The 230,686-nt window shown below is 44.5% G+C and carries 217 protein-coding genes, 22 tRNA genes, 3 rRNA genes, 2 pseudogenes, 3 riboswitches and 2 other annotated features (2 of these 249 cut by a window edge); of the genes and pseudogenes, 71 read left to right on the top strand and 173 right to left on the bottom strand.

Going from position 1 to position 230,686, the window contains the following annotated elements:
* The 3 genes from QA442_RS07145 to sppA form a co-directional block, all read right to left on the bottom strand.
* Positions 1 to 96, bottom strand: partial view of a DUF2953 domain-containing protein gene (locus QA442_RS07145; protein WP_095432425.1) — the 5' end (the start) only. 585 nt of this gene lie to the left of the window's left edge; 96 of the gene's 681 nt are visible here — the first part of the coding sequence; it begins with the start codon at positions 94 to 96; its stop codon lies beyond the left edge, outside the window.
* A 74-nt stretch (positions 97 to 170) separates the two neighbouring features.
* Positions 171 to 665 (bottom strand): RDD family protein, encoded by a 495-nt coding sequence (locus tag QA442_RS07140; protein ID WP_095432426.1) that lies wholly within the window; start codon positions 663 to 665, stop codon positions 171 to 173.
* A 12-nt stretch (positions 666 to 677) separates the two neighbouring features.
* Positions 678 to 1,685 carry a signal peptide peptidase SppA gene (sppA, locus tag QA442_RS07135; RefSeq protein WP_014664984.1) on the bottom strand — a complete coding sequence of 336 codons (1,008 nt, stop codon included), beginning with the start codon at positions 1,683 to 1,685 and terminating at the stop codon, positions 678 to 680.
* Between the two features lie 185 nt (positions 1,686 to 1,870).
* Between sppA and QA442_RS07130 the strand changes: the two genes are divergently transcribed.
* A complete protein-coding gene (locus tag QA442_RS07130; RefSeq protein ID WP_095432427.1) occupies positions 1,871 to 2,674 on the top strand; it encodes an NAD kinase in 804 nt (267 codons plus the stop codon).
* 31 nt (positions 2,675 to 2,705) lie between these two features.
* On the opposite strand, the gene QA442_RS07125 is transcribed toward QA442_RS07130, so the two are convergent.
* From QA442_RS07125 to QA442_RS07105, 5 genes are all read right to left on the bottom strand, one after another.
* The gene (locus tag QA442_RS07125; protein WP_095432428.1) at positions 2,706 to 4,295 is read right to left on the bottom strand and encodes an amidohydrolase; all 1,590 of its coding nucleotides are present in this window, start codon (positions 4,293 to 4,295) and stop codon (positions 2,706 to 2,708) included.
* 19 nt (positions 4,296 to 4,314) lie between these two features.
* Positions 4,315 to 5,904 (bottom strand): acyl-CoA synthetase MbcS, encoded by a 1,590-nt coding sequence (gene mbcS / locus QA442_RS07120; RefSeq protein ID WP_095432429.1) that lies wholly within the window; start codon positions 5,902 to 5,904, stop codon positions 4,315 to 4,317.
* A gap of 178 nt (positions 5,905 to 6,082) precedes the next feature.
* Positions 6,083 to 6,292 (bottom strand): alpha type acid-soluble spore protein SspA, encoded by a 210-nt coding sequence (gene sspA, locus QA442_RS07115; RefSeq protein ID WP_003223491.1) that lies wholly within the window; start codon positions 6,290 to 6,292, stop codon positions 6,083 to 6,085.
* A 93-nt stretch (positions 6,293 to 6,385) separates the two neighbouring features.
* Entirely contained in the window at positions 6,386 to 7,591 is a 1,206-nt protein-coding gene (thiI, locus tag QA442_RS07110; protein ID WP_014664989.1) for a tRNA uracil 4-sulfurtransferase ThiI, read from the bottom strand.
* A gap of 3 nt (positions 7,592 to 7,594) precedes the next feature.
* Complete coding sequence (locus QA442_RS07105) at positions 7,595 to 8,740, bottom strand: cysteine desulfurase family protein (protein ID WP_095432430.1); 1,146 nt, start codon at positions 8,738 to 8,740, stop codon at positions 7,595 to 7,597.
* A gap of 201 nt (positions 8,741 to 8,941) precedes the next feature.
* Here QA442_RS07105 and brnQ point away from each other — a divergent pair, with 201 nt between their 5' ends.
* Positions 8,942 to 10,279, top strand: coding sequence for a branched-chain amino acid transport system II carrier protein (brnQ, locus tag QA442_RS07100; RefSeq protein WP_095432431.1), 1,338 nt, complete (start codon positions 8,942 to 8,944; stop codon positions 10,277 to 10,279).
* Between the two features lie 104 nt (positions 10,280 to 10,383).
* On the opposite strand, the gene ezrA is transcribed toward brnQ, so the two are convergent.
* Complete coding sequence (gene ezrA / locus QA442_RS07095) at positions 10,384 to 12,087, bottom strand: septation ring formation regulator EzrA (RefSeq protein ID WP_069150076.1); 1,704 nt, start codon at positions 12,085 to 12,087, stop codon at positions 10,384 to 10,386.
* Between the two features lie 196 nt (positions 12,088 to 12,283).
* On the opposite strand from ezrA, the gene hisJ reads away from it, so the two are divergent.
* Complete coding sequence (gene hisJ / locus QA442_RS07090) at positions 12,284 to 13,090, top strand: histidinol-phosphatase HisJ (RefSeq protein WP_095432432.1); 807 nt, start codon at positions 12,284 to 12,286, stop codon at positions 13,088 to 13,090.
* Here the strand turns inward: hisJ and refZ are convergent.
* A complete protein-coding gene (gene refZ / locus QA442_RS07085) occupies positions 13,087 to 13,710 on the bottom strand; it encodes a transcriptional regulator RefZ (protein ID WP_095432433.1) in 624 nt (207 codons plus the stop codon). The genes hisJ and refZ overlap by 4 nt on opposite strands.
* Before the next feature lie 126 nt (positions 13,711 to 13,836).
* Between refZ and QA442_RS07080 the strand changes: the two genes are divergently transcribed.
* Positions 13,837 to 14,328 (top strand): GAF domain-containing protein, encoded by a 492-nt coding sequence (locus tag QA442_RS07080; protein WP_095432434.1) that lies wholly within the window; start codon positions 13,837 to 13,839, stop codon positions 14,326 to 14,328.
* Between the two features lie 37 nt (positions 14,329 to 14,365).
* Here the strand turns inward: QA442_RS07080 and QA442_RS07075 are convergent, their stop codons facing one another.
* Positions 14,366 to 16,105: a diguanylate cyclase domain-containing protein gene (locus QA442_RS07075; RefSeq protein ID WP_095432435.1), complete on the bottom strand. Its 1,740-nt coding sequence runs from the start codon at positions 16,103 to 16,105 to the stop codon at positions 14,366 to 14,368.
* A 294-nt stretch (positions 16,106 to 16,399) separates the two neighbouring features.
* Between QA442_RS07075 and rpsD the strand changes: the two genes are divergently transcribed.
* Positions 16,400 to 17,002 carry a 30S ribosomal protein S4 gene (gene rpsD, locus QA442_RS07070; protein WP_014664997.1) on the top strand — a complete coding sequence of 201 codons (603 nt, stop codon included), beginning with the start codon at positions 16,400 to 16,402 and terminating at the stop codon, positions 17,000 to 17,002.
* Between the two features lie 21 nt (positions 17,003 to 17,023).
* Here the strand turns inward: rpsD and sr7p are convergent, their stop codons facing one another.
* The 3 genes from sr7p to acsA all read right to left on the bottom strand — a co-directional run bounded on the left by sr7p (position 17,024) and on the right by acsA (position 20,613).
* Positions 17,024 to 17,152, bottom strand: coding sequence for a small protein SR7P (gene sr7p, locus QA442_RS07065; RefSeq protein WP_041521401.1), 129 nt, complete (start codon positions 17,150 to 17,152; stop codon positions 17,024 to 17,026).
* A 131-nt stretch (positions 17,153 to 17,283) separates the two neighbouring features.
* Entirely contained in the window at positions 17,284 to 18,552 is a 1,269-nt protein-coding gene (gene tyrS, locus QA442_RS07060) for a tyrosine--tRNA ligase (RefSeq protein WP_095432436.1), read from the bottom strand.
* Between the two features lie 50 nt (positions 18,553 to 18,602).
* Positions 18,603 to 18,840: a binding site (T-box leader), on the bottom strand.
* Positions 18,841 to 18,894: 54 nt separating this feature from the next.
* On the bottom strand, positions 18,895 to 20,613 hold the full coding sequence (gene acsA / locus QA442_RS07055; RefSeq protein ID WP_095432437.1) for an acetate--CoA ligase: 1,719 nt from the start codon (positions 20,611 to 20,613) through the stop codon (positions 18,895 to 18,897).
* A gap of 159 nt (positions 20,614 to 20,772) precedes the next feature.
* Between acsA and acuA the strand changes: the two genes are divergently transcribed.
* Genes acuA through QA442_RS07040 form a run of 3 tightly spaced genes read left to right on the top strand, consistent with a single transcriptional unit; the run spans position 20,773 to position 23,236 of the window.
* Entirely contained in the window at positions 20,773 to 21,405 is a 633-nt protein-coding gene (gene acuA / locus QA442_RS07050; RefSeq protein ID WP_095432438.1) for an acetoin utilization protein acetyltransferase AcuA, read from the top strand.
* Between the two features lie 26 nt (positions 21,406 to 21,431).
* Positions 21,432 to 22,076 (top strand): acetoin utilization AcuB family protein, encoded by a 645-nt coding sequence (locus QA442_RS07045; protein ID WP_014665003.1) that lies wholly within the window; start codon positions 21,432 to 21,434, stop codon positions 22,074 to 22,076.
* Positions 22,073 to 23,236 (top strand): acetoin utilization protein AcuC, encoded by a 1,164-nt coding sequence (locus tag QA442_RS07040; RefSeq protein WP_069150083.1) that lies wholly within the window; start codon positions 22,073 to 22,075, stop codon positions 23,234 to 23,236. The genes QA442_RS07045 and QA442_RS07040 overlap by 4 nt, the downstream gene beginning before the upstream one ends.
* A 10-nt stretch (positions 23,237 to 23,246) precedes the next feature.
* Here the strand turns inward: QA442_RS07040 and motS are convergent, their stop codons facing one another.
* The 13 genes from motS to QA442_RS06975 form a co-directional block, all read right to left on the bottom strand.
* Complete coding sequence (gene motS, locus QA442_RS07035; RefSeq protein ID WP_014665005.1) at positions 23,247 to 23,975, bottom strand: flagellar motor protein MotS; 729 nt, start codon at positions 23,973 to 23,975, stop codon at positions 23,247 to 23,249.
* Positions 23,965 to 24,783, bottom strand: a complete 819-nt coding sequence (gene motP, locus QA442_RS07030) for a flagellar motor protein MotP (RefSeq protein ID WP_040082125.1) — start codon at positions 24,781 to 24,783, stop codon at positions 23,965 to 23,967. The genes motS and motP overlap by 11 nt, the downstream gene beginning before the upstream one ends.
* A 62-nt stretch (positions 24,784 to 24,845) precedes the next feature.
* The gene (gene ccpA, locus QA442_RS07025; RefSeq protein WP_095432439.1) at positions 24,846 to 25,850 is read right to left on the bottom strand and encodes a catabolite control protein A; all 1,005 of its coding nucleotides are present in this window, start codon (positions 25,848 to 25,850) and stop codon (positions 24,846 to 24,848) included.
* 275 nt (positions 25,851 to 26,125) lie between these two features.
* Complete coding sequence (locus tag QA442_RS07020) at positions 26,126 to 27,202, bottom strand: bifunctional 3-deoxy-7-phosphoheptulonate synthase/chorismate mutase (protein WP_040082124.1); 1,077 nt, start codon at positions 27,200 to 27,202, stop codon at positions 26,126 to 26,128.
* 237 nt (positions 27,203 to 27,439) lie between these two features.
* A complete protein-coding gene (gene ytxJ, locus QA442_RS07015; RefSeq protein ID WP_095432440.1) occupies positions 27,440 to 27,766 on the bottom strand; it encodes a bacillithiol system redox-active protein YtxJ in 327 nt (108 codons plus the stop codon).
* A gap of 23 nt (positions 27,767 to 27,789) precedes the next feature.
* Positions 27,790 to 28,242 carry a YtxH domain-containing protein gene (locus QA442_RS07010; protein ID WP_040082123.1) on the bottom strand — a complete coding sequence of 151 codons (453 nt, stop codon included), beginning with the start codon at positions 28,240 to 28,242 and terminating at the stop codon, positions 27,790 to 27,792.
* Positions 28,243 to 28,271: 29 nt separating this feature from the next.
* Positions 28,272 to 28,694 carry a DUF948 domain-containing protein gene (locus QA442_RS07005; RefSeq protein ID WP_014665011.1) on the bottom strand — a complete coding sequence of 141 codons (423 nt, stop codon included), beginning with the start codon at positions 28,692 to 28,694 and terminating at the stop codon, positions 28,272 to 28,274.
* 161 nt (positions 28,695 to 28,855) lie between these two features.
* Positions 28,856 to 30,154 (bottom strand): UDP-N-acetylmuramate--L-alanine ligase, encoded by a 1,299-nt coding sequence (gene murC, locus QA442_RS07000; protein WP_014665012.1) that lies wholly within the window; start codon positions 30,152 to 30,154, stop codon positions 28,856 to 28,858.
* A gap of 249 nt (positions 30,155 to 30,403) precedes the next feature.
* Positions 30,404 to 33,244, bottom strand: a complete 2,841-nt coding sequence (locus QA442_RS06995) for a DNA translocase FtsK (protein WP_095432441.1) — start codon at positions 33,242 to 33,244, stop codon at positions 30,404 to 30,406.
* Positions 33,245 to 33,403: 159 nt separating this feature from the next.
* Complete coding sequence (gene ytpR / locus QA442_RS06990; RefSeq protein WP_069840134.1) at positions 33,404 to 34,009, bottom strand: YtpR family tRNA-binding protein; 606 nt, start codon at positions 34,007 to 34,009, stop codon at positions 33,404 to 33,406.
* A 15-nt stretch (positions 34,010 to 34,024) separates the two neighbouring features.
* Positions 34,025 to 34,834, bottom strand: coding sequence for a DUF1444 domain-containing protein (locus QA442_RS06985; RefSeq protein ID WP_080478262.1), 810 nt, complete (start codon positions 34,832 to 34,834; stop codon positions 34,025 to 34,027).
* 14 nt (positions 34,835 to 34,848) lie between these two features.
* Positions 34,849 to 35,172: a thioredoxin family protein gene (locus QA442_RS06980; RefSeq protein ID WP_014665016.1), complete on the bottom strand. Its 324-nt coding sequence runs from the start codon at positions 35,170 to 35,172 to the stop codon at positions 34,849 to 34,851.
* Between the two features lie 40 nt (positions 35,173 to 35,212).
* Positions 35,213 to 35,329, bottom strand: a complete 117-nt coding sequence (locus QA442_RS06975; RefSeq protein WP_004399150.1) for a hypothetical protein — start codon at positions 35,327 to 35,329, stop codon at positions 35,213 to 35,215.
* Between the two features lie 78 nt (positions 35,330 to 35,407).
* Here QA442_RS06975 and QA442_RS06970 point away from each other — a divergent pair, with 78 nt between their 5' ends.
* Entirely contained in the window at positions 35,408 to 35,854 is a 447-nt protein-coding gene (locus QA442_RS06970; RefSeq protein ID WP_014665018.1) for a YtoQ family protein, read from the top strand.
* Positions 35,855 to 35,910: 56 nt separating this feature from the next.
* Here the strand turns inward: QA442_RS06970 and QA442_RS06965 are convergent, their stop codons facing one another.
* Positions 35,911 to 36,984, bottom strand: a complete 1,074-nt coding sequence (locus QA442_RS06965) for a M42 family metallopeptidase (RefSeq protein WP_014665019.1) — start codon at positions 36,982 to 36,984, stop codon at positions 35,911 to 35,913.
* 158 nt (positions 36,985 to 37,142) lie between these two features.
* Between QA442_RS06965 and QA442_RS06960 the strand changes: the two genes are divergently transcribed.
* Entirely contained in the window at positions 37,143 to 37,460 is a 318-nt protein-coding gene (locus QA442_RS06960; RefSeq protein WP_014477682.1) for a PepSY domain-containing protein, read from the top strand.
* A gap of 52 nt (positions 37,461 to 37,512) precedes the next feature.
* On the opposite strand, the gene QA442_RS06955 is transcribed toward QA442_RS06960, so the two are convergent.
* The 3 genes from QA442_RS06955 to trmB all read right to left on the bottom strand — a co-directional run bounded on the left by QA442_RS06955 (position 37,513) and on the right by trmB (position 40,852).
* Positions 37,513 to 39,213, bottom strand: a complete 1,701-nt coding sequence (locus QA442_RS06955; protein ID WP_095432443.1) for an NAD-dependent malic enzyme — start codon at positions 39,211 to 39,213, stop codon at positions 37,513 to 37,515.
* A gap of 82 nt (positions 39,214 to 39,295) precedes the next feature.
* Entirely contained in the window at positions 39,296 to 40,141 is an 846-nt protein-coding gene (locus tag QA442_RS06950) for a YtnP family quorum-quenching lactonase (protein ID WP_168781205.1), read from the bottom strand.
* Positions 40,142 to 40,210: 69 nt separating this feature from the next.
* Positions 40,211 to 40,852: a tRNA (guanosine(46)-N7)-methyltransferase TrmB gene (gene trmB / locus QA442_RS06945; RefSeq protein ID WP_014665023.1), complete on the bottom strand. Its 642-nt coding sequence runs from the start codon at positions 40,850 to 40,852 to the stop codon at positions 40,211 to 40,213.
* A gap of 206 nt (positions 40,853 to 41,058) precedes the next feature.
* On the opposite strand from trmB, the gene QA442_RS06940 reads away from it, so the two are divergent.
* A complete protein-coding gene (locus tag QA442_RS06940) occupies positions 41,059 to 41,337 on the top strand; it encodes a YtzH-like family protein (RefSeq protein ID WP_003237926.1) in 279 nt (92 codons plus the stop codon).
* Here the strand turns inward: QA442_RS06940 and QA442_RS06935 are convergent, their stop codons facing one another.
* The 5 genes from QA442_RS06935 to thpR form a co-directional block, all read right to left on the bottom strand.
* Positions 41,338 to 42,135 carry a phosphotransferase family protein gene (locus QA442_RS06935; protein ID WP_009967993.1) on the bottom strand — a complete coding sequence of 266 codons (798 nt, stop codon included), beginning with the start codon at positions 42,133 to 42,135 and terminating at the stop codon, positions 41,338 to 41,340.
* Between the two features lie 179 nt (positions 42,136 to 42,314).
* Positions 42,315 to 44,471 carry a type I pullulanase gene (gene pulA / locus QA442_RS06930; protein ID WP_095432444.1) on the bottom strand — a complete coding sequence of 719 codons (2,157 nt, stop codon included), beginning with the start codon at positions 44,469 to 44,471 and terminating at the stop codon, positions 42,315 to 42,317.
* A 25-nt stretch (positions 44,472 to 44,496) separates the two neighbouring features.
* On the bottom strand, positions 44,497 to 45,426 hold the full coding sequence (locus tag QA442_RS06925) for a YegS/Rv2252/BmrU family lipid kinase (protein ID WP_095432445.1): 930 nt from the start codon (positions 45,424 to 45,426) through the stop codon (positions 44,497 to 44,499).
* Positions 45,427 to 45,474: 48 nt separating this feature from the next.
* A complete protein-coding gene (locus QA442_RS06920) occupies positions 45,475 to 46,389 on the bottom strand; it encodes a hypothetical protein (RefSeq protein ID WP_095432446.1) in 915 nt (304 codons plus the stop codon).
* Between the two features lie 25 nt (positions 46,390 to 46,414).
* Positions 46,415 to 46,966 (bottom strand): RNA 2',3'-cyclic phosphodiesterase, encoded by a 552-nt coding sequence (gene thpR / locus QA442_RS06915; RefSeq protein ID WP_095432447.1) that lies wholly within the window; start codon positions 46,964 to 46,966, stop codon positions 46,415 to 46,417.
* A gap of 148 nt (positions 46,967 to 47,114) precedes the next feature.
* Here thpR and cysK point away from each other — a divergent pair, with 148 nt between their 5' ends.
* A complete protein-coding gene (gene cysK, locus QA442_RS06910) occupies positions 47,115 to 48,050 on the top strand; it encodes a cysteine synthase A (protein ID WP_069150091.1) in 936 nt (311 codons plus the stop codon).
* A gap of 33 nt (positions 48,051 to 48,083) precedes the next feature.
* Here cysK and pepV read toward each other — a convergent pair whose 3' ends face one another.
* Positions 48,084 to 49,475, bottom strand: a complete 1,392-nt coding sequence (pepV, locus tag QA442_RS06905) for a dipeptidase PepV (RefSeq protein ID WP_095432448.1) — start codon at positions 49,473 to 49,475, stop codon at positions 48,084 to 48,086.
* Positions 49,476 to 49,571: 96 nt separating this feature from the next.
* Here pepV and pbuO point away from each other — a divergent pair, with 96 nt between their 5' ends.
* Positions 49,572 to 50,870 (top strand): hypoxanthine/guanine permease PbuO, encoded by a 1,299-nt coding sequence (gene pbuO, locus QA442_RS06900; protein WP_095432449.1) that lies wholly within the window; start codon positions 49,572 to 49,574, stop codon positions 50,868 to 50,870.
* A 39-nt stretch (positions 50,871 to 50,909) separates the two neighbouring features.
* On the opposite strand, the gene QA442_RS06895 is transcribed toward pbuO, so the two are convergent.
* Complete coding sequence (locus QA442_RS06895; protein ID WP_071581131.1) at positions 50,910 to 52,067, bottom strand: ABC transporter permease; 1,158 nt, start codon at positions 52,065 to 52,067, stop codon at positions 50,910 to 50,912.
* Positions 52,064 to 52,774, bottom strand: a complete 711-nt coding sequence (locus QA442_RS06890; protein WP_071581130.1) for an ABC transporter ATP-binding protein — start codon at positions 52,772 to 52,774, stop codon at positions 52,064 to 52,066. Before QA442_RS06890 ends, QA442_RS06895 begins: the two co-directional genes overlap by 4 nt.
* Before the next feature lie 288 nt (positions 52,775 to 53,062).
* Here QA442_RS06890 and QA442_RS06885 point away from each other — a divergent pair, with 288 nt between their 5' ends.
* Positions 53,063 to 53,284: a DeoR family transcriptional regulator gene (locus tag QA442_RS06885; RefSeq protein WP_003152337.1), complete on the top strand. Its 222-nt coding sequence runs from the start codon at positions 53,063 to 53,065 to the stop codon at positions 53,282 to 53,284.
* Between the two features lie 118 nt (positions 53,285 to 53,402).
* Here QA442_RS06885 and QA442_RS06880 read toward each other — a convergent pair whose 3' ends face one another.
* Positions 53,403 to 54,122: a pseudouridine synthase gene (locus tag QA442_RS06880; RefSeq protein ID WP_071577002.1), complete on the bottom strand. Its 720-nt coding sequence runs from the start codon at positions 54,120 to 54,122 to the stop codon at positions 53,403 to 53,405.
* Between the two features lie 68 nt (positions 54,123 to 54,190).
* Entirely contained in the window at positions 54,191 to 55,825 is a 1,635-nt protein-coding gene (murJ, locus tag QA442_RS06875; RefSeq protein ID WP_040082102.1) for a lipid II flippase MurJ, read from the bottom strand.
* Between the two features lie 202 nt (positions 55,826 to 56,027).
* Here murJ and QA442_RS06870 point away from each other — a divergent pair, with 202 nt between their 5' ends.
* Complete coding sequence (locus tag QA442_RS06870; protein ID WP_071581177.1) at positions 56,028 to 57,290, top strand: BaiN/RdsA family NAD(P)/FAD-dependent oxidoreductase; 1,263 nt, start codon at positions 56,028 to 56,030, stop codon at positions 57,288 to 57,290.
* A 189-nt stretch (positions 57,291 to 57,479) separates the two neighbouring features.
* Positions 57,480 to 59,015 (top strand): glycine betaine transporter OpuD, encoded by a 1,536-nt coding sequence (gene opuD, locus QA442_RS06865; RefSeq protein ID WP_014665036.1) that lies wholly within the window; start codon positions 57,480 to 57,482, stop codon positions 59,013 to 59,015.
* A 38-nt stretch (positions 59,016 to 59,053) separates the two neighbouring features.
* On the opposite strand, the gene QA442_RS06860 is transcribed toward opuD, so the two are convergent.
* The 6 genes from QA442_RS06860 to rmgP all read right to left on the bottom strand — a co-directional run bounded on the left by QA442_RS06860 (position 59,054) and on the right by rmgP (position 63,885).
* A complete protein-coding gene (locus QA442_RS06860; RefSeq protein ID WP_003223398.1) occupies positions 59,054 to 59,236 on the bottom strand; it encodes a sporulation protein Cse60 in 183 nt (60 codons plus the stop codon).
* Between the two features lie 67 nt (positions 59,237 to 59,303).
* Positions 59,304 to 59,972 carry a YesL family protein gene (locus QA442_RS06855; RefSeq protein WP_095432450.1) on the bottom strand — a complete coding sequence of 223 codons (669 nt, stop codon included), beginning with the start codon at positions 59,970 to 59,972 and terminating at the stop codon, positions 59,304 to 59,306.
* Between the two features lie 20 nt (positions 59,973 to 59,992).
* Positions 59,993 to 61,279, bottom strand: a complete 1,287-nt coding sequence (locus tag QA442_RS06850; protein ID WP_095432451.1) for a Gfo/Idh/MocA family oxidoreductase — start codon at positions 61,277 to 61,279, stop codon at positions 59,993 to 59,995.
* Between the two features lie 11 nt (positions 61,280 to 61,290).
* Entirely contained in the window at positions 61,291 to 61,794 is a 504-nt protein-coding gene (locus QA442_RS06845; RefSeq protein ID WP_095432452.1) for a lipoprotein YteS, read from the bottom strand.
* Positions 61,791 to 62,912, bottom strand: a complete 1,122-nt coding sequence (gene rmgQ / locus QA442_RS06840) for an unsaturated rhamnogalacturonyl hydrolase (RefSeq protein ID WP_141237729.1) — start codon at positions 62,910 to 62,912, stop codon at positions 61,791 to 61,793. Before rmgQ ends, QA442_RS06845 begins: the two co-directional genes overlap by 4 nt.
* 7 nt (positions 62,913 to 62,919) lie before the next feature.
* Entirely contained in the window at positions 62,920 to 63,885 is a 966-nt protein-coding gene (gene rmgP, locus QA442_RS06835; protein ID WP_095432454.1) for a polygalacturonan/rhamnogalacturonan ABC transporter permease, read from the bottom strand.
* Positions 63,886 to 64,099: 214 nt separating this feature from the next.
* Here rmgP and QA442_RS06830 point away from each other — a divergent pair, with 214 nt between their 5' ends.
* Positions 64,100 to 66,415: a helix-turn-helix domain-containing protein gene (locus QA442_RS06830; RefSeq protein ID WP_279473913.1), complete on the top strand. Its 2,316-nt coding sequence runs from the start codon at positions 64,100 to 64,102 to the stop codon at positions 66,413 to 66,415.
* A gap of 40 nt (positions 66,416 to 66,455) precedes the next feature.
* Here the strand turns inward: QA442_RS06830 and QA442_RS06825 are convergent, their stop codons facing one another.
* From QA442_RS06825 to QA442_RS06775, 11 genes are all read right to left on the bottom strand, one after another.
* Positions 66,456 to 67,952 (bottom strand): extracellular solute-binding protein, encoded by a 1,497-nt coding sequence (locus QA442_RS06825; protein ID WP_095432456.1) that lies wholly within the window; start codon positions 67,950 to 67,952, stop codon positions 66,456 to 66,458.
* Positions 67,953 to 67,975: 23 nt separating this feature from the next.
* On the bottom strand, positions 67,976 to 68,836 hold the full coding sequence (locus tag QA442_RS06820) for a carbohydrate ABC transporter permease (protein ID WP_080478349.1): 861 nt from the start codon (positions 68,834 to 68,836) through the stop codon (positions 67,976 to 67,978).
* Positions 68,837 to 69,043: 207 nt separating this feature from the next.
* A complete protein-coding gene (locus QA442_RS06815; protein ID WP_095432457.1) occupies positions 69,044 to 69,805 on the bottom strand; it encodes an NAD-dependent epimerase/dehydratase family protein in 762 nt (253 codons plus the stop codon).
* Between the two features lie 76 nt (positions 69,806 to 69,881).
* The gene (gene bioI / locus QA442_RS06810; RefSeq protein ID WP_095432458.1) at positions 69,882 to 71,069 is read right to left on the bottom strand and encodes a biotin biosynthesis cytochrome P450; all 1,188 of its coding nucleotides are present in this window, start codon (positions 71,067 to 71,069) and stop codon (positions 69,882 to 69,884) included.
* Positions 71,070 to 71,137: 68 nt separating this feature from the next.
* A complete protein-coding gene (gene bioB / locus QA442_RS06805) occupies positions 71,138 to 72,145 on the bottom strand; it encodes a biotin synthase BioB (protein ID WP_095432459.1) in 1,008 nt (335 codons plus the stop codon).
* Between the two features lie 2 nt (positions 72,146 to 72,147).
* Positions 72,148 to 72,843, bottom strand: coding sequence for a dethiobiotin synthase (gene bioD, locus QA442_RS06800; RefSeq protein ID WP_095432460.1), 696 nt, complete (start codon positions 72,841 to 72,843; stop codon positions 72,148 to 72,150).
* Positions 72,840 to 74,009 (bottom strand): 8-amino-7-oxononanoate synthase, encoded by a 1,170-nt coding sequence (gene bioF / locus QA442_RS06795; protein ID WP_014665048.1) that lies wholly within the window; start codon positions 74,007 to 74,009, stop codon positions 72,840 to 72,842. Before bioF ends, bioD begins: the two co-directional genes overlap by 4 nt.
* Positions 73,999 to 75,345, bottom strand: a complete 1,347-nt coding sequence (gene bioA / locus QA442_RS06790) for an adenosylmethionine--8-amino-7-oxononanoate transaminase (RefSeq protein ID WP_095432461.1) — start codon at positions 75,343 to 75,345, stop codon at positions 73,999 to 74,001. Before bioA ends, bioF begins: the two co-directional genes overlap by 11 nt.
* Entirely contained in the window at positions 75,335 to 76,111 is a 777-nt protein-coding gene (gene bioW, locus QA442_RS06785; RefSeq protein ID WP_095432462.1) for a 6-carboxyhexanoate--CoA ligase, read from the bottom strand. Before bioW ends, bioA begins: the two co-directional genes overlap by 11 nt.
* A 189-nt stretch (positions 76,112 to 76,300) precedes the next feature.
* A complete protein-coding gene (locus QA442_RS06780) occupies positions 76,301 to 76,783 on the bottom strand; it encodes a hypothetical protein (protein WP_252408514.1) in 483 nt (160 codons plus the stop codon).
* Positions 76,784 to 76,856: 73 nt separating this feature from the next.
* On the bottom strand, positions 76,857 to 77,756 hold the full coding sequence (locus QA442_RS06775) for a dienelactone hydrolase family protein (RefSeq protein WP_095432463.1): 900 nt from the start codon (positions 77,754 to 77,756) through the stop codon (positions 76,857 to 76,859).
* Between the two features lie 217 nt (positions 77,757 to 77,973).
* Here QA442_RS06775 and QA442_RS06770 point away from each other — a divergent pair, with 217 nt between their 5' ends.
* Genes QA442_RS06770 through melA form a run of 5 tightly spaced genes read left to right on the top strand, consistent with a single transcriptional unit; the run spans position 77,974 to position 83,371 of the window.
* A complete protein-coding gene (locus QA442_RS06770) occupies positions 77,974 to 79,008 on the top strand; it encodes a LacI family DNA-binding transcriptional regulator (protein WP_071581115.1) in 1,035 nt (344 codons plus the stop codon).
* 33 nt (positions 79,009 to 79,041) lie between these two features.
* A complete protein-coding gene (locus QA442_RS06765) occupies positions 79,042 to 80,322 on the top strand; it encodes an ABC transporter substrate-binding protein (RefSeq protein WP_095432464.1) in 1,281 nt (426 codons plus the stop codon).
* The gene (locus QA442_RS06760) at positions 80,315 to 81,226 is read left to right on the top strand and encodes a carbohydrate ABC transporter permease (RefSeq protein ID WP_069150108.1); all 912 of its coding nucleotides are present in this window, start codon (positions 80,315 to 80,317) and stop codon (positions 81,224 to 81,226) included. Before QA442_RS06765 ends, QA442_RS06760 begins: the two co-directional genes overlap by 8 nt.
* Positions 81,223 to 82,053: a carbohydrate ABC transporter permease gene (locus QA442_RS06755; protein ID WP_069150109.1), complete on the top strand. Its 831-nt coding sequence runs from the start codon at positions 81,223 to 81,225 to the stop codon at positions 82,051 to 82,053. The genes QA442_RS06760 and QA442_RS06755 overlap by 4 nt, the downstream gene beginning before the upstream one ends.
* Before the next feature lie 19 nt (positions 82,054 to 82,072).
* Entirely contained in the window at positions 82,073 to 83,371 is a 1,299-nt protein-coding gene (gene melA, locus QA442_RS06750) for an alpha-galactosidase MelA (protein ID WP_095432465.1), read from the top strand.
* A 21-nt stretch (positions 83,372 to 83,392) separates the two neighbouring features.
* Here the strand turns inward: melA and QA442_RS06745 are convergent, their stop codons facing one another.
* The 3 genes from QA442_RS06745 to QA442_RS06735 form a co-directional block, all read right to left on the bottom strand.
* Positions 83,393 to 83,704, bottom strand: a complete 312-nt coding sequence (locus tag QA442_RS06745) for a rhodanese-like domain-containing protein (protein WP_014665058.1) — start codon at positions 83,702 to 83,704, stop codon at positions 83,393 to 83,395.
* Between the two features lie 115 nt (positions 83,705 to 83,819).
* The gene (gene leuS / locus QA442_RS06740) at positions 83,820 to 86,234 is read right to left on the bottom strand and encodes a leucine--tRNA ligase (RefSeq protein WP_095432466.1); all 2,415 of its coding nucleotides are present in this window, start codon (positions 86,232 to 86,234) and stop codon (positions 83,820 to 83,822) included.
* A gap of 109 nt (positions 86,235 to 86,343) precedes the next feature.
* Positions 86,344 to 86,558, bottom strand: a binding site (T-box leader).
* A 102-nt stretch (positions 86,559 to 86,660) separates the two neighbouring features.
* Positions 86,661 to 86,996 (bottom strand): DUF4257 domain-containing protein, encoded by a 336-nt coding sequence (locus QA442_RS06735; protein ID WP_003223352.1) that lies wholly within the window; start codon positions 86,994 to 86,996, stop codon positions 86,661 to 86,663.
* A gap of 403 nt (positions 86,997 to 87,399) precedes the next feature.
* On the opposite strand from QA442_RS06735, the gene ytvA reads away from it, so the two are divergent.
* A complete protein-coding gene (ytvA, locus tag QA442_RS06730) occupies positions 87,400 to 88,185 on the top strand; it encodes a YtvA family blue-light photoreceptor (RefSeq protein WP_014665061.1) in 786 nt (261 codons plus the stop codon).
* Between the two features lie 32 nt (positions 88,186 to 88,217).
* Here the strand turns inward: ytvA and QA442_RS06725 are convergent, their stop codons facing one another.
* Positions 88,218 to 89,411: an MDR family MFS transporter gene (locus QA442_RS06725; RefSeq protein ID WP_095432467.1), complete on the bottom strand. Its 1,194-nt coding sequence runs from the start codon at positions 89,409 to 89,411 to the stop codon at positions 88,218 to 88,220.
* 188 nt (positions 89,412 to 89,599) lie between these two features.
* On the opposite strand from QA442_RS06725, the gene QA442_RS06720 reads away from it, so the two are divergent.
* Positions 89,600 to 90,346, top strand: a complete 747-nt coding sequence (locus QA442_RS06720; protein ID WP_095432468.1) for an LMBR1 domain-containing protein — start codon at positions 89,600 to 89,602, stop codon at positions 90,344 to 90,346.
* Positions 90,347 to 90,382: 36 nt separating this feature from the next.
* On the opposite strand, the gene bceB is transcribed toward QA442_RS06720, so the two are convergent.
* From bceB to QA442_RS06660, 12 genes are all read right to left on the bottom strand, one after another.
* Positions 90,383 to 92,323: a bacitracin ABC transporter permease BceB gene (bceB, locus tag QA442_RS06715; RefSeq protein WP_095432469.1), complete on the bottom strand. Its 1,941-nt coding sequence runs from the start codon at positions 92,321 to 92,323 to the stop codon at positions 90,383 to 90,385.
* The gene (gene bceA, locus QA442_RS06710; protein WP_014477722.1) at positions 92,313 to 93,074 is read right to left on the bottom strand and encodes a bacitracin ABC transporter ATP-binding protein BceA; all 762 of its coding nucleotides are present in this window, start codon (positions 93,072 to 93,074) and stop codon (positions 92,313 to 92,315) included. Before bceA ends, bceB begins: the two co-directional genes overlap by 11 nt.
* A 101-nt stretch (positions 93,075 to 93,175) precedes the next feature.
* Positions 93,176 to 94,180, bottom strand: coding sequence for a two-component sensor histidine kinase BceS (bceS, locus tag QA442_RS06705; protein ID WP_095432470.1), 1,005 nt, complete (start codon positions 94,178 to 94,180; stop codon positions 93,176 to 93,178).
* Entirely contained in the window at positions 94,173 to 94,868 is a 696-nt protein-coding gene (bceR, locus tag QA442_RS06700; protein WP_095432510.1) for a two-component response regulator BceR, read from the bottom strand. Before bceR ends, bceS begins: the two co-directional genes overlap by 8 nt.
* Before the next feature lie 96 nt (positions 94,869 to 94,964).
* A complete protein-coding gene (gene ytrF / locus QA442_RS06695; RefSeq protein ID WP_095432471.1) occupies positions 94,965 to 96,275 on the bottom strand; it encodes an ABC transporter permease YtrF in 1,311 nt (436 codons plus the stop codon).
* Positions 96,265 to 96,960: an ABC transporter ATP-binding protein YtrE gene (ytrE, locus tag QA442_RS06690; protein ID WP_003229129.1), complete on the bottom strand. Its 696-nt coding sequence runs from the start codon at positions 96,958 to 96,960 to the stop codon at positions 96,265 to 96,267. The genes ytrF and ytrE overlap by 11 nt, the downstream gene beginning before the upstream one ends.
* Positions 96,961 to 96,974: 14 nt before the next feature.
* Entirely contained in the window at positions 96,975 to 97,952 is a 978-nt protein-coding gene (gene ytrD, locus QA442_RS06685) for an ABC transporter permease YtrD (RefSeq protein WP_095432472.1), read from the bottom strand.
* Positions 97,953 to 97,981: 29 nt separating this feature from the next.
* Entirely contained in the window at positions 97,982 to 98,965 is a 984-nt protein-coding gene (gene ytrC, locus QA442_RS06680; protein WP_095432473.1) for an ABC transporter permease YtrC, read from the bottom strand.
* The gene (gene ytrB, locus QA442_RS06675) at positions 98,959 to 99,837 is read right to left on the bottom strand and encodes an ABC transporter ATP-binding protein YtrB (RefSeq protein WP_024572828.1); all 879 of its coding nucleotides are present in this window, start codon (positions 99,835 to 99,837) and stop codon (positions 98,959 to 98,961) included. The genes ytrC and ytrB overlap by 7 nt, the downstream gene beginning before the upstream one ends.
* Positions 99,830 to 100,222: a GntR family transcriptional regulator YtrA gene (ytrA, locus tag QA442_RS06670; protein WP_095432474.1), complete on the bottom strand. Its 393-nt coding sequence runs from the start codon at positions 100,220 to 100,222 to the stop codon at positions 99,830 to 99,832. The genes ytrB and ytrA overlap by 8 nt, the downstream gene beginning before the upstream one ends.
* A 33-nt stretch (positions 100,223 to 100,255) precedes the next feature.
* Positions 100,256 to 100,393 carry a hypothetical protein gene (locus tag QA442_RS06665; RefSeq protein WP_003229119.1) on the bottom strand — a complete coding sequence of 46 codons (138 nt, stop codon included), beginning with the start codon at positions 100,391 to 100,393 and terminating at the stop codon, positions 100,256 to 100,258.
* A 153-nt stretch (positions 100,394 to 100,546) separates the two neighbouring features.
* Positions 100,547 to 100,819 (bottom strand): YtzC family protein, encoded by a 273-nt coding sequence (locus QA442_RS06660; protein WP_014665073.1) that lies wholly within the window; start codon positions 100,817 to 100,819, stop codon positions 100,547 to 100,549.
* A gap of 161 nt (positions 100,820 to 100,980) precedes the next feature.
* Here QA442_RS06660 and mnmL point away from each other — a divergent pair, with 161 nt between their 5' ends.
* On the top strand, positions 100,981 to 101,949 hold the full coding sequence (gene mnmL, locus QA442_RS06655) for a tRNA modification radical SAM protein MnmL/YtqA (RefSeq protein WP_095432475.1): 969 nt from the start codon (positions 100,981 to 100,983) through the stop codon (positions 101,947 to 101,949).
* Positions 101,946 to 102,530: a tRNA 5-(aminomethyl)-2-thiouridylate-methyltransferase MnmM gene (mnmM, locus tag QA442_RS06650; RefSeq protein WP_069840176.1), complete on the top strand. Its 585-nt coding sequence runs from the start codon at positions 101,946 to 101,948 to the stop codon at positions 102,528 to 102,530. Before mnmL ends, mnmM begins: the two co-directional genes overlap by 4 nt.
* On the opposite strand, the gene tbcS is transcribed toward mnmM, so the two are convergent.
* Positions 102,520 to 103,623, bottom strand: coding sequence for a tetraprenyl-beta-curcumene synthase (gene tbcS, locus QA442_RS06645; RefSeq protein WP_040082058.1), 1,104 nt, complete (start codon positions 103,621 to 103,623; stop codon positions 102,520 to 102,522). The genes mnmM and tbcS overlap by 11 nt on opposite strands.
* A gap of 20 nt (positions 103,624 to 103,643) precedes the next feature.
* On the bottom strand, positions 103,644 to 104,423 hold the full coding sequence (gene ytpA, locus QA442_RS06640; protein ID WP_069150119.1) for a phospholipase YtpA: 780 nt from the start codon (positions 104,421 to 104,423) through the stop codon (positions 103,644 to 103,646).
* A 48-nt stretch (positions 104,424 to 104,471) separates the two neighbouring features.
* Between ytpA and QA442_RS06635 the strand changes: the two genes are divergently transcribed.
* Positions 104,472 to 104,987: a gamma carbonic anhydrase gene (locus tag QA442_RS06635; RefSeq protein WP_095432476.1), complete on the top strand. Its 516-nt coding sequence runs from the start codon at positions 104,472 to 104,474 to the stop codon at positions 104,985 to 104,987.
* A 251-nt stretch (positions 104,988 to 105,238) separates the two neighbouring features.
* On the opposite strand, the gene alaP is transcribed toward QA442_RS06635, so the two are convergent.
* The 3 genes from alaP to metK form a co-directional block, all read right to left on the bottom strand.
* Positions 105,239 to 106,630 carry an alanine permease AlaP gene (alaP, locus tag QA442_RS06630; RefSeq protein ID WP_095432477.1) on the bottom strand — a complete coding sequence of 464 codons (1,392 nt, stop codon included), beginning with the start codon at positions 106,628 to 106,630 and terminating at the stop codon, positions 105,239 to 105,241.
* Positions 106,631 to 106,766: 136 nt separating this feature from the next.
* Positions 106,767 to 108,665: an asparagine synthase (glutamine-hydrolyzing) gene (gene asnB / locus QA442_RS06625; RefSeq protein ID WP_014665080.1), complete on the bottom strand. Its 1,899-nt coding sequence runs from the start codon at positions 108,663 to 108,665 to the stop codon at positions 106,767 to 106,769.
* Between the two features lie 148 nt (positions 108,666 to 108,813).
* Positions 108,814 to 110,016 (bottom strand): methionine adenosyltransferase, encoded by a 1,203-nt coding sequence (gene metK, locus QA442_RS06620; protein WP_014665081.1) that lies wholly within the window; start codon positions 110,014 to 110,016, stop codon positions 108,814 to 108,816.
* Between the two features lie 167 nt (positions 110,017 to 110,183).
* A riboswitch (SAM riboswitch) is annotated at positions 110,184 to 110,322 on the bottom strand.
* Positions 110,323 to 110,518: 196 nt separating this feature from the next.
* Here metK and pckA point away from each other — a divergent pair.
* Complete coding sequence (gene pckA / locus QA442_RS06615) at positions 110,519 to 112,102, top strand: phosphoenolpyruvate carboxykinase (ATP) (protein WP_014665082.1); 1,584 nt, start codon at positions 110,519 to 110,521, stop codon at positions 112,100 to 112,102.
* A 37-nt stretch (positions 112,103 to 112,139) separates the two neighbouring features.
* Here pckA and QA442_RS06610 read toward each other — a convergent pair whose 3' ends face one another.
* Positions 112,140 to 112,382 (bottom strand): DUF2584 domain-containing protein, encoded by a 243-nt coding sequence (locus QA442_RS06610; protein ID WP_095432478.1) that lies wholly within the window; start codon positions 112,380 to 112,382, stop codon positions 112,140 to 112,142.
* 51 nt (positions 112,383 to 112,433) lie between these two features.
* Positions 112,434 to 113,207, bottom strand: a complete 774-nt coding sequence (locus tag QA442_RS06605) for an alpha/beta hydrolase family protein (protein ID WP_095432479.1) — start codon at positions 113,205 to 113,207, stop codon at positions 112,434 to 112,436.
* Between the two features lie 150 nt (positions 113,208 to 113,357).
* Between QA442_RS06605 and QA442_RS06600 the strand changes: the two genes are divergently transcribed.
* Genes QA442_RS06600 through QA442_RS06590 form a run of 3 tightly spaced genes read left to right on the top strand, consistent with a single transcriptional unit; the run spans position 113,358 to position 115,944 of the window.
* Entirely contained in the window at positions 113,358 to 114,362 is a 1,005-nt protein-coding gene (locus QA442_RS06600; protein ID WP_095432480.1) for an ABC transporter substrate-binding protein, read from the top strand.
* Positions 114,363 to 114,374: 12 nt separating this feature from the next.
* Positions 114,375 to 115,157 (top strand): ABC transporter ATP-binding protein, encoded by a 783-nt coding sequence (locus tag QA442_RS06595; protein ID WP_014665086.1) that lies wholly within the window; start codon positions 114,375 to 114,377, stop codon positions 115,155 to 115,157.
* A complete protein-coding gene (locus QA442_RS06590) occupies positions 115,132 to 115,944 on the top strand; it encodes an ABC transporter permease (RefSeq protein ID WP_095432481.1) in 813 nt (270 codons plus the stop codon). The genes QA442_RS06595 and QA442_RS06590 overlap by 26 nt, the downstream gene beginning before the upstream one ends.
* Before the next feature lie 29 nt (positions 115,945 to 115,973).
* On the opposite strand, the gene ytkD is transcribed toward QA442_RS06590, so the two are convergent.
* From ytkD to QA442_RS06575, 3 genes are all read right to left on the bottom strand, one after another.
* A complete protein-coding gene (gene ytkD / locus QA442_RS06585) occupies positions 115,974 to 116,450 on the bottom strand; it encodes an RNA deprotection pyrophosphohydrolase (protein ID WP_095432482.1) in 477 nt (158 codons plus the stop codon).
* A 208-nt stretch (positions 116,451 to 116,658) separates the two neighbouring features.
* Positions 116,659 to 117,063, bottom strand: a complete 405-nt coding sequence (locus QA442_RS06580; protein ID WP_014665089.1) for a phage holin family protein — start codon at positions 117,061 to 117,063, stop codon at positions 116,659 to 116,661.
* 156 nt (positions 117,064 to 117,219) lie between these two features.
* On the bottom strand, positions 117,220 to 117,657 hold the full coding sequence (locus QA442_RS06575; protein ID WP_003229083.1) for a Dps family protein: 438 nt from the start codon (positions 117,655 to 117,657) through the stop codon (positions 117,220 to 117,222).
* A 128-nt stretch (positions 117,658 to 117,785) separates the two neighbouring features.
* Here QA442_RS06575 and ytzI point away from each other — a divergent pair, with 128 nt between their 5' ends.
* The gene (gene ytzI, locus QA442_RS06570) at positions 117,786 to 117,926 is read left to right on the top strand and encodes a YtzI protein (protein WP_003229081.1); all 141 of its coding nucleotides are present in this window, start codon (positions 117,786 to 117,788) and stop codon (positions 117,924 to 117,926) included.
* Here ytzI and QA442_RS06565 read toward each other — a convergent pair.
* The gene (locus QA442_RS06565; protein WP_095432483.1) at positions 117,920 to 118,357 is read right to left on the bottom strand and encodes a FixH family protein; all 438 of its coding nucleotides are present in this window, start codon (positions 118,355 to 118,357) and stop codon (positions 117,920 to 117,922) included. The two genes, ytzI and QA442_RS06565, sit on opposite strands and share 7 nt — an antisense overlap.
* A gap of 119 nt (positions 118,358 to 118,476) precedes the next feature.
* Complete coding sequence (locus tag QA442_RS06560) at positions 118,477 to 118,950, bottom strand: S-ribosylhomocysteine lyase (protein ID WP_014114882.1); 474 nt, start codon at positions 118,948 to 118,950, stop codon at positions 118,477 to 118,479.
* Between the two features lie 127 nt (positions 118,951 to 119,077).
* Here QA442_RS06560 and yidD point away from each other — a divergent pair, with 127 nt between their 5' ends.
* On the top strand, positions 119,078 to 119,305 hold the full coding sequence (gene yidD / locus QA442_RS06555; RefSeq protein ID WP_014665092.1) for a membrane protein insertion efficiency factor YidD: 228 nt from the start codon (positions 119,078 to 119,080) through the stop codon (positions 119,303 to 119,305).
* Here yidD and QA442_RS06550 read toward each other — a convergent pair.
* Positions 119,302 to 119,865: a beta-class carbonic anhydrase gene (locus tag QA442_RS06550; protein WP_014665093.1), complete on the bottom strand. Its 564-nt coding sequence runs from the start codon at positions 119,863 to 119,865 to the stop codon at positions 119,302 to 119,304. The genes yidD and QA442_RS06550 overlap by 4 nt on opposite strands.
* A gap of 93 nt (positions 119,866 to 119,958) precedes the next feature.
* Positions 119,959 to 120,207, bottom strand: coding sequence for a type B 50S ribosomal protein L31 (locus tag QA442_RS06545; RefSeq protein ID WP_003219346.1), 249 nt, complete (start codon positions 120,205 to 120,207; stop codon positions 119,959 to 119,961).
* Positions 120,208 to 120,412: 205 nt separating this feature from the next.
* On the opposite strand from QA442_RS06545, the gene QA442_RS06540 reads away from it, so the two are divergent.
* The 3 genes from QA442_RS06540 to QA442_RS06530 are packed head-to-tail and all read left to right on the top strand — an operon-like array spanning position 120,413 to position 123,039.
* Positions 120,413 to 121,744 carry a cytochrome ubiquinol oxidase subunit I gene (locus QA442_RS06540; RefSeq protein ID WP_014665095.1) on the top strand — a complete coding sequence of 444 codons (1,332 nt, stop codon included), beginning with the start codon at positions 120,413 to 120,415 and terminating at the stop codon, positions 121,742 to 121,744.
* A 42-nt stretch (positions 121,745 to 121,786) separates the two neighbouring features.
* On the top strand, positions 121,787 to 122,827 hold the full coding sequence (locus tag QA442_RS06535; RefSeq protein ID WP_014665096.1) for a cytochrome d ubiquinol oxidase subunit II: 1,041 nt from the start codon (positions 121,787 to 121,789) through the stop codon (positions 122,825 to 122,827).
* Between the two features lie 53 nt (positions 122,828 to 122,880).
* Complete coding sequence (locus tag QA442_RS06530; protein ID WP_014665097.1) at positions 122,881 to 123,039, top strand: DUF1540 domain-containing protein; 159 nt, start codon at positions 122,881 to 122,883, stop codon at positions 123,037 to 123,039.
* An 18-nt stretch (positions 123,040 to 123,057) separates the two neighbouring features.
* Here the strand turns inward: QA442_RS06530 and mntD are convergent, their stop codons facing one another.
* From mntD to QA442_RS06480, 10 genes are all read right to left on the bottom strand, one after another.
* Positions 123,058 to 123,945 (bottom strand): manganese ABC transporter permease MntD, encoded by an 888-nt coding sequence (gene mntD, locus QA442_RS06525; protein ID WP_095432484.1) that lies wholly within the window; start codon positions 123,943 to 123,945, stop codon positions 123,058 to 123,060.
* Complete coding sequence (gene mntC, locus QA442_RS06520) at positions 123,935 to 125,242, bottom strand: manganese ABC transporter permease MntC (protein WP_095432485.1); 1,308 nt, start codon at positions 125,240 to 125,242, stop codon at positions 123,935 to 123,937. The genes mntD and mntC overlap by 11 nt, the downstream gene beginning before the upstream one ends.
* A 5-nt stretch (positions 125,243 to 125,247) precedes the next feature.
* Positions 125,248 to 126,000, bottom strand: a complete 753-nt coding sequence (gene mntB, locus QA442_RS06515; protein ID WP_095432486.1) for a manganese ABC transporter ATP-binding protein MntB — start codon at positions 125,998 to 126,000, stop codon at positions 125,248 to 125,250.
* Positions 126,001 to 126,018: 18 nt separating this feature from the next.
* The gene (mntA, locus tag QA442_RS06510) at positions 126,019 to 126,939 is read right to left on the bottom strand and encodes a manganese ABC transporter substrate-binding protein/adhesin MntA (protein WP_095432487.1); all 921 of its coding nucleotides are present in this window, start codon (positions 126,937 to 126,939) and stop codon (positions 126,019 to 126,021) included.
* Positions 126,940 to 127,219: 280 nt separating this feature from the next.
* Positions 127,220 to 128,335 carry an o-succinylbenzoate synthase gene (menC, locus tag QA442_RS06505; protein ID WP_014665102.1) on the bottom strand — a complete coding sequence of 372 codons (1,116 nt, stop codon included), beginning with the start codon at positions 128,333 to 128,335 and terminating at the stop codon, positions 127,220 to 127,222.
* Positions 128,332 to 129,792, bottom strand: a complete 1,461-nt coding sequence (locus QA442_RS06500; protein WP_095432488.1) for an o-succinylbenzoate--CoA ligase — start codon at positions 129,790 to 129,792, stop codon at positions 128,332 to 128,334. The genes menC and QA442_RS06500 overlap by 4 nt, the downstream gene beginning before the upstream one ends.
* Before the next feature lie 90 nt (positions 129,793 to 129,882).
* Complete coding sequence (menB, locus tag QA442_RS06495; RefSeq protein ID WP_003229054.1) at positions 129,883 to 130,698, bottom strand: 1,4-dihydroxy-2-naphthoyl-CoA synthase; 816 nt, start codon at positions 130,696 to 130,698, stop codon at positions 129,883 to 129,885.
* A 34-nt stretch (positions 130,699 to 130,732) separates the two neighbouring features.
* A complete protein-coding gene (menH, locus tag QA442_RS06490) occupies positions 130,733 to 131,557 on the bottom strand; it encodes a 2-succinyl-6-hydroxy-2,4-cyclohexadiene-1-carboxylate synthase (RefSeq protein ID WP_095432489.1) in 825 nt (274 codons plus the stop codon).
* Positions 131,545 to 133,287 carry a 2-succinyl-5-enolpyruvyl-6-hydroxy-3-cyclohexene-1-carboxylic-acid synthase gene (gene menD, locus QA442_RS06485; RefSeq protein WP_095432490.1) on the bottom strand — a complete coding sequence of 581 codons (1,743 nt, stop codon included), beginning with the start codon at positions 133,285 to 133,287 and terminating at the stop codon, positions 131,545 to 131,547. Before menD ends, menH begins: the two co-directional genes overlap by 13 nt.
* Positions 133,284 to 134,699 carry an isochorismate synthase gene (locus QA442_RS06480; RefSeq protein ID WP_095432491.1) on the bottom strand — a complete coding sequence of 472 codons (1,416 nt, stop codon included), beginning with the start codon at positions 134,697 to 134,699 and terminating at the stop codon, positions 133,284 to 133,286. Before QA442_RS06480 ends, menD begins: the two co-directional genes overlap by 4 nt.
* 289 nt (positions 134,700 to 134,988) lie before the next feature.
* Between QA442_RS06480 and QA442_RS06475 the strand changes: the two genes are divergently transcribed.
* Complete coding sequence (locus QA442_RS06475; RefSeq protein ID WP_095432492.1) at positions 134,989 to 135,708, top strand: yteA family sporulation protein; 720 nt, start codon at positions 134,989 to 134,991, stop codon at positions 135,706 to 135,708.
* A gap of 8 nt (positions 135,709 to 135,716) precedes the next feature.
* On the opposite strand, the gene QA442_RS06470 is transcribed toward QA442_RS06475, so the two are convergent.
* Positions 135,717 to 136,535, bottom strand: coding sequence for a UTP--glucose-1-phosphate uridylyltransferase (locus QA442_RS06470; RefSeq protein ID WP_095432493.1), 819 nt, complete (start codon positions 136,533 to 136,535; stop codon positions 135,717 to 135,719).
* A 171-nt stretch (positions 136,536 to 136,706) separates the two neighbouring features.
* Here QA442_RS06470 and QA442_RS06465 point away from each other — a divergent pair, with 171 nt between their 5' ends.
* From QA442_RS06465 to QA442_RS06455, 3 genes are read left to right on the top strand one after another with little or no spacing between them, the layout of a single operon-like run.
* The gene (locus QA442_RS06465; RefSeq protein ID WP_095432494.1) at positions 136,707 to 137,993 is read left to right on the top strand and encodes a UDP-glucose dehydrogenase family protein; all 1,287 of its coding nucleotides are present in this window, start codon (positions 136,707 to 136,709) and stop codon (positions 137,991 to 137,993) included.
* Positions 137,990 to 138,940: an NAD-dependent epimerase/dehydratase family protein gene (locus tag QA442_RS06460; protein WP_095432495.1), complete on the top strand. Its 951-nt coding sequence runs from the start codon at positions 137,990 to 137,992 to the stop codon at positions 138,938 to 138,940. The genes QA442_RS06465 and QA442_RS06460 overlap by 4 nt, the downstream gene beginning before the upstream one ends.
* Positions 138,941 to 138,942: 2 nt before the next feature.
* The gene (locus tag QA442_RS06455; RefSeq protein WP_095432496.1) at positions 138,943 to 140,166 is read left to right on the top strand and encodes a glycosyltransferase family 4 protein; all 1,224 of its coding nucleotides are present in this window, start codon (positions 138,943 to 138,945) and stop codon (positions 140,164 to 140,166) included.
* Between the two features lie 71 nt (positions 140,167 to 140,237).
* Here the strand turns inward: QA442_RS06455 and QA442_RS06450 are convergent, their stop codons facing one another.
* From QA442_RS06450 to cotSA, 3 genes are read right to left on the bottom strand one after another with little or no spacing between them, the layout of a single operon-like run.
* The gene (locus tag QA442_RS06450) at positions 140,238 to 140,672 is read right to left on the bottom strand and encodes a hypothetical protein (protein ID WP_095432497.1); all 435 of its coding nucleotides are present in this window, start codon (positions 140,670 to 140,672) and stop codon (positions 140,238 to 140,240) included.
* Between the two features lies 1 nt (position 140,673).
* Positions 140,674 to 141,729 (bottom strand): spore coat putative kinase CotS, encoded by a 1,056-nt coding sequence (gene cotS, locus QA442_RS06445; RefSeq protein ID WP_095432498.1) that lies wholly within the window; start codon positions 141,727 to 141,729, stop codon positions 140,674 to 140,676.
* A gap of 14 nt (positions 141,730 to 141,743) precedes the next feature.
* Positions 141,744 to 142,877: a spore coat protein CotSA gene (cotSA, locus tag QA442_RS06440; protein WP_095432499.1), complete on the bottom strand. Its 1,134-nt coding sequence runs from the start codon at positions 142,875 to 142,877 to the stop codon at positions 141,744 to 141,746.
* Positions 142,878 to 143,066: 189 nt separating this feature from the next.
* On the opposite strand from cotSA, the gene cotI reads away from it, so the two are divergent.
* A complete protein-coding gene (gene cotI, locus QA442_RS06435; protein WP_095432500.1) occupies positions 143,067 to 144,140 on the top strand; it encodes a spore coat kinase CotI in 1,074 nt (357 codons plus the stop codon).
* A gap of 98 nt (positions 144,141 to 144,238) precedes the next feature.
* Entirely contained in the window at positions 144,239 to 144,706 is a 468-nt protein-coding gene (locus tag QA442_RS06430; RefSeq protein ID WP_095432501.1) for a TspO/MBR family protein, read from the top strand.
* A 30-nt stretch (positions 144,707 to 144,736) separates the two neighbouring features.
* On the opposite strand, the gene glgP is transcribed toward QA442_RS06430, so the two are convergent.
* From glgP to QA442_RS06285, 29 genes are all read right to left on the bottom strand, one after another.
* Positions 144,737 to 147,133 (bottom strand): glycogen phosphorylase GlgP, encoded by a 2,397-nt coding sequence (gene glgP, locus QA442_RS06425; RefSeq protein WP_069840201.1) that lies wholly within the window; start codon positions 147,131 to 147,133, stop codon positions 144,737 to 144,739.
* On the bottom strand, positions 147,120 to 148,574 hold the full coding sequence (gene glgA / locus QA442_RS06420; protein ID WP_095432502.1) for a glycogen synthase GlgA: 1,455 nt from the start codon (positions 148,572 to 148,574) through the stop codon (positions 147,120 to 147,122). Before glgA ends, glgP begins: the two co-directional genes overlap by 14 nt.
* Complete coding sequence (gene glgD, locus QA442_RS06415; protein WP_095432503.1) at positions 148,571 to 149,602, bottom strand: glucose-1-phosphate adenylyltransferase subunit GlgD; 1,032 nt, start codon at positions 149,600 to 149,602, stop codon at positions 148,571 to 148,573. Before glgD ends, glgA begins: the two co-directional genes overlap by 4 nt.
* 23 nt (positions 149,603 to 149,625) lie before the next feature.
* Positions 149,626 to 150,768 (bottom strand): glucose-1-phosphate adenylyltransferase, encoded by a 1,143-nt coding sequence (locus QA442_RS06410; RefSeq protein ID WP_069840203.1) that lies wholly within the window; start codon positions 150,766 to 150,768, stop codon positions 149,626 to 149,628.
* On the bottom strand, positions 150,765 to 152,648 hold the full coding sequence (glgB, locus tag QA442_RS06405; protein ID WP_095432504.1) for a 1,4-alpha-glucan branching enzyme: 1,884 nt from the start codon (positions 152,646 to 152,648) through the stop codon (positions 150,765 to 150,767). Before glgB ends, QA442_RS06410 begins: the two co-directional genes overlap by 4 nt.
* A gap of 230 nt (positions 152,649 to 152,878) precedes the next feature.
* A tRNA-Glu gene (locus QA442_RS06400) sits at positions 152,879 to 152,950 on the bottom strand.
* A gap of 30 nt (positions 152,951 to 152,980) precedes the next feature.
* A tRNA-Ser gene (locus QA442_RS06395) sits at positions 152,981 to 153,071 on the bottom strand.
* Positions 153,072 to 153,074: 3 nt separating this feature from the next.
* Positions 153,075 to 153,149, bottom strand: a tRNA-Asn gene (locus QA442_RS06390).
* A 12-nt stretch (positions 153,150 to 153,161) separates the two neighbouring features.
* Positions 153,162 to 153,238, bottom strand: a tRNA-Ile gene (locus QA442_RS06385).
* A 15-nt stretch (positions 153,239 to 153,253) separates the two neighbouring features.
* Positions 153,254 to 153,327 (bottom strand) — tRNA-Gly (locus tag QA442_RS06380).
* Positions 153,328 to 153,337: 10 nt separating this feature from the next.
* A tRNA-His gene (locus QA442_RS06375) sits at positions 153,338 to 153,413 on the bottom strand.
* A 20-nt stretch (positions 153,414 to 153,433) separates the two neighbouring features.
* Positions 153,434 to 153,509: transfer RNA gene (locus tag QA442_RS06370), tRNA-Phe, on the bottom strand.
* 12 nt (positions 153,510 to 153,521) lie between these two features.
* A tRNA-Asp gene (locus tag QA442_RS06365) sits at positions 153,522 to 153,598 on the bottom strand.
* An 11-nt stretch (positions 153,599 to 153,609) separates the two neighbouring features.
* A tRNA-Met gene (locus QA442_RS06360) sits at positions 153,610 to 153,686 on the bottom strand.
* Positions 153,687 to 153,703: 17 nt separating this feature from the next.
* A tRNA-Ser gene (locus QA442_RS06355) sits at positions 153,704 to 153,796 on the bottom strand.
* Between the two features lie 6 nt (positions 153,797 to 153,802).
* Positions 153,803 to 153,879: transfer RNA gene (locus tag QA442_RS06350), tRNA-Ile, on the bottom strand.
* 2 nt (positions 153,880 to 153,881) lie between these two features.
* Positions 153,882 to 153,958: transfer RNA gene (locus tag QA442_RS06345), tRNA-Met, on the bottom strand.
* Positions 153,959 to 153,979: 21 nt separating this feature from the next.
* Positions 153,980 to 154,052, bottom strand: a tRNA-Ala gene (locus QA442_RS06340).
* 5 nt (positions 154,053 to 154,057) lie between these two features.
* Positions 154,058 to 154,134 (bottom strand) — tRNA-Pro (locus QA442_RS06335).
* A 15-nt stretch (positions 154,135 to 154,149) separates the two neighbouring features.
* Positions 154,150 to 154,226 (bottom strand) — tRNA-Arg (locus QA442_RS06330).
* A 9-nt stretch (positions 154,227 to 154,235) separates the two neighbouring features.
* A tRNA-Leu gene (locus QA442_RS06325) sits at positions 154,236 to 154,321 on the bottom strand.
* Between the two features lie 14 nt (positions 154,322 to 154,335).
* A tRNA-Gly gene (locus tag QA442_RS06320) sits at positions 154,336 to 154,410 on the bottom strand.
* 5 nt (positions 154,411 to 154,415) lie between these two features.
* Positions 154,416 to 154,502 (bottom strand) — tRNA-Leu (locus QA442_RS06315).
* A 10-nt stretch (positions 154,503 to 154,512) separates the two neighbouring features.
* Positions 154,513 to 154,588 (bottom strand) — tRNA-Lys (locus tag QA442_RS06310).
* Positions 154,589 to 154,625: 37 nt separating this feature from the next.
* Positions 154,626 to 154,701 (bottom strand) — tRNA-Thr (locus QA442_RS06305).
* 31 nt (positions 154,702 to 154,732) lie between these two features.
* Positions 154,733 to 154,808: transfer RNA gene (locus QA442_RS06300), tRNA-Val, on the bottom strand.
* 22 nt (positions 154,809 to 154,830) lie between these two features.
* Positions 154,831 to 154,946: ribosomal RNA gene (gene rrf, locus QA442_RS06295) — 5S ribosomal RNA — on the bottom strand.
* Between the two features lie 134 nt (positions 154,947 to 155,080).
* Positions 155,081 to 158,008: ribosomal RNA gene (locus QA442_RS06290) — 23S ribosomal RNA — on the bottom strand.
* A 169-nt stretch (positions 158,009 to 158,177) separates the two neighbouring features.
* A 16S ribosomal RNA gene (locus QA442_RS06285) occupies positions 158,178 to 159,727 on the bottom strand.
* Together the 16S, 23S and 5S rRNA genes with 21 tRNA genes alongside form the textbook arrangement of a ribosomal RNA operon.
* 464 nt (positions 159,728 to 160,191) lie before the next feature.
* A riboswitch (TPP riboswitch) is annotated at positions 160,192 to 160,293 on the top strand.
* 99 nt (positions 160,294 to 160,392) lie between these two features.
* Between QA442_RS06285 and thiT the strand changes: the two genes are divergently transcribed.
* On the top strand, positions 160,393 to 160,971 hold the full coding sequence (gene thiT, locus QA442_RS06280; RefSeq protein ID WP_095431770.1) for an energy-coupled thiamine transporter ThiT: 579 nt from the start codon (positions 160,393 to 160,395) through the stop codon (positions 160,969 to 160,971).
* A gap of 40 nt (positions 160,972 to 161,011) precedes the next feature.
* Here the strand turns inward: thiT and QA442_RS06275 are convergent, their stop codons facing one another.
* From QA442_RS06275 to QA442_RS06265, 3 genes are read right to left on the bottom strand one after another with little or no spacing between them, the layout of a single operon-like run.
* A complete protein-coding gene (locus QA442_RS06275; protein ID WP_071582515.1) occupies positions 161,012 to 161,533 on the bottom strand; it encodes a GNAT family N-acetyltransferase in 522 nt (173 codons plus the stop codon).
* Between the two features lie 17 nt (positions 161,534 to 161,550).
* A complete protein-coding gene (gene floT / locus QA442_RS06270; protein ID WP_095431771.1) occupies positions 161,551 to 163,080 on the bottom strand; it encodes a flotillin lipid rafts scaffold protein FloT in 1,530 nt (509 codons plus the stop codon).
* A gap of 20 nt (positions 163,081 to 163,100) precedes the next feature.
* Positions 163,101 to 163,625, bottom strand: a complete 525-nt coding sequence (locus tag QA442_RS06265; protein WP_095431772.1) for an NfeD family protein — start codon at positions 163,623 to 163,625, stop codon at positions 163,101 to 163,103.
* Positions 163,626 to 163,793: 168 nt separating this feature from the next.
* Between QA442_RS06265 and QA442_RS06260 the strand changes: the two genes are divergently transcribed.
* Positions 163,794 to 164,282, top strand: coding sequence for a DinB family protein (locus tag QA442_RS06260; protein ID WP_095431773.1), 489 nt, complete (start codon positions 163,794 to 163,796; stop codon positions 164,280 to 164,282).
* Between the two features lie 5 nt (positions 164,283 to 164,287).
* Here the strand turns inward: QA442_RS06260 and QA442_RS06255 are convergent, their stop codons facing one another.
* The 3 genes from QA442_RS06255 to betB all read right to left on the bottom strand — a co-directional run bounded on the left by QA442_RS06255 (position 164,288) and on the right by betB (position 167,651).
* The gene (locus tag QA442_RS06255; RefSeq protein ID WP_095431774.1) at positions 164,288 to 164,866 is read right to left on the bottom strand and encodes an MOSC domain-containing protein; all 579 of its coding nucleotides are present in this window, start codon (positions 164,864 to 164,866) and stop codon (positions 164,288 to 164,290) included.
* 87 nt (positions 164,867 to 164,953) lie between these two features.
* Positions 164,954 to 166,162, bottom strand: coding sequence for a choline dehydrogenase (gbsB, locus tag QA442_RS06250; RefSeq protein ID WP_040082527.1), 1,209 nt, complete (start codon positions 166,160 to 166,162; stop codon positions 164,954 to 164,956).
* Between the two features lie 16 nt (positions 166,163 to 166,178).
* The gene (gene betB / locus QA442_RS06245) at positions 166,179 to 167,651 is read right to left on the bottom strand and encodes a betaine-aldehyde dehydrogenase (protein ID WP_069840211.1); all 1,473 of its coding nucleotides are present in this window, start codon (positions 167,649 to 167,651) and stop codon (positions 166,179 to 166,181) included.
* A 198-nt stretch (positions 167,652 to 167,849) separates the two neighbouring features.
* Here betB and gbsR point away from each other — a divergent pair, with 198 nt between their 5' ends.
* From gbsR to ktrB, 4 genes are all read left to right on the top strand, one after another.
* Complete coding sequence (gbsR, locus tag QA442_RS06240) at positions 167,850 to 168,392, top strand: transcriptional regulator GbsR (RefSeq protein WP_095431775.1); 543 nt, start codon at positions 167,850 to 167,852, stop codon at positions 168,390 to 168,392.
* Between the two features lie 195 nt (positions 168,393 to 168,587).
* Positions 168,588 to 169,133 carry a biofilm surface layer hydrophobin BslA gene (gene bslA, locus QA442_RS06235; protein WP_014665133.1) on the top strand — a complete coding sequence of 182 codons (546 nt, stop codon included), beginning with the start codon at positions 168,588 to 168,590 and terminating at the stop codon, positions 169,131 to 169,133.
* A gap of 146 nt (positions 169,134 to 169,279) precedes the next feature.
* Positions 169,280 to 169,428: riboswitch (cyclic di-AMP (ydaO/yuaA leader) on the top strand.
* A 72-nt stretch (positions 169,429 to 169,500) separates the two neighbouring features.
* Positions 169,501 to 170,169, top strand: a complete 669-nt coding sequence (gene ktrA, locus QA442_RS06230; RefSeq protein WP_014665134.1) for a potassium uptake protein KtrA — start codon at positions 169,501 to 169,503, stop codon at positions 170,167 to 170,169.
* A 6-nt stretch (positions 170,170 to 170,175) separates the two neighbouring features.
* Positions 170,176 to 171,513: a Ktr system potassium transporter KtrB gene (ktrB, locus tag QA442_RS06225; RefSeq protein WP_095431776.1), complete on the top strand. Its 1,338-nt coding sequence runs from the start codon at positions 170,176 to 170,178 to the stop codon at positions 171,511 to 171,513.
* A 36-nt stretch (positions 171,514 to 171,549) separates the two neighbouring features.
* On the opposite strand, the gene QA442_RS06220 is transcribed toward ktrB, so the two are convergent.
* The 3 genes from QA442_RS06220 to QA442_RS06210 form a co-directional block, all read right to left on the bottom strand.
* Positions 171,550 to 171,813: a YiaA/YiaB family inner membrane protein gene (locus tag QA442_RS06220; RefSeq protein ID WP_003222348.1), complete on the bottom strand. Its 264-nt coding sequence runs from the start codon at positions 171,811 to 171,813 to the stop codon at positions 171,550 to 171,552.
* Between the two features lie 108 nt (positions 171,814 to 171,921).
* The gene (gene lytG, locus QA442_RS06215) at positions 171,922 to 172,770 is read right to left on the bottom strand and encodes an exo-glucosaminidase LytG (RefSeq protein ID WP_095431777.1); all 849 of its coding nucleotides are present in this window, start codon (positions 172,768 to 172,770) and stop codon (positions 171,922 to 171,924) included.
* A gap of 160 nt (positions 172,771 to 172,930) precedes the next feature.
* The gene (locus tag QA442_RS06210) at positions 172,931 to 174,463 is read right to left on the bottom strand and encodes an MFS transporter (protein ID WP_095431778.1); all 1,533 of its coding nucleotides are present in this window, start codon (positions 174,461 to 174,463) and stop codon (positions 172,931 to 172,933) included.
* 500 nt (positions 174,464 to 174,963) lie between these two features.
* On the opposite strand from QA442_RS06210, the gene cdoA reads away from it, so the two are divergent.
* Positions 174,964 to 175,449: a cysteine dioxygenase gene (gene cdoA, locus QA442_RS06205; protein ID WP_095431779.1), complete on the top strand. Its 486-nt coding sequence runs from the start codon at positions 174,964 to 174,966 to the stop codon at positions 175,447 to 175,449.
* 90 nt (positions 175,450 to 175,539) lie between these two features.
* Here the strand turns inward: cdoA and QA442_RS06200 are convergent.
* From QA442_RS06200 to QA442_RS06190, 3 genes are all read right to left on the bottom strand, one after another.
* A tRNA-Ala gene (locus QA442_RS06200) sits at positions 175,540 to 175,612 on the bottom strand.
* 106 nt (positions 175,613 to 175,718) lie between these two features.
* Complete coding sequence (locus QA442_RS06195; protein ID WP_095431780.1) at positions 175,719 to 176,549, bottom strand: undecaprenyl-diphosphate phosphatase; 831 nt, start codon at positions 176,547 to 176,549, stop codon at positions 175,719 to 175,721.
* A gap of 92 nt (positions 176,550 to 176,641) precedes the next feature.
* Entirely contained in the window at positions 176,642 to 177,808 is a 1,167-nt protein-coding gene (locus QA442_RS06190) for an AI-2E family transporter (RefSeq protein WP_095431781.1), read from the bottom strand.
* Positions 177,809 to 177,989: 181 nt separating this feature from the next.
* Here QA442_RS06190 and iolU point away from each other — a divergent pair, with 181 nt between their 5' ends.
* A complete protein-coding gene (iolU, locus tag QA442_RS06185; RefSeq protein WP_095431782.1) occupies positions 177,990 to 178,976 on the top strand; it encodes a scyllo-inositol 2-dehydrogenase in 987 nt (328 codons plus the stop codon).
* A 40-nt stretch (positions 178,977 to 179,016) separates the two neighbouring features.
* Here the strand turns inward: iolU and rhaA are convergent, their stop codons facing one another.
* The 10 genes and pseudogenes from rhaA to mcpB form a co-directional block, all read right to left on the bottom strand.
* The gene (gene rhaA / locus QA442_RS06180) at positions 179,017 to 180,291 is read right to left on the bottom strand and encodes an L-rhamnose isomerase (RefSeq protein WP_095431783.1); all 1,275 of its coding nucleotides are present in this window, start codon (positions 180,289 to 180,291) and stop codon (positions 179,017 to 179,019) included.
* A gap of 26 nt (positions 180,292 to 180,317) precedes the next feature.
* Positions 180,318 to 180,632 (bottom strand): L-rhamnose mutarotase, encoded by a 315-nt coding sequence (gene rhaM, locus QA442_RS06175; RefSeq protein ID WP_041521411.1) that lies wholly within the window; start codon positions 180,630 to 180,632, stop codon positions 180,318 to 180,320.
* Positions 180,633 to 180,649: 17 nt separating this feature from the next.
* A complete protein-coding gene (gene rhaB / locus QA442_RS06170) occupies positions 180,650 to 182,107 on the bottom strand; it encodes a rhamnulokinase (protein ID WP_095431784.1) in 1,458 nt (485 codons plus the stop codon).
* A 4-nt stretch (positions 182,108 to 182,111) separates the two neighbouring features.
* Positions 182,112 to 182,888 (bottom strand): rhamnose catabolism operon transcriptional regulator RhaR, encoded by a 777-nt coding sequence (gene rhaR / locus QA442_RS06165; RefSeq protein ID WP_095431785.1) that lies wholly within the window; start codon positions 182,886 to 182,888, stop codon positions 182,112 to 182,114.
* 57 nt (positions 182,889 to 182,945) lie between these two features.
* Positions 182,946 to 185,015 (bottom strand): bifunctional aldolase/short-chain dehydrogenase, encoded by a 2,070-nt coding sequence (locus tag QA442_RS06160; protein WP_095431786.1) that lies wholly within the window; start codon positions 185,013 to 185,015, stop codon positions 182,946 to 182,948.
* Between the two features lie 139 nt (positions 185,016 to 185,154).
* On the bottom strand, positions 185,155 to 187,143 hold the full coding sequence (locus QA442_RS06155; protein WP_071582503.1) for a methyl-accepting chemotaxis protein: 1,989 nt from the start codon (positions 187,141 to 187,143) through the stop codon (positions 185,155 to 185,157).
* A 112-nt stretch (positions 187,144 to 187,255) separates the two neighbouring features.
* Complete coding sequence (locus QA442_RS22200; protein ID WP_423856556.1) at positions 187,256 to 188,206, bottom strand: methyl-accepting chemotaxis protein; 951 nt, start codon at positions 188,204 to 188,206, stop codon at positions 187,256 to 187,258.
* 42 nt (positions 188,207 to 188,248) lie between these two features.
* Positions 188,249 to 189,097, bottom strand: a pseudogene (mcpA, locus tag QA442_RS22195) (methyl-accepting chemotaxis protein); the annotation flags it as partial.
* A gap of 266 nt (positions 189,098 to 189,363) precedes the next feature.
* Positions 189,364 to 191,361 (bottom strand): methyl-accepting chemotaxis protein TlpA, encoded by a 1,998-nt coding sequence (tlpA, locus tag QA442_RS06145; protein WP_095431787.1) that lies wholly within the window; start codon positions 191,359 to 191,361, stop codon positions 189,364 to 189,366.
* Positions 191,362 to 191,537: 176 nt separating this feature from the next.
* Complete coding sequence (gene mcpB / locus QA442_RS06140; RefSeq protein WP_095431788.1) at positions 191,538 to 193,526, bottom strand: methyl-accepting chemotaxis protein McpB; 1,989 nt, start codon at positions 193,524 to 193,526, stop codon at positions 191,538 to 191,540.
* 158 nt (positions 193,527 to 193,684) lie between these two features.
* On the opposite strand from mcpB, the gene QA442_RS06135 reads away from it, so the two are divergent.
* Positions 193,685 to 194,422 (top strand): protein-glutamine gamma-glutamyltransferase, encoded by a 738-nt coding sequence (locus QA442_RS06135; RefSeq protein ID WP_014665152.1) that lies wholly within the window; start codon positions 193,685 to 193,687, stop codon positions 194,420 to 194,422.
* Between the two features lie 13 nt (positions 194,423 to 194,435).
* Here QA442_RS06135 and QA442_RS06130 read toward each other — a convergent pair whose 3' ends face one another.
* From QA442_RS06130 to QA442_RS06100, 7 genes and pseudogenes are all read right to left on the bottom strand, one after another.
* Complete coding sequence (locus QA442_RS06130) at positions 194,436 to 194,690, bottom strand: hypothetical protein (RefSeq protein ID WP_014665153.1); 255 nt, start codon at positions 194,688 to 194,690, stop codon at positions 194,436 to 194,438.
* A 235-nt stretch (positions 194,691 to 194,925) separates the two neighbouring features.
* On the bottom strand, positions 194,926 to 195,324 hold the full coding sequence (locus QA442_RS06125) for a secondary thiamine-phosphate synthase enzyme YjbQ (RefSeq protein ID WP_014665154.1): 399 nt from the start codon (positions 195,322 to 195,324) through the stop codon (positions 194,926 to 194,928).
* Positions 195,284 to 195,417: pseudogene (locus QA442_RS06120) on the bottom strand (hypothetical protein). The gene QA442_RS06125 and the pseudogene QA442_RS06120 overlap by 41 nt, the downstream one beginning before the upstream one ends.
* 24 nt (positions 195,418 to 195,441) lie before the next feature.
* Positions 195,442 to 197,106 (bottom strand): glycoside hydrolase family 13 protein, encoded by a 1,665-nt coding sequence (locus QA442_RS06115; protein ID WP_095431789.1) that lies wholly within the window; start codon positions 197,104 to 197,106, stop codon positions 195,442 to 195,444.
* Positions 197,107 to 197,231: 125 nt separating this feature from the next.
* Positions 197,232 to 198,521, bottom strand: coding sequence for a hemolysin family protein (locus QA442_RS06110; protein WP_095431790.1), 1,290 nt, complete (start codon positions 198,519 to 198,521; stop codon positions 197,232 to 197,234).
* 43 nt (positions 198,522 to 198,564) lie between these two features.
* A complete protein-coding gene (locus tag QA442_RS06105; RefSeq protein WP_014477803.1) occupies positions 198,565 to 199,242 on the bottom strand; it encodes a zinc metallopeptidase in 678 nt (225 codons plus the stop codon).
* 40 nt (positions 199,243 to 199,282) lie between these two features.
* Complete coding sequence (locus tag QA442_RS06100) at positions 199,283 to 199,546, bottom strand: YuzI family membrane protein (protein WP_095431791.1); 264 nt, start codon at positions 199,544 to 199,546, stop codon at positions 199,283 to 199,285.
* A gap of 46 nt (positions 199,547 to 199,592) precedes the next feature.
* Between QA442_RS06100 and mstX the strand changes: the two genes are divergently transcribed.
* Positions 199,593 to 199,925 (top strand): biofilm formation protein MstX, encoded by a 333-nt coding sequence (gene mstX / locus QA442_RS06095; RefSeq protein ID WP_014665158.1) that lies wholly within the window; start codon positions 199,593 to 199,595, stop codon positions 199,923 to 199,925.
* Entirely contained in the window at positions 199,922 to 200,908 is a 987-nt protein-coding gene (kbfO, locus tag QA442_RS06090; RefSeq protein WP_095431792.1) for a potassium channel protein KbfO, read from the top strand. The genes mstX and kbfO overlap by 4 nt, the downstream gene beginning before the upstream one ends.
* On the opposite strand, the gene QA442_RS06085 is transcribed toward kbfO, so the two are convergent.
* The 5 genes from QA442_RS06085 to QA442_RS06065 all read right to left on the bottom strand — a co-directional run bounded on the left by QA442_RS06085 (position 200,905) and on the right by QA442_RS06065 (position 205,702).
* Positions 200,905 to 201,309: a YugN-like family protein gene (locus QA442_RS06085; protein WP_069150206.1), complete on the bottom strand. Its 405-nt coding sequence runs from the start codon at positions 201,307 to 201,309 to the stop codon at positions 200,905 to 200,907. The genes kbfO and QA442_RS06085 overlap by 4 nt on opposite strands.
* A gap of 59 nt (positions 201,310 to 201,368) precedes the next feature.
* The gene (locus QA442_RS06080; protein WP_095432019.1) at positions 201,369 to 201,740 is read right to left on the bottom strand and encodes a hypothetical protein; all 372 of its coding nucleotides are present in this window, start codon (positions 201,738 to 201,740) and stop codon (positions 201,369 to 201,371) included.
* A gap of 58 nt (positions 201,741 to 201,798) precedes the next feature.
* On the bottom strand, positions 201,799 to 203,151 hold the full coding sequence (locus tag QA442_RS06075; protein ID WP_003243401.1) for a glucose-6-phosphate isomerase: 1,353 nt from the start codon (positions 203,149 to 203,151) through the stop codon (positions 201,799 to 201,801).
* A 110-nt stretch (positions 203,152 to 203,261) separates the two neighbouring features.
* On the bottom strand, positions 203,262 to 204,434 hold the full coding sequence (locus QA442_RS06070; RefSeq protein WP_095431793.1) for an iron-containing alcohol dehydrogenase: 1,173 nt from the start codon (positions 204,432 to 204,434) through the stop codon (positions 203,262 to 203,264).
* Positions 204,435 to 204,538: 104 nt separating this feature from the next.
* A complete protein-coding gene (locus QA442_RS06065) occupies positions 204,539 to 205,702 on the bottom strand; it encodes an iron-containing alcohol dehydrogenase (protein ID WP_095431794.1) in 1,164 nt (387 codons plus the stop codon).
* A 229-nt stretch (positions 205,703 to 205,931) separates the two neighbouring features.
* Between QA442_RS06065 and QA442_RS06060 the strand changes: the two genes are divergently transcribed.
* Positions 205,932 to 206,168 (top strand): DUF378 domain-containing protein, encoded by a 237-nt coding sequence (locus QA442_RS06060; RefSeq protein WP_003220771.1) that lies wholly within the window; start codon positions 205,932 to 205,934, stop codon positions 206,166 to 206,168.
* A gap of 76 nt (positions 206,169 to 206,244) precedes the next feature.
* On the opposite strand, the gene yugI is transcribed toward QA442_RS06060, so the two are convergent.
* The 3 genes from yugI to QA442_RS06045 all read right to left on the bottom strand — a co-directional run bounded on the left by yugI (position 206,245) and on the right by QA442_RS06045 (position 208,501).
* Positions 206,245 to 206,637, bottom strand: coding sequence for a S1 domain-containing post-transcriptional regulator GSP13 (gene yugI, locus QA442_RS06055; protein WP_003228864.1), 393 nt, complete (start codon positions 206,635 to 206,637; stop codon positions 206,245 to 206,247).
* Between the two features lie 202 nt (positions 206,638 to 206,839).
* Positions 206,840 to 208,000, bottom strand: coding sequence for an aminotransferase (locus tag QA442_RS06050; protein WP_014665165.1), 1,161 nt, complete (start codon positions 207,998 to 208,000; stop codon positions 206,840 to 206,842).
* The gene (locus tag QA442_RS06045; protein ID WP_009968070.1) at positions 208,001 to 208,501 is read right to left on the bottom strand and encodes an Lrp/AsnC family transcriptional regulator; all 501 of its coding nucleotides are present in this window, start codon (positions 208,499 to 208,501) and stop codon (positions 208,001 to 208,003) included. It lies immediately after the preceding gene.
* Between the two features lie 147 nt (positions 208,502 to 208,648).
* Between QA442_RS06045 and QA442_RS06040 the strand changes: the two genes are divergently transcribed.
* Positions 208,649 to 209,470, top strand: coding sequence for an alpha/beta fold hydrolase (locus QA442_RS06040; RefSeq protein ID WP_095431795.1), 822 nt, complete (start codon positions 208,649 to 208,651; stop codon positions 209,468 to 209,470).
* Positions 209,471 to 209,496: 26 nt separating this feature from the next.
* Here QA442_RS06040 and QA442_RS06035 read toward each other — a convergent pair whose 3' ends face one another.
* Positions 209,497 to 209,757 carry a YugE family protein gene (locus QA442_RS06035; protein WP_014665167.1) on the bottom strand — a complete coding sequence of 87 codons (261 nt, stop codon included), beginning with the start codon at positions 209,755 to 209,757 and terminating at the stop codon, positions 209,497 to 209,499.
* Positions 209,758 to 209,843: 86 nt separating this feature from the next.
* On the opposite strand from QA442_RS06035, the gene patB reads away from it, so the two are divergent.
* From patB to kapB, 3 genes are all read left to right on the top strand, one after another.
* Entirely contained in the window at positions 209,844 to 211,007 is a 1,164-nt protein-coding gene (patB, locus tag QA442_RS06030; protein WP_095431796.1) for a cystathionine beta-lyase PatB, read from the top strand.
* Between the two features lie 126 nt (positions 211,008 to 211,133).
* Positions 211,134 to 212,420 (top strand): sporulation sensor histidine kinase KinB, encoded by a 1,287-nt coding sequence (gene kinB, locus QA442_RS06025; protein ID WP_095431797.1) that lies wholly within the window; start codon positions 211,134 to 211,136, stop codon positions 212,418 to 212,420.
* 45 nt (positions 212,421 to 212,465) lie between these two features.
* Positions 212,466 to 212,852 (top strand): kinase-associated lipoprotein KapB, encoded by a 387-nt coding sequence (gene kapB / locus QA442_RS06020; RefSeq protein WP_014665170.1) that lies wholly within the window; start codon positions 212,466 to 212,468, stop codon positions 212,850 to 212,852.
* Between the two features lie 26 nt (positions 212,853 to 212,878).
* Here the strand turns inward: kapB and kapD are convergent, their stop codons facing one another.
* Together kapD and QA442_RS06010 are read right to left on the bottom strand one after the other, a co-directional pair.
* Positions 212,879 to 213,496, bottom strand: a complete 618-nt coding sequence (gene kapD / locus QA442_RS06015; protein WP_014665171.1) for a 3'-5' exonuclease KapD — start codon at positions 213,494 to 213,496, stop codon at positions 212,879 to 212,881.
* A 75-nt stretch (positions 213,497 to 213,571) separates the two neighbouring features.
* On the bottom strand, positions 213,572 to 213,775 hold the full coding sequence (locus QA442_RS06010; protein ID WP_014665172.1) for a hypothetical protein: 204 nt from the start codon (positions 213,773 to 213,775) through the stop codon (positions 213,572 to 213,574).
* On the opposite strand from QA442_RS06010, the gene QA442_RS06005 reads away from it, so the two are divergent.
* From QA442_RS06005 to QA442_RS05995, 3 genes are all read left to right on the top strand, one after another.
* On the top strand, positions 213,678 to 214,886 hold the full coding sequence (locus QA442_RS06005; protein ID WP_095431798.1) for a multidrug efflux MFS transporter: 1,209 nt from the start codon (positions 213,678 to 213,680) through the stop codon (positions 214,884 to 214,886). The two genes, QA442_RS06010 and QA442_RS06005, sit on opposite strands and share 98 nt — an antisense overlap.
* 92 nt (positions 214,887 to 214,978) lie before the next feature.
* Positions 214,979 to 216,853, top strand: a complete 1,875-nt coding sequence (locus QA442_RS06000) for a transglycosylase domain-containing protein (protein WP_080478269.1) — start codon at positions 214,979 to 214,981, stop codon at positions 216,851 to 216,853.
* Between the two features lie 20 nt (positions 216,854 to 216,873).
* The gene (locus tag QA442_RS05995) at positions 216,874 to 217,287 is read left to right on the top strand and encodes a thiol-disulfide oxidoreductase DCC family protein (protein ID WP_003228839.1); all 414 of its coding nucleotides are present in this window, start codon (positions 216,874 to 216,876) and stop codon (positions 217,285 to 217,287) included.
* A gap of 215 nt (positions 217,288 to 217,502) precedes the next feature.
* On the opposite strand, the gene QA442_RS05990 is transcribed toward QA442_RS05995, so the two are convergent.
* Complete coding sequence (locus QA442_RS05990) at positions 217,503 to 218,060, bottom strand: YufK family protein (RefSeq protein ID WP_003228837.1); 558 nt, start codon at positions 218,058 to 218,060, stop codon at positions 217,503 to 217,505.
* Positions 218,061 to 218,237: 177 nt separating this feature from the next.
* Between QA442_RS05990 and maeL the strand changes: the two genes are divergently transcribed.
* From maeL to maeN, 7 genes are all read left to right on the top strand, one after another.
* Positions 218,238 to 219,839, top strand: a complete 1,602-nt coding sequence (gene maeL, locus QA442_RS05985; RefSeq protein ID WP_095431799.1) for a two-component system sensor histidine kinase MaeL — start codon at positions 218,238 to 218,240, stop codon at positions 219,837 to 219,839.
* Positions 219,832 to 220,539 carry a two-component system response regulator MaeM gene (maeM, locus tag QA442_RS05980; RefSeq protein WP_014477821.1) on the top strand — a complete coding sequence of 236 codons (708 nt, stop codon included), beginning with the start codon at positions 219,832 to 219,834 and terminating at the stop codon, positions 220,537 to 220,539. The genes maeL and maeM overlap by 8 nt, the downstream gene beginning before the upstream one ends.
* A gap of 470 nt (positions 220,540 to 221,009) precedes the next feature.
* Positions 221,010 to 222,089 carry a guanosine ABC transporter substrate-binding protein NupN gene (gene nupN / locus QA442_RS05975; protein ID WP_095431800.1) on the top strand — a complete coding sequence of 360 codons (1,080 nt, stop codon included), beginning with the start codon at positions 221,010 to 221,012 and terminating at the stop codon, positions 222,087 to 222,089.
* Positions 222,090 to 222,163: 74 nt separating this feature from the next.
* On the top strand, positions 222,164 to 223,696 hold the full coding sequence (gene nupO / locus QA442_RS05970; RefSeq protein WP_014665179.1) for a guanosine ABC transporter ATP-binding protein NupO: 1,533 nt from the start codon (positions 222,164 to 222,166) through the stop codon (positions 223,694 to 223,696).
* A complete protein-coding gene (gene nupP / locus QA442_RS05965) occupies positions 223,689 to 224,735 on the top strand; it encodes a guanosine ABC transporter permease NupP (RefSeq protein WP_095431801.1) in 1,047 nt (348 codons plus the stop codon). Before nupO ends, nupP begins: the two co-directional genes overlap by 8 nt.
* Entirely contained in the window at positions 224,736 to 225,695 is a 960-nt protein-coding gene (gene nupQ, locus QA442_RS05960; protein ID WP_069840238.1) for a guanosine ABC transporter permease NupQ, read from the top strand.
* Positions 225,696 to 225,847: 152 nt separating this feature from the next.
* Positions 225,848 to 227,194: a sodium/malate symporter MaeN gene (maeN, locus tag QA442_RS05955; protein WP_014665182.1), complete on the top strand. Its 1,347-nt coding sequence runs from the start codon at positions 225,848 to 225,850 to the stop codon at positions 227,192 to 227,194.
* A 34-nt stretch (positions 227,195 to 227,228) separates the two neighbouring features.
* Here maeN and QA442_RS05950 read toward each other — a convergent pair whose 3' ends face one another.
* The gene (locus tag QA442_RS05950) at positions 227,229 to 227,444 is read right to left on the bottom strand and encodes a hypothetical protein (RefSeq protein WP_040081973.1); all 216 of its coding nucleotides are present in this window, start codon (positions 227,442 to 227,444) and stop codon (positions 227,229 to 227,231) included.
* 230 nt (positions 227,445 to 227,674) lie between these two features.
* Here QA442_RS05950 and QA442_RS05945 point away from each other — a divergent pair, with 230 nt between their 5' ends.
* The 3 genes in view from QA442_RS05945 to QA442_RS05935 are tightly spaced (each overlapping or abutting the next) and all read left to right on the top strand, a layout consistent with a single transcriptional unit that may run on beyond the window.
* Positions 227,675 to 230,080 carry a Na+/H+ antiporter subunit A gene (locus QA442_RS05945; RefSeq protein ID WP_095431802.1) on the top strand — a complete coding sequence of 802 codons (2,406 nt, stop codon included), beginning with the start codon at positions 227,675 to 227,677 and terminating at the stop codon, positions 230,078 to 230,080.
* Complete coding sequence (locus QA442_RS05940) at positions 230,073 to 230,504, top strand: Na(+)/H(+) antiporter subunit B (RefSeq protein ID WP_014665185.1); 432 nt, start codon at positions 230,073 to 230,075, stop codon at positions 230,502 to 230,504. Before QA442_RS05945 ends, QA442_RS05940 begins: the two co-directional genes overlap by 8 nt.
* Positions 230,504 to 230,686 carry the 5' portion of a Na(+)/H(+) antiporter subunit C gene (locus QA442_RS05935; RefSeq protein WP_003220730.1) on the top strand. The gene runs 159 nt beyond the window's last position, so 183 of the gene's 342 nt are visible here — the first part of the coding sequence; its start codon is at positions 230,504 to 230,506; the stop codon falls past the right edge of the window. Before QA442_RS05940 ends, QA442_RS05935 begins: the two co-directional genes overlap by 1 nt.

Raw genomic sequence — 230,686 nt, 5'->3', positions numbered from 1 at the left:
ATCGGCATGAAGATACTCCAGCGCAACATGGATTTTCATTCTGAGAAGCAGTACGACCCCTATGAGAATAAGAATGGCTGTCAGTGCATACACCATATTCTTCACTTCCTCTAGGAGCATTATCGCCAAATCCTAAAAAAATAAACCCGGACAGAGGTCCGGGTTATCAGTTATTTGCGGTATAATTTTTCATGCACCACGGTGGTATCCGCGATGTAATCATGAATCCCTTGTTTTGTAGGTGAAAAAGCAACAACGATATATAAAATCCAAATCTTATCAATATACCGTCCAACCACTTCACGAAAAATCACTGTACTCCATGTCAGCTTGCAATCTTGCTTCACAGAAACCACTTTGAGGCCGAACACCATTTTACCCAGCGTCTGCCGGAAGTATTTTGTCATTATTGCGAAATAGGCAAGATAAACAATAAGCGTTGTCACACTGTAGGCCGAGAAGGTAAACATGCCGGATGATTTCGGCAGATCCATTACGGTAAAGAGGGGAGAAACGAGTAAATGGTTTAATCCCCATACCACGAGCCAATCAAGCAGGAAAGCCCAGAAACGAACCCAAAAGCCGGCATAGGCATGTGTCAGCTGCTCCGCTTCTTGCGGGCCTTTGATGTCATTGCGCTCTAACTCTTCATATGTCGCGTCCATTATTGTTCCCTCCTACTTCGCATAGAGATACATCATTCTCGGCGAACCGGATTGCGAAAGCATTTCTCTCATATTTAAAAAATCAATTTCACTTTTAAACATTTTGTTTGCGCCCATGGAAAACAATGAGCCTAATCCGAAGCTTTCCTCATAAGAAATGACAGAAGCGTTTTTCAAATCCTTGTGATCCTTTTTCATCGCCGAAATAGTGTCATCATAAAAACCAAGCTCATCAACGAGATTCAGTTTTTTCGCCTGACGCCCGTCATACACGCGGCCGTCCGCAATTTTCTTTACCTCTGCTTTCGACATGCCGCGGCCTTTTGAAATAACATCAACAAAGCCCTCATACGAATTATCAACCATTGATTGCATGATGTTTTTTTCTTCTTTCGTCATCTCACGGGAAGGAGACATAATGTCCTTGTGAGCCCCGCTCTTAATTGTTTCAAAAGAAATACCGAGCTTATCGGCAAGCTTTGAATAATTGACGCTTTCCATAATGACGCCGAGTGACCCGGTCAGGGTTTCCGGTGTCGCAAAAATCTTATCAGCCGCCGTTGAGATGTAATAGCCGCCGGATGCCGCCATCGATCCCATCGACACATAAATCGGTTTTTTTGTTTCTTTCTTGATTTCTTCCAGCTTCTTATGTATTTCAGCACTTTCATATACTCCGCCGCCCGGAGAATTCACCTTCAGAACAATGCCTTTGACCGTCTTGTCATCTTTTGCGCGCTCAAGGTTTTTTAAGAACGTTCTGTGGTTATATCCGTCTGCACCAAGCAGACTGCTTGAGTCCCCATTATCCTGGATGGTGCCGCTGACCTCTAATACGGCAATTTTACTTGAGAGACTGCCGTTTTCCAGCGTCTTTTCCTGCGATTCATCCGTCAATGATGTAAGATCCGTTTGAGCGCCTTTGACGCTTTCAAAGAAACTCATAGAGATGCTGACGATAATAGACACGCCGAAAATCCCCAGAGCTATCACTAATGCGATCCATCTTTTTGCATTCATTTTTTCTCCTCCTTTTTCCCAAACTCTCTCATTATACGATTCAATATGAAAAATGTTTCACTTCATGAGAAAGCTCCGGCTTAACGGGCTGCCGGCAAACGTGGTACACTTATGGCCAAAGGTATTTTATCACAAATACTGGATGGGAGAAAAACTTAAATATGACAGCAAAGGGGAAATGGGATATGACCGAACAACGCCGTAATGTTTATTTTTTTCACAAACAGGACCAGGAAACAAACGAACAAGCCCGCTCGTTAACACAATTGGCTGAAGAGCATGGATTTACCGTTGTGAACCAGCACTCAGATGCCAATATTATTGCCAGCATTGGCGGGGACGGCACATTTTTGCAGGCAGTCAGAAAAACGAATTTTCGCGACGACTGCTTGTACGTCGGCATTACCAAAAAGGGGAAAGCTCATTTATATTGCGACTTTTATAGTGATGAGCGAGAAAAAATGGTCGATGCCATGACGTTTGAACAAATTGAAGTCAGAAAATATCCGCTGATTGAAGTGACAGTGGATCATGCCAGTCCTTTTCACTGCTTAAACGAGGTATCCATCCGTTCAAGCATCATTAAAACCTTTGTGATGGACGTGCTGATTGACGATCTGCACTTTGAAACGTTTAGAGGTGACGGGATGATTATCTCAACGCCTACAGGCAGCACCGCCTATAACAAGTCTGTTGCAGGAGCGGTTGTTGATCCGCTGCTTCCATGCATGCAGGTATCAGAGCTTGCATCCCTTAACAATAACACCTACCGGACACTCGGCTCGCCATTTGTCCTCAGCTCTGACCGAAAGCTGACCCTTCGTGTGGTGCAAGACGGCAACGAACACCCAATCATCGGCTTGGACAATGAAGCACTCAGCACGAGAAATGTGAAAACGATCGAAATCAAACTGTCTAATAAAAAAATAAAAACAGTCAAACTAAAGGACAATTCATTTTGGGAAAAAGTGAAGCGTACTTTTTTATAGAAAATAAAAGGACAGGCTGCTGCCTGTCCTTTTATGATTTCTCATATACAATCTGGCCGTTAATCACGGTTTTTTTAATATCTAAAAGATGAAGCTGTGCGGGGTCAATGGCAAACGGATCACCACTGAGAACGGTAAAATCCGCGTCATAGCCTTCCGCAATTTTTCCGCGTGACTTCTCTTTATAAATGATTCCGGCGCTTCCTTCTGTATAAAGCTTTATCGCTTGATATACAGATAAACATTCACTTTCATTATAGCTTGGCCCATTATGCTCATGACTGCTCTTGCGAAGCACTGCCGACTGGATCCCAAGAAGCGGGTCAACAGGCTCAATCGGAGCGTCTGAACCGCCCGCGCATAAAATGCCTTTAGACATCAAGGTTTTCCAAGCAAATGATGTCTTCATCCGGTCTTTTCCGAGACGGTCAATGACCCACGGAAAATCGCTTGCAACGAAATGCGGCTGAAGATCAAGCGCGATTGGCATGTTTGCTGCTCTCTCGATTAATTCCTTATCAAGCACTTGGGCATGGATAAGTCGATCATGCCGGCCGTTTTGGGGCGGATGCTTTTCTATTGCGTTGAGCACTTTTTCAAAAGCAAGATCGCCGATTGCATGAACAGCAACCTCCATCCCTTTTTCTCTTGCTTTTCGAATGAGGCGGCCAAGGGTTTCGTCATCATGAACCTGAACGCCATGAGTTGATGGATCATCCTGATATGGTTCTTTCAATAAAGCCGTTCTCCCGCCAAGCGCCCCATCCGCAAAGATTTTCATCGCTCCGAACTCTACATACGGGCCGAGCGGCTTCTCCAGCTGCTCCCATCGATCGACAGCCTCATGATGAACGAGCAGATGGCAGCGGAACGGATACTTTCCGCTAGCGGCAGCTTTCTCATAAGCTTTCATCGGCACCGAAACATCACCATAATAGGACAAGTCTTCCGAATGTCCGCCTGTCAGGCCTTTTGTCCAGCAGTCCTCTATTGCAGCCGTTAATGCCTCATCAACATAGTGCTGGGAGACCGGCGGGACAGCCTTTAGAATCAAATCCTGCGCCTTATCAAAAAGGAGGCCCGTCGGCTCTCCATTTGCATCTTTTACGATGACGCCGCCGTCAGGATCAGGAGTGTTTCTTGAAATTCCCGCCGCTAGAAGAGCCGCAGAATTAACGGCTATTGCATGCCTGCATACTCGCTTGAGCAAGACGGGCCTGTCTGGAAACAGGCGGTCTAGATCATGCTTATTTAAATAGTCCGGTGTCTCAAACTGATTTTCATTCCAGCCCTCTCCAATGAGCCACTCGTCTTCAGGAAGCTGCCGCTCTCTTTCCTTTGCAGCCTGTACAATCGCTTCTTTAGACGTCAGTGCGGACAGATCAAGCTGAAGCTGTTTTTCGCCGTGGCCGATCAAATGTAGATGGCTGTCAACAAAACCGGGGAACATCACTGCTCCATTCAGGCTGATTTCTTCTGTTTCCGGGGAGCCGTACTTTTCCTTCAGATGTTCATAGCTGCCGGTGCCTTTTATGACACCATCCTCAACATAAACTGCCTCTGTCCGATCGCCTTCTTCGAGCATCGTATAAATGAAACCGTCGTGCCATATCGCCTTCATTCACGTTCACTCTCTTTCTTTACGCCTTTTTATTGGCTTTGAGCTGTTCTTCACGTTTTCTTAATTCCACTCGTCTGATTTTTGCAGAAGCCGTTTTCGGCAGGCTTTCCACAAATTCAATTTCTCTTGGGTATTTGTATGGAGCGGTAATCGTCTTCACATGATTCTGCAGTATTTTGACAAGCTCATCACTTCGTTTTTCATGATTTTGCAGGACAACGTATGCCTTAACGATGGAGCCTCTGATTTCATCAGGGCTTGCGACAACAGCACACTCTTTTACTTCAGGGTGCTTAACAAGCGCGTCTTCCACCTCGAATGGCCCGATCGTGTAGCCGGAGCTGATAATGATATCGTCATTTCGGCTTTCAAACCAGAAGTAACCTTCCTCATCTTTTCTCGCTCTGTCTCCAGTTAGGAAATAATCGCCGCGAATTTGTGTTTTCATTCTTTCCGGATCTTTAAAATATTCCTTAAAGAGCGCAGGCGTGCTGAGGTGAACAGCGATATCGCCAACCTCACCAGGTTTGCAGACTTCACCGTCTTCATTAATGATTTCCACCTGATTTCCCGGTGTTGGTTTTCCCATGCTTCCCGGTTTAATAGCCGTATCTTTCAAAACACCGACTAAAAGCGTGCTTTCTGTTTGGCCGTATCCGTCCCGTACCTTAATGCCGAAATGCTTTTGGAAAACATCAATGACTTCACGGTTGAGCGGCTCGCCTGCTGAAACAGCGCTGTGAAGGGCAGAAAGATCAAAGCGGTCCAAGCCTTCGACCTTCGCCATTAAGCGGTATTCTGTCGGCGTACAGCAGAAAACATTGATTTTGTAGCGGTTTAAAAGCTCTAAATATTTTTCTGCTTTGAATCTGCCGTGGTACACAAAACCCGTTGCTCCGCTGCCTAGCACCGCTAAAAATGGACTCCACACCCACTTTTGCCAGCCAGGGGCAGCAGTCGCCCAGACGACATCCTTTTCAGAAATATCAAGCCAAGCGCCGGCAGAAGTTTTTAAATGAGCAAATGCCCATCCGTGTGTATGTACAACACCTTTCGGCTGACCTGTTGTCCCGGAAGTATAAGATAAGAAAGCCATATCATCTCTTGTTGTGTCAGCTGTTTTAAATTGGCTTCCGTCCGCTTCAATTGATAAGAGATTTTTCCAGCCGGCATCATTCTCACCAATAGACAGTGTAATCAGTTTGTCAGCCGTACTGACATCACGGAAAGCGCCGATAAATTCGGAATAGACGATGGCGCCTTTTACCTCTGCATGTTCAATTCGGTATTCAAGATCCTTCGCACGAAGCATTTCAGAGCACGGAATGACAACCATTCCAGATTTCAGGATAGCCAAATAAACTGCATAGGCTTCTAGCACCCGCGGAACCATTACAATCATCTTGTCTCCCTTTTTAAATCCAAGATCAGCTAAGACCGCTCCGATTTTATTTGTTTCTTCCATCAGCTTTTCATAAGACCATGATTCTTGCTTGCCCGACTCGTCCTCCCATAGAAGAGCGGTTTTTTGTCCAGCGGCACTGAACTTTTCCATTTCATTCACTAAATTATATTGCATAGGGGCAATTAAATCTTCACGTTTTAACACGAACAACTCCTCACTTTCTCCACCCATTATACATAAATACAGGCTCTTTCCGTAAGGATATGCCTAAAAACAACCTCTGTAAACATAGATTTTATAGGCCGCTGGTCCTTTTTTATATGTAAAAAATGAAAAGGAGTGGGGATTCCCCCACTCCAAAGCCATTATGTGAAATTGTAAATTAGAATTGTCCTCCGCCCATGTTTTGTTGAGCAAAAGATACAAGACGTTTTGTGATCTCTCCTCCAACTGAACCGTTAGCGCGAGAAGTTGTGTCTGCTCCAAGGTTTACACCGAATTCAGAAGCGATTTCTAATTTCATTTGGTCGATCGCTTGAGCAGCTCCTGGTACTAAAAGGTTGTTGCTGTTACCTGAGTTATTGTTAGCCATGTGTCTCACCTCCTTGTGAGTATAGAATGTGTTAAAACACATGGCTTCATTCACAAAAACTTTGGTAATTGTATACAGGAGCTAGAAATGGCTTTAAAAGAGTTCAGCGAATTTATCGTTAGCCTCTTGTTCGCTATACAGGGTCATTGTCTCAATGTTATCAACCGCTTCTTGAATATACGGCTCGAAATCAACAAAGCTTTCAAAGTGTTCAATTTTCTCTTTTTTAGGGCGTGTTTTCGGGCTTGGCGGCGTAAAGATCGTGCAGCAATCTTCAAACGGCTGAATGCTTGTCTCATAAGTGCCAATTTCCCGTGATTTTTCGATGATTTCTGTTTTATCCATGGCGATTAACGGGCGCAAAATCGGTGTTGACGTCACCGCATTAATCGCATACATGCTTTCAAGCGTTTGGCTCGCTACCTGACCGAGGCTTTCTCCCGTAATGATGGCAAGCCCGTTTCTCTTTTCTCTGATTCTGTCGGCGATCTGGAGCATAAGGCGGCGGGTTGCCGTCATCGTGTAATTTTCAGGAATTTGTTTTTGGATGAGCTCTTGCGTTTTTGTAAATGGAACGATATGAAGCGTCATGCTTCCCCCAAAACGGGACAGGCATTTTGCCAGATCCATTACCTTTTGCTTTGCGCGCTCACTCGTGTATGGCGGGCTGAAGAAATGAACAGCTTCTACCGACAGCCCCCGTTTCATCGCATAAAAACCGGCTACAGGACTGTCAAAACCGCCTGAAAGCATGAGCATCGCTTTTCCTGCTGAACCAACCGGCAGCCCGCCTGCACCTTTTTCATCACGAATTGTCAAAAATGTTGCTTCTTCCCTGATTTCGATTCTGAGCGGGATGTCTGGGTTGCGGACATCGACCGTCAAGCCTTCTGTATTTCGCAAAATATGACCGCCGATTTCAGCGTTCATCTGGTTTGTATCTAATTCAAATTGCTTATACGCTCTCTTTGTCGCAACTTTAAACGTATCACCTGGTTTATACTGATCCTTGATAGCCTGCAAAGCAGTTGCCTTAATATCATCAAGGCGGCTGTCACACTTAATCGCCAGGCTGAAGCTTTGAATCCCAAACACCTGCTTTAAATGAGGAAAAAGAGCCTCAGGGTCCTCACCATTTAATGTAATCGTCATGCGATCCCTATTGGAAAAGTATTTCAAATTCGGATAGTCTTTCAAAACGAGTCTCACGTTTTGTTTTAAGCGCTCAATAAAGCTTTTTCTGTTTTTGCCTTTGGTCGAAATTTCCCCAAAACGAATTAATATATGATCGTAATTCATGTTCTACCTCATCATTTCCCTTAATTTTTTGATGCCAGGACGAAGCGCGTTTATAAACGGTTCTGCCACATCGCTTGTCTGGCTGTAATTTAAACTGATTCTGATGCTGCTTCCGGCAATCTGCTCTCCTTTGCCCATCTCTAAAAGAACTTTACTGGGCTTATGTTCTTTTGCTGAGCAAGCAGACGTTGTGGAGACGAATATATCTTGTTCTTCAAGCATGTGTAAAAGCACTTCTGCTTTCATCCCCGGAACAGAGAAATTAATAATGTGCGGTGCGCTATTCATTTGAGGCGTGTTGATAACGACGCCCTCAATTTCACTCAGCCTTTTCATAAACAATTCCTTTGCGGCAGTCATCGTATCAATCCGTGCAGCAAAATCAGCAGCGGCAAGATTAATGGCCTTGGCAAGCGAAACCGCACCCGCAGTATGTTCCGTTCCGGCCCGTATGCCTTTTTGCTGAGAACCTCCCGTTATGAGCGGAATAAGGCGTGTTCCTTCTTTTACAATAAGTGCGCCTGTCCCCTTTAGACCGTGAAATTTATGCCCTGATATTGAACATAGATCAATACCGGCCTTTTCAATTGCCAAGGGCACTTTATAGATGCCCTGCACATAATCAACGTGAAACAAAATGTTCGAGTGCTCTTTCAGCACTTCTCCTGCCTCTTCAATCGGCTGCACGGAACCGACTTCATTGTTCACATGCATCATGCTGACTAGGACGGTATCGGGACGGATGGCTTTTTTTAGTTCTTCAATAGAAACAAATCCGTCTTCATTCACTGAAAGATAAGTAACATCAAACCCGAACAACTCTTTCAACTGTTCTAACGATTCCGTAACGGATGGATGTTCAATAGAAGTGGTAATGATATGTTTGCCTGTTTTTATTTTTGACAAAGCGGCTCCTTTTAAAGCTGCATTATTGGCTTCTGTGGCGCCTGACGTAAATACAATATCATATTTTTTTAGGCCTAAGGACCTTTTGATTTGATTTTTGGCTGCCTGAAGCAGCTGTTCCGTTTCGGCTCCATATCGGTGCAAAGATGAAGGATTGCCAAAATATCGGCTGCTTGTCTGTTCATACACGTTCAAGACTTCATCATAAGGCTTCGTTGTTGAACTATTGTCTAAATATAACATCATTTTACTCCTTTAATATGAAAGCGATACAAAACTAATTTTATATGTTACCATAACAAATTACTGCTGAAAAAGTAAATAAAATTACTATTGACTTCTTCATGCATTCACCTATAATTAGATTTGTTACTTTCGTCATATTATCTGACAATTAATTGACAGAATATTCTACCATAGTAAAATTAGGAGGACTTATACATTATGAAATCATCACTATCAGCCAAGGAAACGATCGCGATTGGGCTTATGCTCTTTGCACTGTTCTTTGGTGCAGGAAATATGATATTTCCGCCGGAACTTGGACAAGCAGCCGGGGAAAATGTTTGGAAAGCGATGGCTGGCTTTCTCGTGACGGGTGTCGGCCTGCCGCTTTTAGGTGTTGTAGCTGTCGCTTTAACAGGGACGGATGCCAAAGGCCTTGCTGATAAAGCACATCCGGTCTTCGGAACAATTTTTACTGTCGTTCTTTATTTAACAATCGGACCGCTGTTCGCGATTCCGCGGACAGGCACAGTCTCTTATGAGATTGCCGCTGTACCGTTTGTAAGCGGGATACCTTCTTGGGTCGCGCTGCTTGTTTTCACATTTATTTTTTTCGCTATTACGTACTATCTGGCTTTAAATCCTACAAAGCTTGTTGACCGTATTGGAAAAGTTTTAACACCTATTTTGCTTGCTGTTATTGCTATATTAGTCATCAAAAGCATCGTAACGCCGATGGGGGACATTCGGTCACCGCTTGAAGCGTATGCTTCCGGATCATTGTTTAAAGGATTTTTAGAAGGCTATAAAACAATGGATGCACTTGCTTCTATTGTGTTCGGAATTGTCGTTGTCAATGCTGTTAAGGACAGAGGCATCACCAGCCGTAAATCAGTTGCTTCTGTATGTATTAAAGCGGGACTTGTTGCAGCAGCGGGACTCGGTCTGGTTTACGTTTCACTCGCCTATTTAGGAGCAACAAGCACAGATTCTGTAGGACTCCTCGGTTCAGGAAGCAAAATTTTATCTGAATCTTCACAGCACCTGTTCGGATCATTAGGAAATATCATTTTAGGCGTCGCTATCCTATTCGCGTGCTTGACTACAAGCATTGGCCTTGTCTCTTCATGCGGAAATTATTTCTCAAAGCTGATTCCTTCTTTATCTTATAAAGCCGTTGTAACGATTGTCACTGTGTTCAGCTTTATTATTTCTAACTTTGGGCTGTCAAATATCATTTTGTTCTCAGTTCCTATTTTATCAGCTATTTATCCGTTAGCAATTGTTATCATTCTGCTTTCATTTATTGAAAAATCATTTAAAGGCAGACGTGAAGTATATATTCTTTGTTTGATCGCAACTGGTATTTTTAGCATTATCGATGGCCTGAATGCCGCAAGCATTCCTCTCGGCTCTTTAAATAAAGTTCTCAGTCAATCGCTGCCGCTTTACAGCTTAGGATTTGGCTGGGTCCTCCCTGCAATCATTGGAGGCGTTGCCGGTTATCTGATTTCTCTTGTTTCCGGTTCGAATAAAAAACCAGCTAATATCAACTAGCGAAAACCAAAAAGCCTTATTGGACCCACATCCAATAAGGCTTTTTTATATTCTGAATACATATAAAAGGCCGAGCATGTATGCGCCGGCCTTTTATATACTCTTTATTGGTATTGATGCTCTTTTGTCTTTTGCGATTCTATTTTTCGGACAGCACCCGGTGCGGCTTTTTCAACTGCGGCTGCTGCTATTTCATACGCTTCACTGTAATCATATTCATAAAAACGTCTTTCCGCTTCTTTCAGCTGTTCAGATAAAATATGATTCTGGCTTCTGAACCGGTTTCCGAACTGAATGATTTTTTCAATGAGGATGACCTGCTCGACAAGTTCTTCTGATTCCCGGCTTGCCCTGTTGACGATATCTTCTGCTTGCTTCAAATGGGCTCCGGCTTCTTCCATATTTAATGGAAGTTCGTTTAGTTGATTGACTGTCTCTTGAATGTGATGATGCGCGTTCTCCAGCATCTCTTGAATATGGCCCGGAATGCCTGGAATGTTGCTAGTCTTCAGCAGTCTTGCTGTCTCAGAAATTGTTTTTTTCAAATTGCTGAGCGTCTCCCTCGCCTGAAGCTCTTCTTTTCTGAGCGCTTGCAGATTTTCACGATACTCGGCATGCTCTTTTTTCACTTCTTCAAGCTGCTTCTCTATTGAAGTAACTTCATCTACTAAAAGTGAGTAGGCGACATGCTCTGCATCGAGCTTATCTTTAACAGATGACAGCAGCTTGCCAATTTCATCAAGGCGCTTTTCAAAAGCCTGCTGTTTGCCGAGCTCGCCGGCTGTCAGCCTGTAGCTTTCCTTCACCAGCTCAGTTTCCGCCCTCGTATGCTCTTTCTCTTCTTTAAGCTTGTCATAAGCAATAATCAATTCAGGCATTTTGCTTAGTACAGATTGACCGGCTTCAACTTCGCCCTCCAGCTGCTGATAAACAGATTGAATATTTTCGTCAATAAGCTGCAGAATTGCGGACGCTTCATCAATATCCAGCTCAGTCATCAGGACATGCTCCGCCCGTTTTAACTGATTTGACAGATTTTCTAATTCCTTATCAAGCTGGATATGTTCAAGCTTGTACCCTTTTTCTTTCATCTCGGCATAGCCGTCCTTGAGCTTTGCAATCTGGCCTGGCACCGTCTGCTTACAATCAGCTAACAGCTTCGGCACGTCATCTATGTATGACTGAAGCCGGTCAAGATTCCGGTCCTGCTCAAGCAATACTTTTCGTGCAGTAATATAGTTTCCGCCTTCTGTTTCTTCTTCAAATTGTTTGATGCCGCTCCAAATTTCGTCCAGATCCTTTTCAAGACTGTCATAAAGGTCCCCGTAAAGGTGGCTGTATGCCAGCAGGTTTTTTCGAGATTTCGAATAGCGCTCCCTCACCTGTTCAATCTCTTCACGGCTCTTTTCCTCACTTGTGACAAGGTCGCTGATTTCCCGAAGAATCTTTTCAATGCTTGATTCCGCCGCTGTCAGCAAGTCGTCGATATGAACGAGCACTTGATTGGCCTTTTTAAACCGGTATTTGTCTGCATTTTCCTCGGCATCATAAAGGAGCTCTTCAACTTTCGGCATGTGGGCTGTGACAATCTCATCCCATTCTTCACGCCACTTCTCAAAGAACTCTTCTGTCTGACCCGTCATTTTTAAATGTTTAATTTTGGACATTTCTTCCACAATCGACCGATTCAGAATTTCAATCTTCCACGATTCCAGCCGGTCGATTTCGGCGTAGATTTTTTTCCTGAAAAAGTAGCCTGCCGCAAACAGCGCAAGCAGTACAATTAATAATCCAATGACAAACTCCATAATGAGCCCCCTTGCTGTTTACCTTAATCTGTCAGGGTGTTTTATTTATTCAGAAAGATTTCAGGATATGTATTGAGAAAAACTGTCGTTTTCATTGTTATTATGATACCATGTAACAAACATTTTTTGACCAGAAATCAAAAACTTTTTGTGCAAAATCGGCAGGATTTGACTATTTTTTCATGGGGTGACATCAATGCAAAAGCGAGACGGACATATTCACACACCATTTTGCCCTCACGGCTCCAATGACACACTCAGACAATATGCAGAAGAAGCCTTAAAAAAAGGGTTCGAATCGATTACTTTTACCGAACACGCCCCATTGCCGCCCTCTTTCACCGATCCCACCCCGCTGAAGGACAGCGCGATGGCGCAAGCTTCTTTGGAACGCTATATTCATGAAATTTCCGGATTAAAAAAAGAATACGGCGGACAGCTTTCTATCCGGACGGGGCTTGAAGTCGATTATATTGCTGGATTTGAAGATGAAATTACATTATTCCTGGATACATACGGGCCATATTTAGATGACAGCATCTTATCCGTTCATTTTTTGCGCACAGGCTCTTCCTATCTGTGCCTTGATTATGACGAGCATACCTTTAAAGAGCTGATTTCAGCCTGCGGGAGCATTGAAGCTGTATATGAACAATATTACCGGAGTATCTATTCTTCCATTGTAGCATCTCTCGGCGTCTATAAGCCAAAAAGAGTCGGTCACATCACACTCGTCCAAAAATTCATCAAGCTGTTTCCGTACAGCATGTCAGAGCATATTCGCGGTCTCGTTTCTGAGTGTCTGGATGCCATTGAAAAAAACGGAATGGAGCTCGACTTCAATACTTCCGGCTTAAGAAAAATGTACGCTGGCGGTATTTATATCGAGGATTGGATGCTGAATGAAGCGAAGCAAAAGAAGATCCCGCTTGTGTTTGGGTCTGATGCCCATCAAGCGAGAGATGTCGGATATGCGTATGAGGCGTTTTTGGAACGATGCTAATTGGTGAGCGCCACGTCTCCTGTCCGGAAGACGCTTTTGATCCAAATCTTGATCTCTTCAAAATACATTTTATAAAAATACGGCTCGTGCGGCTGCATGTAGAGCACTTCTGAAATATATTGAGGCTGGAGATAGGGCATCATCAAGAGAGATTTTAATTGGAGAATAAAATGAGGCAGCGGCAGTGTTAAATGTTCACGCTGTTTTTCTCCTTTCTCAATGATCAGCTGGAAGATATACTTTTCCTTCATTAAATATGTCGACATAATTTCCCTGATTAACGTGGAGTCAATTGTGACTTCCCGGTAGACAAAACGAGTTAATTGACGATGGTTATGCTGATAGGATAAAATATCGAAAACCAATTGGAGAAGCTGTTCCTGCGTGCTTTGAGAAGAGATATTGCTTGCCGCTGTTTCAAGCGTTTTGCTGTAGCCTTCGTAAAACTCTGAAACTAAGTGTTCCATCAAGCCTCCTTTGCCTTTAAAATAGTAGGAGATGTGCGCAACATTTACATCAGCTGACTTTGCGATTTCACGGACAGATGTGCCAGAAAATCCTTTTTGGTTAAAAAGCATGACAGCAGATTCAATAATTTTGTCTTTGGTGCTTACTTTCATACGGCTCACTCCTTCCTCTTGATATTATTCAAGCAGGAAGCTGCTGTTCCTGTAAGAACTTATCGACAAATGCCGGCAGAAAAGCCGGAACTTTGTTTTATATTATAGAATAAGTGAGGGTTTTCCATGTTCCATGTCGAAAAACAATCTGGAGATAAAGAAAAAGACTATCAGCTTCTGCTAAAACAGCTCGAAGCCATGACCGAAGACGAAACAGATCCAATAGCTAACTATGCAAATGCCTCAGCATTGCTGTATCATTCGCTCCCTGAAGTCAACTGGGCGGGTTTCTATTTTGCCAAAGAAGAGGATGGACAGCTTGTATTAGGTCCGTTCCAAGGCCTGCCGGCATGTGTTCGGATTCCTTTCGGCAGAGGGGTTTGCGGCACAGCGTACACAAACGGAAAAGTGGAGCGTGTGGAGGATGTAAACGCGTTTCCGGGACATATCGCCTGCGATGCAGCGTCTCAATCAGAAATTGTGCTTCCGATTCGTGTAGACGGCAAAATTGTCGGCGTCTTGGATATCGACAGCCCCGTGAAAAACCGTTTCGACGAAATTGATGAAAAATACTTAACTCAATTTGCCGAAAAGCTAGAAAAAGCATTAGAGCAGTAATATTAAAGCCCAAAACTGATATCGTTTTGGGCTTTTTTCATTTTATTGAGTCATGAATCATCAAGCGGTTTTTCCCGTTCCGTTTCGCGCTATAGAGCGCTTCATCAGCCTCATGCACAAGCTCTTTCAGCGACTTTCTTGTTTCTGTCGTCCAGCAGGAGATACCGCAGGAAATGGTTACCTTGGGTTTCGTATTTTTTCTGACCGCATAAACCAGCCGCTCGGTAATCCGTTTCCCCACCGCAACCGGCACATTTGGCAAATAAACCGCCAGCTCCTCGCCTCCCCAGCGGGCACCGACATCATGCTTTCGAATGTTGCTTTTAATCACTGAAGCAACTTGAATTAAAATCTCGTCCCCAGTCTGATGGCCGTACGTATCATTTACATTCTTGAAATTATCAATATCAACAAGAATAAAAACACCCTTTTGGTGGATTTTCATGCTGTATTGAATTTTTTCGTCTAAATACGCCCGTGAATACAGTTCAGTCAGCTGATCTGTTTTTACGAGATGCTCCAAACGGTCGCGAAGCATTGAATTGGTTACAGCGAGTGTCGCGTGATGAATCAGTGCCTGAAACAGCTTGTACATTTCAAATGTAAAAGCGTACAGCTCTTGTTTCAATAAAACCGCAAAGCCTAAAAGACGGTCGTTTTGAATCATCGGGGCAGCCATCAGCGAGCCGTACCCCGCCTGCCCAAAAACAGACTGGCCATTCCCGATGAAAACCCCTTTTTCACCTTCATACAGCTTTTCTTTCAGCTCATTATAAAAGTCTGATGGCTTCTGTTCTTTAAAAAATGCTGTGCTTCCTGGGAGCAATGCTAGATTTTCAAAATGGTCGATATGAAAAAATCCCACTTCTTCTGCCTGAAACGATTCTGCCATTCTCACAGCCAGATCATTCATTGTATCAGTCAGTGTCAGCCGCTGATTCAAGCGGCGTGATGTTTCATTGATCAATTCCAAATTTGCGATGCTTGCTTTGGATTGTTCGTAGAGCTGGGCATTTTCAAACGCTTTTCCCGCCGCGTTTGCTAACAGCGACATTTCATCAAGGCAGGCATCAGTAAGAAAGCTGTCACCCGTTCCCTCAGCCTTCAACACCCCGTATGTGCCCTGCTGTCCTTTGATCGGAATATAGGCGACAGATTCATTTTTCCGCAAAATGTCTCCGGACAAATACACTTTGAGCGCAAAGGAATCGGATTTTTCCCCTTCCATATACAGCTCTTTTGCAGGAACCCCTAAACATTGGTCTTGATCGTGCGATATAAATAAAGAAAACTCAAAAAGAGAAAATGTGCTTGTCAAGCTTTCTAAAAGCTGCTTCAGCACATCTGTCTGATCAAGCAGTGAATGGAACAGCTCTGTCATTTTGTATATTTTTTTTTGGTAGATCGTTTTGTTATAGAGTGTTTCTTGTTTCATCGACTGGTTTAAAAATGAAGCAACTACATCCGGAAGCCCTTCAGGAATCTCTTCATCCTGCCTGCATGCAAGATGGAAACGCCTGCCGGAGCCGTCCTCAATCAGATAAGATGAAGCGTTTATTTTTGAAACGGAAAAACGGACTTCACCATCTGCCAGTTTTGTCACAAAGTCTGATGATGACGGTGTAAGCGAAACACAAAAGGTTGAAAAATAGGTTTGAATAGCCGAAGTCAGCCATATGAAAGAGTCGGTGAATGTGACTTTTTCCGATTTGGTTAATAAAAAATCGAGCATATGATAATGAAAGGCGGATAATTGATCTTTAGTTTGTTCTACCATGTTTTTATCACCTAAAAGTTTACCACTAATTTTTGTTTATTATATCATAAACGGTGAAGCAATAATGGAGGAATGGTTGACTTCAAAACAAATAAATTATATAATGACCTTTGTGTGAAATATTGCAGCCTTTTTGTTCAGCTTCTATGTTTTCATTTTGTTCCTTATCCATAAGGTGTATCGTGTAACTCTCTGCTGCTGGAGCGAGGATACATGAAAACAAAATGTGCATGGTCGAATAGAGCAGACGGTTTTTATTTTCCACAAAAATAAAACCAAAGGAGGAGTCACATTATGGCTCGCTATACAGGTCCATCTTGGAAACTGTCCCGCCGTCTAGGAATCTCTCTTAGCGGTACAGGAAAAGAATTAGAAAAACGCCCTTACGCTCCAGGTCCACACGGCCCAGGACAACGTAAAAAATTATCAGAATACGGTTTGCAATTGCAAGAAAAGCAAAAGCTTCGTCACATGTACGGTGTAAACGAACGCCAATTCCGCACTTTGTTTGACAAAGCTGGCAAACTAGCTGGTAAACACGGTGAAAACTTCATGGTTCTTTTAGATTCTCGTCTTGATAACGTTGTGTACAAGCTAGGTTTAGCACGTACTCGCCGTCAAGCTCGCCAATTGGTTAACCACGGTCACATTCTTGTAGACGGAAGCCGCGTTGACATCCCGTCTTACCAAGTAAAGCCTGGTCAAACAATCGGTGTTCGCGAAAAATCAAGAAACCTTTCTATCATCAAAGAATCTGTTGAAGTGAACAACTTCGTTCCTGAATACCTTACTTTCGACGCTGAAAAGCTTGAAGGTACTTTCACTCGTCTTCCTGAGCGTTCTGAACTTGCTCCGGAAATTAACGAAGCGCTTATCGTTGAGTTCTACTCTCGTTAATCGTTTTAAAAACCCCTGCCGCTATGCGGTTGGGGTTTTTTTATCGTCTGTTTCGTCTTTCGCCTCTTGCTGGCCAACACTATCTTGCGCCTGCCGCTCCCAATAATCCCGCTGTATCCGTTCTTTAGCAATCGTGCACATGAGATTCACGCTTTAGCGCTCCTTTCTTTTAAAAGGTGATGTGGTTGATCGTGTTTGCCCTATCTAATATACTCTTTTCCTTTCATTCCTATGCGGTAAACAAAAAGATCCTTTGCCTTCAGTGGCAAAGGATCTTTTTCTTATTTATATGTCACAAGGAAGTATTTTTTCTTCCCGCGGCGCAGAACAGTAAATTGATTTTCGATGCGGTCTTCAGCCGATAGGGTATAATTTATTTCTGTCTGGCGTTCGCCGTTAATGTAAACAGCTCCGTTTTGGATGTCTTCACGCGCTTGACGTTTAGAAGGAGATAATTTAGATTGCACCAACACATCTACAAGTGAAAGCTCTTGGCTGCTGTCAACTTCCATAGAAGGAACATCTTTAAAGCCTACCTTTACGTCTTGAGCGGAAAGCTCTTTAATATTGCCGCTGAACAGCGCTTGGGAGATGTTGATGGCTTGCTCCAGCGCCTCGCGTCCGTGAACAAGCGATGTCACTTCTTCTGCCAGGCGTTTTTGCGCTTCACGTTTTTCCGGCGCTGTTTCTGTTTTTTCAGCGTATGCTTCAATTTCCTCTTTTGATAGGAACGTAAAGTATTTCAAGTATTTGATAACATCACGGTCATCTGTGTTGATCCAGAATTGATAGAATTCATATGGTGATGTTTTTTCCTTATCAAGCCAGATCGCGCCGCCTTCCGTTTTTCCGAACTTCGTGCCGTCTGCTTTTGTGACAAGCGGAATCGTAAGGCCGAACGCTTTTGCTCCTTCTTCTTCTGATTTTCTGATCAGTTCAAGACCCGCTGTGATGTTGCCCCACTGATCGCTACCGCCGATTTGCAGTTTACAGTTTTTGTCTCTGTAAAGATTTAAGAAATCATAAGATTGAAGAATCATGTAGCTGAATTCCGTATACGAGATGCCGGATTCGATTCTTGAGCTGACCGTGTCTTTTGCCAGCATGTAATTGATGCCGAAATTTTTACCGACATCACGAAGGAAATCGATCACATTCATTTTGCCGATCCAGTCAAAGTTGTTTGCGATGACAGCTGGGTTTTCTGCTGCGTCAAAATCTAGAAATCTGGACAGCTGGTTTTTGATTTTTTGGGACCATTCGGAAACGATGTCAGCAGTGTTTAAAGTACGCTCTGCTTTTTTTCCGCTTGGATCACCTATGAGGCCCGTAGCGCCGCCCACAAGTGCAATCGGATGATGCCCTGCAAGCTGAAAACGGCGAAGTGTTAAAATAGGCAGCAAGTGTCCGATATGCAAGCTGTCTGCTGTCGGATCAAAACCTGAGTACAAGCGGATCTTTTCTTCATTCAGCTGTTTATTTAATCCCTCTTCATCTGTCATTTGCTGAATCAATCCGCGGAAGGATAAATCTTCAAGTAAGTTTGTCATAAGATAAAGCTCCTTTTTTGATTAAAATAAAAAACGCCCCTTCGTTTACACGAAGGGACGATTGATTATCGCGGTACCACCCTACTAATAAGAGAATGCAAAACATTCGTCTTATCACTTTGCCTGATAACGGATCAGGTCCGTTCTTTCACTACTGAAAGCCTGGCCGGCTTTGTTTGCAAAAGCGGTTCATGAGTGTATTCGATATATCCGTCTGTGCTGATTTTCACCGGCCATCAGCTCTCTGGAACGTAAGGATATTCTACTTGTCTCAATCTTTACCTTTTCATATGAAGCTATATCATTTTTAACATAAATAAAATCCCGTGTCAACGCCGCCTTTTAATCCTCCATCGTTGACAGATCACCGGCTGGGAGATTAAGCTCCCATGCCTTCAGCACGCGTCTCATGATCTTTCCGCTTCGGGTTTTCGGAAGCTTATCTTTAAATTCAATCTCACGCGGAGCCGCATGGGCTGCAAGACCCTGCTTTACAAATAGGCGGATCTCTTCTTTCAGTTTGTCAGACGGCTCAAATCCTTCCCTGAGTGCAATAAAGGCTTTAATGATTTCTCCCCGTACCGGATCAGGCTTTCCGATTACACCTGCTTCTGCAATAGCCGGGTGTTCGACAAGCTTGCTCTCCACTTCAAATGGGCCTACGCGCTCACCGGAGGTCATGATGACGTCATCTACTCTGCCTTGGAACCAGAAGTATCCTTCTTCATCCATGTAAGCAGAATCACCAGACACATACCAGCCGCCCGGCATGAAATACGATTCATACTTTTCAGGGTTATTCCAAATGGTATGCATCATGGAAGGCCAGCCCTTTTTGATAGCGAGATTGCCCATTCGGTATGGCGGAAGCTCATTTCCTTGATTGTCAACGATCGCAGCCTCCACTCCCGGAATCGGCTTACCCATCGAACCGGGTTTAATATCCATGCAAGGATAATTGCAGATGAGCTGACTGCCCGTTTCGGTCATCCACCATGTATCATGGATTCGTTTGTTAAAAACTTTGTGTCCCCATCTGATGACCTCCGGATTTAGCGGCTCACCAACACTGAGTACATGCCGGAGTGAGGTTAGATCATATTTCGCAGCCATTTCATCTCCCGCTCCCATCAGCATCCGAAAAGCGGTCGGCGCGCTGTACCAGACATTGACGCCAAGCTGTTCAATCGTTCCATACCAGCTTTCCGGGCTGAAACGTCCGCCGACGATGACATTTGTCACCCCGTTCAGCCACGGTGCAAAAATGCCGTATACCGTACCTGTCACCCAGCCTGGATCAGCTGTGCACCAATAAATGTCTTCTTCCTTTAAATCAAGGACCCACTTTCCTGTTTGGTATTGCTGAATCATCGCTTCATGGACATGCAGTACGCCCTTTGGCGTTCCAGTGGAACCTGATGTATAGTGAAGCAGAAAACCATCTTTTTTATCCATCCATTCGATATCCAGTCTTGTGCTCTCCTGTTTCGCTGCTTCATCATAATTGATGAGGTTTGTGCCGTTCTCAGCCTCTCCGCCGACTACGAATATATGCTGCAAGTGAGGCAGTTTGTCTGCCGGTATCCTCTCCAGCAGCTCAGGCGTTGTGACAACAACCTTTGCCTCACTGTTTTCAAGCCGGTCCTTCACCGCTCCCTCCATAAATGCTTCGAACAGCGGCCCGGCGATGGCGCCAATTTTGATAGCGCCAAGCATAATAAAATAAAGCTCGGGTGATCTCGGCATAAAAATAAAAACGCGGTCCCCTTTTTCCACATTTCCATACCGTCTCAGCACATTCCCGGCTCTGTTTGATTCTTCCTTCATTTCTTTAAATGTGTATTTTTCATCCCGTTTTGCGTCTTTATAATAAAGTGCTACTTTGTTTTTTCGAAACGATTCGGCATGGCGGTCAATCGCTTCATACGCCGCATTCAGTTTCCCTGTCTCATGCCAAGAGAAATGTTTCTCTGCCTCGGCCCAATCAAAATGCCGGTACGTTTCTTCATAGTTTTTTAAGTTATGATCCCCCTCTATTGCTGGTAACGCTTTCAAATTCATGCCCAAACATCCCCCTTTGCTGAAGTTGTCACAATTATTATAGTATAAATTCATATTCTTCTCAATTTTTAAAATATAAACCATGTTGAAAACGCTTTATATTTTGGTATTCTTAAAGAAGGCATGTATTTTTATAAGAATTGATGGGACGGTGAATTAGTGGAACATCATAAAACATACCATTCAGCAAACATCAAAACAGCAACCGGCTCTTTACAGATAGAAGGGCCTGTCTCTCCAGAGGATTTGGCAGGTTATGAGTTTCATAAAGATTTAACCGCATTTCGCCCGCCTCGCGAGCAGCATGAAGCGCTAGTCGATATTGCAGGCCTTCCAGAAGGGCGCATTATTATTGCCAGAGACGGCCGAACCATTGTCGGCTATGTCACGTATTTATATCCTGACCCGCTCGAAAGATGGTCTGAAGGAAATATGGAGGATTTGCTTGAGCTCGGAGCCATCGAAGTAGCGCCGGACTATCGGGGATGCGCTGTCGGAAAGACCCTTCTGGCCGTCAGCATGATGGATGAACAAATGGAAAACTATATTGTGATGACAACAGAATATTACTGGCATTGGGATTTGAAAGGGATGAAAAAAGATGTGTGGGAATACAGAAAGATCATGGAAAAGATGATGAATGCAGGCGGATTGGTCTGGTTTGCAACGGATGAGCCGGAGATCAGCTCCCACCCTGCAAACTGTCTGATGGCCCGCATCGGAAAAAACGTCAGCCAAGAATCAATTGAACAATTTGACAGGCTCCGTTTTTATCATCGTTATATGTATTAACTGACACTGACAAAGGGGAAAAAATAATGATTGTTGAGCAAATCATGAAAAGAGATGTCATTACATTAACGAAGACGGATACGCTTGAAACAGCAATATGCAAACTGAAGGAATTCCATATCAGGCATCTGCCTGTTGTAGATGAAGAACGACACGTGATCGGCATGATTACAGACAGAGACATGAAACAGGCGAGCCCCAGTATTTTTGAAGAAAACAAACGAAGCCTATTTCTCACACGAAGCGTAGATTCAATTATGAAAAAAGAGGTCGTCTGCGCCCACCCGTTAGATTTTGTCGAAGAAATATCTGCGGTGTTCTACGAGCATGGCATCGGCTGCCTTCCAGTCGTACAGCATCAAAAATTAGTAGGCATTTTGACAAAAACCGATTTGCTGCGGACGTTTGTCAAATTGACAGGCGCTGACCAGCCGGGCTCGCAAATTGAAATAAAAGTAAACGACATCACCAAAAGCCTCGCTGAGATCAGCAGCCTTTGCCAAGACCTTCAAGTGAAAATATTAAGCGTGCTTGTTTATCCGCATGACGATCCCGGTGTAAAAGTGCTCGTCTTCCGTGTAAAAACGATGAATCCGCTGCCGTTTTTGCAGGAACTGCAAAGAAATGGGCACCACGTCGTATGGCCGTCAGAGCAAAGGGATCTGCTATGAGAGACAGTGTATTTATCTATTCTCCATCCTATCAAACCTACATGTTTCATCAAGAGCATCCCTTTAATCAGCAGCGGGTTCTGTTAACATATGATTTGCTTCAGACGATCAATGCCTTTGATGATGGAGACATTGTCAGTCCCAGACTCGCCTCAGAAGAGGAGCTAGCCCTTGTCCACACGGATGATTACATTCAGGCCGTAAAGCTTGCGGGCGCCGGAAAGCTTCCCGCTGAAGAAGGAGAAAGCTACGGGCTCGGCACTGAAGATACACCCGTCTTTGCCGGCATGCACGAAGCGGCATCACTCTTGGTCGGCGGCACTTTAACGGCCGCAGACTGGGTCATGTCAGGACAAGCCCTGCATGCGGCAAACCTTGGTGGAGGGCTTCATCATGGCTTTCGCGGGAGAGCCTCAGGGTTTTGCATATACAACGACAGCGCTGTGGCGATTCAATATATCCAGAAAAAATACAGCGCCAGAGTGCTTTATATTGATACAGACGCCCACCACGGGGACGGTGTGCAATTTACATTTTACGATAATCCTGACGTATGCACGCTGTCCATTCATGAAACAGGAAGGTATTTATTCCCCGGAACCGGCCAGATCCAGGAAAAAGGCAGCGGAAAAGGATATGGCTATTCCTTTAATATCCCGCTTGACGCTTTTACAGAGGATGATTCTTTTCTTGAAGCTTACCGGACAGCAGTTTCAGAAGTCGCCGCGTATTTCGAGCCCGATGTCATTATCAGCCAAAACGGCGCCGATGCCCATTACTACGACCCGCTGACGCATTTATCAGCAACAATCAATATATACGAAGAAATTCCCCGGCTTGCACATACTTTGGCTCACCAATATTGCGGAGGGAAATGGATTGCAGTCGGAGGCGGCGGATATGATATTTGGCGAGTTGTCCCCCGCGCCTGGGCCAGAATATGGCTTGAAATGAAGGGGATTGATCCGGGACACGAGATCCCGCCGGAATGGATCGCTAAATGGCAAAAACAATGCCCCGTCGCCCTGCCGTCCAGCTGGAGCGATCCGGCTGATTTATATCCTCCGATTCCCCGCAAACCTGAAATTACAGAAAAAAATGCCCAAACCGTCAGCAAAGCATTATATGCGATACGGTCCGAGCAACAACGAACAAAGTAAAAAACGACCTTCACGAAGAGGTCGTTTTTGATTTTTTGATGACGATTTCCACACGTCGGTTTTCTTTCATGTGTTCGTTTGTCTTATTGTCCTTTACAGGCTTTGTATCCGCATAACCGACAGCAATAAAGCGCTTCGAAGGAAGTTTTTCTTTTGATGTGAAGTATTGAATCACTCCGCTTGCCCGTGCTGCTGATAGCTCCCAGTTCGACGGATATCGGTATGTCGAAATGTTTCGGCTGTCTGTATGGCCTTCGACTTGAATGTCATTTGGAATGGTTTGAAGAAGTACGGCGATTTGGTGAAGAAGTGTTTCAGCATTTTTCAGCACCTTTGCCTCACCTGTATCAAACAGCACCGCCTCCTGCAGAACGAGCACGACACCGCGTTCATCCCGTTTGGCTGTCATTTGGGCCTTCAAGTGATTGTCTTTTATATATGTATTTACTTTCTTGAGAAGCTGATCCTGCTGATCCGCTTGCTTCTTCGCATCGGATGGAGGTGTTTTCTTTTTTTCTATGGACGTTTGGTCCGGCTGAAGCCCGCCGCCATCCTTCTGAATCGAATCGACTGCCGCTTTAAATTTTTGAAGATCGATTTGGGACATTGAAAAAAGCAAAATAAAGAACACAAGGACCAGGGTGATCAAATCTGTAAAGGTAACCATCCAGCTGGATGAAGATTGACTGTTTTTCCCGTTTCCATTCCTTCTTTCAAAACGTTCTCTTCTAAGCTTCATGTATAGATCCCTTTTTTGTTTTTACTTGATTCGGCTGTTTCTGCCATTCTTCCCGTGAACTGAAAACGACCAGCTGGCTTTCAAGGTTGCGCGGGTTTTTTCCGGATTGAACACCGATAATCCCTTCCACCATTACCTGTTTGATGAAAATTTCACTTTCTGTTTTCTCTTCAAGCTTTGCCGCGATTGGGTTGAAGACCATATTGGCCAGTAATGAACCATATAAAGTCGTCAGAAGCGCAACTGCCATATTCGGTCCGAGCATATGCGGATCATTTAAGTTTTTGAGCATCAGCACGAGCCCGACGAGTGTTCCGATCATTCCCCACGCCGGAGCAAATTCTCCCGCTTTTTCAAAAACACGCCGTCCTTTGCGGTGCCGTTCCTCCATTGCTGCGATTTCTGAATCCATGACAAGCCGAATCGTTTCTTCATCCCAGCCGTCAATTGCTAAAAGCAGCCCTTTTTTCAAGAATGGATCTTTGATTCCCCGAGCCTGATCATCCAATGATAAAAGCCCATGTTTACGCGCGTGATCGGAAAGGGAGACAAAGGTTTTCACAAGATCTTTCACATTGTCTTCCTGGCGGATGAATGCCTGCTTTAATACAGAGGGCGCTTTTTTCAGCTCTCTTGGCGGAAAACTGATAAAAACAGCGGCGCATAGTCCCCCTGTTACGATGAAGAAAGAGGTTAGATCAAGAAAAGAGCGGAAACCGCTTACTCCCGATCCCGAAATAATCCCGATAACAATAATAATCGTTCCTAACACAAATCCAACAGGTGTAAGATAATCAAAACGTTTCATCATTTCTCCCCATGAAAAAAGCAAGAATTCACCATGAAGGTGAAGCTTGCTCTTTGTTTTTCTTATGACTTGGTTGACTTTCTTAGTTCGATACGGTGCGGCAGTTCGACGATATGCTCTTCAACCGGCTCTTTATTCATGAGCTTCGTCAGCAGTCTCATCGCAACGGCGCCAATATCATATGTCGGCTGAACAACTGTTGAAAGCTGCGGACGAACCATGAGGCTTAATCTTGTATTATCAAAGCCGATAATGTCAAGATCCTCCGGAATGGATAAGCCCTGATCCTGAGCGGCATGGATAATGCCGAGTGCCATTTCATCAGTTGCAGAAAGAATGGCTGTCGGTTTTTTATCCAGGCTCATCAGATGCTGCAGTGCTTCGAGTCCGGAATCATATGTGTAATCCCCTTCAGCTACAAATTGTTCATTAAACGGGAGGTTCGCTTCTTCAAGCGCACGTTTGTAGCCTTGGAGTTTTTTCGAACGGTTGATCGGTTCTGTCATTGGTCCGGAAACGAACGCGATGTCTGTATGTCCTTTATCAACCAAAAGCTTCACGGCATCATAAATCGCCTGTTCGTAATCGATAGCGACTGACGGTGTTTCCTCCTGCTCTTCTACAGAAGCGGCAAGTACAATCGGCACTGGGGAACGCTTAAATTCCGCCACATGCTCGTCCGTAATGTTTCCGCCCATAAACACGATGCCGTCCACTTGTTTGCCGAGCATTGTGTTTAACAAGTGCAGCTCTTTCTCCATGTTTTGGTCAGAGTTGCTCAAAATAATATTGTATTTATACATTGTCGCGATATCTTCAATTCCGCGCGCAAGCTCTGAATAGAAAATGCTTGAGATATCGGGAATGATGACACCTACAGTTGTTGTCTTTTTGCTTGCCAGACCTCTTGCCACCGCGTTTGGACGGTAACCGAGACGGTCAATGGCTTCCAATACTTTTTTCCGTGTTGTCGGTTTTACATTTGGGTTGCCGTTCACGACACGGGAAACGGTTGCCATGCTTACATTAGCTTCTCTCGCTACGTCGTAGATCGTAATATTGCTCATCCTAAAACCACTCCTTTTACTGGATACACTTATCCTTATCTATAGCATAAACACTTTATGTAGAGAAATGTCATAATGTCCGAATTTATGTCGTTTATGATTTGTAAGCGTAAGTCAGTAGTGTACATTATTTTTCATTATTCATCAAATTTAATTACTTCTCATGAAATTATACACGTTTTTATAGATGATGAAAACGTATACTTGGATTTTATAACTAAATAAACGAGAAAGCATAAAAAAAGGCCGCAGGCGCGGCCTTTTGGATTGTTCAATTAAGCGTTGACTTTCACCATTGGCTTCAGTTCATTCAGCCATTTTTCGAATTCAGGAATCGCCATTTGCTGAGCAGAGTCAGAAAGCGCGACTGACGGATCAGGGTGAACCTCAGCCATGACACCGTCTGCACCGATCGCTAAAGCAGCTTTAGCTGTCGGAAGCAAGAGGTCACGGCGGCCTGTTGAATGCGTAACATCAACAAAGACCGGCAAATGCGTTTCTTGTTTCAAAATCGGCACAGCTGAAATATCAAGCGTGTTTCTCGTTGCTGTTTCGTATGTTCTGATTCCTCGCTCACAAAGGATAATTTGGTCATTTCCTTGTGACATGATGTATTCAGCAGCATTGATGAATTCAGAGATCGTTGCTGCAAGGCCGCGCTTCAGAAGCACTGGTTTTTTCACTGCACCGGCAGCTTTCAGCAATTCGAAGTTTTGCATGTTGCGCGCTCCGATTTGAATGACATCAATGTAGTCAAGCGCTTCTTCGATATGAGCCGGCGTTACGATTTCACTGATAACCGCCAGATCATATTCATCCGCTACACGTTTTAAAATTTGAAGGCCTTCTACGCCAAGCCCTTGGAAATCGTATGGGCTCGTACGAGGCTTAAAGGCTCCACCGCGCAAAATTTTAATGCCTTGTTTTTTCGCAGCTGCAGCCACTTCAGCTACTTGCTCATAGCTCTCTACCGCACATGGGCCGACAATGAATCTTTGCTGGCCGTCTCCGATTTTTTCGCCTTTGATATCAACAATTGTATCTTCAGGTTTTTTCTTGCGGGAGACAAGCAGCGCTTTGCTGTGATCTTCTTCTTGAAGCTCTAAACCGGCTTTGAATATCTCTTTAAAAATGTGCTGGATGGTTGAATTTTCGAACGGACCGTCATTGTTTTCAATGATATTGTTTAACATAGTGCGTTCTCTGACAGGGTCAAATCGGTTGACACCCTGTGCTTCCTTCGCTTTACCGATCTCTTTTACAACATTTCCGCGTTCGTTGATTAATTTTAAAATTTGTAGGTTTAATTCGTCTGCTTTCTGCCTTAAAAGCTCTAACTCTGTGTTGCTCATTTTTTTCATCCTTTCCCTGCACATTCATTTTTTATTTTGTAGTTATCATGCATCTTACTATAAGTAATTCCAAATGGAAATACTGAAATACAAAAAATTTTATAAAAACTCTACTTTATTACCCAAACGCTTTTAAGTGATAAAGTAATCTATGAAGCTATCCTACATGATGTGAGGGCAATGTTCAAGGGTTTTTTACAAAAAAAAAAGCGCCAGATAATATCTGGACGCTTTTTGCTATGACAAATGCTGCTCAATGGCAGCCTCTGTAATTTGTGAATGTGAGGTATGCCATTTCACTTCACCGTTCTGAATGATGAATACTTGAGGGCTTTCATGCTTTACCCCATATGTTTCTGCGATGAAATTTGACAGCGGCCGGGCTTCTTGTACTTGAAGATAGTAAGCCGGCACATCCTCATGCTGCTTTGCAAAGGCATCAAACTCATGAAATGCTGCCTGGCTGATCGGGCATGTGGTGCTGTGTTTAAAGAAGACAAAAGCGCCTTCCTGTTCTGCAATCCGTTTAAATTCTTCTTCAGATTGAATAAGCTGTTTAGCCATGATTCAAGCTCTTCCTTCCCTGCTCAGCGATTCATATGCTCAGCCTGTTTTTGTGCATCTTTCAGTTCGTCTTTTACATCTTCTTTCGCCTGGAGGACTTGATCTTTTGTTTCGCCGGCTGCCTGCATCGCTTCTTCCTTCATATCTTGCATTGTTGATGAATCCGTTTTGTCAGATTTGGAACGGTCTCTTAAATCCTTTACCTTGTTCATGATCTGCCCAGACTGATCCGCTACAAGCTGTGTGATGTTGGAAGTTTTGTCTTTTGCGATGCTGACATATTGCGTGCCTTTTTCCTTCGCATCAGCCGTCATTTTATCTGTTTTGTCCCGTAATGCAACCGCTTGGCTGCCGAGATCGTCGCGAAGTTCTTTGCCTGATTTAGGCGCTAGAAAAAGAGCTGTAGTGGCACCGATGATTCCCCCGATTAAAGTTCCGATTAAAAAATCTTTACTATTAATTCCATCTTTGCTCATCATTATTCCTCCTCTAGGTATTTTTTCTCTTACAGAGCTGATTTTTTCTTTTGCTTCCATTTCTCCCAAATTTCCATTGCTGCTTGGCTCCATGTGACAACTTGATTGATCTTGTCTTGATTTTCTCTAACTGATGCCGATACAGACCCTGCCGCCTGTTTCATGGATGTATTGAACTGCTGTACAGAAGTTCCCACCCCTTGAACAGCATGAACGACCGTGTTCAGCTTTTCTGATTTTTCCTGAATATCTTCAGCCAGGCGGTTAGTCTTATGTAAAAGCTCGGCTGTTTCAGTTGTGATGCCCTTCATTTGTCCCTCCAGCCCTTCAAGAGTGGATGCGACGTGTTTTAGTGTCAGCTGCAGTGACTTCAATGTTTTAGACAAGTAGATCACTAATACGAGAAATGCAATTGCGATGAGTGCAACGCTCAAATAAAGAATAATAATCATCTCAAACCTCCTTGCTGCAGGATATACTGCTGTTTACCCGTTTTCTTCAATCATAAACATGTGTACTGGGCTGTATACATACTATTCTCCGTTATGTAAGAAAATCCTTTAATAAGCTTTCTCATCAGATAAATAAAAAGCAGTGAGATCACTGCTTTTTATTATGCCATGACGTTTTCGTAGGCTCTCATATACTTTTGGATATCTCCTGCCCCCATGAAGATGAGAACGGCTTTATCATGAGCTTTTAAAACAGAAGTGTCATCTTCTTCAATCAGCTTGGCATTATGAATTTTCCCCTGCAGATCGCCGATCGTCAGCTTTCCAGCATTCTCACGGGCTGAGCCGAAAATATCGCATAAATACACACAGTCAGCGCCGCTCAGGCTTTCTGCAAATTCGTCAAGGAATTGCTGCGTTCGCGTAAATGTATGAGGCTGAAATACCGCAACAATTTCACGATCAGGATATTTCTGTCTTGCCGCCTCAATTGTCACTTTTATTTCTGTCGGGTGATGAGCATAGTCATCAATCAGCACTTGATCCCCTAGCTGCTTCTCATTGAATCTGCGTTTGACGCCCCCAAAGGATTTGAGAGCATGCTTAATGATGCTGGAATCAATTTCTTCATAATGGCATAACGCAATGACCGCCAATGAGTTTAATACATTGTGGTGGCCGTACGCAGGAATATAAAACGTATCATAGAACGTATTGCGGACAAAGACATCGAAAGTTGTCCCTTCCGTGCTTTTTACGATGTTTCTGGCTTGAAAATCATTTTCTTCCCCTGTGCCGTAATACACAACCGGGACGTTCGCATGGATTTTCGGCAGATGCTCATCGTCTCCGCAGGCGATAATGCCTTTGTTGACTTGAAGAGCCATCTCTTGAAAAGCGTCAAATACATCGTCAATGCTTGAGAAGTAATCAGGGTGATCAAAATCAATATTCGTCATGATCGCGTAGTCTGGCTGATAGCTTAAGAAATGGCGGCGGTATTCACACGCTTCAAACACAAAGTATTCGCTGTTTTCATTTCCCTGGCCTGTTCCGTCTCCAATTAAGAAAGACGTCGGTTTTGCATTTTGGATCACGTGAGCCAGCAAACCCGTAGTCGACGTTTTGCCATGTGCACCTGTAACGGCAACACTTGTGAACTTTTTCATGTAGTCGCCTAAAAACTTATGATAACGTATCACCGGAATTCCGTCAGACATCGCTTTTTCTATTTCTGGATGCGTGTCTGGGAATGCATTTCCGGCGATAACTGTCATGCCGGGCTTAATATTTTCCGCGCTAAAAGGAAGAATCGTAATATTTCTTTTTTCAAGCGCTGTTTGCGTAAAAATAAATTTTTCGATATCCGATCCTTGGACAGTATATCCATTATCATGAAGTATTTGGGCAAGCGGACTCATACCTGTCCCTTTTATTCCAACAAAATGATAAACAGTCATAATTGTACCTCCAACAAACGTCTATCTGTTCCCCAGTATATGACGCTCATTTCAATTTGCGACCGCGGCGGGTGAAAAGCCTCCCTTAGCGGCGTATTTTATATGTTTTGTTATGTTCAGTATCCGGTTATTTCTTTCCGATTAAACCTAGATATCAAGATTTGTCTATGCGCAGCTGCTGTAAAGCGACATAGCTGTTAAATGCTCTAAACACTATCATACCATGTTTGGTGTGAAAATGAACCCATATTATTCGTTTATTAAATCACTTGCCGTGATCAGCACCTCGCGGGGTTTGCTTCCTTTTGCCTCTGAGATCATGCCTTCCGCTTCCATCATATCGATCAGCCTTGCCGCCCGGTTGTAACCGATTCTGAATCTTCTCTGCAGGCTTGAAGTGCTTGCACTGTTTTGCTCTACAACAAACTCACACGCTTCGTAAAACAGTTCATCCTCTTCTTTCAGGGCTGATCCTTGTCTTACGAGCTCTTCTTGTTCAAATAAATAGGTTGGCGGCATTTGGTTTCTGACGTGAGAAACAACGCGGTCGATTTCACGATCCGACACAAAGTTACCTTGCAGACGGACCGGTTTTCCCGAGCCGTTTTCCAAAAAAAGCATATCCCCTTTTCCGAGAAGCTTTTCTGCACCGGCGATGTCAATAATCGTTCGGGAATCAACCTGGCTAGAAACAGAAAAGGCGATTCTCGTCGGGATATTCGCCTTAATCAGGCCTGTAATGACATCTACTGACGGACGCTGAGTTGCGACGAGAAGATGGATACCGCATGCTCTTGCTTTTTGGGCGATCCGCGCTATGCTTTCTTCCACATCGTTTGGCGCCACCATCATCAGATCTGCAAGCTCATCAATAATGACAACTAAATATGGCAGCTTTTCACCCATTTGGTGTTCCCCGGTTAATTGATTAAAGCGGTCTATGTCACGTACACCTGAATGGGCGAACAGCTCATAGCGGCGCTCCATTTCCTCAACGACCCATTTCAAAGCAGCTGTAGCCGCTTTAGCATCAGTAATGACAGGGCTGACGAGGTGAGGAATTTTATTGTAAGGAGCCAGCTCGACCATTTTTGGATCAATCAGCAGCACCTTTACCTCACTCGGATCAGCTTTATAAAGCAGGCTGACTAATATTGTATTGATGCATACGCTTTTTCCCGAGCCTGTGGCGCCGGCAATCAAGCCATGCGGCATTTTCTTCAAGTCGATAACGACAGGATTTCCCGAAATATCTAATCCCAGCGCAGCCGTAAGCGGTGACTTGCTTGTCCTGAAAGCTGAGCTGCGAATCATTTGGCGCAAATCAACCACCTTGCTCGTGCGGTTCGGCACTTCAATCCCGATCGTGTTTTTCCCCGGAATCGGCGCTTCAATCCGAATATCTCTTGCTGAGAGACTGAGTTTAATATCATCAGACAAGTTGGTGATTTTATTCACCTTTACACCTGGTTCAGGATGCACTTCGAATCTCGTGACAGACGGACCCTGGGTTACATGGACGACATTGGCGCGGACATTGAAATTTTTCAAGGTCAAATCAAGAAGCTGACGCTGTTCTTCGAGCCACGCAGTATCATCTTGGACCTGCGCTGGCGGGACATCTAGCAGTGCAACATTCGGAAATACATAGCTGCCGCGGCGTTCCTCTGCTTTTTGCTGTTTATGCGTATCTCTTTTCAGCATCATGACATTAAAAGGAACGGATGGCCCTTTTTGAGAAGGTGCGTTTTGTTCGGACCTGTTCTCTTGCACACCAGGCCTTGGTTTCGGCTCTTTTGAAGCTTCGTGAGGTTTGTCTGCCCGGATTTCCTGCCGGTTTTCATGGGTTGCAGAAAACGGTTTGGAAGCTTGGTCCATCCGATCAGTTTCCTCAAGCTCTGTATGGCTGTCTGGCTGAACATCTATCTTCGTTTCCTTAGATTCTGCCGGAATGTCACACTGATTATTTATTATGCTTTCTGATGGCTCTTCTGATTCTTCCGCCTCAGTTTCTGTTTGATCCAGAGCTCCAGATGAATGCTCGTGATCAGTAAATAATGAAGGTTCTTCCTGATAAAATTCCATTTGTTCTTCTTGAACGAACGGAGACTCAGCACCTTCTGCCGCGTTTTCGTGATGATTGTATACTGTGCTGTCTGACGGCTCTTCTGATTTTTCCTCCTCAGATGTTGCCTCTGCCAGAGATTCAGGAGCTGTTGGCTGTTCATCAAGTTCAGCGGAGAAAACAGGCTCTTCAAATTGCTCTGCCTGCTCTTCCCTTTGTTCTTCCTCAGCCGATGCAGGCATGATGTCTTCGCGGCTTACTTCACTGCCTGAAAGGCCTTCATTCGCCGTATCTGTGAGTATCTCAGGCATTGGCCCTTCGGCATGTTCAGCTGGGAAGAAAGACTCCTCTTTTTGCGGCTGTTGAAGGCCTGATTCAAATGGCACTTCATTACCTGGCGCCTCATCATGCTCTGTATCCTTTCTGTTTAAAACGCCAGAAGGCTGTTTTTCAAATTGGATATCCGGAAAGAAAGGATTTTCTTTTTTGGAGTGCGCCTGTGTGTCTGAAGCAGGATAGCCGCGTTCACGTTCGATCTCTTCTGACAGCAATGTTACCTTCTCTTTTACCGGTTTATCCGGTTCGTTCAATGTTTCAGAAGGCTTTTTCGGCACATCCTTTTTAACGGATGGTTTTTGATTGAATCCATAGATTGGCGAAGGGATATTTGTCGGTTTAAACGGTTTCTTCGCCGGCTCTGATGATTGATATGTATGCTGCTCTTTTTCATTGCTGGGACGCTCTCTGTAAGGTGCAGCGCTTGGACGAGGCGCGGATTTCGGTTCGACCGATGGTTCGCGGCGCCTTCTCAGGTCATGATTTTTGTATCCGTCAGGCACGACTGGAAAACGGAACTTGCCTTTTGGATATTCATAATATATTTTAGGATCTTCCAATCTTTTTAATTGTCCTTCAGGATGATGCACCTCTTGTTGCTGCGGAATTTGAGCGGGTTTTGTCTCCCGTTCAGCATCCTCTTCGCTCTCGCCTAAAAACAAATCAAAAAATTTATGAAGCCAACTCATAATTTATCTCTAACTCCCTTATAGTTTTCTGGGACGGTTTTTAGTATACCACTGCTGGTCGGCCCAGAAAAGATTAAGCTATCAGCAGAAACAAAGCCGCTAAACAGGGGCTTAGCGGCTTTTCACATGATTCGTTTTTTTGGGCGGATTTATGGGAGTCTAAAACTGAAATGCCTCTCCCGCCTCATAATCTCCTTCTAACACAAGGATCCCTTTTTCAGCAGGGGCGTCAGGCAAATCAAGCTCTTTCGCTGAGCAGATCATTCCGCTTGACGGAACGCCGCGAAGCTCTGCATCCTTAATGACAAGTCCGCTAGGCATCACAGCGCCGACTTTGGCAACGACAACGTTTTGTCCTTGGTCAACGTTAGGCGCGCCGCAGACGATTTGAAGCGTTTCTTCTCCTACATTGACTTTACATACGCTTAATTTATCGGCATTCGGATGTTTTTCTTTTGATTCTACATAACCCACAACAAACTTCGGAGATAAATCAACGACTAATGTTTCTTCAACGCCGTTTCTGTTTAAAATCTCATTCACATCTTGCACGAATGTTTCTGAGAGCGCAACAGGGCCGTTTTCATCAATGGTCAAGTAAGTAGACGCATTGAAAATGTTGAAGCCCGTTGTTTCTTTTGTTTCGTTATTGAAAATTTTGACGACGTCGCCGTGTTTTTCATAGCCTAATTGTTCGCGTGTCACATCTTGAAGAGAGATCAGTAGCGTGTCTCCCACACCTTCTTTATTATAAAAAGCGTTCATAAGTAAAAATCCTTTCTAATCCTTTTTCGGACGGCTTTTCGCCAGGATAAACACCGGTTCCAGCTTTCCTTCATTGTACAAAAATGAAAGAGCGGTAATCGGAACGGTGCCGCCTGCAAAGAAGCTCATCGACATTTGTCCTAGAATATCATACCCTGATTCATTCCGGATGTCAGCAAGAATCAGAACGTCCTGATGCGGAACAGAGATCGCCAGCTCCCCTTCTGCACGCTGCTTGTACTCATTTAAAATCGCTTCGTTCAGAATCCGGCTGGCGTCGTATCCATCGTTTGCCCTGAAGAAATAAAAGTAATTGCCGGCAACCGTATCCTCTTTGACAACCGTCGGCAGAGAACGGAGATTAAATGCGGCCGTCTCTCTGATCCGTTCTTTTGTCCAGTTTTCTTTCTCAAGCATGCGCTGGTCAATTAAACGGTATGTTTTCCCGAGATCGAGCGCGTAATAAATTCTTGTCTCTGCGGTATGATCATCATAAATGAGCGGGATATCTTCGCTGGACTTGTCCGGGAAGGAAGTCGAGCGGATGACCGGATAAATGCGAGTTTCTTTCCCGGTCATTTCCTGAGCCTTCCCTTCCATTGCCGTCATCGCTTCGGAAACATAGTACACGATCTCATCAATGGCTTCGTCTTTTTTCAGTTCCCATTTCGCAATAATCGGCGGCAAATCGAGCGTAATCCCTTTTTTTGTCGTTTGATCCTCAACACGGAGAGTGTCTTTTTCTCTGTCAAACAGAAAGGAGCGATTCTCGTGCTGAAGGCGCTGTTTCAGTATATCTGACAGCTTCCTTGAGGTCATTTTCAAACCGATGTCCTCCTTTACGCTTTAGCGAGAGAATCTGTTAAAAACTGTTCGATTTCTTCTTTTGTTTTGCGGTCTTTGCTTACAAAACGATTTACTTCTTTTCCTTCATTAAAAACAACAAAGCTTGGGATTCCGTAAATTTCCCACTCTGCACATGTATCAATGAATTTGTCACGGTCTACGTAGTAGTAAGTGAATTCAGGAAAATCCGCTTCCAGTTCAGGCAGGAAAGGCTCTACAAAACGGCAATCCGGGCACCAGTCGGCAGAAAACATAAATACAGCCCAGTCATCCTGTACCGCTTTTTCCAGCTCTTGAGTTGATTCAATTTTTTTCATTTTCATATCCCTCCAGTTGTTTATGTTCTTACATGTTTGTTTATCGATACTCGTCCATTTGGATCATACCAAACTGCTTGAGGCAAAACCACTTATATGCAACGAATGAATATGTAAGATTGGCTTTCCCATTATCATTATCATATTTTATTTGCATTATCAAGCTCGTTTCGTTTAACATCGTGTACATGAGGGTGAAATTTACAGATGGACATACATAAGGAGGGATTTTAGTATGGAGTTTATCGTCTATTTAGCAGGAGAAATCCACAGCAATTGGCGCGAGGAAATCAAAGAGAAAACAAAATCGCTGAAGCTGCCGATTACGTTTGTCGGCCCGATGGAGAATCATGACCGCTCAGACAATATTGGCGAAGACATTATGGGCGTACAGCCAAATGCCGTTTTGAAGGATGACAAAGCCTCTGACATCAACAACTTCAGAACCGCCGTCCTGATGAATAAAGCAGACTTTGTGATCGCCCTGTTTGGCGAAAAATACAAACAGTGGAACACGGCAATGGATGCATCATATGCGATCGCAAAAGGAAAACCTCTGATTATCATCCGGCCGGAATCACTCCACCATCCATTAAAAGAGCTTTCCAATAAAGCGAATATTACGGTGGAAACCGTCAACCAAGCCATCAAGGCCCTTTCCTATCTATTTGAAACAGAATAAGAAAAAAGCTTGTCGAACCGGGTTCACTGCTCGTTCAACAAGCTTTTATATAAATTCTACATATTCTTCTTAATTGCATCTACCGTCTGTCTATCGCAGGCTGTTACAAGTTTGATGAGCATTTCCTTAGCAGCAGCATAATCATCAATATGAATGATAGAAGCGTTTGTATGAATGTAGCGGGAACAAATTCCGATAACCGCTGACGGAACGCCGCTGTTCGAAATATGAACCTTGCCTGCATCTGTTCCCCCGCCGGATACAAAATATTGATATGGAATATCATGCGTTTCAGCCATATCAAGAACAAATTCCCTCATTCCGCGATGCATGACTGTCGTTCTGTCAAGAATACGCAGCAAAAAGCCTTTTCCAAGCTGGCCAAATTCATTTTTGTCTCCGCTCATATCGTTTGCCGGGCTGGCATCAAGGGCGAAAAATAAGTCCGGTTTAATCATGTGAGAAGCCGTCTGTGCCCCCCTTAGCCCGACTTCTTCCTGAACCGTTGCACCCGCATAGAGCGTGTTCGGAAGCTCTTTACCTTGTAATTCCTTCAAAAGTTCAATGCTCAAACCGCATCCGTACCGGTTATCCCAAGCTTTTGACAAAATTTTCTTTTCATTCGCCATCGTCGTAAACGGACAGACAGGCACGATCTGCTGTCCCGGTTTTATGCCGATTTTGATGGCGTCTTCCTTATCGTCCGCTCCAATATCGATCATCATGTTTTTGATATCCATCGGGCGGTTTCGCTGCGCATCTGTCAATAAATGCGGCGGTATGCTTGAAATCACACCCGGAACCGGCCCGTTATCTGTTTGAACTTCAACCCGCTGCGCAAGCAAAACCTGACTCCACCAGCCTCCGAGTGTCTGGAATCTGAGCAGCCCGTTGTCTGTGATGGAGGTCACCATGAAGCCGACTTCGTCCATGTGCCCGGCTACCATAATTCTCGGTGCACCCTCTGCGCCTTGTCTGACTCCGAAAACACTTCCCAGTCTGTCCTGAACGATGTCATCGGCATATTTGGCTAGCTCCTGCTTCATAAAAGCACGAACCTGATGCTCGTTGCCCGGCGCGCCGGGAAGCTGCGTCAGTGTTTGGAAAAGCGCTTTCGTTTCTTGATTCATGTTTTCCCCTCATTTCTATGTAGTCCTTTTATTTTATTAGAAACAATCAAGTTTTCCAAGCACCCTGACCGAATCTGCTCAATCAGCCGCGTATTGCTTAACAGGTTTTGGCTGTTTCTGTATAATGAAAAGTACGATCAACCAGGAGGTGCTTTATTTTGAAATTGCGTCATCTTCTTTTAGGAGCAGGACTTGGAATTTGTACGGCTGTCGTTGTGAAACAATATGTGATGAAGCCTTATATTTCTTCAGAAAAAGCGCTTCGAATTGTAAAATCCGCTTTTAAGCAGCGGGGCCCGATTGACGGATCATGGATTTACACCCAGCCGGAGCCTTACAATATTAACGGAGAAACGGTACAGGTATACAAAACCGGCATTACACGATCAGCTTTCGGAGAATTAGAACAGTATGAAGTCATGGTGGATGCGAAAACGGGGGAAATTGTAGATGTCATTGATACAATCGCTTCTTAACACCGGACAAGCATAAAATAGAAGCCGCTGCCTATGCAGCGGCTCTTTTTTATTATATCGCGCGAATCGGTTTGTATACCGGATACCACATCGCATCCTGCACAGCCTGTATAATGTCTTCAGGCTCTTCTGTCGCGATGCCTTCCTTCATTGCGGTTTTTGCAACTTCAACCGCAACGGTTGCCGATACAGTCCGCAAATCCTCTACTTTCGGAAGCATCGGCGCGCCAGGCACCCCAACATTGACCATACTTGCGATCGCCCGGGCGCATGCTTCAAACATGCTGTCTGTAATTAATTTTGATTTGGTGACAATCGTTCCAAGACCAAGCCCCGGGAAGACAAGCGCGTTGTTCGCTTGGCCGATATGATACGTTATGCCATTATACTCCACTGGCGGGAACGGGCTTCCTGTCGTGATCAGCGCACGGCCTTCTGTCCATTCGATTAAATCCTCCGGCTTTGCTTCAGAAAGAGTTGTCGGATTTGACATTGGCAAAATCGCCGGCCGTTTCACATGTGACGCCATTTCTTTGACAATTTCTTCAGTAAAAGCACCTGAAACCGTAGACGTCCCGATCAGGATTGTCGGTTTCGCCTGACGGACCACTTCAAGGAGATCAATGCCTCCGCCATCTCCATTCCGCTGATAATCCTTCACTTCATCAGCCGAACGGGCATACGGCTTTTGGAAATCAAGAAGCTGATCCATATCATCTGTCAACAGTCCGTTTCTGTCTATGCACCAGAAGCGCTGATATGATTCTTCCTCACTCAGCCCCTCACGCACCAATGCTTCCCGCAGCTGTTCGGCAATTCCGATTCCAGCCGTTCCTGCTCCGAATATAACAACTCTGTGATCCCTAAGCGGAACTTTAGACGCTTTTGCACAGGATAAGACTGCCGCCAAAGAAACAGCGCCTGTCCCTTGGATATCATCATTAAACGTACAAACTTTATCTTTATAGCGTTTCAAAATGCTGCGCGCGTTTTTCGCTCCGAAATCCTCCCAATGCAGCAATGCATTCGGAAATGTTTCTCTCGCCAGCGCAACGTAGTCGTCAATAAATTGGTCATAGCGTTCCCCGCGCACTCTGGAATGCTGGTTGCCGACATAAAGCGGATCGTTCAGGAGGCTCTCCTGATTTGTCCCCGCATCTAAAACAACAGCAAGCACTCTGCTCGGATCAATGCCCGCAGCCGCCGTATAAACCGCCAGCTTGCCGATAGAAATCGCGATTCCTCCGACGCCCCAGTCACCGATTCCTAAAATTCCTTCCGCATCAGTTGCAACTATTAAATCGATCGTATCGCTTTGATCTTTATACTGTTTAAAGGCTTCTCTCATACCGTCCGGGTCATCGATTGACAGATAGAGCCCTCGTGGTTTTCTATATTCATGGCTGTATCTCTGGATGGCCGTTCCGACTGTCGGTGTGTAGACAATCGGAAGCATTTCCCCTAAATGGTCATTTAACAGGCGGTAAAACAGCGTTTCATTCCGATCGTGCAGCGCCGTTAAATAAACATTTTTGCTCAAATCGTCTGGCTGTGCGGAATATTGCTCATACGCTCTTTTCGCCTGATCATCAATTGTTAATACCTTAGGCGGCAGAAAGCCTTTTAAACCAAGTTCTTTTCTTTCTTCCTCAGTAAAAGCGACACCTTTGTTCAAAAAAGGAACAGAGAGCACTTCAAGGCCTCTTAATGTTGTTTGAATGTCTCCTTCGTTTGTTACTTTGAATTGTTTCACCCTGCCTCTTCCTTTCTGAGCATAATTAGTACTAGGTTTGCATTATTAGCCGGAAAACATGCAGGGTAAACATAAAAATATGCTATTGCTTCATTCGCTTGACTGACTCTTTGATCCTTCCGTCCTCCTCCCATTGAAGGGCGCGATACTCGGCATCATGATAAAAGATAAACCAAGCGTCTTTTTCTGCTGCGAACGCCTGCCATTTCTGCTTTTGCGGAATAGAGGTCATCGGGTAATCATCATAAGCCAGAACCCAAAGCGGATTGCGGTGGGCATGCGTCGGCATCAGATCTGCCATATGTACAGCAGTTTCACCCGCATCCTCGCATATCAGGACACTGTGTCCGTCGCTATGGCCTCCGGTGTGATGCATGGTAATCCCCTCTGTGATGGTTAAAGAATCCTCAAAGGTTTTGACTTGGCCGGCTACAGCCTCCCAATTTTCCTTCCAATACGTATTTTTCGACCGGATATTCGGATGGCGCATTTCATCCCATTCGACAGCTGATGTATAAATCACCGCATTCGGAAAGACAGAGACGAGCCGTTCACCTTCATATTCCGTTAAACCGCATGCATGATCAAAATGAAGGTGTGTCATTGCGATCACATCTATATCGGCAACCGTTAACCCGAGTGCAGCTAATGATGGTTTCACATTCGACTCTTGTGTCACGCCATAGTTCCGTTTTTGTTTATCAGTCAGCTTGCCTGATCCAATTCCGGCGTCAACGATGATATTAAGCCCATCTTTTTGAATCAAAATGGGGTCTGTCCTTAGTTCAATCTGGTTTTTTTCATTGACTGGGTATTTTTTAGACCAAAGCGGCTTTGGAACGACGCCGAACATCGCCCCTCCATCCATATGCGTCACGCCTCCGTCAAGCCAGGTCAACGTGATGTTTCCAATTTTCATTGTTTCCATTTTCATCCCCCCTGTCATCATGGTAGCAAACGGGCCATAAAAAAAACAGACTCCTGCCAGAGTCTGTCTTTACGTTCTCCATTCAACCTCAGCCCGATAGATCGGCTGGCCGAGTGCAGAGAATTTTTCTTCATATTCTGTCATAATATTGCCTTCCAGGTTGCTGTTATGCAAATCGAGACTGACGTATGTCAGCAGCAGGCCGTACTCAGAGAAGCTCTTCAAAGAGTACTCAAACAAACCGCGGTTGTCGGTTTTAAAATGAATCGCTCCGCCTTTTCCCATTACTTCTTCATATTTTTTGAGAAAGTGGGAGTATGTCAGACGGCGTTTTTCATGCCGTTTCTTCGGCCAAGGATCAGAAAAGTTCAAGTAGACCCGTTTCACTTCACCCGGCTCAAACACATCCGTCAGCGTGTCCGCATCTATATTCAGAAGCCTTACATTCTGCGCTTCGCTGTCTTTTACTTTTTGGACGGCTGTCACGATGACGCTTTTAAATAACTCAATACCAATATAATTGATGTCGGGATTTTGTTTGGCCATCCCAGAAATAAATTGACCTTTTCCTGTACCAACCTCGATATGGATCGGATTGTCGTTGCCAAACACTGTGTTCCATTTCCCTTTATAATCAGCAGGGTTGCTGATGGCAATATCTGCGTTTTCAGCCAAAAAGTCATCAGCCCAAGGCTTGTGGCGCATTCTCATATGATTGACACCTCTATCTATTATTTCGACTAACAACATACCATGAATTAAAAAGACCCGCAAGCTCGTTTTTCCAGTGTATCTCTCTTAAGGCCGAGTGCATAAAAAAAGAGGGTCCCGTCTGCTGGAACACTCCTTTCACATGTATAAAAACGCTCTGTTTTGAACAATTTAACCCGTATGATACTGAAGGGATGTGTACCGATATGGGTTTACATTATGAGCATCAAGTTCATTTATTGAAGGATATCTTGACTGACCATCAATTGGACTGCTGCGGAACAGTCGCAGAGTACGAGCAGCTTGAGCGTGTGATTAAATCACTGATGGCAAACACCGAGCTTGATTCAAATTTTAAAAACGTGCTTGAGGATGTTTACCGCTACAGCCAATCAGGAATATCGTCCAAATCCATCGACTCACACATACAAGAGCATCAGAACAGCCTGTCTCAATGGGTAGAGCAAATGGATTCGTATTCCTGATTAGTCAACAATTCGTTTCATGAGGATATGCAGTTCTTCCATTGCATCATGAAATTCCTTGTCATTGCCTTTTGCTTTATGCCAGGCAATGAAAGTGATTGTTTCAGATAACACATACCAAGCCATTCGCAATCGAAGGCTTTCTGTCAACTCTATGCCGTACATGCTCAGCCAGCTCTCCCAAGCTGGCTTTTCGACGTAGTGGTACAGCAAAGGTCCGAGGTCCATCGCCGGATCAGCGATCATGGCGCCGTCCCAGTCAATTAAATACAGCTGGTTGTCTTCAGACAATAGCCAGTTATTATGATTGACATCACAATGGCAAACGACTTTCTCACCGAAATGCACTTCATGCAGGTGTTCTTCCAAATACTTGATCCCTTCTTGAATCAGCGGCGAAGATTGCTGCACAGCAAATACAGCCTGCTTCAGCTGAGACAAAAGAGCCCCCGGGTTCAGCGGTTCTTTTCCAAGTCTCTTCAGCATGTCCAGCAAGGCTTTTGATGTGTGTATTTTACGAAGCAATTCAGCAACGGGCCGTCCGCTCATGTCTTTAGGCTTCAGCTCTCTGCCGGTCATCCAGTGCTGGGCCGTAATGACGTCCCCATTTTCCATCCGTTTTGTCCAAACCAGCTTCGGAACAATGCCTTCGGCGGATAAAACAGCTAAAAAAGGTGAGCTATTACGTTTTAAAAAAAGCTGCTGCCCGTTATGTTTCGCATAATATGCATCTCCTGTAGCTCCTCCGGCGGGGAAGATCTCCCAATCGCTACCTAGTAATTGTCCCAACCAGTTCATATCAATGTTCAACCCATCATTTCTTAAAATATTTTAGAATAAAGGCGAATCGTCTCTAGTCTATCCAGCGAGCGCCTTTTTCGTACGAATCGTATGAAAATAAAAAAGACAGCTATTGAGAGTCTCATATGCTAATCAATAGCCGTCCTTTAAATTTTAGCGCTATAGCACAAACTTCGTCAAGCAAAACTCTTAAGATCTGATGCTAAATATAAGATAACTGTTCCGATGCCGTTTACTGCAACCGTTTTCTTAATTTCTGCGGGGTCTTGCTGAAATCCTGATGGATCACATAAAAGCCGATATGGTTTATCGTTTGGCAGCCTCCACTCGACAGAGTCCGGACTCGCATGATGGATAACAATGATATCTTTCCATTCGTCAACCTTGTCGAGATCATAAAGCCTGTATGCGATAAAGTGTTCTTTTAGCGTCAAACATTCAAGATGGCGCCGGATGTCTGCAGCGGACCTGAGACGGAATGCGGGATGCGCTTTTCTCAGCGAGATCAGCCTGCGGATATAGTCAACATCTTCTTTGAACGTTTCACGCCGATCCCAGTCCAACTCGTTGATGCTGTCACTGGATTGATAGCTGTTTTCCACTCCCTGCTTCGTCCGGAAAAATTCCTGGCCGCTGTGAATAAACGGCACCCCTTGGGCTAGCAAAATAATTGCGGCTGCAAGCCTTTGCCTGCTTCGCTTTCGGCTGTCATTTTCTTGAGGAAGCGCGAAGCTCATTTTATCCCAAAAGGTGTGATTGTCATGTGATTCAACATAATTGATGGACTGGCTTGGTTCCGGAACAATCGGTGCCAATGCCTTCCATCCGGAAGAGCCGGCAATCCCGTGCATAACAGCTTGCGCTGATTCACCGCTGCCGAGTGCAAACCCTGCTGCCATGAGGTGAAAGGTGTTCCCTTTTACAGCGTCACGAAACATATCATTAAAAAAACCGATACCGGGCATTCTTGGTGCGTTCGCCAAAGCAGCTTTCTGTTCATGCGGCAGCGGTGTAGCCAGATCCCATCCTTCTCCAAAAAGCAGGATTCCGGGCTTTGCCTTAATTGCTTTCTCTTTCATATAAAGCACGGTGTCAATATCTAAAATGCCGAGCAGATCAAAACGGAAGCCGTCGGCATTGTATTCTTCAAGCCAATAGACCACGCAATCCGCAATGAACTTTCTCGCCATCCTTCTTTCTGATGCAATATCATTGCCAACGCCAGTGCCGTTTGACGGCATCCCAAATTCGTCGTGCCGGAAAAAATAACCTGGCACTGTTTTTTCAAAGGGTGAATTCTCGCGATGATACACATGGTTAAAAACAACATCCAGAATGACTCGCAGACCGTGCTGATGCAGGGTATTGATCATTTGTTTCAGCTCTGTTTTTCTCGTTTGAGGATCATGAGGGTTTGAGGCATAGCTTCCCTCCGGGGCAAAGAAATGAAGCGGGTTATATCCCCAATTATAAGCATCAAGCGGCTTCTCTTCATCAACTCCGGCAAAATCGTTCACCGGCAGTAGCTCGACGTGTGTAACACCAAGCTCTTTTATATACGCCAGTCCAGAAGAACTGCCAATTGCGGTTTGTGTATCAGTTTCCGTTAATGCTAAGTATTTTCCCTTGTTGATCATGCCGCTGTTTTCATGGATGGAGAAGTCGCGAAGGTGCGTCTCATAGATGACGGCATCCACAGGGTTTGAGAATGGCTTAAGCGGAGCAGTCCATTTCATTTGATCCGGGCGCAAGACGACGCCCTTCTCTCCATTTACTGTCACGGCCTTTGCATACGGGTCAACGGTTTCCGCCCACTCTGAATTGTTGCAGATGCAGAACACATACTCGTACCCGTGGAGGTCACCCATGACCGTAACAGCATAGACGCCCTTTTCCAAGCGAGTCATTTGGAATGTGCGCCCGCCTTTATTGGGGTGTGAAAGCTTGACAGCAGCTGAGGTTGCAGCAGGCGCCCATACTTTAAATACGGTATGATCCGCAGTATAAACGGCGCCGAGCTCTCCGTCATAATAAAATTCGTCATCAAATGCAGCCGTCCGGATGACCGCGCCAATTTGGAGATCGGTTTTGTGGCCGCTGGATGCACTGACGAAATGGATTTTTCCAAATGTCACAGGATGGTCGGATACGCAGATGTACTTGTATTTCGCTTCAAGGGAGTATTCCTCCCTGACAGCCAGAGGAAAATCTGTTGTTTCTGTCTCAAGCCGAAACGGCGGTGTCATGATTTCTTTTTGTTCAGCAGGAATCAGGACGGTAATGATATTCATGTCATCGACATACGCTTCGAAGCTGCGGCGGATGCTGACCATCGGAAGCTCTCTCCTCCAAACACGTTTATGTTTTGATCCTGAGGGGTGCAGGACTAGATGCCAGACGAAACGGGGTAGTGCCCATGATTTCTCCGTCAGCATGAAACGGGATTTTGTCCTTCGTGTAAAACGTAATGTCTTTTGCTTTAAACATCGTAACGCCATCCATCTTTGTATGTTTTCCAAATGCCATCAGACATAAAAGCCAATATTTTTTCAAAAACGGCTGGTTTTCAACGATTACGATGTCAAATGTCTTCTCGCGGGGATTTGCTAGCGGCGCCGCCTTCATGCCTCCCCCGTAAAACGGATGGTTGGATACAACCGCAAACCAGACATCATGAAATTCATGCGTCTCGCCTTCCGTTGTACAAGCTAACGTAAACGGCTTAAAGGTTGCTGAGGCGTGCAAATGAGAAAGCGGATACACTAGAAATCGAAGGCGGAGAAAAAGAAAAACCCGTCTCAACGGAAATTCCATCACCTTTTTATTGACATATGCGTCAAAACCAATCCCGATATGATTCATAAAATAGAGAATTTGTGATTTATCCTGAAGGAAATTGACGCTCCCTAAATGAAAGGTTCTTGTTAGCGGACGCTTTACCTTCTTAATTTCCTGTATCAGGTCGATTTTTTTAATAGAAAATCCCCGTGAGAAATCATTATACGCGCCCGCTGGCACAAAGCTCAGTTCAATATCGTCTACATCCTTCAGGCCGTTGACAACTTCATGCATGGTTCCGTCTCCGCCAATGACGATCAGGCGCTTCAGCTTATATTCCTGTATCGTTGAAATCTGTCTGGCGAGCACCTCGGCGTGTCCCGGATGTTCAGTTAAAAACGAACGGTGCTCAACCTTTCGTTTGATCAATTCCTTTTGAATGGACTTCCAAACACGCAGGCCGTTTCGATGTCCTGCTGTCGGATTAATAATAAAAAACCAATGGCTCATCTTTCTCACCTGCTTATGTTATGAGAAAACCGCTCAAATCGTTCTCTTTTACTCCAGCCACTCTTGTCTGCGATGGGAGTCAGACATGCAGTAAGACAATAGAGCCTTCGCAGCCTTTACCTGATGGTGTTTGATCGGAGCAGTGTTTTTCTTCTGCCGCTCAATCCATTCTTCCGCGCTCCGCTTATCCGCAATTTCTAAGCCATATGGCGGCTCAGGGTAATCGATGTACGACGTTCTGCTCAGAAGCAATTTTCGAACCGGAATCTCGGCCTGTTTTTCCTTTACGATCTTTGACACAACAGAGTCCGTGCGAAACAGGCTCAGCCCTGGATTTAACACTGATGCAGTCTGAGAGGCTGTTTTCTTGTCCCAAAAACGATTTTTAGACCCTATGTAGACACTGTCTTCCTCGGCCTCTAAAATAGAAACGCAATAAATTTCCAGAGGAGAAATAATCACAATGCTTAATTCAACCGCCGCCTGCTGAATTCTCAGCACAGGCTTATACATAATGAAATAAGAATCGGGCAGCTGTTGGGTCAGATAACGCAAAATGCGGTCCTGCTTCACCTGGTTTGAGAGTTGAGATATTTCTGAAAGAGTAGAGCTTGCCCATTTGAGCTGAAAATCATATAAATGTCTTTTATAAAAAGAAGCAAGCGCCATCCTGCTCTTCGGGAGCCTTACATGAATATCTTCTTCATCCTCAAACCATTGGTGTCTCTCTTCTTGTATATCGGCTTTTATCTCTTCTTTTCTTCTTTTCAATGAAAATTTTTTTCGTTTTTGCGCCGGTTCCGGTTCTCCAGCACTGGCTTGCCTTTCTTCTTGCTGGCGTTCCGCCGCTTCTACCAGTGAAAGCCAGCGCTCTTTTTTCAGCCGTACAAACTGGTTGATATAATGGTACGGATCAAGCTCATATCTCGATATATAATCATGAATTTTGATGATTTGTGCCATGTTTGTTTCTCCACTCCGCAATGAATTAAGATAAATGAAATTTGAATATTTCCTCGTATTTTGGTGATTGGTTCAAGTGTATTTGAAAGAGCGAAAACCGCTCAGCCCTCATCGAAACCTCGCCGCTTTCAAACGGAACATGAGCCGGAAATCCTTCTTCGCCTTTCCATTTTCTCGCCAGCGTCATATGAGGATGATACGGTCTTTTTTCCACTTGAAAACCAGCCTGAAGCACAGCCTGCTTTGTATGTTCCCTCAGCCTTTCAAGCGTGTTGTTTTTCTTAGGCTCCAGGTGTAAAACGCGCGGCCTTTTGCGGTCGCCGAATACATCTATCTTGCCAAACTCAATTGAAAATGGATCGGTTTCTGAAGCAATCTCGGCTAGCGAACCTTCAAGCTTCTTTATTTGTGTCTCATCCGCCGCTCCGAGAAAAATTAACGTGATATGATAGTCAAGCGGGTGCACCCATTTTTGAAACGTCAATACCGGCTCGTTTTTCGCAGCCTGGTAAATCGGGTTTGCAATTCCCTCAGGTATGGGAACGCCGATGAAATAATGAGGCCGTATATCTGGCATCCGTCTGACACTCCCTTCTTTAACAGCTATTATTTTATCAATAAAGAGGCTGTGCGGATAGAGGAACAGTGTATGAAAACACTCTCGCACAAACGTTTATTATGTTAGGATATTATATGACACTTGTTTTATTCAGAAAGGAATGACAATGTTGAAAATCGTTGAAAACACAGCTGATCTGATAGGAGATACACCGCTAGTGAGATTGAACCGGCTTCAGCCGGAAAATGCGGCACAAGTCTATTTAAAGCTTGAATTTTTCAATCCGAGCGGCAGTGTGAAAGACAGAGCAGCTTATCAAATGATCATAGAAGCTGAACAAAACGGTTTGCTCAAGCCGGGATCAGTTATTATAGAGCCGACAAGCGGAAATACCGGAATCGGGCTCGCTATGAATGCGGCAGCACGTGGATATAAAGCAATCTTAGTCATGCCTGATACGATGACGAAGGAACGGATCAACCTGCTTAAAGCTTACGGCGCAGAGGTTGTATTAACTCCCGGAGAGGAAAGAATGCCGGGCAGCATTAAAAAAGCGAAGGAGCTTGCCGAACAAATTCCGAACAGCTATATTCCAATGCAGTTCGATAACACTGCCAATCCTGATGCGCACCGGAAAACAACGGCGCCTGAAATTGCCCGGGCAATAGAGGAAATCGGAAAACCGCTCGGCGCTTTTGTAGCCTCCTCTGGAACGGGCGGAACCATTACCGGAACAGGTGAGGCGCTCAAAGAGCTTTTTCCGGATATCACGGTTCATGTTGTTGAGCCAGCGGGTTCGCCTGTATTATCCGGCGGAAAACCCGGCGCGCATAAACTTGTAGGAACGAGCCCAGGCTTTATACCGCCGATTTTAAATGAAAACGTTTATGATGAAATTATCAAAATCTCTGATGAAGACGCATATACAACGACAAGACGGCTTGCTGCTGAAGAAGGAATTCTTGTCGGCCCTTCATCAGGCGCTGCCTGCTTCGCGGCAATCGAAACAGCGAAACGCCTCTCTCCTGACAAAGTTGTCGTCTGCATGACAGCCGATACAGGAGAACGGTACTTATCAACTGATTTATGGTCATTTATTTAAAAAAAGGACTGGCTTCAGCAGAAGCCGGTCCTTTTATTTTGCAAGCTCGTAAATGGCCTGCGCATATAATGCTGTCGATCTAAGAAGGTCATCAATTTCAATATATTCATCCTTTTGATGTGCGCTGTCAGGGCGTCCGGGGAACAGCGGGCCGAAGGCGACACCGGCTTTTAGCGATCTGGCATACGTCCCTCCGCCGATTGAGATTAAGTCAGCTTTTTTACCCAGCTGGCCTTCATAAACCTTTTGCAGGGTTTTGACTAGCGGATGATCTGCTGACACATGATGCGGCTTGCTGTCTTTGAATTCGCCCAGCTCAAATTCAGTTGCGCTTTCGAATACATCCCGGATCGCTTTGCTTTCTGCTGTCACAGGATAGCGGATATTGATCCCGAGCTCGCCTCCTTGCCCTTCTATATAGCGCAGTGTTCCGACGTTTAATGTCAGCTCACCGCTGATTTCATCCTCACAGTCGATGTTCAGTTTCTTTCCTCTTGTATCACCTGAGAATTTGTCTGTCACCACTTGCACAAACCGCAGTCCTGCATCGTCAAGCTCAGTCTGCTGCAGAAATTCGCACAATAAAATGCCGGCATTGATCCCATTGTTCGGTTCCATCGCATGGCAGGAAAGTCCGTACATACGCAAAATGAGCTGTCCGTTCTCTATTTCAGCTTCTCCTTTTTGATCCGTCGTGCGGAGCATGTCTTTAAATGAAGACAGAATCTCTTCTTTTTTCGGCCCTTCAATGACGGCTTCAGCAGCGTCAGGCACCATGTTCAAACGGAGGCCTGACTGAAACGAGACAAGCACTGCCTTTGGCTCGGCTTGATTTGAGACATGCGGGATAAGTAAAGAAGCATCGATAATCCCTTTTTCCGCGTTAATAATCGGAAAATCGGCGTCAGGCGCAAAGCCAAGTGTTGGCATTTCTTCATGCTTGAAGTAATGCTCTACGCATCTCCAATCGCTTTCTTCATCTGTTCCGATAATCATTCTGACTCGCTTGGACAGCGGCAAATTCATGTCTTTTACGATTTTCAGCGCGTAGAATGCTGCCATTGTCGGGCCTTTATCATCAATGGCCCCTCTTGCATAAATCCGCCCGTTACGGATTTCAGCTGAAAACGGATCACTCGTCCACCCGTCTCCCGGCGGCACGACGTCAACATGGCAAAGTACGCCGACAATGTCATCGCCCTCGCCCCATTCAATATGACCTGCGAAGCCATCAAGATTTTTTGTTGTAAAGCCTTCTTTTTCTCCAAGCTCCAGCAGTGAAGTCAGGCTGGCGTTTACCCCTTCTCCAAACGGTTTGCCCGGTCCGGCGGTTGTTTCGTCCATGACACTGTTGATTCTCAAAAATTCCTGCGTATCACGAATTAAATCCTCTTTTCTTCTGATCACTTCAACTTCCCAGTTCATAATGATCCCCTTTCCGCAAGAAATGACTTGCAAAAACCAAATAAAACGAATAATATTAATGGTGTTTTGTTAAAACGTTCGTAATTGGAGGATACTATGTTTCATCTAAAAGAGCAGCAAACATCCATAAAGCAAGAAATCATAGCAGGGCTGACGACCTTTTTCACAATGGTCTATATCGTCGTGGTCAATCCGGTCATTTTGGCTAACGCCGGGGTTCCTTTCGACCAGGTTTTCACCGCAACGATCATTGCCTCCATTGTCGGAACGCTGTGGATGGCCCTGGCAGCAAATTATCCGATTGCTATTGCGCCCGGCATGGGCTTGAACGCATATTTAGCCTTTCATGTCGTAAGCGCAAGCGATGGCGGCATCACATACGCAACAGCTTTCAGTGCAGTATTTACAGCAGGGGTTCTCTTCATTATTTTATCGTTAACGCCTTTAAGAAAACAACTTATAGAAGCGATTCCAAACAATTTAAAATACGGGATCACAACAGGGATCGGGCTGTTTATTGCTTTTATCGGTTTGCGTCAAGCGGGAATTGTGGCAGCTGATGAATCAAACCTGGTTACTCTCGGCAATCTGCATTCACCGGGTGTCATTTTAACACTCGTCGGCCTTTTGATCAGCGTGGTCCTGATGGTGCTGAATGTAAGAGGCGCTTTATTTATTGGAATGGCAGCTACCGCTTTGATCGCCTTTTTTACCGGACAGCTTCATTTTTCAAAGGGATTTATGTCGTTTCCTCATTTGCCGGAAGGATTGATGATCTCAAATCCATTTACCGCTTTTGGCGACGTCATTCATCACGGCCTGTACGCTGTCGTCTTTTCTTTTCTATTGGTCACCATTTTTGATACGACAGGCACAATGATCGGAGTAGCAGAGCAAGCAGGGCTCATGAAAAACAATAAGCTGCCGAACGTGCGAAAAGCGCTGCTTGCTGATTCAACCGCGACAACAGTAGGAGCTGTGTTCGGCACAAGCCCGACGACGGCATTTATCGAATCTTCCGCAGGCGTCGCAGCCGGGGGAAGAACGGGGCTTACAGCTTTGACTGTGGCGGTGATGTTTGCGGCTTCAATGTTTTTCAGTCCGCTTGTCAGCGCCTTGTCCGGCATAGCTGCCATCACCTCGCCTGCTTTGATTATTGTAGGCAGTCTGATGATGGGCTCAGTTTCCAATATGAACTGGAAAGAGATGGATGAAGCATTCCCAGCGTTTCTCGTCATTTTGGCTATGCCTTTGACATCGAGCATTTCTACAGGAATCGCGCTTGGCTTTATTTCGTATCCGATTGTAAAAGCGGCACGGGGAAAATGGAGAGAGATTCATCCGCTCGTTATCGTTTTCGCCATACTGTTTTTCATCCAGCTGTTTATTTTATAACACATAAAGAAAACCCAAACGCTCAGTCGTTTGGGTTTTTTATGTGAATAATAAAGAGACGGCGGCCGCAAAAAAACAGCAGGCGGCAAACGCATAGTGCAGAGTGTTGATACAGCTTTTTCTGGCCCGGTAATATTCATCACTTTCCATATCAGTTCCAATTAAAAAAGGGGCATCCATGACCTTGTCAAAAATAAGCGTCAGGATATAACGGCAAACACCTGTATAAACCAGAAGCGCTATCACCTTCAGCCAAATCGGGGAGACAAAAATCAAAATCGTAAAGGCCGACAAAAGCATGTACATTTCCCTCATATACTCGCCATTCCTCAGCATGACTTTAAAAAACAATTCCTTATAGCCAGTGCAGATCGTTCGCCTTTTAAATATCCTTTTTGAATTGCGGTATAATAACGGTTTTCTTCTCATCCTGTCTTTTACTTTTGGCATTCCCGCCTCCTGGCTCATCATCATCACAAGTCCTGCAAGGGCAAGCCTTCTTTTTTTCTCTTCAGTCACCTCAGCTTCAAAACCCGTAAGCGTGGCTGTCTTTTTCAAACTGCGGACGGCTGAGAAAAGCAAAAATAAAATGCCAAAAAGCGCAAGCAAGTGCCACTCAGTCAAAACAATCAAGATAGCAGAACCAGCAAAAAGAATAGCTCTTGCAGAGATATCGCCAATCCATCTCGAAATGGAGCGCGGCTTTCTGATCCTGTCTTGCTTTAAGGATAAAAAGAACATATGAAGGCCAAATAAGTAACATATTAGAAGCGCGCTTTCTGCGAATGTGATGTGAACAGAATGACGGATTAAAGGAAAAACAACGAAAAAGAGCAGCAGCCATTTGGCCAGCGTGACCAAAAAAGAATACAAAAGCGCATACCGTTTTAACTGATAGATTATTTCTTTCTTTTGCAGCAAAAACACTTTGTCCGCTTCCATTAAAAATGTGCGAATCGAGCCTGTAAACATGATCAGCACACACACAGCATACAGCCATCTCCATTCCGCCACTTCAGACCACTCATAAAGAAGGCCTCTTCCGTCCATCAAATCAATATACTGATAGACGACAAAAGCAAGCGCCGGCAAAACGATATAGAGAGCGACTGTCCAGTCAATGACCGCATGCAATACCTTAAACTGATACCTGTAATAGTCAAACAGCCTCCGAAAAAAGAGCGTACGCCCGTTCATGGCCGATCACCTTGAACTGCCTTATAAAAACAGTCAAGCAATGACTGCCCCTCTAATCCGGTCTTGTCCTGAATATCTTTTAACGTGCCTTGGAGAAATAAAGAACCTTTCTCAATCATGTAAAACCGGTCACAGATCTTTTCCGCGGTATCGAGCACGTGTGTACACATGAGAATGCCGGCTCCCCGTTCTTTTTCAGCTTTAAGCATGTCCACAAAACGTTTCGTCGATATCGGATCAAGCCCGATAAACGGTTCATCAATCACATAGATATCAGGCTTAGAGAGAAAAGCCTGGATAAGCATCAGTTTTTGCTGCATGCCTTTTGAAAAGGTGACAGGCAGCTCATGCCTGACATGATCAAGCGAAAACGTCTGCAGCAGGCTTTGGGCCCGTTGTGCAAATTCACTCTCTTCAATGCCGTGGAGTGTGCTGATCAGATCCAAATGCTCCCACAGCGTCAGTTCTTCGTAGAAGGACGGATGCTCCGGAATATATGCAAATGAACAGCCGTTCCAGGCAATTTGCCCTTTAAAATCTTCTGAGAGGCCGAGTATCGCCTTCATTGCGGTGCTTTTTCCGGCGCCGTTAGCTCCGATCAGCCCGACTAGCTCCCCTTTTCCGACTTCCAGAAAAACATCGGTGAGCACTTTTTTACGGCTTGTATACCCCGCCTGTTCTATTGAAGCTTCAAGTAAATTTGTCAAACTCACCCACCTCCAAAATTTACTACGAAACAGAATAAAAAAAGTTTCTTTAAGCATAATAATATTGAGCCGGAATACATAGTAATCCAACAAGGATGGCTGCCCAACGAGAATTGGAAAAAATTAATAGGAGTTATCCCTAGATTCATTACTGCAATATCGTGTATAATGAGGGCGAATTATTTTAACAATTACAGATGTCTGCCTTTGTTGCTATTTCGTACGCAGTTGATAGTCGTGAGTTGTGGTTAGTCAAGTCCATCCGATCTTATGATAGGGAGTGGTTTTTTGAAACCTTCAACAAACCGTATGCTAACTCGAATCAAATCAGTTTACATGTTTATCCAAGAAAAAGGTCTTGTGACAACGCAGGAACTGGTTGACGAATTCGGCATTACACCTAGAACGATTCAAAGAGACTTAAATGTGTTGGCATATAATGATCTTGTTCATAGTCCAAGCCGTGGCAAGTGGGAGACAACGAGAAAGAAAGTAAAGATTACCTCATAAATTGAAAAATTACATAGGGCCGCCTGTGAGCGGCCTGATAGATACAGGGCGAAGAAACTTCCGAGCCTTGTTTTTGTGCGCTTATAAATAAAACCCCGCATTCGTATGCGGGGTTTTTTCATGCTTGCGGTTCATTGAGCCAATGAAGTTCTTCCTCCGTAAGCTCCCGGTATTCTCCGGGTGCCAGAGCGGGATCCAGGGAAACGCGCCCCATCGAAAGCCGCTTCAGATAAACCACTTCATTGCCTACAGCCTTTGCCATCTGCTTGACCTGATGGTATTTTCCTTCGGTAATTGTCAGATATATCACAGTATTGCCATTGTCGTTTGTTTTGATTTCCGCTTTTGCCGGCTTTGTTTTATAGCCGCCTTCTATGTAGACACCCGTTTCCAAATCGGAAATGTCTTCCGGTGAAATCTGTGATTTTAAATGGACTTCATACGTTTTTGGAACATGCTTTTTAGGAGAAAGGAGCCGATGTGCGAGCTGGCCATCATTTGTGAGCAGCAAAAAGCCCTCTGTATCTTTATCAAGCCTGCCGGCGGGAAATGGCTCAAATCTCATCTCCTCCGGCGTCAGCAGATCGATCACCGTTTGCTGCCGGCTGTCCTCGGTCGCCGACAGCACGCCTTGCGGTTTATTCATCATAAGATAAATGAACTCGCGGTAATCAACCGGTTCCCCGTATACGGTAACCTCCTGTGTATCAGGATCAACGTGCGCCTTTACATCTTTGGCCGGTTTGCCGTCGATCATAACGGCTCCCGCCTTCACAACGGCTTTGACTTCTTTTCTGGAACCATACCCGCTGTTGGCAAGCAGCTTATCAAGTCTCATTCCTCATCTCTCCTTTATAAAAGAAAGCCCGCAGCATGCGAGCCCTCTGTTTCATCATATCTTGTTCATCAGCCCGCATGTCTGCCTTTCTTTAAGAAACCCGGCAAACGGCGACCTAAAATTTTCTGCAAAAATCCTAACCGGTAGCCGCAATACAGGTAAACAGCACCGCCAACAGCGGCCGCAATTACCACAACAATCGCAGCTTGCAGCTGGCCATCCTGATAGGAAATAAAGAAGCTTAATACCCACTGTACGATTTTCACGGCAATACCCATAATAGCTGATAAGACCAGCATCAAAACAGTTCGTTTAACCAGTATCTTATACGAATAGCCTGCATGGCGCTTAATCATGATAAATCCATATAAAAGGGAAGCGATATATCCAAGAGCCGTCGCTAAAATCGCACCGTCAGCCTGCATCAGCTTGATTAGCGGAACATTCAGCACAAGCTTGATCACGACACCGATCACAAGGCTGACAACCGCAAATTTTTGTTTATTGATGCCCTGTAGAATGGCTGCATTGACCGTAAACAAAGAGAACAAAATCGCGACTGGGGAATACCAAAGCAGAATGTTTGCTCCCAGTTCAGGATGAAGGCTCTCTGACCCGTAAAAGAACGTATACGTCGGTCCTGACAATAGAGAGATCCCGACAACAGCCGGAATAATTAAAAACAGGATCGTCTGCATCGTTTGGTTAATCTGCTGATTTAACAGCTTATAGTTTGCGCTTGTAAACGATTCAGTAATCGTTGGAATTAATGTCAGTCCGAAAGCTGTTGCAAGGGAAACCGGGATCATCACGAGCTTCTGCACATACAGGGTTAGAATCGCCAGCATGTCCTGGCTGATGGCTTGATGGCCGGCTTCAATCATCGCTTTGTTAAACGTATTTGTATCAATATAGTTATACAAAGGGATGGCTAGTCCGACAAAAACGTACGGAGCAGCATAGCTGAACAGCTCGAAAAACATTTTCTTGTAGCTTAAGTTTGCTGTCGGTCCCGTATTCGGCATCATCGCCAGCAGGCTGCCCTTCCGTTTGTTCCAATAAATATACAGCACGACCAGCCCTCCGAAGGCACCGATCAGCGCTGCGAAGGTCGCATAGCCGACAGCGATGACAAGGCCGCCGTTGAAAACCTTCAAAATCAGGTATGTCGCACTCAATAGAAAGATGATGCGGACAATCTGTTCAACGACTTGGGATACAGCTGTAGGACCCATCATTTGGTGCCCTTGGAAGAATCCGCGGACAAGACTCATAATCGGTACGACCAAAAGCGCTAAGCTGACCATGCGAATGACATAAACAACATGATCAATTGTCAGGCCGTTATTATCCTTGCCTCCCAGCGATATTTCCGCAAACATCGGAGCGGATAGATACAGAATGAAAAAGGCAATCATTCCAGTGACGAGCATAACCGACATGCCCGCCTTGAGCATTTTTCTGCTTGTCTCATAATCCCCTTTGGAATTATATTTGGACACAAATTTAGAAACAGCCGCCGGAAAGCCCATCGTAGCAATATTCAAAAATAAAGTGTATTGGTTGTATCCGTATTGAAATAATGCACCGCCTGTCGCCCCGACCATAATGCTGAAGGGAATTAAATAGACCATTCCCAGAATTCGCGATATATATGTACCGAGCGTTAACACAAACGTTCCTCTTAACAGTTTGCTTGACATGTTTCTTCATCACCATTTTCTACGAAGATTCAACTTTTCTATTTTACCACAACTGGGCATTTAGACGGTAATAAATACAAAAGCAATCCTGTGAACATTCGTATCCGCTGCAAAAGACGTTTAAGGAGCGGCTTTCTTTCGCTATAATAGTACTGCGGACGGGATGTCCGCATACGAAACGAAAAGAAAGTTGATGATAAAGATGAAACAATATGACGTAATCGTAATCGGCGGTGGCCCTTCAGGCTTGATGGCTGCGATTGCAGCAGGGGAGCAGGGCGCTGGCGTTTTGCTGATAGATAAAGGAAATAAATTAGGGCGGAAACTCGCGATTTCCGGGGGCGGCCGCTGCAATGTGACAAACCGCCTTCCTGTGGAAGAAATTATTAAGCACATCCCCGGCAACGGGCGTTTTTTATACAGCGCGTTTTCTGAATTTAATAATGAAGATATTATCAAGTTTTTTGAAAACCTTGGCATTCAATTAAAGGAAGAGGATCACGGCAGAATGTTTCCTGTGACCGACAAAGCCCAAAGTGTTGTTGACGCGCTGTTAAACAGGCTGAAGCAGCTCCGTGTAACAATCAGAACGAACGAGAAAATTAAATCTGTTATATATAAAGATGGACAGGCGGCAGGGATTGTGACGAATAATGGCGAAATGATCCATAGCCAGGCTGTCATTATCGCTGTCGGCGGCAAAAGTGTGCCTCATACCGGAAGCACGGGAGACGGCTATGAATGGGCTGAAGCCGCAGGCCATACCATAACAGAGCTGTTTCCGACAGAGGTACCCGTCACTTCTGGCGAACCGTTCATTAAGCAAAAAACACTTCAGGGCTTATCACTAAGAGATGTAGCCGTCAGTGTGTTAAATAAAAAAGGCAAACCAATCATCACACATAAAATGGACATGCTGTTTACCCATTTCGGCCTCTCAGGTCCTGCCATTCTCAGATGCAGCCAATTTGTCGTGAAAGAGCTGAAAAAACAGCCCCAAGTTCCAATCAGAATTGACTTATATCCGGATATCAATGAAGAAACGCTTTTCCAAAAGATGTTTAAAGAATTGAAGGAAGCACCGAAAAAAGCCATTAAAAACGTGCTGAAGCCCTGGATGCAGGAGCGCTACCTCCTATTCCTGCTTGAAAAAAACGGCATCTCTCCGAACGTATCGTTTTCTGAACTGCCAAGGGACCCTTTCAGACAATTTGTAAAGGACTGCAAGCAGTTTACTGTTCTCGCAAATGGCACACTGTCGCTTGATAAGGCATTTGTCACGGGAGGCGGGGTATCTGTAAAAGAAATCGACCCGAAAAAGATGGCCTCTAAAAAAATGGAGGGGCTTTACTTTTGCGGAGAAATTCTGGATATCCACGGCTACACAGGAGGATACAATATCACCTCCGCCCTAGTAACAGGAAGGCTTGCGGGGCTCAATGCCGGTCGCTTTGCCCGCTCCTGACCAGCCTTTTCAATTTTTTACAAAACGCTGAACATTTGAAAATTCTCCGCATTCATGGTAGGGTGAGACTTGTTTTGTTTCACCTGATTGCGGGGTAATTTTAAGAGAGGAATGATCTGCCAGCGTACGACCATACTAAGCCTGCGAGCAGATATAGGCGTACACAAAAAATTTAGAGGGTGAGAATATTTGAAAAATATATCTAGTGTATTTTGGATTGTGATTGTGATCACAGCTGCTGCTGTATTATGGGGCGTTGTTTCTCCAGACAGCCTGCAAAACGTATCCCAATCCGCACAAGCATTTATCACCAATACGTTTGGTTGGTATTATCTTTTAGTTGTCTCATTGTTTGTCGGGTTCTGTCTCTTTTTAATTTTCAGCCCGATCGGCAAAATTAAACTCGGAAGACCCGATGAAAAACCGGAATTCGGGTTATTATCATGGTTCGCCATGCTGTTCAGCGCAGGCATGGGAATCGGCTTGGTATTCTACGGTGCGGCTGAACCGATCAGCCATTACGCAATTAGCTCTCCATCAGGTGAAACAGAAACCCCCCAAGCCTTTAGAGATGCACTCCGCTATACATTTTTCCACTGGGGTCTGCACGCTTGGGCCATTTATGCCGTCGTGGCATTATGCATTGCCTATTTCCAATTCCGAAAAGGCGCTCCAGGATTAATCAGCAGCACGCTGTCACCGATTCTAGGCGATAAAGTTAACGGTCCGATCGGCAAATTAATTGACTGTATTGCTGTTTTTGCCACAGTCGTCGGAGTAGCCACAAGCCTTGGTATCGGGGCGACTCAAATTAACGGCGGATTGAGTTACTTATTTGGCATCCCAAATAACTTTCTCGTTCAATTTATTTTGATTGCCATTGTTACTGTGCTTTTCTTGATTTCTGCGTGGAGCGGACTCGGAAAAGGCATTAAGTATTTGAGCAACACCAATATGGTATTAGCTGGACTGTTAATGCTGTTTGTGCTGTTTGTCGGGCCTACCGTACTGATTATGAACTCATTTACAGATTCTATCGGACAGTATATTCAAAACATCGTGCAAATGAGCTTCAGACTGACACCGTACGATCCTGAAAAACGCGAATGGATTAACGGCTGGACGATTTTCTATTGGGCATGGTGGATTTCCTGGTCTCCATTTGTCGGCATTTTCATCGCCCGGGTATCCAGGGGACGGACGATCCGTGAATTTTTGATCGGTGTCTTGGTAACACCATGTATTCTCGCGTTCCTATGGTTCTCTATCTTTGGCGTATCGGCTATGGATCTTCAGCAGAACGGCACATTCAATGTAGCGAAGCTGTCAACGGAAACAATGCTGTTTGGAACACTTGACCATTATCCGCTGGCGATGGTGACATCTATTTTGTCACTGATCCTGATCGCTGTATTCTTTATTACGTCTGCTGACTCTGCAACTTTTGTGCTCGGCATGCAGACGACCTACGGCTCATTGAACCCAGCCAATTCAGTAAAATTCAGCTGGGGCATCATTCAATCTGCCATGGCTGCTGTCCTCTTGTATTCCGGCGGTCTTTCCGCTTTGCAAAACACAGCCATTCTGGCAGCGCTGCCGTTTTCTATCGTCATCCTGCTGATGATTGCCGCTCTCTATAAATCGCTCTCAAAAGAACGAAGAGAGATCAAAAGAGCGGAGAAAATCGACAAACCGAGAAGTCCAAGAGTGAAAAAGGCATATTAACAAAAAAGATCTTTCCGCGCACGCGGGAAGATCCTTTTTTATTTGCGGTATAGAATAAGGGCGGAAAAACAGTAAAGCTGCTCACCGTCCGGGTCGCACGCCGCCGAAACCGTATATTTGATATCAATCAACTGCTCCTCTGATATCCCTTTTAAAAATGAATTGATTTCCGTCTGTAAGTCTTTTTCATGTTCTTCATCAAATACTGCCACCTTCAGCATCTTATCCGCTCTCCTTTCTCTATCAATCTATTCCGTTTGGAACAGCGTTATGATAGAGAAATAATGATCACCTCATCTCCGGATAAAAAGCTTCCTTTGTATGGTGTTTCTTCTGCGGCACACTGTCTTGGTTCTCCACTTTCAACAGTACGGCATAAGCCATTCGCATATGGCAGTAGCTGATCAGGCTGACGCTGAAAAAAGGGACAATGCCGGGCAGGTACGCAAGCAAGAAAAAGAGAGCCACAGTCAGCGCAAGCATCGCAAGCGTATATTGCAAATACGCTACACTGAGCAAGAGCGAAAACTTCACGTACAGACGCTTTTTCCAGTCAAAATGGACAAGCAGCGGAAACACATAAAAAAGCATGGATACGAACAAAAAGCCAAATATCATAATGGCGAAGCGCAGAACATGCAGAAGGAAATGGCTCGGATAAATAAAGGCCAAATCGATATAAATGATCAATCCGATAATCGCCAATACAGCGCCAATCAGATTTGAACGAAAAAACTCAGCCTTGTATTCCCGCCAAAACGTTTTGAGCACCGAAACGTTGTCCTGCCCTTGAACCCACTTCCGCATGACAGCGAATAAAGCCGCAGTCGCGGGCATGATGCCAAACACACCGAGACCGAGCAATACAAACAACAGCCACAGCAAGTTTGTATACGCGAATCTCATGATCCATTCGCAAAAGCGCAGCATCCGCCCCAGTGAACCATCATGTTCCATGGCGGTCCCTCCTTTTTGCACTATACATTCTGCATATGAAAAAGCTCTTTAATCCCGATCGGCCTCTTTTCGGCAACCGAGCGCCACATTCCCTCACCAACCGCGATGGAGTAGGCTCCGGCTTCAGCCCCGGCTAAAATATCATAGCGGCGAAGCGGGTCTTTCCCTAAAAAAAGATCCTCAAGCAAAAGCGGATCGCCTCCGCCATGCCCTCCCTCATTTTTGACCACTTGTATCGTCTGCTTTGATTCAAAAAGCGGATAGTATTCGATTGTCTGCTCAGGAAAAGCAAACGGAATTCTGGAAGGTTCGTGAAATTCATTTGATTCGATCCGCCCTTTTGTGCCGTTGATCGTCAGCCGGTATCCTTCATACGGGGCCGAAAATAAAATCGAATAGCTTAATAGTGCACCGCCATCATATTTGACTGTCGCCACGTACGTATCCTCGATGTCAATTTCTTCGTCAAAAATACACGCGTCAGGCCTGTATGCAGTATATAAGCTGGACTGGTCTCCTGCTTGGAGATGATCATCCTTTACAGAAGCTTTGGAGGAACGGGGATGCCACCTAGAATAGTAATGGCATTTTTCTTTGGCCCGGCACGTCCCGCAAAAACGCCCGTCTTCTTCCGGCAAGGGGTTCCACTCACTGTCCGGCCCATAGTAATTCAAAGCGCCATAAGCAAATACCTCCTTCGGATTTTGCCCGAGCCACCAATTGACGAGATCGAAATGATGCGTTGATTTATGGACCGAAAGACCTCCGGAAAGCGGTCTCGACCGGTTCCAGCGTTTAAAATAGCTGGCGCCATGATACGTATCAATATACCAATTTAAATCAACGGAAGTAACCCTGCCTATTTTTCCTTCCAGAATCATTTCTTTTATTTTTCGATGAAACGGGCTGTAGCGATAGTTAAACGCGACGGTGACTTTTCCTTCGCTTTTGGCCTCCGCTTCAAGCACCCGATTCGCATCCTGCACTGTCGTCACCATTGGTTTTTCAGTAATCACATCTGTATTCCACTGAAGGCTTTTTACAATATATGTGACATGCGTATCGTCCCTGCCTGCCACAATGACGATATCAGGCTTTGACACGCACATCATCTCGTCAAAAGCATCTTCGTTAAACTCGGGCACGTGGGCCAGCTCGGGAAATTTCTCCTTGCAAACGGCAAAACGTTTCGGATCGGCATCCAGCAATCCGGTAATCTCATAATGAGTTGAAAACCGCTCCATCAGCGGCTTGATAAACATACTGAGAGCTCTGCTGCTCACTCCGCAAATGACGATGTTCTTCAATGTTCTCACCTCTATCGGGCTTCAGTTAGTTGGGAAATCAGCTGCAGCGCTTCCTCTGTTTTTTCAGCATACACAGGGATAAACGCTGCCATATCGCGATTCAATCGAAAAGAATAGCCGTTCAGCTGTTTTTCCCCTTTTTCGATCTGAACGGCATAGATTGTTTTCTCTCCTGTTTTTTTATTAACCGTTGTATAAGGAGATGTTTTTTCAGGAGACAATCCGTTTAACGGCTGAAAATTTTCTGGATCATCGTAAGCCTGAAACATGTCTTCAGGCACGATGAAAACATCTCCCTCATGGGCGGTAATTTCCGTCAGCAGTTTTTCTGGAAAAGCTGGAAGGATATCGACCTTCCCGGCATTCTGCCCAGCGGCCATTTTTATGTTTTCCTGTACGCCAGCCTTCATATCAGAAAAGAGAATGACATGCATTCCGTCCGGCCTGTTTGAGCATGATGCCAAAAAGAGCACTAAGACGATTACCCACAAAGCCGTACGTATCCTTTTTGTCATTTCCCCGCTGACCTAAATAGAGGCTCCAGCTCTGTCATAGCTAAAATAAACGCGCCGGCTCCGTGCAGATCGTTTGTGCTTCTTTCGCGGCTGACATAATAGTCATAGAAGCCGGCTGATGTTCCGACACATATGTCTTTGACGAGAAACGCTCCGTCTTCTGTTGTTTCGGTTTTATGCTGAATCAAGCCTTGATACGCTTTTAGTAGTGTTGTTTCGTAAGCTCTGTCTAGATAGCCTTTATTGATTCCTTTCGCAAGTGCGTACATGTACAGGCAGGACCCTGAGCTTTCCAGCCAGTTATCAGACCTGTCTCCCTTATCAACGATCTGATACCATAGCCCTGTCTCCTTGTCTTGATAGCGGGAGATGCTTTCCATCATGTCCTGCAGCGTGTTTTTCCACACATGACGGTTCGGATGCTTCTTCGGCAGCTCTTCAATCATGTCAGCAAGAGACATGACGTACCAGCCGATGGAACGTGCCCAAAATTCCGGTGAACAGCCTGTCTCTTCATTGGCCCAAGGCATTTTTTTCGCTTCATCCCAGGCGTGATAAAAGAGTCCGGTTTTTGAATCCTTCGTATGCTTTCTCATCAATGACTCCTGCAGCACGACCTGATCAACCAGCTCCGGCTCCTGCTTCAGATTCGCGTATTTCAGTGCGAACGGCCCCCCCATGTATAAGCCGTCAAGCCACATTTGGTAAGGATAACCGTCTTTGTGCCAAAAACCATCCTCAGACGTCCGGTTCAATGTTCCATATAAGCCGCGGAGCCTTTTTGCCGCTTTGACATACCGCTCATCCTTCGTCTGTTCGTATAATGGAAAAAGAATGAGACCCGCTTGAATAGCGTCCAGCTCATCTCTCCTAAATAATAGATTGCCATAATCATCGATTAAGAGATCTGCATAAGCCTTCGCATACTCAAAATACCGCTTTTCCCCGGTTGCTTCCCATAACCGCAATACACCGCATAAGAAAACGCCTTGATGGTAATGCCAGCGGTTTGCAGGCGGCAGCTCCTCGACAGTGTACGTGTTCATAATCGTATTTGCCAATGCCTCCGCGTACGTAAGAGGCGATTTTACAGCGATTGATTGATTCATTGATCCCATCCCTTTCCTAATAAATTCCTTCCTCGCCAAATTTCTTCGCCAAACGATTCGCAAGCATGACCAAAATCAGCCCGACTGCCGCTTTAAATACGCCGACTGCTGTACTGTAGCTGAATTGGCCCTGTTTCAGCCCGGCAGTATAAACGTACGTATCAAAAATTTCCGCTACTTCCCTATTCGTTGCATTTAACAGCAAATACACATGCTCGAAGCCAAGCTCCAGCGTGTCTCCGATTTTCAAAATCAGCAAAACGACGATAACACTTTTAATGGCGGGCAGCGTAATATGCCACATTTGCCGCAGCCGTCCCGCTCCGTCCATTTTCGCCGCTTCATACAGCTGAGGGTCAACCGCTGTAATGGCCGCCAGATAAATGATCGTCGACCATCCAGCTTCCCTCCAGATAACCTGAAGAATATACAGGGGCCTGAACCAATCTTCGTTCAGCAGAAAATTGATTTTTTCACCGCCAAAAAACACAATCAGTTCATTAATCAAGCCTCCGTCTACCGTTAAAAGCACAAACGACAGCGATACCACAATGACCCAAGACATAAAATGCGGGATATAAATCAGCGTCTGAACAAATTTTTTAAAGAGAGCAATCCGCACTTCGTTCAATAGAAGCGCCAGCAAAATCGGCACCGGAAAAAATATGGCCAGGTTCAACGCAAATAACACGAGCGTGTTTTTTAACAAGAGAAAAAATGTAGGCTCAGTAAACAGCCTGATAAAATGCTTCAGCCCGACCCACTCACTGCCCAAAATGCCGAGGAATGGCTGATAATCCTGAAATGCAATCACAATCCCCCACATCGGGACATACTTAAAAAGCAAAAAATAAATACACCCAGGCAAAATCATCAAGTACAAATATTTTTGCTGGATCAGTTTAATTAGTAAGCGCTTTCTTTTTTCTTTTTTAAAAATGACTGCATCAACAGCCGGCGCTTGCGCTTCTGCTGTTTTCATTTTTTTCAAGCCTCCTTTCACAGGTTCTTGCATTCACTGTAGCTCAGCAGGCAAAAGTCCGTCTACAATCATATGATCACATCCTGTTTTATCCCTTTATGATCAATGGTTCAGCAGTTCCACCTGAAATAAAGACACCGATATTAGAAAATGATTATTGACAATATCTATCAATCTTTGGATTAATTGTATTAAGGTGAAGTGGATTTAGGAAATGGGGGGTTTTATGAAAAGAAGCCAATACAAGTTTTACTACAAGCTGATCACGTTTTTCTGCCTGCTCAGCACCATTCCGGTTATTTTGGTTGGATTGTTTTCGTACGAGCACTCTCAGAAAACGGCTATTTCCAACGTTTCGGAGGAAAAATTCGACACACTCCAGCAGACCCAGCAAAGCATCGAGCATATCTTGAAAACCGTTGATCACTCTTTGACCCACTATGTGAGTTCGCCGCCTCTCCTTCGCACTCTGTCCGAGTCTTTGCACTCTGACCAATTTCAAATCTATAACCAAGTGAACCAAGAGCTCAATTATCTGCAAAGCTTTGATACCGACCTGTCCAATCTGACGTTAGTCAGTTATACGAAAAAATGGCACATGAACAATTCCGGTTTGTACCGCTTAAACACAGACACTCTTCATGAAGCAGCATCAGCATACACGAAACACAAAGCGAGCCGCTCATATTGGACACTTGAGGAAAACAATCATTTGATTTCCACAAAAGAAGGCACATCAGAAAACTGCCGTTACAATATCAATTTAATTAAGCAGCTTCCTTTGAACAGCACAAATACAAAAGGATTAGCAGCCGCAAGCATCCCGAGCTGTTCGCTTGTCAAAAATATGCCTGACTATTCTAACGCCAAAAACCTGTTTATCATGGATGAAAAAGGCCGCATCATCCTGCATAACAATATGTCTGACGTCGGAGAATCTCTTCATAACGACGGTTTTGTCCAAAAAATGCTGGCGCAAACCGCTAATAGCGGTCAGTTTGAAACAGTTATTGACCGGATTCATTATAAAGTCACCTATCAAAAATCCGATTATAACACGTGGACTTATTTTTCTCTCGTTTCCCTGCCTGAGCTAAAAAAAGAAGCCAAGTCAATCGGCTGGATCACTTTTACAGTATGCCTTATTTTGTTAATGCTTTCATTATTGTTTTCTTGGCTGGGTTCCCGCCATTTTTACAAGCCGATCAGGGTGCTTTACGAATCATTCGCAAGGCATGGTGCCATACAAGAAAAACAGCCGCCTCAAAATGAATTTGAGTTAATTGAACAGAGCTTTAAGCAGCTGAAGGACAGAAATGATGACCTTGAAGAAACGATGAAGCAGCAAGCCACTCACCTGCAGCAATATTTTATGGTCAGGCTTATGCTCGGAAAACTGACGGATGAGGAGGTTAATAACCGCTTTGAAAGCCTCGGCTTAAAGCAAAATTGGCGGCACCTTGCCCTGCTTGTGCTCCAAATTGACACACTGAATCATACACCTTATGAGAAAAAAGATATGGATTTGCTTTTGTTTGCCGTCAACAGCCTGATTGAGCGCAGCATCCCGACAGACAAACATCTTGCCCCCGCCGTGGTGGACAAACAGCAGGCAACGATTTTGATCAATCAAAGCGGGACAAAGGAGGAATTCATGGCTGAGCTGAATGAGACTGCAAGGATGATTCAGGAAAAAGCGGAAGCTGAGCTGCAGCTGTCTGTCAGCATCGGCATCAGCCAGCCGTTTGATGCGCTGACAAAGGCGAAAACAGCCTACGCTGAAGGTTCGGAGGCGTTGAAATACCGGCTCAAAGCAGAAAACAAATCGATTATCTTTTATGAAGACCTGGACCAGAAAAAAACCTTCAAAACCCATTTTCCCAAGCAGCTTCAGCATGAGCTGTTCGATGCCGTCAAAGCAGGAGACAAGGAGAAAGCGGACAAATGCCTGCACGCGATTTTGCAAGCCATTTTCACCCAGAACACTAACCCGTACCAATTTCAGATCGCCATCGCGCGCTTTTTGAACCATGTGATTGAGCTGATGCATGTGCTCGGAATCGAATTGTTTGAGCTTGAAGAAAACAAAATGCTGTATGACCAGATTTTCGAGCTGAAAACGTTCGAGGATACCGAAAACTGGCTCAAAAATGAGTTTATTGATCCGATGACAGACAAAGTGAACGCCCGCGCGGATGCCCAGTACAAAAATATTTCCGACAACATCATTCATATCATCCACCATGAGTTTGAATCTGAGTTGACACTGGATGAAATCGCACGCAGGCTCCATTACAACCCAAACTATTTAAGCAGCATTTTCAAAAAAGAAATGGGTATTTCATTCAGCGAGTATGTCTCAAGCTACCGACATCATATGGCGAAAAGCTGGCTTGCCGAAACCGACATGGCGGTCAAAGACATTGCGGAAAAACTAAAATATAAAAACTCGCAAAATTTTATCAGATCATTTAAAAAGCTGGAGGGAATTACACCGGGAAACTACCGCCAGCAAAAAAGAAGCATGTAAAAAACCCAAAACACGCAAGCGGTTTTGGGTTTTTCCAATGTTATTTTGATTGTTTAAACGCTTCTTCGTATTCCTGAATAATTTGTTTTCCTCCGCTTGACTCCCATTTTTCCACTTCTTTATCGAACTGGCTTTCTGTGATGTCGCCAATCATATATTTATAGGTCGCATCATCAATGATTTTCTTCAGTTCATCCCCCCGTTCCGACTCCGCCGCGGAATACAGGCTTTCAGCACGATTAGAGACGATGATCTTTTCATTGTCCTCAGTCAGCTCCTCATATGCCGTCCGAAGCGGATCTCCCGTGTTTTTTAAGTAGGCTTTATCAATGGCTATTAAGGCGGACAGCGGCTGAATATCAGTCTGCCAGTCTTTTACCTGGCTTTCTTTGCGTGTGAACGTTTTGTCCTCTCCTTTGTTGTAGTGCACGCCGTCGATGCCATAAGTCATCAGGCTATAGACGTCTTCTTCGGCAATTCGGTCAAAAAATGCCAAGATCCGTTTAAGCTCAGCTTCCGTTTTCACGCTCGTTTTCGGGAAAGCAAACACGCCGTTATGGCCTCCTGATGCCCATACCCGCTCTTTCCCATCTGGGCCTTTTATGCGGTTGATGATCTCAAGCTTCATCGATTTATCAGAAGCATGGTCGCGCAGATTGACGGCATCTACCATATTGCCAATATAAATGCCGGCTTTTCCTTGAGAAAAAAGCTCCTGCTGCTGGGTTTTGCTTGTGACGGGAAAATCCTTATTCATATACCCGTTATCACGCAGCTTTTTCATATAATTCATCGTGTCTTTATATTCCTGTGTCATGAAATCAGGGGTGAATTTGCCGCCTGATTCCTTCCAATCTGTCGGCATGCCTTCATACGAGCCAATCGTTTTAAACGCGCCGTAAATCAAGTCATTACGGTCTGCCAGCCCGAACGTATTATCTTTCCCATCCTTGTCCGGGTCGTCCTCCGTAAATGCTTTGGCCACTTCATAAAGCTCATCTAGCGTTTCCGGCGTTTTCAAATTCAAATTGTCCAGCCAGTCCTTCCGAATGACGATCCCCTGTCTTGAAAGCGGACGCTCTCTGTATATCCCGTAGAGCTTGCCATCGATGGTTACGTTTTTATTAATGAGTTTGTTCATTTTGTTTAAGTTAGGATAATCCTTGATATAATCGCCGATTTCCCAGAACATTCCTGACCGGAAGGCATTCATGACTGACGAATTTTTAATATCCTGGATGGTCACGATTTGCGGAAGATTGCCGGCTGCAAGCGCCGCATTCAGCCTGTCTTCTTTCACCGCGTCTGGAACCCAGGTAATGTCGAGTTCTGTATTTGTCAGCTTTTCAATTTCTTTAATCGCCCTGTCTTTCGGCGGCTGCTGGTGATACAAAATCGCCATCCAAGACAGCTTGACCTTTGAATCCGATTCAGCTTTGCCTTCAGCCGCAGACTGATCAGCCCCTTTACAACCCGCCAGCACTCCGCCGAGTGCCAGTACAAGCAACATGAAAAGCACCCTCCATTTGTTTCCCATCGTACCCCTCCGTTTCATATTTTTTATCCTTTAACAGATCCCAGTAAAGCTCCTTTTGCAAAATGCTTTTGTATAAACGGATAGACAAGCAGAACCGGGATGGTCGCCACCACTATGACCGCCATTTTAATCGTTTGCTCAGGCGGCGGGCTGCCCGAACCCATCTCTGACATATCCCCCTGCATGCCGCTTGATACAATGACGATTTGGCGCAGAAGCACCTGAATCGGCCATTTTGCTGAATCATTTAAGTACAAAATCGCTGTCATATACGTGTTCCAATACGTGACCGCATAAAACAATGAAATCGTTGCGATCGCAGGCAGAGACAGCGGCAGCACGATTTTAAAGAAAATGCCCAGGTCATTGCACCCATCGATTTTCGCGGACTCTTCCAGGCTTGCCGGGATATTTTGAAAGAAGTTTTTCAGAATGATCAGGTTAAAAGCATTAATGGCTGTCGGCAAAATGAGCGCCCAGTAAGAATCGAGCAATCCAAGCGATTTGACCACAAGAAAAGTCGGAATCATGCCGCCGCTGAACAGCATCGTAAATACAACGAGAAACATGAGCGGCTGCCGTCCGATTAATTCACGGCGGGATAACCCGTAAGCCATCAATGATGATAAAAACATGCTGACTGCAGTACCTATCACTGTCACAAACACAGAAACAAGCAAACTCTTATAAATAATATCTGTTGAAAAAATGTAGCGATAAGCATCTAGCGAAAAAGTGGTCGGTATTAAAATAAATGTTTTCGACACAACTTCTTCTACTGTGGCGAAGGATGCTGCGATGACATGAATGAACGGAAGTACGCATATTAAAGCGAACATCAGCAAAAACCCGTAAATCAACATATCAAACAAGCGACTTTTCAGTGAATGTACGATAGCTCCCACCTCTCTTTTGTAAGCGTTATCATTCTTTCCTAAACAAGCTGCAGCATGTGACGATATCGTGTCTAAAATGTAGCAAATCTGTGATTGCCATGTCTATAATCATTTGAACAGAGCCCCAGGCCGGGCGGGGAACCCCGCACATGAAAGCCAATGACAAAAGAAAAAGAGCATAATCTTAGAAAATGATTATGCTCCGTTCTCCTTCTCGCTCAGAAGCTCGGCCGTATTGATTTGCGGCGAAAATCCAAGTTCATTGACAGCAGATTCAATAGACCATGGCCGGCCCGGATTATCAGAGACGGCGTAATAAGTGCCGTACCGGATATTGGTTTCAATGGCGGCTTTAAAAATTGACAGCAGATCGGCGTGAGAAAGCAGTGTCTTTTTCGTCCGTTCTTTTTCATGCAGCGTATCCATTTCATCTGTGACGACTGTTCCGATTCGAAGGTTGATCACTGAAAGCTTATTTTCCAAATAAAACAAATGGCCGATCTGTTCAGACGTCAGCTTTAATACACCGTACAAGTTTTTTGACAGCGGATAATCGCTTGTTGTGATTTCCCGTCCTAAGAGCGAGTGCCCGTCTTTTTCGTATACATCTGTGACATGATTGCTGCTGGCGAACACGAGCTTATGAATGCCGAGCTCTGCTGCTGCGCGGCACAGATAATAGCTTGCCCTATAGAAAACATCCGTCATTTTTTCAAACTCAGCGATGTCCATGACATCGTATTTGATTTTGACAGCCAGTAAATTTAAGATCACATCGGTATCTTTCGGAATCTTCTTCAAGAGATCCTCGTAATTTGCGGCGTCAGCCTGAATGAAGGAGGCTGTGCCATCGAAATGATCTTTATCAAGCACTGTCACTTCATAATCTGAAATAAGCCCTTCAGCAAGCAGTCTCCCTATCACACCATTTCCGCCGGCAATCAGCACTTTTTTCACTGTGTTCACTCCCCTTTTTTATAGATTGCCCATTTTCGGCGGGGCTGACACTTTTTTGGCACTCACATTCTTAGGCTTATTCAAAAGTCACCGGCAGCTCTTCAAGCTGCCGAAATCCAAATAGCGGCCGATATCGCCATTCAGAATCTGCGAGCTTCAGGCTGGGCATTCGCTGCAGAAGGGTGTTGATCGCAATTTGCGCTTCTAATCGTGCCAGCGAGGATCCTAAGCAAACATGATGGCCATGTCCGAATGAAAGATGCGGATTAGGGCTTCTCGTAATATCGAAGACATCGGGGCGTGTGAATATGCTTGGATCTCGATTAGCCGCCCCTAACAAAAGATAGACTTGTTCTCCTTGACGGATTGTCACCCCGCTGATGTCAATATCCTCTACCGCAACTCTGGCTGTCATTTGCGTGGGGCTTTCATATCGCAGAGATTCCTCGACTGCTGTACCAATAAGATCTGGATTTTCTCTCAGTTTCAAAAGCTGTTCTGGGTGCTGCAGCAGACAAAGGACTGAATTGCTGATGAGATTGACCGTTGTCTCATGTCCGGCGATCGCCAGCAATATGCACGTAGATGCTGCTTCCTCTTCCGTCAGCTTATCCTTTTCTTTCCCCTTCAAGAGCATGCTGATCATATCCTGTTGAGGATGGTGTTTTCGCTTTTGAATCAGCTCTCTGAAATATGCCATAGCCTGTACAGCAATATGATTGCCCTCTGTTAATCCCTTTCTTGACCGGGTAAAATCAATCGTTTGAATGAGACTCGCAGCCCATTCCTTTAATTGCTCCCGATCTTCCTCCGGCACACCTATAATGTTAGCGATGACGAAGCTTGCTAACGGAAAAGCAAAGTCCGAAATGATCTCCATCTTTTTTTCACCTTGCACCTGATCGAGCAACTGGTGAACAGCTTCAATGATGTACGGCCGATAACACTCTGTTGTTCGCGGCGTAAATGCTCCGCTAGCAAGCGTCCGCAATCGTCGATGATCAGGCTGATTCTGAAACAGCATCATTTGATTTTGCACATGTGTAAGGTCCTGATATTTGGCTGATCTTTCAGGCAGCGGTGTGCGGACTTTGAATCTCGCATCTTTCAAAATAGCTGCCGTTTCTTCATATCCCGTGACATACCAGCCCGGATATTTAAAGAAACTCCCTTTATATATAGGATGAACAGCTCGCAATGTGTCGTAAAAAGGATATGGATTTTTCAAAAACTCAGAGGATGCATGTAAAGATGCAATTGTCATGTGATCTTCTCCTTTCTGTTCAAAAATAAAAGCAATCGACATCACACCGATTGCTTTTATTGATTCTTTCAGCTTTTCGCGCTTAAACTGGCCTTCATTTCTTCGACTGATTCAACTTCAAAGCCTAAATCACTCAGCATTTTATGATCCTCCGTCTCCTCTTGCCCGGCAGTTGTTAAGTAGTCTCCGACAAAAATGGAGTTTGCGGCGTAAAGCCCTAATGGCTGCAATGAGCGGAGGTTGACCTCTCTTCCTCCGGAAATGCGAATTTCTTTTGATGGATTGATAAAACGGAACAGCGCCAGCACTTTTAAACAATACAGCGGGTTTAATTCGTTTACGCCTTCTAACGGCGTGCCATCAATCGCATGCAAAAAATTCACCGGAATGGAATCCGCGTCAAGAGCCTTTAAGCTTTTGGCGATGTCAATGACATCCTGTTTTGTCTCCTTCATTCCGATAATGGCGCCTGAACACGGAGACAGTCCCGATTCTTTGGCGATTTCAACCGTATTGACCCTGTCATCGTATGTATGTGAGGTCGTGATGTTTGAATGGTTTCTCTGCGAGGTATTCAAATTATGATTATAACGGTCTACTCCTGCCTCTTTGAGCCGCTTCGCCTGCTCTGGCTTTAACAGTCCGAGGCACGCACAAACCTTCAATCCATATGTCTCTTTAATTTCCTGTACCGCATCTACGACCTGATCTACTTCTCTGTTGGACGGCCCTCTGCCGCTTGCCACGATACAATATGTGCCGATATTCAGATCGTGCGCCCGCTTTGCGCCTTCAAGCAGCGTTTCCTTATTCACCATCCTGTAAGACTCAATTGGCGCTTTCGAAATGGCAGACTGTGAACAATAGCCGCAGTTTTCCGGGCAGAGCCCTGATTTCGCATTCATAATCATATTGAGCTTTACTTTTTTTCCATAAAAGTGCTTTCTGATGTGAAAAGCCCCGTGCATTAATAGCAAAATATCTTCATCCGGACAATTTAATATTGAAAGCGCCTCTTCGTCTGTCACTTCTGCTCCAGCCAGCACCCGGTCTGCGAGTTCCATCCATTGATTCATTCTCATACCCCCACTTGATTCATCAGTAATGATAGATTGATATGGTCTTTTACCATATGTAGAACCGTTTCTTTCGTCACGTTGGCAAGCTTTGGCGTAATCCCTAAAACCGGCACACCGCATAAGCGTTCAATCATCTCAGGATTGGTTTTTTCATCTTGATCGGGAGAATCACTGATTCCATTGATGATAATTCCGGCGATTGGAAGTCCCATGCTTTCTGCATATTTGACAGTTAAAAAGGTATGATTAATGGTTCCAAGGTGCGGACGCGCCACAATAATCATGGGAAGCTGTAACGCTTTTATGACATGACTGACCAAATAATCCTCTCCCAATGGCACAGAAATACCGCCCGCACCTTCTACGATGAAGCATTCATGTTTTTCTTTAATCCGCTCCCAATGGCTTAAAACCTCTTCCATGCTGACAGTCTTTCCCTCGAGTTTCCCTGCAACGTATGGTGCAAGGGGCGCTTTGAAGGCAAAAGGCGTAATGTCTTCATGAGAGAGACCGGTCTGCGACATGTCTTTCAGCAGACTTGTATCACTATCTGGATGATGGCGCGATATACCGCTTAGAAATGGTTTATACACCCCAACATCTTTGTTATGTTCTCGCAATAATGCGGCGATTCCGCTGGATATAACCGTTTTCCCCACTTCTGTATCTGTTCCTGTCACAAAAAAACCCCTCAAATGATGTGCAGCTCCTTTCCGATTGAATGAAATGTTTGCAGCAAATGATCAATATCACCCGTACTGTGATCCGACGTGATTGTGATTCGAATCCGGCTTTCACCTGGCGCAACGGTCGGCGGCCGAATGGCAGGAGCATAAATTCCCTTGCCCTGCAGCTTTTCAGAAAATATGACCGTTTTATGGGCATCGCCGATGACCACGGGAATAATCGGCGTATGATCTCCTTTCACGGCATAACCCATATTCTTCAGACTGGTTCTGATCATGCTGATATAAGAAAATAAAAGCTGCCGTTTTTCCCTGCTGGCTTCAATCATGTTGAAAGCCTCGTGAGCAGCCGCACAGCTGGCTGGCGGAATAGCGGTTTGAAAGATAAATGTTCTGGCATGGTTCAGCAAAAAGTCGATGGAGACCGCTGATCCTGCCGCAAAACCTCCTTCCGCGCCAACAGCCTTGCTCAAGGTGCCGATCACAATGTCGGGACAAACACCAAAATATTCACTCGTTCCTCGCCCTGAATCACCCAAAACTCCTGTTGCGTGGGCATCATCAACGACCACGAAGGCATGATAGCGTTTCGCAAGCGAGATGATCTGGTCAAGAGGAGCAATCGTGCCATCCATGCTGAATACTCCGTCTGTTACGATAAAACGGCGCTGATAACGCTGCGTTTCATTCAGCTTGTTTTCAAGATCATTCATATCAATATGCCGATAAACAACTGTATCAGCCTTAGAAAGTCGGCAGCCATCGATCAGACTTGCATGATTGAGCTGGTCACTTAAAATGACATCTTCCTTTTCTGGCAAAGATGAAAGGACACCGACATTGGCCAAATAACCGCTCGAAAACAATAGCGCCGCTTCTGTCCGTTTAAAGCAGGCAATCTTCTTTTCTAGCTTTTCATGCCAGATCGAATTGCCCGTCGTTAAACGTGAGCCGCTACTTCCTGTCCCAAATTGCTGCAATGCTGTTTGGGCTGCATCGATCAAACGTCTATCGCTTGCGAGTCCTAAATAATTGTTTGAGGACCAGACCGTTTGATTCTTGCCATCAATGTTCCTCTCCGGAACCGGAGCTCCATCCATTGACCGCAGGTTACGATGTACGCCGGCTTCCTTCATTCTGTCTAACCGCTCGTTCAGCCATGAATCAATCTTCAAGACTCGTAACCTCATGGATCGCTTGTTTCATAATGGCAACCATTTCCTCGAGCTCCTCAGCTGTACTGGCGAGAGGAGGCAGAAATGCAATCACGTCCCCAAGCGGCCTTGTCAGCATTCCCAGCTCTCGCATTTTTAAGGAAACTTTGTATCCAACCCGCCGATCAGCCGGATAAGGCTCTTTGGTATCCTTCGACTGAACAAGCTCTGCACCGCACATAAAGCCAAGCTGCCGAATATCTCCCACGTGAGGAAGAGCATGCAGATCTTGAAGAAGGAAACGAAGCTGTTCACTTTTTTTCGCTACTTGTTCCACAATGTTTTCAGATTCAAATAATGCCAGATTTTCAAGCGCAACTGCACACCCAAGCTGATTGCCTGTATAGGAATGGCCATGGAAAAAGGTTTTTAGGTTTTCATAATCATCATAGAATGCCTTATAGATGTCTTCCGTGGCAAACGTAACAGCAATTGGCAAATAGCCTCCTGTAATGCCTTTACCTGCAGCCATCAGATCAGGCTGGACATTCTCGTGCTCGCACGCAAACATTTTTCCTGTACGGCCAAAGCCTGTAGCAACTTCATCAACAATCATTAAGACATCGTATGTTGTACACAGCTCTCGCACCCCTGCCAAATATCCTTCCGGCATCACGATCATACCGGAAGCCCCTTGTACCATTGATTCTATGGAAAGCGCGGCAATTTCCTCGTGATGTTCCTTAAGCAGCTGTTCGAGCTCTTTCAGGCACTGATCACGGCACTCATCAGGATCACCGCTTTCAGAGCGATACACATAAGGAATCGGAGCCTTGTAACTCTCGAACATCAACGGGCCGTATACGTGGTGGAACAGTTCAATTGAACCAACACTGACGGCGCCAATCGTATCACCGTGATACCCGTTTTTCATGGCGATAAATTTTTGTTTTTGGGGCTTCCCGATGTTCTTCCAATACTGAAACGCCATTTTTAAGGCTATTTCCATCGCTTCTGCACCGCTGTCTGAATAAAAGACCCGCGTAAGCTTTTTTGGGCTGATGTTGATTAATGCTTCAGCAAGCTGGGTTGCAGGAACGTTGGTCATGCCTAATAACGTGGAGTGCGCGATTTTTCCGAGCTGCTTTTTTATGGCGTCATCTAATTCCTTTTTACGATGCCCGTGGACATTTAGCCAAACTGAAGAAAAACCGTCATAGTATTCCTTGCCGTTTATGTCTTTGACTTTGATTCCCTTGCCGCTTTCGATGATTAAGGGGTTTTCATCATAATCTTTCATTTGGGTAAATGGCAGCCAGAGATGTTTTTTACTTTTTTCTATCAAATCATGAGTCATAATCTTCCTCCCACTCTATTAAAATAGGCTGTTTCTCCAGATCATGTATGTACGTGGTTACATCTTTGACGCCATCAATAAAAAAGACTCGGCAGCCCGCTTCAGCTCCATATTCTTTCATTGCTGTAATACGCTGATAGCCCAGTTTTTTACCCGCAACATAGCCTGTTATGTAATCTGGATCATCCGACCAGCATAATTCTGCAATGGCTGCCGGGTGCCAGCTTACCTTTGAAGCAAGCGCAAGGGCCTCTTTTATTCTTGAATGTGCCGGCACGTGACTGCGAAGCGCCCATTTTTCAAAATTAACGTCCGGCCAGTCCATTCTGGAGACCCGCACGCCTTTTTCTTTTGTTTGATCCATTCGCCTGCCTGTGTGAATATCAAACAGCACCGCTCCCCTGACATCGGACCATTCAGGGATTTGTTCATATGCTTTGTCAATCACGTCTCGTGAAACGCCTTCTTTTTCCAATAACAATCGGGCGAGCTTTTGTCCTTCTTCCGGGGAGCTCACTTCATTCGTATGAACAGGCAATGGCTGAATGGTTTTTATCGGTTCATGAACCTCTTCAAATTGAATTTGCATAAAATCAGGTTTTCCTCTTGAATGGGATAACCCTTTTTCTAATAAGGCATTGACTGTACGCTTCATCTCATGGAAAGGAATAAGCCGTTCTCCGCCGGATATATGCTTTCCGCCGTCTTCATGAGATCCATTCACAGAAGCTCTCATTCTGACACTATAAAGTGTTTCTTCTTGCATGTTTCCTCGCCCTTTCACTGATAACTGAAGAACGTATATCACATCCTATTCTAATTGTTAACCATTTATAAATAAAAGTTAACAATTAGAATATTATTATTCACATACGATTCTGTCAATATAGGAATTGTAGGGCCGGTCCCTGAAACGAGCAAAAAAAGACCGTTTTACAGTAAAACGGTCCTAGCCTTAGATGTCTATTCCTCTGCGTTTTTTTTGATTTCGATACTTGATGAACAGGCCGATTCCATTGACCATCATCAGCCCAAAAATCGTATTGCCTAACGGTGCCCAGCCATTCTCACCTGTGAATAATAAGGACAGGGCCACCTTCCCAACAAGTGTCACATTCAATAGGATTAAACCAAATACAAGTGACCGCTTCCAGAAAGCAGCCAAAATAAAACCGAGAAAAACCAGCATGAAAGCAATTGTTAAAACAGCCGAGACCGGACTGCTTAAAAGCATTTGCTCGAATTCCAGCACTTTTTTCATTTGCAGATCAATCTTCTTAGGTTCCGGAAACCAGACCATACTGCTCATCATCAATACAAAAGTGACGAGGACACCTTTCCAGCTGCGCTTATACGCAGCATAAACCAATACTAATAAAAAAAGGGGTCGAATATACCAGCTGAATGGATTGAGATGCCGCCGGAAAGCCCAATCCATTATGTCTTGTCATTCCATTGGTTCCACTTCCCTCGCTTCAATTCTGCGCCTTTCCGCCTGTTTCCTGTAACCGTCACAGCCATGTTTGCAAAAAACGGACTGCTTTATGCCTCATGACTGCTGTTTCGAAATGTCCTGAAGCAGAACGGACCACCCGGTAGCAATCAGAAGCTCCCTGTCCAGCATATACATCTGCCAGTTCTTTTTCGATTTTGTCCACGCCCTCGGCCGGCGTTAACCGATCGTGTATTCCAACAAGACTAAGGTGCGGGCGCGGCGCGATCAGGCTTTGGATCTCCGATGCGGAAAAATGCTTTGCAAGCGATGGAACGTAATAATAAAAGCCGTGCCTGTCAAGATTCTGTGTTTTGATCAGCACGTGATGATCTACCTGGCTGCACAAATCAACACACACCTTAATCCGGTCATCGAGCGCAGCTGTCCACCACGCCATCAACCCTCCCATAGACATGCCGATGGTACCGATCCTGTCAGGCTGAATATCAGAGCGTGACTGCATATAATCTAACGCTCTTAAACTGTCATAAATCATCATCCCCCACATCACTTTTCCGGTCAGGAGCATTTCTTTAAAAATCTCGCTTTCCGCTTTTCCCCGCCGATCTCCAAATCCCCAATGATCAATCGCAAGCACGCCGTATCCGAGAGAAGTAAGCTCATCAGAAAAAGAAGGCGTTTTCAAATAATCCGCTCCCTCAATCAGTTCACTTTTCCCCCTGTCATACCGTCCCCCATGTGAATGCTGAAACAATACGGCTGGGCAAGCTCCTTCTGTTATCCTCGGCTTCACAAAATAAGCGGGCACCTTTTCAAGTCCATTTAAATCGAGCAGGAGCGTTTCAACGATATTTTCTCCTCTTTCTTCAATACGTAATGTCTCAACACTTATTGGCCTCCGGTCAGGCAAATCACCAAGCAATCGAAACAGTTGCTCTCTTCTTTCAGCTCTCATCCCATCACCCTTCCTTATTCGCTTACTTCACATTTACGAGACAGATCTGGGTTCCCCTTTATTTTTCCAAAACAATTCACATATTTTACTAAATATTTAGTAAATATAGTGAAATATTCTGAAATTAATTATTGTAACCGCTTACTTTCATATGATAGTATCAATTTATCAAAAACAGGTGAGTTAATATTTTACTAAATAGATGAGAGGGATTCCCATGGTTCGTATTAAAGATATCGCTTTGAAAGCTAATGTTTCCAGTGCAACTGTTTCCAGAATTTTAAATGAAGATGAGTCGCTTTCTGTTGCGGGCGAAACGAGACAAAGAGTCATCAATATCGCTGAAGAGCTTGGTTATCAAACCGTTGCCAAACGCCGAAAAGCCCGTGGGCAAAAACCGCGGGCCCAGCCGCTGATCGGCGTGCTGAGCTGTCTGTCCCCTGATCAGGAAAGGCAGGACCCTTATTTTTCTTCCATTCGCAAAGGCATTGAAAAGGAATGCTTTGAACAGGAAATTTTTATTACAAACTCAATTCATCTCGGCTCCTTTCAGGAACATATCTTTCGGGAATTGAATGGTGTCATTGTCATCGGCCGTGTTCATGATGAAGCGGTTAAGCATATTAGCGGAAAGCTGGAGCATGCCGTATTCATCAATCATTCTCCTGATCCGCAAGCATACGATTCGATTAGCATCGATTTTGAATCGGCTTCACGCCAGGCGATTGATCACCTTTTCGACTTAGGCTACAAACGGTTAGGCTACATTGGCGGACAGGAAAAAGAGCATACGCTGAAGGACGGCCAAAGCATTCGCAGAACCATTGAAGACAAACGCCTCACCGCTTTTTTGGAGTCAGCCGCCCCCCAGCCTGAGCATGTGCTGATTGGAGAATACAGCATGCGTGAGGGCTATCGCCTGATGAAAAAAGCAATCGCTCAAGGCCATCTGCCTGAAGCATTCTTTATTGCCAGCGATTCCATGGCGATCGGTGCATTAAAAGCGCTCCAAGAAGCCGGGCTGCAAGTGCCGCGGGATACTGCAATCGTAAGCTTTAACGGGATTGAGGAAGCTGAATTTGCCAGCACGCCTTTAACGACGGTGAAGGTATACACAGAAGAAATGGGCCGGACAGGCGTAAAACTGCTGCTTGACCGTCTTAAGGGACGAACCCTTCCCCACCATGTCACCCTGCCCACAACATTAATCGTAAGACAAAGCTGCGGATGTACAGCTAAGGAGGTGACATAAGCAAATATTCATCACGATGATAAGGAGGAAAAGATGAAACACACTTTTGTTTTATTTCTCTCTCTTATTCTGCTTATTCTGCCCGGATGCTCAGCAGAGAAAAGCTCAGAAGATACCGCAAAAAAGACGTTAACCATTTATTCCACAATGTCAACCGACAGTGAAAGAGATACGTTCAGAAAACTGGCGGCAGCATTCGAAAAGGAACACAGTGACATTCATGTCAGCCTTCATTTCCCAGGCAATGACTATGAAAATATGATGCGTGTCAGAATGGCGGCCAATGATTTGCCTGATTTATTCGATACACATGGCTGGGGGAAAATCAGGTACGGAGAATATACAGCGGATCTCCGGAAGATGGAATGGACTCAAGATCTCGATCCCAATTTAAACAGCATCCTCAAAAATAAAAGCGGAAAGGTGTATGCCTATCCGATCAATCAGGCAAAAGACGGCCTGGCGTATAACCGTAATATTTTAGACCGTTATGGCATTGCCCCGCCGGAAACCATGGATGACTTTATCAAAGCGCTGAGAACGATTAAAGAAAAGAGTAAGGGAAAGATTGTGCCCTTCTGGTTTGCCGGCTATGACAAAAGCTCATTCGCTCAATATTACGACCAATTCGCTACACCTCTTCTCATCACAGACCCTGCCCATAATGAAAAAAAACAGCTCATCAACGGCACTTTTCAATGGAGTAAATTCACTTATTTATCAGAAACCCTCAAACAAATGCAGAAGGAAAAATTGATGAATATCGACGCCGTCACGGCAAAAAAATCACAGCTTATTGAATTAATGGCCCAAAACAAAATCGCCTTTACAATGCAAGGCGGCACACTCGGCCAAGACGTTGCCCAGATCAATCCGAACGTCAAGGTCGGCATTATCCCGACACCTGCCATACATCCCGGTGATGACCCAATATGGATTGGCGGTGAACGCTACACGCTTGCAGCATGGAAAGATTCGCCTCACTTAGAAGAGGCAAAAGAATTTATCGCATTTATGGCCCGCCCGGCCAATGCCAAACAAATGGCTGAGGCCACATCGCTTCCTTCAGGGCTGACCAATGTGAAGGCTGATATTTTCTACGCAAATGATTATGAGCATTATCAAAATGTCAAAGTTGAGCCTTACTTCGACCGTTTATACTTGCCAAACGGAATGTGGGATGTCCTGGGCACGGTCGGACAGGAGCTTACGGCTGACATTTTGGCGCCTCAAGATATTTCGAAGAAGCTGGGAAGAGAATATAAACGACTTCGGGAGCAATCGGAAACACAGGGGGCTGAAAACAATGAGTGAGATCGCAAGGGACGTTCATGTGAAACAGGTTAAGCCAAAAAAGCAGTCCTCACTTTGGTGGATGTACATTCCTGCTTTGCTTTCCGTTCTGGTCTTTATGATTTACCCGTTTGTGAAAGGCACATTGATTACCTTTACAAACTGGAACGGCTTTTCACAAGTCTACCAATGGGTAGGATTCGCGCAATATGAAAGGCTGTTTTCTGACCCTGACACGTGGCACATCTTAAAAAACACCCTGCTTTATGGGCTTGGCAGCACTTTTTTTCAAAATGTGGTCGGGCTTCTGTACGCTCTCCTCTTGAATCAAAGCATTAAAACGAAAGCGCTAACAAGAACAATTGTCTATTTGCCGGTGATGATCAGTCCGCTCATTATGGGCTACATTTGGTACTTTTTCTTCTCCTATGACGGAGGCGCGCTCAACGATTTGCTCGGTGTCTTCGGCATCAGCCCTATTAATGCGCTCGCCAGCCCATCGCTCAATCCATGGATTATTGTCATGATTAACACCTATCAATATGTCGGGATCGCTATGGTTGTCTACTTAGCCGGGCTGCAAAGCATTCCGAAAGATTACTATGAAGCAGCACAAATGGATGGCGCGAAAAAAGGCCAGCAGTTTTTCACCATCACGCTGCCGCTGTTAATGCCCTCCATTACCATTAATATGGTCATTAACATTATCGGAGGCTTAAAGCTGTTTGACGTCATCATTGCGCTCACCGCGGGCGGTCCCGGAAATGCATCACAATCCATGTCCACGTTTATGTATGATTTGTATTTCAAGCGACAGGATGCCGGCTATGCTGCAACACAAGGCATATTTATGGCATTTGTCATTTTGATCATCAGCTTTTGCGCGCTTGCGTACTTTAAAAGAAAGGAGGCGGAAATGTCATGAGAGCCGCCCGTTCAAAAAACACGCGGATCATTACGCTTCTTGCCGCCATTGTAGCCTGTGCGCATTTTATTCCCTTTTATATTCTGCTGACTACTTCATTGAAAGCAAAAGGAGACTACAGTTCGAAATGGATATTTCCAGCCGACATCTCCTTTCACAATTTTTCAGAGGCGTGGGAGCGTGCTTCGCTAGGAAACTCTTTTATGAACACCATGATCATCACAGGTTTTTCTGCCTTGTTATTAATTATATTCGGCTCACTTGCCGCCTACCCGCTTGCCCGGAGGGAAACAAAACTGAATAAAGCCGTTTTTGCCTTGCTGATTTCCATTATGATCATCCCTCCGTTAACATCCATGGTCCCTTTGTACCGAATGGTCGTGGACGCCGGAATGGTCAATACACACGCCATCGCCATTTTGATCAATACAGCGGCTTACATGCCGTTAACCGTATTCTTGTATTCGGGCTTTATCCGATCGACCATTCCAAAAGAGCTTGAAGAAGCCGCAAGAATTGACGGCGCAGGGATGCTGAAAATCTTTTTTACGATTGTGTTTCCTCTGCTGAAGCCGATCACTGCAACCATCTGTATTATTTCTTGTGTTTTTATATGGAACGACTATCAATTTGCCATTTTCTTTTTACAAGATCAAAAGGTTCAGACATTAACAGTAGCCATGGCAGGTTTTTTCGGAGAAAACGCCAACAACCTGCATTTAGTTGCCGCAGCGGCGCTTATGGCAATGCTGCCAATGGTTGTTCTGTTTTTGGCGCTGCAAAAATACTTTATTGCCGGCCTGTCTTCCGGAGCAGTAAAGGGTTAACACTAAAGGAGGAAGCATTATGAAAAAGATTACATTTATCGGCGCAGGAAGCACGATTTTCGCCAAAAATGTGTTGGGTGACTGCCTGTTAACAGAGGCACTGAATGGGTTTGAGTTCGCGCTTTACGACATTGATCCCAAACGCCTGCAGGAATCCCAGCTCATGCTCGAAAATCTAAGAGACCGCTATAACCCGAGTGTGGCGATCAACAGCTATGATGACAGAAAACTTGCCTTGCAAAACGCAGGCTATGTCATCAATGCGATTCAGGTTGGAGGTTACAAACCAAGCACAGTCATCGATTTCGAGATTCCTAAACGGTATGGGCTGCGCCAGACGATCGCCGATACAGTCGGCATCGGCGGGATATTCAGATCTCTCAGAACAATCCCGGTTTTATTTGACATCGCAAGAGATATGGAGGAAATGTGCCCGGATGCGTGGTTTTTAAACTATACAAATCCTATGGCTTCTCTTACAGGCGCCATGCTCCGCTATACCAATATCAAAACAATCGGGCTCTGCCACAGTGTCCAAGTGTGCACGAAGGATTTATGTAAAGCTCTCGGGATGGAGCATGACGGAATTGAGGAACGCATTGCGGGCATCAATCATATGGCTTGGCTTTTGGAAGTCAAAAAAGACGGCGCGGATTTGTATCCAGAAATCAAAAGGAGAGCGAAAGAAAAACAAAAAACAAAGCATCATGATATGGTGCGGTTTGAATTAATGGATAAGTTCGGCTATTATGTCACAGAATCATCCGAACACAACGCAGAGTATCACCCGTACTTTATTAAACGGAATTACCCTGAACTGATCAGCGAGCTGCAAATCCCGCTCGACGAATATCCGAGAAGGTGCGTCAAGCAGATTGAAAGTTGGGAGAAAATGCGGGATGACATTGTCAACAATAAAAACCTTACGCACGAACGCTCAAAGGAATATGGTTCTAGAATTATAGAAGCAATGGAAACAAACGAGCCATTCACCTTCGGAGGAAACGTCTTAAACACAGGACTGATCACCAACCTTCCTTCAAAAGCGGTTGTGGAAGTGACATGCGTCGCCGACAGAAAAAAAATTACACCGTGCTTCGCCGGAGAACTGCCTGAGCAGCTTGCAGCCTTAAACCGGACGAATATTAATACACAGCTGATGACAATCGAAGCGGCTGTCACACGGAAAAAAGAAGCGGTTTACCAAGCTGCAATGCTTGATCCGCATACAAGTGCGGAGCTTTCCATGAAGGACATCATTTCCATGTGTGACGATTTATTTGCAGCACACGGCGATTGGCTTCCGGAATACAAATAAAAACTAGGGGACCGCTCTCCCCTAGTTTTTTGGTTTTGTTTCGCCTTCCCAGGCCATCATGCCGCCTTCAACATTGACTGTTTTAAAGCCTTGCTCATCCAGGTACTTGCAGACGTTCATGCTGCGCATTCCTGAGCGGCAGATAAATACGTATTCTTTGTCTTTATCAAGGGTGTCCATTTTTTCAGGAATATCCCCCATGCGAATATGAACGGCTTGCGGGATCATGCCTTCCGCTACCTCTTCATCTTCTCTGACATCAATTAAATATAATTCTTCGTCCGCCTCAATTTTTTCTTTCAAAGCGGCTGTGCTGATTTCTTTTATTTCCAAAGAAAACACTCCTATTCACAGTGATCATGTTCAGTATATCAAAGTCAGCTGAACGATTGCTATTCTGAGACTGATGAAAAAAATCCCCTTTTGGCAAAGGGGATTTTTTCTAGGCTTAGTTTGCCACAATATTGACAAGCTTGCCAGGCACCGCGATGATTTTCCGAATCGTTTTGCCTTCAAGCTGCTCTTTGACCTTTTCATCAGCTTGAGCAAGCTGTTCCAGTTGTTCTCTCGTTGCATCGGCAGGAACCTGTAATTTCGCTTTTACTTTTCCGTTCAGCTGAACAACGATTTCAACTTCATCATCCACAAGTTTTGTTTCATCATATTCAGGCCAAGCTTCGTAGGCAATTGTGCCGGAATGGCCAAGCTTCTCCCAAAGCTCTTCCGCTAAGTGTGGCGCGACAGGAGAAAGAAGCTTCACGAAGCCTTCCATATATTCTTTCGGCAGTTCTGTTGCTTTATACGCTTCATTAATAAAGACCATCAGCTGGGAAATACCCGTGTTGAAACGAAGGCCTTCATAATGGTCTGTGACTTTCATGACTGTTTCATGATACACGCGCTCCAATGTTTCACCAACGCCTTCAACGATTTTGCCATTAAGCTCACCGCTGTCTTCAACGAATAGGCGCCATACACGGTCAAGGAAACGGCGCGCGCCGTCTAATCCTGATTCAGACCAGGCGATTGAAGCATCAAGAGGTCCCATGAACATTTCGTACAATCTCAGTGTATCAGCACCGTGAGAGGCCACGATTTCGTCAGGATTGACAACGTTCCCTTTAGATTTACTCATTTTTTCGTTGTTTTCGCCGAGAATCATTCCTTGGTTGTACAGCTTTTGGAACGGTTCTTTCGTCGGCACTACGCCGATATCATAAAGGAACTTATGCCAGAAGCGGGCATACAGAAGGTGAAGCACGGCATGTTCTGCACCACCGATATACATATCGACCGGAAGCCATTTTTCCAATTTTTCTGGTGATGCCAGCTGATCCGGATTGTGCGGATCAATATAGCGCAAGAAATACCAGCAGCTTCCCGCCCATTGCGGCATTGTATTCGTTTCTCTTCTTCCTTTTTTCCCTGTCTCAGGGTCTGTGACTTCCACCCACTCTTTAATGATCGCAAGCGGTGATTCGCCCGTTCCGCTCGGTTTGATTTCATCCGTTTTCGGCAAAATCAGCGGCAGCTCCTCTTCCGGGACAGCTGTTGACGTTCCGTCTTCCCAGTGAATGACCGGAATCGGCTCGCCCCAATAACGCTGGCGGCTGAAGAGCCAGTCACGAAGGCGGTACGTCACTTTCTTCTCGCCGTTTTTCGTTTCTTCCAGCCAAGCGATCACTTTCTCAATCGCTTCCTGTTTGTTAAGGCCGTTCAGGAAATCAGAGTTCACATGCTCGCCGTCGCCTGTGTAGGCTGCTTCCTCAACGTTCCCGCCTTTTACGACTTCCTTCACCGGAAGGCCGAATGTTTTGGCGAATTCAAAATCACGCTCATCGTGGCCAGGAACAGCCATGACAGCACCTGTTCCGTATGATGCAAGCACATAATCAGCAATCCAAATCGGCAGTTTTTCTCCGTTTACAGGATTGATCGCATACGCTCCTGTGAATACGCCTGTCTTTGTTTTTGCAAGATCCGTACGCTCAAGGTCACTCTTTGATTGAATTTCTTTGATATAAGCTTCAACAGCTTCTTTTTGCTCAGCCGTTGTGATGTTTTCCACCAATGCGTGTTCCGGAGCAAGGACAGTGTATGTAGCGCCAAACAGCGTATCTGGTCTTGTTGTAAACACCGTAAAGGATTCATCATGCCCATCTATAGCAAAATGAACGTGAGCGCCTTCCGAACGGCCGATCCAGTTGCGCTGCATATCTTTAATGCTTTCCGGCCAATCAAGCTCTTCCAAGTCTTCAAGGAGCCTGTCCGCATAGGCTGTGATTTTCAGCATCCACTGCTTCATTGGGCGTCTCTCTACCGGATGGCCGCCGCGTTCGCTCTTGCCGTCAATGACTTCTTCGTTAGCAAGAACCGTACCGAGTGCAGGGCACCAGTTTACAGGCACTTCGTCAACGTAAGCAAGGCCTTTTTCATAAAGCTTTAAGAAAATCCATTGCGTCCATTTGTAATATTCAGGGTCAGTCGTATTGATTTCACGATCCCAATCATATGAGAAGCCAAGCGCTTGAATTTGGCGGCGGAAATTATCAATATTCTGCTTCGTAAACACAGCGGGGTCGTTCCCTGTGTCAAGCGCGTATTGTTCAGCCGGCAGGCCGAATGCGTCCCAGCCCATTGGATGAAGGACATCGTATCCCTGCATACGCTTCATGCGGGACAGAATATCCGTTGCTGTGTATCCTTCAGGATGGCCGACGTGCAACCCAGCTCCAGACGGATAAGGGAACATGTCCAGCGCATAAAATTTTTGTTTTTCATTATTATCAAGAGTGGCAAATGTTTTGTTTTCAAGCCAATATGTTTGCCATTTCTTTTCTATCTCTTTGTGCTGAAAACTCAAAGTAAAAACCTCCTTCTGATTGAATACGGCGTGTATGGTTCAAGTATTGACGGGAAGGAGAGGACTATATTCAGAATATTCCCAAACTAAAAAAAACTCCCTCATCCCTAAAAGGGACGAGAGACTTTCGTTTTCCCGCGGTACCACCCTCGTTAGCGCGGCATACACCGCACTCACTTGATACTTTTAACGCAGTTATGCGTCAGCGGCTTTTCACCGCTGCAACTCTGAGGTGAGTTCGGAAACAAACTTGATTGACTTTCACCAGCCGTCAACTCTCTGCAACAATATCTGTTTCTTACTGCTCCTCTTCATTGTTCTTATCGCAACCGTAATCTAACTGTATTTTATAGAATTCTGTTCATAAGTGCAAGCAGGTTTGTATACAATGGGAATGTACCCTGAACGGGCGAAGATTGAGGACAATTATTCGGGTGGAGTTTTGGTTTGACGTTTGGACTCGGCCGGTTCGCCGCCGCTGTTCATTTCTCTCACAAAGTCAAAACTTCTGAGAACAGCTTCACCGCCGTAGCCTGAGATAATGGATAAGATGACAAGTTGAATTCCTGAATCGGGGTCAGCGGATAGTACAAGTAAAATGGAAGCTGTCATTCCGATAAACCAATCTTCCAAAAATCCAAGGTAGATAAACCGCTTCGTCATTCTGGGCTTCTCCAGCCTGCCTCTCTTTTTAACGTGACCGAGAATCCCCATGATTCCTCCAATTACACAAGCAATAAGTACCTGATGCAGCATCTTCATCATCACCTTCCTAAAGCCCTTATTTCGTAAAGCGACTTCAGGCCATCCAGCCCCCTTAAACGATTCCGATGATTTTCGATATCTACATACTGGCAAATCTGAAAAAAGCTTGTTTCTTCCATTATATGTGAACACATGATCGGTAAGCTTGATGCATTAGATTCATTTTTCACCCAGTGACATTGACCTAGTCACCTATTTAGCATGTCGAAACCTTTCCGTTCATATGTTCAAATTCTGTTCTTATTTTTAGTGTATACGAGGACAAGCCCTAATGACAAACAACAAACTGCGCTTGCTTGAATCAGAACATGTGTTGTGCTAGGGTTACTGTAGAATTCATTTTAAAAAAGGGGAATATCAGGCTTTCGCATAGCAAGCTGACGGCCTAAGGGGGATTTATATGGCTAGTTTTCAATCATTTGGGATACCAGAACAGCTGGAAATCATCAAAAAAGCGCTTGATCACGCGCGAGTCGGTGTGGTAATTACAGATCCCGCACTTGAAGATAATCCTATTGTCTACGTCAATCAAGGCTTTGTTCAAATTACCGGCTATGAGGCCGAGGAAATTTTAGGAAAGAACTGCCGCTTCTTACAGGGGAAACACACAAACCCCGCTGAAGTAGACAACATCAGAACCGCTTTACAAAATAAAGAGCCAGTCACCGTTCAGATCCAAAACTATAAAAAAGACGGAACGATGTTCTGGAATGAATTAAATATTGATCCAATGGAAATAGAGGACAAAACGTATTTTGTCGGAATTCAGAAAGATATCACCGAGCAAAAAGAGTATGAAAAACTTCTCGAGGATTCCCTCACAGAAATTACTGCACTTTCAACTCCTATTGTCCCGATTCGCAATGGCATTTCGGCTCTTCCGCTAGTCGGAAACCTGACAGAGGAGCGATTTAATTCCATCGTTTGCACATTGACGAATATCTTATCAACATCCAAAGATGATTATTTGATCATTGATTTATCTGGATTGGCCCAAGTGAACGAACAAACGGCCGACCAAATTTTCAAGCTGAGCCATCTGCTGAAATTGACCGGAACCGAATTAATCATTACCGGCATTAAGCCTGAATTGGCCATGAAAATGAATAAACTGGATGCCAATTTTTCGTCGCTGAAAACATATTCAAATGTAAAGGATGCCGTTAAAGTGCTTCCGATTATGTAAAAAGATCCCGCTCATCCGGCGGGATCTTTTATTTATGAAGAGATTGATGCATGCTTTTTTGTTTCTTTAGCTGATTTTAGCCGTTTGTCATATAAAAGCGTAGTGGCAATACTGATCAGCAGCAATACCAATAAAGATAAAACAAGAGCCTTAATGCCGTAATGGTCGACAAGCACTCCTCCGAACAGAGGGCCAATCATTCTGCCGCCTGTCGCCGCACTATTGACAAAGCCTTGATAAAAGCCTTCTTTCCCTTTAGGGGCAAGCTGATTGGCAATCGTCGGCACTGCAGGCCAAACAAGCATTTCTCCGATCGTCAGGATCACCATCGCAGCCAGAAACATTGGAAATTGCTTTGCTGTTAACAGCATGCTGAAAGACACAATAAAAATGATAAAGCCGATGACCATTTGCGCTTTTAGCGACTCGGCCCATTTTTTCACCACAAAACCGACAAGCGGCTGGCCAAGCACAATGAGAATTCCGTTAACCGTCCAGAGCACGCTGTATAAGGAAAGAGAGATTCCAATGCTTTGCGTGTACGAAGCAATTGTGGTGGACCACTGAGAATAAGCCAGCCACCCGAGTACATAGCCCCCGCTTAAAATGATGAGCGCGGCAAATTTTGCTTTGCTGTTCACAGCATCATAATCAAGCACAGATGTTTGGGACGCATCTCCCGTCTGAATATTTCGAAATCCGAAATATACGATAAAGAAAAAGACCAGATACAATACGGCATTCGCCAAAAATACATATGAAAACGAGAAAGATGCAACGACACCGCCAAGCGCTGAACCGACGGCCACACCTGCGTTTTGCGCGACATATATCGCATTAAATGCCTTCCTTCCCCCTTCAGGCCATACCGATCCTGCCATTGCGTAGCTGGCCGGAAAAACAACACCGGAGCCAAAGCCCACAATCGTCAGCAGCACAATATAGGCTGGCCAATCATGAAAAAAGACAAGGCCCATCAGGCTTGCTAACGTAATCGCAATTCCAAGCATAATCGATTTAAAGCCGCCAATTTTATCAAACAAAAAACCGCCGCATAAATTTCCAGCTACACTGGCGCCGGAATTCAGCATCAGGACAAGTCCGGCTACTGTTAACGATTTTCCCAAATGGTTATGGATATAAATCGTATTCAGCGGCCATAAAAAAGAAGCACCCGTCACATTGATAAACATTCCAATAACTAATATTTTAAGAGCACGCGGCATACTCATCCCCCTTTCTTCCCTAAAAAAGCTCATGAAAAAAACGAAACCTAAAACGGCTCCGTATGAATCCAGTTATCATAGCACATTCATTCTATCTGTCTATCTCACATTTTTCAACTGATGAGCGTGAAAAAATCTAACAAATATGGTTCAAAAAATGTAAAATAAATAGAAAAAGGGGTAATAATATGGAAATGGTATTAGCATTCTTAGGTTTTCTTGCATGTCTCATTTCGTTTGGATACGGATTGTATCACCTCGCCAGATATGTTTTAAAAAAAGAAAAACGTTTCTCTAAAAAACTTTTTTGGCCGCTTTTGATAGGGGGCCTGGTGCTGCTCTTCACCGGGGCAGGCTTGTCAGAACCTGATGCTGCCGCAGCAAATGCTGAGAAAAAATATTCAGCGCTAAACGCCGAATATAAAAGTCTCACAAAAGAGCATGAGGAACTTGAAAAAGAATATAAATCTGTCAGCTCTGAAGCAAAGAAATTAAAAGACAATACAGAAGATCAAGACAAGCTTGAGAAGCTTGAAAAAGAAAATCGCGAACTAAAAAAGACTCAGAAATCATTAAAAACTGAGTTGAAAGAGCTTCAAGAAAATCAAAAGCAGCTCAAAGAAGATACAAAAACAATAAAAACTGAAAATGAAACACTCCGACAAGATAAAACAAAGCTTGAAAAGCAATTAAAAGAGGCAAATAGCCAAACTGCCAGTTCTCATGAAGACGCTGGAAGTTCTTCAAGCAATACGAATAAAAGTGATGAAACCAAGACAGCTGACAAAGCAGAAGGCTGTCATATCAAAGGAAGCAAAAACGGCATCTACCACACGCCAGGCAGTACATACTATGACCGGACAACCGATCCGGCGGAAATGTTTTGCTCAGTTGAAGAAGCTGAAGCCGCCGGTTACCGGGCGCCAAAACGATAAACAAAAAGCTCCAGAATGTCTGGAGCTTTTTCTGTTTCACAACGACGATTTAATGACCTTCTTATAATAAAGAACTGACAGAAAACCAAAAATGGAATAGAGCGCAGTATATAATACCATCACCATAATCATAGGCGTCCACACCTCTGATCCAAATAAGAACCAGCCGGATTGGACGGCAAAGTAACTGTGGAAGAGGCCGACAACCAGCGGAATGCCGAAGTTGTACATTTGTTTAATGCGTATCCCCTTTATCAGGTCGCCTTGCGTAAAGCCGAGTTTTCTTAAAATTGTATAGCTCGGTTTTTCATCTTCACTTTCTCCCATTTGTTTAAAATAAAGGATACATCCTGATGTGATCAGGAACGTTAACCCTAAGAAGCCAACGATGAACATCACGATACCAAACAGTGATTTTTGCGCAATGCTTGTATCCAGTCTTGATAAATGCTCGTTTTTCTTGTTTACCTGTTGAAAAAGTTCATTTGCTTTTTCCATTTGATCTTTATGTTTCACATTGATGCCAATAAATCTAGATTGCGCCAGCTGAATGCGGGGGTCTTTATCCTTGTCCAGCTGTTGAAACAGGCTGTCATCCACAATGACGGCAGGCATGCCCCCGCTTGTAAACGTATAGGACACAAGAAACTCTTCTCTTAATCCTTTATATTTTAATGGTTCCGTCTCATGCTTGCTTTTCACTTTAATAACACCAGAGTCCTTGAAGACCATTATTTTTTTCAGCAAGTCGGTGTATCCTGAGAAAACGGCTTCTCCAGACGCCACATCGACACCTTTTACATCTTTGTCGCTAACAACAGCAAGCTGCATGTTGCTAGGATCACCCTGCATCTCTTTCGGAGTTCCATCCATGATATTTGCAATGTCAACATTTGCTTGCAGGACAGGGGTTACTTTTGTAACAAACGAGATGTTGCTTTCACTCAAACTGTTTTCAAATAACTTGGCATCTTTCTCGTTCATGAATGAAAAATCAGCCGCTACATTTTGTTCAGCGGTCTTTTCTGACGAGTAATACGAGATGTAAGCAAGAGATAACAGCCCGATCGCGAGCGCTGAAACGGTTGTAATAATCGTCAGCAGCAACGCGTTCGATTTCATTCTGAACATGATCGATGACAGTGACAGGACCTCAGAAATATTTAAGTAGCCGCCCTTGCTTTTTCGAATGATGTTCGAGATAAATGTAACCGAACCTTTATAAAACAAAAACGTCCCGATAATGACGCTCCCCAGAATAAAGCTCATCGCACCAAACAGTTCATTAATGCTCTTGAATTTTCCGCCAAACAGCTCAGAAGACACATAGTATCCTGTCAAAATCAGCACGATGCCTAAAGCGCCGATTATCATTTGGAAAAATGATATTTTCTTCACTTTGTCTTCAGTGGAGGACGTTACTTTAAACAAAGATAAAATACTCTGTTTTTTGATAAACGTATAATTCATGATCATAATCAAAAGGTAAATGCCGCAGAACACAATGACCGTTTGGACCAAGGCCTGCTCAGAAAAATGCAGCTTCGCATCCGCTTTGACATCGACAATTTTGAACAGAATCATCAAGACCAGCTTCGATATCGAAAACCCGGCCGCGACCCCGATCGCTAATGAACCGAAATACAGCATGACATTTTCTGCGCTTAAGATGCGAAAAATTTTATGCTTTGTCATTCCAATTAATTGAAACAGCCCGATTTCTTTGCTCCGTCTCTTAATAAAAATCGTATTGGCATATAAAATGAAGATCGCCACTACAGCCACAAGCAAAATCGAAGCGGTTTTAATAGCCGCGGCTCCCTTGATTGAACCCTTCACTTCGTTAATTGCTGGATCATACTGCAGCGTGACAAAGGCGAAATAAAGCGCCACGCTAAAGATGAGCGCAAACACATACAGATAGTAATTCCGAAGATTCTTTTTCAAATTTCGCAGGATGAGCTGATTAATGTTCATGCTGCACCCCGCCTAACACGCCTTGCGTTTTCATAATATCCTGGAAAAACGTTTGCCTGTCCTGGCCCCCTTTATTCAGCTGTGTATACATTTGCCCGTCCTTAATGAAAATGACTCTGCCGCAGTAGCTGGCCGCGACAGGATCATGGGTGACCATAATAATCGTGGCGTTGCGTTTTTGGTTGAGCTGACTCAGCTTGTTTAATAAATCGGAGGCCGATTTCGAATCGAGCGCACCCGTCGGTTCATCAGCAAAAATAATACTCGGGTCATGAATAAACGCTCTTCCGGCGGATGTTCTCTGCTTCTGGCCGCCGGAAATTTCATTCGGGTACTTATCCCGCAATTCATATATTCCCAGTTCCTTTGCAACTTCCTCAAACTTACGATTGGCTTCCTTTTTTGACAGTTTCGTGATTGATAATGGCAGAAGGATATTTTCTTTCACTGTCAATGTATCCAACAAATTGTAATCCTGGAAGATAAAGCCTAAATGCTGTTTTCTGAATTCAGCCAGCTGCTTTTCCTTCATAGCCGTCATGTCATTTCCATTAATATGAATGGTTCCGTGACTGACCTGATCGATTGAGGACAGTACATTAAGCAAAGTGGTTTTTCCTGACCCGGAAGCACCCATAATACTGACGAATTCGCCCTTTTCAATGTGAAGATCAATGCCCTTCAGCACTTCCTGTTTATTCAGCTTGTTTCCATAACTTTTTCGAATTTTATTCGCTTCTAAAATCATCATTTATGCAGTCTCCTTTATATTGGATAATCTCATTATAAAAAGGAATGCCGGGCTTTTCCTTCGATACGGCGAACAAAAAAGAAAAGCATGTGACATTTTCGTCACACGCTTATGACCCGTTCAAAATGATTCCGTTTCGGAAAGGTTAATGTAAAAACTGTCCCCGCACCGAACTCCGACTCAACATCAACATGAATCAATAACGGCGCCGCTGCTTTTTTCACCAAGTACAGCCCCATGCCAGTGGACGCTTGATTATGGTGATCTGTTGTGGATGTAAACCCTTTATCAAAAATACGAGGTACATCCTTTGGATCAATGCCCCTGCCACAGTCTTTCACTTGGAGCTGCGTCTGTTCCCCTTTTTGAAAGCTTTTGATTTCAATTTCAGAGGCTTCGCTGTATTTCACCGCATTTGTCAGCAGCTGCCTGATGATAAACGCCAGCCATTTTGCATCGCTCAGCACTTCTTCAGCCTCAAGCTGTATGTCAAAACCGACCCCTTTTTGGATACACCACGATTGTAAATCTTTGATTTCCTTGAAAATCAAAGGCTGAAGCTGAATAAATTCTACAGACAGATCGTTTTCAATAAATGAAATGCGTTTTTGATGAAGCTGTTGATCAAGAAGCAGGTGAATACGCAGCCATTCATATGACAGCTGGGATTTCAAAGCTTTTTCTTCCATTCTGTCAATGATTAAATGCATTGCTGTTAATGGGGTTTTGACCTCATGAATCCATGCCATCAGCTCATCTTTTTCATTTTCCAATGCTAAGCGATGCTGTGTTGCAGTCTGCTTCAAGTGTTCCGTTTGCCCGGTAATGCTTCTTTCAACGATTGCTTCAAATGGCGTTTCCGGTTCATTTATGGCAGTCACATCGAGATTGTTTTCCCATGTTTTCAGGCTTTTATAAAACGCGGTTTCTTTCCGATAGCGAAACCATAGGAATATAACAAAAAACAAGATGCACAAATACACCATATAAAAGACATTTTCAAATGATATGGAAGGATCAACAAAAGCTACGACCAGCATTAAAGCCTGCTGAAACAAAAACGCGGCAATCCAGCTTCGCCTTTCGGTAAGGAATGCTTTAATCATAGAACTGATCCTCTTCCTTCGCGATGTAGCCCTGGCCCACCTTTGTCTCGATATATACGCCAAGCTGCAGGGCGTCCAGTTTTTTTCGCAGGCGATTGACATTGACGGTCAGCGTATTATCACTTACAAAACGCTCATCGTTCCACAAGTTTCTGATCAGTTCTTCCCGGCTGACGATCTTGTTTTTTTGCTCTATTAATTGTTTAAGAATGAACATCTCGTTTTTGGTCAGCTCAACAGATCCTTTGTCGTTGCTGACGAGGTTTTGCTCCGCATCTATAGCAGCGCCACACCATGTTTTAATTGCGCTCGGTTCCGTATTATAATGGTGTACACGCCGGAACATCGCTTGGATTTTCGCTATCAGCACATCAAAATGAAACGGCTTTTGAATAAAGTCATCTGCCCCGAGCTGCATGGACATCACCATATCAGCAGGATGATCCCGAGAGGATAAAAAGAGAATCGGAACATTTGACCGGGAGCGGATCAGCCGGCACCAATGAAAACCGTCAAATTTAGGCAGCTGTACATCAATAATGACACAATCAGGATTAACTGCCGCAAATTCCTGCAGCACTTGACTGAAATCCTGAATGCCGTATACATCATAGGACCATCCCGTTAAACGATCCTTGATTTCCTGAAACAGCGATTCATCATCTTCAATCAGCAAAAGTTTAAACAATCGACTCACCGCACTTTTTCCTTTTTTATCAAGTGTATAGCAAAACGCCATCATGCGCTATAGAGAAAGCCGGCTGTCTCAGCCGGCTCGTTTGCATTATAATTCTCTTCTCAACGCTGTCAGCACGTTGGTTTTGGTTGCTTTTCTCGCCGGATTCATTCCGGAAATAACTGCGACCCCTCCGCAAATTACAACGGCAATGATCACTAGGCTCGCCGGGATGTAGGAGAATGTGTAATTCAAATCGCCCGCATCGCTTCCGCTTGTGGCCGCAAGAATCATCGGAACGGCCAGGTTGACAAGGTAGCTCACGCCGTAGGAAATGATAATTCCAATCACACAGCCTAAAATCCCGATATATGCGCTTTCCATCAGGAACATTCGGCGAATGATAGACGGACTTGCCCCAATCGCTTTCATAATGCCGATCTCTTGCGTTCTCTCTGTCACCGCCATCGTCATCGTGTTAAAAATGCCGATCGCTGAAATGATAACCGCGATACATCCGACAAAGATCAGTCCGATTTTGAAGACCATGAAGAAGGTGTTGGCTCCCTCAAGTTCGGTAGTCACTGATGTGACATAGTATCCGTCATCTGTTAGATCCTTTGTCAGCTGTTCCACGTTCTCAAATTTATCAGCAAAAACGCCAATGTTAGTTTCAACGTTCCCGCCTTTAAAATCTAAGAATTCCGAAAAATCCTTTTTGAATTGATCACTGATGAAAATGTTTGAGTCCTCCATCCAGTCTTGAGATGGTTTTTTTGTAATACCGACAATTTTAAAGTCATATGTTTTTGTTTTTGTAACATCGCCTGTTTTAGGATCTGTCTTCGATACACTTAGTTCAATTGTTTTGTTCAGAATGTCTTTCGTATAGCCCTTTGGTTCTTTTATATCTTCTGGATTGCCTTTTGCCTCTTCGATTTTTTTGTTATATTCTTCCGATTCTTTTTTCGTCAATAATCTCTTTGCGAAGTCGTATCCTACTACGATTTCATTTTCCGACTTTGCGACTCTTCCCTTTTCCAATTCCATATTGGCCTTTAATTCATCATTCATATTAGTAAAAATGAGATTTGAGCTTTCATTTGTGCGATTGCCTAAAGTAGCTTTGTTTGGTTCATATACTTGCGTTCTTTCGACAACTGACCTTACGTGATCGTACTTCTCTAAATCAGCTTTTTTAATCGGCTTGTCTCCTTCCTTGCCCATTACACTGACTTTCGTTACAATCTGCTGGCTCATTGTCATATCTGTAATCGTCTTTTGAATCCCAAATCCAACCGACGACAGCACAACCAAAAACGCACACGCCATTGTTGTCGCAAGAATCGTCATAAAGACGCGAAGCCTGTTTTTCTTCATATTTCTTCTGATAAAATGAACCTGATCCTTAAACCTCAACGGTAATTCCCCCTTTTAGCACACCATCATGGAGCTGAAATTTTGAATGCCCGATAGAAGCGACTTCATCATCGTGAGTAATGATCACAAATGTAATGCCGCGCTCGCGATTCAGCTGCTGGATCAATTCCAGCACTTCATGTTCCGTTTCCGAATCAAGGCTTCCCGTCGGCTCATCCGCTAAGATAATCGAAGGATTTAAAATCAACGCTCGAGCAATACTGACACGCTGCTGCTGGCCGCCTGACAGTTCATTCGGATAATGAGCGGCGTGGTTTTCCAGACCGACGCGTTTCAGCATGTCCTGCACCTTTTGCTTCCGCTCAGAAGGCTTGATTCCTTTTAACGCCAACGGCATTTCAACATTCTCATACGTCGTTAAACCCGGAATGAGCTGAAAGCTTTGGAAAATAAACCCGAAATGGTCAAGCCGAAATTGCGCCCATTCCTTTTCATTAAACCCCGTAACATCAGTGCCATTAATGACAATCCGCCCTTTTGTCGGCGATATGTAGCCGGAAATCAAATTCAAAAGCGTTGATTTCCCTGATCCGCTTCGCCCGACAATACAGGCGATTTCCCCTTTCGCCACGCTTAATGAAACATCCTTCAATACTGGAACTTCATTCTCACGGCCCTTTTTTCCGATCGTGAAAGAATGGTCGATATGCTGAACATCTATCATATGTTCTCTCTCCCTTACAAAAGTTTTGTTTTTTTATAAATCGCAAAATAACTAATCAAGAAACCGATTACCGCACCGGCAGCCATGCCAATGAGATAGCCTGTAAAGCTCTCGCTGGCGGAAAATCCAAAGTACCCAAAGCCCATGATTCCTATGATAATAACGATGATCTGCACCGGACGGTCAAGCGGCTTCCATAAGAAGAAGTACCCGTTTCTTTCATTAGATAGTTTGACAAAACTAATATAGCCGATGATGTAGAAGATGATAGTCATGATAGCCGGAATCACTAAATAATATGGTGAATTCTCAACCCATTTCGCGTCTACATAGATTATCGGAATGAAATACTGCACCCATTTGGGTACTGGACCATGGATAAAATCTATTGATCCGCCAAAAAGGATCTCAAGGTTGATCGCAGGCAGGCTGATGAGCAAAAATGGCGAAATGGCCACGGTAAATGAGACCAAAAGCTGGGCAAAAATATTGCCTGTCAGAGCTCCACCCGCCATAACAAGCGAATAAGCCAGCATGCTGACAATGATCATCCCAAGGCTGTAATTGTGAAAATAAACGGCCTGATCTGGCTTCAAAAGCATGATCAGCAAAACAGACAAAACGTAACCTATGAGCTGCGGCACCACAATCACCATTCCGCCGGTAAAGAACTTCGCATGAAATATCTGCCCTCGTGTATATGGAAGGCTTAATGTAAAATCAAAGAAGCTCTTGCTACGTTCAATCCCAAGCTGGCTAACTGCCAAAACGACTCCCCAAATCCAAAAAAATGAGATAAATGTGCCGTTTAAATAATCAACACTGAATACGCAGGGACCAACCCAATTTTCTTTTGAGGTGACACAGCCTTGATAGATGAGATACATATTTATAATTGATAAGGGATTACCTAGTATAAAAACCAAAATGGTGATAACTAAGGCGACTTTATTTTGTTTCCACTCTTTATAAAACAGTCCGGAATCCGGCAACTCACTTCCCTCCAAACCTAAGGCATTTCTTACACTTTTGTTTTCTTAAATATAGAGAAGTAGCTCACAAAGAATCCAACTACAGCTCCAATAATCATCCCAAAAATATAACCAATAATGGAATGTCCGGCAGAATATCCAAACAAACCAAATCCAAGAATGCCAAAAATGATAACCAAAATTTGTACCGGACGGTCTAATCTCTTCCAAAGAAAAAAGTATCCGTTTCGCTCACTTGGATGCTTTTTAAAGCTTATATAGCCAATCAAGTAAAACAGAATGCTCATGGCAGCCGGAATGAATAAAATATATTTACTGTTGGTAAGCCAGTCATTCGAAACATAAACAAGGGGAAATAAATACATGAGAGCATTTTCCAATCCATAATAAGATTCCATCGAAGAGAAAATCTCATATATATGAAAATCAAAAACAATTTCCAAATTGGTAAGCGGCAATGCAAGGATTAAATACGGCAATATCCCGGCAGAAAGTGCAGTTAATAGCTGGGCAAAAGCATTTCCAGTTAACGCTCCGGCGGCCATTACCAGTGAGTAAGCCATAAAGCTAATCACGATTACTCCAACGCTGCTGTGCTCAAAAAAGTAGACGTGTTCAGGGTTATAGACAAGAATCAGCAGCCACGCAAATAAAAAGCCAATTAATTGCGACACCACAATGACAAAACCGCCTAACCAAAATTTCGTCTGAAAAATTTGGCTTCTGTTATATGGAAGGCTTAAAATAAAATCCATCGTGCCTTTTGAACGTTCCATTCCCAGGAGACAGACCGCCAATATGACACCCGGCATCCAGTTGATATCCATCAGATTACTTTTATAATTCACAATAAAATTACAATATTGCGTGTATTGGTGATCAAGACATCCTTGATAAGACAAATACGTATTCACAATAGAGAGCGGATTTGCCAACACTAAAAACACGATACTTAACAAAATCACCACTTGATTCTGCTTCCACTCTCGATAGAGGAGACCTCGGTCTACCATCTCCGCTTCCCTCCAAACTTCGCAATGAACACTTCTTCTAAGTTGACAGGAAGCTCATTCCATACTTTTGGCTTCAGCTCTCTCAAAAAGCTCTTTTTCTCCTCGTCGCTTTTCGGAATCAGCACCGTATAGAACACGCCGGCCTGATCGAGCATCGGAATGTTTTGCTCCCTGATCGCCAGATTGACATCTGTGTCAAACGCCATTTGAATTTTGATGTATTCTTCTTTTAATTCATCAAGATCCATTACATTTGTCAGCCTGTTATCTTCGAGAAAACCAATTCGGTTGCACATCCGCTCTATGTCCTCAAGCCGGTGGGAAGTGATCAGGATGCTCGTATCACGCTCTGCCACTTCATCGACCATAAGCTGCAGCACATCATGCCTTGTCACTGCATCTATTCCGTCCGTCGGCTCATCCAGAAGAATCAGCGCCGGTCTCGCCGCAAACGACAGAACGAGCGATAGCTGTTTTTTTAAGCCCGTCGACAGTTCGCGATATTTTTTCGTTTCCGGAATTTCGTACCTGTTCATCAGCTCATTCGCGTACGTGACATCAAATTTCGGATAGATTCTTCTCAAAATATCGACTAACTGCTTGTATGTATACTTATCGTAAAACGGATTTTGAACAGGCATGTAGATGATATTTTGTTTGACCTTCGGATGCTTTTTGATTTCTACGCCGTCAAATAAAATTGTCCCGCTGTCTGCGAAAATGATTTGCTGGATTAAGCGGAGCATCGTTGTTTTTCCTGATCCATTGCGTCCAAGCAATCCGAAGATTTCTCCTTTTTCGATTGTTAATGAAACATCTTTTAATACTTGATTGCCGTCAATCGTTTTTGACAGCTGCCGCAGTTCAATCATTTTCTTTGCCTCCCTTCACATCAGCACTGATTTCCTTTATCCATTCTTGCAGTTTTTCCAGCTCAACCCCTGCATAGTGTGCATCGATGATGAGCTGTTTGAGTTGCTCTTTAATCATCGCCATCTTCCCTTCAACCAGTGTCGTTTTTGCATTCTCCGATATATAGGTTCCTCTGCCCCGCAGCGTCTCAATAATTCCCTCTCGCTCAAGCTCTTTGTACGCTTTGCTGACAGTGTTCGGATTCGCAATAATGATCGTCGCCAATTCTCTGACAGAAGGAAGCTTATCACCAGGCTTCATGATCCCTTTCAAACAAAGCTCTTTCATTTGCTGAATAATTTGTTCGTAAATGGGTGTTGAGCTTCTTGGATCGATTTGAATCATTTACTTCCCTACTTTCTATACGATCTGAACCTTTTACAGATAAAAATGATCAATGATACTTTTTTGCCATTCAAAACCGATCATCACGAGAACAAGAAAAAAAGAACAAGCGATCACAGATGCCGCAATCAGCATTGGCACGTTACGTTTGTTTCGTTTTTTATGTTTCATAACTGCCTCCCTTAATTTCAATATATAATGGTGTTACATCAGTGTCTATAGTGTATTACTTCAATTAGTACACTTAATACAATAAATACTTTGGCACTTAAAGTCAATCCTTTTTTTACAAAAAAACGGACCCTTATGAAAAGGGTCCGTTACCTACACATCAAGAGGGTGCTGCAGGATCATATTATTTTGCAAAGCTTGAAGCTGAAGCCTCATTCTGTACAGCTGTTCTCTCTGCTGATCATTTGACGACAGCCATAGCTTATTCAAGGCATTTACCGCATCTTCAAGCTGCATTTGCGCATCACTATATTCTTGATCGTTATAATGCTCTTGTTTAGAAGCGATTTTCAGCTGTTCTTCAGCATAATCATACGCCTGCATACATTGCTGGAGATGTTCATCTACTGATTGTCTTGTTGCCACAGTAACCCCTCCTCTTGGTAATGGAAGTCATCCATCATTCTTATTGTAGCCTCATCTGACTTTGTTCAATAAAGTAATTTATGGTCGATATTCATTTGTTCTCTTGTGAAATGCGTGCTACAATTTTAGGATGCAATCGTACGCAAGGAGGCACATGAATTGTGATGCAGAACAATCCTTTTCCTTATTCAAATACGGAAAAACGCTATCATACATTGAATTATCATCTTAGAGATCATTTCGGCCATAAGGTGTTTAAAGTGGCGCTTGACGGTGGCTTTGACTGTCCAAACCGAGACGGCACCGTTGCTCACGGAGGCTGTACTTTTTGCAGCGCAGCAGGCTCCGGTGATTTCGCCGGGAACCGGGCCGATGATTTAATTACGCAATTCCATGACATCAAAAACCGCATGCACGAAAAATGGAAGGACGGCAAATACATCGCTTATTTTCAGGCTTTCACAAACACTCACGCCCCGGTTGAGGTGCTTCGTGAGAAATTCGAATCCGTCCTCGCCTTAGATGATGTGGTCGGCATTTCGATCGCCACACGCCCGGACTGTCTGCCTGATGATGTCGTCGACTACTTGGCAGAGCTGAATGAACGCACGTATTTGTGGGTGGAGCTTGGACTTCAAACGGTTCATGAACGGACTGCACTTCTGATCAACCGCGCACATGATTTTAATTGCTATGTGGAAGGCGTCAATAAATTAAGAAAACACGGCATACGTGTCTGCTCGCATATTATCAACGGACTGCCTTTGGAAGACCGGGACATGATGATGGAAACGGCAAAGGCCGTCGCAGATTTGGACGTCCAAGGCATTAAAATCCATCTGCTTCACCTATTAAAAGGCACGCCGATGGTCAAGCAATATGAAAAGGGAAAACTGAAATTCCTTTCTCAAGATGATTATGTGCAGCTCGTCTGCGATCAGCTTGAGATCATTCCGCCGGAAATGATCGTCCACCGCATTACAGGTGATGGACCGATTGAGTTGATGATCGGGCCAATGTGGAGCGTCAACAAATGGGAAGTGCTTGGCGCCATTAATAAAGAGCTGGAAAATCGAGGCAGCTATCAAGGAAAGTTCTTTCAGCGGCTTGAGGAGGAATCAGCGCTATGATATTGAAGAAAATTCTTCCTTACAGCAAAGAACTGCTGAAAATGGCCGCAGGAGAAGGAGATATCGTTGTAGATGCAACGATGGGCAACGGACATGATACACAGTTTTTAGCGGAGCTTGTCGGTCAAAACGGCCACGTGTACGCTTTTGACATTCAAGAATCAGCCGTGGCCAATACACAGGAACGGCTCGGTGAGACTTATCAAGCGCGAACAACATTATTTCACAAAAGCCATGACAAAATCGCTGAATCCCTTCCGCCTGAAACACATGGCAAAGTGGCGGCCGCGGTATTTAACCTCGGTTATTTGCCGGGCGGGGACAAATCAATTACAACAAACGGCAGTTCTACGATCAAAGCAATTGAACAGCTTCTCAGCATCATGAAAGACGAAGGCCTGATCGTTCTCGTCGTCTATCACGGCCACCCGGAAGGCAAAGCGGAAAAAAATGATGTGCTTGAGTTTTGCCGGGACTTGGACCAGCAAACAGCCCGTGTATTAACATACGGATTTATCAATCAGCAAAATGACCCGCCATTTATTGTCGCCATCGAAAAAAAAGCTCAGATCAGCAAATGATTTGAGCTTTTTTCTTTGAGTTTTTCATCCAGGACATTTTTTGAAATTTCCGGTAGGCTCTGCCGTTGATATAAAAGAAAAAGGAAGTTTTTCCGCTGGCTTTGATCAGCTTCCTTGCGAGCCGGCCCATTTCCTTTTGGCCCGCCACTTTATCATCCGACAAATAAACGCCAAGCAAGCCTCGATTGATTAAACGATGGAAGTTTTCATGCGGAATGCCTTGTAAATGCTCGTCGGCTTTATGGATAAAGTGTTCAAGCCGATTCATCATCTCTTCATGAGACTGATAATACGAGCAGAAATTCAAGTCTCCTTCCAGCAAGTCCTCCTCTTGATCAATCAAATAATCAAGCAGAATATGAAGGCCCTGTATGTAAGGAAAATAACTGTCGCGGATTTTTTTAGCGGTGCTTTCTGTGAAATCAGGCTGGAACGAATACGCAACTAGACAGAAAATGCCTAATGTTGAACCTGCACAGGCTGAAAATTCATACCATTCCATCTCAGGGAGCTCTGATTCATATTGAGTAAACCACTTTTCAAGCCGCGGAACACGTTCATGCTCAATGACATGCTTATGCACCTGCAAATCGCAATAATAGCCGCACAGTTCAAGCAGATAAGGTTTAATCATGTCATAGTGCTCAATGGAGCCGAGAACACGCTGGCACGTTTTGACCAGTTCATGCAAATATCCGCTGTCATCCTGTTCTTCTCTGAATTGATAATAGTTTTGCAGTTCAGCCCCCACTGTCAGTGCGTCCTGCATTGAGGCATGGAGCATCCGAAAGTCCTGCGGGTCAAGTGAGGTGCTGCGGTCACACAGATTGTCCAAATAATCACTAATCGTTTGATATGCGATGATAAACTCGACACATTTCTGTTTTTGGCTGCCTGACAATAAAGCCAGTATTCCGCCGCCTTCACAGTGAAACGTTTTGTCTCGAATACTTGCGGTTGCCTGCGCTTTTAACTCACTGTTATGAATCGATTCTGATTTTTGCTTCCATATGTCCAGCTCTTGATGAACGAGCGGAAAAATATCTCGATATACCTTTGCCATCAATCCAAAAGGATGTTCCGGTACTGTCAACACATGCACCCCCAACTAGTTCAAATATATTGATCAGTAAACGCTCTTGCTGCTTTAAAGACATCTTCTCTTTCGGGTTCATTAAAGATCTCATGATAAAGCCCTTCCCACTCTCTGTACGCTTTATTATGAGAAGCAACGCCATTAAACCACTTGATGACCATCGTTTTATCAACAAGCTTGTCATCACCGGCCTGCATCACAAGAAGCGGCACTTTCAAAAATGCATCTGTCGGCACCATCGCTGACTCAATTGTCTTTAAAAGCTCTCTGTACCATCTGACAGAAACTTTCCTGACGTATAACGAATCATTTTGGTCAGCCTCGATGACATCCTCATTGCGCGTCGCCATATCAATTGATAATCCCGAATCAACCTTAAGCGACGGAGCGATGACATTCAGGCCTCTTGATGCAAGGTCAAGCGCTTTATTGACTTTAATTTGCAGTCCGAGACACGGTGATGATAAAATAATTCCCGTAATGCGGGGATTTCTTTGTTGTTTAAACCATTCAATCGCGACCAGACCGCCCATGCTGTGACCTAAAAGAAAAACCGGCAGATCAAAGGTTCGCGCTTTATCTATCCAAGCATCTACTTCATCAATGTATTCTTGAAAAGAGCGAATATGCCCTCTTGCCCTTGTCGTTGTTCCCTGTCCAGGCAAATCGCCCATGACAACGTGATAACCCGAAGATCGCCACATTTCAATCAGCCATTTATATCGTCCGTGATATTCACTTGCCCCGTGAATGATTACAATCACTGCAACAGGTCTGTCTGCTTTCCAGGTCCACATGCTCTTCACCTCATACGAAATTTAAATAGAGAAAGAAGGATGAATCTTATGATCTACCCTTATAAGGAACACATGCCAGATATCCACCCAACAGCCTTTATAGCTGACAATGCAACAATTATCGGTGATGTCGTGATCGGAGAACAGTCCAGCGTTTGGTTTTCTGTTGTCATAAGGGGAGATGTTGCGCCGACCAGAATCGGAAACAGAGTCAATATCCAAGATTTGAGCTGCCTCCACCAAAGCCCGAACAAGACGCTGCTCATTGAAGATGACGCCACGATAGGCCATCAGGTTACACTTCACAGTGCTGTCATCCGCAAGAACGCCTTAATCGGCATGGGCTCAATCATTTTAGACGGAGCCGAAATTGGCGAAGGCGCCTTTATTGGTGCCGGCAGTCTGGTCCCGCCCGGAAAAATTATTCCGCCTGGCCATCTCGCCTTCGGCCGCCCTGCAAAAGTCATCCGCCCTTTGACGGAAGAAGACCGAAAAGATATGCAAAGAATACGGTCAGAATATGTAGAAAAGGGCCAATATTATAAATCACTTCAACAAACATAAGACCTGCTTCGTCTTACTTTACCATTTTTCAAATTATATTTGAAAGCAATAACCATCGTTAACCCGGACGTCATGACGGTTCGGGTTTCAATTTTTCCATAAAACGTTCACATGTCGCATTAAACATATAAACGTATGACTTTTATCTTATCACAAAACTGTAAAAAGCCTCTGCAAAAACACATACCTATTCTTTCCTGTTCTCTATTTTCTATGAGCACACAAAAAGAGCCCACTGGGAGCTCTTTTTGTCAGCTGATATTTCGTTCACTGTCATTAGCCGCATTTTTTTTATGAAAACCTTTTCCATAGTACACGGCAAGCAAGATGAGAAACCATATCGGCCCGATAATCACGGCTACTCTTGTATCAGGGCTGTAAGCCATAAGAATGACGACGAATGCCAGAAATGCCAATGACACATAAGACGTAAACGGAAAGAAAGGCATTTTATACTTTAAGTGTTTCTTTTCTTCGGGCTTCAAACTTTTCCTGTATTTGATTTGAGAAAGCAAAATGATTGCCCACGTCCAAATCGCTCCGAACGTCGCAATACTTGTAACCCAAGTAAATACCTTCGCAGGGACAACGTAGTTTAACAGCACTCCGACTAATAAAGCGCCCGCTGAAGCCAGAACAGCTTTACCCGGGATGCCGCCTTTTGTCAGCTGACCGTATGCTTGTGGCGCCTCTCTCTGTTCCGCTAAGTTAAACAGCATCCGCCCTGTGCTGAAAATACCGCTGTTGCATGAAGACAGCGCGGCCGTCAACACGACAAAGTTAATGATGCCTGCAGCTGATGGAATACCCACTTTTTGGAATGTGAGAACAAATGGGCTTCCCTGGGAGCCAATTTCCTGCCACGGATAAATAGACATAATGACAAATAAAGCGCCTACATAAAAAATCAAAATCCGCCAAAATACTGTATCGATTGCTTTGGCTAACGATTTTTGCGGGTTTTTTACTTCGCCAGCCGTCACCCCGATCATTTCAATCCCTAAATAGGCGAACATCACCATTTGAAGCGACAATAAAACCCCTTTTATTCCATGAGGGAAAAATCCTCCGTTATTCCATAAATTGCTGATTCCGGTTGCAATGCCCCCATTGCCGACTCCTGCAATAATCATCAATAAACCGACAGCAATCATAGATAGGATCGCGACAATTTTAATCAATGCGAACCAAAATTCCAGCTCGCCGTAAGCTTTGACAGCCAGGAAATTAACACCCGTCATAATGATCAGCGCCGATAATGCCCAAATCCAGTTTGGCACATCAGGAAACCAGAACCCCATATAGATGCCGACAGCAGTAATTTCAGCCATACAGGTGACAACCCATAAAAACCAGTAGTTCCACCCTGTTAAATAGCCTGCAAGCGGTCCCAAATAATCACGCGCATACCTGCTGAAGGAACCGGCAACCGGTTTTTGAATGGCCATTTCCCCAAGCGCTCTCATAATAAAAAACATGACCAGGCCGCTTGCGGCATATGCTACCAAAATACCTGGCCCTGCTAACTGAATAGCTGATGCGGAGCCGAGGAACAACCCCACTCCTATGGCAGCTCCTAAAGACATTAAAGAAATATGCCTTTCTTCGAGTCCGCGGTGCAGCTCTTGTTTTTGTTTTTGCATGCTTTCTTCTCCCCTAGAAAAAAATATCATTAAATCATTTTTCTGAATATTGCGTGTGGATTGGGTAAATCAATGATGATGGAGAAATAAAAGGATAATAACAAGGCTTTCGACTAATCGAAAGCCTTGTTGTCTGTTACACAAAGATGACTTCTTTAGGCTGATGGCTCAGCTCTTCAGGCATATACCGTTTTTCAATATTAATGCTGTGCCAGATCATAAAGATCAGTACAGTCCAGATTTTACGGCTGTTATCAGCCTTGTCCGCACAATGGTCTTCAAGAAGCTGAAGGACATAATCCTTATGGATATATGCATCCGTTTGGCTTTCTTGAATAATATTTCGCACCCATTCGTTCATTTCGTTTTTCAGCCAATGACGGATCGGTACAGGGAAACCAAGCTTTTTGCGGTTTAATACGTGCTCAGGCACAATTCCTTCAGCGGCTTTGCGAAGAAGATACTTCGTCGTGCCGTTTTTCGTTTTCAGCTCATCAGGAATTTTTGAAGCGACGTCAAATACGACTTTATCTAAGAACGGCACACGCAGTTCCAAAGAATTTGCCATCGTCATTTTATCCGCTTTTAACAAAATGTCGCCGCGCATCCAAGTGTGGATATCGACATACTGCATTTTGTTGATATCGCTGTACGAGCTGCTTTCTGTAAAGTAAGTCTTCGTCACATCGCGATATGAAAGGTTCGGATTATAATGCTTCAACAGCTGCTTTTTGACAGACTCTTCAAAGATTTTCGCGTTACCGATATAACGATCTTGAAGCGGAGTACAGCCGCGCTCAAGAAGGCTCTTTCCTCTCATCCCTTCAGGCATAACGGCAGCAACGTGCAGAAGCATTTTTTTCAGGCCGGACGGAATGCGTTCAAATGGTTTGAGCGAAAGCGGTTCACGGTAAATGTTATATCCGCCGAAGAGCTCATCCGCTCCTTCACCTGATAAAGCAACCGTTACATGTTTTTTCGCTTCTTTTGCAACAAAGTACAACGGAATCGCTGCCGGATCAGCAAGCGGGTCATCAAAATGCCATACGATCTTCGGAAGCTCATTCATGTATTCCTCAGGCGAAATGACTTTGCTGATATTTTCAATGCCCAGCGCCGCTGCAGTTTCTTTCGCTACATCGACTTCACTGAAGCCCTGCTGTTCAAAGCCGACTGAGAATGTTTTTAAGCTTGGATGAAATTCCTTCGCAACAGACACAATAAAGGAAGAATCAATTCCGCCAGACAGGAATGAACCGACAGGAACGTCACTTCTCATATGAACGTTTACAGAGTCATAGATCGCGTCTCTGACTTCTTTTACAAGCTTGTCTTCTTCAGTCTGAACCGGCTTGAAGTTCGCTTTGAAATACGTCTTGAATGTGATATCGCCGTCCGGGCGGATTGTGAACTGTGAACCCGGCTCTACTTTTTTCACATGGGCATCAAGCGTGTTTGGTTCAGGAACAAATTGGAAAGACATGTACTGCTGCAATGCCTCTTTGTCTATTTCAATATCATTCTGAGCAACCATTAAACTTTTTCTCTCTGAGGCAAAATAAACCTGATCATTGATCGTTGTGTAGTACAACGGTTTAATGCCGAATGGATCTCTTGCTCCATAAAGCACATGATCGTTTTTATTCCAAATCAGAAAGGCAAACATACCGCGCAATTTGGACGCCGCTTCTTCTTTATAATGACGGTAAGTCGCAAGAAGAACCTCTGTGTCCGAATCCGTGTTGAATGTGTACCCCTTTGCTTCAAGCTCTTCTCTCAGTTCAATATAGTTATAGATTTCCCCGTTAAAGATAATCCAATATGTTTCATCTTCATATGATAAAGGCTGTCCGCCATTTTCTACATCAATAATGCTGAGACGTCTGAATCCGAATCCGACGTGCTCATCATGGAAATATCCATCACTGTCAGGACCGCGGTGAACGATCATTTGGTTCATTTGTTTGATTAGTTCTTCTTGATCAGCGGTTTGAGCTAACGGATGCTTGTTAAAAACCCCGACAAATCCACACATAGTATTGCCTCCATAATTAAAATTGTCATCATTGAACCCCTATTTATAGACGCTGTGAATAGTATTTGGTTTCACAGTTATGTAAAAAAATAAACATGAATACAACGATAAAAAAGGAAAGCCGCTTAACCAGTAAGCGGCTATAAAATTATTCTCCTAACGCTTCTTTACGCAGCTGCTCCGCTTTGTCTGTACGCTCCCATGGAAGGTCAACATCGTGACGTCCAAAGTGGCCGTACGCAGCAGTTTGTTTGTAGATCGGACGGCGTAAATCAAGCATTTTGATAATGCCGGCAGGTCGTAAATCAAAGTTATTGCGGACAACTTCAATCAGTTTTTCCTCAGAAGCTTTTCCGGAACCGAACGTGTTGATTGAGATTGACACAGGCTGTGCAACACCAATCGCGTAAGCAAGCTGTACTTCGCAAGAATCAGCAAGCTCAGCCGCAACGATGTTTTTCGCAACGTATCTTGCTGCATAAGCCGCAGAACGGTCTACCTTCGTCGCATCCTTTCCTGAGAACGCGCCTCCGCCGTGGCGTGCATAGCCGCCGTACGTATCAACGATGATTTTGCGTCCTGTAAGTCCCGCATCCCCTTGAGGGCCTCCGATTACGAAACGTCCTGTTGGGTTGATGAAATATTTTGTTTCTTCATCAATCAGCTCTTTAGGAACAACCGGATTGATGACATGTTCTTTAATGTTACGCTGAATTTGCTCAAGTGTAATTTCAGGGTGATGCTGAGTTGAAATAACAATCGCGTCAATGCGGACAGGCTTGTTATTTTCATCGTACTCAACCGTTACCTGTGTTTTGCCGTCAGGGCGAAGGTACGGAAGAATATCTTCTTTACGGACTTCACTTAGGCGGCGGGCTAATTTATGAGCAAGTGAAATTGGAAGAGGCATAAGCTCTTTCGTTTCGTTGCACGCATAACCGAACATTAAACCTTGGTCACCAGCACCGATCGCTTCAATTTCTTCTTCGCTCATTGTGCCTTCACGGGCTTCAAGCGCTTGGTCTACACCCATTGCGATATCAGCAGACTGCTCATCAATTGATGTTAAAACCGCACAAGTTTCCGCATCAAATCCGTATTTCGCACGTGTGTATCCGATTTCTTTAATGGTTTGGCGCACTGTTTTTGGAATGTCAACATACGTAGATGTTGTGATCTCTCCGCTGACAAGAACCAAACCAGTTGTCACAGATGTTTCACAAGCAACACGCGCGTTAGGGTCTTTCTTTAAAATTTCATCTAAAATGCTGTCAGAAATCTGGTCACAGATTTTATCTGGATGCCCCTCCGTAACAGATTCTGATGTAAATAAACGACGATTTTTACTCATGATTTGCTTCCTCCTGCACAAGGTCTCCCGATAGACCTTGCATATATGATACGGAACTCGCTCCCTCTTATACAATGTAACGTTATATTAGAGAATGTTAATTGGCATATTTATGAAATAAAAAAACCTTTTCCATCGAGGAAAGGGTTTGGTCTTTGTGCCTTTCACTCTTATCGCTCAAGGAATCATACAACCTTGCAACAGGTTAGCACCTTGGTTGTCTCACTCAGTTCAACATAATAAATAACAGAGAAACCGGTTGCTGGGCTTCATAGGGCCTGTCCCTCCGCCAGCTCGGGATAAGAGTATCCGCTCAATGAAATATCTTATCGTAAAAGGGTTTGCAATGTCAATATGATTCAGAAGAAATAGGCACCTATATTGAGGGAAAACAATGGAAATGCACACACAAAAAATGATAAATAGTATAGACTATTTGAAAATATATGTTATACTAATTCACAATTAGCAAAACACAAAAAACGATAAAGGAAGGTTTCATATGAACTCAGTTGATTTGACCGCTGATTTACAAGCCTTATTAACAAGTCCAAATGTGCGTCATAATTTATCAGCAGCACAGCTAACAGAAAAAGTACTCTCCCGAAACGAAGGCATTTTAACATCCACGGGTGCTGTTCGCGCGACAACAGGCGCTTACACAGGACGTTCACCTAAAGATAAATTCATCGTGGAGGAAGAAAGCACGAAAAATAAGATCGATTGGGGCCCGGTGAATCAGCCGATTTCAGAAGAAGCGTTTGATCGACTTTATACGAAAGTTGTCAGCTACCTGAAACAGCGAGATGAGCTGTTTGTTTTCGAAGGATTTGCGGGAGCAGACGAGAAATACAGGCTGCCGATCACTGTCGTAAATGAGTTCGCATGGCACAATTTATTTGCGCGGCAGCTGTTCATCCGTCCGGAAGGCAATGATAAGAAAACAGTTGAGCAGCCGTTCACCATTCTTTCTGCTCCGCATTTCAAAGCGGACCCAAAAACAGACGGCACTCATTCCGAAACGTTTATTATTGTCTCTTTCGAAAAACGGACGATTTTAATCGGGGGAACAGAGTATGCCGGAGAAATGAAGAAGTCCATTTTCTCCATTATGAATTTCCTGCTGCCTGAAAGAGATATTTTATCCATGCACTGCTCCGCCAATGTCGGTGAAAAAGGTGATGTCGCCCTTTTCTTCGGACTGTCAGGAACAGGAAAGACCACTCTTTCAGCCGATGCTGACCGCAAGCTGATCGGTGACGATGAACATGGCTGGTCTGATACAGGCGTCTTTAATATCGAAGGCGGATGCTACGCTAAGTGCATTCACTTAAGCGAGGAGAAGGAACCTCAGATCTTTAACGCAATCCGTTTCGGATCAGTTCTCGAGAATGTCGTTGTTGATGAAGACACACGTGAAGCCAATTATGATGATTCCTTCTATACTGAAAACACGCGGGCAGCTTACCCGATCCATATGATTGATAACATCGTGACTCCAAGCATGGCAGGCCATCCGTCTGCAATTGTATTTTTGACGGCTGATGCCTTCGGAGTCCTGCCGCCGATCAGCAAACTGACGAAGGAACAGGCGATGTATCATTTCTTGAGCGGTTACACGAGCAAGCTTGCCGGAACTGAACGAGGTGTGACGTCACCTGAAACGACGTTCTCCACTTGCTTCGGCTCACCGTTCCTGCCGCTTCCTGCTCACGTCTATGCTGAAATGCTCGGCAAAAAGATCGATGAACACGGCGCAGACGTTTTCTTGGTCAATACCGGCTGGACCGGGGGCGGCTATGGCACTGGCGAACGAATGAAGCTTTCTTACACAAGAGCAATGGTCAAAGCAGCGATTGAAGGTAAATTAGAGGATGCAGAAATCATAACTGACGATATTTTTGGCCTGCACATCCCGGCTCATGTTCCTGGCGTTCCTGATCACATCCTTCAGCCTGAAAACACGTGGGCCAACAAGGAAGAATACAGAGAAAAGGCATTCTACCTTGCAAATGAATTCAAAGAGAATTTTAAAAAGTTCGCACATACAGATGCCATTGCACAGGCAGGCGGCCCTCTCGTTTAAAAAGCAAAAGCCAAGAGCAATTAGCTCTTGGCTTGTTTTAATTGACAGAATGCAAAGAAGTCAGCTTGTACGTAATGAGCGTCCGGCCGCCTTCCCATTGAAGCTTCTGCACTTCAGCTGTGCCCGACTTTTCGCCAAGCTTTGTTTTGCGCACATCCATCGGAATCTCCATCGGATATACACGGTATCCGTCCTTCTCTAACGTGAATATATTTTCATCTATGCGAACTTCTTTTCCTTTTGTCACAATCAGTGTATTAAATTCAACAGGCATTCCCAAAGTGAGATCCCCTTTCGTTCTCTTTTTTCTTTATCATACCATATTTCATTGTCAGCGGTTTTTCATCCATTGTGTAAGCTGCCGAACGATACGCCGGTTTTCTTTTGGCGGGAAATAATGTGTGAATGTACTGTAATACCACGTCTCAACCGGCTTATGCAATTGTTTTAGCCTTTCTTCAAATAAATAGGAATGCTGAATCGAAACATTTTGGTCTTTTTCTCCATGGATTAACAGCACGGGAGCCTGAATTTTGTTTACTTGATCAAACGGTGTTCGCCACTGATATTCCTCAGGCACCTTTTTCGGTGTTCCGCCGATGACTCTTTTCATCATTCGCCGCAAATCCTGCCGCTCCTCGTATGTAAGGATCATATCACTGACGCCTCCCCAGGAAACAAATGAAGCCGCATGCCTTCCCATTTCGATTGCCGTGAGCATTCCCATAATCCCGCCGCGGGAAAACCCGAAGATATGAATTCTGTCCTTCTTGACATTTGGGTGCTGCTGAAGAAGGTGAAAAGCAGAAAATGCATCCTCCCTGTCTTCTCCGGCAAAATCCTCATTGCCTTCTCCTCCTTGATTTCCTCTGTAAAAAGGAGCAAACACCACAAACCCTTGGGATGCAAACTGGATAATCCGGCCCGGCCGAACCATGCCCACGCTTTTAATCCCGCCGCGCAAATATAAAAATCCGTCATATTGTCCCGGTTCCGCCGGCTCAGCCAGAAGCCCCTTTACCCGTAATCCATTTGACAGATAGCAGACCGTATACAAACGCACATGCTGGCTTGGCGACGGAAATCTTCTTTTCTCTACAATCAAAACAGCCGCCTCCTTTTTTCTATATGCTTTCCTTACTCCAAAATTACATCCGGTGAAACTGATTAGGCATTCACACATTTTTATACCCATCATACGATATGTAAAGCAAAAAAGGATATTAACTTGATGCTAAATAAGGAGGTTGTCTATGTGAACAAATCGTTAAGGCTGGGCTTCGCCTGTGTCGGCAGTATCTTTCTGATGATCGCCCTGGCAGCTTGCAAGCAAGAAGAAACGCTGACCAAAGTTAAAGTGGCTGAAGTGACCCATTCTATTTTTTACGCACCTTTATATGTTGCCGAGTCTAAAGGATTTTTCAAGGAAGAAGGGCTTGATGTCGATGTGAATACGACCTGGGGCGGAGACAAAACGATGACATCACTTCTTTCAAACGGCTCCGACATCGCGCTTGTCGGGTCAGAAACATCTATTTATGTCGAGGCGCAAGGGGCTAAGGACCCCGTTATTAACTTCGCCCAGCTGACTCAGACAGACGGGACGTTCCTTGTCGCGAGAGAAGATGTTGAACACTTCAACTGGGATCAGCTGAACGGAAAAACGTTTCTCGGCCAGCGAAAAGGCGGCATGCCTCAAATGGTCGGCGAGTATGTGCTGAACAAACATAAGATTGACCCGCATAAGGATATAGACCTCGTCCAGAACATAGATTTCGCCAATATTGCCAATGCGTTTGCTTCTGGAACCGGTGAGTATGTACAGCTCTTTGAACCGCAGGCTTCTCTCTTTGAGAAAAAAGGCATCGGCCATATCGTGGCTTCATTCGGAGAAGAATCAGGCGAGGTTCCTTACACGACCTTTATGGCGAAACAAAGCTACCTGAAGAAAAATGAAGACACAGCCGTCAAGTTTACAAAAGCCATTTACAAGGCGCAGCAGTGGGTTGAAAATCATTCTGCGAAGGACATCACAGATGCCATTAAAGATGAATTTGATGATACCGACCCAGACGTCATCGAAACATCCATTGAACGCTATAAAAAGCAGCATTCATATTCGCCAGATCCTCTGCTTAACGAAAAAGAATGGGAGCTGCTCCAAGACATTATGGATCAAGCGGGAGAACTGCCGAAGCACATTCCATACAATCAGCTTGTAAATAAAGAAATTGCTGAAAAAGTCACCTCGGAGAAATAGGAGGCGCCATCTATGTCTTTCTTACATGTCGACCATGTAACCCATACTTACTTTTCTATCAAAGAAAAAACAACGGCTGTGCGGGATATTCATTTCGATGCCGAAAAAGGTGATTTCATCTCATTTCTCGGCCCAAGCGGCTGCGGAAAAACAACACTGCTTTCCATTATTGCCGGTTTGATTGAGCCATCGGAAGGCAGAGTTCTGATTGAAGGCCGTGAGCCGAATCAAAAAGAACATAACATTGGCTATATGCTTCAGCAGGATTACTTATTTCCCTGGAAATCTATCGAGGAAAATGTGCTTCTCGGTTTAAAAATCGCCGACACGCTGACAGAAGAAAGCAAGGCCGCTGCACTCGGCCTATTGCCTGAGTTCGGCCTCATAGATGTGGAGAAAAAATATCCGAAAGAGCTGTCAGGCGGGATGCGCCAGCGGGCCGCGCTTGCAAGAACTCTTGCGCCAGATCCAAGTCTGCTTTTGCTGGATGAGCCATTTTCCGCGCTTGATTTTCAGACAAAGCTGTCATTGGAAAACCTGGTATTCCGCACATTAAAGGAATATCAAAAAACAGCAGTGCTTGTCACTCATGATATAGGGGAAGCGATAGCGATGAGCGATACGATCTTTTTATTTTCGAATCAGCCGGGCACCATCCATCAGATTTTTACCATTCCTAAGGAATTGGCCTCGATGATGCCTTTTGACGCCCGCCAGGAGCCATCCTTCCAGACGCTGTTTCAAACGATATGGAAGGAGCTGAATTCTCTTGAGAAACAGCAAAGAAACCATTGATCTGCTTCATGAGCAGTATCAATTCAAACAAAAAAAGGAAAAGTGGAATGTCCATTCCTTTCAGCTTGCCATATTTATTCTCTTTTTCTCAGGCTGGGAAATCTCCAGCAGGCAAGGCTGGATCGATCCGCTGATCTTCAGCTCTCCATCAGCTGTATGGCGTTTATTGCTGGAGAAACTCGGTGACGGTTCATTACTGTCACACATCGGCGTCACTTTATTCGAAACGGTGCTAGGCTTTTTGCTTGGAACGTTTATGGGCACGTGCCTCGCCGCTTTGTTATGGTGGTCCAATCGGCTTGCCAAGATTTTAGATCCGTATCTTGTAATTTTGAATGCAATGCCGAAAGTGGCCCTGGGCCCGATCCTGATTGTCGCACTCGGTCCCAGTTTTATCAGCATTATTGCGATGGGAGCCATCATCAGCGTCATTATCACAACCATCGTTGTGTACACCGCCTTTCAGGAGGTCGACGAAAATTATATGAAAGTCATGAAAACATTCGGCGCAAAAAAATGGGTTATTTTTAAAGAAGTCATACTGCCCGCATCCTCTCCCGCGATTATTTCAACATTAAAAGTAAACGTCGGTTTATCATGGGTTGGCGTCATTGTAGGGGAATTCCTCGTTTCGAAGGTTGGATTGGGATATATGATTATTTACGGATTCCAAGTCTTCAATTTTACACTCGTCTTCTTAAGCCTGCTGATCATCGCCATCTTTGCCACACTGATGTATCAGGGTGTCGAGCTGCTGGAAAAGAAATGGACGAAGGGCAGGACATAATAAAAAATCCGGCACATGTGCCGGATTTTTTATTCGATCCATCCAAATTCTTTCAGTTTTTTCAAACTGATCGGAAGAACGGAATCCTTCATAATAAAGCTGAACTTTTTATTGCGGGAAAGGTTCTCCGGAAGCTCGTGAAACAAAACCGGGCCTTTCGTTTCAAAGTAATCAGCTTGCTCTTCAAGCTTTTCTATATCTGCAAAATATATATTTTTCACAATCACTTTTTCTTTACCGAGAACCTTATACTGTCCGAGATACTTGAGGCTTTTGACTCTCGCGCCCGTCTCTTCCTTTACTTCCCGGAGCGCAGCCTCTTCCGCGCACTCCATCGGCTCTACTTTCCCGCCTGGAAACTCATAGCCTCTGTCCTCATGTTCTGTTAAAAGCCATTTGCCGCCAAAACGGCAAATCACCCAGACATGCTTCGGGCTGTCCGAGAAAGGCTGATTGTCAAAGGAAAGCTGAACAGTATTCTGATAATAATCTTTAAACTCGTACATGTTTATCCCTCAAATCCGTTCCTAGCTATCTTCCATACATCATACCACAGTTACGTTTCTGCGGAAGCCTTTTATCAAAAAATAAGGGAAACCCAGCACGCCGTCAGGTTCTGCATACAGACTAGCTCGTACAGTTTTTTGTGATACCTATTGCCGAAAAGTGCGACTGACGCTCTGGGCTTTATTATGACCCGCGAACAGGGAAAAGTTACGGTTTGCGTTTAAATTTATTTTTTAACGTTTCTAAAAGATCGACAAGCACCTGGGGAACCGGTATGCCGAGAGAACTGGCTGTCACAACAATTTGCACAGATTCATAAAGAATATAAAACATAATAGCCAAGTCACGAATGGACCCCTGTGTATTCAGCAGCTGATCAAAAAAGTGGCATACAGAGATCAGAGCCAGCGTGACTAATTTTTTGACAAGCCGGGCAAATATCTTCTTAAACGACAGTTTGTGAATAATTGTTTCCTTCAAAGTCGTACTGATAAATTCAATTGCCATAAGAGAGAGCAAAATCAGAAATGAATACTGAAAACCTCCGAAGAAAAAACCCGCTGCTGAAACGCTGACTGCTATTAACGAAAAGATGCCAAAGTCTCTATCCATTTATCCCAACATCCTTTCACAGAAACGGCCTTACGATATTCTATGGAAAACAAGCCGACCGGATTGGATTTTTCAGAAAAATGGACTGGTTGTCGCCTATTTTTCAGATACAAAAAGAAAAGCCGGACGTCTGTTTTTAGACGTCCGGCCGTTCTTTTACCCCAGGTAAGCTTTTAGCATCCAGTTATGTTTTTCAATATTTTGATGGATCGCAAGAAGCATGTCCCCTGTTGTTTCGTCACCAACTTCATCAGCTAAATCCATTCCGTTTTTCAGCTCTTCCGCGATGACCGTAAAATCATCGTATACGCTTTGAACCATTTGTTCAGCTGTTTCATTTCCAGCCGCTTCTTTGACAGAAGCCGTTTCTAAGGATTCCTTCATTGTTGCAATCGGTTTTCCGTTCAGCGCCAAAAGACGTTCTGCTAAGTCATCAATATAAGTTGCTGTTTCGTTGTACAGCTCCTCAAACTTTTCATGAAGAGTGAAGAAATCTTTCCCTTTCACATACCAGTGATAATTATGTAGTTTCACATACATGACCGTCCAGTTGGCTACTTGTTTGTTCACTGCTTGAATCAATTGTTCTGACATGGTATCTCCTCCTTGTTATATGACTATGTATACCCTTAATATCGTACGCTAAAACCTCTTTTTTACCCTTATCTGTCACGATTTCTTCTATTATGCTACAATTGTTAAAAAACGGGAGGTGGAATGTCATGACGCTTCTCATTACGATAAGTATTTTGATTGTGCTGGCTGTGTTGCTTGTAACCATTTGGACGACTGTAAAAGCCTATAATGTAAAGCATACCATTGATCCACCGCAAGAAAATCACTCTGATTCACACAATCAATGATGATGTGATTGCTTCTCTTCTGACTGATTGCTCGCAGCATCGGCGTCTCCGACTTGGACTTTTAAGGTCGGCATGCTATGCTGTTTTTTTGCTGTGACATGGGATTGGACAGTGTATACACCATCTTCCTTAAACGTTGTTTCCAGCCGGTATACGCCTTTTTCTTGTTTCGCCTTAAACATTTGGCTGGCGTCTTTTTCCCCTTCTTTCCATACTTCAAACTCTACTTCATCAGCATCCGTCACAGCTTCATCACCGTATGATACGGCTGCTTCATAAGCAGCGCTGTCTCCGGGTTTTACTTTTTCAGGACCGGTCAGCTTGACATCCAAAACCTTGGGCGCCTCATCTGTATTTGCTTTGCTTTCGCCAGATCCGCATCCGTTAAGCAAAAAAGCAGAAAAAAGCAGAACAACCAACATCTTTTTCATGCCATCACCCTTTCATCGTTTACCTAAATAGTAGCAAACGCTTACAGCAAATGGTACACAAAATATGAGACGTCACAAAAAAGACCTTTTTGCGCTTGAGCAAAAAGGTCTTTTCTATTTTAGCCAAATACTTTTAGCAGTTCTTCTTTATCCTGTGAAAGCCAGAAACGCATTAAACGTTTAGCGCCTTCCAGATCATGTAGCTTCGCTTGGCCGCACTGCTTTTCATTCGCAGCCGGTATTTCGGTAATCTCTACCGCTTCCTTCATTGTGTCTTCAAGCAAATCAACGATTTCCGCCGGTGTCGGCTCTCCGCTCACAACAAGATAATAGCCAGTCTGGCAGCCCATTGGAGAGATATCAATGATATCAAAATGATCATATTTCTCTGCATGAGAACGAATCGTAAAAGCGAGCAAATGCTCAAGTGTGTGAATGGTGTCAGGCTTCATTGCCTGTTTATTTGGCTGGCAAAAACGAATATCAAATTTATTTACAACGCCGTCTGTTCCTACTTTATGCACGCCGCAATGTCTTACATATGGAGCAACAACCGCATTATGATCAAGCTCAAAACTTTCTACTGAAGGCATAATGGCACTCTCCCTTTTCTAAAAATGTACATTCATTATAACATACCTTTCCGATGAGAATAATCGAATAGCTTTTCAATCTGCGTTTTTTTTCTTATACTTGCATCAGAAAGGTTGCTGAATACATATGAAAACCCTATTTATCGCTCTGATCAGAGGATATCAAAAATTCATCTCGCCGCTGACGCCGCCAACATGCCGCTTTTATCCGACTTGCTCTCAATATGGAATCGAAGCGATTAAAACACATGGGGCTTTAAAAGGCGGCTGGCTGACAATCAAACGGATTTTGAAATGCCACCCGTTCCATCCGGGAGGGGTCGATCCCGTTCCTGAAAAGAAACACAAACATTAAGCGTTATAGCCGTTTACGACAAGATCCAGTTTTCCTGTGTCAGGATCAATAACCAAGCCATGGACTGGAACGTTTTCCGGGAACAGCGGATGATGTTTAATGACTTCTACGCTGTCTTTCACACTTGCTTCTACTGAATCAAAGCTTTTAAACCATTGATCAAAATCAACACCGGAGTACTTTAATGTTTCGATGCGTTCTTCCGGAATTCCTCTTTCTTTGATTCTATCAAGCATGCTTTCGCTGCTGATTTTGCTCATGCCGCAATCGTGATGTCCGATCACACATACCTCATCGGCGTTCAGCTCGTACACTGCGACGAGTAAACTTCTCATGATGCTTCCGAATGGGTGTGTCACAAGCGCACCGGCACTTTTAATGATTTTCACATCGCCGTTTCGCATATTCATTGAATGCGGCAGCAGTTCAACCAGACGAGTGTCCATGCAAGAAAGAATCGCCATTTTTTTATCGGGAAATTTTGACGTTTTATACTTTTCATACTCTCTTTGTTCAGTAAATGTCTTGTTAAATTCGAGAATATCATTTAGAAGACTCATGTTCGTTGTCCCTTTCTATTCTTTTTACTCTTCAATATATCACAACACTTGTTTATTCGTCATAATAAAAAAAGACAAACCCTCAGGTCTGCCTTATTTCCCCATGTTATAGCGTTTTTTGAACTGCTCAACTCGTCCGCCTTTTTCATTGAATTTCTGGCGGCCAGTATAAAACGGATGCGTGTCAGAGCTTACTTCTACTTTAATGACGGGATATGTGTTGCCGTCTTCCCACTCTGCTGTTTCATTAGATGTTTTAGTAGAGGTGCTTAGAAAACGGTAGCCGCTGTTGACATCCTGAAATATCACTTTGTGGTTCTTTGGATGAATTCCTTCTTTCATGAGTGTCTCCTTTCATCAAATCGTAATAATTACGTTTTATTTTATAACGTCACAAACGTTTTGTCAATCTTCTTACATCCTTCCCTCTGTTCTCTCATCGTAAACCTCATGGCATTTAAGAATAGGAAGAATAATCTAACCGAGGAAGCAAATAATAAACCCAAAATACATACAGAACGTCTTTTGAGAAAGGTGGTTTACGATTGTGGATGATTTAGTTTTGGCCAGAAGCCTTTTTGGCACGACAATGGGCTTTCATATCATTTTCGCAACGCTTGGAGTCGGTCTGCCGCTCATGATTTTAGTGGCGGAATTGATTTATCAAAAAACGAAAGATGACCATTATGCGATCATGGCGAAAAGGTGGACGAAAGCACAAGCTGTTTTACTGGGAGTCGCCATACCGACCGGAACGATCGCGGGCACTCAGCTCGCGCTTTTATGGCCGGGATTTATGGAAGTCATCGGCCGGGTCATGTCCCTGCCGTTTCAAATTGAAATCTATGCTTTTTTTGTTGAAGCCCTTTTCATGTCGATTTATGTATACGCAGCAGACCGCTTATCACCTGCAATGAGGATTGTTGCTGTTTTCTTTGTGTTAGTCGGGGCCGCAGCATCCGCTGTTCTGATCACGAATGTCCATGCCTTTGAAGGAACTCCGGCAGGTTTTAAAATTTTAAACGGAAAAATCACAGATGTTGATCCGTGGGCCGCGTTCTTCAACCCAAGCTTTTTTATCACTGCGGGCCATGTCGTTTTATCCGCATTTATGACGGGAGCGTTTATCGTAGCTTCTGTGGCCGCATATAAAATGATCCGGACGAGAAAAAAGGAAAAGGTCTATCGCTTTCACCGGAAAGCCCTTTTGCTCGCACTCACGATCGGCGGTATTTTTTCATTGCTGACCGCTTTGAACGGACACGAATCAGCACAAATGCTGTACGAATACCAGCCCGAAAAATTAGCCGGTGCGGAAGGCCTGTTCGAAACAAGATCCCACGCTCCGCTCGCGATCGGCGGTTTTACCGACCCGAAAGAAGAAAAAGTAAAATGGGCTATCGAGATTCCATGGGCTTTAAGCTTTTTGGCAGCGAACCGTTTTGACACTGTTGTAAAGGGATTGAATGCATTTCCTAGAGATGAATGGCCGCCGCTTTTTATTCACACGCTGTTTAATGCGATGGTCGGAGTAGGCATGCTGTTGATTCTTTATTCCATTATCGGTGTGGTCTGGAGAAAGGTGCTCAAGAAAGACCGATTCCCGACGTGGCTTTTGGTCATTTTCATGACAGCAGGCCCTTTTAGTCTTATCGGCATTGAATTCGGCTGGATTTTCGCCTGTACGGGGAGGCAGCCTTGGGTCATCTATCATCTGCTGAAAACATCGGATGTCGTGACAACGACTGGTTCGATCGGAGTGCTCTTCTTGTTTTTCACATTTGTTTATGCCGTGTTAGGCGCAGCTGTCGTCTACGTGCTCTTGTACTATTTCCGCAAGCACCCGGTTGACGAAGATTTAAATACAGCGGAGTCGTAATGGCTCCGCAAACAGGAAACCAAATGGAAGGAAGATCGACAAATGGACATTTCAACTGACGCTCTGATCGCCATCTCAATTATCTGGGGCTTTGTGTTTATTTACGCCGTCATGGCGACAATGGATTTTGGAGCTGGATTTTGGTCTATGATCTATTTAAACAAGGAACACATGAAGGCCACCGATATTGCAAATCGCTTTTTGTCTCCGACTTGGGAGGTCACAAACGTCTTTATTGTGGCCATCGTCGTGGCGCTTTTCAGTTTTTTTCCCGGTGCGACATTTGTGCTCGGCACCGTGTTATTAATTCCCGGCAGCATAATTTTGCTGCTTTTAGCGATCCGAAGCGGATTTCTCGTTTTTTCAAACACAGCAAAAGAGCGGAAAACGCTAAGATATATTTCCGGCATCTCCGGCTTTATCATTCCTGCTGTTTTAATTTTGGTGCTTCCTGTGACTCACGGAGGATTTATCGAAAAAACGGACGGGATCTATAACTTGAATATGTCTAAAATCTTTTCAAGCCCCAACGCCTATTCATTTATCGGGTTTGCGATTTTAAGCACCTTATTTTTATCCTCGCTATTGCTTGCTGATTTTTCAAATGTAGCAGAGGAACAGGATGCGTACCGGGCCTACAGAAAAAGCGCCCTGATCACCGGCCCGATTTCACTATTGTTTGCTGTATGCATTATGGTGACAATGCGGAATGAAGCAAACTGGCTGTACAGCGGAATGCTGAATGATTTCACTTGGATTATTGCATCGTTTATTACATTTGTCATTGCTGGAATCGCTCTGTTTCTGCCAAACAAAAGTTTTGGAAAAAACATCGGAAAACCGCGGCTTGCACTTGTCGCGATTGGAATACAGTATTTTCTCGCAAGCTACGCGTACGGGCGGGCGCATCTTCCGTATATGATTTATCCCGATGTGACAGTCATGTCAGGCTTCACAGAGCCAGCAACGTTCAGGGCACTGTTTGCGACGTATATCGTCGCATTTATCATTCTATTTCCGGGCTTTTATTTCTTCTGGAAAATGTTTATGCGAGATAAACGCTATATCCGCCAGGAGGAATAGAGGTGAAGCCTGCCGGCTATACTAACCCAGAACCTTTTTAAGGAGGGGATGGCATGGAGCAGAAAATTCTATGCGAAGTCAACAACTGTTCTTATTGGGGCAAAGGAAACAAATGCACCGCTGATGCCATTTATGTTGTCAGCCATACTGGTGAAACGGCTGAAAACAGCCGGGAAACAGACTGCAAAACGTTTAAGCCGCATGAATTGTAATTAAAAGAAAGAGCTGCATCAGCCAGCTCTTTCTTTTTGCATGTTGAGTGTTCTCAGCTTTTTAGTCATGACCCCGTTTGCAGGTGAAAACAAAAAGGCGCTTGCATACCATATACCTGTCATGGCCGCCATCGCTCCTGAAATCGAAACATTAAGCCACGTTGCGAAGAAATAGCCCATGATCGCCGACAGTCCGCCAATCAACGCGCTGAGAATCAGCATATAAAGAAGCCGGTCTGTCAGCAAATGTGCCGTAGCAGGCGGAACAATCAACATGGCCACAACCAATACAGCACCCACTGAATCAAAGGAAGCAACAGTCGTCAAAGACAGCATGCCCATTTGCACGTAATGAATGAGCAAAACCGGTATTCCTAAGGCTAAAGCCATTTGAGGATCAAACGAAGCGATTTTAAACTCCTTATAGCATACACTGATCAACACTACGTTTAAAACCAGAACAGATGCCAGCATCCAAAACGCTTTCGGCCCGATATCAACTCCGAATGCCGTCATCGTATTCCACGGCACAAAAGCGATTTCTCCCATTAACGAGTGCTCAATATCGAGATGGACATTCGCTCCATAAACAGAAAGCAAAATGACGCCGATTGCAAATAAGGATGTAAACACAACGCCTATGGCAGCATCTGATTGAACCCCCTTGCTATGAAGAAGCTGAACCAAAAATGCCGTTAACAATCCGGCTACAGCTGCACCGATAAACATAGAAATCCCGTCGAGACTCCCGGTCACTAGAAAAGCGCCGACAATGCCAAGCAACACGGTATGGCTGATTGCGTCGGCCAGCATTGCCATGCTTCTCAGCACAAGAAATGTGCCGATCAATGCGCAGCTTACACCGACTAATACACCGGTAGCTATAATCCATGCTTCAAAACTCATTTGCGATCTGTCCCTTCTCGGCTTCATGAGACGCTTTTCGCAGCTCAGGCATCCGGCCATACAGCTTTAATAATGAAAAAAGCCGTTCTCTCGTTTCCCCTGGCAAACGATCCGGGTCAAAGCAGTCCTGGTCGAATTCTAGATTGGCAAGCTCCATTTCATGCATGAGATACACTTCATACATCCGCTGCTTCAAAGCTGTGTGATAGCCTTTTTCTATCCCTTTGCTTGTGATTTGCCAAATCCCATTTTCGATACGCTCAATGAACCTCTCTTGTTCCAAGTCATTTAATGCCTTAAGGCATAATGAAGGGGATAGGCGTCTTTTCTTTCTTACACTTTCAACAGTTACACAAAGATTATTCTTTTCATAATGTTCATAAATCGTCAGCAGCACCTGCTCCCTGCTTGTTCTGCGCCGAAGCCTCATCAGCCTTATGGCTTTAGCCGCCAACCCCCGCTTAGGCGCGCAAATCATTGAAAAAAGAAAGATCAGCGTTGCAGATATGATTATTAATGGCCCTGTCGCCATTCCCTTCATGGTCGTGCTCAGCAGGGTTCCGGCCACTCCGCTGACCCCGCCAGTGATCCCGGCAATGATGATCATCCCTGTCAATCGTTCGGTCCAATATCTTGCAGCTATGGCAGGTGTAATCAGCATAGCCGCCATTAATATCACACCAACCGTCTGAAGCCCAATAACAACAGCACCGACAATCAGACTAGCCAAAAGTCCGTTCAAAAAACGCACCGGGATTCCCAATCCCTTTGCAAACACGAGATCAAAAGTAATCAATGTAAATTCCTTAAAGAAAACAATACATAGGAGCAGCAGAACAGCAGATATTCCTGCAATAAGGATGATATCCTGTCTGACCAATGAAGCAGCCTGGCCGAACAAAAAAGAATCAAGCCCGCTTTGGCTTCCCGCCCCCTGCTGCTGAATATATGTCAAAAGAATAATCCCAACGCCAAAAAACACAGAAAGAACTATCCCGATCGCCGAGTCCTCCTTTGTTTTTGAAAGCCGCGAAATCACCTGAATACAAAACGTTCCGAGCAGTCCGGCAAGCGCCGCACCCAGCAAAAAGAAAGGCAGTGATTTTTGCCCGGTGAGCAGAAAAGCGAAACACACGCCCGGCAGAGCTGAATGGGCCATCGCATCGCCGATTAAACTTTGCTTTCTCAGCAGCACAAAGCTACCCAAAACACCGCTTGCCGCCCCGAGCAAAAGCGTACCCGCCAGCACCCACTGTGTGTTCGGATGCTGGAGCTGCAGCCACAAACTTTCAAACATTGCGCTCACTCCTTATGCCCTTCTGCTATGACTTTATCTTTTAAAAACGTAAGCCTTCCTCCATATGTTTTTTGCAGGTTATCGATTGTAAAAACGTTTTCCGCCGGTCCGAAAGCGATTTTTCTTAAATGAAGCAGTAAAATCCAATCAAAATAATCCTCGGCGGTCTGCAAGTCATGATGGACGACAAGCACGGTTTTTCCTTTTTCTTTGAGTTCTGCCAGAAGCGTCATAATCGCGCGCTCCGTCGCTGCATCGACACCTGCAAACGGTTCATCCATAAAATAAATGTCAGCGTTCTGGCAGAGTGCCCGGGCAAGAAACACCCGCTGCTGCTGGCCGCCTGACAGCTGGCTGATCTGCCTATTCGCATAATCAAGCATCCCGACTTTTGCTAAAGCGGCCTTCGCCATTTCCACATCTGCTTTCTTTGGCCTCTTTAATAAACCGATTCTTCCGTATCTTCCCATTAGGACGACATCGAGCGCGCTTGTAGGGAAATCCCAGTCAACCGAGCCGCGCTGCGGAACATATCCGATTCTGGTCCGCTGATCCTTATAGTCTTTGCCGTAAATAGAAATGTCTCCTGAAGCCCGAGGCACAAGACCGAGAATGGTTTTGATCAAAGTTGATTTTCCCGCGCCGTTTGGGCCGATAATGCCAATCAGTTTTCCTTCCGGCACCTGCAGCGAAATGTCCTGCAGCACAGGCCTTTTATGATAAGCAACTGTCACATTATCAAGCTCAACAGGGAACATATCCTTCACCTCTTTTCTTTATTTAAGCGCTTTAGTAATCGTGTTGATATTGTGGCGGAACATTCCTTCGTATGTGCCTTCTTTGGTGCCCTTTTCACCCATGGCATCCGAATAAAGCTGGCCGCCGATTGTGACGGTATGGCCTTTTTCTTTAGCGCCTTCCACCACTGCATTGATTGATTTTTCAGATACGCTGCTTTCTACGAACACAGCTTTGATTTGTTTTTCTGTCAGAAGATCAACCAGCTCCTGAACATCCCTTAATCCGTAATCCGAATCTGTGCTTAGTCCCTGCAGGCCTTTTACCTTAAATCCATATTCATTCCCAAAGTACGCAAACGCATCATGAGCAGTCACAAGCACTCGGCTTTTCTCAGGAATATGTGCGATCTCCTGACGCGACCATTTATCTAAATTTTGCAAATCTTCTTTGTATGCTTTGGCATTTTTCTGAAAGTCATCTGCGTGCTGAGGCATTGCTTTGCTGAATTGCGCTTCAATTTCATCCACTGCATAGATCCATAGCGGAATGCTGAACCACACGTGGGGATCAAACGTCTTGCCTTCCCCCGCTGAAATAAGCTTGTTTTTCGGAATGGCCTCAGCAACTGCCGCTGCTTGTTTTTGTTCACCGATTTTTTGGAGGACGTCCTCCATTTTCCCTTCCAAATGCAACCCGCTGTACAGAACAACATCGGCTGACATTAATTTTTTCGTGTCACCTTGCGAAGCTTTGTAAAGGTGCGGATCAACCCCCGGCCCCATTAACGAGGTGACTTTTACATGCTTTCCTCCGATGTTTTCTGCTGCATCGGCAATTTGAGATGTTGTCGCTGTCACTTGTAATTGTTGATCAGCGCTCTTTCCGGCTGAATCTGTTCCGCATCCTGTTAAAGCAAAGGCCGCAAAAAGCACTGCCGCCATCAGCCCTCGTTTCATGTTTCTCCTCCTCTTTGCCATCAATGTCCGATTTTTTTATCTTATGATATCAGTTCTTAGACATGTGACATTTAATTAGACAAAAGCATATTTTATTTACTTAGGACAAAAAGTTTCTCTAGTGCAAAATTATCGCGTTTGGCCATTTTTGTCAAGCTCCATTTACATAAAAAAACCGGCTGGGTCAGCAGCCGGTCCAAACGAGAAGGGATGTATTCAATGAACACTTTTACTGTAACAGCATAGTGTCATTCATTCAAAATAGCAAAATGCTTTTTTCTTACCCATGCTGTGTGAAAACATCCATTTTGGTCACATATTTTCGCATAATATCCTGGTTCACCTCAACCCCTAAACCAGGCTGTTTTGACACAGAAATAAATCCATTATCAATACGAATATCAGGGGTCACAATATCTTCATCCCAATAGCGTGAGGATGATGAAATATCGCCGGGTATTGTGAATTGAGGCAGTGAAGCAAGCGCAACGTTCTGCGCTCTCGATATGCCGGTTTCCAGCATTCCTCCGCACCACACCTGCATGTGATGCTCTTGGCATAAATCATGAATTTTTAAAGCTTCTGTTAAGCCGCCGACACGCGAAGGCTTTATATTAATAATTTTGCAGCTTCCCAGCTCAATCGCCCGTCTCGCATCATCAACTGAACAAATGCTTTCATCAAGGCAAATGGCCGTTTTCAAATGTTTCTGCAAGTGGCGGTGGTCAACGATGTCGTCAGCTTGAAGAGGCTGCTCAATCATCATTAACTGGAATTCATCAAGCTCCTTTAAGCGGCTGATATCCTTCAGCTCATAGGAGGAATTGGCATCAGCCATGAGCGGGATGTTTGGGAACCGGCTGCGGATGGCCTTGACCAATTCCACATCCTGCCCAGGCTGAATTTTAATTTTTATTCTTTGATAACCTTCTTTTTGATAGCTTTCAATTTCCTTCAGCATATCGTCAAGGGGTGCCAGGCCGACAACCACTCCGGCAGGGACTTTATCTCTTGTTCCGCCCAATGCCTCAGCAAGAGATATGCCCTTCTTTTTCGCATAGATATCCCAGACAGCCGATTCAAGTCCCGCTTTTGCCATCCGGTTTCCTTTATACCGCGCCAGGCTGTCCGGCACTTCTGAAGGGTGATTAAATTCACGGCCGACGACATTTGGAATAAAAAAATCTTTTAGCATATGCAAACATGTTCCAATGGTTTCCTCGGTGTACCAAGGAGAAGAGAAAGCAGAAACTTCTCCCCAGCCTGTAACACCTGATGTATCAATGGCTTCCACGATCAGAAATTTACGCTCTTGAAGCGTTTCGATACTGTTTTTAAACGGTTTCTTTAAATTCATGCTCAAATGGTAAAGCGTAATTTTTTCTATTTCGATCATAGCAGTTCTCCTTTACGCGCATCTTTCAGCCGATTTCGCAAGAGCTTATTAGACGCATTGCGCGGCAGGCGGTCAAGCACAAAGAATTTTGCCGGAATTTTATACTTTGCCAAGCGTTCTTTGCAGTATGCCCTCAATTCTTCTGCGCTCACAGGCTTGTGAAGGACAAGATAGGCGTGAGGCACTTTCCCCCATTTTCTGTCCTCAGCCCCTGAAACTCCGGCTTCGGCCACAGCGGGGTGTGAAAGCAGCACTGACTCCACTTCGGCCGGATAAATGTTTTCTCCGCCAGAAATGATCAGATCTGAACGTCTGTCTAATACATATAAAAAGCCTTCATTGTCCAAATACCCAAGATCACCTGTTTTCAGCCAGCCATTTTGAAAGGAGGCTTCGTTTGCGCTCTCTCGGTTAAAATAGCTTTTCATGACATTCGGGCCTTTGACCATAATTTCACCGTGTTCGAACGGTTCACATGCCTGTCCGTCCCGCTCGATTTTGATTTCACATGAAAACAGCGGTTTCCCCGCAGATCCGAGCTTCTCCATGCTGAATTCCGGCGACAGGGTAACAATTTGTGAGCAAGTTTCTGTCATTCCATATGACTGAAAGACAGGGAATCCTTTCTCACGGCATTCCTCAAGCAATGGCAGCGGTGCAGGACCGCCGCCGAGAAGAATGCATCTGATGGATTCAGGGCAGCGGCTTGTTTCTTGTAAAAGACTGGCCAGCATAGTCTGAACCGCAGATACCATTGTCACTTCATGCCTGTTGATAGAATCCAGCACATCGCTTACGGAAAAACGCTGGTGAAGCACGACAGTCATTCCATAGATCACAGATTTAAATAATGCGGACAAGCCGCTGATGTGAAAGAGCGGCAATGCGATAAGCCAGCGGTCTTGTTCTGTTATACCCAAATTAAGCGCGGACGACACCGCACTGAAATAATGGTTGCCGAACGTTTGCTGAACTCCCTTTGGCTTTCCTGTCGTACCCGATGTATACATCAGCGTCGCCGTTGCATCCATTTGCATATAAGCCTGGATCTCTATTTCCCCCGCGGCTTCTTTCATCAATTCATCCACATCAATCGTTTGAACGATATGTTCATACTCTTTTCTGTCAAAGCTTGAGTCTGTCAGTAAAAAGCCGGAGCCGGAATCCTCCAGCTGAAACAGCCTTTCATGTGTTGACAGCTTTGTATTCAAAAGCACCGCTTTAACACCTAGCAAAAAACAAGCGTGAACAGCGTATACCATTTCTGCACGGTTTTGGAGCAAAATAGCCGCAGTATCCCCTTTCCGAACCGAATGAGCGGCAAGCTGTTCCGCCATTCGTTTAGACGCGGCAAACAATTCTGCAAATGTAACGGTTTGGTCTTTATAGATGAGAGCGATTCTCTCAGGTGTCAGCTGCGCCCGCTGCATGAGCCAGTTGGGCTGTTCTGTCAGCATGTCATCATCTCCGAGGTAAAATGTCTGTATTGAAAAGAAAACAGCTTGGACCGCAAAGTCTCAAGCTGTTGGTTGACTAAGTATTGCTGATCACGGGAAACGGGGGAACTGTCCGAAATCAGGTTTGCGTTTTTCCTTGAAGGAATCACGGCCTTCTTTTGCTTCATCTGTTGTGTAGTAAAGAAGGGTAGCATCCCCTGCAAACTGCTGAATTCCAGCAAGTCCGTCTGTGTCCGCGTTAAACGCAGCTTTAAGAAAGCGCAGTGCGGTCGGGCTTTTTTCAAGCATTTCTTCACACCATTTAATCGTTTCTTCTTCAAGCTGTTCCAAAGGAACGACTGTGTTGACAAGACCCATGTCCAGTGCTTCTTGTGCGTTGTACTGACGGCATAGGTACCAGATTTCACGTGCTTTTTTGTGCCCTACAATTCGAGCCAGGTAGCCAGAACCGTAACCTGCATCGAAGCTTCCCACTTTAGGGCCTGTTTGTCCGAAAATTGCGTTGTCTGCAGCAATTGTCAAGTCACATACGATGTGAAGCACATGGCCTCCGCCGATCGCATATCCAGACACCATCGCAACAACAGGTTTCGGAATGACACGGATTAAACGCTGAAGATCCAATACGTTTAGACGCGGGATCTGGTCGTCTCCTACATATCCACCGTGACCGCGCACTTTTTGGTCTCCGCCAGAACAAAATGCTTTGTCCCCTGCGCCGGCAAGCACGATAACCCCAACGTTTTGGTCGTCTCTTGCGTCAGCAAACGCATCAATCATTTCAGCAACCGTTTTAGGGGTAAACGCATTATGTACCTCAGGTCGGTTGATTGTTATTTTTGCAATGCCATTATACGTTTCATACAATATCTCATCGTATGTCCGTTTTGTTTTCCATTCAGCCATATGATGACCTCCTTTTATTCTCTATGTGAATGAGTCAGATGCTTGTCAAAAACTCACTCACTATTTTACCAAACAATCGCGGCTGTTCCACATGGACCGTATGTCCTGCCTTTGGAACAATCTCTATTCTACTAGAAGGAAGCATCTTATGCACCTCTTGATTGATGGCACAAAATTTTTCGTCCCACTCGCCGCAGATAAGGAGCACAGGAACGGCTATTTCTTCTACACGGCTCCACAAGGAAGGCTGTGAACCGGTGCCCATGCCGGTTAAACTGTTCGCAAGCCCAATCTTATTGTTCCGCAGACGGCCCGATCGTATCCTGTGCCGAATATCTTCTGCCAGCCGCTGCTGGGATGAAAACAAAGGGATGTTCTCCCAATACTCAACAAACGCTTTGATCCCGTCACGCAAAATAAAATCAGCAAGCTTCCGGTCCCGCATGATCCGCTCCCGCCGTTCCCCAAGCGTTTTGAGTCCCGGCGTTGTGCTTTCAAGCACAAGTGCTGATACCCGCTTTGGATATGTCATCGCAAAAGAGTAAGCAAGCCTTCCTCCCATAGAATACCCAATCAATTTCACTTTGTGAAGTTTTAATTGATTAAAAATCTCGGCAAGGTCAGAAACCTGCCGGCTAGTGCTGTATCTTTTCCCATTCAGCGGGGCATCGGTTTCACCATGCCCTAAACAATCAATTTTGATCAAGCGAGAATCAGGCAGCATCTCATCAAGAAAAGTCCATGATTGTTTGCTGCCAGTAAACCCGTGCAGACAGACGACGGCTTCGGAAGCATCCGGCCCGACGTCTGTCACAGCATATCGGACACCATCTGACACCGTTATGTTTACAGATCCCATTGCTTTTTCACTTCCCGCACAGCCTCGTTCAGCATATCGCGATGAAGCTGGACTCTCGATTGGCGATCTGTTTTGATTTCGATCAAATGGAGTCCGGGCTTGTCTGCCTGCGGCGCGTAATCTGTTTTGAATTCATCCCATGAAGCCGGGCATGAATACGTTCCGCCGTAAAGTGCAGCCGCATGCTTGAAATCGAGCCCAATCGGTGTGCCGAACAAATCTTCAAAGTGTGTCTTCTCAGAAGCCTGCGGCAAAAAGGAGAAAATCCCTCCGCCGTCATTATTGACAAGAATCACAGTAAGAGGAATGCCCAGTTTTTTGGCCGCGAGCAGGCCGTTTAAATCATGATAAAAAGATAAATCTCCAATCACAAGGGTAACAGGCGCTTTTGTTCCTTCACATACCCCCATCGCAGAGGAGACGACACCGTCTATTCCATTTGCGCCCCGGTTTGAATAAATCCGGAAAGGGCGTTCCTGCTTTTCAAAAAACGTATCAACATCCCTGATCGGCATGCTGTTGCCGACAAACAGCGAGCTGTTTTCAGGCACAAGATGCTGAAGGATTCGATAGAGATTGCCTTCAAACGAAACATCTTCACTGCTGATGGTTTGCAGATGCGCACGGAACCGCTCATTGACATACTGCCACTTCTCAAGCCACTCTGATGATCTGGTGGCAGCAGTAAGGCCTGCCATGATCTCCTCAGCAAAAACAGACGCATTACAATGGATCATATGCGCGCTTGCCTGTGTCGGGTCTCTCCACCCTCCATCCTCGTCAATCACGATTTGCTGAATCGCCGGATCATCCTTAAGCCATAAGAAAACCGGTTTTGAAACAGGCATCGGCCCAAACCGGATGACAACATCAGGACGAAGTTTCAGCTTCAGCTCATCATCTTTTAAAAATGAATCATACGCATCAATGACAGTGCTTTTATCATGAACACCATTCCGCAAATTAGATAGCGGATCCGCTAAAATCGGATACTGAAGCGCTTTTGACAACGCAATAATGTTTTCCTTATCCGCTTCACTATGGAGCTCTCCGCAGACGATCATTCCTTTTTCAGCCTCTGTGAGCATTTCAGCCACATCAGACAGGGATTCGCGGTCAACAGACTGCGTACCCGTTTTTACAGACACATGACGGCCTGTTCTCATTCTTCCAAACGGCTCATCCGAAAGATCCGGCATCAGCGGTTCGCGCAGCGGCACATTCACATGGACAGGCCCCATTGGTCGTTTTTGTGCTTCACCGGCAGCGCGGCTTGCCAGCGTTCGGATGTATCTCAGCATTTGCGGAGACTCTTCAGGAAGAGCAGAGTCTGTGAAAAACTTAACAAAGTTACCGAATAAGAAGTGCTGATTAATAGCCTGCGGTGCGCCTACTTCGCGCAGCTCATGAGGCCGATCAGCAGTTAACACAATAATTGGCACCCTTGAATAATGGGCTTCAACCACAGCCGGATAAAAATTGGCCGCGGCTGTTCCTGATGTGCAGATCAATAGTACGGGACGCTGCTTCGCTTTTGCCAATCCTAGTGCAAAAAACCCGGCCGATCTTTCATCAATTTGGACATGGACGCTAATATCGGGGTGCGCGGCAGCAAGAATAGCCAGCGGCGTGGATCTTGAGCCCGGACAAACGACGGCGTCCGTAATTCCGGAAAGGGCGAATTCATCAATAAAACTTCCGATGTAATGAGTAATCGGGTTGACAGTCAACGCCTCTCACCTCCTAATGCAGAGATCATCGGCTTCAATTTAATCTGCGTTTCTTCATATTCCGAGATTGGTTCCGAGTCTTCCACAATACCGCACCCGGCAAACAGCCTTGCTGTTCTGCCTTCGATCAGTCCGGAACGAATGGCTACTGCGAATTCCCCGTTATCTTGGCTGTCAATCCAGCCGATAGGGGCTGCATACCAGCCGCGATTCATCGGTTCAATCTCTCGGATCACTTCAACAGCTTTTTCCTTAGGTGCTCCCCCAAGCGCCGGAGTGGGATGCAGCTTCTCAATTAAGTCAAAAATCGAAGCAGAGTCACGCAGCTGTCCGACAATCGGCGTAAATAGGTGCTGAACGCTTTTTGTTTTATACAATACAGGTCCATCAGGCTTTTCAACCTCCGAACAGGCTGATTCAAAAGCGTTATGAATCATGCCTACGACAATATCATGCTCAATCAGGTTTTTCTCATCGTTTAATAATTCAAGCCCGATCCGGCGGTCTTCTTCTTCATTCACGCCTCGTTTAATGGAGCCTGCCAGACAAGTAGACATGACAGTGCTGCCGTCCCTTTTGATCAGTCTTTCTGGAGATGCGCCGACAAAGGTTTTGCCTCCCTGTTCAATTGCAAAAACATAACTTGTCTGCTGATCGTTCAGAAGCGTTTTAAGCACCGGTTCAATTTGGATTGGACCGTCAAACGTGAGCAGCAGCTCTCGGGCAAGAACCACTTTATCATATTGTTTCTCTCTAATTTGGTTTGTTGCCGTTTTGATTGCTTTCAGCCAATCATCCTTATCCAGCTCTTGAACTTCTGCAATCACAGCTTGATCTTCTTGCTTGAAACCGGGAATCATAAATTCCGCTGCAAAAGCTTGTAAGCCTTCCAAAACAGCCTCTGCATCTTCTTGTCCTTTTACCCATCTGTTGACTGTTAAGAACGGGCCTTCAGCAGTCATTGTCAGCATAAGCGAAGGCACAAAGAAATCCCCTTCCGAGAAATGGTCCCATTGTGTACCTCTTTCTTCGCAAGGGTCAAAAGAAAATCCTCCGAATAACACAGGTCCCACTGCAGAATGCTGCAGCTTTTCTTCTTCATAAATATGAAAAGCCGTCTTTTTAAAGCGCTCCCATTGTTCAAAAACCTCACGATACCGCTCGCTGCTTTTTTGATTTGTCTGGAAAACCGCTTCTTTGCCAAGACCGACTATTGTCAATTCACTTTCAGGATCTGACCAAAAAAATCGATTGCCTGTATATTTTTTTGCTCTGTAATTGAAAAATGATAGAGGGTCAAGAGACTCGATTTGTCTCGAATAGCTTATTAAGACAGCATGGTTGACTTCTTTGGCTTTATGTAATGCATGTAGAACTTCCTTTCGGAACGTACGCTGCACCGTTGTCACCATGAGACATTCCTCCATAATCCTTAAAATGCTTTTAATACCATACACCTGTGTCTTCTTTGTGTCAAACACAGATCGTGCAGTCCAAATGGCCTGCCTTACCTATTATAAACCTAATTTCAGAAATGAAAAAGAAACAAAGCTTAAATTTCTTTCTCCACTGGTAGCAAAGCTTGTATCCGCTTACCATAAAAGGAAAATCCCCTATATTCCTCCATCCGGCATTTATGAAAGTTCTCCGGCGATCTGTTCATACTAAAGGTATGCATCAAAGAGAAACGAGGCGATCACATTGCTTACAAAAGACAAGCTGCAGCATTTAAAAAATGAACTGGAGCAAACGAAAAAAGATATCTTAAACCGTTTCAAAGACAATGACCATTTTCAGCTCAATTCAGCCTTTCCGTATGATTCAATGGGTGAACTTTCAGCTTATGATAACCACCCCGGAGACCAAGCAACCGAACTTTACGAGCGTGAAAAAGACATCGCTCTCGATTTACATGAGCGAGAGCACCTTCGGGACATTGAGCATTCATTAAAAGCGATAGAAAACGGTACGTACGGTATTTGTGAAGTCAGCGGAAAGGAAATCCCTTACGAAAGACTTGAGGCGCTTCCGACTGCCACAACACTCGCGGAGTATTCGTCACAGGACGTGGTGTCCAAAGACCGTCCGATTGAAGAAGAAACACCTTTCGGGCAATTTGAATTTGACGATGATGAAGAAATCAGAGCGCCATATGACAGTGAAGATTCCTATCAGGATGTCGAAAAATACGGTAACTCGCAAACGCCGCAGGATATGGAAAATCCGCCGCTCAGCTACGATGATATGACGATGAACGCCGAAGAGAATATCGGCAATACGGAGTCTTACGAAAATTTCATTGCTACTGATATCACCGGCAAAGAAATTACAGTTTATCAAAGCAGGGCCCATGAGCGTTATGAGGAAGAGCTTGACGAAGAGGGAATCATGACAACATTCGGCGATCTCCACGCTGATTGAACCCCCGATTATCGGGGGTTCTTTTCCGTTTTCAGCATATCGGAAATCAGCCTCAAATAATCCTTTTGCAGGCCGATGTCATACCGCTCGCCCTCTAGCAATTTCCCGTAAACATTGCATGCCCCGAGTGAAGCTTTAATCGCATCCGTTACCTGCACTTCTCCTCCGTTATCAGCTTCTAATTCGTCCAGCTTATCAAAGATATCCGGTGTAAAAATATAACGTCCTGCTGCAGCAAAATGAGATGGCGGGTTTTGTTTAGGCTTTTCCACAATATCCTGGATGCGATAAACCCCTTTTTCAACAGGCTCCCCCTTTATCACCCCGTAATGATGTAAATCCTCCGTTTTTGTTTCTTTTAAGCCGATCACACTGGACTGATATTTCGTATACGCTTCAATCAGCTGCCCTAAAGCCGGCTGATTGGCGGAAAAAATCAGATCATCGGGCAAAACGACGGCAAAAGGTTCTCCGCCTGCAAATGGCCTTCCGTAAGAAATGGCATCACCCAAACCCTTTGCATAAGGCTGGCGCACATAGTGAATCCGTATATCTGGAATTGGATGCTCACTGAGTAAATGAAGTTTATCCCGGGAGGCCAGAAAAGCTTCGAGTGCCAAAGAGGAATCGAAGTAGTCGACAATCAGGTTTTTATGGCTCGATACAACCATCAAAATGTCCTCAATGCCTGATTCCTTTAGTTCTTCAACAATATAATGAATTACAGGCTTAGACCCTACCGGAAACATTTCTTTCGGAATCACCTTCGTCACCGGCAGATTTCTCGTGCCGAATCCTCCGGCAGGAATGATCGCTTTTTTTATCATGGTATTTTCCCCTCAGCTTATGTTTATTACATGATATTCCAAGAGCGCATCCCGATGTTTGTCCATGTGAAATTAGGCGGACGCAACTGGGCAGAAAGCGGAATCACGAACCAGCCCTTTTTTAATAGGATATTGATATATGACCAGTAATCTTGAAAAGGAGCTCAGGTGATGAAAATTTGTGTGGTTGGCGCCGGATATGTCGGTTTAACTTTATCAGCGGCACTGGCATCCATCGGGCATGACATGATATGCACAGACAAAGACGTCAAAAAAATCGAGCAGCTGAAAAATGGAGACATTCCCTTTTACGAGCCTGGGCTTTCTGATGCAGTAAACCATTGCGGCAATCTCTCGTTTTCTTCTGAAGTGAAATCGAGCATGGAGAAATGTCCCGTCATCTTTATCGCAGTCGGAACTCCACCGCGTTTGGACGGGTCAGCTGATACGAAAGCCCTGCAGTCCGTCATCAGCGATTTGAGCGAGGCGATTCGATCGTATAAAACCATTATTACGAAAAGCACTGTTCCGCCCGGGACAAATGAAAACATAGCAAAACAGCTGGTTGCCTCCGGTGTGTCTGAAAGTTTGTTTAACATCGTATCCAATCCCGAGTTTCTGCGGGAAGGTAACGCCTTATATGACATGCTGCATCCTGACAAAACGGTCATCGGTATTCAGGAAGGAGATCACGTATCGGCAGCAATCGTCAAATCTATTTACAAACACATTGACACCCCTTATATCATTACAAGCTTAGCAGGAGCAGAGCTGATCAAATATGCCAACAACTTCTTTTTAGCAGCCAAAATCTCACTCATTAACGAAATGGCCCGCTTATGTGAAGCCTATCATTCAGATATCTCGGATATTTCCCGCGCTATCGGACTAGATCCGAGAATCGGGAGGCACTTTTTGCAGGCTGGCATCGGATACGGCGGCTCTTGTTTTCCAAAGGATCTGCAGGCGCTGCAATTTGCTGCCAAGGAAAAAAACACGGAGACCTTCCTGCTTCAAGCCGTGCAGCACATTAACGACACCCAGCTCGGCCTGTATATCAAAAAAATACAGTCATTCTTCGATACACTTCAAGGCAAGAAAGCAGCTGTACTCGGCATTTCCTTCAAACCCCATACCGATGACACCAGAAATTCTCAGGCCGTCAGACTGATTGAAGGGCTGGCAGAGCTGGGATGTGATGTTCATGCATATGATCCTGAAGCTGTCCTTCCAGAACATTTGCGGCAACATGCAACTCAGCATTCTCAAGCTTTTGATGCGATAGAAGAGAGTGATTTTTTATTTTTGGCGACAGAATGGCCTGAGTTTTTAGCGTTTGATTGGAAAAAGGCTGCAGGCATCATGAAAGGGCGTCTTGTGATTGACGGACGCAACGTACTGAAAAAAGAACCGATCGAGGCTTGCGGCCTGATCTGTACGGGGGTTGGGCGCCCATGAGAATACTCGTCACAGGAGCAGCGGGATTTATCGGCTCCCACCTCTGCGAAGAATTACTGAAGGATAAGAAACATCACGTTATCGGAATTGATGACTTTATCGGTCCTACTCCATTTTCCTTAAAATTAAAAAACCTTAAAACCCTGCTGCAAGAAAAACGATTTACGTTTATAAAGGAAAATCTGCTGACAGCGGATCTTTCTCCCTTACTGGAAGGAGTAGACGTCATCTTTCATTTGGCGGCCATTCCGGGTGTCCGCTCAAGCTGGGGCAATCATTTTCACCCATATGCCGCACATAATATCCAAGCGCTACAAAGACTTCTCGAGGCATGCCGTGAACATCCTATTCAAACGTTCGTCTTTGCATCCACCTCTTCCGTCTATGGCGAAAAACAAGGAAAAGTCAGCGAGAACACGTCGCTTTCTCCTTTATCTCCGTACGGGGTAACAAAGCTTACCGGTGAAAAGCTTTGCCATGTGTATCAACAAAGCTTTGGCATTCCAATTGTGATTCTCCGTTTTTTTACCGTTTACGGACCAAGACAGCGGCCGGACATGGCTTTTCACCGGCTCATCAAGCAGCACCTTCAGCAAAAGCCGCTCACGATCTTCGGTGACGGGCAGCAGTCAAGAGATTTTACTTACATCAGCGACTGTGTCAAAGGCATCACCGCAGTTCTTGGGAAACCCCACCTTATTGGTGAAACGGTAAATATCGGCGGTGCTGAACGTGCCTCAGTCTTAAAGGTTGTCTCCCTCATTGAAGAGATTTCCGGCAAAAAAGCAACACTGCACTTTTCGGACAAAATAGCAGGGGAACCGAGCAACACGTGGGCGGATATTTCAAAAGCAAAGCAGCTCTTGCATTATGATCCTGCCACATCCTTAAAGGATGGCTTGACTAACGAAATTGCCTATTTATCGTCGCTGTATCAGGGGGAATGAAAATGAAGCTTGCCTTTATCTGTACAGAAAAGCTGCCGGCGCCCGCGGTACGCGGCGGCGCTATTCAAATGATGATTGACGGTGTCACGCCCTATTTCAGCAGCCGCTACGACCTGACCATTTTTTCAATAGAAGATCCATCGCTTCCAAAAAGAGAAACGAAAAACGGCGTACATTATATCCATCTGCCAAAAGAGCATTACCGAGAGGCGGTAGCCGAAGAGCTGCGAGCCTCTTCCTTCGACCTCATTCATGTGTTTAACAGGCCTTTAAATGTCTCTTTATATAAAAAGGCTTCACCAAACAGCAAGATCATTCTGAGCCTGCATAACGAAATGTTTTCTGAAAAAAAGATGACCTTCGCGCAAGGAAAAGAAGTACTCGACAATGTCTCCATGATCACAACTGTCAGCGAATTTATTAAACAAACCGTCATCGATCGTTTCCCTGAAGCCGAGGACATCACAAGAGTCGTGTACTCGGGCGTTGATTTACACGCTTATCCGCCCGTCTGGACGACGAAAGGCGCGGCTGTCAGAGAAACATACCGAAAAAAATACGACATTGAGGATAAAAAAGTTATTTTATTCGCCGGCCGCTTAAGCCCGACAAAAGGGCCTCACCTTCTCATCCACAGCATGAGACGGATTTTGCAGCAGCATCCTGATGCTGTACTTGTCATAGCGGGCGGGAAGTGGTTCAGCGATGACAGCGAAAATCAATATGTCACCTATCTTCGCAAGCTGGCGCTGCCGTACAGAGACCACGTGATCTTTACAAAATTCATTCCCGCAGACGACATACCAAACCTTTTTCTGATGGCAGATGTATTTGTGTGCAGCTCTCAGTGGAATGAACCGCTCGCCCGTGTGAATTATGAAGCAATGGCAGCCGGCACGCCCTTAATTACCACAAACCGGGGCGGAAACGGAGAGGTCGTAAAACACGAAGTCACCGGCCTTGTCATTGACAGCTACAACAAACCTTCTTCATTTGCAAAAGCAATTGACAGAGCCTTTACAGATCAAGAATTAATGAACAAAATGACAAAAAACGGCCGTAAGCATGTAGAAGCTTTATTTACCTTTACACATGCTGCCAAACGGCTCAATGAAGTTTACCAATCCGTTTTGACCCCGAAAAACAAACAATTCCCGCCGCCTTTTCTGACGCAAAACCTTGATTTATCATCAATCAATCAGCTTTTTGTGAAAGCAAAATCATAAACCTACAGCTCGCGTTGCAAAACGGGCTGTTTTTTGTTGCAGAGAGCTCAAAAAAAGGCATAAAAGTGACTTTATGCCTTTCGCTTTACAGCTGAAGAAAACCATGGAGCTGGTTTAGAATCACTTGGAAGAATGATGATTTCCACTCTGGCTTCCTCCGCTAAGTCTGGTTCTTCATCATCATGCTCTTCTTCCTCAAAGAGCGGCATTGAGCGTTTCGAATCACGCTCCTTCTCAGGCTCTCGAGCAGTTTCAAATTTCGTTTTTTCTTCATCATTGATGATATTGTGTTCAGTTTCCTTTTCCTTCTTTTCTTCTTGATATTCTTTCGGTGCATTGATGTGAGGAAGCTCTCGGATGCTGCCCACAGCTAAATGCTTCTCCTCTTCCTCCTTCTCAGCTGAGATTGAGTCATGAGCCTGCCACCCCATTGATCCAGGCGGTGTAAATACGAATTGGTCAAGATCCAATTTAGAAATAGAGGCTTTTTGTCTCGAAGACCTCATGTCAATTCGCCTCCCGATACGCTTTTATCTTTTTATAGAGTTCCGGCAGTTTATCCAAAAACGAATCTTTAGATTCTTCAACGGAAATCATATTTTGCAGCGCCCAGTTATACTTCTCATCTGACCACGTTTTCTTTTGCTTCAAATAATATTTATGGCCGATTGCACAGAACAAATGCGGAAACGCGAGATCAATCCAAAGTACCTCGTACTGTTTTTCTGTGAGCGGATACACTTTGTCATAGGCCGCAAGCAGTGCAACCATGAAATCAGTATCCCACACCGAAAGCTTAACCATCACTTTATTCAGCAGAATACGAAGGTCTCTTGAAGGCAAATCGTAGGTAATCGAGTGAAGCTCCTTTAAAAAGGGCTCCCCGTCGATCTCAGTCAAACGTGCCAATGTAAAATCCTGAAAACAGAATCCGCCATGCTCGAGCGTTTCTTTTGTCCAGGTTTCGTATTCTGAGTCATCAAGCGCTTGAAGTGCTTCTTTTCCTCTTGCCAGCATTTTATCAGCATGTTTTAAGAAAGTTTGCGAAAATACGTCATCAGGATAAGATGCTGCGATCTGCATATTCCCTTCAAGTTCCTGCAGCTTCCATCGGTACAATTTATGCCATTTTCCCAGCCTGCTTCTCTTCTTGCTTTCATCTGTGCAAACATATCCTTTTGACGCATGATGAAAATGGCCGGCAAACGACATGACTTTTTTCATTTGCTCTGCATCATAGTAAATCATTTCTTTTCCTGTCACTTTGTCATATAAGCTGTAAGAAACCTGATCCGTGCCCAAGCAGCTACCGCTATTTTTTGTTTGATGAATCGGCGCTATCGGCAGCCCTTTCTCTTGTAAATGGGCATGTGCCTGAGTGATAAAAAGCATCCGCTCCGGCTTCATTTGCGCTTCTTTTAGCAGCTTTGGGCCATGATCAGTTTGAACTTCCCAGATTTTGCGCCCGCTTTTGTTCGATTTCAGCGCCACATTGTCAATATGAAAAGGATAATAGCTGAGAATTTCAGACACAATCTGTTCTTCATGCTCTTTTTGGTACACTCTGTTCACCCCTTCTATCTGTTCTTTTCATAGACGCTGAGCAGATTTTCAGCCACCCTCTGCCAGCCGAAATTGCTTTCTGCCTCACGGCGGCTGTATTTCCCAAGCCGTTCCCGCTTTTCCGAGCTTCTCAGCAAATCATTGATATGTTCGGCATATTGTTTAGGATTTTCAAAGTCATGAATGATGTAGCCGTTTTTCCCTTCCTCTATGACCTCTGGATTGCCTCCCCGATTGCTTGTAATGATAGGCAGTCCCGCAGCCATCGCTTCATAATGCACCCTTGCTAAAGGTTCCTGCCATTGCGAAGAGCACACAAATACATCTGACATGGTATAAAGGCGCGGAATGTCCTTTGGCTTCACAAATTGAATAAATGTGACATGATCCTTTTGCATCGCACCAAGGGTATGAAGATGTTTGACATAGTTATTTATTTCATTATCTCCGAACCATTTGGACCCGATAAACACCATCATGACATCGGGATGCTCCTCAATGATGTCCGGCAAAGCCTGCAATAAAATGTGCGGGCCTTTGACTTTGCTAAGACGGCCGACAAATAGGACGATTTTTTTGCCGTGAAGCCCCAGCTCACTTCGCATCTCTTCGCGAGCCCGCTGTCCTTCATTCGTCCAGCGGGGATGGTACGCTTTTAAATCCACACCGGAATAAACTGTTTTTGTTTTTGATCGGGCTGACGGAAAACGGCTTGTGATCGTCTGTCCGATATAATCGCTGACCGTAACAATCTGCGCTACGGAATCGATGCAAATCTCTCCTTCTGCCTGGCTGATTTTATCGTAAGCAAACATTTCATTGTGAACGCTTAATATAAAAAGAGCGTCCGGCGCCTGTTTCTTCAATTTTGGAACCCAGCTTGGGCGATTACAAACATGCACAAGGTCAAAGCGGCTCCTTCTCAGCTCTTCTCCAACAGCTTCTTCATAACGGTCTTCATCCAAATGTACATAATGGACACCGTCTGCAGTCTCTCTATCAGCGAGATTAGGATCTTTAATAGAAAACACAGTCACCTCATGTTTTTTGGCAATTAAAGGGGCAACCGCTTCGAGGTAGATTTGAATGGCGCCTCCTCGAACCGATGGGACAGGAAGCTTCTCTGTGGCGATCAGTGCTATTTTCATACATAGCCTCCATTCCTGCATGATTTTTAACTAGTTAGAATCATGATACGGCTGATCAACCAACTTGTGCGGATTGGGACTGCCCCAAAAACAAAACGGGTAAACAACCATATTCTTCTAGTAAATATAGTCAAATATCTCAATCATTTTTTCCTTTTGATTCATAAGGTAGGAGTAAAACAGGTAAGGATGTGTCCTTTAATGGCAGAAAACCACGAAGTCATTGAGGAGGGGAATTCATCAGAGCTTCCTTTATCAGCAGAAGATGAAAAAAAATTAACGGAGCTGGCTGAAAATGTGCTTCAAGGATGGGATGTGCATGCTGAAAAAATAGACGTCATTCAGGGAAATCAGATGGCACTGGTCTGGAAGGTCCACACAGGTTCCGGCGCGGTTTGTCTGAAACGAATACACAGACCGGAAAAGAAAGCGTTATTTTCTATTTTCGCGCAGGATTATTTAGCAAAAAAAGACATGAATGTTCCTGGCATACTCCCAAACAAAAAAGGCAGCCTATATTCCAAGCACGGCTCCTTTTTATTTGTCGTATATGACTGGATCGAAGGAAGACCGTTTGAGCTGACTGTAAAGCAGGACTTGGAGTTTATCATGAAAGGCCTTGCTGATTTCCATACAGCGTCCGTCGGATATCAGCCGCCGAATGGCGTTCCCGTATTTACCAAATTAGGGCGCTGGCCGAATCACTACACGAAACGGTGCAAACAGATGGAAACGTGGAAGCTGATGGCGAGAGCGGAAAAAGAAGACCCTTTCTCACAGCTTTATCTTCAGGAGATAGACCGCTTCATTGAAGACGGCCTGCGCATCAAAGACCAGCTTTTGCAATCGGCCTATGTTCCATGGACTGAACAGCTGAAAAAAAGCCCTAACCTTTGCCACCAGGATTACGGAACCGGAAATACACTCTTAGGAGAAAATGAACAGATTTGGGTCATCGACTTAGATACCGTATCATTTGATCTGCCTATTCGTGATTTGCGCAAAATGATTATTCCGCTTTTGGATACGACGGGCGTTTGGGATGACGAGACATTTCATGTCATGCTGAACGCATACGAATCCAGAGCCCCATTAACTGAAGAACAAAAACAAGTCATGTTTATAGATATGCTGTTTCCTTATGAGCTTTACGATGTCATTCGCGAAAAATACGTCCGCAAGTCTGCTTTACCGAAGGAAGAATTAGAATCAGCTTTTGAATATGAACGCATTAAATCAAACGCATTGCAGCAGCTGATTTAAATCCATCATTTCCCCCGCATATCGGGGGTTTGATCTTTATAAGCTAAAGGGTAAGGGTAAGTATAAATGTAAAATAAATACATACGGAGGGTGCAAACATGAAAAAGATTTTCGGCGCCATAGCAGTTTTTGTGATTACATACGCGCTGTTTTCAGCCGCAGGATACCTGTTTCCTGTTGACCAAGAATGGTACAATTCATTAAAAAAACCCGAGTGGACGCCAAGCGGATCTGCGATCGGCATCATTTGGGCCATTCTGTTTGCCCTGATCTCCCTTTCAGCTGCCATTATATATGCTGCGTTTTCTTTTAAAGGTGCAAAAAGCTTTTGGTTTGCGCTTTTAATAAATTACGTGCTCAATCAGGCATTCAGCTATTTCCAGTTTACGCAAAAAAATCTGCTGGCTGCATCGATTGACTGCCTGCTTGTCGCCATTACAGCAATCGTATTACTGATCATTGCGAAAAAATACAGCAGAGCCGCAAGCTATCTTCTTTTGCCTTATTTTTTATGGAGTGCATTTGCGACGTTCTTATCCTTTACCATCGATTCAATGAATCTGTGAACAAAAAAAGCCGCTTATACAGCGGCTTTTTCATATCATCGGCTTGATGCCCCAAATGTCCTTCGCATATTCCCGGATCGTGCGGTCGCTGGAGAAATATCCAGAATGAGCAATGTTTACAATCGAACGCTCAGACCATTTCCTTCGTTCTCGATAATCAGCTTGAATTCGCTCTTGCGCATCTGCATATGAGCTGAAATCCTTCAGTACAAAATACTCATCATTATGCGGAAGCAGCGAGTCATAGATCGATTCAAACTCATCTGCTTCTCCTTCAAAAAAACCATTGATCAGCTGATCGACTACCTGCCTGATTCTCCGGTCATGCTGATAATATTCTCTCGATCTATAACCGCCGTTTTCCTGATACGATAGAACATCATCCGCTTTTAAGCCGAACGTGTAAATACAATCAGGGCCCACCCGCTCAAGGATTTCGATATTAGCGCCATCATGCGTGCCGATCGTCAAAGCGCCGTTCATCATAAACTTCATATTTCCTGTACCAGACGCTTCCTTGCTTGCGGTTGAAATTTGCTCACTTACATCTGATGCCGGAAAAATTCGCTCAGCCATAGAAACTCTATAATTTTCTAAAAAAACAACTTTGATCAGCTGTTTGACCGCCGGATCATAATTGACTTTATCTGCGACAGAATGGATCAGCTTAATGATTTTCTTGGCATAATAGTAGCTTGGTGAAGCCTTTGCCCCGAAAATAAAGGTTTGCGGGTAGATTGAAAACCCAGCGTCCTCCTTGAGGCGGTTATACAAATACATAATGTGAAGAACATTCAACAGCTGCCGTTTATATGCATGAAGCCGTTTCACCTGGACGTCGAATATGCTGTCAGGGTTCACAACCACCCCTGCCGTGCAAAAAATCAAATCGGCAAGCTCTTGTTTTTTCTTGCTTTTGTTGTTTTGAAACTGTTCAATAAATGCAGGATCAGAGGCGTACGATTCTAAATGGATCAGTGATTCCGGCTGTTTCACCCATTCATCGCCGATCGCCTCTGTAATGATGGCAGACAAGCCTGGATTCGCTTTTAACAGCCAGCGCCTGTGGGCAATCCCATTCGTCTTATTGTTAAAACGATTCGGGAACAGCAAGTGAAAGTCACGCATCTCCCTTTCCTTTAATATATCGGAATGAATTTTTGCAACACCATTTACACTGTAACTGCCTACTATGGCCAGATGAGCCATTTTGACAACACCATGCGCTGTAATCGCCATGTTCTCTATCCTTTTCCAGTCTCCCGGATACTTTTCCCAAACTGCGCGGCAAAACCTTTCATTGATCTCTTCAATAATCATATACATGCGCGGGAGCAGCGGCCTAAACAAATGAATCGGCCATTTCTCAAGCGCTTCTGACAATGTTGTATGATTCGTATAAGAGATCGTATGTACAGTGATATGCCAAGCTTCTTCCCAGCTCATGTCCTCTTCATCGAGCAAAATCCGCATCAGCTCAGGCACCGCAAGCGCAGGATGAGTGTCATTAATATGAATGCTCACTTTTTTATGCAGGCCGGATAAAGATTTATGCGTTTTTCGGTAATTGTTTACAATGCTTTTTAAGCTTGCGCATACCAAAAAATACTGCTGCTTCAGACGTAAAATTTTCCCCTCGTCATGGGTGTCATCGGGATATAAAAATTCAGAAACCGCTTCTGTTTCCCGCTTATAAGACAAAATATTACCGCCGTGATAATGCGCATAGGGCTCGGCGTTCCAAAGCCTTAACGTGTTGACAGTGCCTGTTTCATAGCCGATGATCGGGATATCATAAGGAACAGCGGTAACAATTGTCGCTTGTTCGTGGCGAAAATGCAGGCGCCCGCTTTTTTCTGTCATATGGACTTCGCCCCAAAACGGAACGTCAACTGCCTGATCCGCATTCCTTACTTCCCATACATTCCCGTTTTTCAGCCATTGCTCAGGCAGCTCCACCTGATGCCCGTCTACAATTTTTTGCTCAAACAAGCCATGCTTGTAACGGATGCCCATCCCGTGCCCCGGCAGGTTCAACGAAGCAAGAGAATCTAAAAAGCAAGCGGCCAACCGGCCAAGCCCGCCGTTGCCGAGACCAGCATCGTTCTCTATCTGAAGGATCTCCTCTAAATTGATGCCGATATCCTTTAAACCAGCTTCTACAACATCACGAACACCGAGATTCATTAAGTTTTGTTCAAGGAGCTGACCGAGCAGAAATTCGATTGATAAATAATATGTCTGCTTCCCGGAATTGGATCTGCTTTTTTCATTCGTCTTGATCCAATCTGCACTGATATACTCTCTGACCATATTGCCCAACGTTTTATATTGATCCAACTTGGCAGAATCTTTAAAGCTTTTTCCGCACGTCATTTCCAGGCGCTTTAAAAATAAATCTGCAAAGCGTTCTTTACTCGAGAACATCCCGTCCACTCCTTGTCACATGCTCGAAAATGCGCTGATACTCTTTAGCCGACTTCCCCCAGCTGTAATCTGCATTCATTGCGGTCTTCATGATGCTCTGCCATACATCCTGTTGGCGATAAAACGACAGCGCCCTTTCAATCGTAAATTTCAGGTCATGCGCATTGAAGGCGGAAAATGTAAAACCATTGCCCGTCCCCTCTTCCTCCTGATATGAACGGACAGTGTCATAAAGTCCGCCCGTTTCTCTAACAATGGGAATGGCGCCATATTGAAGAGCAATGAGCTGCCCCAAGCCGCACGGCTCAAATTTCGACGGCATCAAAAACATATCAGATCCCGCATAAATTTGGTGGGCAAGCGGCTCATCAAACCCAATATAAGCTCGGCACTTCTCATGAAAAGCAAATTCTGCATACCGGAAATAATCTTCAAATTCACGTTCTCCTGTCCCCAGCACAACCAGCTGTATGTCTTGCTCCTCAAGAAGCTCGTGCATAATTCTGCGGACAAGATCAAGCCCCTTTTGTTTAGTGAGCCTTGTCACCATACTGATCAGCGGAATATCGTTTTTCTCTGGAAGCCCCATTCGCCGCTGAAGCTTCGTTTTGTTTTCCATCTTGCATGCAAGATGTTCCGAGTCGTATTGCGCCTCTATATAAGGATCGCTTTTCGGCTGATAGAACGTATCATCAATGCCATTTAATATGCCCGTTACATCATTTTCCCTATATTGCAAAACCTGTTCCAGCTGCTCACCATAATACGGCGTCAAGATTTCATTTCTGTAAGTAGGGCTCACAGTCGTCACATGATCAGCCGCAATGATGCCCGCCTTCATAAAATTAACAAATCCGTTGCATTCTAACCTTTCATAATGAAAATGATCCATCTCAAGATCCAGCAAGTCATGTGTGACATCAGGAGGGAATATGCCTTGAAACTGTAAGTTGTGAATCGTGAGCACGCTTTTCATGCGTTCATAAAAAGGATGTTTTCTGTATTCCTCCTTCAGCAAATAATTGACCATCGCTGTATGCCAGTCGTGAGTATGAACAATATCGGCTGGAACATTCACAACTTTGGCAGCCTCCAGCACAGCTCTTGAAAAAAAGGCAAACCGCTCACCGTCATCATAATGCCCATACAACGAATCCCTGTTGAAATAGTACTCATTGTCGATGAAGTAATAATTCACATCATCCTCTGCCATATGTTCAATTCCGCAATATTGCTGCCGCCAGCCGACAGCTACCGTACACTCAGCCTGTTTTTTCATACGCTTTTTCCACGGTTCAGGTATTTGGCTGTACTTCGGCAGCATCACAGCTACTTCATTGCCTAATCGTGCAAGTGCCTTTGGCAGAGCACCTGCTACATCGGCAAGACCTCCTGATTTCACAAATGGGGTGCATTCTGACACAGCAAATAATATCTTCAAGAATTCATCAGCTCTCCTTGCACCAAACCTTTTCTTAATACAAGCGGCTGGTCAGCTGTTCCAGCAGCTTCCGTCGCCTTGCCGATTTTAACGTCCTTATCCGAAATGACCTGCTCAAGAAGACAATCCTCACCAATCTGCGTTTTTTGCATAATAATGCAGTTTTTCAGCTTCGTACCCTTTCCGACATGGACCGCCCTGAACAAAATGCAGTTTTCAACCTCTCCTTCAAGCACACAGCCGTTTGCCACCAAAGAATTTTTGACAGTGCTGTGTTTTCCGTATTTCGTCGGCGGTTCATCCTTCACTTTTGTGTAGATCGGCTGCTGCGGCAAAAACACCTGCTGCCAAAAACGAGGCTGAATGAGTTCCATACTGTGGGTATAATATTTTTCCACCGAATCAATAACAGCGGCATAACCTGAATATTCATAAGGGCAAATGGTCAAGGCGGACGATTCTTTTTCAACAGCCTCCTGAATGGTTTTATAGCCTTTTTCGCTATGTCCGTAGATCAGCTCCTTTAAAAGTGTTGTAGACATGATATAGATTTGCAGCGACTGGCCGTCCTGAAATACCTCGGTGACATCGCAGCCAACCTCCTGATGGCGTTTCAGCACATATTGAAATTGAATGTTGCATACGGTATGGCTGTTGGAGATAACCGCATATTGCTGCGTGCTTCTGTGGAAGTAATCTAGATGGTCCGAAAACTGGCGAAAGGAACCGAATTCATCGTATTCGTGATGAAGATGGGGAGACGGGAAAAAAAAGAGACCGTCCTTTTTCCGATGCAAATCCCATTCCTTACCTGCCCCAAGGTGATCCATGAGCGAACGGTAACGATACTTCGGAAAAATGGCAACACTCCTAATATCCGCATTCACCATGTTGGAAAGCATAAAATCAATCAGACGGTATCTGCCGGCAAAAGGAATCGCCCCAAGCGACCGCTGTGCTGTTAAATCCTGAAGAGAATGCTTATATGTGGTTTCATCTATAACACCTAACATTTGATTATTGAACACTGATTCTGCCCCCTGTTCAGTAATTAAATCAATTCTTTTTCTACAAATTCCTCTGAAACGAGCAGCACCTCTTCAATGTCTTTTTCGGAGCGAATCACTGCACCATCCGGGAGCACCATCCCCTTAGGAACGATGGCATTTTCAATCACTACATGCTCCCCAATCGTCACATCCGGCATGATGACGGATGATTTGACAGTCGCATGCTTACCGACAGTCACACCTTGAAAAAGAACGGAGTGAGACACATTTCCATACACAACACAACCTTCGTTCACAAGCGAATCTTGAACATGTGCATCAGATGAAATAAATTGCGGGGGCTGATTTGGATTGACGGAGTAAATTTTCCATTTGCGTTCAAACAGCTTCAGCTCCGAGTCCTCTTTTAATAAATCCATATTGGCTTCCCACAAGCTCTGCACTGTTCCGACATCCTTCCAATATCCTTTGAACGGATAAGCGGAAAGCTTCTTTTTCTCCTTCAAAAGCAGAGGAATAATGTCCTTGCCGAAGTCGTGGCTAGAATAAGGGTTCTGATCGTCCATCTCAAGATACTGTTTCAAAAGCGGCCAATTGAAGATATAAATTCCCATTGAGGCAAGATTGCTCTTAGGGAACTTGGGCTTTTCATCAAATTGTGTGATCGTCCCATCTGGATTGGCCTTCATAATCCCGAACCGGCTTGCTTCCTCCCAGCCCACTTCGATGACAGAGATGGTCACATCTGCTTTCTTTTCAATGTGAAAGTCCAGCATTTTGCCGTAGTCCATTTTGTATATGTGATCCCCTGATAAAATCAGTACATACTCAGGATCATACTGATTCAAATAATTGAGATTTTCATAAATGGCGCTTGCCGTCCCTTTATACCATTTGACTTCTGATGACTCGGCATAAGGAGGTAAAACCGTCACTCCGCCATTATATCTATCAAGATCCCATGCACTGCCAATTCCAATATAGGAATTCAGCTCAAGCGGCTGATATTGTGTTAAAATCCCGACTGTGTCTATGCCTGAATTGGAACAGTTGCTTAGGGTGAAATCAATAATCCTGTATTTTCCCCCGAAAGATACAGCCGGTTTGGCCATATTTTTTGTCAATCCGCTGAGACGGCTGCCCTTCCCGCCGGCAAGGAGCATGGCTACACATTGTTTTTTCATCTTTTTATCTCTCCTCTTTTTTTAACCGCCCGTAAAATCGAGATGCCGTAAGGGGGGATGGTCATCGTGATATAACATGGTTTATGATGAAGAGCACCCTTTTTGGCCGCTAACGGCTTTTTATTGATTTGTCCTGAGCCTCCATATGTTTCACTGTCACTGTTCAGCACTTCGATGTATTGGGTCAAAAAAGGAACTCCAACATCATATTGATGATAGACCGCGGGTGTAAAATTACAAATGATGACAAGCGCCTCACCGTGCTTTTTGCCATAGCGAATAAAAGAAAAGATTGATTGTTCGTCATTATGGACATCAATCCATTCAAACGATTGTGCACGATGGTCATGTTCATAAAGGATTTTGCTTTTTTGATAAAAGCGGAGAAGATCTTGCGTAAAAACGCTGGCTTTCTGATGCATGGGGAAGGAGTCCAAAAACCAATCAAGCTGTTCTGTATCTTTCCATTCATCAAATTGGGCAAACTCTGATCCCATAAAGATCAATTTCTTTCCGGGATGCACTGTCATATAGCCCAGCAAAAGCCGATACTGGGCAAATTTCTGCCAGTAGTCGCCAGGCATTTTATTAAGAAGTGATTTTTTTCCGTATACGACTTCATCATGAGAAAACGGCAACACAAAATGTTCACTAAACGCATACAGTAATGAAAAAGAGATAAGCTGATGACAATGCCGCCTTTCTTCAGGCGGCGTCTCCATGTATTTCAGTACGTCATTCATCCATCCCATATTCCATTTATAATGAAAACCAAGCCCCCCTTCCTCAACGGCACCTGTCACTTGAGGCCATTCTGTAGAATCTTCCGCGATCATCATCACCTGTGGATATGCCTCTCTCATGGTTTGATTGAGTTTTTTTAAAAATTCAACAGCATATGGATTCGTGTGGCGTTCATCCTGATTTGGCCAATACAAGATATTAGCCACTGCATCAACCCTAAATCCATCTATATGATAGAATTCCGCCCAGTACAACGCATTCGAAATTAAAAAACTATGAACTTCTGGTTTTCCCAGGTCAAAATTTGCCGTGCCCCATAGCCAGTTCTCCCGATCTCGTTCTTCTTTGTATTCATAAAGCGGTTCTCCATCAAACATATAAAGGCCATGTGCATCTTTACAAAAATGTCCAGGAACCCAATCTAAAATGACTCCGATATTTTGTTGATGACATTCATCAACAAACCTCATCAGATCGTGCGGTGTGCCAAACCTGCTTGTCGGGCTGTAATACCCCGTTCCTTGGTAGCCCCAGGAACGATCATATGGATGCTCATACACCGGAAGCAGTTCAATATGGGTAAACCCATGCTCTTTGATATACGGAATAAGTGTCTGACTTAACTCTTTATAGGAGTAATGCCTGCCATCAGAATGCTTCTTCCAAGACCCGAGATGCAGTTCATAAATGAAAACAGGTTTCTCATACAGCGTCTTAGTCTTCTGTTTCTTTTGCCATCTTTGATCTTGCCAGCTGTACCCTTCCAAATCGTAAGTAAGTGACGCTGTGTTTGGTCTGACTTCTGAATAAATGGCGTATGGATCTGCCTTCAGCCTAATCTCACCGCAATTCGTCACGATTTCATATTTATATCGTTCCTTTTCTCCTAAACCCGGAATAAATAACGTCCAAATGCCATTATCATTCACTCTGTGCATCACATGCTGTTCTCCCGACCAGCTGTTAAAATCCCCAACCACTCGTACTTCCGACGCATGGGGCGCCCACACACAGAATTCATATCCGCTTGTGCCATTCAGCTCACGAAAATGCGAGCCAAACAGCTGATAGCTTTTAAACAGACTGCCTTCGTGAAAAAGATAAACATCATGTGCTGTAGGGCTGGCAGCGGCCATGTAATCATCCTTTCTGACATCATAGTTTTCATTTATAGTATTTATTCGAAGAAATAAAAAAAAGCCCTTTCCTGAAAGCGCTTATACTTATAGACAATTAACTTCATTTTCTGAAGAAAAACGAAATATATGGAGATTTTTGTTGCGTGTTTTAAAATAGAACGAAGCTTATGACATATCCATGATTGATAAAAATAAAAAAGCCTTGCAGGATATGCAAGGCTTTTGGATGACCCGTACGGGATTCGAACCCGTGTTACCGCCGTGAAAGGGCGGTGTCTTAACCGCTTGACCAACGGGCCGACAATTATAAATTTATATTTGTAATCATATGGCGGAGAAGGAGGGATTTGAACCCTCGCGCCGCTTACACGACCTACACCCTTAGCAGGGGCGCCTCTTCAGCCACTTGAGTACTTCTCCATATGGCTCCACAGGCAGGATTCGAACCTGCGACCGATCGGTTAACAGCCGATAGCTCTACCACTGAGCTACTGTGGAATATAAAAGTCATGGTGGGCCTGAATGGACTCGAACCATCGACCTCACGCTTATCAGGCGTGCGCTCTAACCAGCTGAGCTACAGGCCCATGACGATATAGAAATGGAGCGGGTGATGGGAATCGAACCCACGACATCAGCTTGGAAGGCTGAGGTTTTACCACTAAACTACACCCGCAATTTTTATTTGGGGCGATTGATGGGAATCGAACCCACGAATGCCAGAGCCACAATCTGGTGCGTTAACCACTTCGCCACAACCGCCAAAATATATATTGATAAAATGGTGGCTCGGGACGGAATCGAACCGCCGACACACGGATTTTCAGTCCGTTGCTCTACCAACTGAGCTACCGAGCCTAAGTATTTAAATGGCGGTCCGGACGGGACTCGAACCCGCGACCTCCTGCGTGACAGGCAGGCATTCTAACCAACTGAACTACCGGACCATTTTAAAATTTGGTTGCGGGGGCAGGATTTGAACCTGCGACCTTCGGGTTATGAGCCCGACGAGCTACCGAACTGCTCCACCCCGCGATGATTGGAAATATGTATGGCGGAGGAAGAGGGATTCGAACCCCCGCGGGCTTTGACACCCCTGTCGGTTTTCAAGACCGATCCCTTCAGCCAGACTTGGGTATTCCTCCGTATAGTGGTGGACCTTGTAGGACTCGAACCTACGACCGGACGGTTATGAGCCGTCTGCTCTAACCAACTGAGCTAAAGGTCCATTGGTAGCGGCGGAGGGGATCGAACCCCCGACCTCACGGGTATGAACCGTACGCTCTAGCCAGCTGAGCTACACCGCCAAATATTTTTTAGAAACCAAGTGGAGCCTAGCGGGATCGAACCGCTGACCTCCTGCGTGCAAAGCAGGCGCTCTCCCAGCTGAGCTAAGGCCCCAGGAATGGTCGGGAAGACAGGATTCGAACCTGCGACCCCATGGTCCCAAACCATGTGCTCTACCAAGCTGAGCTACTTCCCGATTTCATATAGATCATGGCGCGCCCGAGAGGAGTCGAACCCCTAACCTTTTGATCCGTAGTCAAACGCTCTATCCAATTGAGCTACGGGCGCAAAACTTAATGCCGAGGGCCGGACTTGAACCGGCACGGTAGTCACCTACCGCAGGATTTTAAGTCCTGTGTGTCTGCCAATTCCACCACCCCGGCGTGGATGGTATAGTTGGAGCGGAAGACGGGATTCGAACCCGCGACCCCCACCTTGGCAAGGTGGTGTTCTACCACTGAACTACTTCCGCAGAAATGGTGCGGATGAAGGGACTTGAACCCCCACGTCTGTAAAGACACTAGAGCCTGATTCTAGCGCGTCTGCCAATTCCGCCACATCCGCAACATGTAAATGGTGAGCCATGAAGGACTCGAACCTTCGACCCTCTGATTAAAAGTCAGATGCTCTACCAACTGAGCTAATGGCTCTTCTTACAAGAGACTTAAGTATTATATCATATAAAAGTGGTGCCGGCAAGAGGACTTGAACCCCCAACCTACTGATTACAAGTCAGTTGCTCTACCAATTGAGCTACACCGGCATATATGTAAACCGATATGTATAATAAAGAATGGTGGAGGATGACGGGCTCGAACCGCCGACCCTCTGCTTGTAAGGCAGATGCTCTCCCAGCTGAGCTAATCCTCCATAATTGCACTAACGTGCAATTGCTTGGCGGCGTCCTACTCTCACAGGGGGAAACCCCCGACTACCATCGGCGCTGAAGAGCTTAACTTCCGTGTTCGGTATGGGAACGGGTGTGACCTCTTCGCTATCGCCACCAAACAAATGCCTTCAGGATGAAGGTACTGGGCGTTTCTCACAGGATGTGAGAGCCCTTAGCGGAGTTTCCTTACCTTGTCCGCCTTTAGAGAGGTGTTCTCTCAAAACTAGATAACAGGTATGACATCATTCAAAATGTGGTTAAGTCCTCGATCGATTAGTATCTGTCAGCTCCATGTGTCGCCGCACTTCCACCTCAGACCTATCAACCTGATCATCTTTCAGGGATCTTACTTCCTTGCGGAATGGGAAATCTCATCTTGAGGGGGGCTTCATGCTTAGATGCTTTCAGCACTTATCCCGTCCGCACATAGCTACCCAGCGATGCCCTTGGCAGAACAACTGGTACACCAGCGGTGCGTCCATCCCGGTCCTCTCGTACTAAGGACAGCTCCTCTCAAATTTCCTGCGCCCGCGACGGATAGGGACCGAACTGTCTCACGACGTTCTGAACCCAGCTCGCGTACCGCTTTAATGGGCGAACAGCCCAACCCTTGGGACCGACTACAGCCCCAGGATGCGATGAGCCGACATCGAGGTGCCAAACCTCCCCGTCGATGTGGACTCTTGGGGGAGATAAGCCTGTTATCCCCGGGGTAGCTTTTATCCGTTGAGCGATGGCCCTTCCATGCGGAACCACCGGATCACTAAGCCCGACTTTCGTCCCTGCTCGACTTGTAGGTCTCGCAGTCAAGCTCCCTTGTGCCTTTACACTCTGCGAATGATTTCCAACCATTCTGAGGGAACCTTTGGGCGCCTCCGTTACCTTTTAGGAGGCGACCGCCCCAGTCAAACTGCCCACCTGACACTGTCTCCCCGCCCGATAAGGGCGGCGGGTTAGAAGGTCAATACAGCCAGGGTAGTATCCCACCGATGCCTCCACCGAAGCTGGCGCTCCGGTTTCCAAGGCTCCTACCTATCCTGTACAAGCTGTACCAACATTCAATATCAGGCTGCAGTAAAGCTCCACGGGGTCTTTCCGTCCTGTCGCGGGTAACCTGCATCTTCACAGGTACTATAATTTCACCGAGTCTCTCGTTGAGACAGTGCCCAGATCGTTGCGCCTTTCGTGCGGGTCGGAACTTACCCGACAAGGAATTTCGCTACCTTAGGACCGTTATAGTTACGGCCGCCGTTTACTGGGGCTTCAATTCGCACCTTCGCTTACGCTAAGCGCTCCTCTTAACCTTCCAGCACCGGGCAGGCGTCAGCCCCTATACTTCGCCTTACGGCTTCGCAGAGACCTGTGTTTTTGCTAAACAGTCGCCTGGGCCTATTCACTGCGGCTCTCTCGGGCTTGCACCCTAACAGAGCACCCCTTCTCCCGAAGTTACGGGGTCATTTTGCCGAGTTCCTTAACGAGAGTTCTCTCGATCACCTTAGGATTCTCTCCTCGCCTACCTGTGTCGGTTTGCGGTACGGGCACCTCTCACCTCGCTAGAGGCTTTTCTTGGCAGTGTGGAATCAGGAACTTCGCTACTATATTTCGCTCGCCATCACAGCTCAGCCTTATGGGAAACGGATTTGCCTATTTCCCAGCCTAACTGCTTGGACGCGGATATCCAATACCGCGCTTACCCTATCCTCCTGCGTCCCCCCATTGCTCAAATGGTGAGGAGGTGGTACAGGAATATCAACCTGTTGTCCATCGCCTACGCCTTTCGGCCTCGGCTTAGGTCCCGACTAACCCTGAGCGGACGAGCCTTCCTCAGGAAACCTTAGGCATTCGGTGGAGGGGATTCTCACCCCTCTTTCGCTACTCATACCGGCATTCTCACTTCTAAGCGCTCCACCAGTCCTTCCGGTCTGGCTTCACAGCCCTTAGAACGCTCTCCTACCACTGTTCGAAGAACAGTCCGCAGCTTCGGTGATACGTTTAGCCCCGGTACATTTTCGGCGCAGAGTCACTCGACCAGTGAGCTATTACGCACTCTTTAAATGGTGGCTGCTTCTAAGCCAACATCCTGGTTGTCTAAGCAACTCCACATCCTTTTCCACTTAACGTATACTTTGGGACCTTAGCTGGCGGTCTGGGCTGTTTCCCTTTCGACTACGGATCTTATCACTCGCAGTCTGACTCCCAAGGATAAGTCATTGGCATTCGGAGTTTGACTGAATTCGGTAACCCGGTAGGGGCCCCTAGTCCAATCAGTGCTCTACCTCCAAGACTCTTACCTTGAGGCTAGCCCTAAAGCTATTTCGGAGAGAACCAGCTATCTCCAGGTTCGATTGGCATTTCACCCCTACCCACACCTCATCCCCGCACTTTTCAACGTGCGTGGGTTCGGGCCTCCATTCAGTGTTACCTGAACTTCACCCTGGACATGGGTAGATCACCTGGTTTCGGGTCTACGACCACGTACTCATGCGCCCTATTCAGACTCGCTTTCGCTGCGGCTCCGCATCTTCTGCTTAACCTTGCACGGGATCGTAACTCGCCGGTTCATTCTACAAAAGGCACGCCATCACCCGTTAACGGGCTCTGACTACTTGTAGGCACACGGTTTCAGGATCTCTTTCACTCCCCTTCCGGGGTGCTTTTCACCTTTCCCTCACGGTACTGGTTCACTATCGGTCACTAGGGAGTATTTAGCCTTGGGAGATGGTCCTCCCGGATTCCGACGGAATTTCACGTGTTCCGCCGTACTCAGGATCCACTCAGGAGAGAACGAAGTTTTGACTACAGGGCTGTTACCTCCTATGGCGGGCCTTTCCAGACCTCTTCATCTACCTCGTTCCTTTGTAACTCCGTACAGAGTGTCCTACAACCCCAAGAGGCAAGCCTCTTGGTTTGGGCTAATCCCGTTTCGCTCGCCGCTACTCAGGGAATCGCATTTGCTTTCTCTTCCTCCGGGTACTTAGATGTTTCAGTTCCCCGGGTCTGCCTTCTCATATCCTATGAATTCAGATATGGATACCACTCCATTACGAGTGGTGGGTTTCCCCATTCGGAAATCTCCGGATCAAAGCTTGCTTACAGCTCCCCGAAGCATATCGGTGTTCGTCCCGTCCTTCATCGGCTCCTAGTGCCAAGGCATCCACCGTGCGCCCTTTCTAACTTAACCGTTAAAAAGAATCACTATGTGATATCTTGTATTACTAATTGAATGTGATGTCTACTGTTATCTAGTTTTCAAAGAACACGTTTCGAAGGAATGATCCTTCAAAACTAAACAAGACAGGGAACGTTCTGTTTATAAGACCCAAGGTCTTATATTCCGTAAATATCCTTAGAAAGGAGGTGATCCAGCCGCACCTTCCGATACGGCTACCTTGTTACGACTTCACCCCAATCATCTGTCCCACCTTCGGCGGCTGGCTCCTAAAAGGTTACCTCACCGACTTCGGGTGTTACAAACTCTCGTGGTGTGACGGGCGGTGTGTACAAGGCCCGGGAACGTATTCACCGCGGCATGCTGATCCGCGATTACTAGCGATTCCAGCTTCACGCAGTCGAGTTGCAGACTGCGATCCGAACTGAGAACAGATTTGTGGGATTGGCTTAACCTCGCGGTTTCGCTGCCCTTTGTTCTGTCCATTGTAGCACGTGTGTAGCCCAGGTCATAAGGGGCATGATGATTTGACGTCATCCCCACCTTCCTCCGGTTTGTCATAAGCAGTCACCTTAGAGTGCCCAACTGAATGCTGGCAACTAAGATCAAGGGTTGCGCTCGTTGCGGGACTTAACCCAACATCTCACGACACGAGCTGACGACAACCATGCACCACCTGTCACTCTGCCCCCGAAGGGGACGTCCTATCTCTAGGATTGTCAGAGGATGTCAAGACCTGGTAAGGTTCTTCGCGTTGCTTCGAATTAAACCACATGCTCCACCGCTTGTGCGGGCCCCCGTCAATTCCTTTGAGTTTCAGTCTTGCGACCGTACTCCCCAGGCGGAGTGCTTAATGCGTTAGCTGCAGCACTAAGGGGCGGAAACCCCCTAACACTTAGCACTCATCGTTTACGGCGTGGACTACCAGGGTATCTAATCCTGTTCGCTCCCCACGCTTTCGCTCCTCAGCGTCAGTTACAGACCAGAGAGTCGCCTTCGCCACTGGTGTTCCTCCACATCTCTACGCATTTCACCGCTACACGTGGAATTCCACTCTCCTCTTCTGCACTCAAGTTCCCCAGTTTCCAATGACCCTCCCCGGTTGAGCCGGGGGCTTTCACATCAGACTTAAGAAACCGCCTGCGAGCCCTTTACGCCCAATAATTCCGGACAACGCTTGCCACCTACGTATTACCGCGGCTGCTGGCACGTAGTTAGCCGTGGCTTTCTGGTTAGGTACCGTCAAGGTACCGCCCTATTCGAACGGTACTTGTTCTTCCCTAACAACAGAGCTTTACGATCCGAAAACCTTCATCACTCACGCGGCGTTGCTCCGTCAGACTTTCGTCCATTGCGGAAGATTCCCTACTGCTGCCTCCCGTAGGAGTCTGGGCCGTGTCTCAGTCCCAGTGTGGCCGATCACCCTCTCAGGTCGGCTACGCATCGTTGCCTTGGTGAGCCATTACCTCACCAACTAGCTAATGCGCCGCGGGTCCATCTGTAAGTGGTAGCCGAAGCCACCTTTTATGTTTGAACCATGCGGTTCAAACAAGCATCCGGTATTAGCCCCGGTTTCCCGGAGTTATCCCAGTCTTACAGGCAGGTTACCCACGTGTTACTCACCCGTCCGCCGCTAACATCAGGGAGCAAGCTCCCATCTGTCCGCTCGACTTGCATGTATTAGGCACGCCGCCAGCGTTCGTCCTGAGCCAGGATCAAACTCTCCGATAAGTGGATCACAGGTTAAGTTCACCGCATCCTGCGGCGACACCTGTGTGACCTGCATCGTGCAGGCCCTAGTTTGACTGACTACGCACATCGCTGTGCGATTTATAAAAATGAATTAACAGGTACGTTTTGTCTTGTTTAGTTTTCAAAGATCATTTCGTCACTTCTTAATGAAGCAGCTTTACTAATATAACATTCAGCTTCTTTTTTGTCAACAACTTTTTTGCGTTATTGTTGAAGCTTTTTGTTTGTGTCCGCTGTGCATCAGCGACGTTTAATAATATAACACCTGTGTTTATTTATTGCAATAGTTTTTTTAAAAAATCTATAAAACAAATAAACTATAATCCTCGCCATGATTTCTAAAGCGTGTGTATCATATAATTTTCTTAAAAGAACATATATATCAGTCATGCGATCTTGTTGTTTTTTTCGTTTTCTTGTATAGTAGAAACGAACTAAATACTGATGACCACAAGGGGAGCATTAAAGCTGAGAGTGAGCGGTTTCGTTCTGACCCTTTGAACCTGTTAGTTAACGCTGGCGTAGGGATGTGGCAAAGTCAAATGAATTGCAGATCGTAAAGCAGTGCGTGGAACTTTTCTCATCCTTCCGCGTGCTGCTTTTTTGTTGTCCTTTTGGTTGTCTGTCAATGGAAGGAGATAGATATGAATCAATCTAAGCAACTGGTTCGCCTTATTGAAATTGCCATTATGACAGCGGCAGCCGTTATTTTAGACATTGTCTCGGGAATGTTTCTTAGCATGCCTCAAGGAGGCTCGGTCTCCATCATGATGATTCCGATCTTTTTGATTTCGTTTCGCTGGGGTGTCAAAGCGGGCCTTACTACCGGTTTGTTGACAGGCCTCGTACAAATAGCGATCGGAAACCTATTTGCACAACATCCTGTACAGCTATTGTTGGATTACATTGTTGCGTTCGCAGCAATCGGCATAAGCGGCTGTTTCGCTTTTTCTGTCCGTAAAGCCGCTGTAGCAAAAACAAAAGGGAAATTGATTGTTACAGTGGTCAGCGCAGTTTTTATCGGCAGTTTCCTGCGCTATGCCGCGCATGTCATTTCAGGAGCTGTGTTTTTCGGCAGCTTCGCTCCAAAAGGAACGCCGGTATGGATTTATTCTTTAACTTATAATGCGACTTATATGGTTCCTTCATTCATTATTTGCGCCATTGTCCTATGTTTATTATTTATGACAGCACCACGTTTACTCAAAGCTGACAAAGCTTAAAAGTGACAATCCCCCAGCGAATTCCGCTGGGGGATTTTTGTTATCTGTTAAGGAGTGTTTTTAAAGCAGAAAGATCCGGCCAGCCAAGGCCCGCTTCTTTCAGCCTTACTCCGGCAATTTCAAAGCTGTCCTCCGATACTCTTTCAGGAGAATAGGACTGATAAAATATAATCGAGGGGTTCTGCTCAATGACCCAAACAAACATGCTCGAAAAGCCATGTTGAAGCAAAAACTCTGCTCCTTTTGTTAAGAGCGCCCTCCCTGCACCTTGCCGCTGGTGCTCTTCCAGAAGGTAAATAGCATATAGCTCGCCGTCATAGCCTTCTTGTTCAGAGCGAATAGGTCCAAATGAAGCAAAGCCGAATACTGAACCCTTTTCATCCTGGGCAACAAATACTCCCTTTAACGAGCGGCTTTTCCATTTGTCTTCAAATTCCTTATAGTTCAGGCTGTTTAAATAATCAGCCGGGATAATTTCGTGGTATGTTGTCCTCCAACTGTCTACATGCACCTTTGCAATGTCCTTTATATCATCTAACCTCGCTTCACGTACAGTTACCATCCGGTTATGTCCTTTCCTTACTCTGATTTTTGGACCGTTTTGGCTTCTTTGATTTCATTTGTTAATTCATTAATGCTTTGTTTTACGTTTCCTTTTCCTGAAAAGTTCTCAATCATTTCTTTTACGTCAATTCCTGAGGATGCTTTTAAACTTTCTTGCAGACTTGACATTAGGTTCGTCGCATAGCTGGTTACTTTGTTTGCGCCGCTTGATTCACCGCTTCCTCCTGTATCTACAACGGTGATTTTATCAATATTTGAAAGAGGAGCCGCTGCTTGTTTCGCGTATTCCGGAAGCATTTTGACGATCATATCGAAAATCGCCGCCTGCCCGTACTGTTCAAAGGCAGCCGCAATTTTCTCTTTTGCTTCCGCTTCCGCAAGACCTTTCAGGCGGATAACCTCAGCCTCTGTTTCTCCTTTTGCCTTTTCAGCTTCTGCTTTGGCTAGCCCGTCAATTCTTACTTTTTCCGCCTCAGCCTTTGCCATTGCTTCTATACTGTACTTCTTGGCATCGGCTTCCGCTAGCTGTTTGGCTTTCTCAGCTGCTGCGGACTGCTCAACAGAATAACGGTCTGCATCGGCTTTTTTCTTCACCTCTGAGTCGTATTGACGTTCACGGCGAAGAATTTCTTTTTCTTCTAGTTCTATTTGCTTTTGGCGTTCGATAATTTTAACCTGCATTTCCTGTTCTGTGACTTGCTGGCGCGCTCTGGCTGTCTCTAAATCATATGCTTGGTCAGCATTCGCTTTTGCCGTATCTTGGTCTCTGCGGAATTCAGCCATTTTGAGCTGATTGATTTTTTCAGCTTCAGCGATTTCCGTCGCCCGTTCAAGTTCAGATTTCTTTGCATCTTTATCGGCTTCTGCCCGCTTAATCCGGGTTTCTTTATCAGCCTCTGCTGTTGCGATATCAGCATCGCGTTTTACTTGGGCAATTCTCGGTTTCCCTAATGATTCAAGATAACCGTTTTTATCACGTACATCTTTAATGGTAAACGAGACGATTACAAGCCCCATTTTCGCGAGATCCTGTGAAGCGACACGCTGCACCTCTTGAGAGAATTTTTCTCTGTTTTTATAGATTTCTTCTACTGTCATTGAGCCGAGAATGGAACGAAGGTGGCCTTCTAAAACCTCTCGCGCTTCCTGCTCACGATCGTCTTTTGATTTCCCTAAAAATTGTTCAGCTGCTGTAGCTATTTCGCCTATAGAACCGCCGATTTTAATAATCGCAGTTCCATCGGCCATTACAGGCACTCCTTGCTCTGTATAGACTTCAGGTGTCGAAACATCAAGTTTGCTTGATAGTAAGCTTAGCGGCTCTGCCTGCTGGAAGACGGGAAAGACAAAGGTTCCTCCGCCGCGGACGATTTTGAGACGGTTGCCGCCTTCGTCGACATGAACATTTTTATTGCCCAGATAACTCCCCGTTACGATTAACGCTTCATCAGGCCCTGCTGTACGATACTTTGTAATAAACACAGCTATTAGTGCAATTAATAAAAAGAATACAACTCCGATGATCATTATAATCGGCATTGTCATATCAAATTCCTCCTTGTGTTTTAAATGGATTCATGCGGAGTAACAGAAAGAACTCCACTGCTAATATCTACGACCAACACTGTTGTCCCGTAACTGATCTGCTGATTATCAAAACTGACCGCTGACTTTGAAATGGTGCCGCCTATTCCTTCAATGACCACTTCGCCAAACCCGTCAACTGGAACAGCTGTAATGACTTTACCGACTCTCCCTTTTAGATCATCTTCTCTATATGCCAATGATTCTTCCGCGGATGATAATGGAACCAGCACAAAGATATGAAGCAATATCACCAGCATGATTGAAAGGATGCAAGATAAAAGCGCAATCAGCAAGCTTGACAGCGGCAATACGAGCTCGCCTATATATCCTCCTGCTGAAAAACATGTGAAAAATGAGAGCACTAATGTCGGATTTAGAAACGGAATACCTTCCGACAGTCCTGCAAATACATCTCCGAAAAACAGAAATAACAGCGTAAGACTGCCGGCAATCATAAGCGTATAAAGATAAATCGTTTGTATAGGTACACCAAATAACTCCAATTCCCTCATCCTTTCTTCATCAATGCATTGATGAACGGCTGCCGTTACCATTTATACGAGACAACGCAGGAAAGGTTTCAAAATTTTAAGACAAATAACCCATTTTGAAGTGCTTTATAAATGATAATTGCTTATATATATGGTAATGTCATTTTAGGAGGAGATATGATGAGTATCTTTAATGAAGCCAGATTAGAAACGTGGAACGAATTGAAAGGACTTTCTGACGAAAAGCTGAACCAAAAGCCTTCTACTGATGAATGGAGTATACGGGAAGTTCTTGACCATTTGAAAAAAATCGATATAACAGCACAAAAAATGCTGAAGGAACGTGTAAAGGACGCTCCGATCAAAGAAATTGAAGAAAAACCGCTTGAGGTGGCACAGAACAGAAATAATAAACGGAAAGCTCCGAGTCATCTTGAGCCTGCGCATGATTTTATTTCAGGCAGCCAAATGAAACGCGAGCTTGATGTGGTAAGAGAGCAGCTGACAGCCACGATCGCCTCTCTGAAAGAAGAAGATTTTGAAAGAGTGCTTCCGCATCCTGTGTTTCAAGAGCTGACTGTCAGACAGTGGATCGATTTTATCGGCCATCATGAAAAACGGCACCTCAGCCAAATGAAAGAAATTAAAGAAAAGATAGAAAGGGCCTGATTTGATCAGACCCTTTCTGCTTTTCGTTTAACTTTTCGCTGATAGGAATGAACTTCTATTTCATCACCTGCGTAAACAGCTCCGGGTCTTTCAACAATGCACACAATCCCTCTTATGCCCAGTGCGTGACGGACAAAAGCCGGCGCCAGCTTCGGTTGCTCCGGATAATAAGACTGAATGACTTCTCCCGGCTGAATGCACGGATCATTTTCGCCCTCGCACAGCAGAGCGGCTCCGCTCGGAAAAATAATCCGGCTTCCTTCTTTTAATGTAGTAAGATCTGGCATACCGCTAACTGCCACATTCGCCCCGAGCCATTCCGGCAAAATCCTCGGCACTCCCATTTTTAAAGCGATTTCGTTGCATTCCTCTATAGAAACAATTGAAATTTGTCTTCGGTTGAAAATTTCAGTCCCTCTTGAAAACATTGGTTCTCTGGCTCCCGCTTTTTTGGTCAGGCCAAAATGCAAGTCTCCAGGGATGCCGCCATAATCAAAATCAAGCTTGTCCATTTGCTTTGTTACGAAGCTTTCTGTATCTGCGATATATAAGCCTTCCGCTTTTGCGGTCATACGCTTCCACATCAGCTGGCACCTTCCTTCTCATATAAAATTTCCACCTATGCTTCATTATCCCAAAAAATCCCGCTCTGTAAAGGAGCGGGATTTTGATTATACCGTTTTAGGCGTAAGGTTAAAGCAGCGCTTGTAGATCCAGTTGTATGCTTTTTCATTTAAATCTCTAGGATTTCCGAAGGTTTGCGGGTCTTTCATTGCTTCTTTAGACAAGCGTTCGATCATGTCAGGTGACACTCCCTGCTCTTCTAAAGTCGGCACTTCTAATTCTTTGACCAGATCATACATCCAATTGACAGATGCTTTCGCAGCTTCTTCTGTTGTCATCTTGCTTGTATCGATACCGAAGGCTTTCGCAATCCGTGCAAACTTCTCAGGATAGCCCTTCCAGTTGTATTCCATGACAGGACCCATCATCGCCGCCACGCATTGGCCGTGAGCGACTGGGATAATCCCGCCAAGCGTTTGGCTCATCGCGTGAGCCGCGCCAGCTGATTCACTGCCGTAAGAAAGACCGGCAAGCATTGCAGCCTGCGCCATTCCGTATCTTGCTTCCAGATCCTCTCCGTCAGCAAATGCCCTTTTAATGTAATGAGCGGCATATTCAATTGCCATTAAGGCAACTGCATCCGTAATTGGCTGCGCAAACTTCATTGTATAGCACTCAATGGCATGAGCAAGCGCATCAATTCCCGTCATGGCTGTTACATGCGGAGGCATTGAAACATGAAGCTCAGGATCAATGATGGTCAAGTGCGCTGCAATCAGCGGACCGCCCGTGTTGAATTTGAATTCTCTTTCTTCATCTGTGATCACCGCCCATTGCGTTACTTCTGATCCTGTTCCAGCCGTAGTGGGAATTGTCGTCAGTGGAGGAATGCGGTTTTCCAGCGGTTTTTTCCCATCTGCTGCTTCATAATCAAGCACGCTTCCTTCGTGAGTTGCTTCTACTCCGATTGCTTTTGCTGTATCCATGGAGCTTCCGCCTCCAACTGCCACCAAGCCATTACAGTTCTCTTTTTTGTAAAGCTCAGATCCTTCATTCACCAGACGGACAGGCGGGTTTGGCTCCACTTTATTAAAGAGCACCACTTCAATGCCTGCTTCTTTAAGTGATTCGATAACAGGATCAGCTACGCCCGCTTTATAAATCCCTGGGTCTGTGACAAGGAGCGCTTTTGAAACGCCTAGTGCCGCTACTTCCTCCCCCGTATGCTTGATGGCTCCGATTCCGTGCTTAATGACAGTCGGAATTTCAAATGTGTGGAATTTCTGCATACTTTCTACCTTCATATTTAATGTCATCATCAATCTCCCCCTCTTATGAATTGAACCAATTAACCGCTGCTGGTTTTGTATTGCGATATACGTGCTTGACTTCTGTGTATTCTTCAAGGCCTATTTTTCCAAGCTCGCGTCCGAACCCGGATTGCTTATAGCCGCCCCATGGCGCCTGTGCAAAGTACGGATGAAAATCGTTGATCCAAACGGTTCCCATTCTCAAACGGGCTGCTACCCGTTCACATTTTTCAATATCTTTTGACCATACCGCTCCGGCCAAGCCGTAGATGGTATCATTCGCAAGCTCAATTACCTCTTCTTCAGAGCTAAAGGTTTCGACTGTCAAAACAGGACCGAAAACCTCTTCCTGAACGATTCTCATGTCAGATTTACAGTTTGAAAAAATAGTAGGTTCATAGAAAAAGCCATTTTGAAGCGCTGGGTCTTCCGGGCGTTTGCCTCCTGTCTCCAGCTTCGCGCCTTCTTCTATTCCGATTTCTACATATTTTTCTACCTTTGCCCTGTGCTCCGCCGAAATAAGCGGACCGCTTTCTGTCTCTGCGTGAAAACCGTTTCCGAGTTTTATGCGTTTTGCCCGTTTGACCAGCTCCGCCAAAAATTGATCATGAATGGCGTCCTCAACAAGCAAGCGGGAGCCTGCAGAGCATACTTGGCCAGCGTGGAAAAATACAGCGTTTAATGCCTGATCAACCGCAACTTCTAAATCCGCGTCCTTGAAAACGATATTTGGGTTTTTCCCGCCAAGCTCAAGGGCGATTTTTTTGACATTTCCGCTTGCCGCCCGCATGATTTTTTTGCCTGTTTCGATTCCGCCTGTAAACGAAATCAAATCGACGTCTTTGTTTGCGGCAAGCTCATCGCCCACTGTAGCTCCCGGTCCAAGGACAAGGTTCGCGACACCTTTTGGTACGCCGGCTTCTTCCATCAGCTTAAAGACTTTGATTGTCGTCAGCGGCGTAATCTCACTCGGCTTCATGACGATTGTGTTTCCTGCAGCCAGTGCAGGTGCGATTTTCCAGCTCGCTTGAAGAAGCGGATAATTCCATGGAGTGATCTGGCCGCAAACCCCGATCGGCTCCCTAATGATTTTGCTTTCTGAATCAGGAATCGGAGATGAAATGATTTCTCCGCCATCTTTGTCAGCCAAGCCGGCGTAATATTGAAAAACATTGGCGATATCGTCCATATCGGCTTTGCTTTCTTCGAGTGTTTTTCCTGTATCAAGAGATTCAAGCTCTGCCAGCTCCTCGAGATCGCGTCTGATTAATTCCGCAATTTTCAGAACAATCTTCCCGCGTTCAAGCCCGGATAATGAAGACCATTCTCCTTTGTCAAATGCTCTGCGCGCGGCTGCGATTGCCTTGATGGCGTCCTCTCGCCCTCCCTCGCTTACAGTTGCAATTTCTTCTTGATTAAATGGATTGATAATGCTCCGGATCTGTCCTTTTTCGGCACTGATCCATTCTCCGTCAATGTAAAATGTTTGACTCATATAAGCCTCCTTGACGTAAATAAAGTTTGTTAAATAAAAATTTAATGTTTTTAACAACCTTAATCTAACATACGGTTTTTAAACTGTCAAAGCCCCTTTTCAATTTTTCTTTTTGACTTTTCCTTATGTTTCGTTAAGATAAAGAACATAAAGAAATAACTTAACGAATTTAACTTTCTAAAGGAAAAGAGGGTCAGTATGGATGAAAATCCAGAATTTGCAGCTATAGAACAGGCTCGGGATCTTGTTATTGACTCCATTGCTGAAACGATGGATCTTTACGGAATTACCCGCAGTGTCGGGATTTTATATGGGACGATGTATATGAGGGATGAGATGACGCTTGACGAAATGCGCGAGGAGTTGCAAATGAGCAAACCAAGCATGAGCACAGGTGTCAAAAAGCTTCAAGACTTAAACGTAGTGAAAAAAACATTTCACCGGGGCATCCGCAAGCATACATTTGTAGCTGAAAAAGATTTCTTTAAATTTTTCACAAATTTCTTTCCCCCTAAATGGGAGCGGGAGGTTCAAGTGAATGTAGCAGCGATCGAAGAAGCACAGGCTGATTTACAAAAGGTTTTAAGCAAGGAAGATCTCGATGAGGATATCAAAAATGAAGCGCAGCAGTTATATGATCAGCTGGAAAGCTCTAAAGCTTACTACGACTGGCTGAAGCGGCTTGCTGAAGCGGTGCAGAGCGGAGAAATTTTTAAATTTATACCGATCGAAACAAAGTAAAACAGCAAACGCCTGGGAAACCAGGCGTTTTTTTAGTGTAACTACTACAAATTTGAAAAATACGGGAAAAACACCCCATTTACTTCCAAAATATTTGATGGTAATTTTATGTAGGTAAAATTTGTATTTGGCCTTTCAGAGGAGGTGAAAAGCGGGCAGGCCTTTAATTTATTAATTTTTAGGGGGAATTTTATTATGAAACGCAAATTATTATCTTCTTTGGCAATTAGTGCACTAAGTCTCGGGTTACTCGTTTCTGCACCAACAGCTTCTTTCGCGGCTGAATCTACATCAACTAAAGCTCATACTGAATCTACTATGAGAACACAGTCTACTGCTTCATTGTTCGCAACAATCACTGGCGCCAGCAAAACGGAATGGTCTTTCTCAGATATCGAATTGACTTACCGTCCAAATACGCTTCTCAGCCTTGGCGTGATGGAATTTACGTTACCAAGCGGATTTACTGCAAATACGAAGGACACAATGAACGGTAATGCCTTGCGTGAAACACAGATCCTCAATAATGGGAAAACAGTGAGAATTCCTTTGGCACTTGATTTGTTAGGAGCTGGCGAATTCAAATTAAAACTGAATAACAAAACACTTCCTGCCGCTGGTACATATACTTTCCGCGCGGAGAATAAATCATTGAGCATCGGAAATAAATTTTACGCAGAAGCCAGCATTGACGTGGCTAAGCGCAGTACTCCTCCGACTCAGCCATGCGGCTGCAACTAATGTAAAAGACCGGTTAACACCGGTCTTTTTTTGCGTTTTCCCCTACCCTTTTTTCTCTCATTTCCGTTATCTTTTTTCTGGTTTAAAATTTAAATTGACAAACACTAGAAACAGGAGTAAATTCTTGAGTGTTCAATTTCATAAAGTCTCTTTTACCGCTTAATCAAACACGAACGGGGGAACCAACGATTGGCTGTTTTATTAACAGCCTTGGGGTGAATCTTACTAAGTAAGAGGGGGTACTCTGAATCCCTAATCCGACAGCTAACCTCGTAGGCGTATACAGAGAGGAGGTCTATTGCGACCATTCTTTGAAATGGTCTTTTTTGCTTAAAAAACGTTAATTTTACTAAGGGAGTTATGAACAGTGGGAAGAATAAAAAATAAGCAATTTGCCGTGATCGGGCTGGGCCGGTTTGGCGGCAGCATTTGCAAAGAACTGCACAGAATGGGACACGAGGTCCTTGCAGTTGATATCAACGAAGAAAAGGTCAATGCATATGCTTCTTACGCCACTCATGCGGTAATTGCCAACGCCACCGAAGAAAACGAATTGCTTTCATTAGGAATACGCAATTTTGAATATGTAATTGTTGCCATCGGAGCGAATATTCAAGCGAGTACACTGACCACCCTATTATTAAAGGAATTTGATATCCCTAATATTTGGGTGAAAGCTCAAAACTATTATCATCACAAGGTGCTTGAAAAAATCGGCGCGGATCGTATTATCCACCCTGAAAAAGACATGGGAGTCAAGATCGCACAAAGCCTTTCTGACGAAAACGTTTTGAATTACATTGATTTATCTGATGATTACAGTATTGTCGAGCTGCTGGCAACGCGAAAGCTTGATTCAAAATCAATTATTGACCTGAATGTGAGAGCAAAGTACGGCTGCACGATCCTGGCCATTAAACATCATGGAGATATCCGTCTTTCTCCCGCACCTGAAGACATCATTCACGAGCAGGATTGCCTGGTGATCATGGGGCACAAAAAGGATATTAAACGTTTTGAAAACGAAGGGATGTAGACAAAGGTGACACTTCAAAAGGATAAAGTGATCAAATGGGTTCGGTTTACACCGCCTCAAGTGCTTGCAATTGGTTTTTTCCTAACCATTATCATCGGGGCTGTGCTGTTAAAGCTTCCGTTTTCTACACTGAAGCCATTGTCATGGATCGATGCCCTTTTTACTGCAGCTTCCGCTACAACCGTTACAGGGCTTGCAGTTGTCGATACCGGTACAGAATTTACACTTTTCGGGCAAACTGTCATCATGGGGCTGATTCAGATCGGTGGGCTTGGATTTATGACGTTTGCTGTTTTGATCGTCATGATATTAGGGAAAAAAATCGGGTTGAAAGAACGAATGCTGGTTCAGGAAGCCTTAAATCAGCCGACAATCGGCGGCGTCATTGGCCTTGTCAAAGTCCTGTTTCTGTTCTCGATCAGTATTGAATTGATAGCAGCACTCATCCTATCCATCCGGCTTGTGCCTCAGTATGGCTGGTCATCTGGCTTGTTTGCCAGTCTGTTTCACGCGATTTCTGCTTTTAACAATGCCGGGTTTTCGCTGTGGCCTGATAATTTGATGAGCTACGTTGGGGACCCTACAGTGAACCTTGTGATTACTTTCTTATTTATTACAGGAGGGATCGGATTTACGGTTCTGTTTGACATTATGAAAAATCGGCGTTTCAAAGCTTTTTCCTTACATACAAAGCTTATGCTTACAGGAACGCTGATGTTGAATGCGATTGCTATGCTTGTGATCTTTATTCTAGAGTACAGCAACCCTGGCACGCTTGGCCACCTGCATATAGGGGATAAACTATGGGCTTCCTATTTTCAGGCAGTGACGCCGAGAACCGCAGGCTTCAACTCCCTTGATTTTGGAAGTATGAGAGAAGGAACGATTGTATTTACTTTATTATTGATGTTTATCGGAGCAGGCAGCGCTTCTACGGCGAGCGGCATTAAGCTGACTACGTTCATCGTGATTTTAACATCTGTTATTGCTTACTTGAGAGGTAAAAAAGAAACGGTGATTTTCCGCCGCTCCATCAAATATCCGATAATCATTAAAGCTTTAGCTGTAAGCGTCACCGGTTTGTTCATCGTGTTTTTAGGGATATTCGCCCTGACGATCACAGAACAAGCGCCGTTTATTCAAATTGTGTTTGAAACCTTTTCCGCTTTCGGAACTGTCGGCCTATCGATGGGGCTTACTCCTGAACTGACAACAGCTGGAAAGTGTATCATCATTGTCATCATGTTCATCGGAAGAATTGGTCCTTTAACGTTCGTGTTTTCATTCGCAAAAACAGAGCAATCAAATATTCGATACCCTGACGGCGAAGTGTTTACAGGGTGATATCAAAAAAATCCGGCGTGCAATCGCCGGATTTTTTTATGATTCGATATGAGATTGATTTTGTCTTTTTTCTTGTTCTGCGATGATCTCGTTGTCCTCTGCGTTATCACGGGTCACTTTTTGTGTAAGAATCGCGCCAACAGCTACGAGTATCATAACAGCGATGTAATAACCTTTTTCATTGAGTTCCAGGTTATCAGCATTATAGAGTCCGATACTAAACAAAAATACTCCCGCAAAAAAAGTGAAATAAGCCAATACGGTAAAGGCAACCGTATTTCTGCGTCTATATTTCTGCACCTTTGTTCCCTCCCAAAAGCATAGTTAATTAGTGATAACTGTCGTGGAATATTATACCTCAAATTCCCCTGAATGGAACAAAGAATTAAAAATACCAGTAAAAAGGACTTAGGTTGCTTCCTTTATTTCAATAGCTGAATCATCAATCCAGCCGATGAGTTTATTATTGATTTGGAATTGGTACCATACAGACTGGCCTTTCTGTTTTTTAGACACAACCTTTATATCTTTGCCGACGTAAGATTGGGCAGAGGTAAGCCTTATAGACCGATCATCAGTAGAAGGCTTGGACCATACGTCTTGGACGGCACTATCTTTAATGGAAGCATGTAAATCCACTGATTTGAGGGATGGGTTTACCTTATCGTACTCATCCAAATCGTATTTTTCCACAATAGCGCTGATTTTATGAGCGTAGTCAGGGTCTGTAGCATATCCTGCTGTTTGCAGTGCAGTCGCAGCTTCCTTATAATCTCCAGCCTCAAGCACAGGTTTATACTTCTTTTTATTCCACGATGTGCCGCGGACGAACAATTGGGCATGATCATCCATCGATTCAAAAAACGTGCTGTATTTTCGAAACTTCGCACGAATGGTTTTTCTTTTCCCTTTTTCAACTTCGTCCGTTTCCATCGTAACGTGATGGCCTTTATAATTTCCTTTCACGCCAAAAAGGTTGTTCGCCTTAGTAGCCAGCTCGCTGTTCCCCCAGTCGGATTCGAGAATGGCCTGAGCGATTGTGATGCTGGGGAGGACATGATATTTTTCATACAAAATTTGGGCATGCCCGGACAGGCTGTCTATAAATACTTGCTGTTCATCAACTTCTTCGGTTTCTTTAGATGTTTCAATCGGTTTTGATAAAGTTGTCGCTAAAACAAACAGAGCTAGCGGAATCGATACAATGAAAAATAGTGAAATGAAGAGTTTACGTTTTTTCAATTTTTTACGGGCCATGAAAACCTTCCTTCGAATTAAGAGATTACGAATGTAAAAGAATCTACCTTTTAGAATTTTACTTGCACTTCTAATATTTTTCAATTCTTTAGGGATAAAGTTGGGAAAAGATTGCATAATAAAAACCTTTTCATGAAAGGAAAAGGTTTTTATCACGTTTCTACTTTTGCAAATTTCTGAGTGCATTCCGATATTCTGTATCATTGATTACTTGATGTGATTTGACAGTTGCATTCGACAATCCCTGTCCTGAAACGGCCGGTTCCGGAGCTGTTTTTGCTTGGTCATGTGGTTTATGTGCAAGCTTGTGCCCCATTCCTGTAGCATTCATACAAAATGACAGGCAGACGAGCAGAACGCTGAGGATAAAAGAAATGAAAAAGAGATCATGATAAGCAGTCATCATAGAATCCTGTACCGAACCGTTTTGTCTGGCAGCATCTTTTTTCGTGAAAAAACCGATGAGAATCGGAACCCCCATATAGACAAACAACCTTAAAAACTGGACAGCTGTCATTCTCTTGACCAAATCAGGCAGCGGTCCTCCCATGGCAGCTCCCATCAGCCCTGCGGCGACTGTCAGGCCTGTTCCCGCTGCCAGCATGATAAACAGTGCTGCGAACATATAGAGAGACGATTGATCCTGCATATGCAGCCATTGAAAATTTACAAAGACGAGAATAAGTCCGCCGATAATACCGAGCATCCCTGGTCCGACTTTATCATAAAACAGAGCGCTCAAAATGGCCGCGATCGCCACTCCGATTAAAAGAGTCAAGTTTAAAAGAATGAGATGCTCCTGAGAAATATCATACATTTGACGGAGCAAGCCTTGAAAAGCAGACAGGCTGACAGCTACCGTTATCGTCCCTGCAGCTATGATCAATAACCCGAGCACCGGTTTTGGCAGAAGCATTAGTTTAATTGAAATGAAGGGATTTTTCACTTTATATTCTACTATTAATAGAACAATGAACAAACATAACGTCATACCGAAACCTGTCCATACATAACCCGATGAAAGCCCCCATTTTTGCAGAAAAATGAATGAAACCGCTGAGGCTGCGGCAAGGAGAACAGATAAAAGAATTCCCGCACGATCAAGGGGCTGTTCTTGAGCCGCCGCTCCGTGATGTTCGTCATGGAGAAAGAAATAGCTCACCGCGACACCGATCAGTGACAATGTGCCAAAGGTGATAAACAGCCATCTCCAATGCCCATAGCTTGTTGCAATCGTTCCCATGATCGTGCCGATGATAACAGAACCATAAAAGCCCCCAATCAGCACAAGCAGGGCATAGTTCCTGCGTTCAATCGGGAATGACAGTACAAGCATTGGAATCATAATCATCAGCATGACACCTGTTGCCGCTCCCTGTAAAAAGCGTCCTGCCGCCATCCATGCAATATCGTTTGAAAATGCGATGAGCAGTGAGCCTAGTATAAAAACAGGTAATGAAGCAAGGTAGACGGGACGAGCACCGAATTTTTTCCTCAGCAGCGGTCCTGTCGGAACTAACAAGGCAAAGGCCATATTTCCGATCAATATTGGATTTACTGATGTGAAGACACTTGTTCCAACCGCTTTCTGAACAAGGCTTTGAACTGACGACAATGCCGTGTTAGACATCAATCCCGGCCCGACCGCTAAAACGGCGAGCAAAGAAATCACCCAATAGTGTTTTGTCTTCATGTTGTCATTCCTTCCTATATGAATACATGCGAAATACACCATTTTTTTAAAACAAAAGAAGCTAATAGATTTTCGCATACCATTAGCTTTCATTCTAATATTCTCCCTTTCAGGGGAAATGATATTATTTTATTATAACTATGTGAACAAATGAGCATATATTCAAATATTATTTCAAACCGACTGTGTTTTGTCAATGGCGCAAATTTCAAGCTCTAACATAAACAGTTTTTGCCCCGATATTGTGTATAAGAGCCTAAAACTCCTCGCTTGTTCCTTCAAGTGAATCAAAAATCAAAGCAGGCAGCTTGAATCCTTTCATCCCCCTATTCCAACTAATAAGCTCGAATAGGTTGGTGATAAGCCAACGTGTTGACCGCACATTTTTTTGTGTTCACTGGGCGTTTGCCGCCTCTAATTTGTATATAGGTAAATACCATGAATTAATCTGTGAAATACCAATGTTAGGAAATTTTTATTTTTTCCGGGAGGCAAAACGAATGGAACTGTATGAGTGTATCCAAGATATTTTTGGCGGCTTGAAAAATCCATCGGTTAAAGATTTAGCAGCATCATTAAAACAAATTCCAAACGCAGCACAATTGAGTCAACCGTATATTAAGGAGCCAGACCAGTACGCCTACGGCCGAAATGCCATCTATCGAAACAATGATTTGGAGATTATCGTAATTCACATTCCGCCTAACGAGGAGACAACCGTCCACGATCATGGCCAATCTATTGGTTGTGCAATGGTGCTAGAAGGAAAACTCCTTAATTCTATCTATCGCTCAACCGGCGAACACGCAGAACTCTCCAATTCATACTTTGTCCACGAAGGAGAATGCCTTATTTCAACTAAAGGTTTAATTCACAAAATGTCCAATCCGGCGTCCGAACGAATGGTATCTCTTCATGTCTACTCCCCCCCTTTGAAAGACATGACGGTCTTTGAAGAACAAAGGGGGGTCTTGGAAAATTCATGATTGACAGATGAACTGTTCAACTGGAGGATTCAGAGAATGAACCTTTTTCTCAAAACAAAAAAACCCTTATCGAATAAGGGTTTACAGGTATGGAGCCAAGGGGGCTCGAACCCCTGACCTCTACGCTGCCAGCGTAGCGCTCTCCCAGCTGAGCTATGGCCCCGTATGTAACGTCATGTTTATTATAGATGATTTTTTTTTGAAAAACAAGCTGTTTCCTCTTGAATTGACAGAAAAAATAAGGCTCGGGATGAGCCTTATTTTTCGACTTACATCATGATTAAAAGTAAAATCACACCGAGAATAATTCGATAGATTGCAAATGGGACGAGTTTGATTTTATTAATCAGTCTTAAGAAGAAACGGACGACAAACAACGCGACAACAAAGGCACAGATAAAGCCGACGATGAAAAACGGCATCAAATCCGAGCTTAAGCTGTCCCAATGTTTCACAAGGCTCAGAAAACTTGCTCCCATCATGATCGGCATCGCCATAATAAACGTAAAATCGGCTGCCGCTCGGTGGTTTAACCCGAGAATAACACCTCCGGAAATGGTTGAACCTGAACGTGAGAAACCCGGCCAAAGGGCAAGACATTGGAATAAGCCGACTGCTATCGCCTGTTTATAGGAAATGCGGTCGAGGGTGTCTGTCGCTGCTTTCCGCTTATTTACCCAGTCAGCAAAAAGCATCAGGACTGCCCCGGCGATTAAACCGAAGGCCACAGTTTTAACGGAAAATAAATATTCATCAATGTAATCTTCAAACAAAAAGCCGAGAACAGCAGCTGGAACGAGCCCGACAGCAATTTGGGCAATGCTTAATTTATGTCCCTGCTTCTGGTCGCTTGTAATATTTTTTTTCAAGCCGAGTAAATTTAAAATTCGGTCTTTAAACACGATAGCTACTGCTAAAATGGATCCTAGCTGAATAACTACTTTGAATGAATTAGCAGCTTCTTCTGACATCAGATTACTTGATTTAAGCCAGATGTCGTCTACTATGATCATATGTCCTGTCGAAGAAACCGGCGCGTACTCTGTTAATCCTTCTACGATTCCTAAAATGGCGGCTACAAACAATTCCCATAGAGTCATGATTTTGATTCTCCCCATTAGACATTTATTTTTTTACATAACGGGAGCTTCCCATAAATGGAAAGCCCGTCTTATATAACTATAAACGAAAATCACACTTTATGACCCGGCATATTTTCATTTTTTTCTTCGTCGTATAAATGTGACCGCATTTTAAACCAGTCAAATAAATGTGTTGTAATGACTTTGACGACTGCATAGCCCGGAATGGCAAGAATGATTCCAACAACACCAAACAGTTTGCCGGCTGTTAACAGCAGAAATATAATCGTGATCGGGTGGATGTGAAGGTTTTTCCCCATAATTTGCGGAGAGATCAGCTTCCCTTCAATCAGCTGAACAATGGTCCAAACGATCACCAGCTTAAGCAGCATGAGCGGCGATGTCACTATGGCGATGATAATTGCAGGCGTGATGGCAATCGTTGGCCCTAAATATGGAACAATGCTTGTACAAGCCGCAATGACTGCGAGCAATGAAGCATAATCAAGGCCGATAATCAAATAACCGATAAACAGCAAAAACCCGATACAGAAGCTGACAATGATCTGGCCTCTGATATAAGAACTTAACCGATGATTCATTTCACTTAAGACTGTATATGTCTGTTCTTTCAATCGAGTCGGCACAAACTTCAGTATGTAGACCGGTAATTTTTTTCCGTCTTTTAGCAAATAGAAAAGAATAAACGGAACCGTGACGATCGAAATGATAATCTCAGTCAGCGCGCCGATAAAATTCCCAACACCGGTAAAGGTGCTGTTTACGATTGTCGCTGCCTGGTCCGAAACCTTTGTCGCGAGATCAGATATATTAATGTTCATCGTTTGCTGGGCCTGATTGACGAAGTTGCTGCCAATCAGCTGTTTCGTTTGGTCTTCTACGACGTCGACATATCTCGGGATATTGTCAATCAAACTCATAATTTGTTCTTTTAAAAAGGGGATGATGGACACGATCGTGATCGTGATCAGCCCGATAATCAATAGATATAACAGCAATATAGAATAGATTCTTCTTATTCTTCTTCTCTCCAGGAAATCGACAACTGGATTTAACAGATAAAAAACAATGCCTGTCAAAATAATCGGAAGTGAAATTGTTTTGAGCAGAACAATAATCGGGGTGAAAATAAATGATGTTTTTGTAAATACAAGAATATTTAAACCAATCAGCAGCAGCACAAGCAAAAATAAAACAAACTTATTGTCCAAGAAGAATCGCTTGAATCTGCCGCTCCATGTTTGCAACGTCTCCACTATCGTTCCTCCGTCATACATAGTTTAGTTAAATTGTACACTATCGTCCCTATAATGAAAAATAATAACCGTTAATTGCTGGAAAAGCTTTCTCTGTTGTCACATTCTAGTTACATCTATCATGTGATTTTGTTCTTTTTAAGCTATAATTTAGCTATATCATGCAAAAGGAGCGATACGAGTGATACGTTTTGCAATAATAGGAACCAACTGGATTACAGACCGCTTTCTTGAGTCAGCAGCGGATATAGAAGATTTTCAGCTGACTGCTGTTTATTCAAGATCGGCTGAACGCGCTGCTGAGTTTGCTGCTAAACACAATGCTGCGCATACCTTCTCAGACCTTCAGGAAATGGCGGAGACCAATTGTTTTGATGCCGTATACATAGCCAGCCCGAACGCTCTTCACAAGGAACAAGCCGTACTCTTTATGAACCACGGCAAGCATGTGCTTTGTGAGAAGCCGTTTGCTTCAAATACAAGAGAAACAGAAGAGATGATCTCAGCGGCTAAGGCAAACGGCGTTGTCCTCATGGAAGCGATGAAGACCACTTTCCTGCCGAATTTCAAAGAGCTGAAAAAACACCTGCATAAAATCGGCACTGTCCGCAGATTTACCGCAAGCTACTGTCAATACTCCTCACGGTATGACGCGTTCAGAAACGGAACTGTTTTGAATGCGTTTCAGCCTGAGCTTTCCAATGGGTCATTAATGGATATTGGCGTCTATTGTATTTATCCGGCTGTTGTGCTGTTTGGCGAGCCAAAGGATGTAAAAGCAAACGGATATGCTTTGTCTTCCGGAGTGGACGGAGAGGGAACTGTCATTCTGTCTTACGATGGGTTCGAAGCTGTTCTGATGCATTCTAAAATCTCTACTTCCTATGCCCCGGCGGAAATCCAGGGTGAAGACGGAACGATTGTAATTGATACGATTCACCGGCCTGAACGTGTTGAAATCCGCTACCGCGACGGCCGCCTTGAAAACATTGCGATCCCTGACCCTAAACCGGCGATGTTCTACGAAGCAGAAGAATTTGTCACGCTCATAAAAGAGAATAAGCAGGAATCGGAAGAAAATACATTTGAACGGTCTTTGACCACTGCAAAAATTATGGAAGAAGCAAGAAAGCAAATGGGGATTGTGTACCCTGCTGATCATGCTTAAAAAAATCCGCCCGCGTACAAATGACGCGGCGGATTTTTTATTAGGCAATCGGAGAAGACGCCTTCCTTTTTAAAAGCACCTCTTGTTCATACTCTTTGATGTCATGCAGCCATGCCTCTTTTACCGGCACGCCCATTTGTTCACAGTAGGAATCCCAGATGGCTCCGAAAGGATATGTTTTGAATTCCTCCATCAGCGCCAGCCTTTCTGTATAGCGGCCCTCTTCCTGCAATTGTTTTAAATAGCCGGTCGGGAGGAGCAAGGCATACAATAAAGCTTTGATCATATTTCTCGTTCCGATGGTCCAAGCCGCTACACGGTTAATGCTGGCATCGAAAAAATCCAGGCCGATAGCGACCTTCTCAAGAGCCTGATTACGTACAATTTCAAGAGCGATTTCTCTCAATTCATCATCCAAAACCACTACATGGTCGCTGTCCCAGCGAACTGGACGAGATACGTGCAAAGCAAGCTTGTCTGTATATAGCAGCATGGACGAGATCTTGTTTGATACCGTCTCAGTCGGATGAAAATGGCCTGTATCAAGTAAACAAAGCTTATGATTCGTCAGAGCATAGGCGAAATAAAATTCATGAGATCCGACAACATATGATTCAGAACCAAGCCCGAACAGCTTGCTTTCAACTGAATCGAGATTGTGTTGTTCACTGATCTCTTCTGCGAAAATCTGATCCAGTGATTCTTTTAATCTTCTACGCGGTGTCAGCCTGTCACTCGGGACATCCTTATAGCCGTCGGGAATCCAAATATTCGTCAAGCAAGGGGTGCCTAATTCTTTCCCGAAGTATTCTCCGATACGGCGGCACGCGATGCAATGCCTGATCCAAAATTCTCTGATATCCGGATCAGGGTGTGAAAGGGTGAGTCCATCAGCCGCTTTCTCATGCGAAAACAAGGTCGGATTGAAATCTAAACCTAGCCCTAAATCTTTTGCCCATTTCACCCAGTTTTCAAAATGCTGCGGCTTCAATTCGTCACGTGCTGTCTCTTCCCCGTTAGTTTCTGCGTAAATCGCATGCAGGTTCACACGGTGCTTTCCGGGAATGAGAGAAAGAGCCTTCTCCAAATCTCTTCTTAATTCTTCAGGCGTTTGCGCTTTTCCGGGATAATTGCCGGTCACATCAATTCCGCCTGAAAGCTCGCTCTTATTTACTTCAAAGCCTTCAATGTCGTCACCCTGCCAGCAGTGGATTGAAATGGGCACTTGCTCTAATTGCCGAAGCGCCTCTTCAACATCAATTCCCCATTTTTCATATGCCTGTTTTGCACTGTCATAATTGGCTTTTATGGTCATGCAGCTCTCTCCCTTATTTCAGTTTTTTAATCCAAATAAAAAACTTCCTTTAGATCTATCGAAACAGGACTGAAATCCGAATTTGTTTTCATTAAGGGCGCCATCGTTTTCCACCATCTCCGGCAAACTTCCGTGTCCGCCATCTTTCTCCATTTCCCTTCATCCTCTATTTCTAAATATGCAAAAAGCCGGCCTGTTTCCTCATCTAGAAAAATGGAATAATGGTGGGCTCCATGAGCTTTGAGTGCTTCTGCCATCTCAGGCCAAATGTCATCATGCCGCTGCTTGTATTCTTCGTACTTGTCTTGATGGACAAACATGATACTGGCTTTTCTTTTCAAGCTTTGTCACCTCTTCATTATTTAGATAGCGCTTTCAAAACAGTTTGCTGAAATGACTGAATGATCGTGCTTCTGTCAATGTCTTTGGGTGTAAACACTTTGATCGGAAAGGAATTTCTGACGACTTGCCGGGCTTCTTTCATGTCTTTGACTTCTTTGGCAGCAATCATTTGCATCAGCAGATTTCCTATGGCGGTTGCCTCTACTGGTCCTGCGTATACCGCTTTTCCGCTCATGTCTGCCGTTAATTGATTTAAGAAATCGTTCCGGGCTCCGCCGCCGATGATATGAAACTGATCGATCGTTTTTTCTGTGATCGTTTCGAGTTCTTTGATGGCTATCGCATAGATGATGGCTAAATTGCTGTAGATGCAGCAGGCAAGTTCGCCTGCAGCGCGGGGAATCTTTTGGCGGGTTTCTCTGCAATAATGCTGTATTTCCATTATCATGTTTTCTGGATTGAGGAAGCGTTTATCATTTAAGTTTATAAATTGCTGGAATGGTTCTGTTTTTTCGGCTTCTTCTGCAAGCTGCTGGAAAGAGTAATCTGCTTGTAACTGCTGTCTTACTTCTTGTATCACCCACATGCCGATAATGTTTTTGAGAAAGCGAATGGTGTTGTTTGCGCCGCGTTCATTTGTATAGTTGTTTTTCAAAGCCAGATCAGTTATTATCGGTGTTTTGTTTTCAACACCGATTAACGACCATGTTCCGCTGCTGATATACGCCCAGCCATCACTTACACCAGGCGCCGCGATGACGGCCGAGGCCGTATCATGTGTTGCGACTGTCATCACCTTGCACGCCGGGAGATCATAATCCGGGAACCAGTCATTTCTTAGCTTCCCGAGCTCATACCCCGGTTCAGTCAACGGGGCAAATTGCTGTTCGTAAACAGACACGGCTTCAAGCAATTCAGGATCAAACTTTCCCGTTGAGACGTTTAAAAGCTGTGTTGTGGACGCATTCGTGATTTCTGTTACAGCTTTTCCGGTTAAACAATAGCCTAAATAATCAGGAACCATCACAATTTTATCTGTCTTTTTCAGCAGCTCACGGTCTTCTTCATACAATTGATAGATCGTGTTGAAAGGCTGAAATTGTATTCCTGTTTTTTGATAAATTTTAGCCTTCGAGAGGGTATGCTCCAGTTTGTCTATTGTATGATCTGTTCTTCTATCACGATAGGATATTGCTTCGCGCAATCGATTTCCTTTTTCATCCAGCAAGACGTAATCAACTGCCCATGTATCGATGCCAACGGTGCAGTGTTCATATCCAAGCGTTTTTACTTTTTGCAGTCCTTGCAGGATTTGTTTTAGCAGATGATCAATATTCCAAAAGCAATGCCCGTCTCTTTGACTAAAACCGTTAGCAAATCTGTGAATCTCTTGTATGTCAAGCTTCCCTTCCTTTAGTTCACCTACCATGATTCTCCCGCTTGATGCGCCTATATCAATGGCAGTATAAATCATTCTTTCACCCTCTCTTCGGAAGAGGAACAGCTGTCACTTTCACCTTTTTGTCCTCAAGAGCTTTTACCGATGCTGGATCAAGTCCAGAATCTGTAATAACGCGGCTGACATCTTGCAGCGAGGCGATATGTGAAAACTCGCGGTTCCCCCATTTGCTTGAATCGGCCATCAAAATGGTCTGGTCCGACCTTTCAATCATCCGTTTTTTGAGCAGCGCCTGCCACTCATTTGAGTCACTCATCCCGTTGTTTACATCAAATCCCTTACATGACAGAAAGGTTTTATTGACATGATAGGTCTCAAGTGAACGTTCTGCTAACGGGCCGGCAAATGATAATGATTTTTCCAGCAAAATGCCGCCTGTTGAAATGACTGATATGTTTTTTTTATTGCTGAATTCAATGGCTGCTTTCATTGAATTTGTAATCACGGTGAGCTCAATGTCAGGGAGTATTTTCGCCATGTACCAGGCGGTTGTGCTTGCATCGAGAATAATTCGGTCTCCGCTTTTTACATATTTGGCCGCTTCGTGAGCAATGGCTTTTTTTTCGATGACATTTGTGATTTCCCGTTCAGAAAAATGAATTTCTGATTCCTTCTGCTGAATACTGACCGCTCCTCCATGACTCCGGCTCAGTTTATGTTCTTTTTCAAGCTTTTCAAGATCACGCCGAATGGTTTCCTCTGTAACTGAAAATATGTCACTTAATTCGGCAACGCGGATGCTTGAACGCGCATTCACTATTTCCACTATTTTTTGCTGCCGTTCTGCTACTAGCATCAGTAACGCCCTTCCTCATATCGTAGTCCATCTTATATTTTTTATCATAGCATATTTCTAACGCGTAAAAGCAACAGGGACGCCGCCGTCTACCGTAATCATGCAGCCCGTTGTTTTTTCGGCTTTAGAAGAAGCGAAAAATGCAATGGCTTCGGCAATATCCTCCGGGTAAATATTGACGAGCAATGCAGTCCGTTTCCGGTAATGTTCTTCCAGCTGATCCGGTTCAATCCCGTACGCCGCGGCTCGTTCCTCGCGCCAGCTTGAACCCCAGATTGCCGATCCTTGAAGAACCGCGTCCGGCAAAACGGAGTTGACCCTAATGCCGAATTCTCCGCCTTCTGCAGCAATGCATCTTGCTAAATGGGTTTCAAGCGCCTTAACCGAGCTGTAGGCAGAGGCGTTTTTCCCCGCATAAACCGAATTTTTCGATCCGACAAATACCATGCTTCCGCCTCTATTTTGCTGTTTCATCTGTTTAAACGCTTCACGGGCTACAAGGAAATAGCCTGTTCCTAAAACATTCATATTAAGATTCCATTCTTTTAGACTTGTTTCGTCAAATGGGCTTGATGTGGCCAGCCCGGCATTATTGATGACGATATCAATGCCGCCGTAAGCTAGTGCCGCTTGTTCAAAAGCTGACTGTACGTCTTTTTCCTTTGTCACATCCATTTTGATAGCCATTGCACGCCCTTCTCCGTACGCATCGTTTATTTCCCCGGCAATTTTCTGTGCACCTTCTATATTCAGATCAGCTGCGATTACGTGCCCTCCCTCAGCTGCAAATCGGCGGCATGCTGCACTGCCGATTCCGCCAGCCCCTCCGGTTATCAGCGCTACTTTACGGGAAAATTCTGCTTCCGGCGGGGCAAGCGTAAGTTTATATAGTTCGAGCGGCCAATATTCGACATGGTAGGATTCATTTTCATTTAAAGAAACAAATTGCCCCAGAGCTGTTGCTCCTTTCATAACGGCGATGGCCCTCCGATATAAGGCCCCGCTTACTTTAGACATGGTATAGCTTTTTCCTGTATTCACCGTTCCGATTCCAGGAATCAATATCACCCGCGGAGCGGATTCAAAGATTTGATCCCCATCCTGCTGATTGCGTGTAAAGTAAGCCTGATACTCTGACGTAAAGCGCTCGACTCCTGACTTGATCAGATCCGCAAGCTTGTGAACATCTTGAGTTTCCGGATTCCAATCAATGTACAGCGGAACCCTTTTTGTGTGAACAAGGTGATCCGGGCATGCCGCACCGATTTGCGAAAGTGCTGGCGCTTGAACACTGTTTACAAATTCCAAGACGTCGTCATGATCATCATAGGAAAGGATCTGTTTCTTTTCTTCACTTACAGTTCCTCTGATCACAGGCATGATCTCAGCCAATATTTGTTTTCTGCGATCTTCCGGCAGCGGCTGATATCTTTTGCCTCCGAATACCTCATGCTGATTGATACGGTCGTTAATATACTGCTCGGCTTCTTGAATGATGGATATCGTTTTTTGATAACATGTTTCAGTCGTCTCTCCCCAAGTGACTAAGCCATGTTTCTCCATTAACACAAGCTCGGCGTGAGGGTTGTTCGCTACGCCTTCAGCGATTATTTTAGACAAAGCAAATCCAGGGCGGACGTATGGCACCCATACAAACCGGTTTCCGTAAATGTCTTCAGCGACCTGTTTTCCATTATCTGCGCAGCATATGCTGATAATCGCATCTGGATGGGTATGGTCAACATGCTTGTATGGCAGAAAAGCGTGTAATAGTGTTTCAATTGAAGGGCGGGGATGTTTGCTGTCAATCATACAATGAGACAGGTAATCTACCATTTCTTCATCTGACATTTTGTCCCTTTCAATCAGCGGGCGGATATCATCTAATTTCAAACCGGTAAAGTTATGCGCTTTCATTGTTGCCAAATCTGAACCGCTTCCTTTTACCCACATGACTTCTATTTCACGGCCTCTAAAATCCTTTTCCATTGTTTTCATAGATGTATTCCCCCCGCCCCAGTTGCAAACAGTGCGGTCTGACCCGATCAAATTGGACCTGTACACCAGTTCCTCTACACCTTTAGGCAGCTTTGCAGCTCGGTCTGAATCCCATATATGCTTCACCATATTTGATATTCCTCCATACCCTTTTATTTGTATCCGTTTTCATTATATATTATCTTCGTTTGTTTTTGAATTATTTTTGTTTATTTTTGTTTTCATTAAAAAAAAAGAAAGCAGCAGAATATGCCGCTTTCTCGTTTCATTATGATTCAATTTTAAATTTTTTCGTAATGTCCTGAAGTTCTTCCGCCATGTTTGCCAACGTTTCCGCTGAAGAGCTGATTTCTTCCATGGACGCAAGCTGTTCTTCCGCCGAAGCTGCGATATCCTGAATGCCTGCTGAGCTTTCTTTCGCCACTGCAGAAATGTCTTCAACAGCACTTGACACTTCATGTGATCCGGCTGATAGTTGTTCAACCGTCGCGTTCAAGTTTTGCAATTCGCCGGAAATTTGGGTTGTCATTTCATAGATCTGTTTAAAGCTTTCCGCTGTTTTGTCAGTAATCTGCAAGCCTTCCTTCACTTCATGATTCACAGATTGGAACATCGAAAGGGAAGTGCTGATTTCTCTGACAATCTCTTGGATTAATCCTTCAATTTCCTTGGCGGAGTCTGCTGATTGCACGGCAAGTTTTCTGACCTCTTCCGCAACTACTGAGAAGCCTCTTCCGTATTCTCCCGCTCTTGCCGCCTCAATCGCAGCATTTAATGCCAGCAGGTTGGTTTGATCAGCGATGCCATTAATCACATTCAAGATGCTGTTGATGTCTTGCGATTTTGTTTCAAGGCCCTTCACAACCGCTTCCGCTTGTTGAACGGATTGGTCGATTGTTTTCATTTGGCCGACTGTGTGTTCCACCAGTTTCTCGCCGCTGCCCGCTGCCTCAGAGGACTGAATCGATGATTTCGTAATGGTTGAAGAGGCTTGTGCCACTTTTGAAATCCCGTGATTCATTTGAGAAAGGTGGTTTGAACTTGTTTCCAGTTTCTCGCTTTGCGCCTCGTTGCCATCTGAGAACTGTTCGATGGCGAGTGTAATATGTTCAGTTGCCTTACTCGTTTGGGCCGCGCTTGCCGTCAGTTCCTCAGAAGATGAGGCGACGTTTTCGACAGACGTTTGAATAACGCCGATTACAGAACGCAATGATGCAGACATTTCATTAAAGCTCTCGCCAAGCTGGCCAAACTCGTTTTTCGAGTGAATATCAATGACTTCTGTGAGATCACCGCTGCTGATTTTTGCAGACGTTATGACAAGTTTTCTTAATGGCTTGGTGATGGCACGAATAATATAGAGTATGAGTATGCCGCCGATTACAATAGACACGCATAGAATGATAACCGCAGTGTTCAGTACCGGGCTTGAAGCATCTTGCAATTCACTGACAAAATAAGTGCCCGCGATTTTCCAGCCAGTTAATTTATTTGTCGTAAAGGCCATTTTCTTTTCTTTGCCTTCGAATGTATATTCAAAGGAGCCGTCATTTTTGGAATATACTTGGTTTGTCCAATCGCCGGAGCCGGTTGTCCCAGGCTTAATCGTCGGATGGGCGATATATTTTTTGTTGCCTGTCGTAATAAATGCATAGCCTTCTTTACCGATTTTGATTCTCTGTGATGCAGTAAGCACCTCATCCAGGTTTAAATCAAGCGCTATAACCCCTGACCCGTCTTGTAATTGTTTTGAAATTGTGACAACGGTATTCCCTGTTGCTTCATCAGTATACGGTTCTGAGAAAACAGCCTGTCCTTTTTCCGCAACGGCCTGTTTGTACCAGTCACGTCCTGTCGGATCGAAGCCTTTCGGAACACCGCTGTCCGGATATTTGTAAAGCTTCTTATCTCCTGAAGCAGCATAGATCGCGCCTACATCGTCGTTAAGTGTCGTGTACTGCTTAAATTTCTCTTTCAGTAAGGTTTTGTTTTTGCCTAGCAATAGGTCTTTATCGATTGTCTCACTATAATAATCTATTGCTTTCACTTTATTATTCAATTTGTTTTGCAGGGTGCTATTGAGTTCTTCAACGTTTCCCACTGCACTATTGGTTAGTTCCCTGTCCAGTGCGTTCCAAGCTGATTGATAACTGAAATATGCTAGAACCCCAACCGGCAAAATAAGCACTGCCAGAAACGCAGCGATTAGCGGTTTGCTGATCGATGGCTGTTTGATCCATTGTATGAATTTTCCCATTCCTGTTGACTCCTCCTTTAAGCTAAATCTAATATCGTCAACTAGGATAAAAGGTTTAATAAAAAAACTAAAAAAAACACCCAAGCGCAACATGCTTGGGTGTTAAGGCTTATTATTCGATTTTGAATCGGTTAGTCATATCGCGAAGCTCTTCCGCCATAGACGAAAGGGTTTCTGCAGACGAGCTGATTTCTTCCATGGAAGCAAGCTGCTCTTCAGCTGACGCAGCGATATCTTGAATATGTGCTGAGCTTTCTTTGGAAATCGATGCAATATGCTCAGACGCTCCCGATACTTCCTCGGAGCTGGCAGAAAGCTGCTGAACCGTCGCACTCATATTTTGCAGTTCGCCGGCGATTTGGTTCGTCATTTCAGAAATGCGCTTAAAGCTCATTTCTGTTTTATCTGTGATATCAAGTCCTGTCTGCACCTCTTGATTGACAGACTGGAACATGCCGAGAGATGTATTAATTTCCTTCACAATTTCGATGATTAATCCTTCAATCTCTTTTGCTGAATCTGCTGACTGTACTGCCAGTTTTCTTACTTCTTCCGCTACAACAGAGAAGCCTCGGCCGTACTCGCCTGCACGGGCTGCTTCAATTGCCGCATTTAAAGCAAGCAGGTTTGTCTGGTCTGCGATGCCGTTAATCACACGCAAAATGTTTGTAATGTCTTTCGATTTCGTTTCCAATCCGCGTACAACTTGCTCCGCTTCTTTAACGGACTTGTCAATGACGTTCATTTGGCCGACGGTTTGGTGAACAAGCTTGCCGCCTTCACTTGCAATTTCTGTCGATTGAACAGATGAATCTGTGATGACTTCAGAAGCTTGAGCCATATTCGTCAACCCGTCATTCATTTGATAAATATGCTCTGCTGCCGTTTCAATATTTTCGTTTTGTTTTTCATTGCCGTTAGAAAATTGTTCAATCGCCAATTTAATATGCTCTGTTGCCTTGCTCGTTTGCGCAGCTGATGCGGTCAGCTCCTCAGAGGAAGCAGCAACATTGTCTACCGAATCCTGGATGGCGTGTATGAGAGAACGAAGTGACGACGCCATATTGTTAAAGCTTTTGCCGAGCTCGCCCAATTCATCTTTTGAACGAATATCAATGGTTTCTGTCAAATCTCCCTCGCTGATCCGCTTAGAGGAACCGACAAGCTGTTTCAGCGGTGTTGTAATCGACCGAATGATCAAAGTCATGACGATAATTCCTATGATAATAGCTGCGGCCAAGACAATTAAAGCAAGGTGAAGAACAGGCTGGGCCGCCTCGTGGATTTCGTCTAAATACATGGTGCCGCCGATCTTCCATCCCGTTAACTTGTTTGTATCAAAGGCCATTTTTTTCTTATCGCCGTCCATGGTGTATTGAAAATCGCCTTTATCAGCATTCAGCATCTTATCAAGCCAGTCGCCTTTTAATTCAGTTCCTGATTTTTCATTTGGATGAGCGACAACTTTTTTGTCCTTCGTCATGATAAATGCATAGCCTTGTGTGCCGATGTTGACTTTTTTGGTTGTTTTCAACAGATTTTCAATGGTCATGTTGATTGCGATAACGCCTGAACCATCTTTTGTCTGCTGGGCGATTGTCACAACCATCGTATTTGTAGACGCGGTTTTATAAGGATCTGTCACAACGACTTTTCCTTTATTCGCAACCGCTTTTTTGTACCAGTCGCGTTCAACCGGATTGTAGCCGCTCGGCATCGGGAGATCCGGGTAACGGGTAAATCGCCCGTTTTCGTCACTAGTATAAATGGACTCTACATCTTTATTAATGCTGATATATTGTGAGAATTTCTCTTCAATGCTTGCATTGCTTTTTGCTTTATATCTCTCTTTTGTCAGCCATTCGCTGAAGTAAGCAGCGCTGTTTTCTTTTTCGCCGATGCTGGTGTTAATGATTTCGTTTAATTGCTGTACATTTTCTAATGCGCTCCCCATCATCTGTCTGTCGAGCGAGCTGCTAGCCGATTGATACGCAAAGATCGCCAATATGACAACCGGTATGATGAGGATCGACAGAAAGGAAACGAGAAGCTTCCGTGTAATTGATCTTTGTTTTATGAGTTGGAGTATTTTTTTCATCATTCATTTCTCCTTTTTTATGCTACCCTTCATATCGGCTGGAAATGGGTAAATATATACAGCAAAAAAGAAGAAATTCAACAAAAGTAACTAAATTCCCATAAATAGATAGTCTTTTAGACCTATTCTTTATCTGCATCTACCTTAAATCGTTTTGTCAGATCACGGAGTTCTTCAGACATTCTTTCAAGCGTCAGTGCTGATGAGCTGATCTCCTCCATGGATGCCAGCTGTTCCTCAGCTGAAGCGGCGATATCTTGGATACCGTCCGAGCTTGCCTTAGAAATGGCTGTGATATCATTTGAAGCTGCGGAAATTTCTTGTGCTCCCGCCGACAGCTCCTCAACCGTCGCATTCATGTTTTGCAGCTCGGAAGCAATCTGATTGGTCATTTGCGAGATATGTTTGAAGCTCTGCTTTGTTTCGTCCGTCATGACAAGCCCTGTTTCAACTTCTTTGTTTACGGACTGAAGCACGTTCAATGATGTGTGGACTTCTTTTACTATTTCACTGATCAGCGATTCAATTTCTTTTGCCGAGTCAGCCGACTGTACCGCGAGCTTTCTCACTTCCTCAGCGACGACTGAGAAGCCCCGGCCATATTCACCCGCTCTGGCAGCTTCAATAGCGGCATTTAAGGCCAAAAGATTGGTTTGATCCGCAATACCGTTGATAACACGCAAAATATTTGTGATATCCTTTGATTTGATCTCCAGCCCTTTCACCACTTGTTCCGCTGCTTTTACAGAATGGTCAATTGTGTTCATTTGGCCGGCTGTTTTCTGGACGAGTGTCTCCCCTTTACTTGACACTTCGGTTGAATCTGCTGATGTCTCTGTAATCACTGCGGCCGCCCGCGCCAGCTCTGCCAATCCGTCATTCATTTCATTAATTTGTTCAGTTGTCGTTTCTATTTTCTCGCTTTGGCTTTCGCTCCCGTTTGAAAATTGCTCGATAGCCATCGTAATGTGCTCAGTGGCTTTGCTTGTCTGGTCTGCCGATGCAGTCAGCTCTTCGGACGATGAGGCAACGTGTTCTACTGAGTCTTTGATTCCGTGAATGAGCGAGCGAAGCGAGTGTGCCATATGATTGAAGCTCTCGCTCAGAACGCCGAGTTCATCTTTTGAATTGATTTCAATCGTTTCGGTTAGATCACCTTCACTAATTTTTTCAGCGGATGCGACAATGCGTCTCAATGGCTTTGTGATGGATCGAATCACAAAATAAATCGCCGTCATTCCAGCTCCGATAGCAATCGCCAGAACGATTGAAGCCATGATCAGAACCCTGCTTGCAGCATCGTGAATCTCGTTTGCATACATCGTGCCGCTGATTTTCCAGCCTGTTGTTTCGCTTGTTGCAAATGCCATTTTTTTCTTTTTGCCTTTGTACGTATATTCAAAGTCCCCGCTTTTATCCTTGTAGAGCTTATCAACCCAGTCCCCTTTTAGCTCTGTTCCCGCTTTTTCTCCGGAGTAGGCGATGACTTTCTTGTTTTGGTTCAAAATAAAAGCATAGCCTTCTTTTCCGATATTGATTCCTTTCGCGGTAGTGACTAAGTCATCAATTTTCATATCAATGGCGACAACGCCTGATCCATCCACTGTTTGACGGGCGATGGTGACGACCATTTTTCCTGATGAAATCGATTCATAAGGCTCAGTGACAATTGTTTTGCCTTTATTGGCCATTGCTTCTTTGTACCAATCTCTTTCCAAAGCATTAAAGTCACTTGGCATGTCAGCGTACGGATAACGTGTGAATTCCCCGTCTTTGCTGCTGGAAAATACCGCAGCGACATTATCATTCATTTGGATAAATTGTTTAAATTCCTGTTTCAGCTCTGTTTTCTTTTTATCCTGAAACTTATCTGCCGTCGCCCAATCGCTAAAATACGCGAGGCTCTTTTCAGTCGTTCTGATTTTATCATCAATAATGTGATCTAATATTTGAACATTTTCCTTGGCGCTTTGCGTCATCTGTACATCAAGTGAGGAAACTGCTGATTGATAAGCGCTTACCGAAAGGGCGGTTATCGGGACAATTAAGATCAGCAGGAAAGAAATGATAAGTCTCCTTGCAATTGATGATCTGCGAATAGTGGTAAGTGTTTTTTTCATTTCCTTTTGAACCTTCTTTCAATAATTTACAAATTATATCGACATATCTTCCTTTAAATTACATTGAAAATAGAGGAAAAAATGAAAAATAGTTCAAAACTCACCGAATAAACTAGGACTTTGTTAATGTTTTCTGCATAAAAAAACAGCGCCTTCATCAGCGCTGTTTTTCGGCTTTACTCAATTTTAAATTGTTTCGTCAGATCGCGAAGCTCTTCTGCCATCTGCGCAAGAGTGGTTGCTGATGAACTGATTTCCTCCATGGAAGCAAGCTGTTCCTCAGCTGATGCGGCAATGTCCTGGATGCTTGCCGAGCTTTCTTTCGACACGTCTGCAATGCCGCTGACTGCTGCTGAAACGTGCTGTGAACGGCCTGACAGCTGCTCGACGGTGGAATTCATCGTCTGCAGCTTGCCCGCGATTTCGTTTGTCATGCTGAAAATGCTCTTGAAGCTTTCTTTTGTATTGTCTGTGACAACAAGTCCGGATTGCACTTCTTGATTAACCTCTTTAAACATGTGAAGGGAGGTTTCAATCTCTGCGACGATTTCTTGGATCAGCTTTTCGATTTCTTTTGCTGAATCGGCTGATTGAACAGCCAGCTTGCGCACTTCCTCCGCTACGACAGAGAAACCGCGGCCTGACTCTCCGGCACGCGCCGCTTCAATAGCCGCGTTTAGTGCAAGCAAATTTGTTTGGTCAGCGATGCCGTTGATGACTCTCAAAATGCTTGTAATGTCTTTTGATTTTCCTTCTAAGCCTTTGACTACAGCTTCAGCCTGCTGAACAGATTGATTAATCGAGTTCATTTGGCCGACTGTCTGCTGCACAAACTTTTCACCTGTTCCGGCGATTTCCGTTGATTGGATAGACGCCTTTGTAATATCTGACGATGTTTGCGAGACTTGCTGGAGTCCTTCATTCATTAAGTTCAACTGATGAGAGCTGGATTCAACCTTTTCGCTTTGCTCTTCGTTTCCGTTTGAGAACTGCTCAATCGCCATCGTAATATGCTCGGTGGCTTTACTCGTCTGTCCGGCAGATGCGGTAAGCTGTTCGGAAGATGCGGCCACATTGTTCACCGAGTCCTGAATTGCGCTGATTAGAGAGCGGAGGGATTGTCCCATTTCGTTGAAGCTTTCTCCTAGCTCCCCTAGCTCATCCTTTGAATGAATTTCGATCGTTTCGGTCAGATCCCCTCTGCTGATCGTTTTCGATGATTGAACAAGACGTTTTAACGGTTTTGTAATCGAACGAACAATAAACAGAATTAAAATCCCGCCTGCCACAATGGAGGCAATCAGCACGATCATGCCCGTTACCAGCACAGACTTTGAGGCATCCTTAATTTCATCCATATACATAGTGCCGGCTATTTTCCAACCAGTCAGTTCATTTGTAGTATAGGTCAGCTTTTTATCTTCGTTATTCAGAGTGTACTTGAGCTCACCGCTGTCATTCGCATACATTTTGGCTACCCAGTCGCCTGACAGCTTTTCTCCAGCCTTATGGTTCTTGTGTGCGACGTAGGTTTTGTTTTTTGTTGCAATGAAAGCATAGCCTTCTTTTCCGACCTTGATTTGTTTCATCTGTTCTAACAATTTATCAATGGTAATATCCATGGCGACAACGCCTGATCCGTCCTTCAGCTCTTGTGCAATGGTAATGACCATGCTTCCGTCACTCGCAGCCACGTAAGGATCTGTCACGACAATTTCACCGCCGGCCTTCATCGCATCCTGGTACCAGGGGCGTTGTCTAGGGTCGTATCCGTCCGGCAATGTCTCTTTTGGCGCTTGTACGTAAGTGCCGTTATCTGCGCCTCCATAAATTCTGGCTACGCCTTGATTAATAGATACGTATTGTGAAAATTTAGCTTTGATCTCTTCTTGATTCGATTTTCCTTTGAATGCGGATCTTTTAAGAGATTCACTGAAAAAGGTAACTGCTTTCGCTTTTTCTCCCAGATCATTTGTAACGGTTGTATTAAATGTATCGACACTGTTTTTCGCATTCCCCATCATTTCCTCATCCAGCTTTCCGCTGGCGCTTCGGTAAGAACTAAATTCTAATATCAGAATAGGGATAATGAGAATCGCAATAAATGAGACGATTAATTTCTTTGAAATAGACGGTTTCTTCAGCCAATTGATAAAAGTCTTCATGTCTACTTGCTCCTTCAGGTTTGATACAGTATATATCGGCTGCTTAAAAAAGTTTTAAAATAAAAAATGGAAGAAGTTCTTTTTGGCAGTCTTCAGTCTTTTTAGCTTTCATTGCCCAAGCCCTTTGCATATCTTATAAAAAACAAGGGGGGCTAATCATGATTATTGTATCAGGACAATTGCTCCGTCCCCAGGATATTGAAAATTGGCAGATTGATCAAAATCTGAATCCGCTCTTAAAAGAAATGATTGAGACGCCTGTTCAGTTCGATTATCATTCAATTGCTGAACTGATGTTTGAGCTGAAACTGCGGATGAATATTGTCGCAGCGGCAAAGACACTGCACAAAAGCGGGGCGAAGTTTGCCACTTTTTTGAAAACATACGGAAATACAGCGTATTGGAGGGTTTCACCAGAGGGCGCCTTGGAGCTGAAATACAGAATGCCGCCTTCAAAAGCGATTCGGGACATTGCAGAGAACGGCCCTTTTTACGCATTTGAATGCGCAACCGCAATCGTTGTTATTTATTACTTGGCCTTAATCGATACAATCGGGGAAGACAAATTCGATGCCAGCTTTGACAGAATTATTTTATATGATTGGCATTATGAGAAACTGCCGATATATACAGAAACAGGACATCATTTTTTCCTTGGTGATTGTTTGTATTTTAAGAATCCTGAATTTGATCCGCAAAAAGCCCAATGGAGAGGCGAAAATGTGATTTTACTGGGGGAGGATAAATATTTTGCCCATGGTCTTGGAATCTTAAACGGACAGCAAATTATTGATAAGCTGAATTCATTTAGGAGAAGAGGAGCCTTACAGTCAGCCTATCTTCTGTCTCAGGCGACCAGACTGGATGTTCCGTCTCTTTTCCGCATCGTCCGCTAAAAAGCCCCATCGCCTATTTTCGGGACGATGGGGTTTCAAATGCCTTCCGTTTTCGATAGAAAGGGGCTGTGCCTAAATATTGGTTCGCAGCCCACTCCATTTTTTCAAGGTCATTTCTTGTCACGATTGGATCTAGGCTGCTCCATTTGATAAAGCGGACAAAATAGTAGCCTTTGATTGGAGCCATTGTAACTTTTGAGTGAGGCCAGCCTTCAAATACAAACTCAATTTTCCCTCTTTTTTTATAAGAGTATTGAAGAATGTTCATATCTGTCACCTCAGTTTTATCAAGTTACATTCGCAAAACAGTGTCTTCACGTCAGCAGGCCCGTAAAGCATCCGTGTCTGCTCCCTTCAATTTTTTAAATCTAAAACTGGATTTGCTTTTTGAGATGCCGGGACTGAGATATTCGAATGTCAAGCGCGCCTTCATTACGTGAGACGAGCCCGCCGGCTTACGGCGCTTATGTCAGCGAAAATGTTTCGTCATAAAAAACAACCTGCTACCCCATGATTTTGATATAACATGTCCGGGTGCGAGGGCCATCAAATTCGCAGAAATAAATGCCCTGCCACGTTCCAAGAATGAGCCGGCCGTTTTCCACAATGACATGCTGTGAAGCGCCGACCGTACTCGACTTCATGTGTGCAGCTGTATTGCCCTCCATATGGCGGTCCAGCTCATGTTCCCACGGATATACCTCATCAAACCTTCTGAGCATATCTTTTTTGACGTCCGGGTCGGCATTTTCATTAATTGTAATGCCCGCCGTCGTATGCGGACAGTAAATCAGCGCTGCGCCGCTCGTTACACCTGTTTCTTGAAGAAACGCATCCACCTCACGGGTGATATCAATCATTTCATCTCGTTTGGAAGTCTTGATTTGCAGTGTTTTCAGCATTTGTTTCTCCTTTCGTTTGTCCGCTCTATTTGCTTAATTCGTTCTGTGTTCTTTTTTTCCTGTTAAACCGCTCTCATAAACCTGATAAAACAAAAAACTCCAGTCTAAGGCTGGAGTTTAGCGCCATAGATATATTCTTGCCTCATACGGCTTTAAGAGTATTGATGTCATATGCTTATGCGGCTCTGTTTCAATATTTGACAAGACAAGGGCGTCTGATGACAATGGCAATCCAGAGTGCTTGAATAACACCGGTGTTCTTGTCAGATTGGCTGCAATCAGTGCAGTGTGGCTCTCGTTTTTTCGAAGATATGCAAAGATTTGCTGATCTTCCGGTAAAATGAGCTCGTATGTCCCGTTGATAAAAACATCATATGTTTGGCGCAGCTTGATCAAGCTTTTGTAAAAATGGTAAACGGATGTATTATCGTTTTTTTGCGCCTCAGCATTCAGCCATTTGTAATTCTCATTGACTCCGATCCACGGCTTGGCCTCAGAAAATCCGGCGTATGGATCTGCGTTCCATTGCATCGGCGTTCGTGAATTGTCTCTTCCCTTTTTCCAGATAACCTTCATCGCGTCCTCGTGTGATGCGCCTTTCGCTGTTTTTGTTTCATACAGGCGTTTCATTGCGACATCATCATAGTCCTCAATAGACGGAAATGCCACGTTCGTCATTCCGAGTTCCTGTCCTTGATAAATAAACGGCGTGCCTTTCATAAGAAAGTAAACAGCAGCCAGCGCTTTTGCACTTTCTTTCAGGTACACTCCGTCGTCTCCCCACACAGAAACTGAACGGGGCTGGTCGTGATTCTCCATAAACAAAGCATTCCAGCCAATTCCTTCAAGACTGTCCTGCCAGTCAGTTAAAATTCGTTTAAATGAGGCGATATCAATGCTTTCATCAATCTCTACATCCCAAAGGCCAAGATGCTCAAATTGAAAAATCATGTTGAATATGCCGTTTTTTTCTCCAGCCCAATCAGCAGCTTCCTTTACAGAGACGCCGTTTGCCTCGCCGACCGTCATAATCGGATAGCGGGAAAATGTGTTTTCCTTCAGCTCTGTTAACAAATCCATAATGCCGTCAGCATTCATATGATAAGGAAAGGAAGGAACATAGTCCAGTCCCTTTGGATTCGGCATGTCGGGAAGCCCTTCTTTTTTCTTAATATGCGTAATGGCATCCACCCGAAATCCGTCAATTCCTTTATCAAGCCACCAATTGATCATGTTATAAACGGCATTCCTCACCTTTTCATTTTCCCAATTCAAATCAGGCTGTTTTTTATCAAAAAGGTGAAGATAGTACTGGCCTGTCTTTTGATCATACTCCCAAGCCGGCCCGCCGAAAATGCTTTCCCAATTGTTCGGTGCTTTTCCGTTTTTGCCGTCTTTCCAAATATACCAGTCGCGCTTTTCCGAGTGTATAGATGAACGGGATTCTATGAACCATGGATGTTCGTCGCTTGTATGGTTCACAACGAGATCCATAATCAGCTTCATGCCCAGATCATGAATGTCACCAAGAAGCTCGTCAAAATCTGTCATGGTGCCAAAATCGCTTAATATGTTTTGATAATCTCTAATATCATAGCCATTATCGGCATTCGGTGAATCATACAGGGGGCAAATCCAAAGGACGTCAGCGCCCAGCTCTTTTATGTAAGAAAGTTTAGATCTGATTCCTTGAATATCCCCGATTCCGTCGCCATTTGAATCTTTAAAACTGCGGGGATAAATTTGGTAAACAACCGCTTCCTTCCACCAAGCCTTTTTCATACAGCCACTCCTTCCCAGTGTACCGGTCTTATATATCCTATGTAGAAAAAAGGCTTCACAGCATTGCTTTTTAAGAAATGACTTGATCACACAAAAAACAGCCGTTCGTTCCCGGCTGTTTTTTATCAAAAATCGGTTTTTTTTATTTCGACAAAACGGATGTGATGATCTTCGGCGTCGAGGATTGTAAATTCACAGCCTTCCGCGTGTATGACGTCTCCTGCTTTCAGCTCCATTTTTTGCGTTAAGAGCCAGCCTGCAATCGTATCAATCTCTTCATTTTCAATCGCAATGTCGAGCAGGTCATTTACTTCGTCTATTAACGCCTTTCCATCCATCACATAATGGTGTTCGCCCTTTTTCAGGATGTGCGGTGTTTCATCCTGATCATACTCATCGCGAATTTCCCCGACGATTTCCTCGATAATATCCTCGACAGTGACAAGCCCCGCCGTTCCCCCATATTCATCCACGAGAATCGCCATGTGAATCCGCTCCTTCTGCATGCGGATTAACAGCTGCTGAACAGGAATGCTTTCAATGACCCTGATAACGGGCCTCATGATTTGCTCCAGCTTTATCGGCTGGCCGAGAAAATAAGCTTTAAACATATCTTTGCTGTTGATGATCCCTAAAATATGATCCTTGTCATCTTTGATGACAGGGTAGCGTGTATATCGTTCATTAATGATGTGATGAATCGCCTCTTCAAGCGACTGCTCAAGAGAGATGACGGCAATTTCCGTCCGCGGAATCATAATCTCTCTCGCTACCCGGTTGTCGAATTCAAAAATTTTATTTACATAGCGGAATTCAGACTGATTGATTTCTCCCTTTTCATAGCTTTCTGAAAGAATCAGCCTTAGTTCCTCTTCGCTGATGACAACCTCATGCTCCTTTACTGAATGAAAGCCAAACAATTTCACAAGAAAGCTTGCAGAGCCGTTTAATGCCTTAATAAACGGGTACGTGATTTTATAAAACCAGATGAGCGGCTTTGCAATCCATAAGCTTACAGCTTCAGCTTTTTGAATAGAAACCGTTTTCGGGGCAAGCTCCCCCATCACCACATGCAAAAAAGTGACGATAATAAATGCAACTACAAATGTGACAATGTGATTAAACGGTTCCGGCATGCCTGTCATTGTAAATAAGGGATGAAGAAAACGTTCAAATGTAGGTTCACCTAACCATCCAAGGCCGAGTGCTGTAATCGTAATCCCGAGCTGGCAGGCTGATAAATACTCGTCAAGATTGGAGATGATTTTATGTGCGGCCAGCGCCCGGCTGTCACCGCTTTCGATGAGCTGATTGATTTTTGAACCTCTGATTTTGACGATCGCAAATTCCGCTGCAACGAAAACAGCCGTAACGCCAATCAAAACAAAAATGGCGATCAATTGTAAAATAAGCAAAAAAAGCCCTTACCATAAATGGTAAGGGGCCACCTCCTTAACGTTAATTCTCATCACGACCGTTTAAGAAGATCATCACAAAACGAAGAAGTTCAAACAGGGAAACCAGGGCGGCGGCCACATACGTTAAGGCAGCAGCGCTCAGCACTTTATTTACCCCATTTTCTTCATTGTTTCGGATGAATCCTTCTGACACAATAATCTGCTTCGCGCGTGAGCTTGCATTGAATTCGACAGGCAATGTAATCAGCTGGAAAAAGACAGCCGCTGAAAATAATATGATGCCAAGCCCGATCAAATTCAAGCTTCCGAGAAGCATGCCTCCTAAGAAAAGCAAAGGGGCTACACCGGATGCAAAATTCACGACTGGGAAGATTTTATGTCTTATCACAAGCGCACCATATGACTCCTGATGCTGCAAGGCATGTCCGACTTCATGGGAAGCTACGGATATGGCGGAAATTGAGCGGCCGTAATAGACCGGCTCAGATAAACGCACCACCCGTCTTGTCGGGTCGTAATGGTCTGTTAAAGTGCCTCTTACCGGTTCGACCGGCACGTCGTAAAGACCGTTTATATCTAAAATCCGTCTTGCTGTTTCTGCCCCTGTACGTCCGCTTGAGGCTTCCACTTTTGAATATTTTTCAAAGTTGCTCTTCACTTTAAATTGTGCCCAAAACGACAATCCCAATGCGGCTATTGTTAAAAATATAAACAGCATTTTTCATCATCCTTTTTCCATGATCATTTCTCTATTACGATTATTTTAATGAGTTTTCTTTCCCGTGTACAGAAATGCGCTTTTTCTTCCGGCTCGGAGCACACAATCCAATCAGCAAAAAGAACAGACCTGCTGAAAACAAATACAAGGCGAAACTGCCGGCCAGTTCTTTCAAAAAATGAAACCATGAGAAGCTGCCGGAAAAGTGATTATATGAGTTTAAATCGAAAATAAACAAAATCACCGCGGATGCCGCCAGCTGCGTACCGATCAAAACCACGATCGTTCTTTGAAAGATCGTCATCTTTTTCATCCTTTTTGTTTTAGTTTATGGAGAAATCCGTTTTTATATGTTTTGTTCATTTTTTGAAAAACATCATCGGAAGTGGGACATACTGTTAGAAAAAAGCACGGGTGTGATGGAAGCTATGAAAGTGACGAGTGAGGAAAAGGAACAGCTGAGCACAGCAATCGACCGGATGAACGAAGGATTGGACGCGTTTATTCAGCTTTATAATGAATCAGAAATTGATGAGCCGCTTATTCAGCTTGATGATGATACAGCCGAGTTAATGAAGCAGGCCCGAGATATGTACGGCCAGGAAAAGCTAAATGAGAAATTAAATACAATCATTAAACAAATTTTATCCATTTCAGTATCTGAAGAAGGAGAAAAAGAATGAAATCAAATCGGATATTTATTTCATGGCTTAGATGGCCGTTATTTATCCGAATCGGGGTTATTATTTTATGTCTGATTCTTTTGTTCGGCCAAATCATTTATATACTTGAGCCGAAGCAGTTTACTTCGGTATTTGAAGGCATTTGGTGGGCTGTCGTTACGGTTTCGACAGTCGGTTATGGAGACTATGTGCCGCACACGCCGCTGGGTCAGGCAGCTGGAATTCTGCTGATTTTGAGCGGCGCAAGCTTTGTCACTGCATATTTCGCAACGTTATCAGCGGCCGCATTCAGCAGACAGCACCGCTATATCGAAGGAAAAGTTGCTTACAAAGGCCGGGGCCACATCATTCTGATCGGGTGGAATGAAAAAACAAACCGGCTTTTGAAGGACCTTCAGCTTGCGGCCCCTTCCAAAACAGTCGTGCTAATCGATGAATCTTTAACAGAAGGCCCGCTGATCGAAAACGTCCATTTCATACGCGGGCACGCTGCCGATGATGGGACACTGAAACGGGCCAATATTACTGAAGCGGAATCAGTGATGATTACTGCCGATCAGTATAAAAGTGAAACTGATGCTGATATGCTGTCAGTGCTGACTCTTTTATCTGTTAAAGGGCTTAATCCCCTTGCTTACTGCATCGTCGAGATTTTGACTGACCGTTTTGTCACCAATGCGGAGCGGGCAGGCGCAAACCAAATCATCGGAACATCAGAGTTTATCAGCCGGGCGATGCTGCAGCATTACCAAGTCAAATTACGGCCGCCGAAACAGCAGAACGGTATTAAGCTGCCGCTTGACCAGCATGTAGAGCTTCTTGCTATTCCTGACGAACTAAAGGGAGCGGCTTACAAAACCTGCGTTCTCTATTTCCTGGATCACAACAAAACAATTATAGGTGTACAAAAAGAGGAGGGGCCGATGATTTCCCCTCCTCTTACATACACGGTACTCGAAACAGACCAATTCCTTGCCATCTAATGCAGCAGAACATCCTCCAATTCTTTTACGAGAGAGGCGCCGATATCCAAAAATGCCGGATCAATTTCCGCGTCCCGCCTTTCCGGTTCGGAAAATTGATTAAACAGTGATTGGAAAGGCCCTCCCTCGGCTTGATCATCAACATCCGTCTGAAACACCTGTCTCAGCATAAACGGCGTTCCGATCCGGACGGCCGCCCCGCGTTCATCGAGACTGCCCTGTACCGCATTGACAGGAATTCTCAAAAATAAATAGCCGTCTCTATCATCAATTTTATAATCAAAGTAGCCATGATCGTATTCCCAGCCGCCGTTTATCACATAACCGAGCGGCTTCATCACTTGTTCCAGTTCTTGAAGCAGAAAAGACTGCCCATCTATCGCTGAAGGTATCGGTATCATCAAAATGCCCCTTTTTTCACTTATCCTGTCCTGCCGAACAAGACTTCATTCAGAGGCGCCTACATGGAAATCGTTGTTTCTTTCGCGCGTCCAACAAAAAAGAAAGCGCATTCAATTAAGAAGTAAACAGCCATTGCCGCAGCAAGCCCTGCAGCTGAATCCCAAGACACATAAACAACCGTTGCATAGAGTCCTAATTTAGTGAAAAGAGTATGGGTTCGTTTTAAATGCAAAATCCGATGTACCGCATCGGTAAAAAGCGCAAGCGGCAAACCAGTGAGAAGAAAGGCGTGGATGAAAAAATGTGACAGCGTGCCGCCAAAGCTTGAAGAAAAATCTGTATACACTGCATTAAAGGAGATAAGGATACTCAAAAGAGCTGCAGAAAAGCCGGCAATGATGAGATGTTTAACCACTTGTTTCATGAACATCAGCACCTTTCTGATTTTATAAAAAGCCGACCGGCAATTGCCAGTCAGCTTTCTCACATTAATCTTCCAGACGTTTTTCAAGCTCTGCTTTTTTCTCTTCAAAGCCAGGTTTGCCAAGCAATGCAAACATATTGACTTTGTACGCTTCTACACCAGGCTGGTCAAACGGATTGACGCCAAGGAGGTAACCGCTCATCGCGCAGGCTTTTTCGAAGAAATATACAAGGTATCCAAAAGTATATGCATTCAGCTCAGGAATGTTAACGATTAAGTTCGGAACATTTCCGTCAGTATGGGCAAGCATTGTGCCTTGGAATGCTTTCTTGTTAACGAAATCAACCGTTTTACCAGCTAAATAGTTCAAGCCGTCAAGATCGTTATCCGCTTCCTCGATTGTCAGTTCATGTTTAGGTTTCTCTACGTTCAGCACCGTTTCGAATAAATCTCTGCGGCCTTCTTGTACATACTGGCCTAAAGAATGAAGGTCTGTTGAATAGTTGGCTGAAGAAGGATAAATGCCCTTCTCATCTTTCCCTTCACTTTCTCCGAACAGCTGCTTCCACCATTCCGCAAAATATTGAAGCGCTGGTTCGTAGTTGATGAGCATTTCGATCGTTTTGCCCTTGTTATAAAGGACATTGCGAACAACCGCATATTGGTATGCAGGGTTATCTTCCAGTTCAGATGTTGCAAAATCTTTGCTCGCATCCAAGGCGCCTTTCATCATGTCATCAATGTTGACGCCGCTGACAGCAATCGGCAAGAGGCCTACAGCTGTTAAGACTGAATAACGGCCGCCGACATCGTCAGGGATAACGAATGATTCGAAGCCTTCTTCGTTAGAAAGCGTTTTTAATGCGCCGCGCTCTTTATCAGTTGTTGCATAAATCCGCGCTTTCGCTTCTTCTTTACCGTATTTCTCTTCAAGAAGCTTGCGGAAAATACGGAAAGCGATTGCAGGTTCAGTTGTCGTACCTGATTTAGAAATGACATTAATAGAGAAGTCAACATCTTCAAGAAGATCCATAACGTCTCTCATATAAGATGAACTAATGTTGTTTCCGATAAAAATGACTTGCGGATTGCCGCGTTTTGCTTTTGGCAAAGTGTTATAAAACGCGTGATTCAGCGCTTCAATCGCTGCCCGCGCCCCAAGGTAAGAACCGCCGATGCCGACAACAAGCAATACATCAGAGTCAGATTTGATTTTTTCCGCGCTTTTTTTGATGCGCGCGAATTCTTCTTTATCATAATGTTCAGGGAGGTCCACCCAGCCTAGAAAATCGCTGCCCGCGCCTGTTTTTTCATGGATATTATGGTGTGCAGTTTTTACAAAGTCCCGCAGGTATGTAAGTTCATGTTCGTTGAAGAAAGTCAACGCTTTTGAGTAGTCAAAGCGTACATGCGTCATTGCTTGTCCCTCCATAACGGTATAATGTTTTCATCTTTCACTTTATATGAACTTATCTGTGAAATCAAGTCAAGAAGAAAGGCGGAATGACTGGATTCCGCCCTTTGGGGTTATAGAGACGCGCGAAGGATGGCAAGCACGTCATCTTTGTTCAGTTTTTGGAAGTTGCCGAAGCCGCCGTGTTCCATTTCCTTGGCTGCGATATCAGCAATCAGCTCAAGCTTTTCTTCTCCGATATTGTAATCAGCAAGACGGGAAGGCGCGCCAAGGCTTGTCCAGAAAGCAGACAGTTTATCGATTCCTTCAAGCGCAATTTCTTTATCTGTTTTGCCTTCCGTATCAATGTCAAACATGTTGAGCATGAGGTTTTTGAAGCGGCCTACGTTTGTATCAAGCGTATATCTCATCCAGTTCGGGAACAGTATTGCCAAACCGCCCGCATGCGGAATATCATACACAGCTGAAACGGCGTGTTCCATTGTATGAGAAGCCCAGTCACCAAAGTAGCCCATTTGGAGCGTGCCGTTTAAAGCGATTGTACCAGCATACAAAATCGTTTCACGAAGCTCGTAGTTTTCCAGATCTTCAAGAAGCTTAGGAGCTGTTTCGATGACCGTCTGCAAAACAGCAAAACACATTCTATCCTGAAGCGGCGTGTTTTCAACATTGTGGAAGTATTGTTCGAATACATGGCTCATCATGTCAACCATGCCGTATACTGTTTGATTTTCAGGAACCGTGAACGTATTTTCAGGATCTAAAATTGAGAAACGCGGATGAGTCACATTGCTGCCCCACACATATTTCTCGTTTGTTTCCCAGTTTGTAATCACGGAATCAGGGTTCATTTCAGAGCCTGTTGCAGCAAGCGTTAAAACAGTGCCAAATGGCAGCGCATCCTCCGCTGTTACTTTTTTGCTGAAAATATCCCAAGCGTCGCCGTCATATTTGACGCCCGCTGCAATTGCTTTTGTACAGTCAATGACACTGCCTCCGCCGACAGCAAGCAGAAAATCAATGCCATGTTCTCTGCAAAGGCCTATGCCTTTTTCCACTGTCGCAAGTCGTGGGTTCGGCTCAACACCTGACAGCTCATGAATAACAGCGCCCTCTTCTTTTAAAATGCCTGTGACTTGATCATAAAGGCCGTTGCGTTTAATGCTGCCGCCCCCGTAAACAAGCAGTACATTCTTGCCGTATCGTTTTAATTCTTTTCTTAACTGTTCAAGCTGACCTTTTCCAAAAATCAGCTTTGTCGGATTATAATAAGTGAAATTTTCCATAGTAAAACCTCCAATAATGCTGGCTTAAAAAACAGATTTCCCATTGTAACATAAGTTTGACAAAAAGAAAAAGGGAAGCAGCCAAACGGCTATTTCCCCTTTTTTTATAGAGATGCCTTCAGAATTGACAGCACATCTTCTTTGTTGAGTGATTTAAATTGGCCGAATGTACCGTTAGCCATTGCCTTGTCAGCGATTGTGTCAAGCTGCTCATCATTAATATCATAATCAGCAAGACGGTTCGGAGCGCCAAGGCTTGTCCAGAACGCAGACAGTTTATCGATACCTTCACGTGCGATTTCTTCATCTGTTTTACCTGCTTCTTCAACACCAAACACACGAACTGCAAGCTGTTTCATGCGGGCAGGGTTTTCAGACAATGTGTGTCTCATCCAGTTCGGGAACAGAATTGCCAGTCCCCCGGCATGCGGAATATCATAAACGGCTGATACTGCATGTTCAATATTATGAGTAGCCCAATCCCCTCTTGCACCCATAGAAAGCATGCCGTTTAATGCGATTGTTCCTGTGTACAGAATCGTCTCACGCAATTCGTAATTTTCGAGGTCATTGATCAGCTTAGGCGCTGTTTCAATCACTGTACGAAGAAGTGATTCACACATGCGGTCCTGATACGGTGTGTTTGATACATGATGGAAGTATTGTTCGAATACATGGCTCATCATGTCAACCATCCCGTAGATCGTGTGGTTTTTAGGTACAGTGAATGTATTCACCGGATCAAGAATCGAGAATTTAGGGAATACGAGCGGGCTTCCCCAGCCATATTTTTCTTTTGTTTCCCAGTTTGTAATAACAGAGCCTGAGTTCATTTCAGAACCAGTCGCAGCGAGAGTCAATACCGTTCCAAATGGCAAAGCATCTTTTGGCTGATGTTTTTTCGTGACGATATCCCACGCATCACCATCATACTTTGCTCCTGCGGCAATCGCTTTTGTACAGTCGATGACGCTTCCGCCTCCGACAGCCAGTAAGAAATCAATGTTGTGTTCTTTACAGATGGCAACACCCTTATTAACAGTCGACACACGCGGATTCGGTTCCACACCTGCTAGTTCATGCACGGTCGCTCCGGTTTTATTCAGCTGTTCGATCACTTGATCATACAGGCCGCTGCGTTTAATGCTGCCGCCTCCGTACACAAGCAATATGTTTTTCCCGTAAGGTTTGAGTTCCTCCGGAAGTCTTTCCACTTCGCCGCGCCCGAAAATTAATTTGGTCGGATTCCAGTATGTAAAGTTTTGCATGACATCTCCTCCTTAGATTTTTTATTATGCAGAATGTCCTCACCACATGTAAAGCAATCAGCTCTCGCCTCTCAGCATATCTGATGGTTTTATCTTGCAAAATGCTGGGAAAGAAGCTGATATAAGCGAGGGCAGGCCAGTTTCCCTCATATGGAGAAAGCATGTATAGATTCTCCAATATGTCACAATCTATAACTGTTTTAATAATTCATGGAGGAGGTTGCAAAACATGAGTACCATTCAGAGAATTTGTCTTGTATTAACCATCATTGGCGCTATTAACTGGGGACTGATCGGATTTTTCCAATTTGACTTAGTTGCGGCTATTTTCGGCGGCCAAGGGTCAGCCCTTTCCCGAATCATTTACGGACTTGTCGGAATCGCCGGCTTAATCAACCTCGGTCTGCTATTTAAGCCAAACGAGGAAAGATCACGTGAAGAAGCAGCAAATCCTGAAATGCGATAGGATATCAATACGCTGAAATAGGATTTTGCATGAAAGCAAAAGCACCGAACATTCCTGTCCGGTGCTTTTTTCATACTTATTTTTTGATAAGGTCTTTGCGGTTGGACATTTCGATCCACTCTTCAAGCTTATCTTTTAATGTGTTGAAACCTTGTGGTGTAGAAGCTTCTTCGCTTACTTGCGCAGCTTTAGGTTTTCTTGGTTTGCTTTCTTTTTTCTCAGGCGCAGCTTGTGTCGCACGAATTGAAAGGCTGATTTTGCCTTTTTCTTCATCAACAGCAAGTACCTTTACTTGTACTTCGTCGCCAACTGAAAGGTGCTCGTTGATATCTTTTACGAAACCGTGAGTCACTTCAGAAATGTGTACTAAACCTTGAGTTTCTTCATCTAATGCAACAAACGCACCATACGCTTGTAATCCTGTAACTTTACCAGTGTAAACACTGCCCACTTCAAATTTTGCTGCCATTCATAACAACTCCTAAGTTAAATTAAATATCTGTTTATACGCAATTTAAAATTATATCACACATGTCTTATTTTCGCAAAGAAATCTTTTTTTATAAAAAATCAGGTTTGTGCACGGCAAAAAGGGGGTAAACTGAAAATACCAAAGGCTTTCTAGTATTCCCCCCTTTTATTGGATGCGAACAAAAGGTTCGTATCTTTTTTTATGTTGTTTTGTGGAGGAAGCGTTTCATTCTGACTAACGCTTCTTGAAGCTGTTCAATCGAGGTTGCGTATGAACAGCGGATATATCCTTCACCGCTCGGGCCAAACACGCTTCCCGGAACAACTGCCACTTTTTCCTGCGTCAGAAGCTCTTCTGCAAACTGTTCTGAGCTCATTCCCGTGCTTTTAATGGATGGAAAAGCATAGAAAGCGCCGCCCGGGTGATGACAGCTGAGACCGATTTCATTGAGAGATTCTACAAACAGATTCCGTCTTCTTCGATAGCTTTTTTTCATTTTTTCTACGTCTTCCATGCCGTTCTTCAGTCCTTCAAGGGCGGCAAACTGCGCCATTGCGGGCGCACACATCATCGCATATTGATGGATTTTAAGCATTGCATCCCGAAGCATGGACGGTGCTGCAGCAAAACCAAGCCTCCAGCCCGTCATCGCAAATGCTTTTGAAAAGCCTGAAATGACGACCGTCCGTTCCTTCATTCCCGGTAATGCCGCTATACTTGTAAATTCCTCATCATATGTCAGCTCCGCGTAGATCTCGTCGGCTAAGACAATGACATCATGTTTTTTGGCAAACTCAGCAATCGCATTCAGCTCTTCCTTCGAATAAACCGAACCTGTCGGATTCGATGGTGAGCAGATGAGAATGGCCTTTGTTTTTTCAGTGACTGCCGCTTCAAAATCAGCGGCCGTTGCTTTAAACCCTTTGTCTGCTGTTGTATGAACATGAACCGGGATACCGCCTGCCAAAGAAACAAGCGCATCGTATGCCACAAAACATGGCTCAGGTATGATGACTTCCTCACCTGGATTCACAAGGGCACGGATCGCAATATCCAAAGCCTGACTTGCCCCTACTGTCACAATCAGCTCATTATCTGGCGAGTAGCTAAGGTCAAACCTGTTGCTCAAATAACGGCTGATTTCCTCTCGCAATGAGTATAAACCGGCATTGGCCGTGTATGACGTATATCCTTGTTCAAGCGAGAGAATACTTGCTTCACGTACATTCCACGCGGTAACAAAATCAGGCTCTCCGACACCTAAAGAAATGACGCCTTCCATCGTTGCCGCCAAATCAAAGAATTTGCGGATGCCTGATGGTTTTATTTGTTGTACATAGTCTGATAAATACGAAGTCATTTACGGGGACACCACGATTCTTTTGTCGTCGTCTCCTGTTTCAAACACTTTGCCGTCATGCTTGTATTTTTTCAGGATAAAATGGGTTGTCGTAGATACAACTGAATCAAGCGTTGACAGTTTATCTGAAACAAAACGCGCTACGTCAGACATCGAATTGCCGCGAATCACGACAGACAAATCGTACACGCCTGACATCAGGTAAACTGATTCAACCTCTTGGAATCGGTAAATCCGTTCCGCCACTTCATCAAAACCGACTCCCCGCTTCGGCGTTACTTTGACGTCAATCATGGCCGTAACGCCCTCATGTCCGTCAACTTTTCGCCAGTCAATCATAGCGGAATAATCGATAATAACCTTTTCTTTCTCCAGTTTGTCAATAATCGTTTTTACTTCATTTACAGGGATGCCCGCCATCTTCGCAATGGTTTCTAAATCGGCGCGGCTGTTTTCGTCTAAAATTTCTAATATTTCTGTTTCTTTTTCTGTCAACTTCATTTGATTCACACCTTTGCAATGTCAAGAAATCTCATGACATTATATCACGTTTTTTGACGAATGCTAACAAAAAACGAGGAGAAACTTCCGCTAGAATTGACAATTTCAGGGCACAATACAAACATCAAAAAAAGGAAGTGACACAGAATGGAGGCGGTTTCATCAATAAGGCGGTTTACGGTCGATGGAGTCAATGTATACTACGAACATTATCAAAATCCTGGCAGGCAAACGCTGGTCTGCGTACACGGTTTTTTATCGTCTGCTTTCAGCTTCAGAAAAGTAATCCCTCTCCTTCGGGACAAGTACGATATCATCGCGCTTGATTTGCCTCCTTTCGGCCAATCTGAAAAATCAAGAACGTTTATCTATACCTATCAAAACCTCGCAAAGCTTGTCATTGGGATTTTGGAGCACTTGCAAGTGAAACAAGCTGTGCTTATCGGACATTCTATGGGCGGACAAATATCATTGTCTGCTGCTCTCCAAAAACCAGAGCTTTTTTCAAAGGTTGTGCTGCTTTGCAGTTCAGGATATTTAAAACGCTCACATCCAACGATCATTTTCGGGACCCATATTCCGTATTTTCATCTATATATCAAGCGCTGGCTCTCGAAAGAAGGCGTGATGAAAAATTTATTAAATGTTGTGCATGACAAATCGCTGATTGATGAGGAGATGATTGACGGCTATGGCAGACCGTTTCAGGACGAGCAGATTTTCAAAGCCATGACAAGGTTTATCCGCCACAGAGAAGGAGATTTAGAACCCGAACAATTGAAGAGAATGAACAAGCCTGCATTATTGATTTGGGGTGAGGAGGATCGAATTGTCCCAATGGAGATCGGTAAACGGCTGCACGCGGATTTGCCTAATTCCGTGCTATACTCATTTAGCCAAACCGGACATCTGGTGCCTGAAGAACGGCCTGAGCTTGTTTCCGAACACATTGCTGATTTTATCAAATAGAAAAAAACCGGTGCTGAACCGGTTTTTTAAAGTGTGCAGGAGCTGCTGTTTTTAATGTATAAAAGCTGGCCAGCCACTTCCCGGCAGCTGTCGATCGGCAGCGTTTGTTCAAAAGAAGTTTCAAATATATGCTGAATGCGTTTCGCCAGCAGGGCGGGGTCGTCTTCATCATAGACCGCCTGCACGACATCAACTGCCTCCGTTTCGTAAAACTCTTCACCATATTTAAACGGGTCCCATTTGGCAATGATCTTGATCATTTCCCCCACCGCTTGACTTTCTTCCATATTCATCACCGCTTATAATAAAATTTGCAGTTCTATCTTATCATAGTGAAGCTTAGAAGAATAAACATACATGAGGAGGTAACAGAATGAACTTTGATAAACGAGAAGAACGCCTTGGCACCCAATCGGTCAAATGGGACAAAACAGGCGAATTATTCGGCGTGACAGACGCACTCCCGATGTGGGTGGCGGATATGGATTTTCGCGCGCCGGAAGCGATAACTGAAGCATTAAAAGAGCGCCTTGAACACGGTATTTTCGGTTATACGGCTCCGGATCAAAAAACGAAGGATGCGGTGTGCTCATGGATGCAAAACAGGCACGGCTGGAAGGTGAATCCGGAAAGCATTACATTCAGCCCGGGCATTGTAACGGCTTTGAGCATGGCGGTACAAGCTTTCACGGAGCCTGGCGATCAAGTCGTTGTACAGCCTCCAGTTTATACGCCTTTTTACCATATGGTTGAGAAAAACGGCCGGCACATTTTACATAATCCTTTGCTAGAAAAAGACGGCTCATATGCAATGGATTTTGACGATTTGGAAACGAAGCTTAGTGACCCAAGCGTTACATTGTTTATTTTATGCAATCCTCATAACCCTTCTGGTCGTTCATGGAGCCGTGAAGATTTGCTGAAGCTGGGCGAATTGTGTCTTAAGCATGGCGTCACAGTTGTATCCGATGAAATCCATTCCGATTTAATGCTGTACGGACACAAACACACGCCGTTCGCTTCGCTCTCTGACGATTTCGCTGATCTTTCCGTGACATGTGTTGCGCCAAGCAAAACATTCAATATCGCCGGATTGCAGGCTTCGGCAATCATGATTCCCGATCGCCTGAAGCGCGCCAAGTTTTCTGCAAGCCTGCAGCGCAATGGTTTAGGCGGATTAAACGCGTTTGCCGTCACTGCAATCGAAGCCGCATACTCAAAAGGCGGGCCGTGGCTTGATGAATTGATCTCTTACCTTGAGAAAAACATGACCGAAGCGGAAGCCTTTTTGAGCTCCGAGATGCCGAAGGTCAAAATGATGAAACCGGATGCATCATACCTGATCTGGCTCGACTTTAGCGCTTACGGCTTGTCCGACACAGACCTTCAGCAAAGAATGCTAAAAATAGGAAAGATCATCCTAGAGCCCGGGACGAAATACGGGCCTGGCGGAGAAGGATTCATGCGCCTAAACGCGGGATGTTCTCTCGCAACCCTGCAGGACGGCCTGCGCCGCATCAAAACCGCATTATCATAAATATAGCTCTGAAACGCCTTTACGTCTTCATTCGTAAAGGCGTTCTTAATAAAGGAATTTTATATTTTACTTCTAATATTTAGTGTTATAATAGATTCATATTTTATACGAAAGGATTTCACACGAATGGAAATTCTAAAAGACTATCTCCTGCATATCTGCTTTATTTTGTTTCCTATTCTTCTTTACCAAGTGTTTTGGCTTGGAAAACCTGCGATTCTTGTGCCAAAAATAAACAGCGGTTTGGTCACGCTCTTCGCCTGCGGCGCCTCCGTTTTATGCATTCTTTTCCCGATTCATGAAATGGACTACATACAATACGGCCTTCAGATGATTCCCGTTATCATTTGTTTATTTTACATTAGCACCGCTTCCGGACTCACAGTCGCCGCATCTGTCCTATGTTTTGAACTGCTTTTTTACGAACCTTCCGCAATATTTGTTTTCACTTTGCTGCCTTTTCTTATCATTATCCCAATCCTATTTCAGAAAAAATGGCCATTTATGTCCAAAGCGAAAAAACTGCTGCTGTCATTATTGATCAGCTGCTTGGAGATTTTCCTATTTTTCGCCTCCAGCTGGATTCTTTCCGCCTTAAATATTTTAAATTTTCAAAAATCAGGAATTTTCGTTTACGAGGCGGTAGTCTCAGGGCTTTTCCGCTCCAGTGTTCTTCTATTAAGCATCTATATTATCGAAAGCATCGCCGAAAATATCGCCTTGCGCTCACAGCTTATCCATTCTGAAAAAATGACGATTGTGAGCGAACTGGCAGCGAGCGTCGCTCATGAGGTCAGGAATCCTTTGACAGTTGTCCGCGGGTTTGTCCAGCTGCTTTTTAATGACGAAACCCTGCAAAACAAGTCGAGTGCGGATTACAAACAGCTTGTACTGTCAGAGCTTGACCGGGCACAAGGCATTATTACAAACTATCTCGATATGGCGAAACAGCAATTATATGAAAAAGAGGTTTTTGATTTATCTGCCCTTATTAAAGAGACAAGCAACCTTATGGTGTCGTATGCCAATTACAAGTCAGTAACCGTCGAGGCTGAAACAGAACCGGACCTTTTGATATACGGGGACGCAACAAAGCTAAAGCAAGCTGTCATCAACCTGATGAAAAACAGTATTGAAGCGGTTCCTCACGGGAAGGGGATGATCCGCATATCGGCCAAAAGAAACGGCCATACGATCATGATAACCATCACAGATAATGGGGTCGGGATGACAGACCATCAAATGCAAAAACTCGGCGAACCTTATTATTCCTTAAAAACGAACGGAACGGGACTCGGCCTTACCGTAACCTTTTCCATTATTGAACATCATCACGGGACCATTTCATTTAACAGCAGCTTTCAAAAAGGCACTACGGTGACAATTAAGCTTCCCGCTGATCTTCCTCACTAGCAAATCGCTTGGAACTTTAATAGAATAAATGCGAGGTGATGACAGATGAGCACGTTTGAGACAGGCTCTATTGTTAAAGGATTTTACAAAACAGGTGTATACATAGGAGAAATTACGGCTTGCAGGCCGCAGCATTATTTAGTGAAAGTGAAAGCTGTTCTTACCCACCCCGCCCAAGGAGACCTTCATCATCCAAAACAGGCGGATGTGCCGTTTTTTCATGAGAGAAAAGCGCTCGCATATGGCGAACAGACCAATATCCCCCACCATATGGTGAAGCCTTATGACGGTGAAGTGCCGGATTATACCGAATCTCTGCGGGAGGCGACAGCACAGCTGAGAGCCAAATTGAATGAGGATGGTTCGGAGTGGGCAAAGCGCTCCCTACATAATCTGGACACTTTAGAAAAAGAATATTTCAATCGGCCATAACCCAGTCTGACAAAAGATTGGGTTTTTTACGTCGCGCGCTTGAACAGTTCGGTTAAATCGATTCTTTCGCCAATTGTGGGCGGTTTTGGCTTTTCGAGATATTGCTTATCCTGCTCAACAAGCTTAAAAAGTTTATATGCTGTGAGAGCATCATCAAGCGCTTTATGATGGGTGCCGGTTCCGGAATCTCCATACTCTTCAGCAGCTTTCCATAAACCCGTCAATGTCCGGTCTCCAAAAAAGTTTTTGTATTCAAGCGATAAATCTCTCATTTCTCCCTTAAACGGGAATGGGATATGGTTAAACATACAGTTTTGCTTCAGCACTTTCATATCCATGTTTCCCCACGTAATAATTGTGCTGTTTTTCTCAGGATCAAGCTCGTTTAGTTTACGGATGAGATCCTCGAATCTTATTCCTTCGTCTACCTGTTTTTGGGTGATTTTTAAAAATGTCTTGCAGCGTTTCGTAAGCTTCGGGAACTTTTTCGGTCTCACATAGCTAGAAAACGTCTCAACTACTTCATCATCAATCGACTTTACAATTCCGGCTTCAATGATTTCCGGGAAGAAGTTTTGCGGACTGTACTTTCCGTCGGGCATTGTAAATTCGAAATCAATAATGAGTAAGCTGTTTGTCGTCACCTTTTTACACCTGCCTTTCCTCCGATCAGAAAATGCTATCTTTATAGTATATCAATTCCCCTTCTCGACATTTCTTCATTTTCTAAAAATAATGAATTTTCCCAGCCGCTTTGTTTCTTTTAAATTGTGAATTGTTTCTTTATAATTAGTAAGGAACCCGAAATAATAAGAAGGTGATGTTATTTCTACCCGCAAGAAAAACTTTGTCATTGTATGGCTGGCGAACTTTTTTGTCTCCGCTAGCACAACGATGATCGTTCCTTTTCTCTCCTTATACATTGAGTCGCTCAGCTCTTTTTCAAACGGCTTTGTGCAAAGATGGAGCGGCTATGTGTTCGGCATTACATTTCTCATGGCGTTTTTGGTATCCCCGTTTTGGGGACGGTTCGGAGACAAACGCGGATACAAGAAAATCCTTATGGCAACCGGAACGGGCATTGCCCTCAGCATTTTCTTCATGGGCTTTGTTACATCGGTGTACCAATTGTTTTTTCTGCGTATGGCAATGGGTCTTGTAACCGGATTCATCCCGACATCTCTTGCGATGATTTCGGCACAGACTCCGAAGAGCTCAGCCGGCAAAACACTTGGCACGCTGCAAATGGGGCAAGTGTCCGGAAGCTTGTTCGGCCCGCTTTTGGGAGGCATGCTTGCTGATCGTTTCGGCTTTACGTATACCTTTTTTATCACATCCTTTGTGATTTTCTCGTCTGTTCTTCTCGTGTTATTTGGTGTCAAAGAAAAGCCTCTTGCAGAGAAAACAGCCAAACGTACGTCTTACTCGAGAAAAGAAGTGCTCTCCTATATTTTTCACCAGCCGGCGCTATGGGTCATGATGCTGTTAACCATGCTGATTCAAACAGGCAATTTCAGTATCCAGCCCCTGCTCGCTTTATATGTAAATGAGCTGCACGGACCTGTCAATCTTGCCTTTTTCTCCGGCATGGCATTTTCAGCAACGGGACTCGGAAGTTTGCTGCTGGCTAGAAAATGGGGTGATCTTGGCGACCGCTACGGCCACCGCCGCATTTTAATCGGACTTTTGCTCGCCGCTTCTTTCTTTTTTATTCCGCAGGCGCTCGCGTCCTCACTCAGCGTTCTCCTTGTTTTCAGATTTTTGTTCGGAATGGCGATGGGCGGTTTGCTGCCATGCATCACGGCAGCGATCCGCGTTCAGGCTCCCGGCAGCATTCAAGGAGAAGTTCTCGGCTACAATGTCAGCTTTCGCTTTTTAGGAAACGTGCTCGGGCCTCTTCTCGGCGGAATCATATCGAGCCATTTTACGATTTCGGCCACCTTTTATGTCACAGCGTTTCTCTTTTTTGCCGGCGCCTGTATGCTTTGGATCATGCCGAAACTCCAGAAGGATTCCTATGCCAAAGCAAGCTGATTCCGATAAAAAACTGAGGAATCTTCTAAATTTAACCTTCTCGTAATCTCAAAAGAATGGTACGATATGGCTAGAATTTAGGAGAAAAGAGAGTGACCATGTTACGAAAAATAATCGGATGGATTTTGCTCCTTTGCATAATCCCATTGTTTGCATTTACAGTTATCGCTTCCGGAAAAGAAGTCAAACAAATGAAGTCCCTGGATCAGGTGCTTGATAAAAATATTAATCTGAAAGATATCAGCCTTGTTCAGAACAGCTACATGTATGACAGGGACGGCTCCCTTGTCTCGGAAATCGTCAGCGACCACGAAAACCGCGTGCTCGTTCCATTTGACAAGATTCCCGAGGAAGTCAAACAGATTTTCTTAACATCTGAGGACAAACATTTTTACGAGCATAAAGGCTTTGACTTTATGGGAATGGTGCGGGCAACCGCTTCTAACGTAAAAGACAAGAAAATTGACCAGGGCGCCAGCACCATCACACAGCAGCTTTCAAGAAACTTGTATTTGAGCCACGAACGCTCCTTCAGCCGTAAGCTGACAGAGCTCGCGTATTCCTATCAGCTTGAGAAAAAGTATACGAAAAATGAAATTCTTGAAGCTTACTTAAATACTATTTATTTCAACAATGGTGTTTACGGCGTCGGTTCAGCGGCTCAATTCTATTTCAGCAAACCGTTGAAATCTCTCACAGTGGGAGAAATGGCTTTTATCTGTGCTATACCTAATAACCCTACATTATATGATCCTCTCAAGCATTTTGACTACACGAAAAGCCGTCAAGAACGTTTGCTTAAAGGGCTAAAAGATGCCGGGGTCATTACAGACAAAGAGCTGAAAAAAGCCGTCAAACAAAAAATCAAACTGGATGTTGAAAAAAGAGAAGACAAATATCCTGACTACGTTTCCTACGTTAACGATGAATTCACTCAGCTGGTGTCTGAATCAGAAGGCTTTGATAAACGCCTTCAGAAAGCGTCAGGAAAACAAAAAGAAAAAATCGAGAATGAGCTGTCCGCAAGAGTCAGCACTCTGATGAAAGACGGCGTGAAAATTTATACTGCACTTAATCCGTACATGCAAAATCAAGTTGTGGCACAAATGAATTCTAAGCTCCCGTATGCGGGCGTGCAGGGCGGAGCGGCTGTGATTAATCACCAGACGCATCAAATCATTGCTCTGTCCGGCGGGAAAAACTATCAAAAATATGATTTTAACCGTGCCTACCAGGCATACAGACAGCCGGGTTCATCCATTAAGCCGCTTCTTGATTACGGACCTTATATTGAACAGACCGGAGCGACAGCAAGCAGCACCATTGATGCCAGCAAGTTTTGCAGCAAAGATTACTGTCCGCAAAACTACAATAACCGCACGTACGGCACAGTGACGCTTGATACGGCGTTTAAAAATTCTTATAATACACCGGCCATTAGAATGCTCGACCGCGTCGGCATCCAAAAGGCATTCAGTTATATTGAGCCGTATCATTTTGCCAAACTTGTCAACAGCGACTATCTTCTTCCGGCGGCGCTTGGCGGATTTACAAACGGCATGACGCCTCTTGAGATGACAAAGGCTTATACGACATTTGGCAACAGCGGAAGCTATACGCCGAGCCATGCGATTACAAAGGTGACAGACCTTAAAGGAAAAACGCTTTATAAATGGAATGATAAAGCGACTCAAATATTCAGCGTACGCACGAACATGCAGCTGAAAAAACTGATGTCTTCCGTTGTGAAAAGCGGAACAGGGAAAAAAGCATATTTCAATGCGCCTTACATCGGCGGTAAAACCGGTACATCAAATGATTATCACGATATGTGGTTTGTCGGCCTGACAGATACGTATACAATGGGGGTTTGGGTCGGAAAGGATACACCGACCAGCGTTGAATATCTTCACAGCATCAGCCCTCAGCTTTCCATCTGGAAAGGAACGCTGCAAGCTGCTTATTAAAGGATCGGAGGGGATCTCGGGTGACTTCAGAACAAATTCCAAATCGCGTTTTGCTGTTTGACGGCGTCTGCAATTTATGCAATGGCGCCGTGCAATTTATCATCAAACGCGATCCGGACGGATTGATTTCTTTCACATCGCTGCAGTCGGAAACAGGACAAAGCCTGCTGAAAAAAAGCGGGCTTCCGACTGATCGGTTTGACAGCTTTGTCTTTATTGAAGATGGCCAAGTGTACACAAAGTCAACTGCAGCCATTAAGGTTTTCAGGCATCTGCGGGGCCCATGGCGGCTCTTCGTCCTGTTTTTCGCCGTGCCGAAGCCTGTCAGAGATATGGTCTATTCTTTCATTGCCAAAAACCGCTATAAGTGGTTTGGCAAAAAAAATGAATGTATGCTCCCCTCCCCTTCTATTAAAAAAAGATTTTTACCATAAAAAAGTGGCTAGGAAGCTAGCCATCACAGAGTGTCGACAAAATCCTAAAACGGCTTCGTTTTAGGATTTTGTCATCTTATCAGCGTGAGCGGAGCAGATTTTCACAGGATGTGATGATTGCGGATTCCAGACGCCGTTTCATTGCGTATAGAGAGTACCGAAGCTCAGGTCTGAACGCGAATGCAAGAGTTTGCCGATACGCAAAAATGGCTAGCTTACACAGGTAAGCTAGCCATTATGCTATTATAAAGCTTGATAAATATGAACAGAATACCGATAACAAAGGTAAACCAAAACAGCAGTTCCAATAGAATAAATCCGACTAATGACATGAGAGAAAGCGTCGAATAAATGCGGTATACGGTAAACACAAAGTAAGCCAGTGTGACGACCGCAAACCAGATCACAATCCAAATGACATTTTGCAAGAGCACAAAGGATAAAATCCCGCCGCCCAAATAAATCATGGAACCCATTCTGAGTTTTTTCAGGTTGTTCCCTTCCGGATCATTAGCAAAAAACAGCAATGACAGCTCAGTCACGGTATTTGCTATCAATTTCAGAGCGGACAGAACCATAAAATATAAAAGTGCAAAGGCAGCAAATAACGCAAGCCTGATCCCTTTCTCTGAAAAATAATCGAGCATTCCATCGTACATTCCAAATGAAGACAGCATCTTCAACGCATAAAGTGAAGTTGAGATGGATAAGGACGAACTAAAAAGCAGGATCGCAATCAGCGGAAAATATCCTGTCAAATAAGTATTTTTCATATAAAAAAGTCCCTTTCTATAATCTACCTCATTTATTATGGAGGACTTAAAACACATTGACAAGATAAATTATTCCATTTTTTCTCCTTTTTACGAATTACGGTCCCAAATCTTCACAAAGCAGCATTTTGAGAGTAAAGTAGTACGCAGGAATCATAAAACGTAAGGAAGTTTTATATGAAAAAAACATTAAAACTGCAAACCAGACTCACCATATTTGTTTGTATCGTTGTATTAATCGCATTGCTCATTACATTTTTCACAGTCGGTGCCCAAACGACCAAACGGATTAGAGACCAGGAAAAGGCCACTGCGCTGCAGACTGCTGAAATGGTAGCAGAAGCGCCGATGACAGCCTCTGCTTTAGAAAGCGGAAAAAAACAAAAGGAACTGCAGAGCTACACAAAGCGGGTTCAGAAAATCACCGGCACGGAATTTGTTGTCGTCATTGATATGAACGGTATTCGCAAAACCCATCCTGATCCGAGCAAAATCGGAAAAAAATTCAGGGGCGGCGATGAATCCGAGGTATTAAAAGGGCATGTCCATATCAGCACAGCCTCTGGCACGCTCGGGAAATCGCAGAGAGCGTTCGTCCCTGTCTACGCGGAGAATGGAAAACAGGTCGGTGCAGTCGCGGTCGGCATCACCGTAAATGAAATTGATGAAGTGATCAGCCATAGCTTACGGCCGCTTTACTTTATTATCTGCGTCAGCATCTTCGTCGGTGTAATCGGAGCTGTTATCGTCGCCCGTACGGTAAAAAATATCATGTACGGACTTGAACCTTATGAAATTGCGACTCTGCTTGAAGAACGGAGCGCGATGCTGGAATCGACGAAGGAAGGAATACTCGCTGTCGATGAGCACGGCAAAATCAAACTTGCCAACGCGGAAGCAAAGCGCCTATTCGTCAAAATGGGCATCAACACAAATCCCATTGATCAGGATGTAGATGACATATTGCCGAAAAGCCGCTTGAAAAAGGTTATTGAGACAAAAAAACCTCTTCAAGACAGAGACGTCCGCATTAACGGTTTGGAGCTTGTGTTTAATGAAGTTCCAATCCAGCTGAAAGGACAAACTGTCGGAGCGATTGCAACATTCCGAGACAAGACCGAGGTAAAACATTTAGCTGAACAGCTATCAGGTGTTAAAATGTATGCAAACGCACTGAGAGCGCAGTCTCATGAATTTATGAACAAACTGCATGTGATATTAGGGCTCGTTCAGCTGAAAGAGTATGACGATCTTGGAGATTATATTAAAGATATTGCCATTCAGCAAAAATCAGAAACAAGTGAAATTATAAATGATGTCAAAAGCTCCGTACTGGCCGGTTTTCTGCTCGGAAAGCAAAGCTTCATACGTGAGCAGGGCGCAAATCTTGATATTGAATGCAACGGTGTCATCCCGAACGCGGCAGACCCATCTGTCATCCATGAACTCATTACAATTATCGGAAATCTCATCAACAATGGCCTTGACGCCGTTGCCGATATGCCGAAAAAACAAATCACCATGTCCATGCGCTTTCATAACAGCATACTGGACATTGAAATTACCGATACTGGAGCAGGCATGTCAGAAGAAGACCAAGCCAAAGTATTTGAACAAGGCTATTCAACAAAGGGCAAAAACCGGGGATTCGGCCTTTATTTCACACAGCAAAGCATCGAAAATTTAAAGGGCCAAATGATCCTCACAAGCGAAAAGAATGAAGGAACGACATTCAGTATTCGCATCCCGTACGAACCGAAGGAGGAAAATCATGATTAATGTACTAATAGTTGAAGATGACCCCATGGTGGGTGAATTAAATAAACGATACTTAAGCCAAATAGATGGCTTTCAGCTGAAAGGCATCGCTTCTTCCTTTCAAAGCGCGTTGCATATCTTAGGCGAGCATCATATCGACCTCATTTTGCTTGATATTTATATGCCGGGGAAAAACGGGCTGGAACTGCTGACGGAATTGAGAGCCCAAAATGAAGCGGTTGATGTGATTGTCATCTCAGCGGCCAGCGAGCTTGACGTGATCAAAAAAACACTTCGTTACGGAGCTGTCGATTATTTAATCAAACCGTTTGAATTTGAACGTTTCCAAACGGCTCTGTCTGATTACAGACGAAAACAAAAGGTGTATTCAACCCATCGCAACATGAGTCAAAAAGAACTGGACGCCGAGCTTTTTCAAAAGAAAGAAGCAACAGAAAAAGTACAGCTTCCTAAAGGCCTGACAAAAAGCACGCTAAAGCTGATCTGGTCCAGTATCCAGTCATTTGAAAATGAATCTTTTACGACAGAAGACTTAGCAAAGCACACAGAAATCTCTCAAGTATCCATACGAAAATACTTAAAATTTCTTGAAGATATACAAGTTCTGAATGTAGAAATGGCGTACGGAACGATTGGAAGACCAGTGTTTCAGTACAACGTCAACAACAGTAACCTTAACGGAATAAAACAATATCTATAAAAAAACGCACTGCTTGCTCCGAGCAGTGCGTTTTTTTGTCATATCTCTTGCCAAGACGCTTGATTGTATTGTTGGTAAGTTATACAAGAATAATAAAGGTTTTTCTATTTTTGAGCAAATAATTCTAAAAATACATACTTTTAAAAAAATTGTGCAAATTTCTATTTATTTCTTATAAGTTAAATGATAAATTATGATTGGTTAGTTGATCCCGAAAAACTAAGTCATAAGTCTTACTTCAGAAAAAGATGTCACGGTTTTCCGCCCGGAACGCCTTCCGCATCCTTCTCTTCCCCGCCTTTCGAAGGAAATACTCACACCACGCCTATTCAGGGAAGAATAGAACTGTCTCAGCGCATTCCATTTGTTATTATCAGAAAATTTTATCGATTCTAAGAAATTGTTCAGGACAGCCCATCACATGACTGGCCGGATCAGCTTTGAACCAAATTTTTCTGGGGGGTTATATCTTGAATAAACGAAAAATCGGATTGGCGATGTCCCTTGTGGTCGCAGCAGGCACCATATTAGGAGCGTGCGGAAACAGCGAAAAAAGCAGCGGCTCCGGCGAAGGCAAAAACAAATTCAGTGTAGCGATGGTTACTGACGTAGGCGGAGTGGATGACAAATCATTCAACCAATCAGCCTGGGAAGGCATCCAAGCCTTCGGGAAAGAGAATGGGCTAAAAAAAGGGAAAAACGGTTATGACTACCTTCAATCCAAATCTGATGCAGACTATACAACGAACTTAAATAAATTGGCACGTGAGAATTTTGACTTGATTTACGGCGTCGGCTACTTAATGGAGGATTCAATCAGTGAAATTGCTGATCAGCGCAAAAATACAAACTTTGCGATTATAGATGCTGTTGTCGATAAAGACAACGTCGCAAGTATTACGTTTAAAGAACAGGAAGGCTCATTTCTCGTCGGAGTGGCCGCAGCCCTATCAAGCAAATCAGGAAAAATCGGCTTTGTAGGCGGCATGGAATCAGAGTTAATCAAAAAATTCGAGGTCGGCTTCCGTGCCGGTGTGAAGGCTGTAAGCCCTAAAGCCATTGTGGAAGTGAAATATGCAGGGGGTTTCGATAAAGCCGATGTCGGCAAAGCAACCGCCGAAAGCATGTATAAATCAGGTGTAGATGTTATTTATCACTCAGCAGGAGCCACTGGCACAGGTGTCTTTACTGAAGCGAAAAACCTGAAAAAAGAAGATCCAAAACGCAATGTCTGGGTCATCGGTGTTGATAAAGACCAATACGCAGAAGGCCAGGTAGAAGGAACTGATAATAATGTCACCCTCACTTCCATGGTTAAAAAAGTAGACACAGCGGTTGAAGATTTAACGAAAAAAGCGAGCGACGGAAAGTTCCCGGGTGGCGAAACACTTACCTACGGGCTTGATCAAGACGGAGTCGGCATTTCTCCATCTAAACAAAATCTATCGGATGATGTGATCAAACAGGTCGATAAATGGAAGAAAAAAATCATCGACGGGTTGGAAGTCCCGGCAACTGAGAAAGAGCTGAAAACCTTCAAAGCTGAATAAGAATCGCAGGGATAAGGAGGTCGAGCCCTTATCCCTTGTTTTTCTTTTATTTTGAATAAAGGAGCGGTCAATCAATGGAATATGTCATTGAAATGCTCAATATCCGCAAAGAGTTTCCTGGTATCGTCGCCAATGACAATATCAATCTTCAAGTCAAAAAAGGTGAAATACATGCGCTGCTCGGTGAAAACGGAGCGGGGAAATCAACGTTGATGAATGTCCTTTTCGGGCTATATCAGCCGGAGCGAGGTGACATTCGGGTGCGCGGCGAGAAGGTGCACATCAACAGCCCGAACAAAGCGAATGACCTTGGTATTGGAATGGTGCACCAGCACTTTATGCTTGTTGACACCTTTACAGTTGCTGAAAATATTATTCTCGGGAAAGAGCCAAAAAAGTTTGGCAGAATTGACCGGAAGCGTGCAGTCCAAGAGGTACAGGACATTTCCGATCGATACGGCCTGCAGATCCACCCTGAAGCAAAAGTAGCTGACATATCAGTCGGTATGCAGCAGCGCGCAGAAATATTAAAAACCCTCTACCGCGGTGCCGACATTCTCATTTTTGATGAACCGACGGCTGTTTTGACGCCACATGAAATCAAGGAACTGATGCAAATTATGAAGAACCTGGTCAATGAAGGGAAGTCTATCATCTTAATCACCCATAAGCTGAAAGAGATTATGGAGATTTGTGACCGCGTTACGATTATCCGCAAAGGAAAAGGCATCAAAACCCTTGATGTCCGTGATACAAACCAAGACGAACTCGCCAGTCTAATGGTTGGCCGCGAGATATCGTTCAAAACCGAAAAGAAAGCTGCTCAGCCGGGAGTGGAAGTGCTTGCGATTGACGGCATCACTGTAAAGGATACCCGCGGATTTGAGACGGTCAGGAATTTGTCGCTTTCAGTCAAAGCTGGAGAAATACTCGGCATAGCCGGCGTCGACGGAAACGGGCAATCGGAGCTGATTGAAGCGATAACAGGACTCCGCAAAACAGATTCAGGAACCATCACCTTAAACGAGAAACAGATCCAAAACCTGACGCCAAGAAAAATCACTGAATCCGGAATCGGACATATTCCTCAGGATCGCCATAAGCACGGTCTCGTCCTTGATTTTCCAATCGGAGAGAATATCGTGCTGCAAAGCTATTACAAAAAGCCGTATTCAGCATTGGGCGTTTTACATAAAGGCGAAATGTACAAAAAAGCGCGCAGCCTGATCAGCGAGTACGACGTCAGAACGCCGGATGAATACACACACGCGCGGGCATTGTCAGGCGGAAACCAGCAGAAAGCGATTATCGGGCGGGAAGTAGACCGAAATCCTGATTTATTAATCGCCGCCCAGCCGACTCGAGGCCTTGATGTCGGAGCTATTGAATTTGTCCATAAAAAGCTCATTGAACAGCGTGATGCCGGGAAAGCCGTTCTTCTCCTCTCGTTTGAGCTTGAAGAAATTATGAATCTCAGTGACAGAATCGCCGTTATTTTTGAAGGACGCATTATCGCCAGTGTCAATCCGCAGGACACCACCGAACAGGAGCTAGGTCTCTTGATGGCAGGAAGCACGCAAAAGGAAGCGGGGAAAGCAAATGGTTAAACGACTCTCTCATTTACTCGTGCCGCTCATCGCAATCATTCTCGGTCTTGCGGCCGGAGCGCTGATTATGCTTGCGAGCGGCTACAGTGTGATCAGCGGATATTCAGCTTTGTGGAATGGGATATTCGGAGAAATCTATTATGTCGGTGAAACCATCCGGCAAATTACGCCTTATATCTTATCCGGATTGGCTGTGGCTTTTGCATTCAGAACCGGACTCTTTAATATCGGTGTGGAGGGCCAGCTGCTCGTCGGCTGGACAGCAGCTGTTTGGGTCGGTACGGCGTTTGACGGACCAGCATATATCCACTTGCCGCTCGCACTGCTTACAGCGGCAGCTGCAGGAGGATTATGGGGTTTTATTCCCGGCGTTTTGAAAGCGCGCTTCTATGTTCATGAAGTCATTGTCACCATTATGATGAATTATATCGCACTGCATATGACCAATTACATCATTTCAAACGTCTTGACAGATCATCAAGATAAGACGGGAAAAATTCAAGAATCCGCCTCCCTCCGCTCTCCGATTCTTGAACAGATCACCGATTACTCACGGCTGCATTTGGGAATCATCGTTGCCCTTCTCGCAGCAGTTATCATGTGGTTTATCATCAACAAAACAACAAAGGGATTTGAGCTCCGGGCCGTCGGGTTTAACCAGCACGCTTCCCAGTATGCCGGCATGAGCGTGCGAAAGAATATCATGACCTCCATGCTTATCTCCGGTGCTTTTGCAGGACTTGCCGGAGCTATGGAAGGCCTGGGAACATTCGAATACGCAGCAGTGAAAGGCGCATTTACCGGCGTAGGCTTTGATGGTATCGCGGTCGCTCTTCTCGGGGGAAACACAGCCATCGGCGTTGTACTGGCGGCATGCCTGCTTGGCGGGCTGAAAATCGGCGCGTTAAATATGCCGATTGAATCAGGCGTCCCATCAGAGGTTGTCGACATTGTGATTGCCATTATTATTCTGTTTGTGGCTTCAAGCTATGCGATTCGTTTTGTCATGGGCAAATTGAAGAAAAAGGGGGCGAATTAAGTGGACTTTGTGCAGATTTTATCTATCATTGTCCCAGCCACACTCGTTTATGCGGCCCCGCTTATTTTAACTGCTCTCGGCGGCGTGTTTTCCGAGAGATCAGGTGTTGTGAATATCGGTCTAGAAGGCCTCATGATTATCGGGGCGTTCACCAGCGTGTTATTTAATTTATTTTTAGGTCAGGAATTAGGTGCCTCCGCACCATGGCTTTCACTCCTCGCCGCCATGGCAGCAGGCGTACTGTTCTCACTGATTCACGCGGCAGCGGCGATTTCATTTCGCGCCGACCAGACAGTCAGCGGTGTCGCCATTAACATGCTGGCGCTTGGGGCAACTTTATTTATCGTCAAGCTGATCTACGGCAAAGCGCAGACAGACAAAATCCCAGAACCTTTTTATAAGACAAAAATTCCTGGCTTGGGCGATATCCCTGTTTTGGGAAAGATCTTCTTTTCGGATGTTTATTATACGTCTATTCTTGCAATAGCACTTGCCTTTCTTTCTTGGTTTATCCTGTTTAAAACGCCGTTCGGCCTCCGTATCCGTTCTGTCGGAGAGCATCCGATGGCAGCCGATACGATGGGAATCAACGTATATAAAATGCGCTATATCGGCGTGATGATCAGCGGATTGTTTGGCGGTCTCGGCGGCGGCGTATATGCTTCCACGATTGCGCTTGATTTTACGCACTCTACCATCTCCGGACAAGGCTTTATCGCACTGGCAGCGCTTGTATTTGGAAAATGGCATCCGATTGGGGCGCTGGGGGCCGCCCTGTTTTTCGGATTCGCCCAAAGCTTAAGCATCATTGGATCGCTGCTCCCTCTCTTTAAAGACATACCAAATGTGTATATGCTGATGGCTCCTTATGTCTTAACGATTCTCGCTTTAACCGGCTTTATCGGGCGGGCAGATGCGCCAAAAGCTAATGGTGTGCCTTATATTAAAGGAAAAAGATAAAACATTCTCCCCTGGGAAGACGCTTCTCAGGTTTTTTTATAATTCAAAAGACCCCCTTAATTTAATTGTTTATTGGTTTTTTAACTTAAAAAAATATGAAGTGTTAACGCTTTCTTGTAGACTGTAACAAACAATACATGGGGGTGTATGACATGGGAGCAATTCCAAAAACGGGGACAATTTCACCTGAGCAAAAAGACCCACAGGGGAAAAACCTGTTTCAAAAAATCTGGGCTTGGGAAATCGGTGTGATTCCTCTGCCATTATACACAGTATTAGCTGTTATTATTATTCTTGCAGCCTATTACAATGAGCTGCCGGTAAATATGCTTGGCGGGTTTGCCATCATCATGATTCTTGGTGTATTTCTTGGAGACATAGGCCAACGTATACCGATATTGAAGGATATTGGCGGCCCTGCTATCTTATCTTTATTTGTTCCTTCATTTTTAGTCTTTTACAATGTACTAAATTCAACATCTTTAGACGCTGTAACCAACTTGATGAAAACGTCTAATTTCCTTTATTTCTATATCGCTTGCCTTGTAGTGGGAAGTATCCTCGGTATGAATCGAATTGTTTTAATACAGGGGTTTATCAGAATGTTCGTTCCACTGGTTGCAGGAACGATCGCGGCCGTTGCAGCAGGCATTCTTGTCGGATTTATTTTTGGCTACAGTGCTTATGATTCCTTTTTCTTTGTGGTTGTCCCGATTATTGCCGGGGGAATAGGTGAAGGAATTTTGCCGCTTTCAATCGCCTATTCACAAATACTGGGCTCATCCGCTGATGTGTTTGTGTCTCAGCTGGTCCCAGCCGCTATTATAGGAAACGTTTTTGCTATCATATGTGCAGCCTTAATGAAAAAGCTTGGCGATAAGCGTCCAGATCTTAATGGGAACGGACGCCTCGTAAAATCTAAAAAAGCAAATGAGATTTTTAATCAAAAAGAAGCCGAAGCAAAAATTGATTTCAAACTCATGGGAGCTGGAGTTCTGCTCGCGTGTACATTCTTTATTTTCGGCGGGTTATTGGAGAAATTCATCTTCATCCCAGGCGCGATCTTAATGATTATTTCAGCTGCGGCTGTCAAGTATGCGAATATTCTTCCGAAAAAAATGGAAGAAGGCGCTTACCAGCTTTATAAGTTTATTTCTTCAAGCTTTACATGGCCGCTCATGGTCGGTCTCGGCATCCTCTTTATTCCGTTGGATGACGTGGCGTCTGTGATTTCTATTCCGTTTGTCATCATTTGTATATCAGTTGTAATCGCGATGATTAGTTCCGGATATTTTGTGGGCAAGCTGATGAACATGTACCCGGTTGAATCCGCAATCGTTACCTGCTGCCACAGCGGTCTCGGCGGAACGGGCGATGTTGCCATTTTATCAGCTTCAGGAAGAATGGGCCTTATGCCGTTTGCCCAAATTTCAACACGTCTCGGCGGTGCAGGCACAGTGATTTGCGCGACAGTTCTGCTTCGTTTTTTCACTTCATAAACAGAAAGAGTTCCGTTTTATACGGAACTCTTTTTTATCTATTTACAATCCGAATATACTCTCGCGGACCAAACGGCAGATCCTTTGATTCCGTCTCACTCATTCTGGCTGACAGGTGATGCTCCAGTAAATACAGCTCCCACTCATCACGAGCAGCCACACCGCTGCGCCCGTCATATTGATTCAACATGAATGCCCCTGTAAATACTGAGCAGAATAAACCTGAGCACATCACTATTTTTCTTTTCACATGACCAGCTCCTTACATTCAGCTTGATCAGGAATGATTTTAAATATACAAATAACCTCTTTTTTGTTAGACTTATTTTGAGGTCAAAAGAACTCATAAAAATCAATTTCAGCAGTTCGAAGCGTGGCAGCTTGCAGAAAAGTGCGATATAATTTGGACTAGGTCGTTTGACCGTATATTTCATACATAGCGCATTTTTCAATTGAGAACGAGAAAAAGGAGGTCTTACTTTGCAGCTCTTACATTTTGCTATTTTATCGCCTTTTTTATTTGCTTTTATCATTCCATTCTTGGCAAAATACGCAAAAAGAGTGCATACGGGCTGGTTTGTGTTAGTCCTGCCCGTCTTGCTGTTTATATACTTTCTCCCCATGATCAGGATGACACAATCTGGAGAAACACTTCGGTCGGTATTAGAGTGGATTCCTTCACTCGGCATTAATTTTACCGTTTATATAGACGGCCTCGGGTTATTATTCGCCTTGCTGATCACAGGCATCGGCTCTTTGGTCACTCTTTACAGTATTTTTTATTTATCGAAAGAAAAAGAACAGCTTGGGCCCTTTTATGTCTACTTATTGATGTTTATGGGCGCCATGCTCGGCGTTGTTCTTGTAGACAATGTCATGGTTCTCTACATGTTCTGGGAACTTACAAGCCTTTCATCCTTTTTGCTGATTGGCTATTGGTATAAGCGAGAAAAGTCGCGCTACGGCGCCGCCAAATCACTTTTGATTACGGTCAGCGGCGGGCTGTGCATGCTTGGCGGATTTATTCTCCTTTATTTGATAACGGATTCCTTCAGTATTAGAGAGATGATTCATCAGGTTCAATTAATTGCCGGCCACGATTTGTTTATCCCGGCTATGATTCTCATTTTATTAGGTGCATTTACGAAATCCGCGCAATTCCCTTTTTACATCTGGCTCCCTGATGCGATGGAAGCTCCGACGCCTGTCAGCGCTTATCTCCATTCAGCCACTATGGTAAAAGCCGGCATTTATGTAATTGCGAGATTCAGTCCAATTTTCGCCTTTTCAGCCCAATGGTTTTGGATCGTATCCCTCGTCGGGCTCTTTACGATGGTTTGGGGCTCATTCCATGCTGTGAAACAAACTGATTTAAAATCGATTTTGGCGTTTTCAACCGTCAGCCAGCTCGGAATGATCATCTCTATGCTTGGAGCCAGCGCTGCAGCCCTTCATTACGGCCATACAGAATATTATACAGTTGCCGCCATGGCTGCCATTTTCCATTTAATCAACCATGCTACCTTTAAAGGAAGCTTGTTTATGGCAGTCGGGATTATCGATCACGAAACAGGCACACGGGATATCCGAAAGCTAGGCGGCCTGATGGCGATTATGCCGATTACGTTTACCATTTCTTTAATCGGAACATTTTCAATGGCCGGACTTCCGCCGTTTAACGGATTCTTGAGTAAAGAAATGTTTTTCACAAGCATGCTTCGCGTAGCACATTTTGATCTATTCAACGTGCAGACATGGGGCATTCTGTTCCCTGTTCTCGCCTGGATCGGAAGTGTATTTACGTTTATGTACAGCATGAAATTGCTGTTTAAAACATTCAGAGGAAATTACCAGCCTGAGCAGCTTGAAAAACCGGCTCACGAGGCGCCTGTCGGCATGCTCGTATCGCCGGTCATTCTTGTCGCTTTAGCTGTCAGTCTCTTCTTTTTCCCAAATATCTTGTCGTACAGCCTGATAGAGCCTGCGATGAACTCAATCTATCCGACACTGCTGGACGGCCATGAGAAATTCCACGTTCACATTTCACAGTGGCATGGGGTTACAACGGAATTGCTCATGACTGCGGGTATTGTTGTGATCGGAACAATCGGTTATTTGTCGCTGAATAAGTGGAAGGGAATCTACAAACTGTTTCCTTCAAAACTCACACTCAACCGGTTATACGATAAGCTTTTGACTCTGATGGAGAAAGGCTCTTACCGAGTCACAAAACAATATATGACCGGGTTTTTAAGGGATTACTTGCTGTATATTTTCGCTGGTTTCATCATTCTGATGGGCGGAGCTTTTGTCATCAAAGGCGGATTTTCCTTTACAACAGAAGGCATGGCTAAAATCGGCGTATACGAAATCATTTTGACGCTTGTCATGATCAGCGCCACAGTGGCGACTGTTTTTGCCAGGTCAAGACTGACGGCGATCATTTCACTTGGTGTTGTCGGTTATGCGCTTGCATTGTTTTTTGTCATTTTCAGAGCGCCGGACTTGGCATTGACTCAGCTTGTCATTGAAACGATTTCTGTGGCACTGTTTCTGCTTTGCTTCTATCATTTGCCGAAACTGAGATTGAAAACAAAAACGAGAACGTTCCGGATGACGAATTTTATCATTTCTTTAGGAGTCGGGACGATCGTTACTCTGCTCGGCATCGCATCCTCAAGCCAGCGGACAAAAGACAGCATTGCATCCTTCTTTGTAAAACACAGCCACGATCTCGGCGGAGGGGACAATGTCGTCAATGTCATCCTCGTTGATTTCAGGGGATTTGATACAATGTTTGAAATTACGGTATTAACAATAGCCGCTCTCGGCATTTACAGCATGATTAAAACAAAAGTAAAAGAGGAGGGGAAAAGCGGTGAATGAACAAAAAACAAATGACTTAATTCTTCAGACTGCGACAAAACTTGTATCCTTTATCATTTTGCTTTTCTCTTTCTATTTATTTTTATCAGGGCATAACGCGCCCGGAGGAGGCTTTGTCGGCGGACTGATCACGTCCTCTTCCATCGTTCTGTTGCTTCTGGCATATGATTTAAAAACCGTGCGTTCCCTTTTGCCGGTTAATTTCATTTATGTCGCGGGGGCCGGCCTTCTGCTCGCTGTATTAACAGGCGTTGGCTCCTTTGTCTTCGGGGCTCCTTTTTTAACCCACACATTCGGATACTTTCAGCTGCCGATCTTTGGGAAAACGGAGCTCGCCACGGCGACGATATTTGATTTAGGCGTTTATCTTGTTGTCGTAGGCATTACGATGACCATTATTCAAACGATTGGAGAGGAAGAATAATGGAAATCTTAATGGCTGTATTAGCCGGTATTATTTTTATGGCTGCTACGTATTTGCTGCTGTCTAAAAGCCTGCTTCGCGTCATTATCGGAACAGCACTGTTAAGCCATGGCGTTCATTTAATGCTTTTGACTATGGGAGGATTAAAGAAAGGCGCCGCTCCGATATTGAGTGAGCATGCC

The organism is Bacillus stercoris (assembly GCF_029772985.1).
Taxonomy (GTDB): domain Bacteria; phylum Bacillota; class Bacilli; order Bacillales; family Bacillaceae; genus Bacillus; species Bacillus stercoris.
The sequence above is the reverse complement of the archived record's forward strand: the minus strand, read 5'-3'. Positions and strand labels throughout refer to the sequence as shown.

Excerpts from the sequence above, each read along its gene's own strand:
- QA442_RS06455 (WP_095432496.1), top strand. The coding sequence starts at position 138,943 with ATGAAGCTTGCCTTTATCTGTACAGAAAAGCTGCCGGCGCCCGCGGTA.
- QA442_RS06965 (WP_014665019.1), bottom strand. The coding sequence starts at position 36,984 with ATGAATCAAGAAACGAAAGCGCTTTTCCAAACACTGACGCAGCTTCCC.
- QA442_RS06135 (WP_014665152.1), top strand. The coding sequence starts at position 193,685 with ATGATTATTGTATCAGGACAATTGCTCCGTCCCCAGGATATTGAAAAT.
- QA442_RS06845 (WP_095432452.1), bottom strand. The coding sequence starts at position 61,794 with ATGACAAAAAGGATACGTACGGCTTTGTGGGTAATCGTCTTAGTGCTC.
- QA442_RS06050 (WP_014665165.1), bottom strand. The coding sequence starts at position 208,000 with ATGACTTCGTATTTATCAGACTATGTACAACAAATAAAACCATCAGGC.
- ytkD (WP_095432482.1), bottom strand. The coding sequence starts at position 116,450 with ATGTACGAGTTTAAAGATTATTATCAGAATACTGTTCAGCTTTCCTTT.
- QA442_RS07075 (WP_095432435.1), bottom strand. The coding sequence starts at position 16,105 with ATGGTAGAACAAACTAAAGATCAATTATCCGCCTTTCATTATCATATG.
- glgB (WP_095432504.1), bottom strand. The coding sequence starts at position 152,648 with ATGGCCGCTGCCAGCCCTACAGCACATGATGTTTATCTTTTTCACGAA.
- QA442_RS06975 (WP_004399150.1), bottom strand. The coding sequence starts at position 35,329 with ATGCAAATAAAATATGATAATGATAATGGGAAAGCCAATCTTACATAT.
- QA442_RS06465 (WP_095432494.1), top strand. The coding sequence starts at position 136,707 with ATGAAAATTTGTGTGGTTGGCGCCGGATATGTCGGTTTAACTTTATCA.
- cysK (WP_069150091.1), top strand. The coding sequence starts at position 47,115 with ATGTTGAAAATCGTTGAAAACACAGCTGATCTGATAGGAGATACACCG.
- brnQ (WP_095432431.1), top strand. The coding sequence starts at position 8,942 with ATGAAATCATCACTATCAGCCAAGGAAACGATCGCGATTGGGCTTATG.
- gbsB (WP_040082527.1), bottom strand. The coding sequence starts at position 166,162 with ATGACATTAAATATGAAGGTAGAAAGTATGCAGAAATTCCACACATTT.
- bioW (WP_095432462.1), bottom strand. The coding sequence starts at position 76,111 with ATGCAAGAAGAAACACTTTATAGTGTCAGAATGAGAGCTTCTGTGAAT.
- QA442_RS06535 (WP_014665096.1), top strand. The coding sequence starts at position 121,787 with ATGGACATTTCAACTGACGCTCTGATCGCCATCTCAATTATCTGGGGC.
- bslA (WP_014665133.1), top strand. The coding sequence starts at position 168,588 with ATGAAACGCAAATTATTATCTTCTTTGGCAATTAGTGCACTAAGTCTC.
- sspA (WP_003223491.1), bottom strand. The coding sequence starts at position 6,292 with ATGGCTAACAATAACTCAGGTAACAGCAACAACCTTTTAGTACCAGGA.
- metK (WP_014665081.1), bottom strand. The coding sequence starts at position 110,016 with ATGAGTAAAAATCGTCGTTTATTTACATCAGAATCTGTTACGGAGGGG.
- QA442_RS06100 (WP_095431791.1), bottom strand. The coding sequence starts at position 199,546 with ATGACGATCTTTCAAAGAACGATCGTGGTTTTGATCGGTACGCAGCTG.
- QA442_RS06950 (WP_168781205.1), bottom strand. The coding sequence starts at position 40,141 with ATGGAAACAATGAAAATTGGAAACATCACGTTGACCTGGCTTGACGGA.
- QA442_RS07005 (WP_014665011.1), bottom strand. The coding sequence starts at position 28,694 with ATGATTATTATTCTTTATTTGAGCGTTGCACTCATCGCAATTGCATTT.
- yidD (WP_014665092.1), top strand. The coding sequence starts at position 119,078 with ATGAAAACCCTATTTATCGCTCTGATCAGAGGATATCAAAAATTCATC.
- QA442_RS06665 (WP_003229119.1), bottom strand. The coding sequence starts at position 100,393 with ATGAAACATAAAAAACGAAACAAACGTAACGTGCCAATGCTGATTGCG.
- glgP (WP_069840201.1), bottom strand. The coding sequence starts at position 147,133 with ATGTTCTCGAGTAAAGAACGCTTTGCAGATTTATTTTTAAAGCGCCTG.
- QA442_RS06595 (WP_014665086.1), top strand. The coding sequence starts at position 114,375 with ATGTCTTTCTTACATGTCGACCATGTAACCCATACTTACTTTTCTATC.
- QA442_RS06195 (WP_095431780.1), bottom strand. The coding sequence starts at position 176,549 with ATGACTCTATGGGAATTGTTTGTAGCCGCCATTTTAGGAATCGTAGAA.
- QA442_RS06530 (WP_014665097.1), top strand. The coding sequence starts at position 122,881 with ATGGAGCAGAAAATTCTATGCGAAGTCAACAACTGTTCTTATTGGGGC.
- ytvA (WP_014665061.1), top strand. The coding sequence starts at position 87,400 with ATGGCTAGTTTTCAATCATTTGGGATACCAGAACAGCTGGAAATCATC.
- pepV (WP_095432448.1), bottom strand. The coding sequence starts at position 49,475 with ATGAACTGGGAAGTTGAAGTGATCAGAAGAAAAGAGGATTTAATTCGT.
- maeM (WP_014477821.1), top strand. The coding sequence starts at position 219,832 with ATGATTAATGTACTAATAGTTGAAGATGACCCCATGGTGGGTGAATTA.
- menH (WP_095432489.1), bottom strand. The coding sequence starts at position 131,557 with ATGGGATCTGTAAACATAACGGTGTCAGATGGTGTCCGATATGCTGTG.
- kapB (WP_014665170.1), top strand. The coding sequence starts at position 212,466 with ATGAGCACGTTTGAGACAGGCTCTATTGTTAAAGGATTTTACAAAACA.
- cdoA (WP_095431779.1), top strand. The coding sequence starts at position 174,964 with ATGGAACTGTATGAGTGTATCCAAGATATTTTTGGCGGCTTGAAAAAT.
- QA442_RS06010 (WP_014665172.1), bottom strand. The coding sequence starts at position 213,775 with ATGTATAAGGAGAGAAAAGGAACGATCATCGTTGTGCTAGCGGAGACA.
- ytrC (WP_095432473.1), bottom strand. The coding sequence starts at position 98,965 with ATGGTAGACCGAGGTCTCCTCTATCGAGAGTGGAAGCAGAATCAAGTG.
- melA (WP_095432465.1), top strand. The coding sequence starts at position 82,073 with ATGAAAAAGATTACATTTATCGGCGCAGGAAGCACGATTTTCGCCAAA.
- mnmM (WP_069840176.1), top strand. The coding sequence starts at position 101,946 with ATGATATTGAAGAAAATTCTTCCTTACAGCAAAGAACTGCTGAAAATG.
- QA442_RS06935 (WP_009967993.1), bottom strand. The coding sequence starts at position 42,135 with ATGAACTGGTTGGGACAATTACTAGGTAGCGATTGGGAGATCTTCCCC.
- gbsR (WP_095431775.1), top strand. The coding sequence starts at position 167,850 with ATGGATGAAAATCCAGAATTTGCAGCTATAGAACAGGCTCGGGATCTT.
- mstX (WP_014665158.1), top strand. The coding sequence starts at position 199,593 with ATGTTTTGTTCATTTTTTGAAAAACATCATCGGAAGTGGGACATACTG.
- QA442_RS06480 (WP_095432491.1), bottom strand. The coding sequence starts at position 134,699 with ATGGTGACAACGGTGCAGCGTACGTTCCGAAAGGAAGTTCTACATGCA.
- rpsD (WP_014664997.1), top strand. The coding sequence starts at position 16,400 with ATGGCTCGCTATACAGGTCCATCTTGGAAACTGTCCCGCCGTCTAGGA.
- QA442_RS06550 (WP_014665093.1), bottom strand. The coding sequence starts at position 119,865 with ATGAGTCTTCTAAATGATATTCTCGAATTTAACAAGACATTTACTGAA.
- QA442_RS06895 (WP_071581131.1), bottom strand. The coding sequence starts at position 52,067 with ATGAACGGGCGTACGCTCTTTTTTCGGAGGCTGTTTGACTATTACAGG.
- kinB (WP_095431797.1), top strand. The coding sequence starts at position 211,134 with ATGGAAATTCTAAAAGACTATCTCCTGCATATCTGCTTTATTTTGTTT.
- QA442_RS06860 (WP_003223398.1), bottom strand. The coding sequence starts at position 59,236 with ATGCTGAAGGTGGCAGTATTTGATGAAGAACATGAAAAAGACTTACAG.
- QA442_RS06755 (WP_069150109.1), top strand. The coding sequence starts at position 81,223 with ATGAGAGCCGCCCGTTCAAAAAACACGCGGATCATTACGCTTCTTGCC.
- QA442_RS06070 (WP_095431793.1), bottom strand. The coding sequence starts at position 204,434 with ATGGAAAATTTCACTTATTATAATCCGACAAAGCTGATTTTTGGAAAA.
- nupO (WP_014665179.1), top strand. The coding sequence starts at position 222,164 with ATGGAATATGTCATTGAAATGCTCAATATCCGCAAAGAGTTTCCTGGT.
- ytxJ (WP_095432440.1), bottom strand. The coding sequence starts at position 27,766 with ATGGCTAAACAGCTTATTCAATCTGAAGAAGAATTTAAACGGATTGCA.
- bceA (WP_014477722.1), bottom strand. The coding sequence starts at position 93,074 with ATGATGATTTTAGAAGCGAATAAAATTCGAAAAAGTTATGGAAACAAG.
- QA442_RS06045 (WP_009968070.1), bottom strand. The coding sequence starts at position 208,501 with ATGAAGTTGACAGAAAAAGAAACAGAAATATTAGAAATTTTAGACGAA.
- QA442_RS06760 (WP_069150108.1), top strand. The coding sequence starts at position 80,315 with ATGAGTGAGATCGCAAGGGACGTTCATGTGAAACAGGTTAAGCCAAAA.
- QA442_RS06105 (WP_014477803.1), bottom strand. The coding sequence starts at position 199,242 with ATGCTGTTTATATTTTTAACAATAGCCGCATTGGGATTGTCGTTTTGG.
- cotSA (WP_095432499.1), bottom strand. The coding sequence starts at position 142,877 with ATGAAAATAGCACTGATCGCCACAGAGAAGCTTCCTGTCCCATCGGTT.
- QA442_RS06035 (WP_014665167.1), bottom strand. The coding sequence starts at position 209,757 with ATGGAAGAAAGTCAAGCGGTGGGGGAAATGATCAAGATCATTGCCAAA.
- QA442_RS06040 (WP_095431795.1), top strand. The coding sequence starts at position 208,649 with ATGGAGGCGGTTTCATCAATAAGGCGGTTTACGGTCGATGGAGTCAAT.
- ytzI (WP_003229081.1), top strand. The coding sequence starts at position 117,786 with ATGACGCTTCTCATTACGATAAGTATTTTGATTGTGCTGGCTGTGTTG.
- QA442_RS06080 (WP_095432019.1), bottom strand. The coding sequence starts at position 201,740 with ATGTTCATGAAACAAGTGGTTAAACATCTCATCATTGCCGGCTTTTCT.
- tyrS (WP_095432436.1), bottom strand. The coding sequence starts at position 18,552 with ATGACAAACTTACTTGAAGATTTATCCTTCCGCGGATTGATTCAGCAA.
- QA442_RS06125 (WP_014665154.1), bottom strand. The coding sequence starts at position 195,324 with ATGCTGAAAACACTGCAAATCAAGACTTCCAAACGAGATGAAATGATT.
- nupP (WP_095431801.1), top strand. The coding sequence starts at position 223,689 with ATGGTTAAACGACTCTCTCATTTACTCGTGCCGCTCATCGCAATCATT.
- rhaB (WP_095431784.1), bottom strand. The coding sequence starts at position 182,107 with ATGATTTATACTGCCATTGATATAGGCGCATCAAGCGGGAGAATCATG.
- maeN (WP_014665182.1), top strand. The coding sequence starts at position 225,848 with ATGGGAGCAATTCCAAAAACGGGGACAATTTCACCTGAGCAAAAAGAC.
- bioB (WP_095432459.1), bottom strand. The coding sequence starts at position 72,145 with ATGAATCAATGGATGGAACTCGCAGACCGGGTGCTGGCTGGAGCAGAA.
- ccpA (WP_095432439.1), bottom strand. The coding sequence starts at position 25,850 with ATGAGCAATATTACGATCTACGACGTAGCGAGAGAAGCTAATGTAAGC.
- pbuO (WP_095432449.1), top strand. The coding sequence starts at position 49,572 with ATGTTTCATCTAAAAGAGCAGCAAACATCCATAAAGCAAGAAATCATA.
- murJ (WP_040082102.1), bottom strand. The coding sequence starts at position 55,825 with ATGTCAAGCAAACTGTTAAGAGGAACGTTTGTGTTAACGCTCGGTACA.
- acsA (WP_095432437.1), bottom strand. The coding sequence starts at position 20,613 with ATGAATTTGAAAGCGTTACCAGCAATAGAGGGGGATCATAACTTAAAA.
- QA442_RS07010 (WP_040082123.1), bottom strand. The coding sequence starts at position 28,242 with ATGAGCAAAGATGGAATTAATAGTAAAGATTTTTTAATCGGAACTTTA.
- QA442_RS07080 (WP_095432434.1), top strand. The coding sequence starts at position 13,837 with ATGTTCCATGTCGAAAAACAATCTGGAGATAAAGAAAAAGACTATCAG.
- rhaR (WP_095431785.1), bottom strand. The coding sequence starts at position 182,888 with ATGCTAGTAGCAGAACGGCAGCAAAAAATAGTGGAAATAGTGAATGCG.
- QA442_RS06065 (WP_095431794.1), bottom strand. The coding sequence starts at position 205,702 with ATGCAAAACTTTACATACTGGAATCCGACCAAATTAATTTTCGGGCGC.
- bceB (WP_095432469.1), bottom strand. The coding sequence starts at position 92,323 with ATGAACATTAATCAGCTCATCCTGCGAAATTTGAAAAAGAATCTTCGG.
- thiI (WP_014664989.1), bottom strand. The coding sequence starts at position 7,591 with ATGAATTACGATCATATATTAATTCGTTTTGGGGAAATTTCGACCAAA.
- mntA (WP_095432487.1), bottom strand. The coding sequence starts at position 126,939 with ATGAAACGAGGGCTGATGGCGGCAGTGCTTTTTGCGGCCTTTGCTTTA.
- refZ (WP_095432433.1), bottom strand. The coding sequence starts at position 13,710 with ATGAAAGTAAGCACCAAAGACAAAATTATTGAATCTGCTGTCATGCTT.
- QA442_RS06130 (WP_014665153.1), bottom strand. The coding sequence starts at position 194,690 with ATGAACATTCTTCAATACTCTTATAAAAAAAGAGGGAAAATTGAGTTT.
- QA442_RS06765 (WP_095432464.1), top strand. The coding sequence starts at position 79,042 with ATGAAACACACTTTTGTTTTATTTCTCTCTCTTATTCTGCTTATTCTG.
- QA442_RS06565 (WP_095432483.1), bottom strand. The coding sequence starts at position 118,357 with ATGAAAAAGATGTTGGTTGTTCTGCTTTTTTCTGCTTTTTTGCTTAAC.
- kbfO (WP_095431792.1), top strand. The coding sequence starts at position 199,922 with ATGAAATCAAATCGGATATTTATTTCATGGCTTAGATGGCCGTTATTT.
- QA442_RS06500 (WP_095432488.1), bottom strand. The coding sequence starts at position 129,792 with ATGCTGACAGAACAGCCCAACTGGCTCATGCAGCGGGCGCAGCTGACA.
- murC (WP_014665012.1), bottom strand. The coding sequence starts at position 30,154 with ATGACTGTTTATCATTTTGTTGGAATAAAAGGGACAGGTATGAGTCCG.
- QA442_RS06635 (WP_095432476.1), top strand. The coding sequence starts at position 104,472 with ATGATCTACCCTTATAAGGAACACATGCCAGATATCCACCCAACAGCC.
- rmgQ (WP_141237729.1), bottom strand. The coding sequence starts at position 62,912 with ATGGGATCAATGAATCAATCAATCGCTGTAAAATCGCCTCTTACGTAC.
- QA442_RS07105 (WP_095432430.1), bottom strand. The coding sequence starts at position 8,740 with ATGTTATATTTAGACAATAGTTCAACAACGAAGCCTTATGATGAAGTC.
- QA442_RS06575 (WP_003229083.1), bottom strand. The coding sequence starts at position 117,657 with ATGTCAGAACAATTGATTCAAGCAGTGAACAAACAAGTAGCCAACTGG.
- ezrA (WP_069150076.1), bottom strand. The coding sequence starts at position 12,087 with ATGGAGTTTGTCATTGGATTATTAATTGTACTGCTTGCGCTGTTTGCG.
- QA442_RS07040 (WP_069150083.1), top strand. The coding sequence starts at position 22,073 with ATGAGAGACAGTGTATTTATCTATTCTCCATCCTATCAAACCTACATG.
- alaP (WP_095432477.1), bottom strand. The coding sequence starts at position 106,630 with ATGCAAAAACAAAAACAAGAGCTGCACCGCGGACTCGAAGAAAGGCAT.
- mntD (WP_095432484.1), bottom strand. The coding sequence starts at position 123,945 with ATGAGTTTTGAAGCATGGATTATAGCTACCGGTGTATTAGTCGGTGTA.
- bioI (WP_095432458.1), bottom strand. The coding sequence starts at position 71,069 with ATGACAATTGCATCTTTACATGCATCCTCTGAGTTTTTGAAAAATCCA.
- QA442_RS06775 (WP_095432463.1), bottom strand. The coding sequence starts at position 77,756 with ATGAGAGCTGAAAGAAGAGAGCAACTGTTTCGATTGCTTGGTGATTTG.
- bioA (WP_095432461.1), bottom strand. The coding sequence starts at position 75,345 with ATGACTCATGATTTGATAGAAAAAAGTAAAAAACATCTCTGGCTGCCA.
- patB (WP_095431796.1), top strand. The coding sequence starts at position 209,844 with ATGAACTTTGATAAACGAGAAGAACGCCTTGGCACCCAATCGGTCAAA.
- QA442_RS06920 (WP_095432446.1), bottom strand. The coding sequence starts at position 46,389 with ATGGCACAAATCATCAAAATTCATGATTATATATCGAGATATGAGCTT.
- mntB (WP_095432486.1), bottom strand. The coding sequence starts at position 126,000 with ATGTTCCCTGTTGAGCTTGATAATGTGACAGTTGCTTATCATAAAAGG.
- lytG (WP_095431777.1), bottom strand. The coding sequence starts at position 172,770 with ATGGCCCGTAAAAAATTGAAAAAACGTAAACTCTTCATTTCACTATTT.
- QA442_RS06155 (WP_071582503.1), bottom strand. The coding sequence starts at position 187,143 with ATGGGAAAATTCATACAATGGATCAAACAGCCATCGATCAGCAAACCG.
- QA442_RS06940 (WP_003237926.1), top strand. The coding sequence starts at position 41,059 with ATGGGTTTACATTATGAGCATCAAGTTCATTTATTGAAGGATATCTTG.
- QA442_RS06770 (WP_071581115.1), top strand. The coding sequence starts at position 77,974 with ATGGTTCGTATTAAAGATATCGCTTTGAAAGCTAATGTTTCCAGTGCA.
- QA442_RS06970 (WP_014665018.1), top strand. The coding sequence starts at position 35,408 with ATGGAGTTTATCGTCTATTTAGCAGGAGAAATCCACAGCAATTGGCGC.
- pckA (WP_014665082.1), top strand. The coding sequence starts at position 110,519 with ATGAACTCAGTTGATTTGACCGCTGATTTACAAGCCTTATTAACAAGT.
- thpR (WP_095432447.1), bottom strand. The coding sequence starts at position 46,966 with ATGCCAGATATACGGCCTCATTATTTCATCGGCGTTCCCATACCTGAG.
- floT (WP_095431771.1), bottom strand. The coding sequence starts at position 163,080 with ATGACAATGCCGATTATAATGATCATCGGAGTTGTATTCTTTTTATTA.
- ytpA (WP_069150119.1), bottom strand. The coding sequence starts at position 104,423 with ATGTGGACCTGGAAAGCAGACAGACCTGTTGCAGTGATTGTAATCATT.
- QA442_RS06275 (WP_071582515.1), bottom strand. The coding sequence starts at position 161,533 with ATGGTAACTGTACGTGAAGCGAGGTTAGATGATATAAAGGACATTGCA.
- QA442_RS06085 (WP_069150206.1), bottom strand. The coding sequence starts at position 201,309 with ATGATACCGATACCTTCAGCGATAGATGGGCAGTCTTTTCTGCTTCAA.
- hisJ (WP_095432432.1), top strand. The coding sequence starts at position 12,284 with ATGCAAAAGCGAGACGGACATATTCACACACCATTTTGCCCTCACGGC.
- ytrB (WP_024572828.1), bottom strand. The coding sequence starts at position 99,837 with ATGATTGAACTGCGGCAGCTGTCAAAAACGATTGACGGCAATCAAGTA.
- motP (WP_040082125.1), bottom strand. The coding sequence starts at position 24,783 with ATGAAACGTTTTGATTATCTTACACCTGTTGGATTTGTGTTAGGAACG.
- QA442_RS07045 (WP_014665003.1), top strand. The coding sequence starts at position 21,432 with ATGATTGTTGAGCAAATCATGAAAAGAGATGTCATTACATTAACGAAG.
- thiT (WP_095431770.1), top strand. The coding sequence starts at position 160,393 with ATGAATCAATCTAAGCAACTGGTTCGCCTTATTGAAATTGCCATTATG.
- trmB (WP_014665023.1), bottom strand. The coding sequence starts at position 40,852 with ATGAGAATGCGCCACAAGCCTTGGGCTGATGACTTTTTGGCTGAAAAC.
- QA442_RS06925 (WP_095432445.1), bottom strand. The coding sequence starts at position 45,426 with ATGAGCCATTGGTTTTTTATTATTAATCCGACAGCAGGACATCGAAAC.
- QA442_RS06160 (WP_095431786.1), bottom strand. The coding sequence starts at position 185,015 with ATGGTGAAGCATATATGGGATTCAGACCGAGCTGCAAAGCTGCCTAAA.
- QA442_RS06075 (WP_003243401.1), bottom strand. The coding sequence starts at position 203,151 with ATGACGCATGTACGCTTTGACTACTCAAAAGCGTTGACTTTCTTCAAC.
- QA442_RS06060 (WP_003220771.1), top strand. The coding sequence starts at position 205,932 with ATGAGTACCATTCAGAGAATTTGTCTTGTATTAACCATCATTGGCGCT.
- QA442_RS06880 (WP_071577002.1), bottom strand. The coding sequence starts at position 54,122 with ATGAGACTTGATAAGCTGCTTGCCAACAGCGGGTATGGTTCCAGAAAA.
- asnB (WP_014665080.1), bottom strand. The coding sequence starts at position 108,665 with ATGTGTGGATTTGTCGGGGTTTTTAACAAGCATCCGTTAGCTCAAACC.
- ytrA (WP_095432474.1), bottom strand. The coding sequence starts at position 100,222 with ATGATTCAAATCGATCCAAGAAGCTCAACACCCATTTACGAACAAATT.
- menC (WP_014665102.1), bottom strand. The coding sequence starts at position 128,335 with ATGATCGAAATAGAAAAAATTACGCTTTACCATTTGAGCATGAATTTA.
- QA442_RS07130 (WP_095432427.1), top strand. The coding sequence starts at position 1,871 with ATGACCGAACAACGCCGTAATGTTTATTTTTTTCACAAACAGGACCAG.
- QA442_RS06255 (WP_095431774.1), bottom strand. The coding sequence starts at position 164,866 with ATGTGGAAGCGTATGACCGCAAAAGCGGAAGGCTTATATATCGCAGAT.
- QA442_RS06560 (WP_014114882.1), bottom strand. The coding sequence starts at position 118,950 with ATGCCTTCAGTAGAAAGTTTTGAGCTTGATCATAATGCGGTTGTTGCT.
- pulA (WP_095432444.1), bottom strand. The coding sequence starts at position 44,471 with ATGGTCAGCATCCGCCGCAGCTTCGAAGCGTATGTCGATGACATGAAT.
- QA442_RS06725 (WP_095432467.1), bottom strand. The coding sequence starts at position 89,411 with ATGCCGCGTGCTCTTAAAATATTAGTTATTGGAATGTTTATCAATGTG.
- QA442_RS07140 (WP_095432426.1), bottom strand. The coding sequence starts at position 665 with ATGGACGCGACATATGAAGAGTTAGAGCGCAATGACATCAAAGGCCCG.
- sppA (WP_014664984.1), bottom strand. The coding sequence starts at position 1,685 with ATGAATGCAAAAAGATGGATCGCATTAGTGATAGCTCTGGGGATTTTC.
- motS (WP_014665005.1), bottom strand. The coding sequence starts at position 23,975 with ATGAAGCTTAGAAGAGAACGTTTTGAAAGAAGGAATGGAAACGGGAAA.
- QA442_RS06720 (WP_095432468.1), top strand. The coding sequence starts at position 89,600 with ATGGAAATGGTATTAGCATTCTTAGGTTTTCTTGCATGTCTCATTTCG.
- rmgP (WP_095432454.1), bottom strand. The coding sequence starts at position 63,885 with ATGAAAACAGCAGAAGCGCAAGCGCCGGCTGTTGATGCAGTCATTTTT.
- QA442_RS07020 (WP_040082124.1), bottom strand. The coding sequence starts at position 27,202 with ATGAGCAACACAGAGTTAGAGCTTTTAAGGCAGAAAGCAGACGAATTA.
- QA442_RS06430 (WP_095432501.1), top strand. The coding sequence starts at position 144,239 with ATGAAAAAGATTTTCGGCGCCATAGCAGTTTTTGTGATTACATACGCG.
- bceS (WP_095432470.1), bottom strand. The coding sequence starts at position 94,180 with ATGATTAAAGCATTCCTTACCGAAAGGCGAAGCTGGATTGCCGCGTTT.
- QA442_RS06855 (WP_095432450.1), bottom strand. The coding sequence starts at position 59,972 with ATGGAACATGATGGTTCACTGGGGCGGATGCTGCGCTTTTGCGAATGG.
- rhaA (WP_095431783.1), bottom strand. The coding sequence starts at position 180,291 with ATGACCATAAAAGCCAATTATGACAGTGCAAAACAGGCATATGAAAAA.
- QA442_RS06825 (WP_095432456.1), bottom strand. The coding sequence starts at position 67,952 with ATGGGAAACAAATGGAGGGTGCTTTTCATGTTGCTTGTACTGGCACTC.
- QA442_RS07125 (WP_095432428.1), bottom strand. The coding sequence starts at position 4,295 with ATGAAGGCGATATGGCACGACGGTTTCATTTATACGATGCTCGAAGAA.
- menB (WP_003229054.1), bottom strand. The coding sequence starts at position 130,698 with ATGGCTGAATGGAAAACAAAACGGACATACGATGAGATATTGTATGAA.
- mcpB (WP_095431788.1), bottom strand. The coding sequence starts at position 193,526 with ATGAAGACTTTTATCAATTGGCTGAAGAAACCGTCTATTTCAAAGAAA.
- QA442_RS06410 (WP_069840203.1), bottom strand. The coding sequence starts at position 150,768 with ATGAAAAAACAATGTGTAGCCATGCTCCTTGCCGGCGGGAAGGGCAGC.
- tlpA (WP_095431787.1), bottom strand. The coding sequence starts at position 191,361 with ATGAAAAAAACACTTACCACTATTCGCAGATCATCAATTGCAAGGAGA.
- maeL (WP_095431799.1), top strand. The coding sequence starts at position 218,238 with ATGAAAAAAACATTAAAACTGCAAACCAGACTCACCATATTTGTTTGT.
- QA442_RS06470 (WP_095432493.1), bottom strand. The coding sequence starts at position 136,535 with ATGATAAAAAAAGCGATCATTCCTGCCGGAGGATTCGGCACGAGAAAT.
- QA442_RS05990 (WP_003228837.1), bottom strand. The coding sequence starts at position 218,060 with ATGAAAAATACTTATTTGACAGGATATTTTCCGCTGATTGCGATCCTG.
- QA442_RS06460 (WP_095432495.1), top strand. The coding sequence starts at position 137,990 with ATGAGAATACTCGTCACAGGAGCAGCGGGATTTATCGGCTCCCACCTC.
- QA442_RS06830 (WP_279473913.1), top strand. The coding sequence starts at position 64,100 with ATGGGGGGTTTTATGAAAAGAAGCCAATACAAGTTTTACTACAAGCTG.
- cotI (WP_095432500.1), top strand. The coding sequence starts at position 143,067 with ATGTGTCCTTTAATGGCAGAAAACCACGAAGTCATTGAGGAGGGGAAT.
- yugI (WP_003228864.1), bottom strand. The coding sequence starts at position 206,637 with ATGGCAGCAAAATTTGAAGTGGGCAGTGTTTACACTGGTAAAGTTACA.
- QA442_RS06780 (WP_252408514.1), bottom strand. The coding sequence starts at position 76,783 with ATGGATTGGGCTTTCCGGCGGCATCTCAATCCATTCAGCTGGTATATT.
- QA442_RS06210 (WP_095431778.1), bottom strand. The coding sequence starts at position 174,463 with ATGAAGACAAAACACTATTGGGTGATTTCTTTGCTCGCCGTTTTAGCG.
- QA442_RS06115 (WP_095431789.1), bottom strand. The coding sequence starts at position 197,106 with ATGAAAAAGGCTTGGTGGAAGGAAGCGGTTGTTTACCAAATTTATCCC.
- QA442_RS06995 (WP_095432441.1), bottom strand. The coding sequence starts at position 33,244 with ATGAGTTGGCTTCATAAATTTTTTGATTTGTTTTTAGGCGAGAGCGAA.
- QA442_RS06260 (WP_095431773.1), top strand. The coding sequence starts at position 163,794 with ATGAGTATCTTTAATGAAGCCAGATTAGAAACGTGGAACGAATTGAAA.
- QA442_RS06980 (WP_014665016.1), bottom strand. The coding sequence starts at position 35,172 with ATGAAAAAAATTGAATCAACTCAAGAGCTGGAAAAAGCGGTACAGGAT.
- QA442_RS06735 (WP_003223352.1), bottom strand. The coding sequence starts at position 86,996 with ATGAAGATGCTGCATCAGGTACTTATTGCTTGTGTAATTGGAGGAATC.
- QA442_RS06545 (WP_003219346.1), bottom strand. The coding sequence starts at position 120,207 with ATGAAAGAAGGAATTCATCCAAAGAACCACAAAGTGATATTTCAGGAT.
- mntC (WP_095432485.1), bottom strand. The coding sequence starts at position 125,242 with ATGTTTGAAAGTTTGTGGCTGCAGCTCCAGCATCCGAACACACAGTGG.
- betB (WP_069840211.1), bottom strand. The coding sequence starts at position 167,651 with ATGAGTCAAACATTTTACATTGACGGAGAATGGATCAGTGCCGAAAAA.
- QA442_RS06580 (WP_014665089.1), bottom strand. The coding sequence starts at position 117,063 with ATGGATAGAGACTTTGGCATCTTTTCGTTAATAGCAGTCAGCGTTTCA.
- QA442_RS06450 (WP_095432497.1), bottom strand. The coding sequence starts at position 140,672 with ATGAGGTCTTCGAGACAAAAAGCCTCTATTTCTAAATTGGATCTTGAC.
- QA442_RS06870 (WP_071581177.1), top strand. The coding sequence starts at position 56,028 with ATGAAACAATATGACGTAATCGTAATCGGCGGTGGCCCTTCAGGCTTG.
- ytpR (WP_069840134.1), bottom strand. The coding sequence starts at position 34,009 with ATGAACGCTTTTTATAATAAAGAAGGTGTGGGAGACACGCTACTGATC.
- QA442_RS22200 (WP_423856556.1), bottom strand. The coding sequence starts at position 188,206 with ATGGCGTCGTCACTTCGTTCTCTCATACACGCCATCCAGGATTCGGTA.
- ytrE (WP_003229129.1), bottom strand. The coding sequence starts at position 96,960 with ATGATAGATGTTCAGCATATCGACCATTCTTTCACGATCGGAAAAAAG.